This window comes from Pseudomonas sp. XK-1, assembly GCF_038069885.1.
GTDB lineage: Bacteria > Pseudomonadota > Gammaproteobacteria > Pseudomonadales > Pseudomonadaceae > Aquipseudomonas.
The window spans coordinates 111,938-335,374 of record NZ_JBBPES010000004.1 but is presented as its reverse complement, the minus strand read 5'-3'; the positions used below and the strand labels follow the sequence as shown (position 1 = coordinate 335,374).

The window sequence follows — 223,437 nt, the reverse complement described above, 5'->3', positions numbered from 1 at the left end:
CGTGCTGGTGGGTTCGCATAAAGGGGTTTCATGTATGACGCTTGCGCTGATTATCGCCTTGCCGTTTCTCGGGGCATTGCTCCCCTTGCTGGCAGAGCGCCTGGGCCGATCGGCGTGTGCCGCGGCGGCCGGGATAGCGCCCTTGGCCGCCCTGGTGCTGCTGCTGTCGCAGCAGTCCTCGGTGTTTGCCGGTGAGCTGCTCAAGTTCAAGCTGGAGTGGTTGCCGGCCCTGGGCCTGAACCTCAGCCTGCGCCTCGATGGCCTGGGCTTCCTGTTCGCCCTGCTGATTCTAGGCATCGGCCTGCTGGTGATTCTCTACGCGCGCTACTACCTGGCGAAACAGGAGCCGATGGGGCGGTTCTTCGCCTTTCTGCTGCTGTTTATGGGGGCCATGCTCGGCGTGGTGCTCTCGGAAAACCTGCTGCTGATGCTGATGTTCTGGGAGCTGACCAGCCTGTCGTCGTTTCTTCTGATCGGCTTCTGGAACAGCCGCTCGGATGCCCGCAAGGGCGCGCGCATGGCCCTGGTGGTGACCGGCGGCGGTGGCCTGGCGTTGCTCGCCGGGATTCTACTGCTCGGCCATATTGCCGGCAGCTTCGAGCTGTCCCAGGTACTGGCCGCCGGCCATGCGATTCGTGCCCACGAACTCTACCCGCTGGCGCTGATCCTGGTGCTGCTTGGGGTATTTACCAAATCGGCGCAGTTCCCCTTTCACTTCTGGTTGCCCCACGCGATGGCGGCACCCACCCCGGTATCGGCCTATCTGCATTCGGCAACCATGGTCAAGGCCGGGGTGTTCCTGCTGGCGCGGCTGTACCCGGCGCTGGCCGGTTCGGAGTGGTGGTTCTATCTGGTCAGCGTCACCGGCCTGGTGACCCTGCTGTTCGGTGCCGGGATGGCCCTGTTCCAGCACGACCTCAAGGGCCTGCTGGCCTATTCGACCATCAGCCACCTGGGCCTGATCACCCTGCTGTTCGGCCTCGACACGCGCCTGGCGGCGGTGGCGGCGGTGTTCCATATCATCAACCACGCGACGTTCAAGGCTTCGCTGTTTATGGCCGCGGGGATCATCGACCACGAAACCGGCAGCCGCGATATGCGGCGAATAAACGGACTATGGAAGTACATGCCGCATACGGCGGTGCTGGCCATGGTGGCGGCCTCCGCCATGGCCGGGGTGCCGCTGCTCAATGGCTTCCTGAGCAAGGAAATGTTTTTTACCGAGACGCTCAATCAGCACCTGCTGGGTAGCTTCAGCTGGGTGATCCCCGCCGGCGCGACCCTGGCCGGGGTGTTTTCGGTGGCCTATTCGCTGCGCTTTATCCACGACGTGTTCTTCAATGGCGAGCCGATCAACCTGCCGCATTTCCCGCCCCATGAACCGCCGCGCTATATGAAGGTGCCGGTGGAGGTGCTGGTGTTCCTCTGCCTGCTGGTCGGCATCGTGCCGGCCTACACCGTGGCACCGCTGCTTGCGGTGGCGGCCGCCTCGACCCTGGGCGGGCCGCTGCCCGAGTACAGCCTGTCGATCTGGCACGGCTTCAACCTGCCGCTGCTGATGAGCTTTATCGCCCTGTTTGGCGGCATCCTGGTCTACGCCTTCCGCCAGCCGCTGTTCCGCTGGTACGCCGGGCTGCCGCAACTGGATGCCAAGTTGGTGTTCGAGACCGCGGTGCAGAAGTTCGTCGCTGTGGCCGTGGCGATTACCGGCTTCCTCGAAAATGGCTCCCTGCAGCGCTACCTGGCGCTGATGCTGCTGGCTTCGCTGGCGGTGGTGACGGTGGCGCTGGGGCCTTTGTCGAGCCTGCAGGGCCCGCTGGCCATGAGCCCGGTGGATGCGGTGACGGGCCTGAGCATGGGCATGCTGGCGCTGTCTGCGTTGATTACCGTGGTGTTCCACCGCCGTCGCCTGGTGGCCCTGCTGATGCTCAGCGTGGTGGGCCTGCTGGTGGTCCTGGCCTTTGTGCGCTTTTCCGCGCCGGACCTGGCGCTGACCCAGCTGTCGGTGGAAATGGTCACCATGGTGCTGTTGATGCTGGCGCTGTACTTCCTCCCGGCCACCACGCCGGGCGAGTCGAGCAGCCTGCGCGGGCTGCGCGATTTCGTCCTGGCCGGCGGCTTTGGCACCCTGGTGGCGCTGCTGGTTTATGCGGTGCTGAGTCGGCCCTACGAGTCGATCGCCCACTTCTTTATCGACAACAGCGTCTCCGGGGGCGGCGGCACCAACGTGGTCAACGTGATCCTGGTGGACTTCCGCGGCTTCGATACCCTGGGCGAGATCAGTGTCCTGGCCATCGCCGGAGTCGGCATCTATGCCTTGCTCGGCGGCCTGCAGTTGTTCCAGCCCAAGCAGGACGCCGAAGGCCATGCCTGGGCGCGCGACCGTCATCCGCTGATCCTCGCCACCCTGTCGCGCTTGCTGTTGCCGCTGGCGCTGCTGATTTCCGCCTTTATCTTCCTGCGCGGTCACAACCTGCCGGGCGGCGGCTTTATCGCCGGGCTGATCACCTCTGTCGCGCTGATCCTGCAGTACGTGGCCAATGGCGTGCAGTGGACGCGCTCGCGCCTGGCGCTCAATTATCACCAGCTGGCCGGCGGCGGCGTGCTCCTGGCCGGGGCCACCGGGTTGGCCAGCTGGCTGTTCGGCTTCCCGTTCCTGACCACCACCTTCGGTCATTTCGATATTCCGCTGGTGGGTGAGGTCGAACTGGCCAGCGCCATGCTCTTCGATTTTGGGGTCTACCTGACCGTGATAGGTGCAACCCTGCTGATTCTCGCCAACCTGGGCAAGCTGACCCAGGACGATGCAGCCAAGGAGGTGCATTGATGGAAGCTCTATTTGCCGTAACCCTGGGCATTCTCACTGCCAGCGGCGTTTACCTGCTGCTGCGCGCGCGCACCTTCCCGGTGGTGATGGGTCTGATCCTGCTGTCCTATGCGGTCAACCTGTTCCTGTTCGCCATGGGCCGCCTGCAGACCGGCATGCCAGCGGTGATCGGCCGCAGTGCCGAGTACGCCGATCCTTTGCCCCAGGCCCTGGTGCTGACGGCCATCGTGATCGGCTTCGCCATGACCGCGTTCGTCCTGGTGCTGTCGCTGCGCGGGCTGGGTGAGCTGAACACCGATCATGTCGATGGCAAGGAGCCTAAAGCATGAATCATGCGTTGATCATGCCCGTGTTGTTGCCGATGATTGCCGGCAGCCTGTTGCTGTTCGCCGCACGCCTGTCTCTGGCCCAACAGCGCCTGCTGTCGGTGCTGTCCACTCTGGGGCTGCTGTTGGTCAGTGTCTGGCTGGTGCGCCTGGCCGATGGCGGACAGCTGCACAGCTATGCCCTGGGCAACTGGCAGGCACCGTTCGGTATCGTTCTGCTGCTCGATCGCCTCAGCGCCCTGATGCTGCTGGTCACCGCTGTGCTGGCGCTGTTCGCGGTGCTCTATGCGGTGCGCGGCGACGATACCCGTGGCAGCAGCTTCCATGCTCTGTTCCAGTTCCAGTTGATGGGTATCAACGGTGCCTTTCTCACCGGCGACCTGTTCAACCTGTTCGTGTTCTTCGAGATTCTGCTGATCGCCTCCTATGCCTTGCTCCTGCATGGCGGCGGAGGCGAGCGGGTGCGTGCCGGGATTCACTACGTGGTGCTCAACCTGCTGGGCTCGTCGCTGTTCCTCATCGCCGTAGGCATGATGTACGGCATCGCCGGCACCCTGAACATGGCCGATCTGGCGGTCAAGGTGGCGGCCGCCAGTCCTGACGATGCGGCGCTGATGGGCGCGGCCGGGCTGCTGCTGCTGGTGGTGTTCGGCCTCAAGGCGGCGTTCCTGCCGATGTACTTCTGGTTGCCGCGAGCCTATGCCGCGGCCAGCGCGCCGGTGGCGGCGCTGTTCGCGATCATGACCAAGATCGGCCTGTACTCGATCATGCGCGTGTATATCCTGATCTACGGCGAACAGGCCGGCAGCATCGCCAATCTGGCCGCCGACTGGCTGTGGCCGCTGGCCCTGCTGACGATAGTCTGCGGCGTACTCGGCGCGCTGGCGGCGGTTACCCTGCAGGGGCTGCTGGCCTACCTGGTGGTGGTCTCGGTGGGTACCCTGCTGGCGGGCATCGCCCTGGGCACCCCCGAGGCCCTGAGCGCGGCGTTGTTCTATCTGGTGCACAGCACCTGGATCACCGGCGCGCTGTTTCTCATCGTCGACCTGATCAGTCGCCAGCGCGGCGAGAAGGCCGGCAGGCTGATCCAGGGTCCGGCCTTGTTGCAACCGCTTAGACTCAGCGTGCTGTTCTTTATCGGGGCCATCGCCATTGCCGGTCTGCCGCCGTTTTCCGGCTTTCTCGGCAAGCTGCTGTTGCTCCGCGCGGTGGAGCCAGGCGTGCAGGCGCTGCTGTTATGGCCGGTGCTGCTGCTCGGCGGCCTGCTGACCCTGGTGGCCCTGAGCCGCGCCGGCAGCACGGTGCTCTGGCGCACCGGGCGCGACGTGCTGGGCAGTGCCGAAGGCGATAGCGGGCGCACTGCGGCCGCCGCCGGCCTGCTGCTGATGGTCGTGCTGTTGCTGCCCTTTGCCGCACCGCTGCTGAGCTATATGGATGCCACGGCTGCGCAGCTGTTCGACCTTGGCCCCTATATGCAACTGGTCTCCGCGGGAGAGCCATCATGATCACGGCGTTTACCAATCGCTGGCTGCCGCAGCCGCTGCTCAGCCTGTTTCTGCTGGCCATCTGGCTGCTGCTGATGAACGACCTAGGTCTCGGTCACTGGCTGCTTGGAGCCTTGCTCGGCTGGGCGATTCCGCAGCTGACTCAGGTGTTCTGGGTGCACCCGCCGCGGCTGTACAAGCCGGTCAAGCTGTGTCTGTTCTTCCTGCGCATTCTCGGCGATATCGTCTTCGCCAACCTGCAGGTGGCCAAGCTGATCCTCGGCTCCAGCGCCAAGCTGCGTCCGGCCTTTGTCGAGGTGCCGGTGGAACTGGAAGACGACCTGGCGCTGACCATGCTCGCCAGCATTGTCTCCCTGACCCCCGGCACCGTTTCCGCCGACCTCAGCGACGACCGCAAGACCCTGTTGGTGCATGGCCTGGATGTGGCCGACGAAGCCGAGCTGATCGCGCAGATCAAGCAACGTTACGAGGCCCCCCTGAAGGAGGTGTTCACATGCTCTACTACGTGATTCCCCTGTGCCTGGCGATCATGACGGCAGCCCTGGTGCTGACCCTGCTGCGCCTGATCAAGGGCCCCGATCTGCCGGACCGGATCCTCGCCCTGGACACCCTGTATATCAACGCCATCGCCCTGATCGTGCTATTCGGCATCTGGCTGGGCTCGGACCTGTATTTCGAGGCGGCGCTGCTGATCGCCGTCATGGGCTTTGTCGGTACCGTGGCGGTGGCCAAGTACTTGCTGCGCGGCGACATCATTGAGTGAGAACGAGTTTACGATCTGCTGCGCGTCGGCCCTGCTGCGTTAAAAACAGGCTCAGAATGCTCATTTACAGCTCGTAAACTCCGCTTCCTCGCCTGTTTTTGCCTTGCATGGCTCTAGCTCGCGAGATCGTAAAAAACGTTCCACGGAGACTGCTACATGAATATTTGGCTTGAAGGCCTGGTGTCGATCAGTCTGCTGATCGGCAGCCTGTTCGCCCTGATCGGAGCCCTGGGGCTATATAGGCTGCCGGACTTCTATATGCGCCTGCATGGCCCGACCAAAGCCACCACCCTCGGGGTGGGCGGCATGGTGGTGGCCTCGATGGTCTATTTCAGCAGCCAGGGCAATGGCATCAGCCTGCATGAACTGCTGATCACCCTGTTCCTGTTTATCACCGCCCCGGTCAGCGCCCATATGCTGGCCAAGGCCGCCCTGCAGCAGAAACTGCGCCTGAGCGACAAGACCAGCGGGCGGCCCTGGGACCAGTAGAGCGCCGTATCCGTACTTTCCGTCGCCCGGATTTAATCCGGGTGTGGCTGGCGCGGCGTATCCTCACCTGCCGCACAGTTCGCGCGCCTGACTGTATCTGTCTGCCCCGAGCAAGCCCCTCTACACTCCAGCTTTTCGACGGAGGTGGCGATGATCTGCCTGGGAGATGGCCATGGTGCTGTGGCGCAGTTTCTTTATTGCCCGGAACATCGCCTCGGTCTGACTGAGGAATTGAGATGAGCACAGCACGGCAATGGGCGCGCGAGGCGATCCGCATTATCGAGGCGGATTTCCAGCGCAGCGCCGACACCCACCTGATTCCTCTGCCGCTGCCGGGCTTGCCCGGCGTCGAGCTGTATTTCAAGGACGAGTCCAGCCACCCCACTGGCAGTCTCAAGCATCGCCTGGCCCGTTCGCTGTTTCTCTATGCCCTGTGCAATGGCTGGCTCAAGCCGGGCGCGCCGGTGATCGAAGCCTCCAGTGGCTCCACGGCGATCTCCGAAGCCTATTTCGCCCGTCTGCTCGGCCTGCCCTTTATCGCGGTGATGCCGGCCAGCACCTCGAAGGAGAAGATCGCGCAGATCGCCTTCTATGGCGGCCAGAGTCACCTGGTCGACGACCCGACGCAGATCTACGCCGAATCTGAGCGTCTGGCCCGCGAGAGTGGCGGCCACTTTATGGATCAGTTCACCTACGCCGAGCGCGCCACCGACTGGCGCGCCAACAACAATATCGCCGAGTCGATCTTCCAGCAGTTGCGTAGCGAGCGCTTCCCCGAACCGAGCTGGCTGGTGTCCAGCCCCGGCACCGGCGGCACCCTGGCCACCCTCGGGCGCTATGTGCGCTACCGTCGCCACGCCACGCGGGTGCTTTGCGCCGACGCGGAGCGTTCGGTGTTCTTCGATTACTACCGCAGCGGCGACGCCAGCCTGTGCCTGAACCACGGCTCGCGTATCGAAGGCATCGGCCGGCCGCGGGTCGAGGCCTCGTTCCTGCCGACTGTGATCGACGCCATGTGCAAGGTGCCCGACGCCCTGTCGCTGGCGGCCATGCATTACCTGGCGCAGCGCCTGGGCCGGCGGGTAGGCGGCTCCAGCGGTACCAATCTGATCGGCGCGCTGCTGGTGGCGCAACGTATGGTCGCGGCGGGTGAATCCGGCTCGGTGGTGGCGATTCTCTGCGACGGCGGTGAGCGCTATGCCGGCAGCTACTACGACGACAGCTGGCTCAGCGCCCAGGGCTTTGACCTGGCCCCGTCGATCGCAGCCATCGCCGCCTGCGCCGAGCGCGGCGAACCCCTGCCAGGCGATCTGCCAACGGCTGGCCTTTAACCTGCATCCGGGCTAGTAGAGCCGAGCGTTTCCTGAATCAGGGGGACAGATGAGCGACTTGGAAATACGCCAGGCACAGGCCGGGGACATCGATAACCTCTGTGCGCTGATCTTCGAACACGGCCCCAATCCCTGGAATCACCTGCCAGAGGCCGAGGTGCGCGAGCATCTGCAGGGGATTGCCGACGGCGCGGTGCAGGCCGTGCTGGTCGAGCGAGAGGGCGAGTTGCTGGGCTTTGTCAGCTACCGCCTAACCAGGCTCTTCGCGCGCCATCAGCCCAAGACACGGCGCGGCCACCTGCAGGGCTATATCTGCGAAGCCGTCACCCATCGCGCCATGGCGGGGCGGGGGTTGGGTTCACGTTTATTGCAGCAGGCGGTGATGCAGCTGGGCGAGCAGGGCGTGCGCGATAGCTATATCGACCGTCACGAGGAAAACGCCGCTTCGGCGGGGATGATGCGCAAAGCCGGCTTCGTTGAGGTCGAAACCTATGCCGACCCGCAGCGCAGGCCGAATGGTTCCGGCCGTACCACCCTGTGCTGCTTGCGTTCAGCCTGATGCGCGACAGCGTCGCGGCTGCGTTGCCAGGAGAAGAGGCGGATGATTCAGTGCAAGCGGGTGTACGAAGAGCGTTCGGCAACGGACGGTCGGCGCGTATTGGTCGACCGCCTATGGCCGCGCGGGCTGAGCAAGGCGGCGGTGCAACTGGATGCCTGGTTGCCGGAGGTGGCCCCTTCCACGCAGCTGCGCCGCCAGTTCGCCCATGAACCGGCAGGGTTCGAGGCGTTCCGCGCCCAGTACCGTGCCGAACTGGCGGCTCATCCCGAATATTGGCGGGGGCTGCTGGAGCCGGCCGAACAGGGCGTATTGACCCTGCTGTTCAGCGCCCGTGATGCGCAGCTGAACAATGCCAGGGTCCTGGCCGAGTTTCTCGAGGAAGAGCTGGAGCGCCGTGGCCCGCCAAGCTCGCCGGTTTGCTATGCCGACAGGATGTAAAGCCTCAGGACTTAGCTCGCGGCGATCCCCAGCATGTCCCGCGCCAGGGCTTCGGCCACGCGAATACCGTCTACCCCCGCGGAGAGAATGCCGCCGGCATAACCCGCACCTTCGCCGGCCGGGTACAGACCCTTGACGTTCAAACTCTGCATATCCGCGCCGCGGGTGATGCGCAGCGGCGAGGAGGTGCGCGTCTCGATGCCGGTGAGCACCGCGTCATGCAGGTCGAAGCCCTTGATCTGCTTGCCGAAGGCCGGCAGCGCTTCGCGGATGGCTTCGATGGCAAAGTCCGGCAGCGCCAGAGCCAAATCGCCCAACTTGATTCCCGGTTTATACGAGGGCTCGACGCTGCCCAGTTCAGTGGACGGCTTGCCGGCGATAAAGTCGCCGACCAGTTGCCCCGGCGCTTCGTAGGTGCTGCCGCCGAGCAGATAGGCCTGGGACTCCAGGCGCTCCTGCAATTCCACGCCGGCCAGCGGGCCGCCTGGGTAATCCTGCTCCGGGGTGATGCCGACGACGATGCCGGCGTTGGCATTGCGCTCGTTGCGCGAGTACTGGCTCATGCCGTTGGTCACCACCCGCTCCGGTTCGGAGGTGGCGGCGACCACGGTGCCGCCGGGGCACATGCAGAAGCTGTACACCGAGCGGCCGTTGCTGGCGTGGTGCACCAGCTTGTAATCGGCTGCACCGAGCTTGGGGTGGCCGGCGTATTTGCCCAGGCGCGCGCGGTCGATCAGGCCTTGCGGGTGCTCGATGCGGAAGCCCACCGAGAACGGCTTGGCTTCCATAAATACCTCGCGCTTGTGCAGCATGCGGAAGGTGTCGCGCGAGCTGTGGCCCAGGGCCAGGATCACATGGCGGCTGAGCAACTGCTCGCCACTGTCCAGTACCACGCCCTGCAACTGGCCGTCCTCGATCAGCACGTCGCTGACCCGCTGCTGGAAGCGCACTTCGCCGCCCAGGGCCTTGATCTCCTCGCGCATGGTGGCGACCACACCGGTGAGGCGGAAGGTGCCGATATGCGGCTTGCTGACGTAGAGAATCTCTTCCGGCGCGCCAGCCTTGACGAACTCCTGCAGCACCTTGCGCCCCAGGTGCTTGGGGTCCTTGATCTGGCTGTACAGCTTGCCGTCGGAGAAGGTGCCGGCACCGCCTTCGCCGAACTGCACATTGGACTCGGGGTTGAGCACGTTCTTGCGCCACAGGCCCCAGGTGTCCTTGGTGCGCTGGCGCACTTCGGTGCCGCGTTCCAGCACGATGGGCTTGAGCCCTGCCTGGGCGAGGATCAGCGCGGCGAAGATGCCGCAGGGGCCGAAGCCGACCACCAGGGGGCGTTCTGCGAGGTTCTTGGGTGCCATGCCGACTGGTTTGTAGGCGGTGTCCGGGGTGACGCTGATATGCCGGTCATCGCTGAACTTGGTCAGCAGCGCCGCTTCATCGCGCAGTTCGCAGTCGATGGTGTAGATGAAGTGCATCTCACTGGATTTCTTGCGCGCATCGTAGCTGCGCTTGAACAGGCTGAAGTCGAGCAACTCGCTGTCTTCAATCCCCAGGCGCTGGACGATGGCCGGGCGCAGGGCCTCGTCGGGGTGGTCGAGGGGCAGCTTGAGTTCGGTGATGCGGAGCATGGGGCAATTCCAGAATCAGGGCCGGAGGCAACCCGGCAGCTTGTAAAGGCGGCGATTATAAACCTGTTCGGCCTACGGGCGGGATCTCAGGGATGGGTCCAGGCCAGCAGCACATCCAGCATGCGATTGGCGAAGGCCCATTCGTTGTCGTACCAGGCCAGCACCTTGACCAGATCGCCCTGCACCCGGGTGTGGTTGAGGTCGACCACGCAGGACAGCGGATGGCCATTGAAGTCGCTGGATACCAGCGGCAGGTCGCTGCACTCCATCACGCCGGCCGGCAGCTGTTGCGCCGCCTGCTGCAGGGCGGCATTGATCGCTTCGCGGCTGCTCGGACGCTCGCAGGTGAAGGTCAGGTCGAGCAAGGACACGTTGGGTGTCGGCACCCGTACCGAGAGGCCGTCCAGGCGTCCGGCCAGTTCCGGCAGGACCAGGCCGATGGTCTTGGCCGCACCGGTGCTGGTGGGGATCATCGACAGCGCGGCGGCGCGGGCGCGGTAGAGATCGCTGTGGGCCTTGTCCAGCAGGTTCTGGTCGTTGGTGTAGGCGTGGATGGTATTGACCAGGCCCTGGCGAATGCCCACCGCCCGATGCAGCGCCTGGGCCAGGGGAGCCAGGCAGTTGGTGGTGCAGGAGGCGTTGGAGACGATCTGCTGACTGCCCAGCAGCTCATGGTTGACGCCATAGACCACGGTCAGGTCGGCACTGTCCAGCGGATGGGAAAGCAGGACACGGGGGCTGCCGGCAGTCAGATGCTGTTCGACCTGAACACGTTTTTTCAGCTTGCCGGTGCATTCCAGCACCAGGTCGATGCCGTGCTGTTGCCAGGGCAGGTTGATCACCTCGCGTTCGCGCAGCAGGTGGATCGGCTGGTCATCGATCTGCAGCAAGTCGCCTTGCAGGTCGACCTGCCTGGCAAAGCGGCCAAAGGTGGAGTCGAAGCGGGTCAGATGGGCGAGGGTGGCCGGGTCGCCGAGGTCGTTGATCGCGCAGAGGTGGATCTTGCGCTGCAGGTCGCGCTCGAAGAGCGCGCGCACCAGGCAGCGGCCGATGCGTCCATATCCGTTGATGGCAATGCGCAACATGGCGTTATTCCTTGGGCTGAGTTCCTTTTCAGCTTAGGTCAGCGCGCGCGCCGTGCAGGGCCAAAGCTCGGGGCAGATGGCGTCTGCCCCGACTGGGCCTGTCAGTCGTTGCGTGCGCCGCCAAAGGAGGCGCAGCCGCGCAGCACTTTACCGTTCAGGCGCAATTCGGCGCTCATGTGCTGCACGGTGCCGCTCATGCTGTCGACGCAGCGTTGCGGGGCGACCCACAGCTCCAGCCGCTCGCCATTGGCTTCGCTGCTCAGGTTGAAGCGGCCCTCGGGCAGTTGCTCTTCCAGATAGGGCAGGGCCAGGGGTTCCTGGCCAGGGCGGTCGAGGACCAGGCCGCGGTTGCTGACCAGCACGCTCCAACCCGGCTCCTGGCCGCTGGCGCGCAGGCTGCTGCGCTTGAAGTTGAGGTCTTCGCAGCCCGGGCCTTCGGCCTGCAGGCGGTAGACCTGGCTGGGTACGAACTTGCCATCGAGGCCGGCCGCGGGGGTAGCGCTCAGTTCGCCACGCAGGTCGACGAACAGGCTGCTTGCGCCGTCGCCCAGCAACCCGGCGGCTTCACGGCTGATGCCGGTGCTGCCGTCATCGCCAATCACGAAGCGGCGTTGCTCCTGGCAGGGACGCAACAGCAGCTGGCCGTCCTGCAGGCTGAGTTCGCCCTGCAGGCGAGTGGCCGCTGCGCTTTTGGGGGCGGGCTGCGGGGTAAACACCTGGCAGCTGGCGAGCAGGGGCACCAGGGCGGCGCAAAGGTAGGGGCTGAAACGCATGCGGACTCTCCTGAGTAAGGCCGCACACGTTACTCAGGCCGCCGCACTATCACAAGGGCGCAACAGGGCGCGCTTGCGGCGCACCGGTTAGCGGCCAGCGTAACGCGCGGCGGCGACCTAAAGTGAATACTAAGGCCCTGCAGCATGCCGACTAGGAGAACCAATGAGCCGCATCGTCACCTTGACCCTGAGCCCGGCGCTGGATGTCGCCACGACGGTACCGCGTCTCTATCCGGACGCCAAGCTGCGTTGTGCACCGCCGGTGTATGCCCCCGGTGGCGGTGGCATCAACGTCGCCCGGGCCATCCAGCGCCTCGGTGGCCGGGCCCTGGCCGTGTTTCCGGCCGGCGGTTCGACGGGCCGCCATCTGACCGATCTGCTCAGTGCCGAGGGGGTGCCCAGCCAGGCTCTGGCGGTCGAGCAGTGGACCCGCGAATGTATCAATCTGGTGGAGTGCAGCAGCGCCCAGCAATATCGTCTGGTGATGCCCGCTGCCCGGCTTGGGCGGGACGAGCAGGAACAATTGCTGGCGGCACTGCAGACCCTGCCGCGGCCCGACTACCTGGTGGTCAGCGGCAGCCTGCCCGACGACCTGGACGAGGCGTTTGTGCCGCGTCTGCTGAGCTGGGTCAGGCAGCAGCGCATGCGTTGCATCTTCGACAGTGGTGCGGCGGCGTTGCGCCAGGCCCTGGAGTGCGGTGGGGTGTTTCTGATCAAACCCAATATCGCCGAACTCAGCGCCCTGGCCGAGGTGGAAATTGCCGAGCCCGGACAACTCGCCGGCATCGCCCGGGGGCTGATCGCCGCGGGACAATGCCAGGTGGTGCTGGTCTCGCTTGGCCCCCAGGGCGCGCTGCTGGTCAGCGCCGACACGACCCTGGGCATTGCCGCGCCAACGGTACGCAAGCGCAGCACCGTTGGCGCGGGCGACAGCATGGTCGCGGCACTGACCCTCAAGCTGGCCGCCGGCAGCGAGCTGGTCGAGGCTGCCCGCTATGGGGTGGCCGCCGGTACAGCCGCGATCATCACCGAGGGCAGCGAACTCTGCCGCCATGCCGACACCGAACAGCTGTTCGCCTGGGTGCAGCAGCAGTCCGCAGCGGGGGCGGGGTAGCTCGGCCGGCGGTGCGGGGGCGGCTCTATGCTCTCTGACGAAATGAACGCCCAGGTGTGGGCCGCTGAACTAGGGTAAATAAGTGGCTCGCTTGCTGTGCCCGATCGACCCAGCCTGCGCTGGCCGCCTTAGCGGAGGGCTTTACCATGAGCAATGCTACGCCTCGCCTGACGCTGGAGCTGCTGCTGGGCTTCAGCCCGTTCGATTTTCTCAGCCCGCAATACCAGCAGCAGGCGCTGGACAGCCTGCAGTATGTGCAGCGCAAGGCCGGCACCCAGCTGTTCAAGCGGGGCGATAAGTCCCTGGCGCTGTATTACCTGCTGCACGGCCAGGTCGGCCTGGGCGAAGAGGGCGCGCGTCAGCCGCTGCTGGCCGGCAGCCTGGAGGCCTGCCATGCCCTCAACGAAGCCCAGCCGCAGTTGCAAACGGTGGTGGCGCAAAGTGACGTGACCCTGTTCGCCCTGGAGCGCGGTCTGCTCGAACGCCTGCTGAACTGGAGCCAGAGCGCCGACTACGGGGTGATCAGCCTGGATGGGGCGAGCGAGGAGGAGTCCGGCCAGGATGACTGGCTGGCCAAGCTGCTGCGCTCGCCGCTGTTCGGCCGGTTGCCGCCGGCCCACCTGCATACCTTGCTGGGGCGCTTTGAATTTACCGAGGTAAAGGCCGGGCAGGCCGTGGTGCGTTATGGCGAGCCCGGCGAGCACTTCTATGTGCTCAAGCGCGGTCGCGCCGCGGTAACCCTGCCATCGGCCTATGAGGAGGGGCCGCAGCAGATTCTTCAGGCGGGAGATTTCTTCGGTGAGGAGGCGCTGGTCAGTGGCGCGGTGCGCTCGGCCACCGTGACTATGCTCGAGGACGGCGTGCTGGCGAGCCTGGAGCGCGAACTGTTTGTCGAACTGGTTCATCCCGCGTTGATTCCGCAGATCAGCCCAGTGCAGTTGCAGCAGATGACCCGACTCGGCCAGCGCGCCTGCCTGCTGCTGGATGTGCGTCTGCCCTTCGAGTACCGCCAGGGTCACCAGCCGGGCAGCATCAGCCTGCCGGTGGCCAATCTGCGTACCCATGCCAGCAGCCTGGAGCCGAACACCCTATATGTGGTGACGCCGGAAGGTGGGATCCGCAGTGAACTGGCGGTGCACCTGCTCAATCAGCTGGGTTTCGAGGCCTACCTACTCACCGAACCGCCCGGGCAGCCCACGGTTGCGGCCTGAAAAGGCGGCGGGCCAGCCGCGTGCAGCAAGCAGCCTGCCCTGGTGCGCGCGGTGGCTGACGGGTAGATAGGCATTAAAAAACGGGCCGAAGCCCGTTCTTGTCCTGCGATGTAACAACCCTTACTTGAGCCAGCCGGCTACGCGTTCCGGGTTGGCGGCGATCCAGTCCTTGGCGGCCTGTTCCGGCTTGACGCCTTCGGTAATGGCCAGCATCACCGCGCCCACTTCTTCTGCATTCCAGGAGAACTTCTTGAGGAAGGCAGCGGCCTCTGGAGCTTTGGCTTCCATACCCATGCTGGCCACGGTATCGATGTGCTCAGCTTCGCCGAAGACATTCTGCGGATCTTCGAGGAAGCGCAGTTTCCACTTGGCGAACATCCAGTGCGGAATCCAGCCAGGGACCACGATGGCTTCGTTCTTCTTCTCGGCGCGAGCCAGGGAGATTGCCATGGCCGGACCGGAGCTCGGCATCAGCTTGAAGTCCAGGTTGTATTTCTCGATGGCTTCTTCGGTGCGGCGCATCACGCCAGCACCGGCGTCGATGCCGGTGATCTTGCCGTCGTAGGCTGCTTTGCTGTTGTTCAGATCTGCGATGCTCTTGGCTTCGACGTAGTCGGGAACCACCAGGCCAATTTTCGCGCCCGTATAGTTGGTGCCGAGCACCGTGACCTTGTCCTTGAGTTTTTCAAAGTACTCGCCGTGGGTGACCGGCAGCCAGGCGGAGAGAGTCGCGTCGAGGTCGCCTCTAGCCACGCCTTGCCACATGATCGCAGGCTCGACGGCTTTCAGCTCGACCTCGTAGCCGAGATTACTCTTTAGGATTTCGCTGGCCACATGGGTGGCGGCGACGCTGTCGTCCCAGCCATTGACGTAGCCAATGGTCAGGCTGGGTTTGTCCGCCGCCATGGCGGTGCTCATACCCAGGGCCAGGGCGGCGACGCCGAGGCCTTGCAAACACAGGTTCTTCAAATTACGCATAGGTGTACTCCGTCAGTGAGAGTGGCAGTTCTGTTGCGTGACTGGCGCGTTCTTCTTGCGGGCCTAGCTGGTAAACATCCTGGTGTCGCGGTTGTGTAGCCCGGACGGAATCCGGGGGTGTTGCATGGCCGACGAGCCCGTTCCCGAATTGCATCCGGGCTACGCAATGGCCGGGCTCAGACAGCGCCGCGAGGTAAATCGCGGGTACAGCAAATCAGGCGATGGCCGCGCGGCCTCGCTGGTTGAGCTGCTAATAAACTGGCTTGGTTAACCGCGCCGCCCGCAGATCAGCGGGGCGGCGCGGGATCTGGCTTACAGGCCGACGTGCTTCTTCACCGCGGCGATGCCGTCCTGGCCGTCATAGGTGGTGACGCCGTCCAGCCACTGCTCGAGGATCGCCGGGTTGGCCTTGATCCACTCGGCGGCCACCGTGGTCGGGTTCTGTTTTTCCAGAACCTTTTCCATCAGCTGGCTTTCGATTTCCACGGTGAACTGCAGGTTGTTCAGTAGCTTGCCGACGTTGGCGCAGCGCGCTTCGTAATCCGGCGGTACCACGGTGTAGACCTTGGCCGCGCCATAATCCGGGCCGAACACGTCATCACCGCCTTCCAGGTAGGTGATGTCGAACTGGGTGTTCATCGGGTGCGGGGCCCAGCCGAGGAAGACCGCCGGCTCGTTCTTGCGCACCGCGCGCTGCAGTTGCACCAGCATGCCGGCTTCGCTGGACTCGACCATCTTGAACTCGCCGAGGCCGAACTGGTTGCTCTTGATCATGGCGTCAATCAGCAGGTTGCCGTCATTGCCCGGCTCGATGCCGAAGATCTTGCCGTCCAGCTGATCCTTGAACTTGGCGATATCGGCAAAGCTCTTCAGCCCGGCTTCGGCGGCGTAGGTAGGCACGGCCAGGGTGTACTTGGCCCCTTCCAGGTTGGCCTTGGGCAGCACCTTGACCCCGCCATCCTTGGTGAACGGCTCGATCACGGCGTCCATCGAGGGGGCCCAGTAGCCGAGGAATACGTCGATCTGATTGTTCTTTACCCCGGTAAAGGCGATGGGCACCGAGGCCATGATCTTGCGCGTTTTGTAGCCCAGGCCTTCGCTGAGGGTCATGGCCACGCCGGTGGTGGCGGCGATATCGGCCCAGCCGATTTCGGCGAAGCGCACCATCTGGCAGCTTTCCGGTTCCTGGGCCCAGGCGTTCTGCAGCAGCGCCGCCGATAACAGACCGACACCTGCGAGGGTTTTTATGCTTTTCATCTGCGACTCCCTGTGTTGAACAAAGTTGAGGCTTATTGACGCTGCAGTTTGCCGCTGAACCAGGCAACCAGGCTGTTGGACTTTTTCTGCTGCGGTGTGCCGAAGCTTTCGGTGATGCGGTCGAGAATGATCGCCAGCAACACTACGGCCATGCCGCTTTCGAAGCCTAGACCGATATCCAGGCGCTGGATGCTCGCCAGTACGTCGTTGCCCAGGCCGCCGGCACCGACCATCGAGGCGATGATCACCATCGACAGGGCCATCATGATGGTCTGGTTGACCCCGGCCATGATCGACGGCATGGCGTTCGGCAGCTGCACCTTGAACAGCAGCTGGCGGGCGTTGCAGCCAAACGACTGGCCGGCTTCGACGATTTCCTTGTTGACCTGGCGAATACCCAGGTTGGTCAGGCGCACCGCCGGCGGCATGGCGAAGATCACCGTGGCGATGATCCCCGGCACACGGCCGAGGCCGAACAGCATGGCCGCCGGAATCAGGTAGACGAATGCCGGCATGGTCTGCATGAAATCGAGAATCGGCCGGATGGTGGTCGACACCCGCTCGCTACGCGCCGCCCAGATCCCCAGAGGGATGCCGAGAAGCAGGCTGATCAGGGTGGCGGAGAAGGTCAGCCCGAGAGTCACCACCGTCTGTTCCCAGAAGCCGGTGAGCACGATCAGGACGAAGGAGATGGCGGTGAAGATGGCGAACTTGTAACTGATGCGCCACAGGCTGAGGCCGACGAAGATGGCGATCAGCAACCAGGCTGGCGGCAGCATCAGCAGCCACTCGATGCCTTCGGAGAAACCATTGACCACACCGCCGAGGTTGTCGAACCCTTCGCTGTAATTGTCCAGCAGGTGCTGCACCACATCGTTGACCCAGCTGCCCAGGTCGAGTTGTTTCTCACTCATGGGATTCTCCCTGCAGGCGGGTCAACAGACGGCCCTTGCTGATGGCACCAGAGTAGTGGCCGTTGCAGTCGATCACCGGAATCGGCCCTTCGTTATCCACCAGGCGTTCGATCACCTGATCCAGCGGCATGTCTTCGGGAATCGGTTTGATTGTCTTCAGCACCTGGCCGTCGAGGCCACAGGTGGTGCCGCCTTCGACCAGCAGGGCGATCTTCTCCAGGCTGATGGAACCCTGGAAGTTGTTCTGCTCGTCGACGACAAAGGCGTAGTGCTTGTCCAGCGCCTGCAGTTCCTGGCAGACCTGCTGCGCATCCGGCGCTCTGCCGTTGTGCACATAGATCGGCACGCTGTCGGCCATCAGTTGGCCGGCGGTGAGGTAGCGGTTGGTGTCGACGGTGTTGAAGAAGTTGCGCACGTAATCGTTGGCCGGGTTGTCGATCAGCTCCTGGGGGGTGCCGACCTGGACCAGCTTGCCGCCTTCCATGATGCCGATACGGGTGCCGATGCGCATGGCCTCTTCGATGTCGTGGGAGACGAAGATGATGGTGCGCCGATCGGTCTTCTGCAGCTCCAGCAACACGTCCTGCATCTCGCGGCGCTTGAGCGGGTCGAGGGCGGAAAAGGCCTCGTCCATGATGATCATCGAGGGGTCGACGGCCAGGGCGCGGGCCAGGCCGACGCGCTGCTGCATACCACCGGACAGCTCATGGGGATGTTTGTGAGCGAAGGTGTCCAGGCCGACCTGCTTGAGCACTTCCATGGCGCGCTTCTCGCGCTCCTTGCGGCCCTTGCCAGCGACTTCCAGGCCGAAGGCGGCGTTGTCCAGCACGGTGCGCGAGGGCATCAGGGCGAAGGACTGGAAGACCATGCTCATATCGCGGCGGCGCAGGTCGATGAGTTCCGACTTGGGCATCTTGGCGACGTTCTGCCCGTCAATAAACACGTCACCGCCGCTCGGCTCTACCAGGCGGTTGATCAGGCGAATCAGGGTCGATTTGCCCGAGCCGGACAGGCCCATCAGGACAAATATCTCGCCTTCCTCGACGCTGAACGACACGTCGCTGACGCCGATTACCGCGCCTTTCTCGGCAAGGATCCTGTCCTTGCTCCAGCCCTGTTTGAGCAGGTCGATGGCTTCTTGTGGTTCTGGGCCGAAAACCTTGTAGAGGTTCTTGACCACGATTTTTCCAGACTGCATGGGATGATTCCCCTTCAGTAGACATCCAGATCAGTGTTGCGCAACCGAGCGCACGCCAACGGGCGTTCGTCCGGTGATGCCGACTGTTCTTGCCTGTGTGGGTTTACTGGGTTCGGGGGTATGAGCCGTGCCTTGCCACGCAACACTTTCAGGGCGCTCAGGCACAACCGCTGCAACGCTCCAGTTGCCTTGTGGGCAATGGACGCTATGGGGGCGTACTGTCGAGTCAACCTTGCTGTGCCGTGCTGCAAACCGCGTTCCAAACCCTCTGGCAGTGTTACGAAGTCCCATCCTTGGGTTTTACACACCTCGACCCGAGGTGCGCGTACATCCGAAATTTCTTGTTGGGCTGGCACCCATCATGGGGTGAGCCAGCGCTTATATATTCTTCGGTCCGGGGCTGTGGGTCCCGGTCTGCCTCCCCGGTTATGAGGTGGCAGCGACGAAATCGGCTGACTCAACGATATAGTCTTCGGCCTGTCGCAATTGTCGGTTTGCGACCCTGACGTGTTGCGCGGCGACATACCCTTTGACTAAAAAAACCATAACAGACTTTTCCACCCCTTGGCCAAGGCTGCAAGCCGCGCCGGCCGTGGTTTGCAGCTTTTGATATGGCCACAGGCACGATGAGCAGGGGGCTGCGCGCTGTTCGAAAAAAATGACAAATTAATTTTCGTTGGCCAGGTTTTCGGCGGTTTTTATTGATTGACCGTTCAGTCTGCTAACGCCTTGCAGCCAGGTTGCGACGGTCTCGGGGTTGGCCTTCAACCAGGCTTTGGCCTCGCGCCGCGGGTTGGTGTTTTTATTGAGAATTGCGCCCATCAGGTAGCTTTCCATCTCCAGGCTGAAGCGCAGGTTCTTCAGCAGCTGGGTGACGTTCGGGCATTGCTCGGCATAGCCGGCGCGCACATTGGTGTACACCGTGGCACCGCCATAATCGGGGCCGAAGTAGTCGTCGCCGCCGGCCAGGTAGTGCATCTGCAGCTGGTTATTCATCGGGTGCGGTGCCCAGCCGAGAAACACGGCCCACTGCTTGAGGTGGTCGGCGCGTTTGACCTGAGCCAGCATGCCGCTCTCGCTGGATTCCACCAGGGTAAAGCCGCCCAGCCCGAAGGCATTCTTGTCGATCATCTGCTGGATCAGTTTGTTGCCGTCGTTGCCAGGCTCGATGCCGTACAATTTGCTCCCCAGTTCCTTGCTGAAACGTGCAAGATCGGCGAAGTTTTCCATGCCGCCATCATAGGCAGCCTGGTTGACCGCGAGGGTGTACTTGGCCCCGATGAGGTTGGCCCCCAGGGTTTCTACCGAACCGTTTTCCGTATAGGGCTTGATGTCGTTTTCCATGCTCGGCATCCAGTTGCCGAGGAACACATCGATTCTGTTGTCCTGCAGGGCCTTGTAGGTGTCTGGCACCGACAGGCGCTTGACCTGGGAGCGGTAGCCCAGCTCGCTGAGCAGGTGGCGGGTCACGGCAGTGGTCACGGTGATGTCGGTCCAGCCCACATCGGCAAAGCGCACCAGTTCGCACTGTGCCGGTTCTGCAGCCTGGGCAAGCAGGGGGGCGCTGAGCGCAGCGGCCAGCAGCCAACATTTATCCAGTTTCATCAAGCCTCTCCAGTTGCGATGACAGGGCGTGCCTTGCAGGCGCGCAGTCTGTCCACGGGGCGGGCAGGGCGAACAACGGCTGGCTGATCCATGGGCGCTGCGATCATGCAGACAGATTTCCTCGGCTGCCTATGCGCGGCGTCGCAACTGGAATGCTGCTGTCGTGATTGGCTGCGGCAGTCCTGGCCCGAATGCAATACCTGCGCGGAGGTACAAGGGGGCGGATTGCACCCGGACTGCGGAAAACGCCGCAGCGACCATTCGCCACTTGGCTGGAGTCGCTGACGGCTTTGGGCATGGGTGTGTCGGTGTGAAGCTCTAAGGCTTTGCTGAAATACCGATGATGGCCGGGTAATTACCCCCGCAGGAGAAAGTTGTGGCCATCAGCGTGTTTGATCTATTCAAGATCGGTATCGGTCCGTCCAGTTCGCACACCGTGGGGCCCATGCGTGCCGCCGCTCTGTTCTGCGGTGCCCTGGCCGAGCGTCATCTGCTGGCGCGGGTAGGGCGGGTGCAGGTGCGCCTGTACGGCTCGCTGTCCGCCACCGGCGTGGGCCATGGCAGTGACCGTGCGGTGATCATGGGCTTGCTCGGCGAGTGGCCGGATCAGGTCGACCCGGCCAGCATCGCACCGCGTATCGACGAACTGCTCGCCAGCGGCTCGCTGTTGCTGGCGGGTCAGCATGCGGTGGCCTTCGACTGGCAGCGCGACATGCTGCTGCTGGACGAGAACCTGCCTTATCACCCCAACGCCATGATGCTCAGCACCTATGCCGGCGACGGCAGCCTGCTGCATGAGAACACCTATTACTCGGTGGGCGGCGGCTTCGTGGTCGATCAGGAGCAGGCCGCCAGCGGTCAGCTGGACCAGGATCACACCCGGCTGCCCTACGACTTCAATAGCGCCGAAGAGCTGTTGCGCCTGTGCAAGGAACACGGCCTGCGGGTGTCCGAGCTGATGATGGCCAACGAGAAGGCCTGGCGCAGCGAGGCGGAGATCCGCAGCGGGCTGATGCGCCTGTGGCAGGCCATGCGCGACTGCGTCGAGCAGGGTCTCAAGCACGAGGGCATCCTGCCCGGCGGGCTGAATGTGAAGCGCCGTGCGGCCAAGCTGCACCGCAGCCTGCAGGAAATGAGCAAGCCCAATGTGATCGGCTCGACCCTCAGCGGCATGGAGTGGGTCAACCTGTTCGCCCTGGCGGTGAATGAGGAAAACGCCGCCGGCGGGCGCATGGTCACAGCGCCGACCAATGGCGCGGCCGGCATTATCCCGGCGGTGCTGCATTACTTTGTGCGCTTCAGCCCCGCGGTGAGCGAAGCCAATGTGGTGGACTATCTGCTGGCAGCAGCGGCGATTGGCATTCTGTGCAAGAAGAACGCCTCCATCTCCGGCGCTGAAGTCGGTTGTCAGGGCGAGGTCGGCTCGGCCTGCGCCATGGCGGCGGCGGGGCTGGCGGAAATTCTTGGGGCGACACCTGAACAGGTGGAAAACGCCGCCGAGATCGGCCTGGAACATAACCTTGGCCTGACCTGCGACCCGGTTGGTGGCCTGGTGCAGGTGCCCTGTATCGAGCGCAACGCAATTGCCGCGGTGAAGGCGATCAACGCCGCGCAGATGGCCTTGCGTGGTGACGGCCAGCACTTTATCTCCCTGGATCGGGTGATCCGCACCATGCGCGACACCGGTGCCGACATGCACGACAAGTACAAGGAAACCTCGCGCGGCGGGTTGGCAGTTAGCGCTGTTGAGTGCTGATGCGCACGCTCAGGCCATCGTGCACATTTGTGGTGCGTGGCTGTTCGGCGCTCCGAAAAAGGGCAGTGCAGGGCGGCTGAATACGGCCCGACCGTTGGTCCGTTACTGCGCCGTTTTTACCCTGCGTAGCGGGGTGACAAAGCACCTGCCCAGCAGTGCTACCGAAATGCTCAAGCGCCCGCCAAGCGGGCGTTTGCGGTCGTAATCAGGATGCTTCTGTCGCTCCTGCCAACGCCTAGTGGCACTAGCGTTGGGCCGGTCCATCTATTTTTAATTGAACGCCCAATCAATTTAGGCACGGCCTTTGCGTTGTGCTGGTAGTCGATCTGGCGTTGTGCAGTCCCAGAACCATAAAAAGAGCCACCGTATAGAGGGGCTCACTACCGTGCTTTGCTTCGCGTGAGGGTTTACCTGATGTCACAGTTCACTCAAGGGGCACAACCCCAGAGCCGTGCTCCGCAGTCCATCGGCTTTCTCCTGCTCGACAACTTCACCCTGATTTCCCTGGCGTCTGCTGTCGAGCCCCTGCGCATGGCCAATCAGCTCTCCGGCAAGGAGCTGTATCGCTGGCACACCCTGACCCAGAGCGGCCTGCCGGTAAACGCCAGCGACGGTCTGCAGATCACCCCGGACGCCAGCCTGGCCACTGCGCCGCGCCTGGATGTGGTGATCGTCTGCGGCGGTGTGGATATTCAGCACAGCGTGACCCGCGAGCATGTGCAATGGCTGCAGAGCCAGGCGCGCCACGGTGCCCAGTTGGGCGCGGTGTGTACCGGCAGCTGGGCGCTGGCCAAGGCAGGTCTGCTTGATGGTTACGACTGCAGCGTGCACTGGGAATGTTTGGCCTCGATGCAGGAAGCCTTCCCCCGCGCAGGCGTCAGCACTCGCCTGTTCTCGATTGACCGCAACCGCCACACCAGCTCCGGCGGCACCGCGCCAATGGACATGATGCTGCACGTGATCGGCCGCGAGCATGGTCGCGAACTGGCGGCGGCGATCTCCGAGATGTTTATCTACGAGCGCATCCGCAACGAGCAGGATCATCAGCGCGTGCCGCTCAAGCACATGCTCGGCACCAACCAGCCGAAGCTGCAGGAAATCGTCGCGCTGATGGAAGCCAACCTGGAAGAGCCCATCGACCTCGATCAGCTTGCTCTGTATGTCGACGTATCGCGGCGTCAGCTCGAGCGCCTGTTCCAGAAATACCTGCACTGCTCGCCGTCGCGCTACTACCTCAAGCTACGGCTGATCCGCGCGCGCCAGTTGCTCAAGCAAACCAGCATGTCGATCATCGAAGTGGCCTCGGTGTGCGGTTTCGTCTCCACCCCGCACTTCTCCAAGTGTTACCGCGAATACTTCGGCATCCCGCCGCGCGATGAGCGCGCCGGTCAGCAAGGTGCCAATGTAGTGGCCCTGGTGCCCATGCCGGAGGACCTGATGCGCCCCTCCAGCTCAACGGCTATGGCTGCACTGACCCGCGCCCAGGGTGAGTCGACCTTTGCCAGCGTGCGGCTGTAGATCCAGCGCTGGTTGCAGGCAATAAGAAAGGGGCGCTTTAAGCGCCCCTTTTTTTATTGCCTGCGAGCTGTAGCGCGCCGCGTGCACCGCAAGGTTTGCTGTGTTAGCCGCCGTCCGGGGGCGTTACCCATGTATCCCGGCTGAACACACGGCGCACCCTACAGATGGTATGCGTGCGGAGCATCTAACGGGTAGGGCGGACATGGCGCAGCCTTGTCCGCCAGGGCTTAGCGCGGCACCAGTGCCGGCAACAGGGTACGCGAGATCGCTTCGCGCACATTCGGCAACAGGGTGGCGCTGCCGCCCAGCAGTTCTTCCACCAGTCGGCGCAGGGCCTGTGCCCGGTCCGGGCTGAGGCCGCTGACCGCCAGCTCACAGGCCTGTTCGGCGCTGACTCCGGGGGGGATCGACAGCCCCAGTGCCACCAGGCGTTCGCGTAGATCTTCCTGATCGATCAGGTCGGCATGCATCATGGTCAAATCCTCCAGTGGAGCTATTTGGGTTGCGTCGTTGCGTAGGATGGGTGGAGCGCAGCGATAGCCATGCTGAACTCAGGCACCGCGATGGGTATCGCCAGCTCTACCGGCGCGGCCCGATCCATCCTACCTATCTGTTTAATCGGCGACCGCGTTTAGCGCAGCACGCCTTCTTCCAGCAGTAATTTGAAGATAGCTTCGGCCCCGGCCTGTGGCGATACATCTTTGAGCACTTGGCCACCGCCGCCGGAAGCCTTGGCCGTGGCGGCCTTCATCCGTTCGGCACCGGTCTTGGCTTTGATCACCTTGAGGCGTTTGGGCCTGGGCCTGGCGGGCTGCAGCTGTGCGTTGGCAAATAATGGATCGGCGACCAACGCCACCTCTTCGGCGCTCAACAGGCCACGCCGGGCCGGGCCGAACGCACTCTGCCGAGCAGTCGGTGCCGCGTTATCGACACAGGCGACAAACGGCAGGCGCACTTGCAGGCGACGGCGCTGGCCGCGCGGCAGGGCCTGCAGCACCTGGGCCATACCGTTGTTGACCTGCTCCACTGCCGCCAGGCCCACCACCAGTGGCCAGCCGAGCTGTTCGGCCAGCAGAAAAGGCAACATGCCGGAACCTTCGCCGGTTTCCGCCTGACTGCCAGTCAATACCAGCTGTGCGTTGGAATCGGCCAGGTAGTCCACCAGCACCGGCAGCGCATCGCTGTTGGCCGGCTGCTCCAGCACCGTGATCTGGTCAAGGCCCATGCCCAGGTAGGCACGCAGCGCGTCCTGCTGTGGATCGCCGGCGTGCAGCACCTGCAGGCGCTCGCCAGCCAGGCACAGGCCCAGCTCGACCGCGCGGGCATCCTGTTCGGCGCGGCGTGGCCGCCCGGAGGTTGGGTGGGCACCCACGGAGACCAGAGCAACGATATTCAAGTCAGTCATACATCCCCCGTAGCCCGGATGCAATCCGGGAATCGGTGTTGAGGGCCCCGGATTGCATCCGGGCTACCTTATGCCGCATCGCGTTCTGCTCCCTGCCGATGGGCGGCGACCCGTTCGATCAGCGCCTGCAGAATGGCCGCGGACTCGCCGATCACCGAGAGGTCGGCGCGCTTGATCATGTCGCAGGTCGGATCGAGGTTGATCGCCACCACCTTGTCGCAGGCACCTATGCCTTGCAGATGCTGGATCGCCCCGCTAATGCCGACTGCCACATAAACCCGCGCTGTGACCCAGATGCCGGACGCGCCGACCTGACGCTCGCGGCCCATAAAGCCATCGTCCACCGCCACTCGCGAGGCTCCTTCGGTCGCCCCCAGTGCGGCGGCGGCCTGATGAAACAGCGCCCAGTCCTTTACCCCGTTGCCGCCAGAGAGGATGAACTCGGCCTCGGCCATGGGGATCTGCGCCGGATCGACCGCCACCGCACCGAGGTCCTGAATCCGTGGCAAGTGGCTGACCAGGGCTTCGTTGAGCGCCAGGGGGCGCACCTCATGGCGGGTTTCGCTGACCGGCTCGGCACATTCCACTGCGGCCAGGATCAGCCGTGGCGCTTGCTGCACCAGGTCTTCGCGGCCGGCCCCGGCACGCCCGCTGGCGATACCGTCGGCCACCTGCCAGACCCGCGTGGCCGGGCGCTCGCCGAGCTTGGCAGCCAGTCGCCGGCCCAGCTCGCCACCACCGGTACGGCTGTCGGGCAGCAGCCAATGACGCGGTGTCAGTTGCCGTTCCACCGCGCTCAGAGCCAACACTCGGGCTTCCGGGGTGTAACCGTCGAAGCCGTCGGCATCGAATTGCAGCAGGCGATCGACGCCATTGCAGTCGAAGGCGCTTTCCTTGTGTTCACCGAACACCACGGCCAGCACCGCGCCGTCGGCCCCGGCGAGTTTGTGCGCCAGGCCGAGTAGGTCCTTGTCGTGGGCGCTCAGGCGGCCGCCGACCATATCCGGCACCACGGCGATATAGAACGCCGGTTGTTCGATGATATGCAGCGGCAACTGCACCACGGCGTTGGCCGCGCTGCGCTTCTGGCTGCCGCCCTGCTGACTGCCGGAGCGGTCGATACGTTTGAGCCCGTTGGGGCCGATAAAGCCCTGCGCATGGGGGTTCTTGCGGATTACCCCATTGGGCCCCATCCAGCTGGCTTCGACCTTCTGCAACGCGGCATGCAGCGGGTGCAGGCGGTTGCGGGCGATCCATTCGGCCCGTGGGTCACGGCGGATAATGTCGCTCATGGGCTTACCTCGGCTATTTCACGGGGGGCCGGTGCCGGCTTCTTGGCCTCGACCGCGCCCTCGATCAATACATCGGCCACCAGTTCGGCAATATCCTTGACCTCGGGGCGCACGCCGACCACGCCTTCGAGCATCGCCGTGCACTGCGGGCAGCCGACGGCGACCAACTCGGCCCCGGTCTCCTTGATGTCGACCATGCGCATATCGGGGATGCGCTGCTTGCCGGGAATATCGGTGATCGGCGCGCCGCCGCCACCGCCACAGCAACGGGAGCGGAAGCCCGAGCGCTGCATTTCCTTGACTTCGATACCGATGGCATTGAGCACCGCGCGCGGCGCTTCGTACTCGCCGTTATAGCGGCCCAGGTAGCAGGGGTCGTGATAGGTCACGCTGCCGCCTTTGTGTTGGCCCAGGTTGAGCTTCTGGCCGCTGATCAGCTGTTCCATATAGGTGCTGTGGTGCAGCACCTGGTAGCGTCCACCCAGCTCGCCGTACTCGTTCTTCAGCACATGGAAGCTGTGCGGGTCGCAGGAGACGATGGTGTTGAACTGGTACTTCGCCAGGGTGGCGATATTGCGCTTGGCCAGCAGCTGGAAGGTCGCTTCATCGCCCAGGCGACGGGCCACGTCGCCACTGTCGCGCTCTTCCAGACCGAGTACGGCGAAGTCGACCTTGGCGGCCTTCAATACTTTGACAAAGGCACGCAGGGTGCGCTGGTTGCGCATATCGAAGGCACCGTCGCCAACCCAGAACAGCACATCGGCGCTGCCCTTGTCGGCCATAAGCGGCAGGTTCAGGTCCGCCGCCCAGTTCAGGCGTCCGCCGGGGGCGAAGCCGCCGGGGTTGTCGGTGGCGATCAGGTTATCCAGCACTTCGGCACCCTTGTTCGGCGTCGCGCCTTTTTCCAGGGTCAGGTGGCGGCGCATATCGACGATGGCATCGACGTGCTCGATCATCATCGGGCACTCCTCGACGCAGGCGCGGCAGGTGGTGCATGACCATAGCGTTTCGGCATCGACCAGGGCCTTGCCTTGCAGGTTGACGATCGGCAGGTGCGGGCCACCGCTGTGTTCGCCAATGGCTTTTCCTGGATACGGAGAGCCGGCGAACTTGGCATCGCTGCCGCCGGCCAGGCCGACCACCATGTCCTGGATCAGCTTCTTCGGATTGAGTGGCTGGCCGGCGGCGAAGGCCGGGCAGGCGGCCTCGCACTTGCCGCACTGCACGCAGGCGTCGAAGCCGAGCAGCTGGTTCCAAGTAAAGTCCGTGGGCTTTTCCACCCCCAGCGGAGCCAGGGGATCATCCAGGTTCAGCGCCTTCAGTCCGGTCGAACGACCGCCACCGAAGCGTTCGCTGCGGCGGTGCCAGGCCAGGTGCAGGGCACCGGCAAAGGCGTGCTTCATCGGCCCGCCCCAGGTCATGCCGAAGAACAGTTCCGACACGCCCCAGGCCACGCCGACAGTCAGCAGCAGGGCGAGAATCCAGCCGCCTGCTCCTGTTAACGAAAAGCCTTCCGGCAGAATCCCGGCCACCGGCAGGGTGGCGATAAAGAAGCTTACCGAGAACATCAGCAGGCTTTTCGGCAGGCGCATCCACGGGCCTTTCGACAGCCGCGATGGCGGGTCGAGGCGGCGCTTGGCAACGAACAGTGCGCCGCCAAACATCAGTGCACAGGCCGCCAGCAGGGCGACACCGAGAATACGGCTGTGCAGGCCGAAACCGTGCACGACAATCGCCAGCACCGCGGCCAGGACGAAGCCGCCGGCGGTGGCGACGTGGGTGTTGGCGATGTATTTGTCGCGGGCCACCACATGGTGCAGATCGACCATATAGCGCCGCGGCATGGCCAGCAGACCGCCCAGCCAATCGACTCGGCTAGGACGGCCACGACGCCACATCAGAAAACGCTTGCCCGCACCGATGACCGCAAGGGCCAAGGCGGCGAACAGCAGAATGGGGAGTAGGGTGTTCAACATCATCGGGTCTCCTTAGAGGGACCGAGTAACCACGTAGGGTGGGTTAGCCTGCGGCGTAACCCACCGTCGATGCATCAGGCACTGGCCTGTCTGGTGATCCGATTGGTGGGTTACGCCGCTGCGCGACTAACCCACCCTGCGGAGCGACTTGCGCGTTAGAAATCCTTGCACAACCGCAACGCGTCGTAGATCGCCGCGTGGGTGTTGCGCTGGGCCACGCAGTCGCCGATTCGGAACAGCAGATAGCCGTCGCCCGCCTCGGACAGACAAGGCTGCGGCTTGATCGCGAACAGTGCCTCGACATCGATCTGGCCCTTGTTGCGCGAGCCTTCCTTGAGCGCGTAGTAGAGTCTTTCGTCCGGACGTACGCCGTTCTCCACCACCACCTGGTCGACCACGCGTTCTTCCTTGGCCCCGGTGTATTCGTTCTCCAGCACCGCCACCAGCTTGTCGCCTTCGCGGTAGACCTTTTCCAGCATCAGGTCGCCGGTCATGATCACTTCCTTGGGGTACAGGCTGCGGTAGTAGGTGGGGAAGCTGGTGCCGCCGATGGCCACGCCCGGCTTGATATCGTCGGTGACGATCTCCACCTTGGCACCTTTCTCGGCGATGAAGTCGGCCACCGACATACCGGTGAACTCGCAGATGGTGTCGTATACCAGCACGTTGTTGCCCGGCGCGACGGTGCCGCCGAGGATGTCCCAGCTGCTGACCACCAGGCCTTCGGCCGCGCCCCAGTGCTCGTTCTGCTCGATAAAGGGGTGGCCGCCGTTGGCCAGGACGACGATGTCCGGGCGCAGGTCCATGATGCTTTCCGCGTCGGCACCGGTGCCCAGGCGCAGGTCGATATTCAGGCGCGCCAGTTCCAGCTGGAACCAGCGGGTGATGCCGGCCATCTGGTCGCGTTGCGGAGCCTTGGCCGCCAGGCTGATCTGCCCGCCGAGGCTGTCCTTCTTCTCGAACAGGGTGACGTCATGGCCGCGCTCGGCGGCGACGCGGGCCGCTTCCATCCCAGCCGGGCCACCGCCGACGATCACTACCTTGCGCTTCGGCCCGCTGGTTTTTTCGATGATATGCGGCAGGCCCATATATTCGCGCGAAGTCGCCGCGTTCTGAATGCACAGTACGTCCAGCCCCTGGTACTGGCGGTCGATGCAGTAGTTGGCACCGACGCACTGCTTGATCTGGTCGACCTGACCCATCTTGATCTTGGCGATCAGGTGCGGGTCGGCGATATGCGCACGGGTCATGCCGACCATGTCGACGTAGCCGCCTTCGAGGATGCGGGTGGCCTGGTTCGGGTCCTTGATGTTCTGCGCGTGCAGCACCGGTACCTTGACCACTTCCTTGATCCCGGCTGCCAGATGGAGGAAGGGCTCCGGCGGGTAGCTCATGTTGGGAATGACGTTGGCCAGGGTGTTGTGGGTGTCGCAGCCAGAACCCACCACGCCTATGAAGTCGAGCATGCCGGTGGCGTCGTAATAGGCAGCGATCTGCTTCATGTCCTCGTGGGACAGGCCGTCCGGGTGGAACTCGTCGCCGCAGATGCGCATGCCCACGCAGAAGTCGTCGCCGACCTCGGCACGCACGGCCTTGAGCACTTCCAGGCCGAACTTCATGCGGCCCTCGAAGGTGCCGCCCCATTCGTCGGTGCGCTTGTTCACGCGCGGCGACCAGAACTGGTCGATCATGTGCTGGTGCACGGCGGACAGTTCGACGCCGTCCAGGCCACCTTCCTTGGCCCGGCGTGCGGCGCTGGCGTAGTTGCCGATCACCCGCCAGATCTCTTCCGGTTCGATGGTCTTGCAGGTGGCGCGGTGCACCGGCTCGCGGATGCCCGACGGCGACATCAGGGTCGGCCAGTGGAAGCCGTCCCAGCGCGAGCGGCGGCCCATGTGGGTAATCTGGATCATGATCTTGGCACCATGCTTATGCATGGCGTCGGCCAGGTTCTGGAAGTGCGGAATGATCCGGTCGGTGGACAGATTGACCGAACTCCACCACTGCTGCGGGCTGTCGATGGCCACCACCGAGGAGCCGCCACAGATGGCCAGGCCGATGCCGCCCTTGGCCTTCTCTTCGTAATACTTGACGTAACGCTCGGTGGTCATGCCGCCGTCGGTGGCGTAGACCTCGGCGTGGGCGGTGCTGAGCACGCGGTTGCGGATGGTCAGTTTGCCGATCTGAATCGGCTGGAACATTGCTTCGAAAGCCATGGCGGTATCTCCCGATCAGAGCGGCTTAACAACAAACAGGCCGTCGTCGTGGCCTTCTTCTGAACCGCCATAGACCTGCTCGGCCCGGGTGCGGATGCTGCTGCCCTGGGCCTGGAGAATCTGGTCCATGGCACCGGCGAACCAGCCGGTAAACATATAGTCGACCTTGCGCCCGCACTTGCCGTAGACATAGACAAAGGCCGAATGCTTGAGCTTCACCGACGCGGTGCCGTGCTCCAAATCGATGGCTTCGATCTCGAACAGGCCCCAGCCGCGTTGCGACAGGCGCTTCATATAGTGCTCGAACACCGCTACGCCGGAGAGGCCGTGGCATTCGGCTTCCTTCTCGCACCAGTGCCAGGCGGACTTGTAGCCGGCCTTGTAGAGGATCTCGGCATAGGCCTCGGCACCCAGGACTTCCTCGATACCGATATGGTTGTTGACGAAGAAATGCCGCGGCACATAGAGCATCGGCAGGGCATCGGTGGTCCAGACGCCGGTTTCGTCGTCGACCTGAATCGGCATTTCGGGTGCGTGGGTAGCCATGTGTTCAGTACTCCAGAGTTCGGTGGTGTTGCTTGATGGGTATCGCTGCGCTCAACCTGCGCGGCCCGACCCATCCTACGGATAGTGTTTGGTGTGCTTTGCGTAGGGTGGGTTAGCCGCAGGCGTAACCCACCAACCGGCCCGCAGGGCCCGCGAGGTATTGATCATTCGCCCCAGACGTCCGCCAGAACCCTTACCCAGTTCTCGCCCATCACCTTGCGCACCACGCGCTCGGGCATGCCGCGCTTGAGCAGGGTTTCGGTGAGGTTGGGGAATTCGCCCACGGTGCGGATGCCCAGCGGGTTGACGATCTTGCCGAAGTTGGTCAGGCGGCGGGCGTAGCCCTTGTCGTGGGTCAGGTACTCGAAGAAGTCCTGGCCGTGGCCCTGGGTGAAGTCGGTGCCGATGCCGATGGCATCTTCGCCGACCAGGTTCATCACGTACTCGATGGCCTCGGCGTAGTCGTCGATGGTCGAGTCGATGCCTTTGGCCAGGAAGGGCGCGAACATGGTCACGCCGACGAAGCCGCCGTGGTCGGCGATGAACTTCAGCTCGTCATCGGACTTGTTGCGCGGGTGCTCCTTCAGGCCGGACGGCAGGCAGTGGGAGTAGCACACCGGCTTTTTCGATTCGAGGATGACTTCCTCGCTGGTCTTGGAGCCGACGTGGGACAGGTCGCACATGATGCCGACGCGGTTCATCTCGGCGACGATCTCGCGGCCGAAGCCGGACAGACCGCCATCGCGTTCGTAGCAGCCGGTGCCGACCAGGTTCTGGGTGTTGTAGCACATCTGCACGATGCCCACGCCGAGCTGCTTGAACACCTCGACATAGCCGATCTGGTCCTCGAAGGCATGGGCGTTCTGGAAGCCGAAGAGGATGCCGGTCTTGCCCTGCTCTTTAGCCTTGCGGATGTCGGCGGTGGTGCGCACCGGCATCACCAGGTCGCTGTTCTCGCGGAACAGCTTCTGGCTGGCGGCGATATTGTTCACCGTGGCCTGGAAGCCTTCCCACACCGAGACTGTGCAGTTGGCCGCGGTCAGGCCGCCTTTGCGCATGTCTTCGAACAGTTCGCGGTTCCACTTGGCAATGATCAGGCCATCGATAACGATGCTGTCGGCGTGCAATTCGGCTGGGCTCATCAGGCAGTCCCCTTTTAGCTGTATCGCCAAACCCATTGTTGGCGCTTTGGACTGAGCATATCCCCGAGGGCCTGGGCAGCCCGGTGCAAAAACGACTGGGGTATTGCCGAAAGCGTCAAAGCCGGGTCGCGGGTGGATATGCCGCCTGGCAGGACAGCTCAGGCGGTGGCCGTTGGGTGCTCGTGGCGGTCCTGGCTGGGGCGGGTGGCGGAACAAGCGCTTGGGCCGCCTTCTGCAGGGTGCGCCTTGCGCACCAGGGCTTTAGGTAGCAGTGCTCCATGCAACAGGCAGTTGCTACAGCGCAAAAAAAAGCCCCTGCCCGGGGTTTCCGGCAGGGGCCAAAGCAGACCCTTGAGGTGGGTCTCAGTGTGTTGCGGTGTCCTCGGGCGGGCGCGCTCGCCGGCCAGCGGCGAGGCCGTAGAGGGTCAGTCCGATCAGCAGCATCAGGCCCCAGGACATAAGTTTTACTCCTTGCCGACCTGGCGCAGATAAGAAGCAGGCTCTGCACCCAGGTTGCTCAGCATGCGCTCGCTGTACCAGTCGATAAAGTTGACCACGCCGAACTCGTAGGTCTTCGAGTAGGGGCCGGGTTGGTAGGCGGTGGAGTTGATGCCGCGCTGGTTCTCTTCGGCCAGACGGCGGTCCTGATCGTTGGTGGCATCCCATACCTGACGCAGGCGGGCCACGTCGTAATCGACGCCTTCCACCGCATCCTTGTGCACCAGCCACTTGGTGGTGACCATGGTTTCCTGGGCGCTGATTGGCCACACGGTGAAGACGATCATGTGATCGCCCATGCAGTGGTTCCACGAATGCGGCAGATGCAGGATGCGCATCGAGCCCAGGTCCGGGTCGGTGATGCGGCCCATCAGCTTCTTGCAGCCCTGCTTGCCGTCCAGGGTCATGGAGACGGTGCCCTTGAGCAGCGGCATGCGCACGATGCGGTTACGCAGGCCGAAGCTGGCGTGGGCGTAAGGAATCTTGTCCTTGTCCCAGCGGGTGGTGCATTCGCTGACCTGATCCTTGAACGCCTGGGTGGCGCGCGGGTCGGTGACGTCATCCCACTCCAGCAGGGTATTGAGCAGCTCCGGGTGCGAGCCGTTGCAGTGGTAGCACTCGCGGTTGTTCTCCATCACCAGCTTCCAGTTGGCTTTTTCCATCAAGGTGGTTTGCACCGCCACCTTGGTGTTTTCCATGTCGTAGGGCTCCATGTAGTGAGCCAGGGTGCTGAGAAAGTCATCGATGGCCGGCGGGTTTTGCGCCAGGGAGATAAAGATGTAGCCGCCCGCGACCTTGCAGTTGACCGGCTTGAGGCTGTAGTCCTTGAGGTCGAAATCCGCACCCATTTCGCTGCCGGCGAACAGCAGGCGACCGTCCAGCTCGTAGGTCCACTGGTGGTAGGGACACACCAGCTTGGCCACCTTGCCCTTGTCGCTGGTGCACAGGCGCGAGCCGCGATGGCGGCAGACGTTGTGAAACGCATGCACCACGCCATCGGCCCCGCGGATCACCATGATCGGGTTGTCGCCAATCTGCAGGGTGAGGAAGTTGCCCTTGGCCGGGATCTCGCACGTCATGCCGGCGATCAGCCACTCCTTGTGGAAGATCTCCTGCATATCGATCTTGAACAGCCGCTCATCGCTGTAGAACGGCTGCGGCAGGGAGAAGGCGCGCTCGCGGTTCTGCAGCATCTCGGCGGTGGCCTTGCGTGCGGGCTCCAGCGGGTCGCCCAGGCTCAGGGTGGAAGTAACGTCCATCGGTGGCTCCTCAATGGCGACTCGCAATGCGAGTCGCCGCAAAAAGTGGCTAATCGGTTATCTGGTCTGTCGACGCATTGCGAGTCTTATCGCTACGCCAGCAGCCCCTCACGCAAGGTGGCGTTATTGCCTCGTTCGGCACCTGCCGCTGGTGCGTCGGGTGAACGGGGAATACGCTCGTGACCTTCTTGTTCGGCTGGTGATGAGTGTGGCGCTGGGCGTGGGGCAAACCTTGCCTATGGGCGACATGCTTACATCCGTTTCCGACGCGGCAAACCACCGGTTGTGCGGCCGGTCGCGATAAGTATGTAAATGTCGCTGGTAGATAAATGAGCGCCTGCGCCAGTACGCACAATCGCTCCATACAAGGCCGATGTCCGGCCACGCGGAGAGACGTCCATGACGACGACCAACGACTTCCTCAACCCGGTTACCACGCAGACCTGGAGCAACGGTCGGCATATGGTGCGTTGCGTCAAAGTCATCCAGGAAACCTGGGATGTACGCACCTTCTGCTTTATGGCCGATCAGCCGGTGTTGCACTTCTTCAAGCCTGGGCAGTTCGTGACCCTGGAACTGGAGATCGAAGGCCAACAGGTGATGCGCTCCTACACCATTTCCAGTTCACCGTCGGTGCCTTATAGCTTTTCCGTCACCATCAAGCGGGTGCCGGGTGGCAAGGTTTCCAACTGGTTGCACGACAACCTGCAGGAAGGTCAGGAGCTGCCGGTGCATGGCCCGGTCGGGCTGTTCAATGCCATGGACTTTCCCGCCGACAAGGTGCTCTACCTCAGCGGCGGGGTCGGCATCACCCCGGTGATGTCGATGGCGCGCTGGTTCTACGACACCAATGCCAATGTCGACATGGTCTTCGTGCACAGCGCGCGCTCGCCCAAGGACATCATCTACCACCGCGAGCTGGAGCATATGGCCGCGCGGATCAACAACTTCAGCCTGCACGTGATCTGCGAGAAGCATGGTCTGGGCGAGGCCTGGGCCGGTTATCGCGGTTACCTCAACCAGAAGATGCTGGAGCTGATTGCCCCGGATTATCTGGAGCGGGAGATCTTCTGCTGCGGCCCGACGCCTTATATGAACGCGGTCAAACGCCTGCTCCAGAGCAATGGCTTTGATATGCAGCGCTATCACGAGGAATCCTTTGGCGCGACGCCGGCGGATGTGCGCGAGGAAGTCAAGGAACTGGCTGCCGAAGCTGCCGAGGTGCCGCCAGTACCACTGGCCGACCAGCACCGGGTGGACTTCACCAGCACCGGTAAGAGCATCCGTGTCGACCCGGGTGAAACCGTGCACGCCGCTGCCGCCAAGCTTGGTCTGCATATTCCCAAGGCCTGCGGCATGGGCATCTGCGGCACCTGCAAGGTGATGAAAACTGCTGGCGAAGTGACCATGGAACACAACGGCGGCATCACCGATGAAGACGTGGCCGAGGGTTATATCCTCTCCTGCTGCAGCGTGCCGCAGGGTGATGTGGCGATCGAGTATTGAGCGCCTGGTCCAGGCGGTGGCGTATCGAGCGGCTCTGACCAGGTATCTCACTGCTGCGAGCAGAGCGGCCAGGCCAACAATATCGCCTTCAATCTGCGCGGGACCATCTAGCGGCGATCACTGGCGCGCGGCGAGGGCATAGGTTGCGCGCCCAGGGTGTAGCTGGCCCAGAAGCCCCAGCCGTCAGAATGGACTCATCGGCTAGCCGTTTAGATATCCGTTCCCGGAGCCCAGGGCTTGGGCCCGGCACGCCTGTCTTCACCGGCGCGGCGGTCGGCTTCGAAGCGGATCGACGCGCGCCGGTCGCCATGGGTGCGTCGCTCGGTCTTGCCGCGGGTGTCGATCTTGAAATTGGCCGGTGCCTTGGCCTTGACGGGCTCTGCGCTGGGTGGCTCAAGTGGTTCGAGGCTCAGTTCTTCCAGACTGAGGTCCTGCAAGCTCAATTCAAGGGGTTCTTTGCTGTCCATCGGCGGACTCCATTGCTCGATTGCGCCAAGGGTTTCGGATACCCACAGCGTAGCCGCAGTCGTCCGGCTGGGGAGCGCGGCCGGACGAACTGCAAGGCGAGGCGGCTTAAGCTGCTTGCATCGCCGTACGAATATCCGCGGCCAGCTGGCGCACCCGTGCCTCGTCGGTGTCCCAGGAGCACATAAAGCGCGCGCCGCCGGCCCCGATAAAGGTGTAGAAGCGCCAGCCCTGGCCGCGCAGGGTTTCCAGGGCCGCCTCGGACATCTGCAGGAATACCCCGTTGGCCTCTACCGGGAACATCAGGCTGACCCCGGGGATATCCGCGACCAGCTCGGCCAGCAGGCGTGCGCAATGATTGGCGTGATTGGCGTAACGCAGCCAGGCGTCGTCCTGCAGGATGCCGACCCAGGGTGCCGACAGGTAGCGCATCTTCGAGGCCAGCTGGCCGGCCTGCTTGCAGCGGTAGTCGAAGTCCTCGGCCAGGGCCTTGTTGAAGAACAGGATGGCTTCGCCCACCGCCATGCCGTTCTTGGTACCGCCGAAGCACAGCACGTCGACCCCGGCCTTCCAGGTCAGCTCGGCCGGGCTGCAGCCGAGAAAGGCGCAGGCGTTGGAGAAGCGCGCGCCGTCCATATGCAGGTTGAGCCCCAGCTCGCGGCAGGTCGCGCTGATGGCGCGCACCTCCTCGGGGCGATACACGGTGCCGACCTCGGTGGCCTGGGTCAGGGTCACCACCCGCGGCTTGGGGTAGTGGATATCCTGGCGCTTGAGGGCGATCTCGCGGATCGCCTCCGGGGTCAGCTTGCCGTTCTCGGTACGGGCCAGCAGCAGCTTGGAGCCGTTGGAGAAGAACTCCGGCGCGCCGCATTCGTCGGTTTCGACGTGGGCGGTCTCCGAGCAGATCACGCTGTGATAGCTCTGACACAGGGCGGCCAGGGCCAGAGAGTTGGCCGCAGTGCCGTTGAAGGCGAAGAACACTTCGCAGTCGGTCTCGAACAGGCGGCGGAAGTGGTCGGCGGCGCGTGCGGTCCACTTGTCGTCGCCATAGGCGCGGTCGTGGCCCTGGTTGGCCTCGGCCATGGCGGCCCAGGCTTCCGGGCAGATGCCGGAATAGTTGTCGCTGGCGAACTGTTGGGTGGTGTCGGGCATTGCTAGTTCCTTCTATAAGCGGCGCGGGAGAGGGCGCGTATGGCCTTACTCTAGCCGCGAGTGCCGGGGGCGTGCCGCCGACGCTGCGACATCTTGTTAAGCCCAGGCGCTATTGAGCGGGGCGGGCAGACTAGACGGCTGACTTCGCCGCGCGGGCACAGTCCGCCGAGGGTAGGGGCAATTAAAAGGAACTCATCGCCCTGGGCACCCTCACAGCTAGGGCTCGGCCCATACGGATCGATGCCATATACCCCGAACAGGAGTTCCCCATGAATTATCGTTACCTCGTTGCAGTGTTCGCCCCGCTGGCCTTTGCCTTGCCGGCCACCGCCGCAGAAGAGTGGCCCGCCGGTGCCAAGGCCGAGTTCGCCAGGGAATGTGTCGCCAGCGCCCAGTCGGAGCACAGCAAGGCGCAGCTGCAGGCCTATTGCGAATGCGCGGCCGACAAGGTCAGCAGCCAGTTCAGCGAGGCCGAACTGCAGGCCATGGGTCGTCAGTCGTCGCCTGATCCGGCCATCCAGCAGCGTCTACTGCAGGCCTCCAGCAGCTGCAACGGCAAACTGCAGGAGTGATGCATAACGACATGACGGCTCCTTGAGTTAAGGTCGAGCTCCCTCGGAGCCAGAACTGCCGTCATGCCCACTACCTTGCCCACTCCGGGCCGCCCGCCCCGCGATGCTGCGCTGGACCTGCTCAAGTGGCTGGCGCTGCTGAGCATGCTGATTGACCACCTGCGCCATGTCTGGCCGCAGCTGTACGCTGTCTATATCCCCGGGCGGCTGGCTTTTCCACTGTTCTGTCTGGCCATTGCCGCCAACCTGGCACGCCCCGTGGCCGGCGAGCGTGGGCCCATACCGCTGCGCTATCTTGGCCTGCTGCTGGGTTTTGCCCTGCTGTCCGAGTGGCCCTACCGCCTGCTGGTGCAAACGCCGCAATCGCTCAATGTGTTGCCGACCCTGGCCTTGGGCCTGCTGATCGCCAGTGCTGCGCAGCATCCCCATGGCCAGCGCCGCTGGTTGGGGCTGGGCGCGCTGGTGCTGGCGCTGTTCGCGCATCCCTGGCTGATGTTCGGTTTGCCCGGCGCGCTGCTGCCGGCAGCGTTTCTCTACGCCCTGCAACGTCCCAACCCCGGCTGGGTATGGCCGCTGGTGCTGTGCCTGCTGGGCAATTACTGGCCACCGTTCTATATCGATGCAGCCCGTGGCGATCCCTTCGCCTGGGCGGTGATCCTCAGCTGCGCCCTGGCTCCGCTGTTCGGTCTCTGGCTATTGCGTCAGCCGCTGGCGCTGCCCGTGCCACCGGTAGGGCGCTGGGCCTACCTGTTCTATCCGGGGCACTTCCTGGTGCTGGTGGCCATCCGTGAGTGGCTGGGCTAACTGCCGATGCATCGCCTCGTCGCCTGAATAAGCCTGGGCGCACTCCGGGAGCGGGGGCGGCTGGGCCAATTTTCCCCGGATTTCATTCGGCTACCGATCCTTGCTGGCCTAGGGCGGGTTGTCGCCTGTCTGCATGGCGCAAACAGGCATGTCGCAAACGCAATCTCCTGTGGCGTGCATAGGCATCTGACCTGTCGAGGCGAGTCATACCATCGAGTGCAACTGGGGCCAGTCCCCATGGCCGATTTACAGACACCGCATCCGGGTGCCGCAGGAGATAAGTGATGTTTAACAAAAACGACCAGATCAAGGGCTACGACGACGAACTGCTCAGCGCTATCGACGCCGAGGAGAGCCGTCAGGAGCATCATATCGAGCTGATCGCCTCGGAAAACTACTGCAGCAAGCGGGTGATGGAAGCACAGGGCAGCGGCCTGACCAACAAGTACGCCGAAGGCTATCCGGGCAAGCGTTATTACGGCGGTTGCGAGCATGTCGATGTGGTCGAGCAGCTGGCCATCGACCGCGCCAAGGCGCTGTTCGGGGCCGACTACGCCAACGTCCAGCCGCACTCCGGCTCTTCCGCCAACAGCGCGGTGTACCTGGCGCTGATCAATGCCGGCGACACCATCCTGGGCATGAGCCTGGCCCATGGCGGCCACCTGACCCACGGTGCCAAAGTGTCGTCCTCGGGCAAGCTGTACAACGCCGTGCAGTACGGCATCGATACCACCACCGGCTTGATCGACTACGACGAAGTCGAGCGTCTGGCCGTGGAACACAAACCGAAGATCATCGTCGCCGGTTTCAGCGCCTATTCGAAGACCCTGGACTTCCCGCGTTTTCGCGCCATCGCCGACAAGGTTGGCGCGCTACTGTTCGTCGATATGGCCCACGTCGCCGGCCTGGTCGCTGCCGGTCTGTACCCCAACCCGATTCCCTTCGCCGACGTGGTCACCACCACCACCCACAAGACTCTGCGCGGTCCGCGTGGCGGCCTGATCCTGGCCAAGAGCAATCCCGAGATCGAGAAGAAGCTCAATGCCGCGGTATTCCCCGGTGCCCAGGGCGGCCCGCTGATGCATGTGATCGCCGCCAAGGCAGTGTGTTTCAAGGAAGCCATGGAGCCCGCCTTCAAGGCCTACCAGCAGCAGGTGATCAACAACGCCAAGGCCATGGCCAAGGTGTTTATCGAGCGCGGCTACGACGTGGTGTCCGGTGGTACCGACAACCACCTGTTCCTGGTCAGCCTGATCAAGCAGGGCATTACCGGTAAGGACGCCGATGCTGCGCTGGGGCGCACCGGTATCACGGTCAACAAGAACGCCGTGCCCAATGACCCGCAGTCGCCCTTCGTCACCTCGGGCCTGCGTATCGGTACCCCGGCCATCACCACCCGCGGTCTGAAAGAAGCCCAGAGCATCGAGCTGGCCGGCTGGATCTGCAATGTGCTCGACCACCTCGGCGATGCCGATGTCGAGGCGCAGGTGGCCACCCTGGCGGCCGGTCTGTGTGCTGATTATCCCGTTTATCGCTGAATCGCTGCGCTTTTGTAGGAGCCAGCAAGCTGGCTCCTACAGGGTTATGTCCACCGGTGGGCCAAGTAGTACCCGATTTCAGGAGCACCTTTATGCAACGTTATTCCGGCTTCGGCCTAATCAAGCACGCGTTCAGCCACCACGAAAACTGGCAGCGCATGTGGCGCAACCCGACGCCCAAGCCGGTGTACGACGTGGTTATCGTCGGCGGCGGCGGCCACGGCCTGGCCACCGCTTACTACCTGGCCAAGGTATTCGGCGTGAAGAACGTCGCCGTGGTCGAGAAGGGCTGGCTGGGCGGCGGTAACACCGCACGCAACACCACCATCGTGCGCTCCAACTACCTGTGGGATGAGTCCGCGCAGCTCTACGAGCATGCCATGAAGCTGTGGGAGGGCCTGTCCCAGGACCTCAACTACAACGTCATGTTCTCCCAGCGCGGCGTGTTCAACCTCGGCCACACCCTGCAGGACATGCGCGATATCGAGCGCCGGGTCAGCGCCAATCGCCTCAACGGCATCGATGGCGAAGTGGTGGACGCCAAGCAGGTGGAGGAGATGATTCCTTACCTGGACTGCTCGAAGAACACCCGTTACCCGATTCTCGGCGCTTCGCTGCAACGCCGCGGCGGCGTTGCCCGTCACGACGCCGTGGCCTGGGGCTTTGCCCGCGCCGCCGATGCCCTGGGCGTGGACCTGATCCAGCAGACCGAGGTGATAGGTTTCCGCAAGGAAAACGGCGTGTGCATCGGCGTCGAGACCAACAAGGGCTTTATCGGCGGCAAGCGCGTCGGCGTGGTCACCGCGGGTAACTCCGGGCATATGGCCAAGCTCGCCGGTTTCCGCCTGCCGCTCGAATCCCACCCGCTGCAGGCGCTGGTGTCCGAGCCGATCAAGCCGATCATCGACACCGTGATCATGTCCAACGCCGTACACGGCTATATCAGCCAGTCGGACAAGGGCGACCTGGTCATCGGTGCCGGTATCGACGGCTACAACGGCTACGGCCAGCGCGGCTCCTACCCGACCATCGAACACACCCTGCAGGCCATCGTCGAGATGTTCCCGGTGCTCTCGCGGGTGCGCATGAACCGTCAGTGGGGTGGCATCGTCGACACCACGCCGGACGCCTGCCCGATCATCGCCAAGACCCCGGTGAAGAACCTGTTCTTCAACTGCGGTTGGGGCACCGGCGGCTTCAAGGCCACTCCGGGTTCGGGCCACGTATTCGCCGCCAGCCTGGCCAAGGGCGAGATGCATCCGCTGGCCAAGGCGTTCTCGATCGAGCGTTTCCACACCGGCGCGCTGATCGACGAACACGGCGCGGCCGGGGTTGCGCACTGATTTAGGCTGCCTCTCCCGGCGGGAGAGGACGGAAGGTTTTCTGGAGGTACCGATCATGCTGCATATTTTCTGCCCTCACTGTGGCGAGTTGCGTTCCGAAGAGGAGTTCCACGCCAAGGGCCAGGCGCATATTCCGCGCCCTCTGGATCCGAACGCCTGCACCGACGAGGAGTGGGGCGACTACCTGTTCTTCCGCGACAACCCGCGTGGCCTGCACCACGAGCTGTGGATCCATGCCAGCGGCTGCCGCAAATACTTCAACGTCACCCGTCATACGGTGAGCTACGAAATTCTCGAAACCTACAAGATCGGTGAGAGGCCCAGCGTGACTGAGGCTTCGCTCGCCGCGAAAAAGGCCGTCGACCAAGGAGTAACGGCATGAGTCAGGTCAATCGTCTTGCCAAAGGTGGCCGCATCGACCGCAGCCAGCCGCTCAGTTTCAGCTTCAACGGCCAGAGCTACCAGGGCTTTGTCGGCGACACCCTGGCCGCCGCACTGCTGGCCAACGGCGTCGACATAGTCGGGCGCAGCTTCAAATACTCGCGGCCCCGCGGCATCGTCGCCGCCGGTGCCGAGGAACCCAATGCCGTGCTGCAGATCGGCAGCACCGAAGCCGCGCAGATCCCCAACGTGCGCGCTACCCAACAGGCGCTGTACGCGGGCCTGGTGGCCAACAGCACCAACGGCTGGCCGAGCGTGAACAACGATGTCATGGGCATTCTCGGCAAGGTCGGCGGCAAGGCGATGCCGCCGGGCTTCTACTACAAGACCTTTATGTACCCGCAGAACCTCTGGCTGACCTACGAGAAGTACATTCGTAAGGCCGCAGGTCTCGGGCGTGCGCCCAAGGCCAATGACCCGGACAGCTACGACTACATGAACCAGCACTGCGACGTGCTGGTGGTCGGTGGCGGCGGCGCCGGTCTGGCCGCAGCGTTGGCCGCCGCACGCAGCGGCGCGCGGGTGATCCTCGCCGACGAACAGGAAGAGTTCGGTGGCAGCCTGCTCAGCACCCGCGAAACCCTCGACGGCAAACCCGCCGCCGACTGGGCTGCCCAGGCGCTGGCCGAGCTGAGCAAAATGCCGGAAGTCACCCTGCTGCCGCGCGCCACGGTGAACGGCTATCACGACCACAACTTCCTCACCATTCACCAGCGCCTGACCGATCACCTCGGCGAGATCGCACCGCTCGGTATGCTGCGCCAGCGTATGCACCGGGTGCGCGCCAAGCGCGTGGTGCTGGCCACCGGTGCCCACGAGCGGCCGCTGGTGTATGCCAATAACGACGTGCCGGGCAATATGCTGGCCGACGCGGTGTCCACCTATGTGCGCCGCTACGGCGTGGCCCCAGGCAAGCAGCTGGTGCTGTCGACCAACAACGATTACGCCTACCGTGTGGTGCTCGACTGGCTCGACGCCGGCCTGCAGGTGGTCGCCGTCGCGGATGCACGGAGCAATCCGCGCGGCACCTGGGTGGAAGAGGCGCGCAAGCGTGGCGTGCGCATCCTCACCGGCAGCGCCGTGGTCGAAGCGCGCGGCAGCAAGCGCGTGACCGGTGCGCGGATCTGCGCCATCGACCTGAAGAGCCACAAGGTCAGCAGTCCCGGTGAGTTGCTCGACTGCGACCTGATCGTCAGCTCCGGCGGCTACAGCCCGGTGGTGCACCTGGCTTCGCACCTGGGCGGTCGGCCGACCTGGCGCGAAGACATCCTCGCCTTCGTGCCGGGTGAAGGTTTCCAGAAGCGCCTGTGCGCCGGTGCGGTGAATGGTGTGTTCGCCCTGGGCGACGTGCTCGCCGATGGCTTCGAGGCCGGTGCCAATGCCGCTGCCGAAGCCGGCTTCAAGGCCAGCAGTGGCAGCCTGCCGCTGGTCGAGACACGCTTCGAGGAGCCGGCCGTGGCGCTGTTCCAGGTGCCCCACGACAAGCCCACGGCGCGTGCACCCAAGCAGTTCGTCGACCTGCAGAACGATGTGACCGCCGCCGGTATCGAGCAGGCCACCCGTGAAGGCTTCGAGTCGGTCGAGCACGTCAAGCGCTACACCGCGCTGGGCTTCGGTACCGATCAGGGCAAGCTGGGCAATATCAACGGCCTGGCCATCGCCGCGCGTTCCCTGGGGGTCAGCATCCCGGAAATGGGCACCACCATGTTCCGCCCGAACTACACCCCGGTGACCTTCGGCGCGCTCGCCGGTCGGCATTGCGGCGCGCTGTTCGAGCCCAAGCGCTACACCGCCATGCAGCGCTGGCATCTGCAGAACGGTGCCGAGTTCGAGGACGTCGGTCAGTGGAAGCGCCCCTGGTACTTCCCCAAGGCCGGTGAAGACCTGCACGCCGCCGTGGCCCGTGAGTGTCTGGCGGTGCGTAACGCCGTCGGCATCCTCGATGCCTCGACCCTGGGCAAGATCGATATCCAGGGCCCGGATGCGCGGGAATTTCTCAACCGCGTGTATACCAACGCCTGGACCAAGCTGGACGTGGGCAAGGCCCGTTACGGCCTGATGTGCAAGGAAGACGGCATGGTCTTCGACGACGGTGTAACCGCCTGTCTGGCCGACAACCACTTCCTGATGACCACCACCACCGGCGGTGCCGCGCGGGTGCTGGAATGGCTGGAAATCTACCACCAGACCGAATGGCCGGAGCTCAAGGTGTACTTCACCTCGGTCACCGACCACTGGGCGACCATGACCCTGTCCGGTCCCAACAGCCGCAAGCTGCTGGCGGAAGTCACCGACATCGACCTGGACAAGGACGCCTTCCCCTTCATGACCTGGAAGGAAGGCCAGGTCGGCGGCGTGCCGGCGCGGGTGTTCCGCATCTCCTTCACCGGTGAACTCTCCTACGAAGTCAACGTCCAGGCCGACTACGCCCTGGGCGTGTGGGAAAAGATCATCGAGGCCGGCAAGAAGCATGGCCTGACCCCCTACGGCACCGAGACCATGCACGTGCTGCGCGCCGAGAAGGGTTTCATCATCGTCGGTCAGGACACCGACGGCTCGGTGACCCCGGACGACCTGGGCATGGGCTGGTGCGTCGGCCGCACCAAGCCGTTCTCCTGGATCGGCTGGCGCGGCATGAACCGCGAGGACTGTGTACGCGAGAACCGCAAGCAGCTTGTGGGTCTTAAACCGGTCGATCCGGACAAGGTGCTGCCCGAAGGCGCACAACTGGTATTCGATCCCAAGCAGGCCATCCCCATGGACATGGTCGGCCACGTCACTTCCAGCTACGCCAGCGCGGCGCTGAACCATTCCATCGCCATGGCCCTGGTCAAGGGCGGCCTCAAGCGCATCGGCGAGCGTGTATTCGCGCCGCTGGTGGACGGCAGCCTGGTGGAAGCGGAAATCGTCAGCCCGGTGTTCTACGACCCTAAAGGGGACCGCCAGAATGTCTAACGTCAACGTCTACAAACAACGCCCGGACGCCGCCCATGGCGAGTCGCCGCTGTTCCATGCCGGCCTCGACGAGCTGGTACGCAAGGGCAAGAGTTCGGCAGGCATCACCCTGCGCGAGAAGAAGCTGCTCGGCCATCTGGTGCTGCGCGGCGACGCGAAAGACTCGGCCTTTGCTGGCGGCGTGCACCAGGCCACCGGTCTGGAACTGCCGGTGGCCCTGACCCTGGTGGCCAACGAACACAGTTCGCTGCAATGGCTGGCCCCCGATGAATGGCTGCTGATCGTGCCGGGCGGCACCGAGTACGAGGTCGAGCAGAAGCTGCGTGCGGCCCTGGACGGCCAGCATATTTCGATCGTCAACGTCAGCGGCGGGCAGACCCTGGTGGAACTGTCCGGGCCCAAGGTGCGCGAGCTGCTGATGAAATCCAGCAGCTACGACGTGCACCCGAGCAACTTCCCGGTGGGCAAGGCGGTCGGCACGGTGTTCGCCAAGTCGCAACTGGTGATCCGCCATACCGGCGAGGAAACCTGGGAACTGCTGGTGCGCCGCAGCTTCGCCGACTACATCTGGCTGTGGCTGCAGGACGCCAGCGCCGAGTATGGGTTGGCGGTTAAGGCATAGGTTAAGTCGGCTCAACCTAAATGCTACCTGTATGACGCCGAACCTGAGGTGCATGCAAACGGCCCCCTCTCCCTCCGGGAGAGGGCTGGGGTGAGGGCAGGGGTAGACCGCGTTCTACCTGTCCTACTCAGTCGCTGTTTGTGATAGAGGCGAAAGCAGATCGCGCGGTCTTCCAGAACCCTCACCCCCGACCCCTCTCCCGGGGGGAGAGGGGTGCAAAGCAATTGAGTTTGTTTCGGAGTTTATTATGAGCCGCACCCCGGATACCTGGATTCTCACCGCCCATTGCCCGAGCGTGCTCGGCACCGTGGATGCGGTGACCCGTTTTCTCTTCGAGCAGCGTTGCTACGTCACCGAGCATCACTCGTTCGATGACCGCCTGTCCTCGCGCTTCTTTATCCGCGTGGAGTTCCGCCAGCCCGACGACTTCGACGAGCAGGCCTTTCGCGCCGGCCTCGACGAGCGCCTGAGCGCCTTTGGCATGCAGGTCGAGCTGACCCCGCCGGGTTACCGGGCCAAGGTGGTGCTGATGGTGAGCAAGGCCGACCATTGCCTCAACGACCTGCTCTATCGCCAGCGCATCGGCCACCTGGCCATGGACGTGGTGGCCGTGGTCTCCAACCACCCGGACCTGGAGCCCCTGGCGCGCTGGCACGACATCCCTTATTACCACTTTCCCCTCGATCCCCACGACAAGCCGGCGCAGGAGCGCCAGGTGCTGCAGGTGATCGAGCAGACCGGGGCGGAACTGGTGGTACTTGCCCGCTATATGCAGGTGCTGTCGCCGGAGCTGTGCCGCAAGCTCGATGGCTGGGCGATCAATATCCACCACTCGCTGCTGCCCGGCTTCAAGGGGGCCAAGCCCTACCACCAGGCCTATCAGAAGGGCGTCAAGCTGGTCGGCGCTACCGCCCACTACATCAACAACGACCTCGATGAGGGGCCGATCATCGCCCAGGGCGTGGAATCGGTGGATCACGCCCATTACCCCGAAGATCTGATCGCCAGGGGCCGCGATATCGAGTGCCAGACCCTGGCCAAGGCCGTCGCCTACCACCTCGAACGGCGGGTGTTCCTCAACGCCAACCGTACCGTGGTGCTACACGCATAAACCTTAGGGTGCGCGGGGCTGCCTAGGCTGTGCGCACCGCTGCTGAAACGCTATCGGATCGCCGGGATGCCGTATCACAGCAAGCTGGCCCCTGCAGGGTGGACCCCGCCGACTGCCAATCTCTCGGCCCACCCGCAACCGACACATAACGCTCCACTGCAAGGCCGCGTGGCCGCCGGTCGCGCCTTTGTATCCACAACAACAAAGGAGAACACCCAATGTCTGGTAATCGTGGCGTCGTCTATCTCGGCGCTGGCAAGGTCGAAGTGCAGAAGATCGACTATCCGAAAATGCAGGACCCGCGCGGCAGGAAGATCGAGCACGGCGTTATCCTGCGCGTGGTTTCCACCAATATCTGTGGCTCCGACCAGCACATGGTGCGCGGCCGCACCACGGCGCAAACCGGTCTGGTACTGGGCCATGAAATCACCGGCGAAGTGATCGAGAAGGGTAGCGACGTCGAGAACCTGAAGATTGGCGATCTGGTTTCGGTGCCGTTCAACGTCGCCTGTGGCCGCTGCCGCTCGTGCAAGGAACAACACACCGGCGTCTGCCTGTCGGTCAACCCGGCGCGTCCCGGCGGTGCCTACGGCTACGTCGATATGGGCGACTGGACCGGCGGTCAGGCCGAATACGCCATGGTGCCTTACGCCGACTTCAACCTGCTGAAACTGCCGGACCGCGACAAGGCCATGGAGAAGATCCGTGACCTGACCTGCCTCTCCGACATTCTGCCTACCGGCTACCACGGCGCAGTCACCGCCGGCGTCGGCCCAGGCAGCACCGTGTATATCGCCGGTGCCGGTCCGGTCGGTCTGGCCGCCGCTGCTTCGGCACGCCTGCTTGGCGCGGCGGTGGTGATTGTCGGCGACGTCAACCCGGTGCGTCTGGTGCATGCCAAGGCCCAGGGCTTCGAAATCGCCGACTTGTCCCTGGACACTCCGCTGCACGAGCAGATCGCTGCATTGCTGGGCGAGCCGGAAGTCGACTGTGCCATCGACGCGGTGGGCTTCGAGGCCCGCGGTCATGGTCATGAAGGCGTGCAACACGAAGCCCCGGCCACCGTGCTCAACTCGCTGATGGGCGTGGTGCGGGTCGCTGGCAAGATCGGTATTCCCGGCCTGTACGTCACCGATGATCCAGGTGCGGTCGATGCCGCCGCGAAGAAGGGCGCACTGAGCATCCGCTTCGGTCTTGGCTGGGCCAAGTCGCACAGCTTCCACACCGGCCAGACCCCGGTGATGAAGTACAACCGCCAACTGATGCAGGCGATCATGTGGGATCGGATCAACATCGCCGAAGTAGTCGGCGTGCAGGTGATCAGCCTGGACGACGCACCGCGTGGTTACGGCGAGTTCGATGCCGGGGTACCGAAGAAATTCGTGATCGACCCGCACAAGCTGTTTAGCGCGGCCTGATCAAGGGTCGTTAAACCATCGCGGCTAAAGCCCCGCCCGCAGGACACAAGTGTCCATGTGGGAGGCGCTTTAGCCGCGACCCATTTCAGCCTTCTGCACGAATCTGCGCGATCCGCGCATCCTTTTCTTCCCACAGCTTCGTCACCCAGCCCTGCACAAATTCACGAAAGAGCGAGTCATTCTCGTAGTCGCCCTGCCACAGCGCCGGGTCGAGTTCGTGGGTCTGGATGTCCACTATGACCTTGTCCACCTGGCCGCTGATCAGCTGCCAGAAACCCGGGATGCGCCCGTGCGGATAAACCACAGTGACATCCAGCACCTTGTCCAGCTCCTCGCCCAGGGTGGCGAGAACAAAGGCCACACCACCGGCCTTGGGCTTGAGCAGATGGCGGTAGGGCGAGCCCTGGGCGGCGTGTTTGGCCGGGGTGAAGCGGGTGCCTTCCAGGTAGTTGACCACGGTCACCGGCAGGTCCTTGAACTTGGCGCAGGCACGCTTGGTGATCTGCAGATCCTGACCCTTGAGTTCGGGGTGCCTGGCCAGAAACGCCTTGGAATAGCGGCGCATAAAGGGGTAATCCAGGGCCCAGAACGCCAGGCCGAGCAGGGGTACCCAGAGCAGCTGTTGCTTGAGGAAGAACTTGAAATAGGGCGTCTTGCGGTTGAATGCCTGGATCAGGGCGGGAATGTCCACCCAGCTCTGGTGGTTGCTGATCACCAGGTAGGAGGTGCTCTGGCGCAGCTCGGCGTTGCCGCGAATATCCCAACGGGTCGGCAGCAGCGTGGCGAAGATCAGCTTGTTCAGCTCGGCCCAGCTCTCCGCCACCCACATCACCCCGCGCGAGCTTGCGGTCTTCAGCGCCTTGCCGGGCAGCACGAACTTGCCCAGGGCGATCAGCAGCAAGGGGCCAATCAACAGCAGGGTATTGAGCAGCAACAGCAGGGTCACGCTGATGGCGGTCAGCAGGCGGCGCATGGCAAGTCCTTTTATGGCGCGAAAGCCTCGATCATAAGCAGTGCCGGCGGCGCTTCCAAGCCGGTCCTCTGCAACTGATGTCGTATAGCCACTATCCGCTCCGCTTCGTGATAATGCCGGGGCCTTGATCGTCTACGCTGTCATGGCGCGCTGGTTTTTCCTGACTCGAGGGCGATCTATGTTGAAGTGCATCGCTGTGACCGACCTCTGTGTTGGCATGTTTATCCATGAGTTCTGTGGTGCATGGATGGATCATCCCTTCTGGAAAGCCAAGTTTCTCCTCAAGTCGGAAAAAGACCTGCAGCGGATCCGCGCCAGCAGCATTGGCCAGCTGTGGATCGATGTCAGCAAGGGCCTTGACGTCGCCGAGGACACCCTCAGCGTCAGTCCCGAAGATGTCGCGGCTGCAGCCGAAGCCAGCCTGCTGGCGGCGGTGCAGAGCCGGCCCGCTCGCCTGGGCGTGACGATGGAGGATGAGCTGCAGCGTGCGGTCAAGCTGTGCGCCAATTCCAAGGCGGCGGTGGTCAGCATGTTTGCAGATGCACGGATGGGCCAGGCGCTGCAGTTCGAGCGGGCGGGCGAGCTGGTCGAGGAGATCTCCGATTCGGTGTTGCGCCATCCCCATGCCTTGATCAGCCTGGCGCGGCTGAAAAATGCCGACGAGTACACCTACATGCATTCGGTGGCCGTCTGCGCACTGATGATTGCCCTGGCGCGCCAACTGGGCCTGAGCGAAGCCCTGGTGCGTGAGGCCGGGCTGGCCGGTTTGCTGCACGACATTGGCAAGATGGCCATACCCGATGCCGTGCTGAACAAGCCGGGCAAGCTGACCGACAGCGAGTTCGCCACGGTGCGTGATCACCCGGTGGCGGGCTCGCACATGCTGCTTGAGAGCAAGCAGCTCAGTGCGCTGGTGCTGGACGTCTGTCTGCATCACCACGAGAAGATGGATGGCAGCGGTTATCCGCATCGCCTGGCCGGCGAGCAGATCAGCCTGTATGCGCGTATGGCGGCGGTGTGCGACGTGTATGACGCAGTCACTTCCAACCGGGCCTACAAGCCTGGCTGGGACCCGGCCGAATCGATCCGCAAGATGGCCGAGTGGAAAGGTCATTTCGATCCCGAGGTGTTCCAGGCCTTTGTCAAAACCGTGGGCATTTACCCGGTGGGTTCGCTGGTGCGCCTGCAAAGCGGGCGCATTGGCGTGGTCATGGAGCAGCAGGCCGGGTCCCTGCTCGCGCCCAAGGTCAAGGTGTTTTTCTCGGCCAAGTCGAAGACTCCGATTCCCCAGGAAACTCTCGATCTGGCCAGGCTGGTCGGACGCGACAGGATCGTTGCGCGTGAATCCGCCGCCGATTGGGGCTTTCAGCATGTCAACCAGCTCTGGACCGGGTTCTAGGCGGGGGCGCGCTCAGGCCAACGCCAATCGCCTGGGCGCAGCTCCGCCGACCCGTGCCTTGTTGGGCTTCGCGCCGCTCAGTCAGGTTACGTCGCCGAACGCAAGGTTAACTATGCTCAAGGCAACTGCCTGTTAGTTGACGTTTGACGCGGGCGCGTTTCTTGCTTGATCTGTTGCTTTAGCGCACCCACCTAGAAGGTGCGTTACACAGGGTGAGGTAGTTATGACTGGAGTACTCAAACCGGGGGTGCGGCTGCTGGAGCGTTTCAGCTTCGCGCGCAAGTTTCAGCTGGTGTTTGTTCTATTTGCTCTGCCGTTGGGGTTCTCGCTGTGGGTGATCAGCAGCAGTTATCTGGAGCGCCTGCGCGCCATCGATCACGAGCGGCAGGGCATGCAGGCGCTGCAGGCCATGGCGGACGTGCAGCAGGCACTGATCGAACAGCGCACCTTGCTGGCACGCTGGAAGGGCACCGATAGCCAGGCCGAGGCGCTGATGCAGCAGCGCGCCGGCAATCTCGATCAGGCATTGCAGGCGCTGGCCGCGCCGCTGCAGGACGAGCTGGTCAGCGAGCAGGCCAGGCAGCATTTTCAGGGGCTGGAAGCCGAACGGGGCGCATTGAGTGTCGAGGCCCTGGGCAAACTGGCCCTGCCCGATGCCCTGGAACGTTACCAAAAGACCCTGTTGGGCCTGCTGGCGTTGCGCGAGCAGGTGGCCACCGACAGCGGCCTGATACTCGATCCGCAACTCGACACCTACCTGATGATGGAGCAGCTGACCTATACCTTGCCGCGTTTGCTCGAACAGTTGGGCAGCTTTGCCAGTCAGGGCCATGGCGCGGTGGTGTCGCAGCACTTCACCCTGCAGAGCCGGGTGCTGATTCGCGACCTGCGGCGCAATCTCGACGAGTCGCGCAGCCAGCTGCTCAAGGCCCAGGCCACCCTGAGCCTGGAAGCCCCCGAGGCGATGCGCCAATTGCAGGAGCCTTATAGCGAGGCCCTGCAAGGCTATGAAAGCTTTCTTGCCGGGATTGACCGCGACATGTTCGAGGCCAGCCCCATGGCCCTGACGCCCGAGCAGTTCGTGCAACGCATCGAGTTGCTGCAGGGCCAGCTCAATGCCCTGCAGCAGGCGCTGTATCGGCAGTTCGACGCGAGCATGGGGCAATACCGCAGCGCGGCGCTGACCCTGATGGCCGAGGCGATCGGCGTGTTCAGCCTGCTGACCCTGCTGGCGCTCTATGTGCTGTTCTGCCTCAATGCCTCGATCCGCCGTAGCACCGCCGGCATCATCCTGGCCGCCGAAGGCCTGCGTGACGGCGACTTGCGAGTGCGCATGCAGGTGCACGGCGCGGATGATCTGGCCAGTATCGCCCAGGCCCTGAATGCCGCCGTCAGCCAGTTGCGCGACTCCATGCAGGGGGTCAACCAGCAGAGTCTGCAGCTCGGCAATACGGTTGGCATGCTCAATGGTGAGGCGCAGAACGCCCTGCAGTCGGTCGAGCAGCAGCAGGCGCAGATGAGTCAGATTGCTGCCGCCGCCACGCAAATGGCGGCCACCGCACAGAGCGTCGCGCAAAGCTGCGAACAAGCCGCGGTGGAGGCCGGGCAGACTCGCGAGATCGCCAACCAGAGCAACCAGCGCAGCGCCCGTACCAGTGAAAGCATGCGTCAGCTCAGCCGTCGCCTGGGCGACAGCGCGGCCACCCTGCAGCAACTGCGCGAGCAGACCGAACAGATCACCCGGGTGGTGGATGTGATCAAGGGGATTGCCGAGCAGACCAACCTGCTGGCACTCAATGCCGCCATCGAGGCGGCCCGTGCCGGCGAGCAGGGCCGTGGCTTTGCCGTGGTCGCCGACGAGGTGCGTTCGCTGTCCCAGCGTACGCAGAACTCCACGGCGGAAATCGCCGAAACGGTGGCCAACCTGCACCGGGTGGTCGGCCAGTCCGTGACCCTGATGGAGGAGGCGGTACAGCAGGCCGAGGGTGATGTCGGTAGCGTGCTGGCCATGGGCGAAGACCTGGGGGCTATAGTCGAATCGGTGCAGCTGGTCAGCGACCGCCTGGCGCAGATCGCCACCGCCGCCGAACAGCAGGCGGCCACCGCCGATGAAGTCAGCGGCAATATTCAGCAGGTCGACCAGGCCGCCAGCGCCCTGCTTGACGGAGCCCAGGCGGTCAGCGCCGCCGCCGAGCAGTTGCGCCAGGGCAGCCAGGCACTGGAGCAGAATACCGCGCGCTTCAAGCTCGATTAGCCGTCCCGTTGCTATCTGTAGGGTGGGTTAGGCGCATGTCTGGGTTCTGCAAGATTGCGCGGATATGGATGCGCCGTAACCCACCGGGCGGTCGGCAGGGCTAGCGGGGTGGTGGGTTACGCGGCGCTCGGCCTGCGTGGATGTTCTCGCGTTCAATGCTTAGCGCCGCTAACCCACCCTACGATCTGCGCCCAGCCTTGACGCTGACCGCGGCCTGCCGCAGGCTCCTCGCCGAGTTGCCCACGAGCAGGACGCCCATGCCGCATATTCTGATTGTCGAAGACGAAGCCGCCATCGCCGACACCCTGATCTTCGCCCTGCACGGCGAGGGCTTTACCAGCACCTGGCTGACCCTCGGTGAAGAGGCCCTGGCCCAGCAGGCGCGCAGCCCGGCCGATCTGCTGATTCTCGACGTCGGCCTGCCGGATATCAGTGGCTTCGAGGTGTGCAAGCGGCTGCGGCGCGTCTCCGAGGTGCCGGTGATCTTTCTTACCGCCCGCAGCGAGGAAATCGACCGGGTGGTGGGCCTGGAAATCGGTGCTGACGATTATGTGGTCAAACCCTTCAGCCCGCGCGAGGTGGCGGCGCGGGTCAAGGCCATTCTCAAACGCATGGCCCCGCGTGAGCCGCTGGTCGCAAGCCCGGTCAGCGGGCCGTTTCGGCTCGATAGCGAACGCGTGCAGATCCACTACCACGGCCAGTTGCTGGGCCTGACCCGGCATGAATTCCGTCTGCTGCAACAGCTGCTGGCCCAGCCCGAGCGGGTGTTTTCCCGCGAGCAGCTGCTCGATGGCCTGGGCGTGGCCGCCGATGTCGGTTACGAGCGCACCATCGACAGCCATATCAAGAGCCTGCGCGCCAAGCTGCGCCAGGTGGCGGCTGCCGCCGAGCCGATCCAGACGCACCGCGGCCTGGGCTACAGCTATTCGCCGAGGCACGCCTGATGCCCTTGGGGATTCGCATCTTTCTGGTGTATTTCCTGTTTGTCGGTCTGGCCGGCTGGTTTGTGCTGAGCACGGTGATGGACGAAATCCGTCCCGGGGTGCGCCAGAGCACCGAGGAAACCCTGGTCGACACCGCCAACCTGCTGGCGGAAATTCTGCGCGATGAGGTCAAGGCCGGTCGTCTGCAACAGAGCCGCCTGCCCGAACTGCTCAAGGCCTACGGCCAGCGCCAGCCGCGGGCACAGATCTGGGGCCTGGAAAAAAACCGGGTCAATCACCGTATCTATGTCACCGACGCCCAGGGCATCGTCCTCCTCGACTCCACGGGGGCGGCGGTGGGCCAGGACTACTCGCGCTGGAACGACGTGTACCTGACCCTGCGCGGCGAATACGGCGCGCGCTCGACCAAGGAAGACCCGAACGATGAGGGCTCGTCGGTGATGTACGTGGCCGCGCCGATCATGGACGGCGCGCGGATTATCGGCGTGGTCTCGGTGGCCAAGCCCAACAGCAGCCTGCAGCCCTATATCGAACGTTCCGAGCTGCGCCTGGCCTGGCTCGGCGGCGGCCTGATCGTGCTCGGCCTGCTGATCGGCGCGCTGCTGTCCTGGTGGCTCAGCGCCGCACTGCGCAAGCTGACCCGCTATGCCCAGGCGGTCAGCGCCGGGCAGCGCGCCGAATTGCCGAGCCTGCACGGCGGCGAGCTGGGGCAACTGGCCGAGGCGGTCGAACGCATGCGCACCGAGCTGGAAGGCAAGGCCTATGTCGAACGCTATGTGCACACCCTGACCCATGAACTGAAGAGCCCCCTGGCGGCGATTCGCGGCGCGGCGGAACTGCTCGACAGCGAGATGCCCAGCGAACAGCGCCAGCGTTTCGTGGCCAATATCGAACAGGAAAGCGCGCGCATGCAGCAGCTGATCGAGCGTCTGCTGCACCTGGCCCAGGTCGAGCAGCGCCAGGGCCTGGAGGAGCAGGTGGCGGTGCCGCTGCAGGCGTTGGTCGACTCCCTGCTGCAGGCGCAGATGGCGCGTATCGAAGCGGCGGGGCTGCAGATTGAAAACCATATAGACGCTGACTTGAGCGCACGCGGTGAGGCCTTTTTGCTGCGTCAGGCCCTGGCCAATCTGCTCGACAATGCCCTCGACTTTACCCCGCACGGCGGCTTGCTGCGCTTTAGTGCCAACGCCCGGGACGGGCAGATCGAGCTGCTGCTGTTCAACCAGGCCGAGCCGATTCCCGACTACGCCCTGGCGCGCCTGTGCGAGCGTTTCTACTCCCTGCCGCGTCCCGGCAGCGGGCGCAAAAGCACCGGTCTTGGCTTGAACTTCGTCGCGGAAGTGATGCAGCTGCACGGCGGCGCATTGCAGATCGCCAATACTGCCGACGGCGTGCAGGTGCGCCTGCTGCTGCCCCAGGCCTAAAGCCGGGCAGTGCCCCTGGGCGAGCGTAATCCCTTCAGCGTCATCATCATGGTGGCGCTAAAGGACAGGCGGCCTGGCAATAAACGCCTGCTTTTCGAATCGATCAAAACCGGCGGCCTGGTAGAACTGCCAGGTGGCCGGGTCTTTACTGCTGGTGCTCAACATCACCTTGTAGCAACCCTGGGACCAGGCGAATGCCAGGGCATGGGCCAGCAGTGCCTGGCCATAGCCGCGTTTGCGGTATTCGGCCTGGGTGACCACATTTTCAATCAGACCATAGGGTCTGCAGCCATGGGTAAGGTTGGCCACCAGGCTGATGCAGCAGCTGGCGCGCAGAGCCGCGTCCTGATACAGGCCAAAGTAGCGATAGCCCGGGTTGCCTGTGATCGATTGCCATACGGCTTCAATCTGGCTGCGTGGCGGCAGTGCTTCATCCGTCGGGTGCAGGTGCTGATAAAGGGCCAACAGTGCATCCAGTTCGCTGGGCGCGATGCAGCGTATTTCCATGGTTGACGTCCTTGTATGAAGCGATTTGGCGCTGCGACCTGATCGGCTGGTGGGCGCAAATGATTAAGTCAGCAGGCGTTGCGGCGATATATACAACAGCCTACCGACCCGGTCGAGGGGCAGGTAGGAGGCTGGGGCGCGGCTAACTATGGGGCGGGGCGGAATAGGCGGTATATGCGCTCGTCACTCCGGGCTGCGGCGACCCGATGACAGCAGTGGGCGGCGACAGGCACCTGCCCGGATTGGCGCTGCCATGCCTGACTATGCTTAATGGGGCAGCGATGCTTAATAGGTCAGGCGGCCTGAAGGTATGGTTATCTCCTGACTCAGGTGCGGCCTGGGATCGCCAGTGCACCTGCTCTGTTTATCGGTCTGGCGGTTTGTCCGTGCGCCTGGCCCAGCCGGATGAATTCCGAATGAGAGTGCGTCGTCCGCTCAAGCTGCTTTTCTATTGCAACGTGCTGATTGTTGGCCTGCTGCTGGGTTACAAGGCTTATCTGAACCTGGTGCTGTCGGACTTCGAGGCGGAACACACTTCCCAGGTCGAGGCGATTCAGGCGCGACTGGCGGGGCGGGAGAATTTCAGTTTTGCGGTGGTGGGCAATATCAATAATTCCATCGGCATTTTCGAGCGGCGCATCATTCCCCTGCTGAATGACTCCGGGGTCGATTTCATGGTTTCCGCGGGCAATGCGGTCAGTGGCGGCGGCGAGGACAAGTATCGGGCGCTGCACGGCAGTCTGGGCCACTTGCGGATACCCTACCTGCTGACCTTTGCCGCCCATGAATACGAAGAGTTCGGCAGCTACCGTTTCTATGAGCATTTCGGCCCGCATTTCTTCAGTTTCCGTGCCGGTGCTCGTCGTTTTATCTTTCTCGACAGCACCGGCAAGACGCCCTGGCGCTGGCAGGTTCTCTGGCTCAAGGAGTTGTTGGGGCAGGAGGACGCGCAACAGATCTTTCTCTTCACCGGCAAGCCACTGCTGTCTGATGAACCGTTGACCGGCGCTGTCGAGGCGCAGGATTATCTGCAGCCGGCGGCGTTTCGCGATGCGCTGCTGGAGCTGATCGATCGGCACGCGGTCACGGCGGTGTTTGCCGCCGAGGTGCCGCTGTTTGCCGAACAGCGCCGCGGTCGCACCCGCTTTATCGCCACCGGCGGTGCGGGCGGCCTGCTGTTGAATGACCCCGCCAGCTTTCCCCATTATGTGCAGGTGTCGGTTACTGCCCAGGGCATCGAAACCCACCTGCGGCGTCTGGAGGGGGAGCAGCATCCACTGTTCAAACGGGTCGAGAGTCTGTGGCTGTTCATATACTCGCTGTTCTACGTCAGTTACCTGAATTTCATCCTGCTGGTCAGCGGCCTGACCATCGCCGCGATCAAGCTCTATGTACTGGCCTTCGCCGAACGCGACTATTACCCGAACTTTGACCTGGACCCTTCGCCCTGGGTCGACAGACCACTGCGCGTGGCCATGTTCAGCAACAACTACCTGCCGTTTATCGGCGGCGTACCGGTTTCGATCGAGCGCTTGCGGCGCGGGCTTGAGGCCCTGGGCAATGCCGTGCTGCTGGTCGTGCCGCGTTATCGCGAGCAGCCGCGCGAGGAGGTGGGGGTACTCAGGGTGCCGTCGCTGCTGGCCCTGGGCGAGAAGCGCGAATTTCGCCTGGCCAATATTTTTCTGGGTCGCATCGGCCAGGCGGTCAGGGCCTTTCGCCCCGACCTGATACACCTGCACCATCCGTTCTGGCTGGGTTCGCTGGGCCTGTTGCTGGCCCGCAGGCTGCGTGTGCCCACGGTGTTCACCTACCATACCCGGCTGGAACACTACGCCCATTTCGTGCCACTGCCCGGCACGTTGTTCCGTAATCTGATTTCCCATGCGCTGATCAAGCGCTTCGCCAACAAGTGCGAAGCGGTGATAGTGCCGACTTACTCCGCCGAAGAGTATCTGCGCATGATCGGTGTGAAACAGCCGATCTTCGTCCAGCCCACTGGCATCGATTTCCAGCGCTTCCAGGCGGTGACAGCGGCGCAGGTCGAGCAGCTGCGGCAGACACTGGGCATTGGCGAGGAGAGGGTACTGCTCAGCGTTGCCCGCCTTTCTGACGAGAAGAACATCGATTTTATGATTGATGCACTCGGCAGTCTGCGCGGGCAGTGCATGCAGACCTGGGTCTTGCTGATGATCGGCGACGGGCCGCAGCGTGAGCGGCTGCAGGCACGTATCGACGCGTTGCAGCTCGGCCGCCACGTCCGCCTGCTCGGCGCGGTGCCGCCCGAACAGATGGCCCTGTATTACCGCCTGGGCGAGGTGTTTATCTTCGCCTCCAAATCGGAGACCCAGGGCATGGTGATCCTTGAGGCGATGGCCGCGGGGCTGCCGGTGGTGGCGGTGCGCTCGAGTGGTATCGATGATGTGATCAGGCAGGGCTATAACGGCTTCAAGACTGCAGAGAAACTGTCCCCCTGGTGCGAGCGGGTGATCCAGTTGCTAGACGATGAACGCTTGCGCAGTGAGATGTCCGGGCACGCCCTGCTGGTGGCGGCGGAGCATTCCATCGACAAGTTCGCCGAAGGGGTCAAGGAAGTTTATGGCACGGTGATGGCCGCTTCGCGGCTGCAGCAAGGCCGACGCTGACGGGGGGGCGGCATACTTCTACAGTCGTCCTTCGCGGCGCAGGCGACGCAGCACCCAGTAGCGATAGCTCCAGGACAGCATGGGTTTGAGGACGGGCAGGCCGACTAGCCAGGCCAGTGGACGCAGCAGCGGGATACGCGACATCAGCAGGATATAGGCGTCCAACTCGCGGTGGATATGACCCTGGGCGTCTTCGACGTGGAGTTCGGTCAGGGCCAGGTACGGGTCGATGCCGGTCGCCCGCAACTGTTCTTCCTTGCCGCTGATGTCAACCCATTCCACGCTGTCGTCGCTACGTGTGCGCAGCTTTTCATAACGGTGCCGGTCAGCCACACAGCGCGGGCAGGCACCGTCGTAATAGACCTTGAGCTTGGCCATGGGGTTGGCCCGGTTGTTGGACTTAGCAGCAGTTTAGAACAGCAGCGTATACCCCCTCGTCAGGACGACGAGGGGGTATGCGGTTTAGATCAGATCGGCCCACAGGTCGTACTCGTCGGCATCGACGATGCGTACCCGGACCTTGTCGCCGGGCTTGACTGCGGTGCTGGCGATAAACACGCTGCCATCGATTTCCGGGGCGTCGGCGTAGCAGCGGGCGACTGCGCCCTGGTCGTCGACTTCGTCGATCAGCACGTCCATTTCCTTGCCGACTTTCAGCTGTAGACGGGCAGTACTGATGGCCTGCTGGTGGGCCATAAAGCGGTCCCAACGGTCCTGCTTGACGTCGTCCGGCACCACGTCCAGATCCAGGTCATTGGCCGGCGCGCCTTCCACCGGGCTGTACTGGAAGCAGCCAACGCGGTCGAGCTGGGCTTCGGTCAGCCAGTTGAGCAGGTACTGGAAGTCTTCTTCGGTTTCGCCGGGGAAGCCGACGATAAAGGTCGAGCGGATGGTCAGTTCCGGGCAGATCTCGCGCCAGTTTTTGATCCGCGCCAGGGTCTTGTCTTCGAAGGCCGGGCGCTTCATGGCCTTGAGCACTTTCGGGCTGGCGTGCTGGAAGGGGATGTCCAGGTACGGCAGGATCTTGCCAGCGGCCATCAGCGGGATCAGCTCGTCGACGTGCGGGTAGGGGTAGACGTAGTGCAAACGCACCCAGACGCCCAAGGTCGAGAGCGCCTGGCAGAGTTCGGTCATGCGGGTTTTCACCGGCTGGCCGTTCCAGAAGTCGGTCTTGTACTTCATGTCGACGCCGTAGGCGCTGGTGTCCTGGCTGATCACCAGCAGCTCCTTGACCCCGGCCTTGACCAGGCGCTCGGCTTCGCTGAGCACTTCGCCGACCGGGCGGCTGACCAGCTTGCCGCGCATCGAGGGGATGATGCAGAAACTGCAGCTGTGGTTGCAGCCTTCGGAAATTTTCAAATAGGCGTAGTGGCGAGGGGTCAGCTTGATGCCCTGTGGCGGCACCAGGTCGATCAGCGGGTTGTGTTCCTTGTTCGGCGGCACCACTTCATGCACGGCGTTGAGCACCTGCTCGTACTGCTGCGGGCCGGTTACCGACAGTACGCTGGGGTGCACCTTGCGGATCGCGCCTTCTTCCACGCCCATGCAGCCGGTGACGATAACCTTGCCGTTCTCGGCCAGGGCTTCGCCGATCACTTCCAGGGACTCGGCCTTGGCGCTGTCGATAAAACCACAGGTATTGACCACCACCACATCGGCGTCCTGATAGGTCGGCACCACTTCATAACCTTCCATGCGCAACTGGGTCAGGATACGTTCGGAATCGACCAAAGCCTTGGGGCAACCTAACGATATAAACCCTACACTCGGGACTTTTTTAGTTTCTAATGTGGTCATGGGCTATTCACGGGAGAGCAAAAATTAGGGCGCGAGTATACAGCTATCTGCGGTTTTCTGATCCGCGGCAGGCGACGGGAAGCAGCGCCGACCGTCAGCTGCAATATGCGCAGCGGTGGGCGGCTGAGCGGGGGTTGGTGCTGGATGAGTCCCTGTCGTTGCGTGATGAGGGGTTGTCGGCCTATCACCAGCAGCACGTCAAGCAGGGGGCGCTGGGCGCGTTCCTGCTGGCTGTGAGTGAGGGGCTTATCCCTGATGGCTCTGTCCTTATAGTTGAGGGGCTTGACCGTTTGAGCCGGGCTGAGCCGATCCAGGCCCAGGCGCAGTTGGCGCAGATCATCAACGCGGGTATCACGGTGGTGACTGCCAGCGACGGGCGGGAGTACAACCGCGCCGGTTTGAAAGCGCAGCCGATGGACCTGGTTTACAGCCTGCTGGTGATGATCCGTGCGCACGAAGAGTCCGACACAAAGAGCAAGCGGGTAACGGCCAGCATTCGCCGGCTGTGCGAGGGCTGGCAGGCTGGCACTTATCGCGGCCTGGTGCGCAATGGCAAAGACCCGGCCTGGTTGGAATGGACAGGAAGCGAGTGGCACCTGGTGCCTGAGCGTGTAGCCGCAGTTCGGCGGGCGCTTGAACTTTACAAGCAAGGGCTTGGCGCTGGTCGTGCATCGAAACTGATGCACGCGGAGGGTTATGCGCTGACGGATTGGGGTATCGCCGGCCAGCAGATCTACCGGCTGATAAAGCTGCCGGCGCTACGGGGTGCCAAACGCATCAGTGTCGGAGGCGAGGATTATCTACTCGAGGGTTATTACCCTGCACTGTTGACTGATGCCGAATTCGACGATCTGCAGTTGCTGGCTGGGCAGCGGTACCGGCGGCGCGGTGCGGGTGAGATACCAGGAATCATCACGGGTATCGGCCGCACATTCTGCGGCTATTGCGGTACCGCATTGGTGGCCCAGAACATCATGGGGCGCAATAAGAAGCCGGATGGCAGCTTGTTGGATGGTCATCGCCGATTGCATTGCACGTCCTACAGCAAGCAGGGTGGATGCGGAGCTGGCGGCAGTTGCAGCGTGGTGCCCATCGAGCGCGCGATTCTCAATTACTGCGGTGACCAACTCAACCTGCAGCGTTTGCATGAGACGCCGGACGATGGCCGCGGTATACGTGAGCAGCTGGCCACCGCCCGCCGCAAAGCAAATGAGCTGGAGCGCCAGCTGGGTAAAATTACGGATGCTGTGCTGGCTGATGACAGTGGTGCAGCGCCGCTGGCATTTGTGCGGCGGGCGCGTGAGGTTGAGCAGCAGTTGGGAGAAGCGCAGGCCGAGGTGCAACAGCTTGAGCGGTTGCTGGCTGCCCGATCGACAAATGTGCAACCCGCGCAGGCGGCGCGCTGGATGGCGCTGACGGCTGAGGTTGAAGCCAATGACTATGCTGCGCGGGATCTGGTGCGGCAGCTGGTGATGGATACGTTTGAGCGCATCGTCGTTTATATGCGTGGCATCGGTGAGGAAGGGCGGCAGAGTAAAAACATCGATGTGATGTTGGTGCCGAAAGCTGGCCGGCCTCTACTGCTGCGGGTTGATCGGCGGAGTGGTGTCTGGATGGCAAGTGAAGGTGTACAAAGTTAATCGAGAGTGTTGGGTGCATATCTGTTTGTGAGTTCAGGTCGCGATATATTATTCATATTTTTGTCAATATCAATTTGTCTCTGCGACAAAACTTCATGCTTAAGACTGAAAAGTTGTTTTTCTGTTTCCATTTTCGGAGTATCTAAATAGTCCTCAACAACAAATGAGGGCACCCTCATGCGATATCGTCTTGCTGAATTCCTTCTAGATATCCTCGCCAGCGTGCTTGCTGAGCTAATGCTGCGGTTAATTGACTGGATCAGTATTCCGCCCTGGCTTTAGCAAGGGCGGATCGATTACTTATGCCGCATTGGAAACCTTGCTCTGGCCCGGTGGTGAGCTGTGCACCACCAGGTGGCCCTGGCCGATCCAGAAGTTCTTTTGTACGGCGATGCAGACGTTCCAGGCTTCAAGGGCAACTGCTGGCCCCGCCTCGATGACGTTACCGTCTGCATCGATAATGACTAGACGGGCTGGGCGGCCATCGGCAGTGGTGACTTGGTAGCCCGTGTTGATGTTGGCGCTGATGCGCGCCTTCTCAAGGGTGTCTGTTTCGGGGATGCCGATCACGCCGCTCCCTCCAATGCGAGCCCACGCTGGTGCAGGGCATCCATGCAGGCGGGGTTGATCCATAGGCATTCCTGGCGGGTGCTGCCGCCTCGGCCGGCGCTGATGCGCGACGTGGTGGTGTTCATCGTCCAGCGTGCCAGCTCGGCTTGATACAGCTCGCTTGGGTAACCGCTGACGACAACGAAACCGCGCAGGGCTTTGAGGGTGGCCAGCAGCTCGCCGTGTTCCCGGTCGCTCATTTCATGGCGATAGTACCGGCCCTTTTGCGCGCCGCGAACGCGGGTGTCGTGCATGTATGGCGGGTCAACGTAGTGAAGGGTTTCGGGTGCGTCATGGGCCTGCAGCACTTCAACAGCTGGGCGGTTCTCGATCAACACACCGGCAAGACGTTGGCAGACCAGCACCAGGTGCTCCGGGTAGCGCGCCCACAGCTGCTGGGCAGTGCCGTAGGCGCGGGCTGTATCGATGCGAAAGCCTGTGATGCCCTTGCTCGCGACGGCCGAGCCGAAACCCATCTGGGCACGGATGATCAGGCGACGGGCGCGCTCGACCGGATCTTCAGTGGCTTGCCATGCCAGCTCGAACTCGGCGCGGGCATAGGGTGTGATGGCCAGTAGCTCGATCAACCGCCGGCTGCTCTGCTCGTCCTGCAGCACGCGGAACAGGTTGACGATATCGCCGTCCAGGTCGTTGTAAACCTCGGCATAGGCGCGTGGCTTCTGGACCAGCACGCCGGCTGCGCCGCCGAAGGGTTCGACGTAGCATTTGTGCGGCGGAAAGTGATCGAGCACCCAGGTGCCCAGACGAAACTTGCCGCCGTGGTAGCGGATGACGGGCGTGGTGATGCTCATGCTTCACCTCGCTGGACACGGTGGTGAGGTGCCGGCAATCTCGCTTGACCTTCTATGCCAAGGATTTGCGCATGCTGCCCGAAGAAATCACGATCCAGTTCAACCCCAAGTCGCTGTTGGTGTCCCCGGTGGCTCCACTCTTGCTGTTTGGGCTGTTCTTTGTGCCATGGGGTAGTCCCAGTGCGCCGGCTTGGGTGCAGGCTATCGGCACGGTGCTTGCGTTGATTGGCGCTGCTGCTCTCCCGATCTATCACAGTCGTCATGCTGAGCTCCGGCGGGAGCGCACGGCGGCGGGACAGCTCCGTCTGCTTTCGGAGGAGTGCTACGAGAAGTTGTGGATGCTCAGTAACTGCTTTCTTAATAGAGAAAGGGAAGGCCATGCGATAGAGCTCTTCATCAGCGCTGGCAGACCTGAAGAATGGCAAGTGTTGGAGCTGGCGGTCTCCCAGTATCCAATGGAACTGGTCCCTGCAAAGCATCTTTCTGCGCTGAATACTTTGCGAAATAGCGTGAGCCATGCTCGGTTGATCTGTAGTCAATTGCGCGATTGGAAGGAGGGCGGGTCTAACCCAGGGTCGGTTAGCCTTTTGCGCTCCCGCCGGGATCTCCTGGGGATAACTAAGGACGCACTGCCCTGGCCAGATGGGGCTGCCGTGCTGTTGGATAAGTTTCACCAGGAGCGAGGCTGCGCAGCTGAGTTGTCTTCGCCACCGCCTGGGCCAGTAAACCGAAGTGGGGCAAAAGTCTACATAACATGGCTTGGTCCGAAGACTCAGCCGCATTCCGCTATGGTTCAGATTGTCTGGCCATACGGGGAGCCAGAAGTAACTAACTTTACATATGAGGGCCAGGAGCAAATGGGTTGGGAGAATCGGGCTGCAGCTGAAAAGACGCTCTGGAGCAAGATCGATGAGGTTATATGTGAGGAGTACGTCGACCGGTCCTTCTAGATTCATGTTCATTCCGAATCCCTCGCTTTGTGTGGGGTAGCCATCAGCTGTAGCAATCGGTGGTAGTGGATGGCGATGTAGCTCGGCTGCCAGGACGATGGCCACCAGCAGGGTGGCGCGCGGGAGACGCTGACGATATTTCGGATGGTCATGCTGCACCTCGCTGGACGCGGGCGCGATGAAGCTGCAAGCTCGCCTGATTATGAATGCCAAGGAAATGTGCATGCTGCCCGACGAGGTGACGATCAAGTTCAACCCCAAGTTGTTGCTGGTTTCTCCACCGGCCGCATTCTTGGCTATCAGTTTGTATTTCCTGCCTTGGAGTGCCGTGACCGCTCCTGCGTGGGTGCAGGCGTTCGGCTCTATTGCCGCCATCGTCGCGGCGTTTCTGGTTGCTGAAAGGTCGCATGCCAGAGACCGAGAAAGTGCAAGGATGGCAAGCCTTGAGAATGACCTGCGGGCCGCAAAACTGGTTGAGTCTGCTGCTCATGAGGCTGCTTCGTCTGTTCAAGGAATTTATGTTCAGCTTCAGTCTGGGAGTGCTTTTCTCCATCGGGATGGAATCAGCACCCTGAGACTGATTGAGGCGGATAAGACCCTCAGGTCCCTGCTGACTCAGCCATTGTCCCCAGGTGTTATTGGCTGCATTTTCATCATCATCAACCACTTGGCTGAGGTCTTTCTTGAAATCAAACAATGGCCCGCCCTCGGGCCCTCTAACCTCGAGGTAGCAAGGGGCAATCTGTTGAAACGGCAGTGGGCTATTTCTGACTGCCGTTCGACGATTGAGCAGGATTACTTGCGGATCGCTGGCCTTATTGGTACCCCTGTTTCCATCCGCCCTGTGGGGTGATGAGGTCTCATACCCCACTGCAAGCTGCGCGGGCGGGCGGGTAGTAGAGCGGAGCGAGGTGCTCATTTTTTGCGCCCAGCGCACGCATGTCTTGGGGTATTCGAGAGTCGCGGAGTCGCTGGGAGCAAAGGCAATGTTGCCTGCTGCTCCGCAGCAGAGACTTTTTATAGCGCCCCCGCTCGGGCACTGATGGCGGCTGCGCAAAGCGGCACGCGGCTGGGTGGCCTGTACCAGGCCGCCGCCGTGCTGACGCACGGCCTTGGCTATAGCGGTGGCGGTGGCTAGGTTCAGAATGCGGGCGGGGCATAGAGCACCGCTGCTGCTAGTACCAGTAGGGCCAGTCCGGCGCGTATTGCTAGTCGTGTCATGAGCTACTCCTGTGAGGGTTTGCCTCAACAGCTCGCAGGTGCCGGCGCTGCTGCCGGCCCTGAGTGTTGGGTAGCTCAGTACTGTATGGATGAGTTTTCCCCTTGGGGTCCGAATCTGGCCCAGTTTTGGGCATAGTTCCATTTGGCCATCACTCGCTGGGCTCATGCCGCAATCTCCCGTTTCAGTTGCTGGGCCAGCGCTGCATTGCGCGCGTTGGTGCGCAGTAGGTGCAGAATTTGGGGGCCGAACTCGGTGCGTACCTGAAGCTCCAGCGCGGTTAGCTCGTTCCTGAGCCGTTCGAGGTTGGCTAGGGCGCGGGTGTGGTCGTGCTGGAGTTTGCCAGCGGCCTCGGGGCTGAGGCGCAGAAGGGGGTAGTGGCGTTTCATCTGGGCGGCCCTCACATGCACATCGCTATGGCGGGCTGGGCGGCATCGGTGCGCTCCCAGGTCGAATCCTTGCTTGCCTGCTCGGCCGGCAGCACCGCGTGCAACTGCGGTGTGGGCTCGCAAAGTGCCAACGGCTCGTCCAGGGCCTCTTTCACTCGGTTGGCCATGTCATTGATGCGTGCCTGCGCCAAGCCCGCCTGGTTGATCCTGCTGCTGCCGGACTTGGCGAACTGGTGGGCAGTAACGCCGAGCTGCTTGGCGGCCAGCTTGAGGGTGAGCCAGTCGTCGTGGGTGAGCCGGTTGGCAATTTCGTGCTGGAGCGTGGCCCGTAACTGATTGGCTACCGTGTCGTGGTCGGCCTGTTCCTCTCGTAAGCACTGGCGCAGCTTGGTCAGGGCCGCTTCGCGGCTGTCCAGCAGACGATTGGTTTCAACCAGGTCGGCGGTGCGTTTAGCCAGACTATTGCTGGTAGCTGCGTTGATCTTCTCCAGCTTGCCGATCAAGTCGTCGGCCGACTTGCGGCCGGTTTTCAGGCCGGCGCAGTAAGTGATCCCGATCAGCACCGCGATTGCGGCGGCAATGGCAAACAGGGCGTAGATCTGTGGTGTCGTGAGTTCCATGGTGTGCTCCTGGGTGGTGGCGCTGGTGGTGGCAGCGGTTGTCGGTCAGTCGTTTGGTTCGGTGGCGTCGCCCTGTGGCCGGGGCATTTCCTCGTCCGCCTTGTAGGCGCGGATGTCGATCAGCGCGGCAACGTGGCGGATGTGCGCGTACTTGGGGGCCTTGCGGCTGCTGTCCAGGGTGGTGATGGGCAGTTGAATGCGGCCGCTGTTGATCTCGGCCACAAACGACTGCTCGTTGAGGTTGCGGAAGTACTGCACGCGCAGCCTTTCCAGGGGCACAAGCACATCGCCGAAAGTGCGATAGAGCAGTTCGATGGTGGCAGCCTCTGGAGCCTGCAGCAGGCGCAGCGGTGTTTGGTTTGCGCTAGTCATTGGCTGGCCTGGCCTCCTGCTTGGGTGCGTATGCCGGGTGGCCCCATGTATTGAGGCAGTGGCGTTTGGTTAGCGCGCGCAGGTGCTCGGGCACCTCCCGCAGGGCGGCGTTGCGCTCTGCGAGGGTGCCTTTCGCGATGATCTGCCTGGCGTACTGGCGCGGCCGGGTTTCCAGCTGTTGGCTGCTCATGCCACCTCCCGAGGGTCCGGCTTGAGTGGCGGAGCAGGGCGCTCGATGCCGAGTTGCCGTGCCAGCCATGCCAAGCCGCCAGGCTTCAGCCGGGTGGTGTAGCTGTACTGCTGGCCCAGTTCGGCGTGCTGCCAGGGCGTTTCCTTCACGCGCAGGTATCGCGCATCGCGTGTTGGCTGAGCAGGCAGGTTGTCGGCACCCAGTAGCCCCTTTTCCCGCATGAGTTGCATCAGCTTCGGGCGTGTTGTGCCGAGCCGCTCGGCGGCGCGCTTGAGGTCGAGTTCCATAGCGACATCCTCAAGCTGCAGCCGCGAGGCTGTCGCGGTAGCCGGTGAGGAAGCGCCGTAGGTTCTCGGCCAGCATGGCGTAGGCGCGGCGTGTGTCTGCGGGCAGGGTGAGCATGCAGGCTGCGCCGTGCAGCTCGATTTGCGCTGTGTAGCCGCCGAACCGGTTACGGCGGATCAGCAGGCATGGCTCCAGCTCATCGGCGGGCAGGTAATACGTGCCGTGGCCTCTGCGCAGGGCCTGGCGCAGGGTGCGCTCCAGGTCGGTGACAAGCAGGCACTCGTCCACGTCCGGCACGTTGGTTGGGGCGTGGCCGTTGGCGATTTGCTCGATAAAGCGCGCGACGCGCCTGCCGTTGTCGGTGCGGTACTTGTCCAGCGCTACGCTGTTGGCGGTGTTGCCGATACGCACCTTCACATCGATAGCTTGTGCGCATTGCTCGATGCTGACCGTTGCCGCCACCGACACACGCTCGGCATTGCTCAGCGTGTGGGTGAAGGTGCCGTTGAGGGCGACCTGGGCCTGCAGGCGGATAAAGCCCGGAGTGGTGAGGGTTAGCTGGCTCATGCGGCGTCACCTCCCCATGGGTTGCCAGGGGTGGGCTGCGGCGCAGTCGGACGGTTTTGCAGCTTGGCTTTACCGCCGGTGATCACGACCAGGCAGCCAGTGGTGGCTTGCAGCTGCTCGATCAGGCGGCGGTTACTGGCGCAGGTTGGGTGGACGTGCAGGGTGGCTGTGGTGGCCATGGTGTTGCCTCGCTCTGTGGTGGAGAGTGAGGCAAAGCTACAAGCAAAACTGTTATCAGGTCAACAGCTTTGTTTGTAGTCTGTTTGTTGGGCGCTTGTTAGTTTGCGAAATTGTGCTGACGTGACCACCCATTTTGCGCAACCACTGACGAGCCAAAACCATTCCTGCTGACCAAGCGTTCACATTCGACTTGACCAGCGCACGCCCTAGTGGCGACCGGCAGATAGCGGCCAAAAGTGACGGGCTGTTTTGTTAGTTGACGCGAAACCTTTCACGGGCAATGCTGGCCAATAACCAGCACTTGGCAGTTGAAGGGACTCAAGATGAACGACATCACCGTCACACCTGCAGAAGATGAAGAACAGGAAGAGTTACTAGTCGCGCTTCCGAAAAAGGGGAGAGACAAAGAAGCTGAAAAAATGAGAGTGCTCTCTGCAATTGCAAGCAACAGTCCGGCCCGGGTAACAGATAGGGTTGCCTGGATTCTTAACCATTACCCCCAGGCCCGCGACTCAGACATAAAGTGTCAGGTTATTTATTGGAAAACCTTTCAAAGTGATTTGTACAGTGGCGGTGATATTTCATTCGAAAACTATCCAAAACTACAACGGCTTCACTCTGTCGCGCGTGCTCGCGCTGTAGTACAGAATGTACTTGGCCTTTTCATCGCGTCACCAGAGGTCAGAAAGTTTAGAGGAAAGCTTGAGGAAGAAGAAAAACAGCGCGCACTTGAAGTAAGACCTTCCTATCCGGTGTACTGCATCTATGCTGATGAAAGTGGCAAAACCGGAAAGTACTTGCTTGTCGGAAGTCTTTGGGTTTTGCGTGGTTATGAAACAATTAAAATAACAGCCGCAATCAATCAGAAGAAAAAGGAGATCGGATTCAAGGGCGAAATGCACTTTAAGGAAATTGGTAAAGGTAATCTAGAAGCCTACGAAGCACTTCTTGGCGCTATCATTAAAAATTCGTCCTCCATTTCCTTTAAGGGGCTGGGTGTCGTTAGAAGTGGCCTCTACAATGTGGACGACACTCTGAATAAATTATTCTACCATATGGTCATCCAAGGGATTTCCGAAGAGAACAAGTCGGGGCGAGCCGTGCTTCCTCGAAACCTTCAGTTTAGAAAGGATGCAGAAGAGGCATCCAAAGATAAGCTGTCCATGATGGAGATTGAGCTTCAATTGCAGAATGCTTCGAAAAGCTTGTTTCAAGGGAGCGTATACATCGACTTAGTTGAAGTCGAGGACTCTAGCATTTCACCTCTTATGCAGATCGCCGACCTTTTCGTCAGCTCGATCTCTAGGGTTCTCAATAAAGAGGAAGGAAAAGAAGGCCCGAAAGATATCTTTGCGAAGAAATTTTTGGAAGCTTTTGGTGTGGACACCAAAGATGAGCACCTAGATGGATTAAGCGAATGCGTGCGCTTCTCCTGATGAGAGTGGGGGGAAGGGTACAGATTTATTTTTCTGCTGATGGTGTGGGGTAATAAATAAATCTCTCCCCTTTTAGCCAAAGAAAACCCTTCGTTTATCCTGGTGCTTAAGAGAAGTACAAGATTTGCATCAAAATTAAAGATAACTAGCAAGCGACACTTTGAAGGAAAATTATTGCATGCTCGCTAGCTGTGTCTGCTGGTGTCATGGGGTTGTGCGTATTACTACATGGATCTGTAGTCTGGAATGGTTCTGCAATTATAATATGACCTTGGATGGAAGGGTGTGAAATGACGAGATGGATCCGTGAGTTTGAGCAACACCCATTTAATACTATTTGGTCAGCTTTGCTCGACATCATTGCATCGCTAGATGTTGATGATCAGACGGTATCAACAACTGTTGAAGAGTTGGCGAGGTTGAAAAAGGTACTCACCTTTGTCGAAGGCATAATTGCTAACGCAGATATTGAGCTTACCCCAAAGTCCGTCTGGGCAAACTGTCAAAATCAAGCCGATGCATGCTTGCAGCAAGTTCGAGCATATGCATCAAATCGTAACGACAGGCATCTTATTCAGGCCAACGAGCACGCCGACAATCTCCTAACTTATGTGCGGCCATACATGGTTCCTCCCGAACAGGCCTTAGAAGCATATGGCGCAGCTGTTAAGGCATTTTCCAGCCAGGTATCGGCTTACATAGGGGCCTTCCAAGAGCAAGCCTCACAGGTCCAAGCGAATCTGAAAACCGCCATGGCTGAAGTCGTCAGCCAGCAGGGGGAGATTACAGCTATCGGGCAACGCGTGAAGCAGTTAGACGAGTACCTATTTGTAGATGTTGAGGATAACGCCTCAGCAGAAAACTATATAAAACAGATGGTTTCTAATATCGAAACTAACCACAACGCAGTAGCGTCTTTGCATAAGGAACTCCTCGAAGGCCCTGAGTCAACATCTCAGAAAATTACGGTCCTAGTGGATGCAGTCCATCTACTGAACGATTCATTTAATGATTTGCTGGATTCGTCCACCTCAAGAGACAAGGAGCTAGAGCTCTTCTACGAACGAATCTTCGGGCGTAAGATGGTTGAGGGCGAAGAAGTGCAAAAGGACGGGTTAAAACAAGAATTAGACGCTCGTCTTGAGCAGCTTGATATGCACGAGGAAGAGCAAAAGACACGTCAAGCATCTTTGTTTGAAAGCATTGAGGCCTTATTGCCTGGTGCCACAAGCGCAGGTCTAGCCTCTGCCTACAAAGCGTTAAAGGAAAATTTTAAAACCCCTATTGCTAGGTACACGCAGGCCTTTTATGTGTCTATGCTGGCCTTGTTTCTGGGTGGGTTAGTATTGGTTCTGGATAACATTACTTTTTCACCACTGCACCTCGAGCTCGTAAAAACGAGCAGTTGGGAGGACGTGCTGCGGACACTACTTACGCGGTCCCCGATTATCCTGCCCGTGGTTTGGATCGCCATATTCTCAGCGACACGTCGTAGCCAGTATGAAAGGCTTCAACAAGAGTACGCGCACAAAGAGGCTTTTGCTTCTTCGTACGAAAGCTATAAAAAACAGCTTCAGGAACTACAGGCAGATGCAGGTGATTTGCAAAAAGAGTTGATTGCAAAAGCTATTGAAGCTATTTCTTTCAACGCGTCCACAACACTGGATGGCAAACATATTGAGAAACCGCCTACACACCAGCTGTTTGAAAAAATTAACATTGAAGAGCTTAAAAGGCTGTTGGAGCTTGTAGCAAAAAAGTAACAGTTCCAAAGCGGCTGTCAAAAAAACATTGTTAGAGTAAGAGTCTTTTAGTTCTGGATGTGCCTTTTCCGCAAACGTAGGGTGGGCAAGGTTTACTTGTCCACCAGCTTTTTCGATTAGACGATAGCTGCCTGTTTCCACCGTCCGCAATGGGTCAGTTGCAGTCTATATGCACTTGTCTCAGCTCTGCCGTTCAGTGACACCTGCTGGCACCGATCAACTGTTAGTAGCTGTTCAGCGAGATAGCTAACGACTGGTAAAGCCAGTGTGATTTCGCACTGGCTTACCTGTTAGAGCTTCTGAACCTTCCAGAGCGCCTTGCCGCAGATGTGCCACTCTTCGGTCATGCGCATGTATTTAGGTGACCAGTCTGGGTTTATGGCTTCCAAAATCCACTCGCCGTCCTCCTGCTGGAGGCGCTTGAATGTAACCCGGTCAGAGCTTGTCAGTTTAGCGGCTACGAAGTCACCCTTGGATGCCTCAATAGATGGGTCAATGACAACCTTGTCACCGTCAGCAAAGCTGACCGAACCGGTTGGGTTGTACATGCTGATGCCTTCGATTTTTAGGACAAATGCCTTTGGGCCCACTGGGCCGGGAGATTCGATCCATTCATCTGCATCGCCTGGCTGAAACTCATCTATGGCTTCGCACCAAGCCCCAGCTTTAATTGAGCCTATCACTGGCAATTTTCTCACTACGTCCTGCATGACTGTCGCCCGCTCTCCGTAGGTGATTCTAGTTGTACTAGTGATCTGCGGGCCTTTGGCGCTGGGGTCAACTGCTTGGGGTGGAATGCCCAAAACCCTCGCTATTTGGGCGAGGTACTTTGAGTGCTTAGTTTTACCCGATTCGATGGCGGCATAGGACTGCTGTTTGAATACCTCACCGCCCAGCAGCTCTTGAACCCCTGCCGCTACATCGGCCTGAGACATTTTGAGTTCCGCCCTGCGGCGTTTGAAAAGGTCAGCGATGGCCTTTTGTTTTGCGGTTTGAGTAGTCATGGGGCAAGGCTACAAAGAAATTTGTTATCTCTCCAACAGTATTGTCTGTTGCGTGGCGACAGTTTTGTTTGTAGATTGCTCGGGAGTTTTGAGTGAGGAAACCTCATGAGTACCCCTTGTGACATGAAAGTCGCTTTTGAAAAGGCGATTGAGCTGGCCAAAGGGCAGACCGCTCTGGCCAGGATCCTTTCCACCCCAGGTAAGCCTGTCACCCAGCAACGATTGTGGCATTGGCTGAAAGTTAAGGGCGCTTGCCCTGCTGAGTTCGTGCTGCGAGTTGAGGCTGCTACTGGCGTTTCGCGCCATGAGCTTCGCCCTGATGTGTTTGGTGATGTGCCTACGGGTGCTGTCGCCGCTTAGAAAAAAGGCGACCCAAGGGCCGCCCAGTTCCTCCGGCACACACCACAGTGCTGCCGGGGGATGCAGTAGTCAGCGGAGCACACCACGTACCACACGCTGATTTACCGCACCCGCCAAGGCACGGATGCCTTGGGTTGCCTGCCTCTCCACCACAGAGCTGCAGGCTTTAACAGCGGGGCGCATGCGGAGCATGTACCTCGCCATTGGGTTGCAAGCGGCCTTTCCACCACAGAGCCGCCGCTTGCATGTCGCCACCTTGCGAGTGACCACGGCGCTACTCTAGCAAAGGGAGCTGCACGTGGCACTGGCAACCTGTAAGGGTTAATGCCATGAGCCGAGCTTCATCCAGTTGCGTCGACCGAGCCAAGCGGGAAGTGTTGCCGCTCGATTTGGCGCTGTACCACGCCGCGCGGGACTACCCCGGCGGTGCTGCTGCCATTGCGGCCACCACAGGCCGCAACCCCACCACGTTGCAGCACAAACTTTCGCCAACGCACCCCACCCACAGCGTGAACATCCAGGAATTTGGCGAAATTCTGGAGCTGACCAAGGACCGGCGCATTTTGGATGCGGTGCATGCCTTGGTGGGCGACACCATGTGGCAAGAGCTGGCCGAGATGTACACCGAGGATATGCCGGCCACCCTGACTGAGGGCGTGCCGACATACCTGCGCCAGGTGGCGGGCTTTACCGAAACCTGGGCCAAGAGCATCAGCGATGGCCTGGTGGACGACGCCGAGCTGGCGGCCATTCGCTTGCAGGTGTTCCGCGGGGTGCAGGTGCTGTTGGCCATGCTGAACCGTGCGGCCTATGTGAACCGAACCACGCGGGGTGGCGAGCATGGCTGACATTGCCGATGTGGCGAACGACCTGATGCTGGAGCGCATCGATAACGCCTTGGCCGCACGCAAGCCTGCGCCGGTGAGTGCCTCGTTTGAATATTGCGTCGATTGCGCCGATGCCATCCCCCAGGCCCGCCGTTTGGCTGCCCGCGGGTGCATGCGTTGCGCCGCTTGCCAGCAAGCGCTTGAGAAAAAAGGGGCGCGTTATGCTGGGTGAAGTGTTGTTGCAGATGGCCGATTACGGCCTGGAGCCCGTGCAGCCGCTGGCGTTCGGCAAACTCACGCGCTGCAAAACCGCGCAGGACAAAGGCAAGGAGAAGAACGGTTGGTACGTGGTGCACGAGCACCGCACCGAGAAGGGCGAAACGCTGATTTTCGGCAGCTTCGGCGATTGGCGCACCGGGGAGACGCAGAAGGTAAAAGTGAAGCCCGGGCGCATGAGCGCCGAGGAGCGCGAGGTGATGCGCGCCCGGCAGGAGGAAGCCAAGCGTCGGGCTGCTGAGATTGCCGCCAATGCGGCGAGGCGAGCGGCCAGCCGGGCAGCGGCGATGTTTAAGCGCATGCCGGAGAAGGGCCGCAGCGATTACCTGGATAGAAAGCAGATCGTCGGCTTTGGCGTGCGTTATGCGCCGCGCTCCGGTGCGGTGCTGGTGCCGATGTGCAACGTGCGCGATCAGATCGTCGGCCTGCAGGTGATCTATCCGGCCAAGCAGCCGGAAACGGGGCGGGACAAAACCTATTGGCCGTATGGCATGGCCAAGGAGGGTGCCTTTCACCTGATTGGCCCCCACCCGGAACCGGGCGAGCCGGTGCTGGTGTGCGAGGGCTATGCCACGGGCGCGAGCCTGCATATGGCGACTTCGGCCACGGTGGCAGTGGCGTTCGATGCCGGCAATTTGCGTGAGGTGGCCAAGGCGATGCGCGAGCGCTTCCCGGGGCGGGCGTTGATCATCTGTCGCGACGATGACTGGAAGACCAAACGCCCGAACGGCGAGCCATGGAACCCAGGGGAGGAGAAGGGCAGCAACGCGGCGCTGATCGTCGGTGGCCAGGTGGTTGGGCCTATCTTCGCCGGGGTGCGGGAGACCAAGTGGACGGACTTCAACGACCTGCATTGCGCCGAAGGGTTGGAGGCGGTGCGCCGCCAGGTGCTGGCGGTGATCAAGCCGCCTGCGGCCGGTGGCTGGAAGGACCAGCTGGCGCGCACCGAGAATGGCGCGTTGATCGCGCACATGCAGAACGTGGAGCTGATTCTTGGTAACGATGAGCGCTGGGCGGGGGTGATCAGCTTCAGCGCCTTCAGCTCGAAGATCGTCAAGTTGCGGGCCGCGCCTTATGGCGGCGGTACGGGCGACTGGGCGGACATCGACGATACGCGGGTGATGAAGTGGCTGGCGCAGCAGTACAACCTGCGGGTGAAGCCTTCGAGCGTGATCGAGGCCGTTAGCGTGGTTGCGCATGACCATGCCTTCCATCCGGTGCGCGAGTACCTGGACGGATTGGTGTGGGACCGAGTGCCGCGGCTGGAAAGCTGGCTGACCGAGGTGATGGGTGTGCAGGCCAGCGGTTACACCGCGAAGGTGGGCAAGCGCTGGATGATTTCGGCGGTGGCGCGGGTGATGCAGCCAGGCTGCAAGGCCGACTCGGTGATGATTCTGGAGGGCGGGCAGGGCGAGGGTAAGTCCACGGCGATGAGCATCCTGGGCGGCGAGTGGTTTATGGATACGCCGTTTGCCCTGGGCGATAAGGACGGTTTTCAGGCCATCCGGGGCAAGTGGATTATCGAGCTGGGCGAGCTGGATAGTTTCAACAAGGCCGAGAGCACCAAGGCCAAGCAGTTTTTCTCCGCCTCGACCGATACCTACCGCGAGAGCTACGGCCGCAGAAGTAATGACGTGCCACGCCAGTGTGTGTTCGTGGGTACCACCAACCAAGACGAGTACCTGAAGGACGCGACCGGCAACCGCCGTTACTGGCCGGTGGCGTGTACCCAGGTGGACTTGCAGCGCCTGCGCGAGATCCGCGACCAGCTGTGGGCCGAGGCGATGGTTTGCTATGAGGCCGGCGACATTTGGTGGGTGAACCGCGACGAGGCGGCGATGTTTGCCGAGGCGCAGGACGAGCGCTTTGTGGTGGACGAATGGGAAGGGCCGATTCTGACCTGGCTGGAGGAGTCGCAGATCGGCGAAACCACCACGGGCAGTGAGGTGCTGGGCGGCGCGCTGAAGCTCGACTTCGGCCATTGGGGCAAGCCCGAGCAGATGCGCGTTGGCGCGATCATGCATCGGCTGGGTTGGCGGCGCGTTCGCCTGCCGCCGCTGGTTAAGAGCGGTAAGCGGCCTTGGGCTTACAAGAAGCCTGACGACTGGGGCAGGGCTTCGGCGTTGCTGGTGATGAAGACCGAGGAGCCTTGTTTCGATGATTAAACGCATCGACGAGATGCTGAAGCTGTGGGCCGAAGAGTTGCACAGCGAACGGGCAGCCACCGAGTTTGGCGGCGGCAACATGATTGCGATGCTGATGGCCTGCAAGGGGGAGTTGATACGCGGCACGCGAGGGAGCCGGGTGCTGCTGGACGAGTCGGCGGATATCGAGCTGATCGTCAATAAGCACCTGCCTGCGCAGCTGACGGTGGTGGTGCGCGAGCACTACTGCAACCACGACAGTTTGCTCTCGCAGAAGATCACCTATTGCGGCTGCAGCCGTAAGGCGTACTACGAGCGCTTGCACGAGGCGCATGAGTGCATCGCCAGTTTGCTGATGGCGAAGGCAGCGTGATGCCGCGCGCTGCTGCTTTGTGTGCGCCGCTGGCCGGCCTTGTCCCGCTACGCTTTGGCGTGGTGGGTCGCGCCGGGGCCGCGCTGTTGCTGGGCTGTCCCACTGTCCCGGCAACTTATGCCCACCGCGTATGTGAGCGTAGCGGGCAGCAGCACGCGCCTGTGGCGCGCATGCGTGTTGTTCGATTTATCTCTTTATGCGAGGAAGGAGGAAAAAAGGTAGGACAGTGGGGCAAAGCCCCGAATCTAGGCGCTTGCAGCAATCCCACTTCGCTTTCAAACAGTGGGGCTGCTGGGACAGCGCCGCAGGCGCTTAATGCCGCGCTGGTGTATTCGCCGACATTGCCTAGGCGTTCATGCGGCGTTACCCACATATTCGCGGGTGGCGTTAATTTCGGGTTGCTGCCAGGAAATTCCACCTGTAAAAAGTAGTCATCTTCGATAGGTGCGACCGCAGAGAGCGGCAGGCGCTACACACAAAACCCGGCCATTGAGCCGGGTTTTTTGTTTGGTGGGTTTGGTGTTCCTAGGGGGGTTATTTACAGGCTTCGATGAGCGCTTTGGCTTTTGCTTGATCGGCAGCCTCAGCGGACGCTGCAAGCTTGGCTACTGCGCTGGATATCGCGGTGACGCAGCCGCGCGAGGCGTTGAAGTCACGCGACACATTCTGCGCGGCCATGCCCGTGGCGAAGACTTTGCCCACGCCGATTGACTCCCGAAATATTGAGTTCGTATCGACAACGGAGAATACGGATAGCGCGTCTTTTCGGTCTATGGACTTGAGTAGCGCTTCGGAAAGCGTTGCCACAACATTTTGCTGAGCTTGCACGGCTTCTTTCTTCAATTTCTTCTCTTCGTCTGTCGCTGTGCTAGCGGCGATCATTCTTTCGTACGAATCAAATGATTTTTTGTACAGCGATGTAGCTGTAACTAGCTCGCTGGCAATGGCTGGCGCAACAGTGGATTCTGTTTCAATAGCATTGCCTGTGTTCGTATCCTTATTTGCAAGTGCTTCAGTTATCTTTGTTTTCAGATCCGTAACCTTTTGTTCTTTTTCGGGCTTTTTATCTGCTGTCGCGCTGGCGAGCTCTTGCTGCGCTGTTTTTAATTGTTCTTGTAATTTATTTATTTCTTTGCGAAGTGCGTTCGCATCTTCTGGTTTTTCGTAATCCTTAGCGTTGTCGCCTGACAAGACCAGGTGGAGGTCTTTCTCTGTATCGATTATCTCGACCACTGGGACATACGCAGCGTCGAGGGATTTCCATCCAAAGTTGACGCTGATTTCGGTACTGCCTGTGGTGGGTGTCGATACATCCAGACCCACCGAGGTTTTGGAAACAAACAGCAAGGGCGATTCGTTTGCGCAAGCTGACATCAGTGCTGCCGATGCGATTAATGCGGAGAGTCTTAGGGGCTTCATAGGGCTTCCTTGTCGTTGGTGCAGGCATGCTTGAGGGCATCCCCCAGGATCTGTTTCGCTCGTTCGAGCTCCTGGTGGTCTCTAACTATGAGGATGAGTTCACACCCGGCAGCGTTAGGGATAACAACCACCTCTTGGTCGACATAGCCGACGTTGGTGGTGCCTTGGAAGTTTGTTGCGCCCACGCCGAGCGTAGAGGTGACTATCGCGCGTGCGGGTTGATCGGTTTTGAGTATTACGGGGCCGACGTTAATAAAGCGCTCGGTTGTTGTGGCACCAGAGACCGAGACAAACGAACAGCCAGACAAGCCCACGCTCAAGCCCAGCAGGGTGATGAATATGCGCATTTAAAGTCCTTTTTGAGCGGGGCTTTTGATCTATAGCTGCAGGTTTGCATGCTGTCAAAGTAGTGGCCCGGAAAAATGCTGAGCGCTATCTGCGCCGCAGCAGCCGGCTCTCTCCAAGCGCCAGGCTATCTGTATTCGGCTCAGGTGCTTTGGGCCGTTCTCCATTCGCATCAATAGGTGATCACGATGACTCATGAGCAACAGCAGGCGCTGGCTGACCTGCCAATCTGGGTGGTGATCGCGGTTGCGGTTGCTGCCGGCTTCAGTGGCGAGATGTGGCGCGCTGACCGCGATGGGTTGCGTGGCCGAGAGCTGGTGTACCGGGTGATCCTGCGGGCCGGGGCGTCGGTGGTTTTCGGGCTGTCGACCATGCTGTTGATCTGGGCTAGTGGCGCGCATGTGCTGGTGGCCGCGGCCATCGGCTTTGTGGTCGCAACCATGGGTGCAGACGTGGCCAGCGGGTTATACGAACGCTGGCTGGCCAAGCGGGCAGGGGTGTGCGAAGTGCCGGCCAAGCCTGACGCGGATGGGCCTTCGTGAGGGGGTCCATCACTGCCAATGACCTGGATGATGCGCTGGCATCGTTGCGGCAATTGGACGCTGGGCTGGCTAGTCGTGCGCTGGCCGATGCTTTGAACCACTCAGCCAACCAGGCCAGGCAGGCGCTGCAGGCTGAAATGACCAGCGTGTTCGACAGGCCAACGCCCTGGGCGCTGAACTCGATTCGCGTACTGCATGCCAAGCCATCGGCAGATCCCGAGTCGGCTGTGTGGGTGCAGGACTGGGCGGCGGGCAAGAATCCATTTACTGCCGAAGACTACCTGCTGCCGCAGGTGGAGGGCGGCGAGCGCATCCAGCGCCGTAGCGAGGGATACCTGCGCGAGTCGGGGATTCTGCCCGCTGGCCGATTCGTTGTGCCTGCCGCCGGGGCGCGGCTGGATAGCTACGGGAACATCCAGAAGGGCCACATGCTGCAAATCCTGTCGGGCCTGAAAGCTATGAAGCTATCGGGTTCGGACAGCGCGGCGACCGAAAGCAAGCGCTCGCTGCGTAAGGGCCACGCGCTGGCGTTCTTCGTGATGAAGCGCGGCAAGACGCCCATAGGCATTGCGGAGCGGCGGGGCGAGAACGTGATCATGGTTCTCGCGTTCGTCCGCCAGCCGCAGTACCGCGAGCGCTTCAAGTTCCATGACGTGGTGCGGCGGGTTGCCGAGAACGATGGACAGCTCGAAGCGAACATAGACAAGGCCATCGCCGATGCGCTGAACGGGCGGCTGCCGAAGCTGCGCGGCCGGCGGCGGTAGGCAGGGGCGGGGCCTCAACCTGCCGGGGCCCCTGGGGCGCTGGAGGCGGCAAGGGTAATTCAAGCCCCGCTCTCGCGTTAGTGGGAGGCCCAGGAGGTTAGTTAACAGGGTTAATTTGGTTAACCCTTAGCGTGTTTCTGGTTAACAGGTGAATTCATGACGGTCATGAAGAAGTCAGAGTTCGCAGACAGCCAGGGTTGGTCCAGGCCCTATGTTTCCAAGCTGGCCGGACAGAATCGTTTGGTCCTGAACGAAAAGGGCCACGTTGAGGTCGAGGCAACTCTGGCGCTGCTCGGCGAGACCGCCGACCCCAGCAAGGCCGCTGTTGCCGATCGCCACCAACGTGAACGCGCCGACAAGGGCGTGCATTCCCTGGTTACGCCGTTGGCCCCGCCGTCGTCGCCCACACTGACCAGTGGGGGCGATACCTACCAAAAGGCCCGGGCACACCGCGAGACGTACCTGGCACTGCTTGCCGAGGACGAGTTCCTGAAAGGCCGCGGCGAGCTGGTTGAGCGCATTGCGGTTGACCGCGCCGCCTTCGCCGCGGCACGCACCCTGCGCGATCTGATCCTCGGCCTGCCACCCAAGGTGGCTGGCGAACTGATCGCTATCACCGATACCTGGGAAATGGAGCGCCGCTTGACCGAGCTGCTGCGCGGCGTCCTTGAGGATGCTGCCAGCCTGGTGCAACTGGACGCCGACTTGGAACAGGGGGCCAAGGAGCCGAACTAGCCATGCAACACCCGTATGCCGACGGTGCCGCCACGTACCGTGCGGCATACCACCGCGGCCTCGAGCTCGATCCTGAACTGTGGATCGACGAGTGGGCCGACGAATATCAGCGCATCCCGAAGGACACCGGCGCAGCAGAGCCCGGCAAGTACCACACCGCCCGCACGCCGTTCGCGCGCGAGCCGATGCGCTGCCTGTCGCCGCTGCATCCCTGCAAGCGCGTGGTGACCATGGTCGCCTCACAGATGATGAAAACGCAGATCGCGCTCAACTGGATCGGCGGCAACATCCACATGGCACCGGCGAACATCCTGGCGCTGCTGCCTAGCGAGAAGCTGGCGCGCCGCGTATCCAGCCGGATAGACAAAACGATCAAGGCAGTCCCGGACCTAGCCAAGCGCGTCGCCAAGCCGCGGTCGCGCGATGCTCGCAACACCCTCGACACCAAAGAGTTCGAGGGAGGCACGCTCTACTGCACCACAGCCGGCTCGGCCGCCAACCTGGCAGAGCTGTCCGCCCGTTACGTGTACGGCGACGAGATCGACCGCTGGGATGTGGACGTCGACAGCGAAGGCGACCCCATCGAGCTGGCCGAAGCCCGCGGTACCACGTTCGGCCGCAAGGCAAAGTTCTACTTCTCCAGCTCGCCGACAATCAAAGGCGCGTCGCGCATCGACGACCTCTACGAGGCCAGCGACAAGCGCCGGTATTTTGTGCCGTGCCCCCACTGTGGCCAGCACCAGGTGCTGGAGTTCGGCAACCTGAAGTGGAAAGTAGACTACTCGCGAGTCGACTACCTCTGTAGCAACCCTGACTGTGGCGCGCTGATCGAGGAGCACCACAAGACAGCAATGCTGGCCGCTGGTGAGTGGCGCGCTACCGCACAGGGCGACGGCGAAACGGTGGGTTTCCACCTCAACGCCCTGTATTCGCCGCTGGGTTGGATGGCCTGGCAGAGCCTGGCCAAGCAGTACGACAAGGCCAAGCTGGCCGCCGACCGTGGCGACAACGAACCCATGCAGGTGTTCTACAACACCCGCCTGGCGTTGGTGTGGGATTCCGCGCAAGCGATGACCAAGGCCACCGAGCTGAAGGCCCGCGCCGAGGATTACCGGCTGGGCTCGGTACCGCCCGGCGCGTTGATTCTCACCGCCGCGGTGGACGTGCAGCACAACCGCCTGGAAATGCTGGTGATCGGCTGGGGCGAAGGCCTCGAACGTTGGGTTGTCGACTTCCAGGTCGTGGCGGGTGACCCCGCCGATGAGCGCACCTGGAATGCACTCGACGAACAGTTGAAGCGCCGATATCGGCATGCCTCTGGCGTTGAGTTGGCCATTTGCGCCACGGCCATCGACTCCGGTGGCCACCATACCGATGAGGTTTACAAGTTCACCCGCCTGCGCCGCTGGCGCAACGTGATTGCCGTGAAGGGTGCGAGCAAGCCGGGCCGGCCGGTGCTGGCCCAGCGGCCGTCGAAGGTCGACGTGAAGCACAACGGCCAAACCGAGAAACAAGGCGCAGAGCTGTGGATCATCGGTACCGACACGGCCAAGGACTGGATCTACAACCGCTACCCGTTCGCCGATGGCCCTGGTGCGCTGCACTTCTCCACTGACCTGCCTGATGAGTTCTACGACCAGGCTGTGGCCGAGAGGAAGATCACCGTGTACGTCAAGGGCTACAAGCGCACCGTTTGGGTCAAGGGTAAGGCCGAGCGCAACGAAGTGCTCGACCTGCTGGTTTACAACCAGGCCGCCGCTCAGTTCCTAGGGCTGCACCGCTACCACGAATCCGAGTGGGGCCGGCTACGTGCTTCGGTCAGCCAGGGCAGTTTGTTCGCCCAGCCAGCCCAGCCCGCGCCGGGCCGTGTCGCGCGAGCAGATGATGAGCAGCCCCCCCGGCCTGCGCCCGTGCCTTCCAGCAAGCCCGCCCCGCAACCACCCGGCCGGCGGGTATCCCGCAGCACCTACCTGAAACGATGACGAGAGGGCACCCCATGGCAAGCGCACAACAGCGCCTGGATGAAGTCCGGGCGTCGATTACCGAAATCCTTGAAACAGGGCAGAGCATCAGCAAGGGTGATCGCCGTCTGGATCGCGCCGCGCTTGCCAGCCTGCGCATGTTGGAGTCGCAATATGCAGCCGATGCTGCCCGTGAGGCGAGCGCCGGTAAACCCCGGCAAGTGCGGCTCTACAGCCGTGGCAAGGGGGCGTAATGGGCTACCGAATCCGCGCCAACCCGCGCCGCCTGCAGATGCTCAACAGCTACGAAGGTGCTGGCCATGGTCGGCGCTCGCAGAGCTGGGACGCCCCCGATGCTGCGCTAAACGCAGTGGCCATACCGGCGCTGCCCACCCTGCGCAAACGCTCCAAGGCGGCAGTGCGCAACAACCCCTGGGCCGCAAGTGGTATCTCCAAACGGGTTAGCAGCCTGATCGGTACCGGCATCACCCCGCGGGCGCAGATCAAAGACCCCGCCCTGCGCAGCGCCATCAACCAGCTCTGGAGTGACTGGACCGACGAGTCGGACGCCGACAACCTCACCGACTTCTATGGGCAGCAGAGCCTCATTGCCAGAATGGTCGAGGAGGCCGGCGAGTGCTTCGTGCGGCTGCGTTACCGCAGGCGGGAGGATGGCCTGGCGGTGCCGCTGCAACTGCAGGTACTCGCCGCAGAGTTTGTGCCGCTGGATCGCAACTTCGTCACCCGCCGCGGCAACGTGGTGCGCGCTGGTATTGAGTTCGACCAGGTCGGCCGGCGCGTGGCTTATTGGATGTGGAAGAACCACCCGGGCGACCCGCGCGCTCTGGGGGCCACCTACAACACGCTGAACCGCATCCCGGCCAGCGAGGTGCTGCACATATTTGAACCGGTGGAAGGTGGCCAACTTCGCGGCATCCCGCGCTTAGCGCCTGTGTTGTTGCGGCTCAAGTCGTTGGACAACTACGACGACGCGGTGCTGTTCCGGCAGGAGGTTGCCAACCTGTTTGCCGGCTTCATCACCAAGCCGCGCGGCGAAGGCCCCCCGGCCCTGGACCCAGTAACCGGCCAGCCGTTCACAACGGACACTGACGGCGTGCCAATGGTGGCGATGGAGCCGGGCACCCTGCAAGAGCTGATGGAAGGGGAGGAAGTGAAGTTCTCCGACCCACCAGCAGCTGGCGATACCTACGTTGACTTCATGCGCCAACAGCTGATGGCCGCCGCGGCGGGTATCGAGCTGCCCTACGAGTTGCTTACTGGCGATATGGCCGACATCAGCGACCGCGTGTTGCGCGTGCTGCTCAACGAGTTCCGTCGCCGCATCGAGCAGCTGCAGTTCGGCGTGTACGTGTTCCAGCTCTGCCGCCCAGTGCGCGCCGCCTGGCTCGACGCTGCCTGGCTCGCCGGGGCCATCCAGCTGCCGGACTACCAAGCCAAGCGCCGCGAGTACCTGCGCACGCGCTGGGTGCCACAAGGCTGGGCCTACATGCACCCCGTCCAGGACGTGCAAGGCAAGTTGCTGGAGATCAAGGGTGGTTTGGCCAGCCGCAGCGAGCACGCGCTACGCAGCGGCTACGACGCCGAAGTGATCGACCAGGAAAACGCCGACGACAACCTCCGAGCTCAAACGCTCGGGCTCGACTACACCACCGATACGGCCGCGCTGGCGGACGATAAAGAGGAAAAGCCATGAACATGACCAACCGACTGGCGCTGGCGGTAATGCTCGGCGGCTTGGGTATCAGCACCCTTGAACAGCCGCGCATTCTCAACCGCGCCGAAGGGGTGCCAACCCTCAGCGCCGAGCACTGGTACAGCATCCAGGCTGCGGGCGAAGAGGGTGGCAAGCCGATCGAGGTCTACATCTACGGCGAGATCGGCTTCTGGGGCGTGACCTCCGGTGATTTCATCCGCGATCTCAAGGAAGTCGATGACGGCGTTTCGGATGTATTGGTGCACTTCGACACGGTGGGCGGCGACCTCTTCGACGGCATTGCCATCCACAACACCCTTCGCGCCCTGGGCGAGCGCTGCACCGGGCAGATTGACGGGGCGTGCTTCAGCGCCGGCAGCGTTGCAGTGTGCGGCGCGCACCGCGTGACCATGGCCGACAACGCCATGTTCATGATCCACAACCCCTGGACCTGGATGGCCGGCGACAGCGAAGAGCTGCGCAAAATGGCCGACATGATGGACAAAGCCTTCGAAGGCATCGTCGTCAGCTACCAGCACCGCGCCCTGAACATCGATGACGCCGAGCTGCGGCGCATGATCAACGACACCACCTGGCTCACAGCCAGCGAGGCCAAGACGCACGGCTTTGTTGATGAGGTGTTCGGCGAGGTGGAACCGCTGGTAAACAACGCGGCCCTGGGCAAGATCCTCAACCGTTACCGCAATGTGCCAGCGGCAGCGCTGCTGCTGGTGGGTGAGCCCGATACGCCAGCAGAGCCCGAGCCCGAGCCCGACCCGGCCCCGGAACCTGACCCCGAACCAGCCCCGGCACCCGCCACCCCGGAAGCCTCCGAGCTGGCCGCCAAACTGGCAGCGGACTGCGAGCAAGCCGGGCTGAGCAACTGCCTGCCCTATCTGATCCGTACCAGTGCCCTGGCCAGTACCGATGCCGTGCAGGCGCACTTCAACCGCGCCAAGGAAGTACGCGCCGCCTGCTTGGTGGCCAAGCTGCCGGATGAAGCCCAGGGTCTGATCGAGGCCGGCCTAACCGGTGACCAGGCCCGGGCCAAGCTGTTCGACAAACTGGCCAAAAACAGCAGCACGGTCGAGATCAGCAACCTGCCGCCGCTTGATGATGGCCCCCAGGCCAGTGCACACCAACCCCCGACGCCGACTCAGGTCTACGCCCAGCGTCGTAATAACCAAGCCTCGAAAGGAGGAAAACAAGCATGACCATCAAAACCGAAGGCGTGTACACCGGTGAGTTCCTCCTTTCGGAGGCCAACGGCTCCCGCAGCCGCGAGGAGGTGGTCATCGCCGCCGGCTCCGGCATTCTCAAAGCCGGCACCCTGATCGCACTGATCACCGCCGCCAACGCACTGACCCCGACCGCCAATGGCAGCAACATCGGTAACGGCACCATTGGCTCGGTGGCTGTCACCAGCGCAGCCATCACCGGCGACTACGTGCTGACCATCATCGAGGCGGTCGAAAACGCCGGCACGTTCGAAGTAGTCGACCCGACGGGCTTCCTGCTCGGCGAAGGCACTGTAGGCCAGCCCTTCACCGGCGGCGGCTTGACCTTCACCCTGGCCGATGGCGCTACCGACTTCGCCGTTGGCGACAGCTTCACCCTGGCGGTGCTGGCCAACCTGGGCGAATACACCGCCTATGACGACGACGGCACCGACGATGGTCGCCGCGCCGCCAGCGGCATCCTGTTCGCCTCGGTGGACGCCACCGTGAACGACGTGCGCGCTGTAGGTGTGATGCGTGACGCCGAGGTGATTGAGCACCTGCTCACTGGCCTGGACGCAAACGGCAGGGCGGACCTGACTGCCCTGGGCATCGTCATCCGGTCTTAACACCAACCGCCGCCCGGCAACCCCCCATTACCCCAAGCCCCGCATCTGCGGGGTTTTGCATTTCTAGGAGCCCACCATGGCTGAGATTACGATTTTCCAGGACGAAGCGTTCGGCGTTGACGCGCTGCTCACCGTCATCAACGAAGACCACGTGCTGCCGGGTCAGATCGCCGCGGCGGGCCTGTTTGAAGAGCAGGGTGTCAACAGCACCGTCGTGCAGATCGAAAAGGACGGCATGACCCTCGCGCTGGTAAAGGCCGCGCCGCGCGGTAGCATTGGCCAGGTCGTGACCGGCAACAAACGTAACCTGATCCCGTTCAACACCGTGCACCTGCCGGAAACTTTCCAGATCCTGGCTGATGAAATCCAGGGCATTCGCGCAGTCGGCAGCCTGACCGAGCTGATGCAGGTGCAGGCCTACGTTGCGCGGCGTGTGGAAAAGGCGCGCCGCCAGCTGGACCTGACCCACGAGTTTCAGCGTATTGGCGCTATCAAGGGCAAGGTGGTCGATGCGGATGGCCAGAGCGTGCTGTTCGACATTTTTCAGCGCTTCGGTATGACGCGCCCGAAGGCGTTCAGCCTGGAGCTGGATAACCCCGACACTGATGTTGCTGCCAAGTGCGTCGAAGTGCTGGATGCACAGGAAGATGCTCTAGGCACCGTCACCAGTACAGGTGCTCATGCCTATTGCGGCAAGACCCTCTGGGCAAAGCTGATTGCACACAAGAATGTGCGCGAGGCCTACCTGGGCTGGGAACGCGCTGCACAACTGCTGGGTGACCGTCGCCTGCCGTTCGAGGTCGGCGGCATCACCTGGGAGCGTTACAAAGGCAAGATCGGGAACATGCCATTCGTGGCAGACGACCGCGCCCACGTAGTGCCCACCGGCGTGCCGGAGTTGTTCATCAGCGCCTTCGCCCCGGCCGACTACATGGAAACGGTCAACACCGAGGGTATGCCGTACTACTCCAAGCTGGAGGTGATGAAGTACGACAAGGGCGTGGAAGGCGAGGCGCAGTCCAACCCGCTGCACCTGTGCACCCGCCCAGCGTCTGTCCGCGAGCTGACCATCTAAATGGCCGGCTTCGGTGCCTGCATCGCTGCGCTCGACGCTGCAGTGATGGCCAGCCTCAACGACGGCAGCGGCGATTACCTCAACGCCAGCGGTGCTGTATTGGCCGCTGGCCTTGAGGTGATTTTCGACAAGGACGTCGAGCGCATGGACGTTGTCAGCGGCATGGTGGACCGAGCGGTGACCATCACCGTGCGCCGCCACTTGCTGCAGCCGCTGGATCGCGCGGGTGCGTTCCGCCTCGACCCCGAGGATTGGGGCGCAGATGGCAAAACCTGGCACATCGACGGCATTGCCGATGATGACGGCCACCTGATCACCTTCTACGTGGTGCCCTGACCATGCCCATTGACATGCAATCCGCCATTGTCGCGGAGCTGCTCACGCGCCTGGCTGCCGTGGATTCCTTCGGCGGCCTGGTGTTCGAGGACAGCGTGCTGCGCGTGCTCGACTCCGCCGATGAGACCCTGCCGGATGACTTCATCGTCATCCAGCCCGGCCCGACCGAGGAGATCGAGCGCGCCGGAACGGGTGGTGCGCGCGAGCGCATGACCCTGACCCTCGCCGTCATCACCAAGCGCCGGGACTTTGCCCCGGCGCTGCGTGCTGCGCGGCTTGGTATCAAGGTCGCGCTGCCCGGCACCAAGGCTGGCCTGGTTGCCCAGGGTGTTCAGCTGGTCAGCTTCCAGGCGGAAACCCCCATGCCACCTGGCGAGGGCCGCCGCTGGGCCGTCCATGTCATGCCGCTGCAGGTCACCTACGTTCAGTCCTTCAAGTGAGGAACATGCAATGCCCAAGATCACCGTTACCGAGCCGTTCAACTTCGCTATCGGGCCAGTCGTTAAGCACTACGCCAAGGGCGAGCAGGACGTGCCCGCGGCTGTAGCCGCCCACGCTGAGGCCAACGGCTTCATGGCCAAACCCAAAGCGCAAGCTGAGGCAGCTGCGCCGGTTGAGGCCAAGTAGTAATCCGCTTTCCTTCTAGGAGATATTTCCATGCCCCAGATTGACCGTTCCTTTGCTGGCGAGGGCATCATCTACGCCCGCGCCTACCAATCCGCCGACCCGCTGCTGGATATCGGCAACTGTGACACCTTCAACCTGTCGTTTACCACCAACCAGACCAAGCTACCGAACTACCGTGGCGGCGGTGGTAACCGCAACACCCGCGAGGTGGTGACCGACGTCGTAGCTGCTATCGGTATGTACGATCTCACTGCCACCAACGTGGCCCGCGTAACCCGTGCAACTGTCACTGCGGTGGCGGCTGGCGTTGTCACCGCCGAGGTGCTGGCCTGCGCTGGTGTGGAAGGGGAGTTGATCCCGTTCAAGAACCTACCAGACCTCAGCGTTGCTCCGGTAATTGTCACCGCGGCCGATGCTGCCCTGGTGGCCGGTACCGACTACCTGCTGAGCCCGCACGGCATCATTGTTACTGCCGGCAGCGCCATCACCGTGGTAGGTATCAAAGCCACCTACACCAAGCTGGCGGCCGACGCCATGCAACTGCTCAACGGCAGCCAAGTGGAGCTGGAGTTCTACATCGCCGGCCTCAACGACGCCCAGTCCGGCGAGCCGTTCAGCTTGCGCCCACGCCGTGCCAAGCTGGGGCTGATCAACCAGCTCAACGTGTTCGGCCAGGAATACATCAAGCTGGAAGCCAACGCCGAACTGCTGGCCGACCCGCTGGTGATCAGCAACGACATCTCCAAGTTCTGCGAGATGCAGATGGTCAATAAGGCGGCATAGATCCCGGCTAAGCTTTGTTGGCCGGTCAATACCCGTGATGGCACTCAGCTGCTAGAGTTGCCATCATATTTAATGTGGGAGGGAGACCATGAAGCGTAAAGCGATTCTTGTAGCAGTCACTGCGATATTACTAACCGGGTGTGGAGATCCTAGGCTCGATGGAACGAGCGAGGAGGCCATGAAATCCTCTGTGGCGAAGATATCAGCGAAGCTGGATGAGACAAAGAAGGCATCATTTGAGGAGGCGCTTCAGGTTGTCGCCTTCAGCAAAATGGATATCGGCTCTGTTTTGTCTGGTAAAAAAACAGCAGAAGGCATGGCCGGCGACATGATGGTTTCGCTGAACGGTAAGACTGCTGATGAGGTGATTGCGCAGGCGAACGTAATCAAAGCGGAACGCGCGGCCCGTGAGAAAGCGCAGGCGCTGGAGGAGATTGCGGAGCTTGAATCTAAAATGGCCAATGCTGAGGTCGCTAAGGCAGAGCTTGCGAAATTTGTGGTGAGCCGCTCGCGCTTCTCCCTGCGCGACAAAGAGTACTCCTATCGCAAGGAGCCAATTATTGAGCTTACTGTACACAATGGAACTGCCCACCCTATTTCTCGCGCTTACTTCATCGGAACAATTGCTAGCCCCGGTCGTTCAATTCCCTGGCTAGTGGAAACATTTAACTACTCGATATCAGGTGGTTTAGAGCCGAATGAAGGTGCCGAGTGGGCTCTGGCCCCGAGCATGTTCGGCGAGTGGGGCAAGGTTGATGCTCCTGCCGACGCCATATTTACTGTTGAGGTTGTTCGGTTGGATGGGGCCGGCGAGGAAGCGCTATTCGATGCCACGGGATTGTCCGAGCACAAGCAGCAGCGGCTCGCAAAACTTAAAGCGCAGTATCAGGTGAACTGATTCTGCAGAGTACTTAAACGAACCCCGCCCTTGCGGGGTTTTTTTACGCCCGGAGAAAAGTGAATGGCCGGCATCAAAGAGCGCCTGATCCAGTTCGTGCTGCGCGGCAAAGACGAACTGTCGCCAGAGGCCAAGAAAAGTACGGCCGCGCTGGAGGATCTGCGCCAGGAGGCTGAGGGCCTGGGCAAGGCGCTGGACACGGCCAAGGATGCCCGCGGCCTGGCCAGGGCGCTGGAAACCACCCAGCGTGCCGTCGACCAATCGCAGCGCTCGCTTGAGCAAACCGAGCTGCGCGTCACCGAGTTGCGCGAGGCGCTGAGCGCCAACCCGGAAGCCGCTGGCCTGCAGCAGTCGCTCAAGGGTGCCGAGCGCGAGGCGAGCCGCACGCGCAAGCAGCTGCTGGGCCTGAACACTGCGCTGGCCGATCAGGAAGCCGCCGCCAAGGCAGCCGGCATTGACACCAGCAAGCTGGCCGACGAAGAAAAGCGCCTAGCCACCGAGGTGGACAAAGCCAAGGGCGAGTTGGCCGAGAACAGCCAGCAGCTCAAGGCCCTGCAGCGCGAGCAGGCCGCCGCCAGCCGCTCGGCTGCCGAGCATACCTCCCGCATTGCCGCCGGGCGCGAGGCCATGTCGCGCGGGGCTCGGCAGGTGCTGGCCTTTGCTGCCGCCTATATATCGCTGAATGCGGCCTTCAACCTGGTGCAGCGCGGGCTCAACCTGGTGCGTGATGGCATCTACTCGATGCTGCAAACCGGCGACCAGTTCGAGTTGCTCGACAAGCGCATGGCATCGCTGATGGGCAGCATTGCCGGCGGTGAGGCGGCCACGGCGTGGATTCGTGACTTCGCCAAGAACACTCCGCTGGAGGTGGCGGACGTTACCGAAGCCTTCGCTCTGCTCAAGACCTATGGGCTAGACCCGATGGACGGCGTGCTGCAGGCCGTGGTCGACAAGAATGAGCAGCTCGGTGGCGGTATGGAACGCCTCACCGGCATCGCCTCGGCGCTCGGCCAGGCCTATGGCAAGCAGAAGCTGCAGACCGAGGAGATCCTGCAGCTGGTCGCGCGCGGTGTGCCGGTGTGGGGCCTGCTGGAAAAGATCACCGGCAAGAACGCAGCACAGCTGAGCAAGCTGGCAACCGAGGGTCGCCTGGGCCGGGATGTGATCAAGGCCCTGATCAGCGAGATGGGCAAAAGTGCCACGGGTGCCGCCGCCGAAAACATGAGCACCCTGACCGGGCTGGTTAGCAACATGCGCGACGTGTGGTCGGATTTCCTCGACCGCATCTCCAATTCCGGGGCCATGGACTACGTCAAGCAGAAGCTCGGCGAGGTAGCTGTCAAGATCGATGAGATGGACAAGGATGGCCGGCTGGACCGGCTGGCCACGTCTCTGTCGGATACCTTCGTTAACGGTGCCAAGTCCGTCGAAAAATATATCCAGACGCTCGGCGATATCGACTTCAACGACCTGGCCGAAAAAGCCAGCGGGCTGGCAAAGAAGGTTGGCCCTGCAATTGATCAGGTACTGACTGCCGGGCAATACACCACGGCCACGCTGTCTACGGTGTGGAATAGCTTTTCCATTCTGGTCACCGGCAGCGCTGCGGTACTTAGCAAGGCGGTGCAGCTGACCCTCGGCTCGGTGCTGCTGGCGGGCGGGCAGATTGCCGGCTTCTTCGGCGGTAGTGAGATCAAGGCTAAGGCGGAAGGGCTTTACACCTTCCTGGGCGACTTGAGCTCTGCCTATGCCAGCCAGGCCAAGATTGACCTGGGCCAGATCAATCGCGCTTGGGATTTCCTCGACGAGAAGAAGGCCGACAGCACCAAGAAGCAAACAGCTGCCGAGGCCGAAAAAACGGCTGCCGTGAAGACTGAGCTTGAGCAGCAGCGCATGCTCAACCAGGCTCACGCGGGTGAGTTGATCGCAAATCAGCAGCGTGTTGTCGATGCTGCTGCAACAGGCAGGGCAGCCATCACCGATATGGCCAATGCGGTCAACCTGATCGGCACGGCCAAAACAGTTCAACAGGTCGAGGGCCTGCGCACTGCGCTGCTCAGTGCATACCAGGACGGCAAGCTCAGCCTGGAGGAATACCAGCAAGCCACGGCCCTGCTGGGCGACAAGCTCAAGGCTATAGGCACGGCCGCTGGCGGTGCCGCCGACCTGGTATCCGACCTTGACGAAAAGCTCGGCGACCTCGCCCAGGTGCAGGCCGCCATCAGCAATGCAAAAACCGATGTCGACATCAACAACATCCGCGCGGCGCTGAAAAAGCTTTACGGCGACGGCGCGATCACTGCGCAGCAGTACAACGAGGAGCTGAAGAAAACCAGCGATCGCCAGAAGGAACTCAAGGGCGAGATCGAGAAAACCGGCAAGGCCGGCAAGGATGCAGGTAAGCAGCTCACTGATTCGCAGAGCGCCTACAACGAAGCGCTCGAAGACGGCATCGTCACCAACGAAGAGCTGCGCCGTATTTCCGGCAAGCGTATGGATGAAGAGCGCCGCGCCAGTGGCGAGGCCATGGAGCGCAACCGTAAGGATGGCGAAGATACCAAGCGCGATATGTCCGCCTTCGCTGATTTCTTCGGTGGTGTGATCAGCCGCGCCCGTGAGCCGCTCGCGGCCCTAAGTGCCGCGGCCCTGGCTGCCTACGACAAGCTGCAGGGTGTGACTAGCGTCGATCTGTCGATGGATACCAGCGACCTGGATGCAACCACCCAATCGTTGATGCGCGCCCGTGAGGAGCTGGGCAAGCTGCAGGCCCAGGCCAACACGGTGGGCATGAGTGGCTTTGGCCGCTGGATGACCCAGAGCCAGGTGCAAAGCCAGCAGATCCAGGTGCAGTACCTGGCGCAAAAGGCCAGCCTGCAGCAGCTGATGTCAGGCTATGAGGATGGCAGCATCACCCTCGAAAGCTTCGTGCGGCGCGCGGGTGGTGCTACCAGCAGCCTGAACCTGCTCGACAAGGCAGACTTGAGCGGGTTGGAAAGTGCGCTGGAGTCCGCCAAGCAGCGTATGGAGCAGCTCGGCGACTCCACGCGCGGCACCCTGGAGAGTTTGCAGATGGAGCTGCTGCAGCTGCAGGGTACGCAACAGGAGATCGAGCGCGCGCGCTTCGACAGCCGGCGCAATGAACTGCGCGCCCAGCAGGCCCAGGCGCAAACAGCCGGCGACTCGGCTGCGGCCACCAACCTGCGTAAGGCCCTGCAAACCCTGGACGAGATCGAAGCCGCAACCGCCAACAAGCGCCTGCAGGATGCCCAGCAAAAACGCACCGAGGAGGCCGCTAAAGCAGCGCCCACACAGGCGCAGCCGCAGCAGCCGCTCAAGGTCATCCAGCTGGTTGGCCCTCGCGGCCAGGCGGTAAACGTAGCAGTGCAGAGTGACCGCGACGAAACCAACCTGCTGAGCATTCTTGAGGATGCCGCGCTGAGGAGTCTGTAAATGGCCGTGATGCTGGACAGCATTCAACTGGACGAACACGCCGACCTGGCCGGCGACCAGCTCGAATGGACGGACGAATTCGAGTGGGACGCCGTGGCCCAGGAACAAGAGCGCTCCCTGGCCGGCAACATGATTGTGCAGGAGGGCATCAAGATACACGGCCGCTCTATCACCCTGGCCAGCAACGGGGCCGCCTGGTTTATGTTGAGCTTGGTGCGGCAGCTGGAGGTACTGCGCGACCAGCCCGGCCGGGTGATGCCGTTGACGCTGGCGGATGGCCGTGAGTTTCACGTCATCTTCAACCGCATCGGCGGGGCGGCGCTGGATGCCAAGCCGCTGGAGCGGCAGGTAAACCCCGGCCCTGATGCCCTGTACGAGCTCACCATCCGCCTGCTTACCGTTGCGCCGCCCGTAACCCCGTAACCCGCACCCATCCCCGAACCCGCCCCGTGCGGGTTTTTTTATGCCCGGAGATTGGCATGACGATCAACAGCACAGATGTAAAGCTGCTCAAGCCCGAGCGGCTCACCGATGAAGATGACGGCGGTGGTCGCGCCACTGGCGTGGCGGTGGTCGATGGCGAGGTGAACAACCTATTTCCTGACATCTCCCGTCTCGACCGAACCCTGGGCCGCGTCAATTTGCGTAAGGGGTTTGCAGGCGTACTCACCGATAACGCGGATGCCTACCTGGGCGCACATGCAATCGTGATCGAGCGCCCGGCTGATCCGCGTGTCGACGTGCTGCTCTTCAGCTCCGGCAGCCAAACCGATGAGCGCCTCGATGCGCGCAATGCCATCGAGAACTATGTGGTCCAGGCCACTGCCGCGCAGTGGGAGTTGCTGGGTAACCAGCTCACCGGCCAGCGGGCGATCACTGGTGTGCAGCGCGAGGAGCACCGCGTGCCGGAGATCGGCGAGGTATACCGCCTGGTCACCGCCAGCAACAGCCAGTACGTACGGCTGACCAGCGTCGACACCGTGGTCGAAAACTTCATCTACGAATACGCCAGCGGTCAGTACCTGACCCTGCCGCGCCGCCGCCTGACCATGGGCATAAGCGCGCCACTGCTGAAGGACTATCCGGGTGGGTCGGTCACTCCCTCCGGTACGTCGGCCACCTCTGTGACCGGCCTGGTCAAGGCGCAGGTGCTCAGTACCCAGGTGGCTGACGCCGCGCGTTACTACGGCATGAGCCCCTTGGCCGATGCCGTTGCCCAGGGCGACCTGAATCTTAAAGTGGAAAGCGTTTACGCCCACCTGGTGCCGAGCAACACCAAGGAAACCCCGCTGATCGACCAACTCGGTGGCTACAGCCGCCGGCAGATGCTCGCCAGTGGCCCGGCGCGCTCGCCCGCCTTGACCTTCGCCCTGGTGGTCAGCGGCCAGTCGCGCAGTTTCCTCTCTACCGGCGCGTTGCCCGGCAGCATCACCCTGACCATCAGCGCCGGGGTGTATGCCGATAACGGCAAGGGCGAGTTCTACTTCGTCAGCGGCAGCAACAGCTTCAGCAAAATCACCATCGACTACCAAACCGGCGAGCTAAACGCCTACCGCGCCACCACCTACACCGGCTCGGCCAGCGTCACCTACACCCCGGCGGCGGGCGTCACCGGGGTGACGGTAACCGGTGAGATCGTGATCACCCTGGGCAATCGCGGCTTCGCCTACACCCTGGCACTGGCCGATGCCAAGCCGCGCCCAGGCACATTGACGATCAGCTTCCTGGCGCTGGGCAAGTGGCAGGATCTGCGCGACCCGGGCAATGGCGAGTTGACCGGGGAGGGCAGCGGCACCATCGCCTTCGGTACCGGCAGCGTGGCGTTTACCTTGTCGGCCTTGCCCGATGTCGGCTCGGCCATCATCTACAGCTACATCGCGCAGAACGATGCCGAGTTCACCCAGCGTACCGGCGCAGGCGTAGCGGCCAAGGCGCGGGTGCGTTACCGCCTGCCGCACGATGGCATCAACCCGGGCAGCCTCAGCGCGACTTACCTGGTGGCGGGTGTCAGCAAAACCATCACTGACAACGGCATGGGCGCGCTGACCGGCCAGGCAACGGGCAGCATCATCTACGCCACCGGTGAGCTGGACATGGAACTGACCAGCACACCCGATGCCGGCAGCAGCATCCAGTACAGCTATCAGCAGGGTGCCGTTGCCGACACCGCGCTGAACCCCGCGCCCGACGCTTCGGGGCTGGTCACGGGCACCATCCCGGGTGCACCGCTTCAGCCTGGCAGCGTGCAGGCAAGCTGGTCGGTACTGCGCAAGCAGGCTGTGCCCTCGGTCGCGACCAGTACCAGCTTTGATCAGACCGTGGTGGTCGACAAGTCCGCGCGTGATGACGGTGCCGGCGGCTGGGTTGGCTACACCGGCACCCTCGACTACGCCACTGGGGCATTCACCCTGCGCGTGCGCGAGGACTACCCGTACACCGAATACACCTATCAGGACGAAAGCCGTCTCTGGTCCATCGCCGGCTAAGGGGTCACCATGTCCGACATCAAACTGATCAGCACAACCGTCAACCTGCAAGAGCAGTTCGGCGGCACGCTGGTAATCCGTGCCCAGGCTGCCGGTGCCAGTTATGGCCCACAGACGGCCACCCAGGCCACGCCGCCGGTCACGCTCGATCTGCTGCCTGCGACATCCGAGCCGATTCTGCCGGGCTCGCTGATCGTCGCCTGGGGCGGCGAAACCTACGTCGACCGCGACGGCATTCTGTATAAGAACATCAGCAGCCAGACCAACGCCGGCGTAGCCGCGGGAACTGTCGACTATGCCGCCGGGGAGGCCACGCTCGCCAGCTACCCAGCAGCAGCGGCCCCAGGCGTTACCCTTAACGCCTGCCTGACCACCAACGCTGGCTTCGCCATCACCGGCGCGACCTTCCGCACGCTAGGCGCGCCACTGCGCTCAGGCAGCCTGCAGGTGACAGTGGTGCGTGTAGACAATGCCCAGGTGGTCACCGCCATCGCCGATGCCAATGGCAACTTCGCTGGGCCGGTGGTTTACGGCCGAGTGGATATCGCCACCGGCATTGTGCGACTGCGCTTCACCAGCAACCCGGCAGATATCAGTGGGGTCAGCGAGATCCCGGTGATCCCGCTGCTGCTGCGCTACAACGCCGTGCTGTTCACCAGCTTGCCGCTCGATGCCAGCCTGCTCGGCCTGGACCCGGTGCGCTTGCCAGCGGATGGCCGAGTGCCGATCTACCGTGACGGCGACGTGCTGGTGATCCACCACACGGCGGAAACGGTAGTGGCTAGCCCCACGCCGGGCGCGACCGAAACCCTGGCGCGTGAGCTGCAAGCCGCCATCGAGGTTGTCGACAGCAACGGCGTGGCGCTAGCCGCAACGCAATACACCGTCGACCGAGCGCTGGGCACTGTCACCTGGGCCAACCCGTTGCTGCTGCAAGATGCCGAAGGCACACCGCTCAGCCTGCCGCTGGTGATCCGTGATCGAGTGGAGCACATGACCTCATGCACCGAGGTGCAGATCAGCGGTGCCCTGAGCTTCAGTTCGCCCATGCCTTGGGATTTGCCAGCGGGCGCGGCCAAGGTTTCAAGCGCGGTGGTCTGGGGCGATCTTCAGGCGCGGTTGTTCAAGTGGTTTACCCAGAAAACCTGGAATACCGGTGCGCCCAACTGGACCGACCTGCCGATTGGCGACAGCACCACCAGCAACTACAACAGCCTCAACTACCCGCAAGTGGTGACCAATAAGGGCAGCATCGCGGGCAAGTGGGCCATCGTCTTTACCAGCGCCACGGCCTTTCAGGTTGTCGAGGAAAAGCTCGGGGTGCTCACCACCGGCACCACCTCCAGCGATCTGGCACCAATCAACCCAGCCACCGGGGTGCCGTACTTCACCATCCTGGCCGCCGGCTGGGGCTCGGGCTGGGCCGCCGGCAACGCCGTGCGCTTCAACACCGATGCCTGCCTGGGGCCGCTGTGGATCTGCCGCACGGTGCTGAGCGGGCAGGGCACGGTCGAGGATGACCAGTTCAAGCTGCAGATCAGAGGGGATGCAGACTGATGACAGTGCGATTCTATTCGAGCCTCGACACCGGGGCACCCGCACTGAGCGGTGACCTGTACGACCGCCTGCGTGCGATCTTCGTGGCCTGCCTCGTCAATGGCTATGGTGCCAAACCTGCTGCCGGCTGGACTATTGGCCATGACGTTAGCGGGGGGGTCAGTCTGTCCAACGGAGATGGGGTGATCAACCTCGTCAGGACGGCCACGCACGGTGTGGCGGTGTACATCATGGAAGCCATCACAGGTGGAGGCTCGGCGCTAGCGGAGGGGGTGAATCGTCGGTCTGCCGGCTGGTATGACGGCAGCTCGGTTACGGAGCGCTTCTATCTATTCAACAACGGAGGGCTGAACGGCGGGAGCAACCCTCACTGGGTGCTGGTGGCTGATGGGAAGACCGTAATGTTCTGCGGCGGGGGCGGTATCACTAGCGCTGACCAGACAAGCTCGGGGTTTTCGACAGCAATTTATTTCGGCAGCTACCTTAATTCACTTGGGCTGACGGGGGCGGCCACGTTCTGCTGTCTCGGGGGTGCTAACTCCGCTGGCAGCGGATCTACGCAATGTCTGGGCAATCCTAGTTACCGATTTGGCATGCTCTTGCGCAATCCCTATACCGGCGTGGTCGACCAAGGCGTGAGTGCGCGCTACGGTGCGTCGGCGGCTATGCACTCGCGTGCTGTGAGCAGCATGACGGCGATCCCAACCCTACAGATTGAACGGCTGCTGCCGGTACGGGCCGGCCTGATGTGCTACGGGGCGGGGGTCAACGGATCGGCAACTGGCACCACTGCGGCGCTATGTGGGTATCTGCGCGGATTGATCAGCGAGCCGATGCTTTGCACGGGGAAGCTGTCCAATGTGCTCGCACTGCTCGGGCTGTCCAACGTCTGGCAATCGCGGTGCGCGGCCATCGGGCTTCCTGGTGGCCGCAGTTGGGTGCCAATCTACCCTCATGAGCAGGACATTGGTTTTTTCGCCTCGCTCGATGCGGCCGACTGGGAGTGATCAATGATCGTCATCGACCCTGTGACCATTCCATTTGCCCTCGGCCTGGCGCTGCGCCAGATAACCGTGCAGCTCACACGTGACGGTGAGCAGACGCCGACCCCCAAGCTGGCCCGGATGCTAACGCCAGGGAACCTGACGTTAGCGGCGTCATTTGTAGCGCCCGATGGTTACAGCGCTTCGCAGTGGTTTCTGGCGTCAGCGGTTGATGGTGCCTACCTGATCCTGGCTATTGATAACGTTGCCCCTCCGCGCGCTGCTGGTCGCTATGTACAGATCGCCGAGGATCTCACCCTGGCTATCGACCTCAATGACGGCACGGGTGGCGGCACAGTCGGCACGCCGGCTAGCCTGGGGGCTACCGTCCGGGTGGCGGGGCTGGATGCCGAGCGCACCGTGGTGGCGGTTGAACAGCAGTCCGATGGTGCTTGGCGCGTGGCTGGCAGCGGGCGCACCGATGCGCAGGGTGAGGCTGCCCTCGACCTGCGTGTCACGCCCTCCGGCTTGATGTACGCCATGGCGCTGGATGACTGGGGTACGCCGTTCCAGATTGACCAGATGGTGACTGTCGGCATGACGATACGGCCGAGCCTGTTCGTTGGCTGGCTGTATCTCATCACCGAGGCGGGTCAGCTGCCGAGCGCTGAGCCTGCCTGGTGGCCCATCGATGGTGACAACGCCCCGCGTGAGCTGGGCACCGCCCGCGCAGTGGCCGTGCGCTATTACCGCCCGCTGGCCCATGGCCCCGTGCCTGTTGAGGTGAGTTGATGATCGTTGCCGATATTGCTGCCGGCTGGCGGCGAGCGCGTGCGCGCCTGGATGCCAAGCGGGGCGTGCCGTGGTCAGCCCTGCACGCACTGCAGGTGCAGCAGGGGCTCGTATGGCAGCCCGCGCAAGTGGCAGACCGTGCCAGTCGCCAGCCTTGGGCTGACGTGCCTGCGGCCGATGCCCGGCGGCAGCTGCGCTGGGAGAACGGCCAGCCGCGCAGCAATGCAGCGGCCAGTGGCTGGGATCAAGTGCCCGCCCAGGATGCCTGGGTAGTGCCAAATTGGGATCACAGTATTGGCCCGCGCGATGCTCGCCTGCGGCTCATCTATAACCCCAGGCCAGCCCGCAAGGATGTGGGCAACCGCCAGGCCTATCAGCGCTGCGATGAGTACGCCCCGCGCTATGACGCCGCGCTGCAGCTGCAGTCGAGCCTGTATGTACCGGCCCTGCTGGCGTTTGCATTTGCAGGCGCTCGCTATACCCCAGGCAGCGCGCCTGAGGTGTTCTTCGACTTCCGCTACGTGGCCCCCGCTCGGGCCATCCAGCCAGTTGACAGTGGCGCGCCGGTGGGGTGGGGCGCGGCTCGCCAGCTCAACCGCTACCTGCGCCTGCCGTGGGGGCGCGCTCGCGTACTGGACGGTGCGCTTACCGGCATTGCCTACCCGGACTACAACGGCCCGGTGCAGGAGATAGACCTGCCCGATGAGCCAGACATACTGGAGACTTACATGATCGCCAACAGCGTCAGCGTTGTGGTGTTGCCGGATCGAACGCCGCTGGATATCAGCGACATCAAGCTGGGTCTAGACACGGACAGCTTCAGCTGGCGGTTCAGCGGCGCGCTGTTTGGTGCCACCTCGCTCAACCTGGTGCGGCCAGATGCCAGCGGCGCGAGAACACTGGAGATCACCATCAACGGCTGGGTCTGGCTGGTGATGGTTGAGCGCTATACCCGAGCTGCGGCGTTCCCGGCGGAGCGGTACAGCATCACTGGCACTAGCCGCACCCAGTTGCTTGCGGAGCCCTACGCCCCCAAGCGCAGCGCGATGAATGGTGTGGCCATCAATGCCCAGCAGGCGGCCGATGACCAGCTGTACCTCACCGGGTTTACTCTGACGTGGGACGTCGCGCTCGGCCTGCCTGACTGGACAATCCCAGCGGGTGCGCTGAGCTACCAGGACCAGACGCCAATGCAAGTCATCGCCCGTATAGCGGCGGCTGCCGGGGGCTTCATTCGCCCGGCGCGCGATGCCGATGCACTCGCTGCGCTGCCGCGCTATCGGGAGGCGTTCTGGCTGTGGGGCGCAACGATCATGGATCGCATCATTCCGGCCGAGATCATCACCAGTATCGATGGTGCCTGGACGCCGCAGCCGGCCTGGAATAGCGTCTACGTCAGCGGCACTAACTATGGCGTGGCAGTTGATGTGCGCCGCGCCGGCACTGCTGGCGACAAACCGGCCCCGGACGTGCTCGACGATCTGATCACCGCAACTGATGCCGCTCGGGCGCGCGGCATCAGTGAGCTGAGCAAGGGCGGCAATCAGGAGTTGGTGCCGTTGACCATCCCGCTGTTCCCTGTGGGCGGCAGTGCGCCAGGTCTGGTTGAGCCCGGCCACCTGTGCGAGGTGCGCGAGGTAGGCGAGACGTGGCGCGGGCTATGCCTTGGTGTGGAAATCAGCGCCGCCGGCACCGGCGCAAGCCGAGTCAGTCAGGTGCTCACGCTCGAACGCCACCACGCAGGAGGTGCCTGATGGCCACGGTAAACCCCTGGACGAAATTCATCGGCCTGCTGCCCGGGGGTATTCGCAGCGTGGGCGAGGTGATCAGCATCAGCACCGCCACAGGTACCAGCATTATCGAACTGCGCAACGGCATCCAAATCGCCGCGCGCGGTACCGGCGTGGCGGTGGGGCTGAAGGCCTTCATCATCGACGGCCAGATCACCGGCCAGGCACCGAGCCTGCCGCAGTATGACGTGGAGGTTTAACTACAACATCTAGTGCCCTGCCAGCCAGTCACTGCCACTACATCTAGTATCCAGCCCGCCGCGCGCGGGCTTCTTTTTGCTCGGAGATTATCCAATGCCTCGAATCTCAGCTGCCCAAGCGGGCGGCACGAACGTGCTCGCCTTTCTGGATATGCTCGCCTGGAGCGAGGGCACCGACCGTCCCGGCCAGTCGACCCACGATCAGGGTTATGACGTGATTGTGGGTGGCGGCCTGTTCACCGGCTACGTCGACCATCCACGCAAGCTGATCCCGTTGCCACGGCTAGGCATCAAGTCCACGGCCGCCGGCCGCTATCAGCTGCTGTCTCGCTACTTTGATGCCTACAAGCGGCAGCTCGGGCTACAGGATTTCAGCCCCGCCAGCCAGGATCTGATCGCCCTGCAGCAGATCCGCGAGCGGCGGGCGCTTCCCGATATCCATGCCGGCCGCATTCATGAGGCCATCGCCAAGTGCCGAAACATCTGGGCCAGTCTGCCTGGGGCGGGGTATGGGCAGCACGAGCACAAGCTCGATGAGCTGTTGGCGCACTACCTGGCAGCTGGTGGGGTGCTGGCATGAGCCTGCTCGATCTGATTCCCGCACCCCTGCGCATGTGGCTGGTGTTCGGCCTGCTGGCTGCGTTGGTGGCCGGCTCGGCCGGTGCCACCTGGTGGGTGGCCAGCCCGCGCATCGAGCTGCAAACCCAGCGTGCCGACCGGGTCGAGCAGGATCTCGACCGCGAGCGGGATCTGACAGCCCTGCAGGCGCGCGTGCTGGAGGCGCAGCAAGGCCAGTTCGAACGGATGGCGGCGGTCGAGCTGAGCATGCAGCAACTCGGCCAAACGATTCAGCGCAACGCATCCGCCCACAATCGCGCCCTTGAGGAGCTGAAACGCAATGACAAAGCGATCACTGACTATCTGGCTCAGCCTGTGCCTGCTGGCCTCGGCTTGCTCTACGCCCGCCCCGAAACCACCGACCCCGCCGCCTACGTCGCGCCACCAACCGTGCAACCTGGTGCCGTGCATCCTCCCGGCCCGCGCGCAGCTGCTGGTGAATGACCACTGGCGGCAGGCGCTGGACGAAACCGAAGGCGCTCTGCTGAGTTGCGCGCTGCAGGTTCGCAAGTGCATCGGCCAGCAGGAGGTGCAGGTGGAGCTTCTCGCGCCTTAGGCAATTTGTTCTATGCTTGCCCGGCAACCATAGGCCACGAAAGGGACTTGTTATGGCTTACCTCGTACTCACCCGCCAGCGTGGTGAAAGGCTCCAGCTAAGCATCCGTGACGGTGCCGACGACGCCGCACTGCTTGAGCAGCTACGTTCAGGCGGTATCTACATCGACGTGCTTGAAATCGGTGAACGAAATGTGCGCATCGGCCTGGACGCTCCGAAGGACATACTGATCCTGAGGGAAGAAGTAATTTCAGGTTAGGCGCTGCCTTTACCCCGCACTCACATCCGAGTTTTCACCTGCAACCGTGCTGCGTTTGTGCATGTACGGCTGCCCGCAAAAAAAGAGAAGCGACCGGCCCGTGTGTTCCAGCACCCAGGCCGGCCGCTTGACCCGCAGCTACTCCTGCAAGCCAAGCCAAGGCTCCTCACTCCGTGCACGAAGCGGGGTGGAGCCTAGCACCTGTTTATTTATACAGTAAAGGTTTGCATTCTATGACCAGTCCCATCATCCCCTGGATGGGCGGCAAGCGCCGCCTGGCCGACCGTCTTATCCCGCTGTTCCCTCCGCACGAATGCTACGTCGAAGTGTTTGCCGGCGGCGCTGCTCTGTTCTTCTTGCGTCCCCAGCCAGCGCCCGTGGAAGTGCTTAACGATATCAACGGCGACCTGGTGTCGCTGTACCGGGTGGTGCAGAACCACGTCGAGGAGTTCGTGCGGCAGTTCAAGTGGGCGCTATCCAGCCGGCAGCTTTTCGAGTGGCAGAAGATCACCCGAGCGGAAACCCTGACCGACATCCAGCGCGCTGCGCGGTTCTTCTACCTGCAGCACCACGCCTTCGGTGGCAAGGTGTCAGGGCAGACGTTCGGTACCGCCACCACCGGGCCGGCCCCCAACATCATGCGCATCGAGGAGAACCTGTCCGCTGCCTGGCAGCGCCTGGCCGGTGTGTATGTTGAGAATCTGCCGTGGCTGGAGTGCGCCGAGCGCTATGACCGCGCCCACACCTTTCACTACATGGACCCGCCGTACTGGCAGACAGCGGGCTACGGCGTCGACTTTCCCTATGAGAACTATGAGCGCATGGCCGACTTTATGCGGCGCTGCAAAGGCAAGGTGATGGTCAGCATCAACGACCACCCCGACATCCGCCGGGCGTTCGCCGGCTTCCATATGGAGCAGCTCGATATCCGCTACAGCTGCACAAACCAGCGCCAGGGCGTGGCTGAAACTACGGGCGAGCTGGTGATCATGAACTGGGAGCCGGCATCACTGGGAGGCCTGTTTGATGGCGTCTGATTCGCTTGCTATGCCTCGGCACCAGAGCGTTACTGGTGCCAACGGAAACCACAAAGGAAACGGCCATGAACCTGCTCGAGCACCTCCAACCCCTGCCCACCGAACTGCTGAACGCCATGGCGAAAGGCGAGGTGGACACCCAAGCGATTGCAGCGCAGCTGATGGCTGGCCGCGGCTTGGATCGGGATGGCAAGTGGGTGGGGTTTGAAAAGGCTGCGGAGGTTTGGCAGCTCTAGAGCCAAACCAAAAGGCCCGGCGCTGTAGGCATTGCCTGCGGTGCCGGGCCTTTTTTTGTGCCTGCAATCTGGCTTCTGGTGTGGTGGCCGTGCCCGGGGCGTGATGCTGTTCAGTCTGCAGCAGCAATAAGGGAATGGCCCTGGTTCTTTACGTTCCCTACCGCCTTGCCTACTCGGTACCAGCTGAATGCCTCCGCTGTTAGGCCTGCTCTCGCTACGATCTCTTCAATGCGTTCTGCAGGGGTGGCGTTGTCTAGCCACTCGGCGACACCAGCTGGCTGCAGAACCAGTGGGCGGCGGTCGTGGATGTCCAGCAAGCCGGCGTCTGCGGCCCCGGTCACGATGGCGAAGCCGTCGTCATCCTGCTGGGCTCGGGTCTGAGTGGGGAACAGCCCGATAGCTGCAAGGTACAGCGGCGTTTTGTCGGCGGCATGGATGTAGTACGGCTGCTTTCCTTCAGCTGCGACCCATTCATACCAGCCATCGGCAGGCACTATCAGCCGATGGTGTCTGGCCGCCGCCCAGAACTTGCTGGTCCATAGTGTTTCCGCCCTGGCGTTGATCGCCGGAGGCTTCCCGCCTTTTGCCCAGTGCGGCTCCCATCCCCAGCGCAGTGCCTGCGATCTGACACCGCCATCCTCACTCGTCAGCACCCATACACCAGTGCTGGGCGCGACGTTGTAGCGCTCGATCGGGGTATCGGTTACCTCTCCGAACAGCTCGCCTTGCAGGCTGAGTGGTTTCACGTAAGCCCCAGGTGCCGCTGCCTGCACAAAGCGTCCGCACATACATCCTCCAGTCGCTCTCGATTGACCATCGTCCAATTCACGAATACTGTGTTTATATACAGTTATCATAATCTGGACAGCATCACATGGCCTCCGCAACCATTATTGGCCCCCTGGGCGGCTCGACACTCGAGCTGCCCTTTTTTTCCTTCCGCATTCCTGCGGGGTTCCCAAGCCCTGCACAGGACCATCTTGAGCAAAAGCTATCCCTTGATGAGCTGTTGGATATCGATGCGCCTCATACCTACCTGGTGCGCGTAATCGGCGACAGCATGATCGGCGCGGGAATCTTCGAAGACGACATCCTGGTGGTGAGCAAGGCCATACCGCCGCAGCCAGGCGATATCGTCATTGCCGAGCTGAACGGAGAAACCTTCGTAAAACGCCTTACCCGCCAGGGTAACCAGTATGTGCTGTGCTCGGAGAATGCCAAGTACCGGGCGCGTTTTGTCATGGAGGGTGATGAGCTAGTTATTTGGGGTGTGGTGACTGCCAGCATTCGTCGGCACCGCTGCCATGCCTGAGCACATCGTCGCGCTTATCGACTGCAACAGCTTCTATGCCAGTTGCGAGCGGGTGTTTCGGCCGGACCTGCGGCGCACCCCGATTGTTGTGCTGAGCAACAATGACGGCTGCGTGATTGCGCGCTCGGCCGATGCCAAGCCCTACGTGAAGATGGGCGCGCCCTGGTTTGAGATTAAGAATGACGTTGGCCGCCGGGGCATCGTGGCGTTCTCGAGCAACTACGCGTTGTATGGCGACATCAGCGAGCGCGTGATGACTGTGATTGAAAGCATGGTGCCGGCCCTGGAGGTGTACAGCATTGATGAGGCGTTTGCCGACCTGACTGGCATACCTGGCTCCATCGAAGCGCTCGGCCGGGATATCCGTGCCCAGGTGCTGCAGCGCACTGGCATACCCACCGGGGTTGGTATCGCCACAACCAAGACATTGGCCAAGCTAGCGAACCACGCCGCTAAGAAGTGGCAGCGTCAGACGGGCGGAGTGGTTGATATCCGCGACCCTGAGCGACGCGACAAGCTGCTGAAGGTGGTGCCGGTCGAGGATGTGTGGGGCGTTGGCCGGCGCATGACCGCTCATCTGCTGGGCATGAATATCAAAACGGCCTGGGAGTTATCCCAGGCCGACCCCTGGACCCTGCGCGCGAAGTTCAGCGTGGTGATCGAGAAAACTGCCCGCGAGTTGCGTGGTACTCCCTGCCTGGCGTTAGAAGAAGTGGCCCCGCCGAAGCAGGAAATCTGCTGCAGCCGCGCGTTCGGCAAGCGGTTACGTGAGATCGAGCCAATCCGTGAGGCGGTGGCCACGTATGCCGCCAGGGCCTGCGAGAAGCTACGCGCGCAGCAGTCTCTAACCAAGCGGGTGCGCATCAGCATCCGTACCGGCATGTTCAACCCGGACGAGGTGAAGTATTCGAAGGGCATCATTTGCGAGCTGCCATACCCGACCGACGATACCCGGCTGATTACCCGCGCTGCCGTGGCCGGGCTTGATCATCTGTTCAGGGACGGCTTCGCCTACGCCAAGGCCGAGATCCTGCTGCTCGATCTGCGCCAGCGCGGCGAGTTCACCGACGATATGTTTGCCGAGACCCAGCCGGTGGTAGCAGAGCAGGTGATGGGCGTGCTCGATCAGATCAACGCCAAGTGGGGGCGCGGCACATTACGCCCGGGCAGGGTGCCGGTGGCACCGGACTGGGGGATGAAACGCGAGATGATGAGCCCGAGCTATACCACCAGGTGGGATCAGCTGTGGGTTGTGTCTTGTAAGTAATGGCCTAGAAGATTTTGGAGGGATAATTGCATTTCGGTGATTTGCATGATAATGGATATATAAAATTGATCAGCTAGTAAAATACTACAGCTTCGCCAATTGCATCAAATTGCGAAGGAGAAAATTGAAAAGTTGGAGTGATGATTTGTTAAGAAAAAGCCCCGCAAAGGAAGGCGGGGCTGTTTGTGTTTGATAAGTATATGAAGCAATCGATTTCGGAGTGGCTAGGTAATAGGCATGCACTACAATTCATTCTTTTCTAGTTTAGGCGGCAATAAGCCAACCTCAAATTTGTAGGTGATTTTTTTCTCCCCGTCAAACACGAACTCAACAGTATGGGTTCCGATCTCTTTAAAGGTAATTCCCGAAAATTTAAGGCCGGTAGTGATGGGGATGTTGTTGTAAACTTTTATATCCTGATCTGGCCCTTTGACTAAAATTTCACCTGAAGGGGATTTTATGTTTATGGACAGTCTGAAGTCTGTATCTGGTGATTCAAATAAACCATAAATGGCAAATTGGGGTGTGTATAGTTTGTTATCAGGTGTGTCGTTGTTGAAGTAAACTCCGTTAGAGTATACGCCTGAGATTGTAATCTTGCCTCCGGCTTCGGCCCGGATGTCGTCGCAGATTAAAATGGCGATTTTCTTAGGTGCTTTAGCTAACATTTAAGTACGCGCCGCATATTGGAGGAAGCCAGGGTAAATGTTTACAGGTAAATCGAGTATGTCCAGCGGGAGTGGAGTGGCAGCAAGTGCTGTGGGCCCTTCATTCAGAGCTACAATCGTGACGTTGGTAAGCGAGTCTATGGATAGACCTTCGCAGGCAACTGCTCTTGGATCCAACCCTATGTTGTGAATTGGGCCGTTAATTTCTAAGAAGTTAGATATGTAATTGTGAGCCTCACCCACTATCGCAACTTCAAGTGACGATGGTGTTCTATGCCAGCTTGGCGTGGTTAGCAGCGGTGAGTAAGAAAAGCAGTAAGCTGAATCATTGTTAGGTGTTAAAAGTGCGTCATTGATTTCAATTAATGTTTGAAATATAGAGGGTTGGTGTGCAATAAGAATTATTAGTTTCTTTGCAATCGAAGATGGGGATATTTCCCCTTGCTCATATTTTGAAATCGTGTTTCCTGTTGCTCCAATCGCTTCAGAAAAGCGTTTTTGGGAAACACCTAAGCTGTTTCTTAATAGCTTAAGAAGCGTTGGGAAAACGTTTGGATCATCTGCATGTTTCGCTAGCCATAAAATTTTGGTTCTGCGAATGGTTTCATCATTCGCTTGCAGAAGTTTAGGTGTTTCAATTTCTTCATTACAATATGAGCAATGTAGAAATGAAAGTTGTACATCTATATGGATATCTGGGATAGGTCTGACCTTAACGATGGAGACTTTCTCACGAAGCGTTCCTTTGCTTTCACAGATTGGGCATTTCATAATTCACGCTCTGGTAGGTGAAACGATTCCACTGTTACGATTATCTGGTTTTGTGATGTAAGTTTTAACTTTAAATAAATCTTACATCTATCTCCATTGGGTGCGGTGATTGTTGGAGTGTAAACGTCGTACTGAATTACGTGGCCATTGGCATCCAGCTTTACCCGTTTCCTTTCATCTCGAAGCACCCACACATGGTGAAACTCGTCCGGTGTCAAAGCTATGACCACTGCTCGCACAGCTTCGCTTCCATGGTCGAGGTCCTCGGCTTGATTTCTAGCTCGACGGGTCATCATGAAGCTTTCATTTCGCTTGGCTGCTTTTCGAATGGCATCAAGGTCGAAAACAGGCTGTTTGGAATGAGTATTAACCATTATGGTCAGTAAAACCAGAGTCCTTGGAGTGGAAGGCTCGGATGAGTATTCGGCCAGATAATCCTTGGCGCTACCCGTAGCGAGCGGAGGGTAGCAAAACGCCAGCCAGCGTGCCATTGCTCGGCCGGTATTTGGTTGAAGGCCGCGGCAGCCTATTTCGTAGGGTTAGGGTGTCATAATCGGAGAGGGGGTCCCTGCACAGGTTGGAGTGGGTTCGTCCGGTATATTTTTTAAGTCGTAGGGTCAACCGAGGCTGACGAAGCCGACTTTTGGCGTGGCGGGGGTGGACATGGGGGTAACCTCGGGCGTGTACGGATGGATGCCGGGCGCTGGCTGCGCCTCTGATCAAAAAGTGCGCAATTCTAGCGGCGGATTGCCGGATTGGCCAGCACTTGCGGGGGCTGTGAAAAGACGCTCGCCTGCTGCGAGCGCCTCCATGTGTGCTATTACCTTGCGCCATCCGTATCCGTAGCCTGTCACACGCCGCAGGCCGTGCAGCGTGTGACGTCGGTGGTCAGCCCCGGCGCGGCAGCATGCGCTGCAAGGTGTTGTCGCGGCTTACAAAGTGATGGAGCAGGCCGGCGGCTGCATGCAGGCCGATCAGCCAGTAGCCCGCGACCCCGGCCCATTCGTGCCATTCTTTTATGGTGCTGGCGAGATTGGGGTCTTTTTCGACCAGTGCCGGCAGTTCGAGGCCAAAGAAGGGGATAGGCTTGCCGGCCGCGCTGAGGATCAGCCATCCGGCCAGTGGCGCGCCGATCATCAGGGCGTAGAGCGCCAGGTGCATGATCTGCGCGGGCAGGTTTTGCCAGGCGGGCAGGGCGGGCTTGATCTTCGGTGTCGGGGCGACGAAGCGCGCCAGCAGGCGCAGCCAGACCAGCGCGAATACCGCCAGGCCGAGCATAAAGTGCCACTGTTTAAGCAGCTCGCGGATGTCGCTGCCTTTGGGGAAGTTGCCTTTGAGTTCGATACAGGCATACACGCCTGCGATCAGCACCAGCATCAGCCAGTGCAGGATGATCGATAGACTGCCATAACGCGTGTCGGTGTTTTTCCAGGACATGGTGGTGCGGCTCCGTTGGTTTAAACAGCGCAAGCATAGGCACCTGAAACTTAAGCTTTGCTGAGCGGAAACGATGTTCGCGCCTGGAAACCAGAAGGGCGGAAAACAAAAAGGCCACTCGATTGAGTGGCCTTTCTGAGTATCTGGTTGCGGGAGCCGGATTTGAACCGACGACCTTCGGGTTATGAGCCCGACGAGCTACCAGACTGCTCCATCCCGCGCCGGCCATTCTATATAGAATTCGATGGCTGTCAACAAAATAGTTGTTTTTAATCAATCGCTTAAGTTTTGCAGGAGGGCTAAAGCAAAAAAGGCCACTCGATTGAGTGGCCTTTTCTGAGTATCTGGTTGCGGGAGCCGGATTTGAACCGACGACCTTCGGGTTATGAGCCCGACGAGCTACCAGACTGCTCCATCCCGCGCCGACCATTCTATACAGAAATGCTCTTCTGTCAATCGATTGTTGCTTTTTAATCAATAACTTAAATGATCAAGGCGCAGAAACAGAAAAGGCCACTCGATTGAGTGGCCTTTCTGGGTATCTGGTTGCGGGAGCCGGATTTGAACCGACGACCTTCGGGTTATGAGCCCGACGAGCTACCAGACTGCTCCATCCCGCGGTCGCCATTGTAGCGGCAAAAATCAGGCTGTCAACCTGACGGGCAAGCAAAGTGTTTTTTATTCAGATGCTTAGCAGCGGGACAGGTAAAAATGCAGGCGAGGTGAGCGGTGCTTATCGCCTGGGACCGCTCGCCTGCCTGGGCGGGCGTCTTTAAACTGTATTGCAGTCCATATTCGGCATAGCCCCTGTGAGCGTTGTTGGGCTAGAGTCCCGAGCCATTTTATGGAGCAAGCCCATGAGTAGTGAATGCAAAGCCTGTGGTGCACAGGTAACCGATGAGGCAACAACCTGTCCGAGCTGCGGCGCTGCCCTGGCGGCGAAGATGAAACTGCTGCCGTTGGCGGCCTTTATGTTGATCGTCATTCTGATCATCCAGTCCTATATCACTAAGGACGAGGCCGGCTCCGCCACCGTAGAACCTGCCGCACCGGCCAGTTCGGCCGAGCAGTAGGGCACGCCTGCGTACCATGACGAGCCGGAAGATCATTCATGTCGATTGCGACTGCTTCTATGCCGCCATCGAGATGCGTGACGATCCCGCCCTGGCTGGCAAGCCGCTGGCGGTGGGCGGCTCGGCGGACAGGCGTGGGGTGATTGCCACCTGCAACTATGAGGCGCGCGCCTATGGCGTGCGTTCGGCCATGGCGTCCGGGCAGGCCCTGAAGCTTTGCCCGGATCTATTGATCGTCAAGCCGCGGATGGATGCCTACAAGGCGGTATCGCGGGAGATCCAGGCGATCTTTCGCGAATACACCGAGCTGATCGAGCCGCTGTCGCTGGATGAGGCCTACCTGGATGTAACGGGCAGCCCGCATTTTGCCGGCAGCGCCACGCGTATCGCCCAGGATATCCGCCGGCGGGTGTCCCAGGACCTGCATATCACCGTCTCGGCCGGGGTGGCCCCGAACAAGTTCCTGGCGAAGATCGCCAGTGACTGGAAAAAGCCCAACGGCCTGTTTGTGATCACCCCGGATCAGATCGAGGATTTTGTCGCCGCCTTGCCCGTCAGCAAGCTGCATGGCGTCGGCAAGGTCACTGCGGACAAGCTCGCGCGCCTGGGGATTCGCACCTGCAGCGACCTGCGCGAGTGGAACAAGCTGGCCCTGGTCAGGGAATTCGGCAGTTTTGGCGAGCGCTTGTGGGGGTTGGCGCGGGGCATCGACGAGCGTGCGGTGCAGACCGACAGTCGCCGGCAGAGCGTGAGCGTGGAAAACACCTACGACAAGGATCTGCCGGATCTACCCACGTGCCTTGAGCAGCTACCGCAGCTGCTCGCCGAGCTGGACCGACGCATGGCGCGGCTGGACCAGAGTTATCGGCCGGACAAGCCCTTCGTCAAGATCAAGTTTCACGACTTCAGCCAGACCACCCTGGAGCAGGCCGGGGCCCGGCGCGATCTGCACAGTTACCAGCTGCTGATAAGTGCGGCCTTTGCCCGGGGCAACAAACCGGTGCGGCTGCTCGGGGTAGGGGTGCGCCTGCAGGATCTGCGCGGCCGCCATGAGCAGCTGGAGCTGTTCGCGCCTTAGGGGCAGGCTTGTCCACCTTGAGGCCTGGTGTGGCGAGCCCTCTGTGGAGCACGCGGCGCACCCTAGGTATGGACGGGGCTTAGTTGTCTTCAGGCCACAGCCGGATCGGCTTGCCGTTGGCCGGCCACAGTTGCAGCTGACCGATACTGTTGAGGTCCCAGCGCTGGACCTTGCTCAGGCTGTCGAGAAAACGCGCTTCCTGCTCCATCAGCGCCTCTGCGCACATCTTGCGGGTGCTGCCGGCGGCGCTGAAACTGAGCGTGTCGCCATCGAGCTGGTAACCGGCGAACCAGTGGTTGCAGCCGGCGTTGCCATAGGCGCGGCCGTCGTCGCCGAGGGTGATGGTCAGGTGGCTGCGGTCGATCAGCGGACGTTCGCCGATCCATTCCACCTTGTAGCTGTGTTCAGTTTCCAGCTGCGGCGCTGTAGCGGCGCAGCCGATCAGACCGGCGGCCAGCAGGCCGGCAGCGAGTAGGTGTTTCATGCAACCTCCTTGTCGATGCATTGCGGGCACAGGTGCCGGTTGTTCTGTTTGCGCCAGCCGAGTTCATTGATGCGCGCTTCGGCGGCCGGTGCCTGGGCTTTCTTGCCGAGGGCCGCATCCACGGCGAATTCGAAATCCAGTTGCGCCTGGCAGGCGTCGCACTTGACCTGCCAGTTGAAGATCGCCAGTTCACCGAAGACCGGGCCGCTGGCCACTGCCACCCACTGGCCGCGGGGGTTGATCAGGTGGCGGACCTTGTCGGCCTGCAGGCGCATGGACAGCTCGCGGCTGCCCTTGAGGGTGACCAGTAGAACGTCGCCGCTCTGGATCGAGCCGCCGTTGCCGGTGACCTGATAGCGACCGGGTGCCAGTGCGCGGCATTCAATCAGGGTGTGTTCGGGGTTGAGCAGGTTGTAGCGAAAGTCGTGTTCGGCCATGGGTCCTCCGGAAGGGGCTGTTGACGTTTCGTTCGTGGCCGCGACGAAGCGTCAACAGACCTGGGCGCAAATGCTATCACGCAGAGGCGTGCACCAGATTGATCGGCGTGCCGGCCAGCCAGGCGGCGATATTGTCGCGGGTGGTGGTGGCAATCGCGGCCAGGGCTTCGTGGGTCAGAAAGGCCTGGTGTGCGGTGATCAGGACATTGGGGAAACTCAGCAGCCGTGCCAGCACATCATCCTGCAGCGGCAGGTCGGAATGGTCTTCGTAGAACAGCTCGGCTTCCTCTTCATAGACATCCAGGCCGAGATAGCCCAGCTGACCGCTTTTCAGCGCGCCAATCAGCGCCGGTGTGTCGATCAGTGCGCCGCGCCCGGTGTTGATCAGCATCACCCCGGCTTTCATCTGCTGCAGGCGCGGCGCATTGATCAGGTGGTGAGTGGCGGCGTTGAGCGGGCAGTGCAGGCTGATGATATCGCTGCGCTCGATCAACTCGTCGAGTTCGACCTGGCGCGCGCCGAGGCCTGCCAGGTTGGCGACGGGGCGCGGGTCGTTGATCAGTAACTGGCAACCGAAGCCGGCCATGATCCGCGCGAAGGTCAGGCCGATCTGCCCGGCACCGATGATGCCAACGCTCTTGCCGTGCAGGTCGAAACCGGTCAGGCCGTGCAGTGAGAAGTCGCCCTCGCGGGTGCGGTTGAAGGCGCGGTGGGTGCGGCGGTTGAGGGTCAGGATCAGGGCCAGGGCATGTTCGGCCACGGCATGGGGCGAGTAGGCCGGGACCCTTACGACGCAGAGGCCGAGCTGCTCGGCGACGGGCAGGTCGATATGGTTGTAGCCGGCCGAGCGCAGGGCGATCAGGCGCGTGCCACCGGCGGCCAGACGCCTGAGCACAGGTGCGCTGAGGTCGTCATTGATAAAGGCGCAGACCACCTCACAGCCGGCGGCCAGGTCGGCGCTGGCCAGGTTGAGGCGCGCCTCCTGAAAGCTCACTTGCCAGTCGTCGGGCAGCTTGGCGGCCAGAAAGCTCTGCTGGTCGTAGCTTTTGCTGCTGAACAGAATCATGCGCATGGCGGTTTCCGGTGGTTATGGGTCAGGCGCTGACGCTGGCTTCACTGGCCAGGCGCTCGATGGCGGCGTCGAGTTCGTCGAGGGCCTGATTGGCTGCCGGGTCATTCTGTTTCAGCAGGGTTTCGCTGCGCTGGCAGGCGGCGCGCAATTGCGGTACGCCACAGTAGCGGGTGGCCCCGTGCAGGCGATGCACGCGCTCGATCAGGGCAATGCGCTCGCCAGCCTGGCGCGCCTGGCGAATGGCCTGACGGTCCGTCGGCAAGCCGGCCAGCAGCATGTTCAGCATATCGGCGGCCAGGTCGGGTTTGCCGGCGGCCAGGCGCAGGCCCTCGGCGGCATCCAGGACGCTGAGGTCGTAGCGCGGACCGCTTTCGTTCGGCTGTTCGACGGCCTGATTGCGCAATGCCAGGCCGGTCCACTTGAGCACCACCTGGGCCAGCTGGCGTTCGCTGATGGGTTTGGTCAGGTAGTCGTCCAGGCCGCTTTGCAGCAGGGCGCGTTTCTCGTTGGCCAGGGCATGGGCGGTAAGGGCGACGATGGGCACCGGGTTCTGGCCGCGCTCGCTTTCCACCTGGCGGATCGCTTCGGTGGCCTGGCGGCCGTCCATGCCGGGCATCTGCACATCCATAAAGATCAGGTCGAAGACCTGCTGCTTGGCTTTTTCCAGGGCCTCGTAACCGCTGCTGGCGGTACTGACGGTGGCACCCATGTCTTCCAGCAGGGTGTGCACCAGCAGCAGGTTGGCCGGGTTGTCGTCGACGCAGAGGATCAGTGGCGGGCGGCTGGGGGCAGTGTTCTGCGGTTCGCTGCGGGTATGCCGGGGGCTGATCAGCTCTGCCAGGGCGCGCTGCAGCTTGCGCGTGCAGGCCGGTTTGGCCTGCAGCTGGCTGTAGGCGTTGGGCAACAGGCTGTGGTACAGCGCCTGTTCGGTGGTGGGGCAGAGCACCAGGGCCTTGCAGTCGACGCGATCCAGGTCCCAGATGTACTGGCCGAGCCGCTCCGGCGGCAAGGCCTGGGTGCTGACACCGAGCACCGCAAGTTCGATCGGTTGTCCGTTGTGGCGCGCGGCGATAACGGCGGCGAAAAGGCTGTCGAGGCTGTCGAAGGCGCTGACCTGAAGGCCGCAATCTTCCAGCTGGTGCTGCAGGGCCTGGCGGGCCAGTTCGTGGCTCTCCAGCAGTGCGGCGCGGCGACCCAGCAGCGGCGCGCGCGGCAGGTCTTCGGCATCGTCGCGGGCCTTGGGCAGGCTCAGGCTGATCCAGAATTCCGAGCCTTCGTCGGGGGTGCTGTCGACGCCGATCTCGCCGCCCATCTGTTCGATCAGACGCTTGGAGATCACCAGGCCCAACCCGGTGCCGCCGGCCTGGCGCGACAGCGAGTTGTCGGCCTGACTAAAGGCCTGGAACAGTTCGCCCAGGTCCTCGTCGGACAGGCCGATGCCAGTGTCCTGCACGCTGATGCGCAGCTGCGCGCGGTCGGGGGTTTCGTCCTCGAGCATGGCGCGCAGGATGATGCTGCCTTCGCGGGTGAACTTGATGGCGTTGCTGACCAGGTTGGTCAGCACCTGCTTGAGGCGCAGCGGATCGCCAATCAGCGACAGCGGGGTGTCACGGTAGACCAGGCTGAGCAGCTCCAGCTGCTTTTCGTGGGCGGCGGGGGCGAGGATGGTCAGGGTGTCCTGGAGCAGGTCGCGCAGGTTGAAGGGGATATTTTCCAGCACCAGCTTGCCGGCTTCGATCTTGGAGAAGTCGAGGATCTCGTTGATGATCGCCAGCAGGTTGTCGGCGGATTTCTCGATGGTGCCCAGGTAGTCCTGCTGGCGTGGGGTCAGCTCGCTTTTCTGCAGCAGGTTGGTAAAGCCGAGGATGCCGTTGAGCGGGGTGCGAATTTCGTGGCTCATATTGGCCAGGAACTCGGACTTGATTCGGCTGGCCTCCAGGGCCTCCTTGCGCGCCAGATCCAGCTCGATGTTCTGGATTTCGATGGTTTCCAGGTTCTGCCGCACGTCCTCGGTGGCCTGGTCGACGCTCTGCTGCAATTCGTCCTGGGCGTTCTGCAGGGATTCGGCCATGCGGTTGATGCCCGAGGCCAGCTCGTCCAGCTCGTGACTGCCCAGCGGCGGCAGGCGGGTTTGCAGGTGGCCGTCCTTGAGCTGGGCGACGCTTTGTTTTATCTGCCGCAGCGGGTCGTTGATGGTGCGGCTCATGCGCACCGCCAGCAGGGCGGTCACCGCCAGGCCGGTGGCAATCAGCAGCAGGCTGGCCAGCAGGCTGCGGTAGCCGCTGAGCAGGGTGCTGTGGTGTGACAGCTCAAGCTCGACCCAGCCCAGCAGGTTGTTGCCGTTTTCGCCGACGGCTTCGCCGGTCAGGCTCAGGTGCTGTTCGAATACCGGCAGGAGAAAGCGCGTGGCGTCCTGGCTGCTGTGCTGCGCGGCAAGCAGGCTTTCGCCACTGGGCACGCTGTTGAGCATGCGCGGGCCAGCGTGAGCCAGGGTCGTGCGTTCGCTGGCGAGAAAGCTCACTGCCCGTACGTCCGGCTGCTCCAGCGCCTGGGTGGCGATGCGCTGCAGCAGGATGCTGTCGCCGGCCTGCAAAGCGGGGGCGGCGAGGGGCGCGAGCTGTTCGGTGATCATCTGTCCGCGCTGCAGCAACTGGGCCTGCAGGGCGGACAGTTGCACCCAGGTGAAATAGCCACCCAGCACCAGTGCCAGCAGGCTGGTGGGCAACAGGGTGAGCATAAGCACACGGCCTTTGATGCCTAGATCCTTTAACACGCGCTGCCTCCTTGGGTGATGTGTGGGCAGTGTAGCGATTCGGCCGGCGAGAATCTGTAGGTGAGTGCGGTGCAGTTAGTAGGTAGAATTATTCTCATTTGTCTCGGTGGTTTTCTCGTGCTCACTGGTAACCGTCCCGCCGCGCGGATTCTTGCGGTCGAAGATGATCCTCTGCTGGCCAGTCATTTGCAGCAGCACCTGCAGGGCAGTGGTTACTGCGTCACCCTCAGAGGCGATGGCCGTGAAGGGCTGCACCTGGCGACCGACGGCGATTTCGACCTAGTGCTACTGGATATTCTGCTGCCCGGCATCGGCGGCCTGGAAGCCTTGCAGCGCCTGCGGGAACGTCGCGGCGTGCCGGTTATCCTGATGTCGGCACTGGGCGGCGAGCAGGATCGGATCAGCGGTTTCAGTCAGGGTGCCGATGACTACCTGCCCAAGCCGTTCAGCATGGATGAGCTGAACGTGCGTGTCGCGGCGGTGCTGCGCCGGGTGGCTTATGAGCGCCGCGAACTGACGGTGCTACCGCAGAGAGGCGGGCTGTTCTTCGATGAGCCGCGTATGGACATAAACCTGACGGGCCGTTGGGCCGGGCTGACGCCCGCGGAGTATCGCGTGCTGGAGCTGCTGGCGCGCAACCTGGACGAGGTGCTGAGCAAGGCGTTCCTTTATCAGCAGGCATTGCATCGTGCCTATGCGGTGCATGACCGCAGTCTGGATATGCACGTCAGCCATATCCGCCGCAAATTGCAGGCCCTGGGCGACACTGGTCTGCGTCTGGAAACCGTGTGGGGCAAGGGTTACCTGCTCAGCGGGCAGGATTGCTGAGGTGGCGCTGCCTGGCCGGCATTCAATGTTCTGGAAACTGGCGGCGTTGCTGGTCACCTTCACCCTGCTGCTGATTTCCCTCAGCTGGTTCTGGAGCCAGCGGGTCGAGCTGCACACCTCCTACCTGTCCAAACCGGCCAAGCAGCAACTGCAGGCTTATGCCGATGCGGCCGAGCAGGCCTGGCTGGAGGGTGGCGCAGCTGCCGCCGATGACTTTCTGCAGCGTCTGCGTGAACGTGAAGCGAGCGCTGCGCTGCTGCTGGACGCTGAGCTGCAGCCGCTTGGGAGTCAGGCGCTGACCCAGACGCAGCGTGAACGTCTGACCTTTATGCGCCAGCTGGACTGGCCGATGAGCCGCCGCTCGGCCGAACTGCCTTATATAGATATTCCCTTTGCCAACGCTGGCGGGCATCTGGTTATTCAGCTGCCGGAACGTTTTCGCCCCTGGGAGTACCGTCAGCCCCTGTTATGGCTAACCCGCGCGTTGTTGCCGGGGATGCTGGCCTTGCTGTTCTGTATCGGGCTTTACCGGGTATTGATTGCCCCGCTGGTGCGTTTGCGCGAGCAGGCCAACGCGCTGCATTGCGATGACTTGTCGGCACGGGCCGGTGCGGTGGCGCGGCGACAGGACGAGCTCGGCGAGCTGGGCCGCGCCTTCGACCATATGGCCGAGCGTCTGCAGGGCACGGTGGAGTTGCAGCGCCAGTTGCTGCGCGACCTGTCCCACGAGCTGCGCACCCCGCTCAGCCGTTTGCGGGTCGCCGCCGAGGGCGGGCTGCAAGGCCAAAGCCTGACGCAGCGGGTGATGCATGAGGTGCAGCTGATGCAGCGGCTGGTCGGCGATACGCTGGAACTGGCCTGGCTGGATACCGAACGCCCTCGCTTGGCCGCCGAACCGGTGGATCTGGAGGCGCTCTGGGACATGCTCTGCGAGCGCGCCTGCTTCGAAAGTGGCTGGGAACCCGAGCGCCTGGTGTATGCCGTCGCGCCGGACTGTCATCTATCCTGCAACCTCAATGCCCTGGCGCGGGCGCTGGAGAACATCCTGCGCAATGCCATCCGCTATTCGCCCGAGGCCGGGCTGATCCGCCTCTGCGGGAAGGCGCAGGGGAGCGAGTGGCACCTGTGGCTGGATGACCAGGGGCCGGGCGTGCCGCCGCAGCAGCTGGCGCAGATATTTCTACCCTTTACCCGCCTCAACGGAGCCCGGCCAGGTGATGGGGGCTTTGGTCTGGGGCTGAGTATCGCGCGCAGCGCCATCGACGGGCAGAGTGGGCGTATATACGCCGAAAACGCTCATCCGGGTTTACGCATCCATCTGCATTTGCCTTCGGTCTGAGGCCGTGGGTGCGACTGCCGTTATGGCTGTCGTCGGTTTGCCGTTATCATGGGTGCCTTCTTTGCCTATGGATCGCCACGTTCGCCATGAGCCCGCAATACCCCACTATCGCCGATTGCATCGGCAACACCCCGCTGGTGCGCCTGCAGCGCCTGCCGGGTAACACCAGCAATACCCTGCTGCTGAAGCTGGAAGGCAATAATCCGGCGGGTTCGGTAAAGGACCGCCCGGCGCTGTCGATGATCAATCGCGCCGAGTTGCGCGGCGATATCCACCCCGGCGACGTGTTGATCGAGGCCACATCCGGCAATACCGGTATCGCCCTGGCCATGGCGGCAGCGATCAAGGGCTACCGGATGATCCTGATCATGCCGGACAACTCCACCGCCGAACGCAAGGCGGCGATGAGCGCCTATGGTGCCGAGCTGATCCTGGTTGGCGGTATGGAGGAGGCCCGCGACCTGGCCCTGCAGATGCAGGCCGATGGTAAAGGCAAGGTGCTCGACCAGTTCGCCAACTACGACAACCCGGAGGCCCATTACCGCGGCACCGGCCCGGAAATCTGGCAGCAGACCGGCGGTGAAATCACCCACTTCATCAGCTCCATGGGCACCACCGGCACCATCATGGGCGTGTCGCGTTTCTTGAAGGAACAGAATCCCGAGGTGCAGATCGTCGGTCTGCAGCCGATGGAAGGCGCGGCGATTCCCGGCATCCGCCGTTGGCCCCAGGAGTACCTGCCGAAAATCTATCAGGCCGAGCGGGTTGATCGCATCATCGACATGGGCCAGCAGGAAGCCGAAGAGGTGATGCGCCGCCTGGCCCGTGAAGAAGGCATCTTCTGCGGGGTGTCCTCCGGTGGTTCGGTGGCGGCCATGCTGCGCCTGTCCCAGGAAGTCGAGAACGCGGTGATGGTGGCGATCATCTGCGACCGTGGCGACCGTTATCTGTCCAGTGGCGTTTACGACGCACCGAGCAACTGATGGCCAAGAAAGACGGCGGTCTGCGCTTTCAACCCAGCGGCGGTTCCCGTGCGCCCCAGGTGCCGGTGGGCAAGAAGCAGAAACTCACCATCGAGCGCCTGGCCAATGATGGTCGTGGCATCGCGTTCAGCGAGGGGCGTACCTGGTTTGTCAGCGGTGCGCTGGCCGGCGAGCAGATCGAGGCGCGGGTGCTGGGTGCCCATGGCAAGGTGGTCGAGGCGCGGGTCGAGCGGATTCTCACGGCCAGTACCGAGCGCCGCAGCGAGGCCTGCGCCCATGCCAAGGTCTGTGGCGGCTGCAGCCTGCAACACATGCCTCATGCCGATCAGCTTGCCCTGAAACAGCGCATGCTTGCCGAGCAGCTCAGCCGCCTGGCCAATCTTGAACCGCATGAGTGGGCCGCGCCGCTGGTTGGCCCGGAGCTGGGCTATCGCCGTCGCGCGCGCATCGCCGTGCGCTGGGACAACAAGGCCAAGCGCCTGGATGTTGGTTTTCGCGCAGCGGCGAGCCAGGACATCATCGCCATCAGCGATTGCCCGGTGCTGGTACAGCCCTTGCAACCGATCCTGCGCGCGTTACCGCTGGTGTTGCGTGAGTTGGATAAACCCCAGGCCATTGGTCATGTCGAGTTGTTCAGCGGCAGCTCTAGTGCTGTGCTGATACGGCATACCGCTGCATTGAGTGAGGCGGATCTGGTCCGTTTGCAGGCGTTCTGCACTGAGCAGAAGGCGCAGTTATGGTTGCACGGCAGCGCCGAGCCGCAGCCGTTTGAGCCAGCGCAGCAGCTGAGTTATCGCCTGGAAGCTTTTGATCTCGACCTGGCTTACCGGCCCGGCGACTTTGTTCAGGTCAACCAGCCGGTGAATGACGCCATGGTTGCCCAGGCCCTGGACTGGCTCGCGCCGCAGGCCGATGAGCGGGTGCTGGATCTGTTCTGCGGCCTGGGCAACTTCGCCTTGCCCCTGGCCCAGCGGGTGAGTGAACTGGTGGCGGTGGAGGGCGTGCAGACCATGGTTGCGCGCGCCGCCGAGAATGCCGCCAGCAATGGCCTGGGCAATGCGCACTTTTTCCAGGCCGACCTGTCCAACCCGCTGGCCGGCGCAGCCTGGGCTCAGGGCGGTTTTGCCGCCGTGCTGCTGGACCCGCCGCGCGATGGCGCGTTGCAGGCGGTCAGGCAAATGACAGCGTTGGGCGTCAAGCGGGTGCTGTATGTGTCGTGCAACCCGACGACCCTGGCCCGCGACAGCGCCGAGTTGCTGGCGCAAGGCTATCGGCTGGAACGCGCCGGTATCCTCGATATGTTTCCGCAAACCGCGCACGTCGAAGCGATGGCGCTGTTTGTCCGGCAGTAGCAGGTCGTTGAAAACGTAGGCGAGGCAGGCAAGACAAGGCAAAAACGGCCGAGGAAGCGGAGTTTACGAGCTGTAAATGAGCATTCCGAGGCCGTTTTTAACGCAGTATTGCCAACGCAGGTAGTTTTCAGCGGTCTGCTAGATGAACGCGCCTGGATCAGGCGGCAGGGTGCTTGGATTTATCCGCGCCCGCCCTTATCTAGGTGCTGCAGGGGCGCGAAGGAATTGCGCCTTAGGTGGTTAAACCGACTCGCCCGTAAGGGCCGTCGACAGTCTGGCTGCCCCGCGGAGCAGCCTATGGAAGGTAAGCAAGATGGTTCAGGTTAGAGCGCATCAGCCGATCAACGACGACGGCAGCATCAACCTCGAGGCCTGGCTCGGGCATGTACTGAGTGTCGATCCGGCACTGGATCGCGAGGCCTTGCGTGAGGCCTGCGAGTTTGCCCGCGAGGCCGAGCAGCAGGCCAATGCTGCACAGAATCTGTGGACCGAGGGTGCGTCGAGCTTCCGCTCCGGTCTGGAAATCGCCGAAATCCTGGCGGACCTCAAGCTCGATCAGGACTCCCTGGTCGCAGCCGTAATCTACCGCTGCGTGCGCGAAGGCAAGGTGCCCTTGGCGTTGGTCCATCAGCGTTTCGGCCCGGTGGTGGCCAAGCTGGTGGAAGGCGTGCTGCGCATGGCGGCGATCAGCGCTTCGATGAACCCGCGCGACTCCCTGGTGCTCGGCTCCCAGGCGCAGGTGGAAAACCTGCGCAAGATGCTCGTGGCCATGGTCGATGATGTGCGCGTGGCGCTGATCAAACTGGCCGAGCGCACCTGCGCGATCCGAGCGGTGAAAGAAGCCGATGACGAGAAGCGTCAGCGCGTGGCCCGCGAAGTATTCGACATCTATGCGCCGCTGGCTCACCGCCTGGGTATCGGCCATATCAAGTGGGAGCTGGAGGACCTGTCCTTCCGTTACCTGGAGCCGGAGCAGTACAAGCAGATCGCCAAGTTGCTGCACGAGCGGCGGATGGACCGCGAGCAGTACATCAACGAGGTGATGGGCCAGCTGCGCGAGGAGCTGGAGGCCACCGGGATCAAGGCCGATATCAGCGGCCGGGCCAAACATATCTACTCGATCTGGCGCAAGATGCAGCGCAAGGGCCTGCAGTTCAGCCAGATCTACGACGTACGCGCGGTGCGCGTGCTGGTTCCGGAAGTGCGCGATTGCTACACCGCCCTCGGTATCGTGCACACCCTCTGGCGGCATATTCCCAAGGAGTTCGACGACTACATCGCCAACCCCAAGGAAAACGGCTACCGCTCGCTGCATACCGCCGTGCTCGGCCCGGAAGGCAAGGTGCTGGAAGTGCAGATACGCACCCAGGCCATGCACGAGGAAGCCGAGCTGGGCGTATGCGCGCATTGGCGCTACAAGGGCACTGACGTCAAAGCCAGTTCCAACCATTACGAAGAGAAGATTTCCTGGCTGCGTCAGGTGCTCGAATGGCACGAGGAACTGGGCGATATCGGCGGCCTGGCCGAGCAGTTGCGGGTGGATATCGAGCCGGACCGGGTCTATGTGTTCACCCCGGACGGTCATGCCATCGACCTGCCCAAGGGCGCGACGCCGCTGGATTTTGCCTACCGCGTGCACACTGAAATCGGCCACAACTGCCGTGGCGCGAAGATCAACGGCCGGATCGTACCGCTCAACTACAGCCTGCAGACCGGCGAGCAGGTGGAGATCATCACCAGCAAGCACGGTACGCCGAGCCGCGACTGGCTGAACTCCAACCTGGGTTACGTCACCACCAGCCGGGCGCGGGCGAAGATCGTCCACTGGTTCAAACTGCAGGACCGCGACCAGAACGTCGCCGCCGGCAAGGTCCAGCTGGAGCGCGAACTGGCGCGTCTGGCGCTGCCTCATGTGGACTTCGACAAGCTGGCCGAAAAAGCCAATATGAAGACCAGCGAGGACCTGTTCGCCTCCCTCGGCGCGGGCGACCTGCGCCTAGCGCAACTGGTCAACCTGGCCCAGCAACTGGTCGAGCCGGACCGGGTCAACGAGCAGCTTGAGCTGATCCCGCGCAAGGCGCTGGGCTTCAAACCAGGCAAGCGCGGCGATATCCAGATTCAGGGCGTCGGCAACCTGCTGACGCAGATGGCGGGCTGCTGCCAGCCGCTGCCGGGCGACCCGATCGTCGGCTATATCACCCTCGGGCGTGGAGTCAGTATCCACCGCCAGGACTGCGCCTCGGTGCTGCAGCTTGGCAGTCGCGAGCCGGAGCGGATTATCCAGGTCAACTGGGGCCCCGTGCCGGTGCAGACCTACCCGGTGGAAATCATCATCAAGGCCTACGACCGTTCCGGCCTGCTGCGTGACGTGACCCAGGTGCTGCTTAACGAGAAACTCAATGTGCTGGCGGTGAACACCCGCTCGAACAAGGACGACAACACCGCGTCCATGTCGATCACCGTGGAGATTCCCGGGCTGGATGCATTGGGCCGGCTGCTGGGGCGTATCTCGCAGCTGCCGAATATTATCGAGGCGCGCCGCCACCGAGTTTCCTGAGCTGCTGCGGTGCCGTCGTAGGATGGGTTAGGCGCATGCCACAGTTACGATAACGGGTGGTGGATCGGGTGCGCCGTAACCCATCATCGGTATTAGCGCTGCATTGGTTCGATGGGGTACGCGGCGCGCTGGTTTTATCATGGCTGCGAGATTAGTTTCCGCGCCGCTAACCCATCCTACGGATGCGTATTAACCGGAATCTGTCATGTACCAACTCGACGACCTGCTGCACCTGATGGCCCGGCTGCGCGACCCGCAGCACGGCTGCCCGTGGGACCTCAAGCAGAGCTACGCGACTATCGTGCCGCACACCCTCGAAGAGGCCTACGAGGTGGCCGATGCCATCGAGCGCGGCGACTTCGATCATCTGCCCGGTGAGCTGGGCGATCTGCTGTTTCAGGTGGTGTATTACAGCCAGCTGGCCCGGGAAGAAGGGCGCTTCGAGTTTGCCCAGGTGGTCGATGGCATCACCACCAAGCTGATTCGCCGCCATCCCCATGTGTTCCCCGATGGCGATCTGTATGGCGCAGTGGATGTGGCCAAGCTGGAAGAAGCCGCGGTCAAACAGCGCTGGGAAGAGATCAAGGCCGAGGAGCGTGCCGAAAAGGCTGCAGCTCCCGAGCAACTCTCACTGCTCGACGATGTGCCCGCGGCGCTGCCATCCCTGAGCCGGGCAATCAAGCTGCAGAAGCGCGCCGCCCAGGTTGGTTTCGACTGGCCCGAGGCTTTGCCGGTGGTCGACAAGGTGCGCGAAGAGCTGGATGAAGTGCTCGAAGCCATGAGCGAGAACGACCCCGAGGCGATCAGCGAGGAAATAGGCGACCTGCTGTTTGTGGTCAGCAACCTGGCGCGGCATCTCAAGGTCGATCCGGAAACCGCCCTGCGCGCCGCCAATGGCAAGTTCGAGCGGCGTTTTCGTTTTATCGAGCAGGCATTGCGCGAAGCGGGGCGCAACATGGAAGATTGCGCCCTGGATGAACTGGACGCGCTCTGGGGCGAAGCCAAGAAGCTGGAAAAGCAGCAGGCCCCGGGTTGCTGAGCACCCGGACGGGATGCTGCGTAACGATTCTGGTGGGTACGCCCACCCAATATTGATTGTTGGAAAGGTAGGTTATGGCTCTCTCACTACGCGATCAGTTGCTTAAAGCCGGGCTGGTCAACGAAAAGCAGGCCAAGCAGGTCAGCAAGGAAAAACAGAAGAAGCAGCGTCTGGAGCAGAAAGGCCATATCGAGAAGGATGAGTCGCAGAAGCTCGCCGCTCAACAGGCTATGGCCGAGAAGGCCGCCCGTGACCAGGAGCTCAACCGTCAGCAGCAGGAGAAGATCGAGCAGAAGGCCCGTGCCGCGCAGATCAAGCAGCTGATCGAGGTGTCGCGCCTGCCCAAGTTGACCACCGAGGACTACTACAACTTCGTCGACGACAAGAAGGTCAAGCGCCTCTCGGTAAACAAGCTGATGCGCGACAAGCTCAGCAGCGGCTCGCTGGCCATCGTGCGCCACGGCGGCGGCTACGAAGTGATTCCACGCGAGGCTGCGCTAAAGATTCAGGAGCGCGACGCTCAGCGCGTGGTGCTGCTCAATACCCCCACCGAAGCGCCGGATGCCGACGATCCTTACGCGGCCTATCAGGTGCCGGATGATCTGATGTGGTGATGGCGAACGCCGTTTAAACAGCCATTGGGTTCCCGGATTGTGCTGACGCTTATCCGGGCTACACACTGCCAGCACGCATCACCAGGCAAAAAAACCGAGCCAGTGGCTCGGTTTTTTTGTAGCCGGCGTGTGCTCAGTCGCGGCGGCCTTCGACCGGCTTGCCATCGACCGTGCCTTCCTTAAGCATGATCTGGTATTCCTTGCCGTCGGTTTCCACCTGGTGCAGGCGCACCAGCAGGTAGTTCCAGTCCTTGGCGAACCAGAGCACGGTCTTGCGGGTGGTCTGGGTCGGGTCGCGTACGCGCTCGACCTTGATTGCATCGACCATGCCGGCCTTGGTGCGCACCACTTCTTCGCCCAGGACGCGGAAGTCGTAGGTTTCCACCTCGTCGCCGTCGACCACCTGGTAGCTCATGCTCTGCTTGCCGGCAGCCACGTCGTACTGCAGGGCCAGTTGGTAGGACGACTTGTCCAGCAGGCCGCGATTGAGCGGCAGGCGCACGGGGTTGCCGCGATCCGAGCCGACGACCTGCTTGCTCTTCCAGTCGAAGCTGTGTTCGATTTTCTTGCCCTTGCCCAGGCCGCTGCGTTCATACAGGTAGGACTGAGGCAGCAGGGCAGAGTTTTCGAAGCGCAGGGTGCTTTGCTCGGTAAGGCTGGCGACCAGCATCGAGGCTTCGAAGCTGAGCTTCCACTGGTCGTTGCCTATAGCCTCCAGGCTGCGTGAGGCCGTGCCGCTGACGGGCAGTTGCTTCCAGTCGGCAGTGTAGCTGGCGGAGAAGGGCTTCAGCGCACCGGCGGCCAGGGCCGGCAGGCTGAACAGTGCAAGTGCGAACAGTAAGGCGCGACGCATGTTCTCTCCTAGATTCGAATTATCTGGCCGGTACTTGGCAGTGCCTGTCCGTCGAGCGTTGCCCCCTGGGCTTCAAGGTGCAGGCGACCTTCGGCAAACCAGGTCACGGCCAGCGGATAGATCAGGTGTTCCTGGGTGTGAACCCGCTGCGCCAGGCTTTCTGGCGAGTCGTCCGACTGTACCGGTATTACTGCCTGTACGACCAGTGGCCCACCATCGAGTTCCTCGGTGACGAAGTGCACGCTGCAGCCATGCTCGCGATCACCGGCCTCCAGGGCCCGTTGATGGGTGTGCAGGCCTTTGTATTTGGGCAGCAGGGAGGGGTGGATGTTCAGCAGGCGGCCGGCGTAATGACGGACGAAGCCGGGGGTGAGGATGCGCATAAAGCCGGCCAGTACTACGAGCTGCGGGTCGAACGCATCAATGGCCTCGACCAGCGCGGCGTCGAAGGCCTCGCGGCCGTCGAACTGCTTGTGATCGAGGATCTGGGTGGCGATGCCGGCATCTTGCGCACGCTGCAGGCCGTAGGCATCGGCGCGGTTGGAAATCACCGCGACGATGCGAGCCGGATTGCCGTCATGGGCGATGCTATCAATCAGCGCCTGCAGGTTGCTGCCGGAGCCGGAGATCAGCACCACCACATTGCACTGTGCCGACATTAGTGCTGTTTCAGATTGTTCAGTACGACCTGGGCGGCACCTTCGGCGGCTTCACCGATCTGGCCGATTACCCATGGCTGCTCGCCGGCGGCGGTCAGGGTTTGCAGGGTGATCTCGACCTGATCCTGCGCCACGCAGATAACCATGCCGACGCCGCAGTTGAGTACGCGGTGCATCTCGTGCTCATCGACGTTGCCTTTTTCCTGCAGCCAGTCGAATACCGCCGGGCGAGTCCAGCTGGCCACGTCGACCACGGCCTGTGCGCCTTTTGGCAGTACACGCGGGATATTGTCCAGCAGGCCGCCGCCGGTGATATGGGCCATGGCTTTGACTGCGCCAGTGTCCTTGATCAGCTTGAGCAGCGGCTTGACATAGATGCGGGTCGGGGCCATCAGCAGGTCGGTCAGCGGCTTGCCGTCGACCTGGGTGGTTTCGATTTCGGTGCCCGACACTTCGATGATCTTGCGGATCAGCGAGTAGCCGTTGGAGTGCGGGCCGGAGGACGGCAGGGCGATCAGGGCATCACCGGTGGCGACTTTCGAGCCGTCGATGATTTCGGCCTTTTCCACCACGCCGACGCAGAAGCCGGCCAGGTCGTAGTCTTCGCCTTCGTACATACCCGGCATTTCAGCGGTTTCACCGCCAACCAGGGAGCAGCCAGCCAGTTCGCAACCGGCACCGATGCCGGTGACAACGGTGGCAGCCACGTCGACATTGAGCTTGCCGGTGGCGTAGTAATCGAGGAAGAACAGCGGCTCGGCACCACAGACCACCAGGTCATTGACGCACATGGCGACCAGGTCCTGGCCGATGCTGTCGTGCTTGTTCAGGTTCAGCGCCAGGCGCAGCTTGGTGCCCACGCCGTCGGTGCCGGACACCAGTACCGGCTGCTTGTAACCGGCCGGGATCTCGCACAGCGCGCCGAAGCCGCCCAGCCCACCCATGACTTCCGGACGGGCGGTGCGCTTGGCCACGCTTTTGATGCGCTCGACCAGGGCTTCGCCGGCGTCGATATCCACGCCTGCGTCCTTGTAGCTGATGGAGGGTTGCTTGCTCATAGATCCAGGCCTTTAAGGAGGGAATTCGGGTATGCAACGGCGCTGCTGTGCAGCCCGTCTACGAAGGCGCGCGATTTTATCAGGCTTGCCGGGCAGCGGCCACCCGGGCGGTGCGATGGTTGCGGGCGTTGGGGCGGCTGTTTAAGGTATAGGCCTTCGCGCGCGGCCTGCCAGACCGTCGTGCGCCATTTTCCGTCCGTCGAGAATCTCCCATGCGCTTGTCTGCTCGCCTGCTCCTTGTGTGTTTGCCGCTGTTCAGCCTGCCGGGTCTGGCTGCGCCGATGGCCGATCTGTATCAGGTCCGCGAACCGGTCGCCAGCCAGCAGCCGGAAGAGCGCGACGCGGCGCTGGGGCGCGCCCTGGATATCTTGATCCAGCGTCTGACCGGCAAGGCCGATGCGCCGCAAAGCCCGGCACTGGCGCAGCTGCGCAAGGAGCCGCAGCAGGTCGTGAGCAAATACGGCTATGAAGGCGACGCCTTGCTGGTCGAGTTCGATTCGACAAGCACCGAGCGCGAGCTGCGCCAGGCCGGTTTTGCCCTGTGGGGGGCCAATCGCCCGGCGATTCTGGCCTGGTGGTTGAATGATGCCACTGATGGCAGCAGCCTGGTCGGCGACGGTCAGAGCAGTGCCCAGGTATTGCGCCAGGCGGCGCAGTACCGCGGTTTGCCGCTGCGTTTGCCCTTGGCCGATCTTGAGGAGCAACTGCTGGCGACCCCGGAGAACCTTCTGGCGGGCGAGCCGGATACCCTGCGTTCGGCCTCGGAGCGCTATGCCGCAGATGCGCAGCTGGCCGTGCTGGCCCGCGAGGCCGACGGCCAATGGCAGGCCGAATGGCGCTTGTGGCTCGGCGATGAGCGCGAGCAGGGCAAGGCCCAGGGTGCTGATCAGGCGGCGCTGGCCGATGCGCTGCTGCTGGCCGTCAGTCAACGTCTGGCCCCGCGCTTTCTTGTCACACCGGGTGCCGCGACCAGTCTGACTCTGGAAATACAGGGTGTTGACCTCAAGCGTTACGCCGAACTGCAACGGCTTCTCGAACCCTTTGCCGCTCAGCTGAGCAGGGTCCAGGGCGAAACCCTGACCTTCCAGGTGAATGCCAGTGCCGAACAGCTGCGCGCCCAGCTGGCCTTGGCGCAGCTGCATGAGGTCACCGAGCCGGCTCCGAGCGCTGAATCCGATGCGGCTACCGCCGCCGGCGAACCCGCACCACGCCTTCTGCCGCGCACTGATGTACTGCGCTTTCGCTGGTAGACTGCGGGCCTAAGCCCGGCCGGCGGCAGGGTTGCTCTGTCGTTGCGCCCTGGTCGCCCGTGTTCGGGCATCCCCCCGGTTGGACTGTTTGGCTAAAGGAGAGCGCGGCATGATCGAATCTCAGCGGTGGTTATGGATAGCAGGGGTGTTGCTGCTGGGCTGGTTGCTGTATCTGCTGCATCCGATTCTCTCGCCCTTTCTGATCGGCGTGCTGCTGGCCTATATGGGCGACCCGCTGGTGGATCGCTTCGAGCGCTGGAAGCTTTCGCGCACCTGGGGTGTGGTGGTGGTGTTCGCGCTGATCGGCCTGGTGATGGCCATTCTGCTGCTGGTGCTGGTACCCATGCTGGGCAAGCAGTTGATGCGTCTCTACGAAATGGCTCCCGAGATGCTCGACTGGCTGCAGAACCAGGCGCTGCCCTGGGTGCAGCTCAAGCTCGGCCTGGACGAAGGCTTCTGGCGTTTCGACAAACTCAAGGAAGCCTTTTCCGGGCAGGTGGATAAAACCACCGATATCCTTGGCATGCTGCTGTCCAAGGCCACCGCTTCGGGGCTGGCGCTGCTGGCCTGGCTGGCCAACCTGATGCTGATCCCGGTGGTGAGCTTCTACCTGATGCGCGACTGGGACCTGATGGTGGCCAAGCTGCGCAATCTGCTGCCGCGCGGTCGGGAAGGGCTGGTGGTGAAGTTGTTCAGCGAGTGCCATGAGGTGCTGGGCGCATTCCTGCGCGGCCAGTTGCTGGTGATGCTGGCGCTGGGCGTGATGTACGCCAGCGGTCTGATGCTGATCGGCCTGGAGCTGGGCCTGCTGATCGGTGTGCTGGCTGGCCTGGCCAGTATCGTGCCGTACCTGGGGGTGGTGGTCGGCATCGGCGCGGCCCTGACCGCCGGGCTGTTCCAGTTCGGCGTGGATTTCTACCCGCTGCTGGGCATTACCGCAGTGTTTGTGGTCGGGCAGATGCTCGAAGGCATGCTGCTGACTCCCCTGCTGGTGGGGGATCGCATCGGCCTGCACCCGGTGGCGGTGATCTTCGCCATCATGGCGGGCGGCCAGCTGTTCGGCTTTACCGGCATCCTCCTGGCCCTGCCAGTGGCTGCGGTGATCATGGTGCTGGTGCGTCATCTGCATGTTTTCTACAAGCAGTCCGAGACCTATGGCGCGCCAACAACGGAAGACTGATTTGCGCAGCAGAGGCTGACAGCGCGGTTAGGCGCGCCGAGGGACTGAATAACGCCATCCAGGCTTATGTGTTCGGCAACGATCAACTTGCGCATAGCGTTCACCAGGTGCGTCCTCGTAAAGGGTATGCCTCTGCAATCACGACAACCAAGCAGCTGCATTCCCTAACGGATAGTCGAGCAAGACTCTGCGAAATCGACAAGGTGATATTTTGTGGGGCAGTCCGTCCTTGCGGCGACTGGTTAGACGGCAAGATAGACGGGCTCGCAACGCACTTCTGTTTTTACTGAGTTGGCAATAAAACACTCTTGATGTGCTTCATGGTGCATTTTTTCGATCTGTTCTCGGTTCGGCACTCTTTCACCTGAGAAGCTCACGGCGGGTTTGAGTGTGACGACTGTCATGGCCAGTTTTCCGTCTGGATTTTTCTCCATTACGCCAATGGCTTTGTCGGCGTAGCGATCTACGCAAAATCGCCGTTTGGCTGCGATGGAGAGAAACCAGAGCATGTGACAGCTTGAAAGTGAGGAAACGAAGGCTTCCTCGGGATCAACCGCTGCTGCGACCGACATGGGGATGGGTACTACATGCGGCGATGAAGACCCCGGCACGTCTATACCGCCATCAAAGCGGAGGATGTGTTCTCGGCTGTAACGATTGCCGAGAAAGTCTTGCCCATTGCGTGTCCAAATAACTTCAGCAACATACTCGGCCATAAGGTTTCCTTCCCGTGTTTGAGTCCTTCGGTCTGCGCGGCGCTATAGCTCGGTCCGGTAAGCGCCACGAGCAGCTTAAACCGTATTGACCTCGATAAACCACTTGGGCTGCATAGTCTCGAAATCCTGGCGGATATTGGATGGCAGATAGCTGGCAGAATCCAGTACAAAAGCTTGGCCATCCATACGCTTGAATACCACCCAATGCCAGAAGTCTTTACCTTCCTCCTGATGATGCTTGATGGCCAATAACGCCAGGTCGGGCAATGCCTGCCAGGACTCAAATGGAACTTCGTCTTGAGAGATTTGAACGCCTGCACTGGACAACAGGCGTCTAACATACTGGGTATCGGACCACAGCGATTTATCTGACGCATAAATACCCATGGAATTGGCTATGGCCTTCATCTCTGAGTACGGTTTACCCAGAATGTTGGCAATTGATGCAATTCCGCATCCCGTGGTTTCTTCCTGCACTATCGCTTTGCGCATTGATAATCCCTTGCTGTCTGAAGAGCTGATTGTGCGGCACCTGGAGTATTCAAGAGTGCTATAACTGCAATATAGGTCAACGCAAATAATGGGATATTGGACAAGGCGAAAAGCAAGAAACGTATTTCGATTTTGTTGACCAGCGACTGTACAAGGCTATGCCCAATGCGTAGGAAGGCATACGCCCACGCAAACAGCAGGCTTGTTTGAGATTGAACATCCAGTAGCATCTTGATTTATGGTGAGTTCCAGTGTTTTTCTTAGTTTCTTGAGGTCGTTTAAATTTGTGCGTCCGGACAAGCCAAGCAGTAACGTTAATATAATTTTTTCATGGCGGCATTCCGCGTGTTTTAATTTTCAAGTTATAGCTATTAATTAGGCGGCATCGCTGTCACATAACACACCAGCCGGTGTCTGATCACCTTCCCTGTCACACGCTAAGCTTTTGAATTGCCTATAAGCCCGAACGCTAAACGCGACACGGGGGGGGCGCAAAGCGACATAGAACAAGCCCGAGTGCCGGGCACTGCACCATTCCGCTAGAAACTACTGATCACCCCTGCAACTGTCTAGCAACGGTGTTGAAAAAGTGCCGCACATATCCCCCGCGTTGGCAGGCTGGGGCCGAAGTCGGGCGGGTAGGGGCGCTGCGGCCAGTAAAGACTCGCTTTATCCATCAATGACTTAGCGCTAAGAAGGCTATAAACTTTGCGGACTTTATGGAGACCCCCTGCGGTTCCGACGGACCGCTCAGCCTGTATGACACCCATCCAACTGCCATTAGGTGTGCGTTTACGCGATGACGCCACCTTCGCCAACTACTACCCCGGAGCCAACGCTGCGGCGCTTGGTTATGTCGAGCGTCTGTGCGAAGCGGATGCGGGGTGGACGGAAAGTCTGATCTATCTCTGGGGCGGTGCCGGTGTGGGCTGCAGCCATCTGTTGCAGGCGGCCTGTCTGCGTTTCGAGCAGCGTGGCGAGCCGGCGGTGTATCTGCCACTGGCCGAGGTGGTCGAGTACGGGCCGGCGCTGCTGGATAACCTGGAGCAGTGCGAGCTGGTCTGTCTGGACAATCTGGATGCGGTGGCCGGGCGTGCCGACTGGGAGGAGGCGCTGTTTCATCTGTTCAACCGCCTGCGCGACAGTGGCCGGCGGTTGCTGCTGGCGGCCAATGCCTCGCCGCGGGAGCTGCCGGTGCAGCTGGCCGATCTGCAGTCGCGCCTGACCCTGGCGCTGGTGTTTCAGCTGCAGTCACTGTCCGATGAGGACAAGCTGCGTGCCCTGCAGTTGCGCGCCTCGCGCCGCGGCCTGCACCTGAGCGATGAAGTCGGGCGCTTTATCCTGACCCGCGGCGAGCGCAGCATGAGTGCGCTGTTCGACTTGCTCGAGCGCCTCGACCAGGCCTCGCTGCAGGCCCAGCGCAAGCTGACCATTCCCTTTCTGAAAGAAACCCTGGGCTGGTAAGGGCCTGCCATAGGCAGCAAGCCAAAGCCATAAGCCGTCAGTAACAGCCTGATGCAGTCAGCGCGCGGGCCGCTCGCTGACTCATGCAGCTTGCAGTTATTCGCCGGCCAACTTGCGGTCGTACTGGAAGCGCCAGCGAGTGAACATCAGGGCGGCGCAGAACAGGCTGAAGCTGAGCAGCGTCAGCAGCCAGCCATAGAGCGCCTTGGAGGGGTCGAAGGCGGCCAGCACGCCCTGGATAAAGTACAGGTTGACCACAAAGCAGGCCCAGGCGTGAGCGCGGGCGTTGCCCAGGAATATCCCGGGTGCCAGCAACAGCAGGGGAGCCAGCTGAAAAGCCAGGATCACCCAGAGCAGCGTGCCTGGTATCTCGGCGAACTGCAGATTCCACACCACCAGCAGCAGGGTCAGGGCCAGGAAGCTGAGCAGGCTGGCGGTACGGCTGATGGCCAGGCGCGGTTTGAGCCATTCCAGCGACGGCAGGGGCTTGGGGGTTTTAGCCACGGCGGCTCTCCAGTTTTTCTGCGGTTTGCGCCAGGCGCTGGCCCAGGGCGCGGCACAGGGTTATTTCATGCTCGTCCAGCGGGCGTTTGCCATCGGCACCGGCATGGTGGCTGGCACCGTAGGGCGTGCCGCCGCCACGGGTCTCCAGCAGCGCGGCTTCGCTATAGGGCAGGCCGGTAATCAGCATGCCATGGTGCAGCAGTGGCAGCATCATCGACAGCAGGGTGGTTTCCTGGCCGCCATGCAGGCTGGCGGTGGAGGTGAACACGCCGGCCGGTTTGCCGACCAGGCCGCCAGTCAGCCAGAGGCTGCTGCTGCCGTCGAGAAAATACTTGAGCGGCGCGGCCATGTTGCCGAAACGGGTCGGGCTGCCCAGAGCCAGGCCGGCGCAGTTCTTCAGTTCGTCGAGGCTGGCGTAGGGCGCGCCTTCTGCCGGGATCTGCGGCGCGACTGCTTCGCACTCGCTGGAGATGGCCGGGACGGTACGCAGGCGCGCTTCCAGGCCGGCCATCTCCACGCCGCGGGCAATCTGCCGGGCCATTTCGGCGGTGGCACCGTGGCGGCTGTAATACAGGACCAAGATATAGGGAGCGCTCACGGCAGTACCTCCAGGACTTTCTCCGGCGGCCGGCCGATCACGGCCTTGTCGCCGGCGACCAGAATCGGCCGCTCAATCAGTTTCGGGTGTTGGCTCATTGCCTCGATCAGCTGCGCGTCGGTCAGCGCCGGGTTGGCCAGGCCGAGCTGCTGGTAGGCGTCTTCGCCGCTACGCAGCAGTTGGCGCGGGGCGATCCCGAGCTGGCGCAGCAGGGTCTGCAACTGGCCGATATCGGGTGGCGTTTCCAGGTAGCGCACAATGCTGGGCGTCAGGCCGCGTTCTTCGAGCAGCTGCAGGGCGGCCCGGGATTTTGAGCAGCGCGGATTATGGTAGAGCGTAAGGTCGGTCATATTCGGGTCGCTTGTTGCCGTGGATGGCGGCTATTCTAACCGCTTACGGCAGCTGCGCCTTCGTCTGAAGCGGGTTGTCGCGGTGCAAGTGGCTAAGGAGAGGGCATGCGTCAGCGCATTAACAACTGGTGGGAGTTCTGGCGTTTTCTGCTGCAGCGCTTTCTTGCCGACCGGGGTGCCAACAATGCCGCGGCCTTGACCTACACCACGCTGTTCGCCGTGGTGCCGATGATGACCGTGACCTTCTCCATGCTGTCGGCCATTCCGGCTTTTCAGGACACCGGCGAGCAGATCCAGAGTTTTATCTTTCGCAACTTCGTGCCTTCGGCAGGGGAGACCCTGCAGCAGTACCTGCGCGACTTCACTACCCAGGCCCGCCAGCTGACCTGGATCGGGGTGGTGATTCTGGCTGCGACGGCCTTCTGGATGCTGGTAACCATCGAAAAGGCCTTTAACACTATCTGGCGCGTACGCCAGCCGCGTCGTGGCGTGTCGAGCTTTTTGCTGTATTGGGCGATCCTCAGCATGGGGCCGATCCTGCTTGGCGGCGGCTTCGCCATCAGCACCTATATCGCCTCGCTCTCGCTGATTTCCGGCCCCGATGCGTTACTTGGGGTGCAAACCCTGCTGAAGTTCATGCCCCTGCTGTTCAGCGTAGCGGCCTTCACCTTGCTCTATGCCACGGTGCCCAATGCTCAGGTGCCGATGCGCCATGCCTTGCTGGGCGGCCTGTTCGCCGCGGTCCTGTTCGAAGTGGCGAAGATGCTGTTCGGCCTCTATGTGCGGTTGTTTCCGGGTTATCAACTGATCTACGGCGCGTTCGCCACCGTGCCGCTGTTCCTGCTGTGGATTTATGTGTCCTGGCTGATCGTGCTGTTCGGTGCCGAGGTGGTGTGCAACCTGGGATCTTCGCACCAGTGGCGCAAACGCGCGGTACCTCGCCTGCTGGTCGTACTGGGAGTCTTGCGGGTATTCCACGAGCGTCAACAGTCGGGCTTCAAGGTGCGCCTGCGCGATGTGCAGCGCCAGGGCTGGATGCTGGCCGAACATGAGTGGGAGGAGGTTCTGGAGTTTCTCGAACAGCAGCAGCTGATTGCCTCGACCGGTTCGGGCACCTGGGTGTTGAGCCGTGATCTCGGTCAGTACACCCTGGCCCAGTTGCTCAGCCGCAGCCCCTGGCCGCTGCCGCGTCTGGCGCAGTTGCCCGAGCAGCTCGACGAGCCCTGGTATCCGGCATTGCGCAGTGGGCTGGAAAAACTGCATGAGGAACAACTGGTGCTATTTGGCGAGAGTCTCGCGCATTGGCTGCACCCGGAAGCGGAGCCGGTCGAGTAGGTGACAAAAAACGTCAGTTTGCGGCGCGCTGTCGGGGTTGTGGTAGCGCGCAGTTAAGAGGGGATGCACTACCAGGCTGTTGAAAAACTACCTGCGTTGCCGATACGGCGTTAAAAACAGGCTCGGAATGCTCATTTACAACTCGTAAACTCCGCTTCCTCGCCTGTTTTTGCCTTGTCTCGGCTGCCTCGCTTACGTTTTTCATCGGCCTGCTAAACGCGGTAAAGGAGGCTGGCACGCTTCTGGCAATCACTCGATTGATTGCAATCAGATTGCCAGCATGGCAGGGATTGATGGAGTGCGAAGAGCGCTATGACAGCCAGCAAAGGCAATGTGATTCATCTGTACCTGCGTGACCCGCAAGAGGCGCTGGAGCGGCTTAACCGGATTACCGGTTTGCGTTTCTCGAGTTGGCCGCAATCGCTGGTACCCCCGAGCGATCCCCCTGGGCAGGCGCAGGCCGAGGCTTGCACCCAGGTGCAGGACGCTACTCAGGTAAGCGGTGTGTCGGGCTGAATGCAAAACCCCGCGTCGATGCGCGGGGTTGGTGGCAGAGCCAGTATCACTTCAGGCAGTGGCCCGGCGAGGGCTGGCTAGCGCCAGTTCGACGGCCTGGACGAAGAGCTCTTCGACCGCCAGGCTTTGCGTGGTGACGGCCGAACGCAGGCGTACCTGCATGTCTTCGATCTTCTGTTTCACCGGCAGGCGAGCGACGCCGGAGAGGAGGATCTTGTTGTGCTGGCTGACCTTGCCGTGATCGATCATCACCTCACGGCGGGTGGTGCCATCGAGGTAGCTGATAAGCAGGGAAACCGGCAGGTTGGCCAGGCCGGGCAACTGCAGCCAGGCGGCGACGTTGAACTCGGCAACGCGGCCTTCATAAGGCGTGACCTGCAAGCGGGCCAGGTTGACGATCTGGGAAGGTACCGGGCCAATCAGCTTGTCGTGGGCTTGGGTCATGATTGCGTTTCCAGGCTAATAACAGATCGTATCGAGCACGAGTTCGAAGAATTATAAGCGTGGCCTCGCCGGCGAAACTGTGCGCTTGGCCGAGTTTGAGCGTGACCGCTCTCGCAGTTTCCGTTGTTTATGCCAGCTGCAGCGGGTAACGGGTCACTGCATTGGTGCTCAGGTTGATCGTGGGCAGCGGCAGTGTCCGCTGGTTATTGGCGTTGGCCAATTGCAGCCAGACATTTTCCCCTTCGACAAATTGCCCGTTGGGCAACCAAAGGCCGTGATGCCAGCCATTGCCGGGGGCCGGGGTGCTCTGCAGGATGCCGGGGTGGGTCTGGGCGCTTGGTGCGCGCCTTAGCCAGGCTGGGCGGGGCAGCCCTTTCAGGTAGCGCAGGCCCAGGTGCAGGCCCTGGCTATTGAGGTGACGCCAGCGCACCAGCGCCAGGGTCGGGGTATCGCTGGCGGTCAGCAGCAATACCAGTTGGCCGACGGCGAGCTGCCCGGCCTGTTCCTTGTCGCAGAGCAGGCGTGCGCCGCCAGGACTGGTATCGAGCATCTGCGCGGCCGCATGCAGCGGACGTTGTTCCAGCAGTTGCGCGTGAATATTGACCAGGCCCACCACCAGCCGGCACTCGCTGGCTTGCTCGGCGCGCGGATGACGGCGTTGCTGGCGGCCCAGCCAGTGCTGCTGGACGCGTTCGAGTACGGCTCGTTCCTGGTGGCTTTGCAGTGGGGCCGGCTCATACAGGGCTACCAGCAGTGCGCCCAGTTCGAAGCGGCGCAGAGTGTCGTGGTCGCCGTCGATGACCTGTTCAGGGCCCAGGCAGGGGTAAGACTCGGTCAGGTCGATAGCGGGACCTTCGGCCCCTTCCTCGTCGTCCCATGGCAGTAGGCGCGCCAGCCCTGCCAGGGGCGAAAGAGCGGCAAACAGCACCAGGCATTCGCCTTCGGCCAGGTGAAACGGGTTGCTCAGGGCCAGCAACAACATCTGCTGGTAGAGGCCGCGAAGGGTGCTGGCCGGGGCGGGCTGAAAGGGTGCAGCTATGGGCTCATCCAGGCAGTTCTGCTGTTCGCCAACCCAGTACAGCAGGTGGCTGTCGCGCCATAGCCCCGGGGGCGGTTCCTGGTACAGCTGGTAATGGCGCAGCTGGCACTGGCCGAGAAAGTGCTGCGCCATATACAGGCACCAGGCCAGGTGCGCCTGCGAGGGTTGCCGGCCCTGGAGGATCTGCAGCAGCAGACGCTTGAATCCCATGGCCAGCTCGCTGCACAGGTGCACAAACAGCGCCGGCGGCGTGGTGTCGGCCTGGCAGGCCTTGGCGTAGTGGCGGTATTCATCGCTGAAGCTTTGCAGTGCGCGCTGCCTTTCAAGTAAGGTCATGGCGCTGCGGTTGCAGCGCAGCAGCAGGCTGAGCACCTGCTGCAATGCGACGGCCTGCTTCTCCGCGCGGGCCTGGGCCAGCAGCTGGTTGAGTTCGGCGAGCGAGACCGGGCTTTCTTCGACGATGTCTGGCACTTCCAGACGCAAGGCATCTATTGTCATATCAACCTTGGGTAAGCGGGAGTGAATGCATGGATATGCGGTTCCAGACGGTCATTCGTGCTGTTGCAGGCATAGGCATGGCACTGATTCTGGCGGCTTGCACCGAGGATGTGGGCGTCGATCAGCATGGACGAAAGGTAGCGGCTGAGCGCCTCGATGGCCAGTGGTTAGTGATTAATTACTGGGCCGAGTGGTGCGGGCCCTGCCGCACCGAGATCCCTGAACTGAATGCCCTGGCGCGCCAGCACGAGGCGCAGGCAGTGACGGTGCTGGGGGTCAACTTCGATGGCTTGCAGGGCGAGGCGCTGAATCGTGCCGTGCAGGCCCTGGGGATCGAATTCACCGTGCTCGAGCAGGACCCGGCGGCGCGCTACGAGCTGCCCCGCAACGAGGTGCTGCCGGTGACCTATATCGTCGATAACCAGGGCCGTATGCGTGAACGCCTGCTCGGTGAGCAGAGCGCGGCGGGGCTGAACGCCCGCCTGCTGGCCCTCAAGGCCGAGGAGTAAGCCATGGCGCACTTGTGTATGCATGCCTATGTCAGTGGTCGGGTACAGGGCGTGTACTTTCGCCAGGCGACTGCCGAACAGGCCGAGCGCCTGGAGCTTGCCGGCTGGGTGCGCAACCTGGATGACGGCCGCGTCGAGGCACTGTTCGAGGGCGAGGAGGAGGCTGTGCGCGAGTTGGCGACCTGGCTGCAGCAGGGACCGGAGCAGGCCGAAGTTGCCACCCTTGAGCTATATGAACAGCCGCTGCAGGGCATTGCCGGTTTTCTGGTGCGTCGCTGAGGTCAGGGTTTGACGTACCAGAAGTCGTGCCAGAAACCGACCACCTTGGCGGAGTAGCTGTGTTTGCCCAGGCTGCCATTATAGCGCGCCAGGGCACGGTTCAGGTCGCCGTTTTCCTTGCGCAGATAGAAGCTGAGGATGGTGCAGCCATAGCGCAGGTTGGTGGCGTTGTCGGTCAGGTTATCCTGGGGGCGACCCAGCTCGGCTTTCCAGAAGGGCATCACCTGCATCATGCCCTGGGCTCCGACCGAGGAGATGGCGAAGCGATCGAAATGGCTTTCGGCGTGGATCAGGGCAATCACCAGATCGGGGCGTAGGTCGGCTTTGCTCGCCTCGCGATGTACGAGCCGCAGCAGACTCAGGCGTTCCTCGGCATCCGGAATATAGCGGCGCATGCGCGTGGACATGTCCAGCAGCCAGACCTCGGCGTCGAAACGGTCCTGAAAACTGTCGGCCTGGGCCACGGTGTGCTGCAGCAGCTCGCGCAGCTCGGGCTCGGCGGCCTGGCGCACCTGGGCGTGCGCGGCGACGCACAGCAGCAGGCTCAGCAGTGCGACCAGCAGGCGGGCGGCCATGGGGTGTCAGTCGTTACCCGGGTCGGCCACCAGGCGTCCGGCATCCTGGGTCAGGGCCTTGAGGAAGAGCTGCTGCAGCTCGGGGTCGTTGCGCGTCAGCTCGATCAGGCTCTGCTCCAGCTCGCTGGCCTCCTCCTCGAGGCCCAGTTCGGACAGGCGCTTGACCCGGTGTACCCACTGCGCGATGTCGTCGTCTTCCAGATCGTCGTAAATCAGATCGTGGGCTTCCTGCAACTTGCCGCGCAGGGTACGGCTGACCATCAGCGAGGCGTCGGCGCGGGCGCTGCCCTGGTCGTCCTCCACGCTCAGCAGCAGGGTGCTGATGCGGGTGACATCCTGTTCGGCAAAGGGGCTGTCGAGCAGGTTGAGGCGCAGAATGCCGTTACGGTCGGTGAGCAGTTCATGTACTTGTTCGCCGGCCTTGACCCGTACCGGACGTTCGGCCCAGGGCAGGCTGGAGTATTCGGTGCGGGCATCCTGGCGGCGCTCTTCGAGGCTGGCGAGGTTCTGCTGGGAGCGGCCATTGGACTCGACGTTCATGGCCGGATTGAGCCCGGCAAAGCCGTAGCTGATCCAGTCTTTGGTGGCGGAGTCCGGCAGGCTGCCGAGCAGGGCCACATTGAGCACATTGGCTCCGATACCGCCGACTACCGCCAATGCACCGAGGGGCACCTCATACAGCTCGCGCCAGGGCTGGTAGGGGGTGTAGCGGTCATAGCGGCGGGTGACTTCGAAAGCGGTGACCTCAAAGGATTTCTGTTCATGCACGCGCACCCGGCGTTGTGGCAGCTCCAGTACGCGAGGTTCGCCGACTTCGATCTGCAGGCTGTGATCGAGCAGTTTTCGCTCGATGCGTTCCTCGTGTTCGCTGCGCTGTGGCAACTGGTTGGCGCAGCCGGTGAGCAGCAAGGCGGCGCATGATGCGCCGCCTATAAGGTTGAAGGTGCTTCGCTTGAACATGATGGCTCTTGTTGAAAGGGCTGAGATCAGTGACTGATGCGGGTCTGGATATAGCTGAGGATGTCGGCGACAGGCACGGCCTGGGCCACGGTGTCCTGGCGGCTCTTGTATTCCAGATTGCCTTCGGCCAGGCCGCGGTCGCTGACGACGATGCGGTGCGGGATGCCGATAAGCTCCATGTCGGCGAATTTGATCCCCGGGCTGGTTTTCTTGTCACGGTCATCGAGCAGCACTTCATAGCCGGCGGCGGTCAGCTCGGCATACAGCTTGTCGGTGGCTTCGCGGACGATCTCGGTTTCATAGCGCAGTGGCACCAGGGCGATCTGGAAGGGGGCCAGGGCGTCGTTCCAGAGAATGCCGCGCTCGTCGTTGTTCTGCTCGATGGCGGCCGCCACCACGCGGGAAACGCCGATGCCGTAGCAGCCCATGGTCAGGATCACCGGCTTGCCGTTTTCGCCGAGTACCTGGCAGTTCAGCGCTTCGCTGTACTTGGTGCCCAGCTGGAAGATATGCCCGACTTCGATGCCGCGCTTGATCTCCAGGGTGCCTTTGCCGTCCGGGCTCGGGTCGCCGGCCACAACATTGCGCAGGTCGGCCACCTCGGGCAGGGGCAGGTCGCGCTCCCAGTTGACGCCGAAGTAGTGCTTGTCCTCGATATTGGCACCGGAAGCGAAGTCGCTCATCAGGGCCACCGAGCGGTCGATGATGCAGGGGATCGGCAAGTTGACCGGGCCCAGGGAGCCGGGGCCGGCACCCACTGCGGCACGGATTTCGGCTTCGCTGGCCATCTGCAGCGGGCTGGCGACCTGCTCCAGGTTGGCGGCCTTGATCTCGTTGAGCTCATGGTCGCCGCGCACGATCAGGGCAACCAGGGTGCCTTCTTTGGCACCGTGCACCAGCAGGGTCTTGATGGTCTTCTCTATGGCCAGGCCAAAACCTGTCACCAGGGCGTCGATGGTCTTGGTATTCGGGGTATCGACCAGGCGCATGCTTTCGGTTGCCGCGCCACGGCTGCTTTCGCGCGGAACGGCTTCGGCCTTCTCGATATTGGCGGCGTAATCGGAGCTGTCGCTGAAGGCGATATCGTCTTCGCCGGACTCGGCCAGCACGTGGAACTCATGGGAGCCGGTGCCGCCGATGGAGCCGGTATCGGCCTGCACCGGGCGGAAATTCAGGCCCAGGCGGGTGAACACGTTGCAGTAGGCCTGGTGCATGCGGTCGTAGGTTTGCTGCAAGGACGCCTGGTCGACGTGGAAGGAGTAGGCGTCCTTCATGATGAATTCGCGGCCACGCATCAGGCCGAAACGCGGACGGATCTCGTCGCGGAATTTGGTCTGGATCTGATACAGGTTGATCGGCAGCTGCTTGTAGCTGTTCAGCTCATTGCGCGCCAGATCGGTGATCACTTCCTCGTGGGTCGGGCCGGCGCAGAAGTCGCGGCCGTGGCGATCCTTCATGCGCAGCAGCTCGGGGCCATACTGCTCCCAGCGGCCGGACTCCTGCCACAGTTCGGCCGGCTGGATTCCCGGCATCAGGACTTCGAGGGCACCGGCGGCGTTCATTTCCTCGCGCACCACCTTTTCCACCTTGCGCAGCACGCGCAGGCCCATGGGCAGCCAGGTATAGAGGCCGGAAGCCAGTTTGCGGATCATCCCGGCGCGCAGCATGAGCTGGTGGCTGATTACCACGGCATCGGAAGGGGTTTCTTTCAGGGTCGAGAGCAGGAACTGACTGGTGCGCATAGTTGGCCGTTCTGTCGGTTGCAAGAGGATTTCAATGGCCGGCATTGTACGGTGCCTGTACAGATGCGTACAGGACGGGACAGTGGTAGTGCAGGCAAGTGGATATGCAGCGCTGGGCGAGACATCTGTAGGAGCCTGCTTGCTGGCGATCAAGGCTGAGAAAGAGCATCGCCAGCAAGCTGGCTCCTACAGGGGGGCAAAATCGCTTGTCCATGAACATGAGATATATGGGGAGCGAATTGAGGAGGAAAATGTGTCGACATTGACGGCGGAGCAGGTTCAGGCGCTGATTCGGGCAGGTTTGCCCATGGCGGAAGATATCAGTCTGTGTATCGATCGGCTGGACGAGGCGGGTGTGCTGGCGCGAGTGCCCTTTCACAGCAAGCTGATCCGTCCTGGCGGCACGCTGTCGGGGCCGACCATCATGGCCCTGGCCGATGCAGCCATGTATGCAGTGGTGCTGGGGCGGCTGGGCAGGGTGGAGATGGCGGTGACCTCGAACCTGAATATCAATTTTCTGGTCAAGCCAAAACCGGTAGACCTGTTGGCCGAAGCGCGGATTCTGCGGTTAAGCCGGCGTCAGGCAGTGTGCGAGGTGTCGTTATATTCAGCGGGTAATGAGGAAGAACTGGTGGCTCATGTGACGGGGACCTACGCATTGCCGCTGTGATCGATAAAATCATCGCCCATAAAAAAAGCCCGACCAAAGTCGGGCTTTTTTATGTAGCTATACCGCTAACTGAATGACCTGAATTACAGGACGCTCAGTGGGTACTCGACGATCAGACGGAAATCGTTCATGTCGTCAGCATAGCCAGCGTTGTGCGAGCTGTTGGCGCGATAAATCGCGTTACGAACGCGGAAGGACAGGTCCTTGGCGGCACCTTCCTGAATCACGTACTTGGCTTCGAGGTTCCACTCGTGCTCTTTACCATCTTCAACGCCAGCGCCGTACTCAACTTTGTCACCGGTGACATAGCGAGTCATGAAGCTCAGGCCAGGTACGCCGTAGGTGGCCATGTTCAGGTCGTAGCGAGCTTGCCAGGAGGTCTCGTCCTGCTGGTCAAAGTCGGAGATCTGAACGGAGTTGGCCAGCCAGATGGTGCCGTTGCCGTCGATACCGTAAACATAACCGGTGTCGCCGGAGGAGCGCTGGTGGGCCAGAGTGAAGGTATGAGCGCCCAGGTTGTAAGCGGCGGCCAAGCTCCAGATCTTGTTGTCGATTTCGTTTGGATTGTTACCGGTGTCGGTAGTCCGGTAGGCGTTGAAATCGAAGTTCAGCGACTGATCTTCTGCCAGTGGCAGGTTGTAGTTCAGGTTCGCGTAAACCTTTTTGAAGTTGTCTTCAACATCGGAGGCGTGGATAGCGCCGCTGAAGTTGTCGGTGAAGCTGTAGCTGGCACCGAGGATGTCTGCTTCGGTAAGACCGAAGGTGTCACGGTCAGTGCTGCGTTGGCTGCTCAGCGCAGTGAACCGACCGGCGGTCAGTTCCAGACCTTCGATTTCATTGCTGGTGATCAGGGTGCCGGTGGCGACTTCAGGCAGGATGCGGCTGTCGTCGGTGGAGAACACCGGGCTGCCTACAAACTGATTGCCGTACTTGAGTACGGTGTCGGATACGCGGAATTTGATTGCGCCGCCAACTTCAGTCTGAGTGTCTTCTGCACGACCTTGGCTGTTAGTGTCGAACTGGCCGAGGCCTACGCGACCGCGGCCGGTATCCAGCTTGATGCTGGACAGGGAGTGAGCGTCAACACCCACGCCTACGGTGCCTTGAGTGAAGCCCGACTCAAGCAGGAGGCGGATACCCAAGCCAAACTCTTCGCGAGTGCGGCTGTCTGGGACGTTTTTGAAATCACGGTTGTGGTAAAGAGCGCGATTGAAGATGTTGAAGCTGGTGTCTTCAATAATGCCTTTGGATTCGGACTGGCTGGATGCCACTGCCATTTGGGTGGTGCCCGCGGCTACTGCCAGGGCGATTACGCTCCACTTCATCACTTGCATCGTGATTGCTCCTTTGGTTTAGAAAAGTTGCGCCAGCCATATCATTGTTGTATGGACAGCTCTTTCTTTTTGTGTCGGCGGTAACTTATAGCATGCCACCCGAGTTGGCGATAGTTGCAATCTATTCGTTACGAAATCTTCATGACCATGTCGCAAATTATGAAGGGAAACGTCGCAAATCTGTAGATTCCAGCGCGGGCATCTGCTGTTGGTCGCCAACTTGAACTCATTAGCCGTTTTGCATCGGGCAGCTCTTGGTGGCCGTGGCCTCGTGGTGCAAGGGCTGCGGAAGCGAAAGCAAGAAGCGCGCCTAAAACCAATCCAGGCGCTTCGCGCGCTGAGGCTATGACTGTTTTCGTAGCTTGATTTGGCATCTGATCTGGTTTTGTTGATTTTTTTTAGGTGTTTTTTCTGTTTTATAGGGTTTTGTCTGTTTTTTTGCCTTATTTGCAGGGTTATCGGCGAGTGTTTTCTTTATCCCGGTTCGCCTGCCCTGGCGGTCGCGGTAACGCCATGGTTGGCGTGTGCGATTACTGAAAGGAACAAAATGGTGCAGGCTGCTGGGGTTGGCAGGTCGGTTTGCCGATTCGCGGTGCATTGCGCTCTGCTGGTTCGGGTGGGTGAATATGCCGAGGCTTATGGGTATCCTGCCGGGCGCTTGCGGGGGGGGGGCGCGCCGCGGCCTTGCTTGCTAGGCTTGGATAACGATTACGGCAGGAGGTTTTGACATGTTCGTTCTGGATTCGAGGTTGCAGCAGGACACGCTGCTGGTGGGCGACTTCCCGCTGTGTCGGCTATTGCTGATGAATGACCGGCAGTACCCGTGGTTTATCCTGGTGCCGCGGCGGGAAGATGTCAGTGAGTTGTTCCAGCTCGATGCTGGCGACCAGCTGGCGCTGTGGCAGGAAACTACCGGCCTGGCCGAGCTGCTCAAGGATACCTTTGCTGCCGACAAGATGAATGTGGCAACCCTGGGCAATATGGTCAGCCAGCTGCATATGCATGTGATTGTGCGCCGTCGCGATGATGCCGCATGGCCTGCACCTGTATGGGGCAAGCACGCGGCGCAGCCCTACAGCGAAGAGCAGGTGGCGGCTGTAAAAGCGCGTTTGCGTCTGGTGTTGACGGACGATTTTTGTTTTGCAGAGGACTGAGCACGTGGATCTGGAGGAGCGAATCAATGAGTTGGAGAGTCGCCTGGCCTTTCAGGATGACACTATCCAGGCCTTGAATGATGTGCTGGTTGCTCAGCAGCGGGTGCTGGAGCGCATGCAGCTGCAGATTGCAGCCTTGGCCAAAAGGCAGGAGGAGACCCATTCGCAGTTTGGCTTGAATGAGGATGAGGCACCGCCACCGCATTATTAAACGCCGGGGGTTGCCTACAACAATAAGAAGGTTGTGTTGAATTAAACAAAACGCCGCTTATCCCTGCTGGGGTAAGCGGCGTTTTGTTTTGCAAGTCAGGCCAGTCCGGTCTGACAGTTAACTAACTGTATTGTGCAATGAGTTGCGCAATGTGCGGCTAGTGTTGTCGCAAGTTAGCGGCGTGCGGGCAAGGCTGCAATTACATCTTCGGCTTGCAGGCCCTTGTCGCGTTGCATGACGGCGAATTCGACACGCTGGCCTTCGACCAGTACGCGGTGGCCTTCGCCGCGAATGGCGCGAAAATGCACAAAGATATCGTCTCCCGAGTCGCGGGAAATAAAGCCAAAGCCTTTGGAGGTGTTGAACCACTTGACGGTGCCGGTTTCGCGGTCGCCCATATCCTGGCTGGGGTTATTGCTGTGGCTATGGCTGCGGGGCTGCATGCGCAGGTTGGTGGCCAGGTGTACAGCGACCGCCAGGGTGATGATCAGCAGGCTGAAGAGGCTGGCGGGCTGGTTGGCAATCAGCTCCAGGGGGGCCAGGAGGATCAGTGCTTGCAGCAGCGAGCCGAGGATCAGCAGGGCGGACACCAGGTTCTGCAGTTGGTGGCGTGCGCCGGCGTGCCAGATCGGCAGCTGGGGGGCCAGGATCAGGTTGAGCAGGCCAAAAAGGGCGAGGCACAGGGCGCTGGGTTGCTGCATGAGGGTCAGGGCGTTGGCAGCGAGACTGGGGCTAAACGACAGGAGGAGGGCGGCGAAGCCCGTAACCAGGTGGACAATTTTCAGCATGTTGAGTGAGCTCACTTATTGAACAAGGATCACGAAGGAAGAGCTGGCTGCGTATGCGCTGTGATTAATAAAGGAAGGATATTGCTGCGCACGCGAGGCCGGCCTATGCGCTGGCTCGTCATTTCGAGCCGGCGACACGGGGCGTATTTAACAGCAAAGAGAGGGGCTTCTCAATCAGGCGCTGAGTGCGGTTTTAGCGGGGTCTGGGTTTATCTGGTTGCGGCCATTGCGTTTGGCCTGGTAGAGCGCGTCATCGGCGCGGGTGAGCAGGCTTTCGACGGTGTCTCCGGGGGCGGCGAGGGCGAAACCAAAGGAGGCGGTAATGCTGTCGAGCACTTCATCGGTGCGGCGGACCTTGATGCGTAGAGCCTGGATCTTCAGGCGTAGCTTCTCGGCAAAGGCGTGGGCGCTTTCGGGGTCGAAGCAGTCGCGCAGGATCACGCAGAACTCTTCGCCGCCATAGCGGGCGGCCGTGGCGCGGGGGGGGAGCAGGTCGCGCAGCAATTGGCCGACATGCTGGAGCACGCGGTCGCCCAGGGGGTGGCCGTACTGGTCGTTGAATTGCTTGAAGTGGTCGATATCCAGCATCACCAGGGCCGCGCCGTGGTGGTCGTCGCGCAGGGCTTGCTCCAGCAGCTTGTTAAAGGCGCTGCGGTTGAAGACCTGGGTAAGGCTGTCGAGGGTCGCCGCGATATGGGCGCGTTCCAGCTGGTTGCGCAGGTTTTTGATTTCGTCCTGGGCGGCACGCAGGCTGTAGAGGAATTTATCCTGCTGGTCCTGCATCAGTTGCGTGCTTTGCTGCAGTTCGTTGAGAACGCTGGGCAGGTCGTCGATGATCGGTTCTTGTAGCGCTGCCAGGCCATGCTCCAGGCTGGACTGGTAGTTGCGGCTGCCGAGCAGGCTGCGTGATACGTTGCCCTCGATGTCATCGACCAGATCGATCACCTGTTGCTGCCCGGCGCGGGCCATCTCCAGTTCGTCGTGGATGATGTAGTCGCGAAAGAGCTTGGTGGCTGTTTCGGGGGGGAAGCAGTCAAAGTCGCTGACGGTTTTATCCAGGCGGCGATTGAGCTCCGGCTCCAAGCCTTTGCAGTAGGTGTACCAGAGGGCGTAATGCACCGGATTTGGCGGAATGTCGTGGCGCATCATCAGCGGCACTGCCTTCTTCAGAAGAGCCGCAGCTTCGCGGGTCTCCTCGGGGTACAGGTCAAGAATGCCGGGCGCTTGGTTGGGATTGTTCATGCACGTCACTGTGGCAAATTACAATTGCCCAAAGGATAGAACAGGTGCAGCGTGTGCGCCTAGCAAAAGGCTTGATGTGTCGGGCCTTTTGCATGATTTGCCTGGTGCGGGGTTGAGAAGCTATCTCTGTTGTCCTCTGTTATGGAGAGGGCAGAGGTGTTTAAAGCGGGCTCTAGGCCTAGAAAAATGCCGCTTGCCTGTTAAGGGAAGCGGCATTTTTGTTAAGTGAGCAGCGTTGTGACGTACCAGGCTTTTTGCATGATTGGCCTAGGCGTCGAGCAGGCTGCGCAGCATCCAGGCAGTTTTTTCGTGCACCTGCATGCGCTGGGTGAGCAGGTCGGCGGTGGGTTCGTCGCTGACTTTGTCCAGCAGGGGGAAGATGCCGCGGGCGGTGCGGGTGACGGCTTCCTGGCCCTGGACCAGCTGCTTGATCATGTCGGCGGCGCTCGGCACGCCTTCTTCTTCCTTGATCGAAGACAGGCGCGCGTAGGCGGCGTAGGTGCCCGGTGCCGGGAAACCCAGGGCGCGGATGCGCTCGGCGATCTGGTCGACGGCCAGCGCCAGCTCGGTGTACTGCCCCTCGAACATCAGGTGCAGGGTGTTGAACATCGGGCCGGTGACGTTCCAGTGAAAATTATGCGTCTTGAGGTACAGGGTGTAGGTGTCGGCCAGCAGGCGCGACAGACCTTCGGCGATGGCGGCGCGGTCCTGTTCAGCGATTCCGATATTGATTTCCATACCATTTCTCCTCTCTGGTGACTCGGGGCTGTGCTGCCCGCAATAATGCCCAGAGCCTAACATGGCTGTTCTGAGCGTTAGCCTGATTTACCTCTATGGGGTCGATGGTTGGAGGCTATCACTGCTGCGGGGTTCAGTTTTTCTGTAGCAGTTTGGCCAGCAGCTTGGGGTAAGCGGCCGGGAACAGGCGCTGGATCCAGTCGAGCAGGCGCGCGTCATTGCCAATCAGGATGCGCGTGCGCTTGGCCTTGATGCCATCGACTATGACTCTGGCGGCCTGTTCCGGAGTGGTGCGGGCCAGTTTGTCGAAGTCGGCGGCGGCGCGGTCGGCATCGCGCTGGCCGTTGATGCCCTGATAGAAGCGCGCCGCCCGGGCGATATTGGTCTTGATGCCGCCGGGGTGTACGCAGCAGGCCACGACCTTGCTGCTGCAGAGTTCCTGGCGCAGCGCTTCGGTAAAGCCGCGCACGGCAAACTTGCTGGCGTTATAGGCCCCCTGGCTGGGCATGCTGATAATGCCGAAGATGCTCGAGACATTGACGATATGTCCGGCGTTGTTCTGCAGTAGGTGTGGCAGAAAGGCCTTGGTGCCGTGCACCACGCCCCAGAAGTTGATCCCCATGATCCACTCGAAATCGCTGTAACTCAGCTCGGCAATCCGTTGCGAGACGGCGACGCCGGCGTTGTTGATGATCAGGTAGGCGCTGCCATGCTGGTTCAACACGTCGTCGGCAAAGGCGTACACGGCAGCGCGGTCGGCCACGTCGAGGGTGTGGCAGCTGATGCGGCGGCCGTGCCGGCTCAGTTCGTCGGCGGTGCTCTGCAGGTTTGCCTCGTTGATGTCGGCCAGGGCCAGGTCGCAACCTTCCTCGGCGAGCAGTTGGGCCAGTGCCCGGCCCATGCCTGAGCCCGCGCCGGTGATCACGGCGACCTTGCCTGCCAGTGTGTGCATGGTAATTCCCTTTATTGATGCGGATTGGCAATGGGGCCGCAGCCAGGTGGGGCCCCGCAGTCAAGCAGGGTAGTGCGGTGCCGGTGTGGGGGCAATGGGCTGGAGCCTGAATGTCGTGGGGCGTGATTGTCCGCAGGTCTGCGCTCTCAGCGATGGGCCAGCTCCGGGTGTTGCTGCAGGGTCTGGTTGAACAGCGCCACCCAGCGACTGCTGAACTGGCGGCCGGCAAGGTTGTTGATCTCCAGGATGGCGCGTAGCAGAGGGCGTTTGTTCAGGGCTTGATGGGCGCGCTCGTGGGTGCGGGCGTCGAAGGTGTCGACGATGCTGAGGATCAGTGCGCCCGGGCAGGTTTCGAGTTCGCTCAGGCCTTTGGGGTAGCCGTTGCCGTCGGCGTGCTCCTGGTGTTGCAGGCAGATTTCTGCTGCCGCGCGCCATTTCGGCATGTGCTTGAGCAGCTCGTGGGACAGGCGCGGGTGCGACTGCATCTGGCGGCGCTCTTCGCGGATGAGGTGCGCCTCCTTATGCAGCAATTCCAGAGGCAGAAAGGCCATGCCGATATCGTGCAGGCATATCGCGGCGGCCAGCTGGGCCGGTTGTTCCGGGTTGCCGCCGAGCCGGTTGATCGCCAGGGCCAGGTCCAGCTGGCGTATGCCGCGGCCTTGCCAGTAGTGCGAGCGGCGTTCGCTGGCCTGCATCAGCTCGATAAAGAACAGCAGGTCGGGGTCGGCCTCGATGGCGTGGCGCTGGAGCAGTTCACTGGCGCTGGGTTGCGCCGTCTGTTGTACCTCGGGTGGGCGCGAGCTGGGGTCAAGCTGCTGCAGCAGGGCGCTGCGAAAACTGGTCTGCTGGGTGGCCGGGGCGGTGGCCAATGCGCTCAACGCCTGGCTGAGGGCCTGGCTCTGTTGTGGGCTCAGCTGAGCCGCGGGGCCGCCAAGGGTCTGCTGGATCAGGGCCTTGAGGTGATCCAGGCTGAGCAGCAGGATATCGCCCAGCAGGCTGTCGAATTGCAGTTGCGATTCGCGCAGGCGGGCCAGTATGTCTTCCAGTGCCTGGGGTACCGGCATCAGTTGGGCCAGGCCGATATAGCCCAGGTTGCCCTTGAGGGTGTGTACCAGGCGAAACAGCTCACGCAGGCGTTCGGCGTCGTCGGGGGCGTGCTCGAGCTCGATCAGCAGCTGTTCACAGCGCTGGAATTGTTCGGCGCTCTCCAGGCGGAAGTCCGCCAGCAGGTCGTCGGTTATTTCGCCGGGGTTGGGGGTGGACATGACCCTCTCCAGTGCGGCCTTGGTCTGCCTGAGTATAGGAAGGCTTGGCAAAAGCGCGTGGCCTGGCGGCTGCAAGTGGCGGCTTAACCATATATAATCTTGCGCTTTGCCGCGTTCTGCGGGGGTAGGGCGTCCGCTTCGGACCTTTTGCCTCGGCATAGACAGCGCAATTGCAGCATATGGCGCATGCGCCAGCTGTTGCGGTTAACGGCCTGTCAGTCCGGCCATGAGCGTCGCCAGCAGTGCGGCCCAACGAATTCAAGACTCAAGAGAAGCGACCACCATCATGATGCGCAGCCATTATTGCGGCCAACTGAACGAGAGCCTGGACGGCCAGGAAGTCACCCTTTGCGGTTGGGTACATCGCCGCCGTGACCATGGCGGGGTGATTTTCCTCGACATTCGTGACCGTGAAGGTCTGGCCCAGGTGGTATTCGACCCGGATCGTGCCGAGACTTTCGCCACTGCCGACAAAGTGCGCAGTGAATATGTGGTGAAGATCACCGGTAAGGTGCGTCTGCGTCCGGCCGGTGCCGGCAACGCCAACATGGCTTCCGGCGCTATCGAAGTGCTGGGCTATGCGCTGGAAGTGCTGAACGAAGCGGAAACCCCGCCGTTCCCGCTCAATGAATACACCGACGTGGGCGAAGAAACCCGCCTGCGCTACCGCTTTATCGACCTGCGTCGTCCGGAAATGGCGGCCAAGCTGAAGCTGCGTTCGAGCATCACCAGCAGCATCCGTCGCTACTTGGATGACAACGGCTTCCTCGATGTGGAAACGCCGATCCTCACCCGTGCCACCCCCGAGGGCGCGCGTGACTACCTGGTGCCGAGCCGCACCCACGCTGGCAGCTTCTTTGCCCTGCCGCAGTCGCCACAGCTGTTCAAGCAACTGCTGATGGTCGCTGGCTTCGACCGTTACTACCAGATCGCCAAATGCTTCCGCGACGAAGACCTGCGTGCCGACCGCCAGCCGGAATTCACCCAGATCGACATTGAAACCAGCTTCATGGATGAGGCCGACATCATGGCCATCACCGAGAAAATGGTCCGTCAGCTGTTCAAGGAAGTGCTGGACGTCGAGTTCGGCGAGCTGCCGCATATGACCCTGGCCGAGGCCATGCGTCGTTTCGGCTCGGACAAGCCGGACCTGCGTAACCCGCTGGAACTGGTGGATGTTGCCGACCAGCTCAAGGACGTCGACTTCAAGGTGTTCGCCGGCCCTGCCAACGATCCCAAGTGCCGCGTCACAGCGTTGCGCGTTCCGGGCGGGGCGAGCATGCCGCGCAAGCAGATCGACGACTACACCAAGTTCGTCGGCATCTACGGTGCCAAGGGTCTGGCCTATATCAAGGTCAACGAGCGTGCCGCTGGCGTTGAAGGCCTGCAGTCGCCGATCGTCAAGAACATCCCGCTGGATAACATCAATGTGATCCTCGATCGCGTCGGTGCTGTGGATGGCGATATCGTGTTCTTCGGTGCCGACAAGGCCAAGATCGTCAGCGAGGCCCTGGGCGCGTTGCGCATCAAGCTGGGCCATGATCTCAACCTGCTGACCTGTGAATGGGCACCGCTGTGGGTTGTCGACTTCCCGATGTTCGAAGAGAACGACGACGGCAGCCTGACCGCCATGCACCACCCCTTCACCGCGCCGAGCTGCAGCCCGGCCGAGCTGGAGGCCAATCCGGCAGCCGCACTGTCGCGCGCCTACGACATGGTGCTTAACGGCACTGAGCTGGGTGGCGGTTCGATCCGTATCCACGACAAGTCGATGCAGCAGACTGTGTTCCGCGTGCTGGGTATCAGCGAAGATGAGCAGCAGGAGAAGTTCGGCTTCCTCCTCGACGCCCTCAAGTTCGGCGCACCGCCCCACGGTGGCCTGGCCTTCGGCCTGGATCGCCTGGTGATGCTGATGACTGGTGCGCAGTCGATCCGCGAAGTGATCGCCTTCCCGAAAACCCAGAGCGCGGCCTGCGTCATGACTCAGGCACCGGGTGAGGTGGATAACAAGTCGCTGCGCGAATTGCACATTCGCCTGCGCGAGCAGCCGAAAGCGGAATAAAGCGTCAAAAGAAGCCTGGTTTTCCAGGCTTCTTCTTTATGGCAGGACGGAGAGGCTTGAACTCTCACGCCCCGATACTGAATGTGAAACAACCGGAGTGAGTTATGGCTGGTCATTCCAAGTGGGCCAACATCAAGCACCGCAAAGGGCGTCAGGACGCCAAGCGCGGCAAGATCTTCACCAAGCTGATTCGTGAGCTGACCGTTGCTGCCAAGCATGGCGGGCCGCTCCCGGCAGACAACCCGCGCCTGCGCCTGGCGGTGGACAAGGCGCTGACCGCCAATATGTCGCGTGACGTCATCGACCGCGCCATCGCACGGGGTGCCGGTAACGACGAAGCCGACAACATGATCGAGCTGACCTATGAAGGTTACGCGCCAAGCGGCGTAGCGATCTTCGTCGAGGCCATGACCGACAATCGCAACCGCACCGCAGCCGAAGTGCGCCATGCCTTTACCAAGTGCGGCGGCAACCTGGGCACCGATGGCTCGGTGGCCTATATGTTCGAGCGCAAGGGGCAGCTCAGCTTTGCCGCAGGTGTCGATGAAGACGCCCTGATGGTGGCGGCGCTGGAAGCCGGTGCTGACGATGTGGAGATGGGCGAGGATGGTTCGGCACTGGTGGCCACCAGCTTTACTGATTTCCATGGGGTCAACGAGGCGCTCAGCGCCGCCGGTTTCAAGGCCGATGAAGCCGATATCGCCATGATCCCCTCAATCAGTGCGCCGGTTGCCGATCTGGAAACCGCGCAGAAAGTGATCAAGTTGATCGATATGCTCGAAGACCTAGACGATGTGCAGAACGTCTACCACAACGCAGAAATCCCCGACGAGATCATGGAACAGCTTGGCTGAGTCCTGGCGCAATAGACGAGCCGGAAGCGCAGGGGTGAGATTCCCAGGCGCTGCCGGCTTTTTTGTGTCCTGCCATTCCTTCGGGGGCGTCGCGGTGCGACGTCAAAAATCGTTCCTGGCGATTTTTTATAGCCGCTACCCGGGTGACGGGGTCGTGGGCTGGCCCTATACTCGCCAACTGGATAAATAGACAGTGTAACGGCCGCCGTTGGTCGGCACTTGGGGTGGAGCAGAGGCATGACGCTGATACTCGGTATCGACCCGGGCTCGCGCATTACCGGCTACGGTGTGGTGCGCGACACCGGGCGCAGTTGCGAATATATCGCCTCCGGTTGCATCCGTACCGGCAGCGGCTCCATGCCTGAACGCTTGCAGATCGTGTTTCGCGGGGTGCGCGAGGTGATCGAAACCTATGGTCCGGTGACCATGGGTATCGAGCAGGTGTTTATGGCGCGTAACCCGGACTCGGCGCTCAAGCTCGGTCAGGCGCGAGGCGTGGCCATAGTCGCGGGGATTGAAGCGGGGCTGGATATCGCCGAATACACCGCGACCCAGGTCAAGCAGGCGATTGCCGGCAGCGGCGGGGCGGACAAGGAACAGGTGCAGCTGATGGTCATGCACCTGCTCAAGCTGGTGCAGAAACCGCAGATCGACGCCTCGGACGCCCTGGCGATTGCCCTGTGCCATGCCCATCACCGGCAGAGTCTGATTCCCCATGGTCTGGTCGGTGCCAAACGGCGCGCCGGGCGCCTTCGTTTGTAATGTAATTTTTAAGGAAAGCAGCGGTGATCGGACGTTTGCGCGGCACCCTGGCGGAAAAGCATCCGCCCCACGTGATTCTTGACATAAATGGTTTGGGTTATGAGCTGGAAGTGCCCATGACCACCCTGTACCGTTTGCCCTCGCTGGGCGAACCCTTGACCTTGCACACCCATCTGGTGGTGCGTGAGGATGCGCACCTGCTCTATGGCTTTTTCGAGAAGCGCGAGCGCGAGCTGTTTCGCGAGCTGATCCGCCTCAATGGTGTGGGGCCGAAACTGGCGCTGGCGCTGATGTCCGGGCTGGAGGTCGATGAGCTGGTACGCTGCGTGCAGGCGCAGGACACCTCGGTACTGGTGAAGATACCCGGGGTCGGCAAGAAAACCGCGGAGCGTCTGCTGGTGGAGCTGAAGGATCGCTTCAAGGCCTGGGAAACCGTGCCTGGAATGACCGCCCTGGTGGTGGAACCTCGGGGCGCGGGTGCAGTCTCAAGCGCGGAGAATGATGCGGTCAGTGCACTTATTTCGCTCGGCTACAAACCCCAGGAAGCCAGTCGCGCCGTCTCAGCTATTAAAGAAGACGGTTTGAGCAGTGAAGATATGATTCGTCGTGCCCTCAAGGGAATGCTGTAGTGCTAGAAGCCGATCGCCTGATTACCTCCACCCCGCGCGACCGCGACGAGCAGGTTGACCGCGCCATTCGTCCGTTGAAGCTGGCCGACTATATTGGCCAGCCCAGCGTGCGTGAGCAGATGGAGCTGTTTATCCAGGCCGCCCGTGGGCGTAGCGAGGCACTGGATCACACCCTGATCTTCGGTCCGCCCGGGTTGGGCAAGACCACCCTGGCCAATATCATCGCCCAGGAAATGAACGTCTCGATCAAGAGCACCTCGGGCCCCGTGCTGGAGCGGCCGGGTGATCTGGCGGCGCTGCTGACCAATCTCGAGCCGGGCGATGTGCTGTTTATCGACGAGATCCACCGCCTTTCGCCGATTGTCGAAGAGGTGCTGTATCCGGCCATGGAAGACTTCCAGCTGGATATCATGATCGGCGAAGGGCCGGCGGCGCGTTCGATCAAGCTCGATCTGCCGCCCTTTACCCTGGTCGGTGCCACCACCCGTGCCGGCATGCTGACCAATCCGTTGCGCGACCGTTTCGGCATCGTTCAGCGCCTGGAGTTCTACAACGTCGACGACCTGACCACCATCGTCATGCGCTCGGCCGGAATTCTTGGCTTGCCCATCGAAGTGCAGGGTGCCTACGAAATTGCCCGCCGTGCCCGTGGCACGCCGCGTATCGCCAACCGTCTGCTGCGCCGGGTGCGCGACTTCGCCGAAGTGCGCGGGCAGGGCGATATCACCCGGCAGATTGCCGATCTGGCGCTCAACCTGCTGGATGTCGATGAGCGTGGCTTCGATCATCAGGATCGGCGTCTGCTGCTGACCATGATCGAGAAGTTCGATGGCGGCCCGGTCGGGGTCGACAGCCTGGCGGCGGCCATCAGCGAAGAGCGGCATACCATCGAGGATGTGCTGGAGCCTTACCTGATTCAGCAGGGCTATATCATGCGCACCCCTCGCGGGCGCGTGGTGACGCGGCACGCCTACCTGCATTTCGGCCTGAATGTGCCCAAGCGTATGGGCGAACTTCCCACCGCCGACCTGTTTGACGGCGACGATGAATAGGAAAAAATACTTGATCAAGACGATTGGCAAGAGCAGGAGCTGGCACTAGAGTATGCGCGCAGAAAACGGAGTTCAGTCTTTCGCCCATCGTTGTCGGGTTTACTACGAAGACACCGATGCCGGCGGCATCGTCTACTACGTCAATTACCTCAAGTTTATGGAACGGGCTCGCACCGAGCGCCTGCGCGATCTGGGTTTTCTCCAGTCGGCTCTGGCAGGTGAGGGCCTGTTATTTGTCGTGCATTCGGCTGAGGCGCGTTATCACGCCCCGGCACGTCTGGACGATGAGCTGCTGGTAAGTGCCGAAGTGGTGGAGTTGAACCGCGCCAGCCTGCGTTTTCGTCAACAGGTCAGGCGAGTGCAAGACGATGTGCTGCTCTGTGAAGGGCAGTTTTTGGTGGCCTGTGTGAGCGCCGACAATTTGAAACCCCGGGCCATTCCCCCAGCTCTGCGTGCGGCCTTTGCCGAGCAGGGCGGCGCGGGTACATCTAGAGCAGGAGAGTAAGCGTGGAAGCCAACGCCGTTGACCACATGTCGATGTGGAGTCTGATCAGCAATGCCAGCCTGGTAGTACAACTGGTGATGCTGACGCTGGTGGCCGCATCGGTCACGTCCTGGGTCATGATTTTCCAGCGCACCGCGCTGCTGCGCGCGGCCAAGCGTGCCCTGGATAACTTCGAAGAGCGCTTCTGGTCGGGTATCGATCTGTCCAAGCTTTATCGCCAGGCCGGCAGCAATCCGGATCCGGACTCCGGTCTGGAGCAGATCTTCCGCGCCGGCTTCAAGGAGTTCTCGCGTCTGCGTCAGCAGGCTGGGGTTGATCCGGATGCCGTGATGGATGCCGTGGCGCGCGCCATGCGCGTGGCCATCTCGCGTGAAGAAGAGAAGCTCGAGCAGAGCCTGCCGTTCCTCGCCACCGTCGGTTCCACCAGCCCTTATATCGGCCTGTTCGGTACCGTGTGGGGCATCATGAACTCCTTCCGCGGCCTGGCCCAGGTGCAGCAAGCGACCCTGGCCACCGTGGCTCCGGGTATCGCCGAGGCGCTGATCGCCACCGCCATCGGTCTGTTTGCCGCCATTCCTGCGGTTATCGCCTACAACCGTTTTGCCTCCCGCGGCGAGATGCTGATTGGCCGTTACTACACCTTCGCCGACGAGTTCCAGGCGATCCTGCACCGCAAAGTGCACACCAGCGACGACTAAGCCTTAGGCATTCTCAATACAGGTTTCTCAAGCCATGGCCAGAATTCGCAACAGACGCAAGCCCGTCGCCGAGATGAACGTGGTGCCTTACATCGACGTGATGTTGGTACTGCTGGTGATCTTTATGGTGACCGCGCCCATGCTCAACCAGGGGGTCAAGGTCGATCTGCCGCAAGTCAGCAGTGAGGTCTTGCCACAGGACAATAACGCCCAGGTGCTGACCATCTCGATCAAGGCCGACAAGACCTATTTCTGGAATATGGGCACCGAGGTTGATGTCGATACGGTGCAGGACCAGGCCATGACCCTGGATGAAATGACCCGTGCCGTCACCGCGATCATCAACCAGAGCCGTGCCACGGGTAAGCAGGTGCAGGTGTTCGTGCGCGGTGACAAGTCAGTGGATTACGGCACGGTGATGGCGGCCATGGGCGGCCTGCAGCAGGCCGACGTGGGTAACGTCGGGCTGATTACCGAGGCCCCCTGATGCAATACCAGCGCGAGCCGTCGCCTTCGGAAAATCTGTTCTGGCCTGTGGTCTGGGCTGTGGGCCTGCACGTCATCATGTTTGCCATGCTGTTCGTCAGCTTCGCCTTTGCCCCGGATTTGCCGCCGGCCAGGCCGGTGGTGCAGGCAACCCTGTACAAGCTGCAGTCACAGAGCCAGGCGACTACCCAGACCAACCAGAAAATTGCCGGTGAAACCAAGAAAACCACTGCGCCGATCTATGAGACCGAGCAGCTCGAGCAGAAGAAGGCCGATCAGGAAAAGCAGCAGGTAGCGGCCAAGGCCGCGGAACAAAAGAAGGCCGAGGAGGCTCGAAAGGCCGAAGCGGCGAAGAAAGCGGATGCGGCGGCCAAGGCTGCTGAGCAGAAGAAGCTGGCCGACGTCGCCAAGAAAAAGGCGGCGGATGAGGCGGCAAAGAAAAAAGCCGCTGAGGATGCCAAGAAAAAGGCCGCCGAAGAGGCCAAGAAGAAGGCGGCAGCAGAGGCCGCGAAGAAAAAAGCTGCGGATGACGCCAAGAAAAAGGCAGCCGAGGCGGCCCAGCGTAAAGCCACAGAGGACAAGAAGGCTGCGGCCCTGGCCGAATTGCTGTCCGAAGATGTGGGTCGTCAGCAGGCGCTGGCCGAAACCCATGGCGACCAGGTGGCAGGCAGCCTGGATGATCTGATCGTAAAACTGGTCAGCGAGCAGTGGCGACGTCCGCCATCTGCGCGTAATGGCATGAGCGTAGAAGTGCTGATCGAGATGCTGCCCGATGGCACCATTATCAATGCCAGCGTGACCCGCTCCAGCGGCGATGGCCCATTCGATAGCTCAGCGGTACAGGCGGTGCGCAATGTTGGGCGCATCGCGGAAATGCAACAGCTGGATCGTGCCACTTTTGATCGGCTCTACCGGCAGCGTCGCGCTGTCTTCAAACCGGAGGATTTAGGTCTGTGAATACCCTGATGCGTATCGTCCTGCTCGGCCTGACCCTGATGGTCGGCTCTGTGCAGGCGGCTGATCCCTTGGTGATCAGCAGTGGTACCGATCGTGCGACACCCATCGCTGTGGTGCCGTTTGGCTGGCAAGGTGGCAATATTCTGCCCGAGGACATGGCCGATATCATCGGCAAGGACCTGCGCAATTCCGGCGTGTTCGAGCCCATCCCGCGGCAGAACATGATCAGCCTGCCGACCCAGGCCAGCGAAGTTATCTACCGCGACTGGCAGGCCCTGGGGGCCCAGTATGTAATGGTGGGCAATATCGTACCGAACGCCGGTCGCCTGCAGATTCAGTTCGCCCTGTTCAACGTGGCCACCCAGCAGCAGGTGCTGGCCGGTAGCGTGGGTGGTGCCGTCGATCAGCTGCGCGACATGGCTCACCATATCGCCGACCAGTCGTTCGAGAAGCTGACCGGGGTCAAGGGCGCGTTCTCCACCCGTCTGCTGTATGTGACGGCCGAGCGCTTTTCGGTCAATAACACCCGCTACACCCTGCAGCGTTCCGACTATGACGGTGCCCGCGCGGTGACCCTGCTGCAGTCGCGCGAGCCGATTCTGTCGCCGTCCTTTGCGCCCGATGGTCGGCGTATCGCCTATGTATCGTTCGAGCAGAAGCGCCCGCGCGTCTTCGTTCAGCATATCGATACCGGTCGCCGCGAGCAGGTCACCAATTTCGAAGGCCTGAACGGCGCACCGGCCTGGTCGCCGGATGGCAATCGCCTGGCCTTCGTGCTGTCCAAGGACGGCAATCCGGAAATTTATGTGATGGATATGGGCAGCCGCCAGCTGCGCCGGGTCACCAATCAGGGCTCGATCGATACCGAGCCGTTCTGGGGCAAGGATGGGCAAACCATCTACTTCACCTCGGATCGTTCCGGCAAGCCCCAGATCTACAAAACCAATATCAACAGCGGTGCCGCTGAGCGGGTGACCTTTGTAGGCAACTACAACGCCAACCCCAAGCTGTCCGCCGATGAAAAGACCCTGGTCATGATTCACCGCCAGGATGGTTACACCGTGTTCAAGGTCGCGGCGATGGATCTGCAGCGCGGCAATTTGCGCATTCTTTCAGACACCAGTCTGGATGAGTCGCCTACTGTTGCGCCCAATGGCGGCATGCTAATCTACGCGACCCGCCAGCAGGGTCGGGGAGTCTTGATGTTGGCGTCCACTAATGGTCGCGTAAGGCTCCCTCTGCCTACCGCTCAAGGCGAAGTTCGAGAGCCTTCTTGGTCCCCTTACCTGAACTGATGCGGCGCTTCACCGTTTTATCGCTACAAATGCTTAACACACTGGGGTTCATTAGGAGTTACATGATGGAAATGCTGAAATTTGGTAAGTTCGCTGCACTGGGTTTGGCTCTCGCCGTGGCTGTAGGTTGTTCCTCCAAAGGCGGCGACGCTGCTGGCGAAGGCGCTACCGATCCTAACGCTGGTTACGGTGCCAACACTGGCGCTGTCGATGGCAGCCTGAGCGAAGAAGCTGCTCTGCGCGCTATCACCACTTTCTACTTCGAATACGACAGCTCTGACCTGAAGCCAGAAGCCATGCGCGCTCTGGACGTTCACGCCAAAGACCTGCAAGGCAATGGCGCTCGCGTCGTTCTGGAAGGCCACGCTGACGAGCGCGGTACCCGTGAGTACAACATGGCTCTGGGCGAGCGTCGCGCCAAGGCCGTACAGCGCTACCTGGTGCTGCAGGGTGTTTCCCCGGCTCAGCTGGAACTGGTTTCCTACGGTGAAGAGCGTGCAATCGCCACCGGCAACGACGAGTCCTCCTGGGCTCAGAACCGCCGCGTCGAACTGCGTAAGTAATTCGATATGCGTATTTGCCGCCGTGTCATGACCGTTATAGCGCTCAGCCTGCCGTTCGCGGCCCAGGCTGAGATTCCCGTGGTGGATAACAGTGCCGGTTACGGCAGCAGTAGTTATCCCCCAGCTGGTTATGGTACGTCCGGCACCTACGCCGATGCAGGGGCTGCGGCCCCTGTTTCGGCGCAGGGCATGCTGTTCAACCAGTTGCAGCAGATGCAGCAGGAGATCGCGCAACTGCGCGGCCAGCTTGAAGAACAGCAGAATGAAATCCAGCGCCTGAAACAGGAAAGTCTGGAGCGTTACCAGGATCTTGATGGACGTTTGCGTGGCGGTGCAACAGGTACCGCGAGCAATCAGAATTCTTCAGCCGCTGGCGCTATCGATGCCAGCGGTACGCCGACCCCTCCAGCGGGTCAGCAGGCCTCTGCCGGCAGTGAACCGGCCGACCCGGCCAAGGAAAAACTGTTCTATGAGGCCGCCTTCGACCTGATCAAGGCCAAGGACTTCGACAAGGCCAATCAGGCGTTCAGCGCCTTTTTGCGTAAGTACCCAGATAGCCAGTACGCGGGCAATGCCCAGTACTGGTTGGGCGAGGTGAATCTGGCCCAGGGCAATCTGCAGGGTGCCGGCCAGGCCTTTGCCCGCGTAAGCCAGGCCTACCCGAGTCACGCCAAGGTGCCGGACTCGCTGTTCAAGCTTGCCGATGTCGAGCAGCGCCTGGGCAACACCGACAAGGCCAAGGGGATTCTGCAGCAGGTGATTGCGCAGTATCCGGGTAGCTCGGCGGCGCAGTTGGCCCAGCGCGACTTGCAGCGTCTGCCGTAAAGTCGAATAGCCCATCGAAGAACCCGCGCCTGGCGCGGGTTTTTTATGTCCACCATCCCTGGCGGGCCACCCTTCGGGCCGCCGCTGTGCGACGTTAAAGGCTGCTCCCGGCAGTTTTTTATGGCCCACCATCCCTGGCGGCCACCCATCGGGCCGTTGCTGTGCGACGTTAAAGGCTGCTCCCAGCAGTTTTTTATGGCCCACCATCCCTGGCGGCCACCCTTCGGGCCGTTGCTGCGCAACGTTAAAAACTGCTCCCGGCAGTTTTTTCGTATACAATTCGCGGCCCTTTTCCCGCAACGGAGGCGGATGGCCTGTTTAGCCGTCACGCCCGTGGCTGATATGCAAGAAACCCTGCGCATTACCGAAATTTTCTATTCGCTGCAGGGCGAAACGCGCACCGCCGGCTTGCCGACCGTGTTCGTTCGCCTGACCGGCTGTCCCCTGCGTTGCCAGTATTGCGACACCGCCTATGCCTTCAGCGGCGGCGAGATCCAGTCGCTGGACGCCATCGTCGAGCAGATTGCCGGTTATAAGCCGCGCTATATCTGCGTGACTGGTGGCGAGCCCCTGGCTCAACCCAACTGCATTCCCCTGCTCAAGCGTCTGTGCGATGCCGGCTACGAGGTGTCCCTGGAGACCAGCGGTGCCCTGGATGTGTCGGCGGTCGACCCGCGGGTCAGCAAGGTGCTGGATCTGAAGACCCCCGGCTCGGCCGAAGTAGCGCGTAACCGTTATGAGAATATCGAGCTGCTGACGCCCAATGACCAGGTCAAGTTCGTCATCTGTTCCCGGGAGGACTACGACTGGGCGGTGACCAAGCTGATCCAGTATCAGCTGGACAAGCGTGCCGGCGAGGTGCTGATGTCGCCCAGCCACCACGAGCTGGATGCACGCTCCCTGGCGGACTGGATAGTGGCGGACAACCTGCCCGTACGCCTGCAGATGCAGCTGCACAAGATTCTCTGGAATGACGAGCCGGGACACTGATATGAGCGACAAGAAAGCACTGATTCTTCTCTCCGGCGGCCTCGACTCGGCCACCGTGGTGGCATTGGCCAAGGCCGATGGCTACAGCTGTTACAGCATGAGTTTCGATTACGGCCAGCGCCATCGCGCCGAGCTGCAGGCCGCCGAGCAGGTGGCCCGGCATCTGGGTGTGGTCGAGCACAAGGTGATCGGCCTCAACCTCAACGGCATCGGCGGTTCGGCGCTGACCGACGCCAGTATTGAGGTGCCGGAAAGTCCGACCGAAGGCATACCGGTGACCTATGTGCCGGCGCGCAATACCGTGTTTCTCTCCCTGGCCCTGGGCTGGGCCGAGGTGCTGGGCGCGCGGGATATCTTTATCGGGGTCAATGCCGTGGATTACTCCGGCTACCCGGATTGCCGCCCCGAGTTTATCGAGGCCTTCGAGCGCATGGCCAATCTGGCCACCAAGGCCGGTGTAGAGGGGCAGGGCTTTCGCATTCAGGCCCCGCTGCAGAATATGAGCAAGGCCGAAATCGTTCAGGCCGGTATGCGCCATGGCGTCGATTACGCGCTGACGGTGTCCTGCTACCAGGCCGATGATCAGGGCCGCGCGTGCGGCAAGTGCGATAGCTGCCGCCTGCGTGCGGCGGGTTTTGCAGCGGCCGGGTTGGATGATCCGACCCGTTATTTCTAAAAAAACTTTCGCTAAGTGTTGAATTACTGAATTAAATCAGTATCATGCGCCTCGCGTCGGGTCGTTAGCTCAGTTGGTAGAGCAGTTGGCTTTTAACCAATTGGTCGTAGGTTCGAATCCCACACGACCCACCATATTCCCTTCTACGGAAGGTCGAGAAAGCCTGAAAGTTCTGATTAAAAGAATTTTCAGGCTTTTTTTTATCTGTCACTTTTACCACCGGCGCGTGGTTGCAACCTGTCTGCTCCAGCGCTATCCAGGCGGGTATACTCGTTGCACTGAAAGCACATTCAGAGCCTGATGATATGACCCAGATTTCCGAACGCCTGCTCGTGCAAGCCCACCTCGACGCCAAGCAGCCCAAGCCGCTGACGCCGGAGCAGGAAGCTTTTTACCGGGCCGAGATTGCCGCCGAGCTGAAAAAGCAGAACGCCGTGCTGGTGGCGCACTACTACTGCGACCCGGTGCTGCAGGCCCTGGCCGAAGAAACCGGCGGCTGCGTTTCCGACTCCCTGGAGATGGCCCGTTTCGGCAATGCCCATCCGGCGCAGACGGTGCTGGTGGCGGGCGTCAAATTCATGGGCGAGACGGCGAAGATCCTCAATCCGGAAAAGCGCGTGCTGATGCCGACGCTGGAAGCAACGTGCTCGCTGGATCTGGGCTGCCCGGTGGAGGAGTTCGCCGCGTTCTGCGACCAGCACCCGCAGCGCACCGTGGTGGTCTACGCCAACACCTCGGCAGCGGTAAAGGCACGGGCTGACTGGGTGGTAACTTCCAGCTGCGCGGTGGAAATCGTCGAGCACCTGATGGACAACGGCGAAAGCATTATCTGGGCACCGGACCAGCACCTGGGCCGTTATATCCAGAACAAGACCGGGGCCGACATGCTGCTGTGGGACGGTGCCTGCATCGTCCACGAGGAGTTCAAGGCCCGGCAACTCGAGGACATGAAGGCGCTCTATCCGGATGCTGCAGTGCTGGTGCACCCAGAGTCGCCGACCGCGGTGATCGATCTGGCCGATGCCGTGGGCTCCACCAGTCAGCTGATTGCCGCAGCGCAGCAGCTGCCGAACAAGACCTTTATCGTCGCCACCGACGCCGGCATCTTCTACAAGATGCAGCAGCTGTGCCCGGACAAGGAGTTTGTCGCCGCTCCCACGGCCGGTAACGGCGCGGCCTGCCGCAGCTGTGCCCATTGCCCGTGGATGGCCATGAACACCCTGCAGCGCACCCTGCAGTGCCTGCGCGAGGGCAGCAACGAGGTCTTCGTCGACCCGGCGCTGATCCCCAAGGCGATCAAGCCGCTCAAGCGCATGCTCGACTTTACCCAGGCGGCGCGGCTCAAGCTCAGCGGCAACGCATAAGCACGCGACACAAAAAAGCCAGGCATTTGCCTGGCTTTTGCGTTTCTAGTGCGTAGCCCGGACCTGTGCAGCCCGGGAGCAGTGTGGCGGCCGGAGCGGCTAGAGGTGGCAGGCCGCCGCGTCACTCCGGGTGCTGAGTGTTTCCCGGATTGCGCCAAGGCTTATCCGGGCTACTTCCCGTGAGCGGTGTTCCAGGGTTTTCCGGCCTAGCGCAGCATCTGCTCGATAATCCGCTTGTCTTCCATCAGCTCGCGCTGGCGGGCGTCGATCCGTGAGGCCAGCTGGAAGTTGTTGACGGCGCGGCGTTTGGCGAAGTCCAGCTGTTCGATGGCCTGGTTGTAGTCGCCAACCAGGGCGAAGAACTCGGCGCGGGCCTGATGCAGGCCGATGGTGTTGCCACTGAGGCCACGTACTTCGGCGACCTGGTACCACACGTCGGGGTCCTTGCTGCGGTCCTTCAGTAGCAGGTCGAGGTCGCGTTCGGCGTCCTGGGTGCGGCCCTGCTTCATCAGCAGGTCGATACGCGCCTGTTTCAGCGGGTAGTTGCTCGGGTACAGGGTCTGCAGGCGCTCGATGCGGCTCTGCGCCTCGCCAAGGCGGTTGGAGGCCATGTCCAGTTCGATCTGGGCCAGGTTGTAGACCACATCGTTCGGGGCCTTGGTCAGCAGCGGTTGCAGGGTTTCGCGGGCCTGCTTGTACTGGCCGCCCTTGATCTGGGCGATGGCCAGGCCGTAGCGAGCGGCCTCCAGTTCGGGGTTTTCATCGAGCATATCGCGAAAGCGCTTGGCGGCCAGGCCGGTGGTGTCTTCATAGGTCAGTTGTACGCGGGCGCGCATCAGCTGGTAGCGCACGCTATCGGTGGTGCCCTGGCCGCTGTACTGCTCGGCACGGTTGCGCGTGTCGGCGATACGTGATTCGGAGACCGGGTGGGTGAGGAGGAATTCCGGCGGCATGCGGTCGTAGCGATACTGGCGCATCAGGCGTTCGAACATGCTTGGCATGGCGCGCGGGTCGAAACCGGCTTTCTCCAGGTTGACCAGGCCGATGCGGTCGGCTTCCTGTTCGTTCTGTCGGGAGAAGCGCCGTTGCTCCTGCATGGCCGCCGCCTGGGTCGAGGCGATGGCGGCAATGCCCAGATCGCCTGCGCCTGCTGCGGCGGCGACTATGCCGGCGAGCATGCCGGCCATGACCGGGATCTGCATGCGCTGCTGGGCTTCCAGGCCGCGGGCAAAGTGGCGTTGCGACAGGTGAGCCAGTTCGTGGGCCATGACCGAGGCATATTCGGCTTCGGTCTGGGCATACAGGAACAGCCCGCCATTGACCCCGATAATGCCGCCGGGGGCGGCGAAGGCATTGATCTGCGGGCTGTTGAGCAGCACGAATTCCAGGCGGCGGTCCTGCAGCTGGCTGGTTTCGCTGAGGCGATACACGCTGGTCTCGACGAAGTCCTTGAGTTGCGGGTCGGACAGCTGGCTGACCTGGCCGCGTACCAGGCTCAACCAGGCACGACCGAGTTGGTGCTCCTGCTGGGGAGAAACCATGGACGAACTGGCGTCGCCCAGCGATGGCAGGTCGCTGGCCATGCCGGGTGTGGTCAGCAGGCAGGTGAGCATCAGCAGGGTAGGGCGCAGAAGATTCATGCACAAAGCTCGTGTCGAACAAAGCCGCTACTGTAGCTGCCCGGCTGCTCCGCTGGCCAGGCCTGTGCGGCCTTGGGTATCCTTATCCACTTCCAGGAGTAGAACATGACCGATATTGAATGGCCGGCCGAGAGCTGCGATGCGCAGTTGGACGCCCGTGGCCTGAGCTGCCCACTGCCGCTGCTCAAGGCCAAGCTGGAGCTGAACCGCCTGGCCAGTGGTGCGGTGCTCAAAGTAGAAGCCACGGATGCGGGTTCGCAGCGTGATTTCCGTGCCTTCGCCACCCTGGCAGGGCATAGTCTGCTGCGCGAAGAAGTCGACAATGGCGTTTATCGCTACTGGCTGCGTAAGGCCTGACTGCCTGCGGATGCTCCGCTTGCAGCGTATTTAAGGAATGCTGATGGTTAAGGTGTTACGCGATTGGCTGCATCGCTACTTCTCGGACGAGCAGGCAGTTGTGCTGGCGGTGTTGCTGATTCTTGGTTTTGCCGCGGTATTGACCCTCGGCGGCATGCTCGCCCCAGTACTCACCGGGCTGATTCTGGCATTTCTCATGCAAGGGCTGGTCAATGCCTTCGAGCGCTTGCGCCTACCCCAGGTGGCCGCAGTGTGGCTGGTGTTCACCTTGTTTATGAGCATGCTCGGGCTGTTTCTGCTGGTGCTGATGCCGCTGCTCTGGCAGCAGCTGAGCACCCTGTTCAACGAGTTGCCGCGCATGCTCGGCGAATGGCAGTCGCTGTTTCTGCTGCTGCCGGAGCGTTATCCGACCCTGATTACCGATGCCCAGGTGCTGCAGCTGATCGAGTCGGTGCGTGGCGAGGTGGGCAAGTTCGGCCAGTGGGCGGTGTCCTTCTCGCTGTCCAGTCTGCCGATGCTGGTCAGCATCATGATCTACCTGGTGCTGGTGCCGATCCTGGTGTTCTTCTTCCTCAAGGACCGCCAGCTGATCGGCGAGTGGTTCCGTGGCTATCTGCCCCGCGAGCGCACCCTGATCAGCCAGGTGGCGCAGGAAATGAACAAGCAGATCGCCAACTATATCCGTGGCAAGGTGATCGAAATCATCATCTGCGGTGTGGTCACCTATATCGCCTTCGCCTATCTGGAGCTCAACTATGCCGCGCTACTGGCGCTGCTGGTCGGCCTGTCGGTGGTGGTGCCTTATATCGGCGCGGTGGTGGTGACCGTGCCGGTGGCGCTGATCGGCTTGTTCCAGTGGGGTTTCAGCGACCAGTTCGTCTACCTGATGGTGGTCTACGGCATCATCCAGGCGCTGGATGGCAACGTGTTGGTGCCGCTGCTGTTCTCCGAGGCGGTCAACCTGCATCCGGTGGCCATTATCTGTGCGGTGTTGCTGTTTGGCGGTCTGTGGGGCTTCTGGGGGGTGTTCTTCGCCATCCCTCTGGCCACCCTGTTCAAGGCGGTGATCGACGCCTGGCCGCGCCGCGAGCAGGTGGTGGCGGAGTAGGTCGCAGCAGGTACAAAAAAGCCGGTCACTCGACCGGCTTTTTATTGCGCGAAGGCTCAGGCTTTGCTCGCTCAGGCCTTGTTCAGCGCCTGGGCGGCGGCCAGTACGGCATCGACGTGGCCCGGTACTTTGACGCCACGCCATTCCTGGCGCAGTACGCCGGCTTTATCGATCAGGAAGGTGCTGCGGTCCACCCCCAGGTATTCCTTGCCGTAGAGCTTCTTCAGCTTGATCACGTCGAACAGCTGGCACAGGGCCTCGTCCTTGTCCGAGATCAGCTCAAACGGAAACGCCTGTTTGCACTTGAAGTTCTCGTGGGACTTGAGGCTGTCGCGCGACACGCCAAATACCAGGGTGTTGGCTGCCTGGAAGGCCGGGTACTGGTCGCGAAAGCCCTGGCCCTCGGTGGTGCAGCCCGGTGTGCTGTCCTTGGGGTAGAAGTAGATCACCACTTGCTGGCCCTGCAGCGCAGACAATTGCACCTGCTGGCCGCTGGTGGCCTGGGCCTGGAAATCGGCTACCGGGGTATCGAGTGCTACGGCCATAAGGCAATCCTCAAGGGGTCTGTGGGCGCCAGGGTTCGATCAGGGCGTCCAGGTTCAAGGCATCGGCAAAGTCCAGGAACTGGTCGCGCAGCCAGCTGATCTGGGTGCCGGCCGGCAGGGTCACGGTCAAGGTAGCGTTGAGCATGGTGCCGCCGGTCTGCGGAGCCTGATAGGTGTCGCAGGTCAGGTTTTCCAGTTCGACATGGTGGTCGATAAAGAACTGGCACAGTTCGTTGAGAATGTCCGGGCGGTAGGCCGAGCTGACGTAGGCCACATAGGGCAGGGCCTGCGGGCGGGTTTCGGAGGCCGCGCTGCGGATCACGTTGACCGAGAAGCTGTGCTTCTTGGCCAGGGCGGGCAGGCTTGCCTCCAGGCGCGCCAGGGCATCCCAGCTGCCGGAGATCTGCAGCACCAGGGCACTGAACTCGCCATGGCGGCTCAAGCGGGTGCTGACCACGGCGCAGCGATTTTCATGACTGGTACGGCAGAGTACGTTGGTCAGCTCCATGGCGTTGGGGCCGAGGGCGCTGATCAGGAGGAATTGTTCGCGAACTGGGGGGGTGGACATGCAGCCTTCCTAAAACGATGGGCGGTCGGCTTTTACAAGCAGCGCCGAATAAAGGCTGAAGGGTAGCGAAAAGCGCTGCTCAGGGGAATGCTCGCGGGCACCGCAGGCGATGCTTTGCCAATAAAGATTGCTTGTGCCGGGCCGCAGTACTTCGCTTGTACAAGGCAGGTGGCCCCAGTACCATTACGGCTCTCTTTTTCCGGCAGGAGCGGTTGCATGATTGCGGGCAGTATGGTGGCACTGGTTACGCCCATGGATGCGCAAGGTGGTCTTGATTGGGACAGCCTGAGCAAACTGGTGGATTTCCACCTGCAAGAGGGCACCAATGCCATCGTCGCAGTCGGCACTACCGGCGAGTCGGCGACCCTTGAGGTGCCTGAACACATCGAAGTGATCAAGCGCATTGTCGATCAGGTCGCCGGGCGCATCCCGGTTATCGCCGGCACCGGTGGCAACTCCACCCGTGAATCGGTCGAGCTGACCCGCGCCGCCAAAGACGTCGGTGCCGATGCCTGCTTGCTGGTCACCCCCTATTACAACAAGCCGACCCAGGAAGGCCTGTACCTGCACTTCCGCCATATCGCCGAGTCGGTGGCCATCCCGCAGATTCTCTACAACGTGCCGGGCCGTACCGTATGCGACATGCTGCCTGAGACCGTCGAGCGTCTGTCGAAGATCGACAACATCATCGGTATCAAGGAAGCCACCGGCGACCTGCAGCGCGGCCAGGAAGTGCTGGACCGCGTGAGCAAGGACTTCCTCGTCTATTCCGGCGATGACGCCACCGCCGTCGAGCTGATGCTGATGGGCGGCAAGGGCAATATCTCGGTAACCGCCAACGTCGCCCCGCGCGCCATGAGCGACCTGTGCGCCGCGGCCATGCGTGGCGAAGCGGCGATTGCCCGCGCCATCAACGACCGCCTGATGCCCCTGCACAAGGCACTGTTTATTGAATCCAACCCGATTCCGGTGAAATGGGCTCTGCACGAAATGGGTTTGATGCCGGACGGTATCCGTCTGCCACTGACCTGGCTCAGCCCACGTTGTCATGAACCGCTGCGTCAGGCCCTGCGCCAGTCCGGCGTATTGGTTTAATTGAGGAATTACTACGCATGAAGCGACTCACCGGACTTTCAGCACTGGCCCTGATCATTGGCAGTGCCAGTGGTTGTGGCTGGATCTATGGCGAAGACGGCTACTTCCGCGACCGCGGTAGCGACTACCTCGAAGCGCGCCAGACGGCACCGATGCAACTCCCAGCCAATGTCGAAGCCAAGCGCCTCGACCCCCTGCTGCCCGTACCGCAACAGGTTGCCAGCAGCACCGTGGTTGGCGAGTTTGAAGTACCGCGGCCCCAGCCCCTGGCTGTGCTGGCTGATGCCAGCGAATTCAGCCTGCAGAAAAGCGGCGAGTCGCGTTGGGTTGTTGCCCAGCGAGTGCCGGCCGAAGTCTGGCCGGTGGCGCGTCAGTTCTTTGCCGACAACGGCTTCCAGATCAGCGAAGATCGCCCGCAAACCGGCGAGTTCAGCACCGCCTGGCAGCGTTTCGATGCTCTGTCCGCGTCCATGGCGCGTCGCCTGAGCAGCCGTGTTTCCGGCGTCGCGCCGGATGCCGAAACCCGCGTGCGGGTGCGCATCGAGCCAGGCGTGCAGCGCAATACCAGCGAAATCTTCGTCGTCAGCGCCGAGCGTCCAGCCGGTAGCACGGCCGATGTCGCCTTTACCAACCGCAGCAGCAACCCCAGCCTGGATGCCGCGCTGCTCGACGAAATGCTGGTGGCCCTGGCGCGTAGCGCCGAGCAGGGCGGTTCGGTGTCTCTGCTGGCCGCCCGCGATTTCGATGCGCCGAGCCGTGTCAGTCTGAGCGAAGATGGCAACGGCAACCCGCTGCTGAGCCTGGGTGCCGACTTCGACCGCGCCTGGTCGGGCGTGGGCCGCGCCCTGGAAATGGCCGATATCCGCATCGACGATATCAACCGCAGCCTGGGTGTGTACTACGTCAACCTGGCCGAGGGTGCACAGAAGAAGGACCAGGAGCCGGGCTTCTTCGGCAAGGTGTTCGGCAGCGAGCCGAGCAAGGAAGAGATCGACGCCCGCGCCGAGCGCTATCAGGTACGCCTGACCGCCGTTGGTGACAACGTGCAGGTGACCGTGGACAAGGACATCGACACCGTGGCCCCGGCTGATGTCGCGCGCCGCGTGCTGATTCTGATCCAGGACAACCTCGGCTAACCCCGGGTTGGTGCCGTACCCGCAATACCGATAGGCGAAACCCAGTGGGTTTCGCCTGTTTCGTTTACCAACCGGCCCGCCAGCAATGGCAGCCAGACCCATGAAAGCCGTCGCGGCGCGTCCGCTGCCCTTACCCGGCGCAACGTGCCACCTTCTCCCCGGGAGAAGGGCACAGGGATGGCGTCGCTACGCGACTTTCACGCTATAGGCGGAAACCTCGATATGACCACAGCCTCGACCCTCAGCCTGAAGAAGATCTACTCGGGCAAAGTTCGCGACCTTTACGAAATCGATGACAAGCGCATGCTGATGGTCGCCACCGACCGCCTTTCGGCCTTCGACGTGATCCTCAACGAGCCGATTCCGGAAAAGGGCAAGATCCTCACCGCCATCTCCAATTTCTGGTTCGACAAGCTGGCCGGCCTGGTGCCCAACCACTTCACCGGGGACAAGGTCGAAGACGTGGTGCCAGCCGCCGAACTGCCCCTGGTCGAGGGCCGCGCAGTCGTTGCCAAGCGCCTCAAGCCGGTGGCCGTGGAAGCCATCGTGCGCGGCTATATCGTCGGTTCCGGCTGGAAGGAATACCAGAAGAGCGGCACCGTCTGCGGCATCGCCCTGCCGGCCGGCCTGAAAGAAGCCTCCAAGCTGGCCCAGCCGATCTTCACCCCCTCGACCAAGGCCGCCGTCGGCGACCACGACGAGAACATCTCCTTCGCCCAGTGCGAAGCCATCATCGGTGCCGAGCTGGCGGCCAAGGTGCGTGATACCGCCATCGCCCTGTACAGCGCTGCGGTCGAATACGCCGCCACCCGCGGCATCATTATTGCCGACACCAAGTTCGAATTCGGCCTGGACGAAAACGGCACCCTGACCCTGATGGACGAAGTGCTGACCCCCGACTCCAGCCGCTTCTGGCCCGCCGACAGCTACGTTGAAGGGCAGAACCCGCCGAGCTTCGACAAACAGTTCGTACGCGACTGGCTGGAATCCACCGGCTGGGACAAACAGTCCCCAGCCCCGACAGTGCCCGCCGACGTCGCGCAGAAAACCGCCGACAAATACCGCGAAGCCCTGACCCGCCTGACCGTCTAACCCGGCTTCAAAACGCTGTCACAGCGACACAGAGGGGCACTGCGGTGCCCCTTTTTGTGGGCGCGGGCTCAGGCTGTCGTCACCCAGGCTTCACCCCTGATTACGGCTTTTGAGCGCAAGCATCTGAAAGCATGTGAAAAATTTCAAAACGGGGGTTCGCCAAAAGCCATTCAGCTGCTATCATGCGCGCCGCCATGGGAAGATGCCGGAGTGGCCGAACGGGACGGATTCGAAATCCGTTGTGTTAGCGATAGCACCTAGGGTTCAAATCCCTATCTTCCCGCCATACATAGAAAAGCCCTGTAATTCAATGAGTTACGGGGCTTTTTCTTTTCTGTTCTATCCACTAACTATCCAAAACAGTACCCACCATTTTTGCTGAATTGTGGCGAATATCTGCGCCCGGTCTACGCTGGCCGAGTATCACCACGCATGACAAAGGAGTGTCGAACGTGTCTTACCTAGCCAAATCTCTATTTGAAGGGCAATCAATCATTGTTCGGCTTTGTCCTGAAGCCGACCGGGAGGACATGACCCGCCGTCTGTCATTAGATGGGATCAGGTTTAAGGTGCTTACAGGTGCAAAGCCTGGGGCTATCCGTATCGGCTGCACAGCGCCGCACGGGCTGATACCAAGCAAGATCGAAGGCACACCAGAAAGAAGGGATGACGTTGGTTGTTTGGCCCTTGCTCGGTCTGTTGGTGACAGCGTAGTGGTGACGCTACAGGAAGGGGCTGATGCTGTACTCGATTGGCTGGCCTCTGATGGGCTGGTCTTCAAGCTGAATCAGATCAAGACGGGGCAGGCTGTCTATCACGTCATTGCCCATGATGGGTTGCTGGTGCTGCGTGAAGAGCTGGCTACGGGCTGACAATTATTGTCACTCCCCATTTTAAGATGCACACCACACTTCCCCCGGACAGGCTGTGGCAGTGTCAAAAATATCTGCTGTGTGCAGGTTGGAAAATATCCTGAGCTTGGCGAGCATTCTGCTGTTGTCACTGGCGCGGGTGGTCTATTGCTTGGCAGGAGCGTGGTCAGCCGTACCACCCCGTCTAGGTTATGGGAAATATCGACACCCTCACCCTGTCTCTATGCCCATGCTTAGCATAGCAAAGGGCTATTGAGCGGGTCTGTACGCTTGTATTTAAGCCGTTTGCACTATTCCCATACCATCTATGGCCTAGGCATAGAACGCCTGTTTAGGGGCTATTTTTACTAAGGAATTGACTGTTTTACGGGCAAAGAAAAGCCCCAATGAAGGGGCTGTGTGTGGTGTGTGTGCCTATGACCATAAGCGCTTAACAGTAGACAGGCTTACATCTAATTCCTTAGCCACTTGGCTTTGGCTTTTACCCTCAAGCTTCAACGCCTGCACTTGCTCACGATTAGCAGCAGTGGGGCGACCTAGTGTCTTACCTTCTTTCTTTGCACGCTCTAAGCCTGCCTGTGTACGTTCGATCAGCAGATCACGCTCAAACTCTGCTACAGCAGCCAGAACGCCCATTGTCATCTTGCCCGCTGCACTGGTCAGGTCTACGCCACCCAAGGCCAAGCAGTGAACACGGATACCCTTAGCTTCAAGCATCTGCACTGTCTGCTGTACGTCTATGGCGTTACGGCCTAGGCGGTCTAGCTTGGTCACTACCAATACGTCCCCAGCCTCCATACGCTCTAACAGCTTGTTAAACCCTTTACGCTCACTGGTGCTGGTGCTACCTGAGATAGTCTCTTCAACAATGCGCTGGGGCTGAATGTCAAAGCCTGCTGCTTGCACTTCCTGCACTTGGTTTTGTGTGGTCTGGTCACTGGTGCTAACACGGCAGTACAAGAAGGTACGGGTCATGGTGGCTTTCTCCTTGGTATCAATAACGTGGTGTCATTATACGTAGTAGGTTCAAAAGTGCAAACCCTATTTTATGACACCAAGGAGGGAGGGATTCTAAGAGAGGTTCAAAATCGGTCGTTTGTGACACCTTGGCATAATCAGGATTGATTGATTGTGTTACAGGGTGGCACTCTGCCTTATCACGTAAATCTGAGGGACTAGGGATGGCTCTAATTGACTGCTATGAGTGCGGTAAAAAGATCAGCGACATTGCTCCAGCATGCCCAAGCTGCGGGGCACCATCCAAGGCGGACAACCCCAAAGGCCGTGGTGAGCGTATTCCTGCAAACCTCAACCCTGTTAAGAAGCTATTCGTCATTGTGGTTGGGTGTGTCGTTGGTCTTGTTGTACTTGGCCTTATTACCAGTCAAGGGAAACACACGCCCAAAGAGAAGACCCTCGAAGAACAAGGCATTTATCTTGATAGCTCAGCCAGCTATGCCGCTGTAGATGCTCAGGTGGGTTGCAGCAGCAACTACAGCGACGATAAGAAAGAGGATTTATTCAATTCCAACTACCGTAACAGGTGGATGGAATGGCAAGGCGAAATCACATTACTTGAAGCCGATGAAATGTCCCTGAATGTAGACGGGAAAGGCACTCAAGACCTGTCTGTGAAATTTGATGACCCATCTGCTGGTTACGATCTAAAGAAAGGCAGTCTAGTTACGGTCAAGTTTCTGATGACAAGGGCCGGGGGATGCTTCCTCCCGTTCTCTGGCGTGAGAGCAAGGGTTGTTAATTGGCCTCAGAGTTAAGGGCAATGCATCATGCGAGCTAGTTTCAGGCGACATAGATCGCTTTCAGCCCGTACCAGCCTAACGGTTTTTGCTGCCTTGGCGTTTCTCACTGTTTGTTCACGAGTCGTCGGGATTTTTCCTCGGTAATTTACGAGGTCGTTTATGTCTATCAAAGGGCTTAAGCCTTTGCCATTAAATGACGAACTGAGAGAGTTGATCTATCTGCTGCTTGTTAAAGCATCAACTCTGAGGGTTCTGCCCGGAATGAATGGAGAGCCATGTCCTGAAGGTGAGTTGCAGATAAGCACCATGCTCGGTCGGCGCCTGGATGGGGAAGCTCTATATAGATGCGCTGATAACTCTTCTTATATAGATAACCTTAAGGGAGTTAAGCCTCGTGACTACGAAGAAGATATGAGGGAATACTTTTATAAGGTCTGCAAGGCTAGAGGGTGCTTCCCTCAGGATTATTACTATATTGATGCTTTTGTTCAGGTTGACATTTATTGCAGGAATGAGGATAACTTTGGAATTGATGAGGCTGGTTACGTGAGGAAGATGTTTAAGAAGATATACAAGGACGGCGGTATCATCCTTGATAAATTCAAGTTATTTCTTTTCGGCTTTAGTGATATTCGGGATTACACTGGTTATAGCATGGTTGCCCCAGACGGGTTTAGTCGAGTGGCTTTTGATATATATTTTATAATCGGGGTTCTGAATGAAGATTAAGGCTGTTCGTTTTAGAGAGGGGGGCAGTATTGCTTAACCTAGCAGCCTGCAACCCAGTAAATATGTTAGATTTGAGTGCTTCGATTAAAATTTAGAAGTCCACCTTTTGAATATTTTGATGTTCTAGTCATGTTTAAGGCTGAGTTTGCTCTTGTTTAATAGTGTGAATCGATTGATTTTTTGTTTTCCGAAAAATCGCTCAAGGTTGTGTGGTTTTTGTGATTTGATAGCCGAAGCCATCCGGGCTTTCCTTTCTTGAGTGAGTTCCTTTTTCAATATGTTGCATGGCGCATGCATAGCTACCTTCGCAGCACCTGCGAGAGCGTCGCGAGCGTTTATGGTCGTCAGAATCACAAGATATGCCTGCAATCCGCCATCCGGATTGTAAGCGGTTCTTTTATTGAGTAATTGTATGCGGATCAAGAATGGTTGGCCTGGACACTTGCGTCTCAGCACTTGCTTGAATTTAATCATTTCATCCAGTAGGGCTTTGCTGTCAGCACCATCCTCATAAAACAGGGAGTGTTGGTAGTTCCATTCATGATTTTTAAGCAATCGTAGATAATTACGTTTGCTCTTTTCATCACTTGTTTCACTCATTCTTACTCTTTCTCTCTCTTAGATCAATGAATCAAAGTCTTTCCTATACCTACTTCAAAGATTAGTAACGCGAAATGGCTGCGTGCAGCACCAGCGCTGACAGTGAGTCTTAAGTTAGTGCCGCATACTACGCATTACTTGTGCGGTATGTTTTTGATTTTTCTGGACTAGTGCTATGTTAGAAATTGTACTCAAGCAAGGCGATTGCCTGTGCCTTTTGTTCAAAGCTTGGGCCTTTGGAATACTGAGCAAGGCTGAACGCCCCTGTCTCGTGCCCAAGGATGTAAGGCAGCACCTCGATACTCACACCTTCTTGATGCAGCAATGTCGTGACTGAATGTCGGATGCTATGGAATGTGTGGTCTTTGCCAAAGTCTTTGCTTTTCAGTCTGCCAAACTGCTTGCTGAGGCCGTCCAGGCGATTTCCGTACTTATTCTGCCCGCCGGGGAATAGGTAGCCGTCATTCTCTGATGCCTTCGCTGACAGCTCTCTAAACAAATGTACAAGGGCTGGGTGTAGCGGTATGTCACGGACGCCTGCCTCTGTTTTGCTTTCAGTGATCTTGAAGCCTACAGGCTCGCCGCTACTGTCGAATATCGTGTGTTCTGGCTTGATCCTGCCAATCTCTTCAAGACGTGCACCCGTATAGGCAGCAAACTGAATCAGTTGGGCAAGTGCTGTGCTGCCTTTCTCTACCGACTTGCGGTGAAGGGCTTCAATTTCTTGTTTGCTGAATGCCTTGCGCTTGCGGCCTGCTGCCTCGCCTGTCCTTGGTAATTCGTGACCATCAAAGGGGCAAGGCTGCTTGCTAAATTGATCCCTGAAAGCAGGCTGATACTTGTTGGCCCATTTCCAGAAAGTGCGTCCTGACCATAGGTAGTTAGAGCGTGTCTGGCGGGCTTCTGGCAGGGTGCTAAGGAATGCGTGGACTGTATCGAAGTTGAGGGGTAGCCCCTCGCGGCTGAGATAATTACTAAAGCGCAGGATTGATGCCTTGTGTCTATCTCTAGTCTTTGCAGTCGGGATTTGGCTCTCTAAGTGGGTCACCCAGCTATCAAGCATTGTTCGGGTGATAGGGCTTTTAGGTTTGTAGGCCTTAGGGTTGGCAAGAATGGTTGAGGCTTCCGCTTGCTGGCTGCTGGTGAGTCTATAGCGATTAGATGCAGCCTGTAGGCGTGCTTCGTTTAGCAGTGTGCTGGTGCTTTGAATCGTGGGGATCGACTCAAGGCCGCTGGTTGTTAACTCTGTCCTGATGTTTTTAAAGATTCTATCTAGAAGCTCATCGGGTACACCGTCTTCTCTGAGGCCTTCTGCCATCTGGTCATGCACAGATTTAATGGCTTCTAGTACGCCATCCACATACTCAGCACCCTTGCTCTCAAGTAAGGAGGGCTTGCCTTGAACGGCTTTCATCACCTTGCGGGTTAAGCTGCGCTGACTGAGTGTTCCCACCTTTGCAAGTTCCTCTCGCCATTGTTCAGCCTGTGACGCGTGGGCCTGTTTGGCTTTTGCAATCTGGTCTTTCCAGTCCAGTAGGATGGGTCTTGCCCTGTCCTTGGCTTCTTGCTGTAGGCCAGTCTTTAGCGATTGAGACAGTAGCTTCCGATTACCAAAGAAGGGGCGAACATCGGCAGGGAGTGCCAATCTGACGTGGTAGGTGTTGCCCCTCAAAATCAGATTGTCACGCATGGCGCTGGTGCCTTCTTGGGTTGCTGTATTTTGGCTAACTCTATCCAAAATCTATCCAAAAGAGTACCCAAAACTTGCTGTAACTCCCGTAATATGCGGGGTTGCTGGGCTTGAGGGGTGTTATCTGAGAGTCCCTATCTTCCCGCCATATCGCAGTACCGAAGCCCTCGAAACTCTATAAGTTTCGGGGGCTTTTTCGTTTCAGGTATTGAGGGCAGCTGAAGTGCCCTGAGCAGGCTCAAGCCAGTCCACTTGAGCGGCTTAACATTGAGCGAGATCGCCAGGTACTGACGCGCTTAAATACAAATTCAAGATCCCGCCTTCCCTCCATTCGCTTCACCTCGTCCACTGTCGAAAATCGGCCCGAGCCTTAGCGCATCCAGCCGGCGCTCAGGCATCAAGCGGGCAGGGCATAGCGGGCCGCCAATCCGTTCGCAGCCACATCTGAGCCAAAGCCAGGCGCTAACAGCGTTTGCGATTATCGCGCACCAGTTCGATAATCGCCTGGCGCTGTCCCCTTGCCCTGGAGGCCCCATGAGCGAAAATCGTCCGCCGCTGTCCACCCTGGCACCGCCGCCCTATGTGTCGCCGGCCAAGCGTATCGAGGAGTTCACGGGCGATCCCAACTTTATGTCCTCCCTGGCCCGCGGCCTGGCGGTGATCAATGCCTTTCAGGAGCGCAAGCGCCACCTGACCATCGCGCAGATCAGCCACCGCACCGAGATCCCCCGCGCTGCTGTGCGCCGTTGCCTGTATACCCTGATGCAGTTGGGTTACGCGACCACCGACGGGCGCACCTATTCGCTGTTGCCCAAGGTGCTGACCCTGGGCCATGCCTATCTGTCTTCGACGCCTTTGGCGGTTTCGGCGCAGCCCTATCTGGACAGGATCAGCGAGCAGCTGCACGAGGCCTGCAACCTGGCCACCCTGGAAGGTGAGCAGGTGCTGTATATCGCCCGCTCGGCGATTCCGCAGCGGCTGATCTCGGTGGATTTGAGCGTCGGCAGTCGCCTGCCGGCCTACTGCACCTCCATGGGGCGGGTACTGCTCGCCGCGCTGGACGACGACAGCCTGCACGATTACCTCAATCACGCCGACCTGCAGGCCAAGACCAGCCGTACCCTGCATACCCCGGATGCGCTCTGGGAGTGCCTGCAGCAAGTGCGTGAGCAGGGCTGGTGTCTGGTCGATCAGGAGCTGGAGCAGGGCCTGCGCTCGCTGGCCGTGCCGGTATACGACTCAGCGGGCCATGTGCTGGCCGCGATGAACGTCAGCACCCACGCCGGCCGCGTGCCCGCCAGCGAGCTGGTGCAGCGCTTTCTGCCGATCATGCTCAATGCCAGCCGCGAGCTGAGCAGCCAGCTGTTCAAGCCGCTCTAAACCGCTGCCTGCGGCTGGTTGCAGCGGCTGCCGGGCGTGGAGGGGAATGCCATTAATGGTTCGATAATCGAACAGTAAGACGATTATCGGATTGTTTGCCGATGTCCCTCGGCCTACTGTTGACTCACTCGCCACCTGCAAGCGGTGGCACTGTCCAACCAGTGAGAGCAGCACCGATGGCCGAAATCATTTCCCTCGCCGAAGCCATACAGCGCTTCGTCAACGACGGCGACAGCATCGCCCTCGAAGGCTTTACCCACCTGATCCCGACGGCGGCGTCCCACGAACTTATCCGCCAGAGCAAGCGCGAGCTGACCCTGATCCGCATGACCCCCGACCTGGTCTATGACCTGCTGATCGGTGCCGGCTGCGCGAAGAAGCTGGTGTTCTCCTGGGGCGGCAACCCGGGTGTCGGTTCCCTCCATCGCCTGCGCGATGCGGTGGAGAAGGGCTGGCCGCAGCCGCTGGAAATCGAGGAACACAGCCACGCCGCCATGGCCAACGCCTATGTCGCGGGTGCCTCGGGCCTGCCATTCGCCGTGCTGCGCGGCTATCAGGGGTCGGACCTGGTCAAGGTCAACCCGCGAATCAAGTTCATCGATTGTCCCTTCACCGGCGAGAAGCTGGCGGCGGTGCCGAGCGTGCGCCCGGATGTCACCGTGATCCACGCGCAGAAGGCCGATCGCCAGGGCAACGTGCTGCTCTGGGGCATCCTCGGTGTGCAGAAGGAAGCGGCCCTGGCGGCCAAGCGCTGCATCGTTACCGTGGAAGAAATCGTCGACGACCTCAATGCGCCGATGAACGCCTGCGTATTGCCGAGCTGGGCGCTGACTGCGGTCTGCCAGGTGCCCGGCGGTGCCCATCCGTCCTACGCCCTCGGCTACTCCGAGCGTGACAACCGCTTCTATCAGGCCTGGGACCCGATTGCCCGCGACCGCGAAACCTTCAGCGCCTGGATCGACGAATACATCCGCGGCACCGCCGATTTCGCCGCGTTTCAAGAAAAACTGCGCCAGGCCAAACTGGCTGCCCAGCAGGAGACCAACTGATGAGCGCCTACAGCACCAATGAAATGATGACCGTGGCCGCCGCCCGCCGCCTGCAGAACGGCGCGGTGTGCTTCGTCGGCATCGGCCTGCCATCCAAGGCCGCCAACCTGGCGCGTCTGACTTCCTCGCCAGACGTGGTCCTGATCTACGAATCCGGCCCGATCGGGGCCAAGCCGACGGTGCTGCCGCTGTCCATCGGCGACGGCGAGCTGGCCGAAACCGCCGACACCGTGGTGCCCACCGGTGAGATTTTCCGCTATTGGCTGCAGGGCGGGCGTATCGACGTCGGCTTCCTCGGCGCGGCTCAAGTCGACAAGTACGGCAATATCAACACCACGGTGATCGGTGATTACCACCAGCCGAAAGTGCGCCTGCCCGGTGCCGGCGGCGCGCCGGAGATTGCCGGCAGCGCCAAGCAGGTGCTGATTATCCTCAAGCAATCGCACCGCACCTTTGTCGACAAGCTGGCCTTTATCACCTCGGTCGGCCATGGCGAGGGCGGCGATCACCGCAAGCAGCTGGGCCTGCCTGGCGCGGGGCCGGTGGGCATCATCACCGACCTGTGCATCATGGAGCCGGAAGCCGGCACCAACGAATTTATCGTCACCAGCCTGCATCCAGGCGTGACCCGCGAACAGGTGATCGAGGCCACCGGCTGGCAGATCCGCTTTGCCGACAGCCTGAGCGTCACCGCCGAGCCGACCGAGGTCGAACTCGCTGCCTTGCGCGCCCTGGAAGCCCGTACCGCAGCCGCCCACGGCCAGGCCGGGGGTGAGGAATGAGCCGCGAAGTCTTTATCTGCTACGCCGTGCGCACCGCCATCGGCCGCTTCGGTGGCGGCTTGGCTCCGGTGCGTGCCGATGACCTGGCGGCTGTGCCGCTGAAGGCGCTGATCGCGCGTAATCCGGGTCTGGATCTGACGGCGGTCGACGAAGTATTCATGGGCTGCGCCAACCAGGCCGGCGAAGACAACCGCAACGTCGCGCGCATGGCCCTGCTGCTGGCCGGCCTGCCGGACAGCGTGCCGGGGGTGACCTTGAATCGCCTTTGCGCTTCGGGCATGGACGCGATCGGCACGGCCTTTCGCGCCATCGCCAGCGGCGAGATGGAGCTGGCGATTGCCGGCGGCGTCGAGTCGATGTCGCGCGCGCCCTATGTCATGGGCAAGGCCGACAGCGCCTATGGGCGCAGCCAGAAGATCGAGGACACCACCATCGGCTGGCGCTTTATCAACCCGCTGATGAAGGCCGAATACGGCGTGGATGCCATGCCGCAGACCGCCGATAACGTCGCCGACCAGTTCAATATCAGCCGTGCCGACCAGGACGCCTTCGCCCTGCGCAGTCAGCAGCGCGCGGCAGCCGCCCAGGCCGCCGGTTTCTTCGCCGAAGAAATCGTCCCGGTGCTGATCAAGGGCAAGAAGGGCGACAGCGTGATCGATCAGGACGAACACCTGCGCCCGGACACCACCCTGGAAGCCCTGAGCAAACTCAAGCCGGTCAATGGCGCGGACAAAACCGTCACCGCCGGCAACGCCTCGGGGGTCAACGATGGTGCTGCGGCGCTGATCCTGGCCAGTGCCTGCGCGGTGAAAAAACACGGCCTGACGCCGCGGGCGCGGGTGCTGGGTATGGCCAGCGCCGGGGTAGCGCCGCGGATCATGGGCTATGGTCCGGTGCCGGCAGTGCGCAAGCTGTGTGAGCGGCTGGATCTGCAGGTCAACGATTTCGACGTGATCGAACTCAACGAAGCCTTCGCCGCCCAGGGGCTGGCGGTAACCCGCGACCTCGGCCTGGCCGACGACGCGGCCCAGGTCAACCCTAATGGCGGTGCCATCGCCCTCGGTCATCCGCTGGGTATGAGCGGCGCGCGCCTGGTGCTGACCGCCCTGCATCAGCTGGAAAAGTCCGGCGGCAAGCGCGGCCTGGCGACCATGTGTGTGGGCGTCGGTCAGGGCCTGGCGCTGGCCATCGAGCGGGTCTGAGCCCCTGCGGCGCACCTTGCTCCGTAGGGTGGCGCGGGGCCGCCTAGGCCGTGCGCACCGCAGGCTAACCTCGTTGTATCGACCATAGCTGGCCTTCACTATTGCATGTAGGGGCCCATGGCAGCGGGCTTTGCCGCTCGGACGCACGCGTCCTGGCCGAACATCGAGTTCCATTTATTTGTAGGAGTTTTCCCGTGCCTGTTGTCCACCTCGCCGATGGCGACCTGAATTACCAACTCGAAGGCCCGGCTGGCGCGCCGGTGCTGCTGCTGAGCAATTCCCTGGGCACCGACCTGGGCATGTGGAACACGCAGATGCCGGACTTTACCGAGCATTTCCGGGTGCTGCGTTACGACACCCGCGGCCACGGCCAGTCGCAGGTCAGTGATGGCTTTTACAGCATCGAGCAACTGGGCCGTGATGTGCTGGCCCTGCTTGATCATCTGGATATTGCCAAGGTGCACTTCTGTGGCCTGTCCATGGGTGGCCTGATTGGCCAGTGGCTGGGCATCCATGCCGGCGCGCGTCTGGACAAGCTGGTGCTGTGCAACACCGCGGCCAAGATTGCCAACGACGAGGTGTGGAACAGCCGTATCGACATGGTGCTGCAAGGCGGCCAGCAGGCCATGAGCGACCTGCGCGATGCATCCATTGCCCGCTGGTTCACCCCTGAATTCGCCGCGGCCGAGCCGGCCCAGGCCAACCGCATTACCGCGATGCTGGCAGCCACCTCGGCCCAGGGGTACGCCGGCAACTGCGCGGCGGTGCGCGATGCCGATTTTCGTCAGCAACTGAGTGCCATCAAGCAGCCGACCCTGATCGTCTGCGGCACGGCCGATGCGGTGACCACCCCCGAACACGGGCGCTTTATGCAGCAGCAGATCGCCGGCGCGCAGCTGGTCGAGTTGCATGCCGCGCACCTGTCCAATGTCGAGGCCGGCGAGGCTTTTACCGCCGCGTTGCTGGCCTTTCTGCAGCCCTGATTGCCACTGCCTTAACGCCAATCGACGACTTATCACCTCACCACACGCAATGGCTACCTGACCTCTCTACCAGCCTGAGCCGCCACTAAAGCGTTCGATTATCGCGCGCTGGGCGGCCGGGTCTGCCCGCAATCCGTGGGGGCTGTCGCATAATGATTTGGCTTCCAGCTTCGTGGCGCTACCCGGCCGAGGCCCGACGTATGGCCGTGGGCTACCATTGATCGTGTGCAGCTGCCACTTGCATGGCTCTGGTGTATTACTAGCGTTTTCGGTGCGACTACAACTATAAGAGTGCCTGCGTGATGGTGTTTCGTCTGTTGAACGACAAGAGTCGGATCTTCGCCGATGCGAGTCCGTACGAGGTGTCCGATTATGTGAACCAGCATGTGGGTTCGCATTGCATCCGTTTGCCGCAAAACGGCAGTGCCCAGGCCAGCCTGAGCCACCGCACCTTCGGCAATCTGGACCTGTGTCGGCTCAGCTATGGCGGCAGCGTGCGGGTCACCTCGCCGGCCCTGGAGACCATCTACCATCTGCAGGTGCTGCTCAGCGGTCATTGCCTGTGGAAGGGTAGGGGTAATCAGGAGCACTACTTCACCCCGGGCGAACTGCTGCTGATCAACCCCGACGATCAGGTCGACCTGACCTATTCGGACGACTGCGAGAAGTTCATCGTCAAACTGCCCGCCACCACCATCGCCAAGGTCTGCAGCGACAATCACTGGAGCGTGCCGAGCGAGGGCGTGCGCTTTGCCCCGCGGCACTATCTGGAACATATCGAGGGCTTCGGCAACCTCCTGGCGCTGGTCTGCGAGGAGGCGGAAAGCGCGCAGCCGCTGCCCCAGGTCACCGAGCAGTTCACCCGCATCATCGCCACCAAGCTGCTGGCCCAGGTGGCCAATAACGTCAGTCGCCTGCCCCAGGATGAGCATTCGCCATCGTTCGAGCGCATCCTGCAGTTTATCGAGGACAACCTGAAGCAGGACATCAGCCTGGAACAGCTGGCCGAGCTGGCGCGGATCAGCCCGCGCTCGCTCTACGGCATGTTCGACAAGCATGTGGGTACCACGCCCAAGCACTTTATCCGCCAGCGCAAGCTGGAGAAGATCCATGCCCAGCTCAGCGACCCGGGCGCACGGATTCGCAATGTCACCGAGGTGGCCCTGGACTATGGCTTCCTGCACTTGGGGCGCTTCTCGGAAAACTACAAGAACGCCTTCGGCGAGTTGCCCTCCGACACCCTGCGCCGGCGCTGCTAAGCCCGTCGCAGCCCCCATGGCGTAAGGCTTCGCGACGACTGCAGGGATGCAGGAGGTAGCGCGACGCAGGAGGCCGAAGCCAAGTACGCCCCACGTCCTGAACTTCCCTCCCGCGCCCGGTTTCCCGCTCATACCGTCTATCGGCTTTCGCTGCCCTGCAGAAAACGGATAGAGGTCGCGTACAAAGCGGATATTGTCGGACAGTTTTCAGCCGTAGCCTTAATTCCGTTGAAACAATAATAACGGAGCCATGGCGATGACCCTGCGACTCGATTACCTGAACGGCCTGCTGCAAGAAGATAAAGACAAGGGCATTTTCCGCTGCAAGCGCGAGATGTTCACCGACCCGCGGTTGTTCGACCTGGAGATGGAGCACATCTTCGAGGGCAACTGGTTGTACCTAGCCCATGAAAGCCAGATCCCCGAGAACAACGACTACTACACCACCCATATGGGGCGTCAGCCGATCTTTATCGCGCGCAACAAGGACGGTGTGCTCAATGCCTTTATCAACGCCTGCAGCCATCGCGGTGCCATGCTCTGCCGCTTCAAGAGCGGCAACAAGGCCACCTACACCTGCCCGTTCCACGGCTGGACCTTCAACAACTCGGGCAAGCTGCTCAAGGTCAAGGACCCCAAGGAAGCCGGCTATCCGCAGAGTTTCGATTGCGACGGCTCCCACGACCTGAAGAAGGTCGCGCGCTTCGAGTCCTACCGCGGCTTCCTGTTCGGCAGCCTGCGTGAAGATGTCGCGCCGCTGGCAGACTTCCTCGGCGAGTCGAAGAAGATCATCGACATGATCGTCGACCAGTCCGCCGATGGCCTGGAAGTGCTGCGCGGCTCCAGCACCTATGTGTTTGAGGGCAACTGGAAGCTGCAGGCCGAGAACGGTGCCGACGGCTACCACGTCACCGCCGTGCACTGGAACTACGCCGCCACCCAGCAGCAACGCAAGCTGAAAGAGGCGGGCGACGATATTCGCGCCATGAGCGCCGGCGGCTGGGGCAAGAAGGGCGGTGGTTTCTACTCCTTCGACAACGGCCACCTGCTGCTCTGGACCCGCTGGGACAACCCCGAGGATCGGCCGCTGTTCGCCGAGCGCGAGCGCCTGGCCGCCGAGTTTGGCGAAGCCCGCGCCGACTGGATGATCGGCAACTCGCGCAACCTGTGCCTGTACCCGAACCTGTATTTGATGGATCAGTTCGGCTCGCAACTGCGCATCGCCCGGCCGCTGTCGGTGGACAAGACCGAAGTGACCATCTACTGCATCGCGCCGAAAGGCGAGTGTGCCGAGGCCCGCGCGCGGCGTATCCGCCAGTACGAAGACTTCTTCAATGTCAGCGGCATGGCCACCCCGGACGATCTGGAAGAGTTCCGCGCCTGCCAGCAGGGCTTCGCCGGCCGCGCCATGGAGTGGAACGACATGTCCCGCGGCAGCGAGCACTGGGTTGACGGTGCCGACGAGTCGGCCAGGGAGATCGACCTGCATCCGCTGATGAGCGGCGTGCGCACCGAGGACGAAGGCCTGTTCGTGCTGCAGCACCACTACTGGCAGCAGCAGATGATCAAGGCGCTGCAAGAGCAGCAGGACCAGTTGATTCACGTGGAGGGCGCGTAAATGAGCCTGACTTATGAAGCCGTGCGCGACTTCCTCTACCGTGAGGCGCGCTACCTGGACGACAAGCAGTGGGACGAGTGGCTGGAGCTGTATGCCAGCGACGCAACCTTCTGGATGCCGGCCTGGGACGACCGCGATCAGCTGGTGGAAAACCCCCAGACCGAGATTTCGCTGATCTGGTACGGCAACCGCAGCGGCCTGGAAGACCGGGTGTTCCGCATCCGCACCGAGCGCTCCAGTGCGACCATTCCGGACACGCGCACCTCGCACAACATCAGCAATATCGAGATCGTCGAGCAGGCTGAGGGCCTGACCAAGGTGCGCTTCAACTGGCACACCATGAGCTTTCGCTACAAGGTCGTCGACCACTTCTACGGCACCAGCTTCTACACCCTTGATAGCTGCGGCGAGAACCCGCTGATCAAGGCCAAGAAGGTGGTGCTGAAGAACGACTACGTGCGCCAGGTCATCGACGTTTACCACATCTGAATCCGCTGCAGGGCTGCCGGCGGGAGGCGTTGCCTCCTGTCACGGGCCCGTGCATGCCGCAATCCGCCCGAACAGCTACAGCGAGGTGTGCCATGAGCCACAAGATCGCACTGAATTTTGAAGACGGGGTCACCCGTTTTATCGACGCCAAACTCGGCGAAACCGTGGCCGATGCCGCCTACCGCCAGGGTATCAATATCCCCCTGGATTGCCGCGACGGTGCCTGCGGGGCCTGCAAGTGTTTCGCCGAAGCCGGCCAATACGACCTCGGTGAGGACTATATCGACGACGCCCTCAGCGCAGCCGAGGCCGAACAGGGCTATGTGCTGACCTGCCAGATGCGTGCCGAGAGTGATTGCGTGGTCCGCGTGCCGGCCTCAAGCGACCTGTGCAAGACCCAGCAGGCCAGCTTCGAGGCGGCGATCAGCGCGGTGCGTCAGCTTTCCGATAGCACCATTGCTTTGTCGATCAAGGGTGAGGCGCTGAGCAAGCTGGCGTTTCTGCCGGGGCAGTACGTCAACCTCAAGGTACCCGGTAGCGAGCAGAGCCGCGCCTATTCGTTCAGCAGCCTGCAGAAGGACGGCGAGGTCAGCTTTCTGATTCGCAACGTACCGGGCGGCCTGATGAGCAGCTTCCTCACCAACCTGGCGAAAGCCGGCGACAGCATAAGCCTGGCCGGGCCGCTGGGCAGTTTCTACCTGCGCGAAATCAAGCGGCCGCTGTTGCTGCTGGCCGGCGGCACCGGCCTGGCCCCCTTCACCGCGATGCTGGAGAAGATTGCCGAGCAGGGCAGCGAACACCCGCTGCACCTGATCTACGGGGTGACCCACGATTTCGACCTGGTCGAGATGGACAAGCTGGAGGCCCTGGCCGCGCGTATCCCCAACTTCACCTACAGCGCGTGCGTGGCCAGCCCGGATAGCAGTTATCCGCACAAGGGCTACGTCACCCAGCACATCGCGCCCCAGCACCTCAACGACGGCGACGTGGATGTCTACCTGTGCGGCCCGCCGCCGATGGTCGAGGCGGTCAGCCAGTACATCCGCGAACAGGGCATCCAGCCGGCCAATTTCTATTACGAGAAGTTCGCCGCCAGCGCCTGAAACCTCGCCCTTGTAGGCGCGGACTTGTCCGCGAAGGTGTTGCAAGCATCGCGGGCAAGCCCGCTCCTACAGGTTGCAGGCGCGCCGCAAGCATTGATTGAGGTCGGAACTATGAAGATGCGTTTTCAAGAGAAAGTTGCCGTGATCACCGGTGCCGCCCAGGGCATCGGCCGGCGCGTGGCCGAGCGGCTGCTGGAGGAGGGCGCGCTCGTGGTGGCGGTGGATCGCTCCGAGCTGGTTTTCGAGCTGGCCGAGCATAAAGGTGTCCTCTGTCTGACTGCCGATCTTGAGCAGTTTGCCGAATGCCAGCGGGTAATGGCCGCCGCTATCGAGCGCTTTGGCCGCCTGGATATCCTGGTCAACAACGTCGGCGGCACCATCTGGGCCAAGCCGTTCGAGCATTACCAGGCCGATGAGATCGAGGCCGAGGTGCGCCGTTCGCTGTTCCCCACTCTGTGGTGCTGTCATGCCGCGCTGCCGCAGATGCTGACGCAGGGCAGTGGGGCCATCGTCAACGTTTCCTCCATTGCCACCCGTGGGGTCAACCGCGTGCCCTATGGCGCGGCCAAGGGCGGAGTCAACGCCCTGACCGCCTGCCTGGCCTTCGAGACCGCCGAGCGCGGCATCCGCGTCAACGCCACCGCCCCGGGCGGCACCGAAGCGCCGCGACGGCGCATCCCGCGCAACACGGCCGCGCAGAGCGAGCAGGAACAGCTCTGGTACCAGCAGATCGTCGATCAGACCCTCAGCAGTAGCCTGATGAAACGCTACGGCAGCATCGACGAGCAGGTTGGGGCGATTCTGTTTCTGGCCTCCGATGACGCCGCCTATATCACCGGCGTAACCCTGCCGGTGGGTGGCGGTGATCTGGGCTAGCAGCTTCGTAGGATGGGTGGGGCCGCCTAGGTCGGGCCGCGCAGGTTGAGCCGTAGGCGATACCCATCAAGCCGGGCGATGGGTATCGCTGTGCTCAACCCATCCTACCCAGCGCAAACAACGCAGTTCACAACAAAAAAAAAAGAGAGAACCCATGCCATGCGACAGATAGATGTTCACCAAATCATCGACAACGCGCGCTTCTCGCGCTTCCACTGGATGGTCATGGCGCTCTGCGCCTTGCTGTTGATCTTCGACGGTTACGACCTGTTTATTTACGGCGTGGTACTGCCGTCGATCATGCAGGAGTGGGGGCTGACCCCATTGCAGGCCGGCGCTCTGGGTAGCTATGCGCTGTTCGGCATGATGTTCGGCGCGCTGGCCTTCGGCACCCTGGCCGACAGGATCGGGCGCAAGAAGGGCATCGCCATCTGCTTTGCCCTGTTTTCCAGCGCCACCATCGTCAACGGTTTCGCCAGCAACCCCACCGAGTTCGGTATCTGCCGCTTTATCGCCGGTCTCGGCTGCGGCGGCCTGATGCCCAATGCCGTGGCACTGATGAACGAGTACGCGCCCAAGCGCCTGCGCAGCACCCTGGTGGCCATCATGTTCAGCGGCTACTCGGTGGGTGGCATGCTCGCCGCTGGTGTCGGCATCTATATGCTGCCGCGCTTCGGCTGGGAGGCGATGTTCTTCGCCGCCGCCGTACCCCTGCTGCTGTTGCCGCTGATTCTGTGGAAACTGCCGGAATCGGTGGGTTTTCTGGTGCGTCAGGGCCGTCATGAGCAGGCCCGCGAGATGCTGCAGAAGATCCAGCCGGGCCTGCACATCGACGCGGCCGACCAGCTGCATATGAGCGATAGCAAAGGCAAGGGCGTGGCGGTGTTCGAGCTGTTCCGTGACGGCCGCGCCTTGCGCACCTTGTGCCTGTGGCTGGCGTTCTTCTGCTGCCTGCTGATGGTCTACGCACTGAGCTCCTGGCTGCCCAAGCTGATGGCCAACGCCGGCTACAGCCTGGGGTCGAGCCTGTCGTTCCTCCTGGCGCTGAACTTCGGCGGCATGGCCGGTGCCATTCTCGGCGGCTGGCTGGGCGACCGCTTCAACCTGAGCAAAGTGATGGTGGCCTTCTTCGTTGCCGCCGCCGTGTCGATCAGCCTGCTGGGCTTCAAGAGCCCGACGCCGCTGCTGTACCTGCTGATCTTCGTCGCAGGTGCCACCACCATCGGCACACAGATTCTGTTGTACGCCGGGGCTGCGCAGCTCTATGGCCTGTCGATCCGCTCCACGGGCCTGGGCTGGGCCTCGGGCATCGGCCGCAACGGGGCCATCGTCGGCCCGCTGCTGGGCGGCGCGCTGATGGGCATCAACCTGCCGCTGCAACTGAACTTCCTGGCCTTCGCCGTACCCGGTGCCATCGCCGCCATCGCCATGACTGTGTTCGCCATCAGCGCCAAGCGCCGGCAGCACCCAGCCATGCTGCTGAGCGGTGCCAAGGCCTGAGCCTTTAGCCCTCACCCCGACCCCTCTCCCACAGGCGGGCGAGGGGGACTGACTGGAAGATTGAAATGAGCCAAACCCTGATCGAAAGCCTGTCGGCGATCATCGTCGACCTGCCGACCATCCGCCCGCACAAGCTGGCGATGCACACCATGCAGCAGCAGACCCTGGTGGTGATTCGCCTGCGTTGTGCCGACGGCATCGAAGGCCTTGGCGAAGCCACCACTATCGGTGGCCTGGCCTACGGCAACGAGAGTCCGGAGAGCATCAAGCAGAATATCGACAGCCACCTCGCGCCGCTGCTGATCGGTCAGGACGCGGCCAATATCAACGCCTGCATGCTGCGCCTGGACAAGGCCGCCAAGGGCAATACCTTCGCCAAGTCCGGGCTGGAAAGCGCGCTGCTGGATGCCCTGGGCAAGCGTCTCGGTCTGCCGGTCAGCGAACTGCTCGGCGGGCGGGTACGCGACAGCCTGGAAGTAGCCTGGACCCTGGCCAGCGGCGACACCGCCAAGGACATCGCCGAAGCCGAAGACATGCTGGGTCTGCGCCGTCACCGCATCTTCAAGCTGAAGATCGGCGCGGGTGAGGTCAGCCAGGACCTCAGGCACGTGATCGCGATCAAGCGCGCCCTGGGCGACAGTGCCAGCGTGCGGGTCGATGTCAATCAGGCCTGGGATGAGTCCGTGGCCCTGCGCGCCTGCCAGATGCTCGGCGACAACGGTATCGACCTGATCGAACAGCCGATTGCGCGGATCAACCGGGCAGGGCAGGTGCGTCTCAATCAGCGCAGCCCTGCGCCGATCATGGCCGACGAATCGATCGAAAGCGTCGAGGACGCCTTCAGCCTGGCCGCCGACGGCGCGGCGTCGGTGTTCGCCCTGAAGATCGCCAAGAACGGCGGCCCGCGCGCCGTGTTGCGCACCGCGGCGATCGCAGAAAGCGCCGGTATCGCCCTCTACGGCGGGACCATGCTGGAAGGCTCGATCGGCACCCTGGCCTCGGCCCACGCCTTCCTGACCCTGAACAAACTGACCTGGCACACCGAGCTGTTCGGCCCGCTGCTGCTGACCGAGGAAATCGTTCAGGAGGCACCGCAGTACCGCGACTTCCAGCTGCACGTGCCGCGTACTCCGGGCCTTGGCCTGACCCTGGACGAAGAGCGCCTGGCGTTCTTCCGCCGCCCCTGACCCAAGAGGAGAGCCCCATGCTGTTCCACGTAAAGATGACCGTAAAACTGCCGCCGGACATGGACCCGGCCAAGGCCGCCCAGCTCAAGGCGGACGAGAAGGAATTGGCCCAGCGCCTGATGCGCGAGGGCAAGTGGCGTCACCTGTGGCGCATTGCCGGGCACTACGCCAACTACAGCCTGTTCGACCTGGACAGCGTCGAGGCGCTGCACGACACCCTGCTGCAGCTGCCGCTGTTTCCCTACATGGATATCGAGATCGACGGCGTCTGCCGCCACCCCTCGTCGATCCGTGATGACGACCGTTGATTCGCCTTAAAACAAAAAACCGAGGAAACCATCATGACCGTTAAAGTTAGCCACACCGCCGAAATCCAGAACCTGTTCAACGAGGCCGCCGGCCTTAACAACGATCAGGGCAGCCCGCGGGTCAAGCAGATCATGCGGCGCATCATCAATGATGCGGCGAAGATCATCGAAGACCTGGAAATCACCGACGACGAATTCTGGTATGCGGTGGACTACCTCAACCGTCTGGGTGGGCGCAACGAAGCCGGCCTGCTGGTGCCGGGTCTGGGCCTGGAGCACTTCCTCGACGTGCTGCAGGACGCCAAGGATGCCCAGGCCGGCCTCACCGGCGGCACTCCGCGCACCATCGAAGGCCCGCTGTATGTCGCCGGCGCGCCGCTGGCCGAAGGCGAAGTACGGATGGACGATGGCAGCGAGCTGGATAAGGCCACCGTAATGTTCCTCGAAGGCGTGGTGCGCGACACCCAGGGCGCACCTGTGGCCGGTGCGGTGGTCGACCTGTGGCATGCCAACACCCAGGGCAACTACTCCTACTTCGATAAGAGCCAGAGCGACTACAACCTGCGCCGACGCATCGTCACCGATGCCGAGGGCCGCTATCGCGCCCGCAGCATTGTGCCTTGCGGTTATGGCTGCTCCCCGGATGGCCCGACCCAGGAATGCCTGAACCTGCTCGGCCGCCACGGCCAGCGCCCGGCGCATATCCACTTCTTTGTCTCCGCCCCGGGCCACCGCCACCTGACCACCCAGATCAACCTGGCCGGCGAGCAGTACCTGTGGGACGACTTCGCCTACGCCACCCGCGATGGCCTGGTCGGCGACATCAAGTTCGTCGAGGACGCCGCAGCCGCCCGTGACCGTGGCGTGCAAGGCAGCCGCTTCGCCGAACTGCAGTTCGACTTCCAGCTGCAGAAGGCCCCGGCCGCCCAGGCCGAACAGCGCAGCAAGCGTCCGCGCGCCCTGCAAGGGGCCTGACCACGCCGCGGTTCGCTTTGGCTCCCTCTCCCTCCGGGAGAGGGTTGGGGTGAGGGGCCGTAGGGGGCGCGGGGCCGCCTAGGCCGTGCGCACCGGGATCCTTCTGCAGGCGGCTTTTTGTAGGAGCGGTCCATGACCGCGATCGCGGGCATGAACTAGGCGTCCCCGCCGCTCCTACGGGGCCGCCTGCGCACCCTACGTTACAACGAGAGCGCTCCCCGAGGAGCGCCATCCATACCTTGCGAGGCCCTATGAAAGCCTTGATCAACGATTTCTCCCTGTCCGCCGTGGTGGCCGGTTTTATCGCCACGGTGATTTCCTATGCCGGCCCCCTGGTGATCATCTTTCAGGCGGCCGAGAGCGCGGGCATGTCGCATGCCGTGCTGTCGTCCTGGGTCTGGGCAATCTCCATCGGCAGCGCGGTGCTGGGTATCGTCCTCAGCCTGCGTTACCGCGTGCCGATCATCATCGCCTGGTCGGCTCCGGGCTCGGCGCTGCTGGTTTCGCTGCTGCCGCAGATCAGCCTGAACGAGGCGGTCGGTGCCTATATGGTTGCCAGCCTGATCATCTTCCTGGTCGGTATCAGCGGCACCTTCGACCGGCTTATCGGCAAGCTGCCCGCGGCGATTGCCGCCGGCATGCTGGCCGGCATCCTGTTCAGCTTCGGCACCGGGCTGTTCGTTTCACTGCAGACCAAGCCTTGGCTGGTGCTGGCGATGTTTGCCAGCTACCTGCTGGTCAAGCGTCTGTCGCCGCGCTATGCGGTGCTGGCGGTGCTGCTGGTCGGTTGCGGCATCGCCTTCGCCACCGGCGAGCTGCGCCAGGAGGCCCTAGTGATCGGCCTGGCCACGCCGGTGTGGATCAGCCCCGAATTCAGCCTGTCGGCCAGCCTGAATATCGCCTTGCCGCTGGTGATGGTGGCCCTCACCGGGCAGTTCGTGCCGGGTATGGCGGTGCTGCGCAATGCCGGTTACCAGACCCCGGCCAGCCCGATCATCGCCAGCAGCGCCCTGGGTTCGCTGTTGCTGGCCCCCTTCGCCTGTCACGGCCTCAACCTGGCGGCGATTACCGCGGCCATCTGCACCGGCCGCGAAGCCCACGAAGACCCGGCCCGGCGCTATGTCGCCGGGGTGGTCGGCGGTTTCGCCTACCTGCTGCTGGGGCTGTTCGGCGCGACCCTGGTGTCGCTGTTCAGCGCCTTTCCCAGAGAGCTGATCGCCGCCCTGGCCGGGCTGGCGCTGTTCGGCGCGATTGCCGCGGCGATGGCCAGCGCCATGGCCCAGCCGGATGACCGCGAAGCGGCGCTGATCACCTTTCTGGTGTCCGCCTCGGGCATGTCCTTTCTCGGCCTGTCGGCCGCCTTCTGGGGGCTGATGTTTGGCATCGCCGCCCATCTGCTGCTTGGCGTTCGGCGCAACAAAGCGCCCGTCACAGCGCCGCTGCATAGCGCCAATCTGGCCGAGAAGGAGGCGGTCGGTTAGCCCGCTCTGGCCCTCGAGCATTGCCGCCGCGCCAGGCCTGAGCTCGGCGCGGCGACAGTCACACCACCCACTTGCGTTGCCGGGTTTGTCCCCGGCAAGGGTGGCGCAACAGCCCACTTTCAATAACAACAATGAGCTAAACCATGACTCACTATCCGAATGTGAAGCCCGTCCTGCTGTCCGCTGTCCTGGCCCTGAGCCTGCCAGCCCTGGTCCAGGCGGGTGGTTTTATCGAAGACAGCAGCGCGACCTTGCAGGCGCGCAACTACTACTTCAGCCGCGATTTCTCCGATATCGTCGGGCCCAATAAACAGTCCAAGGCCGAGGAATGGGCCCAGGGTTTTATCCTCAACTTCAAGTCCGGCTACACCCCGGGTACCGTCGGTTTCGGCGTCGATGCCATCGGCCAGCTGGGGCTCAAGCTCGACAGCAGCGCGGATCGGGTCAACACCGGCCTGCTGCCGACCCGGGAAAGCGGCAAGGCCGCCGATGATTACAGCCGCCTGGGCGCGGCGCTGAAGGTCAGGCTGTCGAAGACCGAGCTGAAGATCGGCGAACTGCAGCCCAACCTGCCGGTGCTGACCTTCTCCGATATCCGCCTGCTGCCGCCGACCTTTCAGGGGGCCAGCATCATTTCCCAGGAAATCGACGGGCTGACCCTGCAGGCCGGCCAGCTGCGTTCCACCAGCCTGCGCAACGAGGCCGGCGACGACAGGATGCTGGCCATGCTCGGCCATCTGCCGCAACGCGCCGGCAGCAGCGAGCGCTTCAACTATGGCGGTGCCGACTATGCCTTCAACGCCAGCCGCACCTCGGTCGGGGCCTGGTACGCCCAGCTGCAGGATATCTACAACCAGCGGTTTGTCAGCCTCAAGCACAGCGAGCCGGTGGGCGACTGGGTGCTGGGGGCCAACCTGGGCTTCTACGACTCCAGCGAGGACGGTCAGCAGCTGATCGGCGCAATCGACAACCAGGCCCTGTTCTCTCTGCTGTCGGCCCGGCATGGCGGCCATACCTTCTACCTCGGCTACCAGGCGATATTCGGCGACAACGCCTTCCCGCGGGTATTCGCCAACGTCACGCCGCTGGGCAACGAGGTGCCGACCTTCGAGTTCGCCTCGGCCGACGAGCGCTCCTGGCAGCTGCGTTACGACTACGACTTCAGCGCCATGGGCGTGCCAGGGCTGGTCGCCGGGGTGCGTTATATCCAGGGCGACAACGTCGATGCCCAGGCCACCAGCCGGGGTGGCCCACGCTACGAGGGCAAGGACTTCGAGCGCGATCTGGATCTCGGCTACACGGTGCAGAGCGGTGCGCTCAAGGGCCTCGGCGTACGCCTGCGCAACGTCACGGCGCGCTCCAACTACCGCAGCGACATCGACGAGAATCGTCTGATAATCAACTACAGCTGGAATCTGCTCTAAGCCCTGGCCCTGCGCGCACCTAATGGGGCGCGCAGGAGCTGTTCGGCCGGCTATTTCGGCCAATTGTCCGGCCATTTCCCGGGGTCGCCGGCTTGTTTGATCTGAATCAACGGATGCGGCCATTTGCCATTATAAAAAGCACTCCTTTTCCAAGGGAGTTGGCTCGCATGAATGATTCCGGGCAGCAGGCGCGAATTCTCTGTAACGATCGGCAACTGGCCAGCACCCTGCGCGAGCTACTGGGCGCTGAGGCGGCGCAGCAGGTGCTATGCGAGGCCGGCGACTGCGGCGATGCGCCGTTCTGCCGTTGGCTGGGTGAAGCGCAGCTGGGTCAGTTGGGACGGGTGCAGGCGGCGCTGGCCGAGGTGGTGGATATCCTGCAAGGCACCCGACATGCCTTCAAATCCCGGGAAGTGGGGCGCGCGCGCCGACGTCTGAGTGAGCTGATGGCAGAATTGTCAGGCCCGTAATGATGCTGTAAACATGCCCTACAGTAGGTTCCGCCTCGGGCGGGAACCGGCTTTGCCGGGCAGGACACAGGGCCTGCAAGACGAAGCGCCGCAATGATCGTTCCTTTATCGAACGGGTCATCGCGGCGTTTTTTTTTGCTTGCGCATTGACCCAGGATGGCGGTGATGACGATGAAGATAAAAGAGACTTTGGCCGAGCTGCTCGGGCGCTTGCGCCTGGATCAGCAAGAGATCGGCGAGCGCCTGCGTTTTCTCGACTGGAGCCGCGAGGATGCCCGGCGGCTGCAGGCCCATGGGGCGCAGATGGCCGAGGCGCAGTATGCCTTTGTCGAGGAGCTCTATGGCCATCTGGAACAATTCGCCACGCCCTCGGCCCTGCTGCGTTCGCCGGCGACCGTGGCCCGCCTCAAGCACAGCCAGGGGGCTTACTACCGGGATCTGTGGGAAGGGCGCTTCGACGCCGATTATGTCGACGGGCGCTTGCGTATCGGCATGGTCCATCAGCAGGTCGGCCTGGAACTGAAGTGGTACCTGGGGGCCTATCGCCTTTATCTGGACCGCATGCTTACCAGCCTGTTCGCCGAGCACCCACATTGCGAGCTGTATGCCAGCCTGCTGAAAGCGGTGTTTTTCGATATCTCCCTGGCCATCGACACTTACAGCGTGGCCCAGCACAGTGCCCTGGAAGACAGCGAGGCGCGCTTTACCCGAGCCCTGCGCGGGGCCAACGATGGCCTCTGGGACTGGCATGTGGGGCAGGACCGGCTGTATGTCTCGGAGCGCTGGGCGAATATGCTCGGGGTCAGCCGCGACGCTATCGGCGATGCCAGCCAGGGCTGGTTTGCCCGGGTCCATCCGGACGATCTGCCGGGCCTACGCCAGGCCATCAATGCTCACCTGAGCGGCGACACGGCGCTGTTGCACCACGAGTACCGCATGCGCAAGCGCGATGGCGACTATGCCTGGGTGCTGGTGCGTGGGGTGGCCGAGGAGAGCGAGCCGGGCCAGCAGCGCATGGCCGGCTCGCAAACCGATATCAGCGCGCGCAAGCAGGCCGAGCAGCACCTCAGGCATGCGGCCCGGCATGACCCGCTGACCGGGCTGGCCAATCGCACCGGGCTGGATGAGCAATTGCAGCAGGCCGTGCAGCGTCAGCACCAGCTAGGGGCGCGAGAGGCCGCCTTGCTGTTCGTCGACCTGGACCGTTTCAAGCTGATCAACGACAGCCTCGGCCACGCGGTCGGCGACCGCGTGCTGGTGGAGGTGGCGCGGCGTCTGAGTGGTTGCCTGCGCCCGGGCGATCAGCTGTTCCGCTTTGGCGGCGACGAGTTTGTCGTGCTGCTCGACAACCTCAACTGCAGCAGCGATGCCGAGCGGGTGGCCCAGCGTATTCTCGATGGTCTGCACCAGCCGCTGCAGCTGGATGAGCGCACCCTGGTGGTCAACGCCAGCATCGGCATCGCCCCGCTGCAGGACAAAGGCAAACTGCTCGACGCCCTGCAGGCCGCAGACCTGGCCCTGTACCGCGCCAAGGCCGCGGGCAAGGCGCAGTTCGCCCGTTACAGTGAGGAATTGCAGGTGGCGGCGCAGCACAACCTGGCGCTGGAGTCGGCCATGGGCCAGGCCCTGGATAACGGCGAACTGGAGCTGCACTACCAGCCGATCTGTCGCCTCGATGCGGGCCAGCCTTATCTGGCCGGAGTCGAGGCTTTGCTGCGCTGGCGCAGTGGCGAGCGGCTGATCCCACCGATGGAATTTATCCCGGCGCTGGAGGAATCCGGGGAAATCATTCGCGTCGGTGACTGGGTGCTGCAGCAGGCTTGCGCACAGACCCGGGCCTGGCAGCTGGCCGGTCAGCAGCAGCTGCGCTGCTCGGTGAATATCTCCAGCCGCCAGCTGCAGCAGGCAGCTTTTATCCCGCGCCTGATCGACATTCTGCAGGCCAGCGGCCTGCCGCCCGCCAGCCTGATTCTGGAAATCACCGAGAGCCTGCTGATGGAGGACAGCGAACACACCCTGGCCAGCCTGCGCGAACTGGCCAGCCTGGGGGTGGTGCTGGCCCTGGACGACTTCGGCACCGGCTACAGCTCGCTGAGCTACCTCAAGCGTTTCCCGCTGCAGATTCTCAAGGTGGACAAGAGCTTTATCGACGGCACCTGCGGCGAGGGCGAGCTGAGGGTGATCAGCCGGGCGATTATCGGGCTCGGCCACAGCCTGGGCATGGAGGTGGTGGCCGAAGGGGTGGAAAGCCCCGAGCAGCTCGATTTCGTGCTCGGCGAGGGCTGCCGCTATGCCCAGGGCTACTGGTTCGGTCGGCCCAAGCCTGCCGCCGAGCTGCAACGTCTGTTCAGCCAGCCGGACGGCCGCGCGGGCGTCGTCTGCCTGCTGCCGGAAGCCGCCGCACAACCTGCAAGGAGCCAGGCCCAAGCATGAAAATCAACCTCCCGCTCAGTGGCCGTCAGGTCGGCTTCCAGGCCAGTGCCAATATCCTTTCCACCACCGATCCCAAGGGCCGCATCACCTACGTCAATCGCGACTTTATCGATATCAGCGGTTTCAGCGAGGCCGAGCTGCTGGGTAGCAACCACAATATCGTCCGTCACCCGGATATGCCGCCTCAGGCGTTCGCCCATATGTGGCAGACCCTCAAAGCCGGGCGTTCGTGGATGGGCCTGGTGAAGAACCGCTGCAAGAATGGCGATCACTACTGGGTCAGCGCCTACGCCACACCGGTGCAGCGCGATGGCCAGGTGGTGGAGTATCAATCGGTGCGCACCCTGCCGAGCCCGGCCCAGGAGGCGGCTGCCGAGCAGCTCTATGGCCAGCTGCGGGCCGGCCGTACGCCACGCCTGTTGCGTCGCCCGCGGCTGGCCGTGGCGCTGCGCTGCAGCCTGGGCAATGTCGCCTTGAGCCTGGTTGCGGCGGCTGTGCTGGCGGCCGCTGGCCTGCTCGGCTGGGCCCAGGCGGGAATGCTGGTGGCGCTGCTCGGCCTGCTGCAGGGCGGCTGGCTGCTGTATAGCCTGAACCCCCTGGACAGGCTGGCGCGCAAGGCCTGTGCAATTGCCGATAATCCTTTGAGCCAGGCGCTCTATAGCGGGCGTGGCGATGCCTTTGGCCAGATCGATTTCGCCCTGTGCATGCTCGAAGCGGAAACCCGCGCGGTGGTCGGGCGCATGGCCGATTCGGCGCGCGAACTGAACCTCGAAGCCGCCGAGCTGGTGGCCGCGGTGGGCAGCAGTAACCAGGCCTGTGTGCAGCAACAGGGGGAAACCGCCCAGGTGGCCAGTGCCATCGGCCAACTGGCCAGCAGCGTGCAGGAGGTGGCGCGGCATGCCCAGCTCACCGCCAGCGCGGCCAGCCTGGTCAATCAGGAAACCGACCGCGGCCTGCAGATGGTCGAGCAGACCCGTCAGCAGATCGACAGCCTGGCCGGCGAGGTGCAGCAGAGCAGTGCGGTGATCCATCAGCTGGAACGCCATGGCCTGGAAATCAACCGGGTGCTGGAGGTGATCCAGGGCATTGCCGAACAGACCAATCTGCTCGCCCTGAATGCCGCCATCGAGGCGGCGCGGGCCGGGGAGGCCGGGCGCGGCTTTGCCGTGGTCGCCGACGAGGTGCGCGGCCTGGCCTCGCGCACCCAGCACTCCACCGCGCAAATCCAGCAGACCATCGACACCCTGCGGCAATCCACCGCGAATGCGGTGGTGGCCATGCAGCGCAGCCATGCCAAGGCCGCAGCCAGTGTCGAGCAGGCCGCACTGGCTGCGGTGGCGCTGGACGGGATCAATCAGCGGGTCAACGAGATCAGCGACATGAGCGTGCAGATCGCCGCGGCGGTGGAGCAGCAGAGTGCGGTGGGCGACACCATCCAGGGCAACCTCGACGGAATTCGCCAGGCCACCGACGGCAATGTCATGGCCGGCGACCAGAGCCGCCAGGCCGCCGACCACGTTGCCGGCCTGGCCGCACGCCTGCAGCTGCTGGCCGAGCAGTTCTGGGGCGACCGGGGCAGCTCGGGACGCAGCTAGGTGTCGGCCATACCCGTTGCAAACGGGCGGCGCTTTTGTAGGAGCGGGCTTGCCCGCGAGCTGTTACGCACCCGCTGTAGGAGCGTGTCAGGCAAAGGGGAGCAAATCGCGCCACCTGTAGGGCCCATGGCCGCGAAAGTGTCTGGCGCGCGCGGATCGCGGGCACGGGACTGCGCGTCCTGCCCGTTCCTACAAGGAATTGCTGCATGAAACAGGTAACTGAGGCATAGCCAAGAAAAAGGCCCCGTCGGCAGATGCCGACGGGGCCTGGTGGTTACTGCTGCGGCTACTTGCGCAGCCACTGGCCCTTGACCTGGATATATTGCCCAGGCGGGGTCTTGTCCAGGGCCTTCTGCCCGGCTATGGCTTCCACATCGCTGAGCTGGATGCCGTTCTGCGCGGCCAGCTTCTGGTATTCGCTGCGCCGCGCCTGGTTGATCAGGCGGGCGATCTCTGCGGCCTGGCCGTCGCTCTTGACCACACCCAGGTAGCCGTTGGGCATTTCTCCGAGCTGGCCGCTGGCCTTGGCGTCGCCCAGGGCGGACATGGCTTCGTTGAGGTTCAGGGCTGCTGCTGGCAGGCTCAGGCTGAGCAGCAGCAACAGGCCGGCAAAACGTTTGAACAGGGTCATGGTCTGGCTCCTCAGAAAAGTCCGCTGGATTCGCTGAACATGCTGTCCAGGGCTTTATCCACCTTGATATAGATTTCGTGCTCGATCTTCACATTGAGGTTGATATTGATCGGCTCGTTGGGCATGGCCAGCTGTACCGTGGGGGTGCAGGCCGTGCTGAGCAACCCCAGTAGCAGGGCGGCGAAATAACTGCGTAAGCGCATGGCGCTTCTCCTTGGTGAGGGCCTGCGGCCTTTGCGTGGCGCAGGGTGCAAGCCCTAGGGCTCTTGTGGGGCCTTCTGGCGCTCCAGCATACGCTGCTGGACGCGCTGTTTGATGATCTCGTTCACCTTGTCGGTCAGTTGCAGGCTGGCCAGCAGGGTGGGGATGTCTTCTTCCAGGCTGATGTTGAAGTGGATCGGCCGACCTTTTTCGATGGCCGGGTTCTGCCCTTCCAGGCGGATATCCAGTTGCAACTTGCCGTGCTGATCGTAGTTGACCTGGCTGCTCAGGGTCGCATAACGGAAATCCTCCAGCGATTGGGTCACCAGTTGCATGGCCGGGTTGCTGCGGCCCAGGGCGCGAATCCGCTCCGAGTGGAACTGCAGCTGGCCACCGGGCTGGCGGGCGGCCAGCTGCCCCTGTTCGATGGTCGCCCCGGCGCTGCCGAGGCGCAGGGGTAACAGGCCATCAAGGGTGCCACTACCGGCCAATCCCTCTGTCGGGTAGAGAATAAAAAGCTGCTCAAGTTCCAGGCCCCGGACCCTCAGGGGCAACAATAAATCGCCCTCGGCCAGGTTCCACTGTCCGGGGTCGAGCTGCACGCTGCCGCCCACCAGTTCACCGCGGGCCTGGCGCACCTGCAACCGGCCCTTGTCGAGCGTGGCCAGGGGAGCCTGGTAGCTGGCGCTGAACTGCAGCGGGCCGAGGGGAATGCCGGGGTTGGCCTGCTGCAGCTGCAGTTCCTGGAACTCGACCTTTACTTGGCGCGGGTCCAGTTGCAGCTGCAGGCGAGTGTCCAGGCCGCTCAGTTCGGTGCGGTCATAGATGCCGCCCAGGCCTTTGCCGGTGAGTTCCAGGGTGCCGCTGGGGGCGCTGGCATTGTTGGCCAGGCTCAGGCTGGCCTTGGCGTTGAGGCGGCCATCGCTGAGGGTGAGCAGCGCCGGCCAGGCGCTGAAGCTCTGCTGCAGCGGGTTGCCGCTACGCAGAAACAGCTCGGCCAGTTTTGCCTGCAGGGTCAGGCCGGCGGCGCTGCTGTGCTGCAGCTGCAGGCTGAGCTGCAGGTCGGCGTCGTTGCCGAGTTTGCCGTCCAGTTTGATCTGCGCCTCGCTCGCCGCCAGCTGGCCCTGCCATTGCCAGCCCTGGGGCTTGAGCTGGGCCTGATGCAGCTGCTGCAGGCTGAGGCTGGTCGGGCCCTGCAGTTGCCAGCTCTGCAGCACGCCGGCCTGATGCCGGGCGCTCAGGTGCAGGGCATTGCTGCTGGCCTTGAGCTGCTGCATGCGCAATTCGGCACCCTGCAGCTGCCCCAGGCTGAGCTGCGAGCCCTGGCCCAGGGCGAGGGTGAGCTGCTGTTCGTCCAGATAGCCGCTTAGCGCCAGTTTGCTGCGCAGGTTGCTGATTACCCAGTCGCCAAGGGTCAGGCCGGGGCTGTTCAAGCTCAGGCTGGCATCCGCCAGTTGCAGCGCCCAGGGCGCGGCGTTGGCCAGGGCCAGGCGGCCCTGCAGCTCGAAGCGGCTGCTGCCCTGGCTGCTCAGGCTGAAGTTCAGGGGCAGGGCGCGTTCGAGCAGGTTGGCGGCGAGGGCGTCGAAAGTCTCAGCGGCTTCTATCTGCAGGTGCAGGGACTCGGGGCGCAGGTCGGCCGGCAGGGCCTGCAGTACCGTGCTGCTGATCTGGTCGAGCTGCAGATCGGCTCCCAGGCTGTCGGCCAACCACTGCCCGTCGAGGGCGCGGGCGGCCAGGTTGAACTGGCCCTGCAGCAGGCCGATGCCGGGCACCGGCCAGGGCTCGGGCAGGTCGGCGCTGGCGCTGATCTGCCCACTGGCCTGCAGCAGCTGACTCAGGCGCAGCGGCCCGGGGCCGAGCTGCAGCTGCCAGTCGGCCAGCAGTTTGGCCGCCGTCGGGGCTTGCATGCCGTCCCCCTGGGCGAGAGGCAACCATTGCTGCAGCCAGCTTTGCAGCACGGCGGCCTGGCTCAGTGACGCACTGCTCAGCTGGCCCTGCCATGTCTGGCCTTCGGCGGTGGTCCACAGGCGGCTTGCAAGGCTCAGTTGGGGCACCTGGTCGACCGCCAGGGCCAGTTGTAGCGCCACGGCGTCGTTATTGCCCTGCCACTGGGCTGTCCAGTTCAGCTGGTGTTGTTGATGTTGCAGGTTGAGCTGCACGGCCAGGCTCTGTTCGCCGGCCGCGGCGTGGTTCGGCCTGCTCAGATGTAGGTCGCCCTGCAGACTGCAACGCTGCTCGGCGCAGGGCAGGTCGATGACAAAGCGCTGGATATCCAGGTTGCCCGGCAGCAGGGCAAGTGCCGCACCCAGCTGTTCCAGCTGCACGCTGGGCTCGGGGCCGTCAGGAGTGGTAGTGGCGGCCGGTTGCGGCAGGCTCATCTTGAGGCTGGCGATCTGCACCTGTTGCCAGAAGGGCGGGCTCAGGCGCAGTTGCGTCCAGCGCAGCCGCAGCTGCTCGACCTGCAGCTGCAGGCTGCCCCCGGCCTGACGCTGGCGCACATCGAGGCGGGTCAGGGCCAGGCCGTCCAGGTCGAGGGACAGGCCTTGCCAGTCCAGCTCCTCGATCTGCAGGCGTTCGAGCAGGCGGGTCCAGCTGAGGTAGGTGTAACTGCCGAGCGCAAGGGCCAGCAGGCTGAGCAAAATGATAAGTCGCAGCCAGGTACGCCGGCTGATCATGGGCACGGATCCAGGGTGAGGAGGGCTATCTCTGCAGCAGACCTTAACCCATGGACCTGGGGCTGCCAATCGGGGTGTTTTTTATTCTGTGTATTTGCAGCATTAAGTGCTATTTTTGACGTAAATGAACATTGGAGGCGGTGATGAGCGCATTGATTCGACCGGTGGCCGACGCCGACGCTGTACTGGCCAAGGCGTTGCTCAATACCCGCGAGCAGTTGGGCCTGACCCAGCAGGAGCTCGCCGATATCGTTGGCGTGCACCGCACGGCGATCTCGCGCTGGGCCGACAGTGGCCTGCGCGTGCAGAGCAAGACCGGTGAGCTGGCGCTGCTGCTGATTCGCGCCTATCGCGCCCTGTTCGCTCTGTTTGGCGGCAACCTGGCGGATATGCAGCACTTTCTGCGCACCGATAACCATCATCTGCAAGGCGTGCCGCTGCTGCTGATGATGCAGGTCCAGGGCCTGGTGCGGGTGGTCGAATACCTCGATGCCATTCGCGGCAAGGGCTGAGCCCGCAGTGCAAGCCGACCGCGCCCCGTGGCGGAATAACAATAAGCATAAGGAACCTGGTCGCCATGGATATCTGGCAAGCCTGTAACGGCCCCGAGCAGATCAAAGCGTTGCGTGGGCGTCTGGTACGCCTGGTGGAAAGCCAGGCCCAGGTCGCCACCATGCAACTGGTGGACAGCCTGGCCGAGCAGGCATTGCTGGAGGAGTTGCTGGAAGGCAGCAAGCCGCCATTGCCGCTGCAGGCCGAGCCCCTGCATTACCTGCTGAAAACCCCGTTTCGCTATCCACCCCTGCGCTGGGGCTCGCGCTTCGGCACATTGCACGAACCCAGCCTGTTTTATGGTGCGCTGCGTATCGACACGGCGATGGCCGAGGCGGCCTATTACCGTTTTCTGCTGTGGCAGGGCATGGCCACGCCACCACCCAGCGGGCGCATCCTTTCCGAGCACTGCACCTTTGAGGCGCGTTATCAGGTTGCGCGCGGTATCCAGCTGCAGCACCCGCCCTTCGCCGCGTATCAGGCCGAGCTGTGCCATGCCGCGGCCTACCAGAGCACCCAGGCGCTGGGGGCGGCCATGCGCGAGGCCAGGGTCGAGGCTTTCGAGTACCGTTCCGCGCGCTGCCCGCTGGGTGGCAACAATGTGGCCTTGTTCGTGCCCCAGGCGCTGGCGGAGAAGCGGCCGCGCAACCTGCTGAGCTGGTTGTGCGAAACCACGGCCGACTATGTCGCCTTCAAGAGTGCCCAGGTGCCGGACAAGCCGCGGGTGTTTCGCCAGACCATTTTTCTGCGTGACGGACAATTGCCCTTGCCCGCCTAGGGCGGGGCTTTTGCGGCTGTTGTTGCCCCGAAAAAGGGCGCGTCCAGACCGGGTGGCGCAGACTTGTGCACATTTGCGATGCGTCTTGTCAATGTACATTTCGTGATTGACGTAAACCCTTGATTCTTCATGCGGCTTTTTTAAGTCAATGAAAAATATGAACTTTTTTAACTGGTGAAAAAATCGCCAGTTTGACTTCGGCCCCCGTGGCATAGGCGATCAGGGCGCTTGCGCCCATGTTATCCACGAAGTTATCCACAGCTTCTGTGGATTAACCGAGTGTATGCTCTGGGCTCGCCTGCCAGCCCACCAGACCGCGGACAGCTGGCCCGGCGGCTCCTTTGCAGCGCTGCGCCAGCGGCTGAAAAGTGGCGTCAAGACAGCTCGGCCAGACCCTTCGGGGCCTGGCCGCCAGGGCGGCTAAAACAGCCTGTGGCAAGGCTTTACCTTGGCGAAAAAAGGAGTAGAGTGGCGCGCCTTTCCCGCTACCGCTGCTTCCTATGCCTCGCGTATTGCCTCGTATACCCGCAGAACATCCTTCTACTGCTGCTCGCCTGCCGATGCGTGTTGCCCTGTGGCTGCTCGACAGCCCGCGCTTGGGCCACGCGTCGAGCGTCAAGCGTTTTGCCGGCGGCTTGCTCAAGCAGCCCGCCATGCAGGGTGTGGTGCAGGCCCAGAGCCGTCTGGGGCAATTGCTCTGCCGCGACTGTGGCAACCCGCGTGATCGCCGTATCGGTCTGGAGTTGCTGCGCCAGGCGGCGCGTGCCGGCGATATGCGTGCCCAGCTTGAACTGGGCGAACTGCTCAGCCTGCCGCGCAGCAGCGAGCCGCAACAGGCCCGCCACTGGCTGGAACTGGCCGCCGGCCAGGGTTCGGCCGAGGCCAGGAAGCTGCTTAAACAGCTCTGACACAAGGCAGCGAGGCCCAGACATACTGGTTATACTGCCAGTACTTTTCTGCGGAGCTGCTTATGCCAATCGATCTGTCCACCGCGCTGGCACCGGCGCTGCTCGGTTTTGCCGCGGCGGCTGTTCCTCTTCTTTATATGGCCTGGTCGCTGCAGCGCCGCCTGGCCAGCCAGCAGCTGGAGTTCGGCCTGCTGCAGGAACGTCTGAGCAACGCGCAACTGGCCCAGGCCGGGCTGGCCGCGCAACTGGATGATTGCCGCGAAGAAGTCGCCGAGATCAGCGAGATCAAGGCCGATCAGCAGGCCGAACTGGCCGCGCTGCGCCGCGAAACCGAGTTGCTGCAGCACGAGCGGCAGATCGCCCGCGAAGCCGCCCAGGACTGGCATCAGCAGCGCGAGCAGCAGGAAGGCGAGATCCGCCGCCTGGATGCCCAGCGCGCCGCCCTGGCCGCCGAACTCAAGGAACAGCAGGACAGCCACCAGCAGCGCCTGAGCGATCTGCAGGGTTCGCGCGATGAGTTGCGGGCCCAGTTCGCCGAGCTGGCCGGCAAGATCTTCGATGAGCGCGAACAGCGTTTTACCGAGACCAGCCAGCAGCAGCTCGGCCAGTTGCTCGACCCGCTCAAGGAACGCATCCAGTCCTTCGAGAAACGCGTCGAGGAAAGCTACCAGCAGGAAGCCCGTGAACGTTTTTCCCTGGGCAAGGAACTGGAGCGCCTGCAGCAGCTCAACCAGCGCCTGGGCGACGAGGCGACCAACCTGACCCGTGCCCTCAAGGGCCAGAAGACCCAGGGCAACTGGGGCGAACTGGTACTGGAACGAGTGCTGGAACACGCCGGCCTGGAGAAGGGCCGCGAATACCAGACCCAGGTCAGCCTGAAGAGCGCCGATGGCGAGCGTTTTCAGCCGGATGTGCTGATCCAGCTGCCGGGTGACAAGCAGGTGGTTATCGATGCCAAGGTCAGCCTGACCGCCTATCAGCAGTTTATTGCCGCCGATGACGACGCCAGCCGGCAACTGGCGCTGAAGCAGCATGTGCTGTCGCTGCGCAGCCATCTGAAGGGCTTGTCGCTCAAGGATTATCAGCGCCTGGAGGGCCTGCACAGCCTGGATTTCGTCTTGCTCTTCGTACCGATCGAGGCGGCCTTCGCCGCGGCGCTGCAGGCCGATCCGGGTCTGTTTCAGGAGGCCTTCGATCAACATATCGTGATCGTCAGCCCGACCACTTTGCTGGCCACCCTGCGGGTGATCGACAGCCTGTGGCGGCAGGAGCGGCAGAGCCAGAACGCCCGCGAAATTGCCGAACGCGCCGGGGCGCTGTATGACAAGTTCGTCGCCTTTATCCAGGACCTGGATGAAATGGGCGCGCGCCTGCAGCAACTGGACAAGGCCTACGCCGGGGCGCGCAACAAGCTCTGCGACGGCCGCGGCAATATTGTCAGCCGCGTGGAAAACCTCAAGCTGCTCGGTGCCCGCGCCAGCAAGAGCCTGCCTACCGAGCTGCTCGAACGGGCGGCCGGGGTGGCGCTATTGGATGAAGCCAGCGAGTAGGGCGTGGAACGCCGTCAGGAATGTGTAGCGGCGGGGGCGCTGCTCTCGATATGGACGGTGAACTCGCGCATCCAGGCGGCCAGCTGCTGCGGTTCGGCCAGCAGCTGCCAATGCCCTGCATTTACTTCGCGCCGCTGTAGCCTGGGTGCCCAATGCTGCAGCTGGTCGAACAGCTGCGGGCGCACGAAGCGGTCGCGGGTCGGCACGATCAGCTGCACCGGCACCTGGGTGTAGCGCTGGCGTGGCCTGAACAGGCTGCGGATAAAGTTGGCGCGGTACAGCTTGACCCCGTGGATGCCATCGGCGCGCTGGCTGGTGCTGATCGCCACGTTGCGCAGGCCTTCGACCTTGTACAGCAGCTGCGGCCAGGCCTTGGCCAGCCCCAGCCGCCAGGTCAGCTCCGGCAGCAGCGGGGTATGGAACAGGGCGATATACCAGGAACTCAGCAGCTGCCCGGCGACCTGGGCCCAGGCACGCGGGTGTTTCTGCCTGATGCGGTCGCGCATCCAGTGGCCGACATGGTCCAGGCAGGGGCCGGAAAGGCTGGTGTAGGAGGCCAGCAGCGGCTGGATGCGCGGCTCGGTGACCGCCTCCCAGGCCTGGATCGAGCCCCAGTCGTGGGCCAGCAGGTGGACCGGCTGCTCGGGGCTGGTGGCCTTGAGCACCGCTTCCAGGTCGTTGGCCAGTTTCTCCAGGTGATAGTCCAGGCGCTTGTGCGGGATATCCGAGGCACCGAAGCCGCGTACGTCGTAGGCGATGATCTGGTAGTCGGCGGCCAGTTCGCGTACCAGCGGCAGCCAGATTTCGTGGCTGTCCGGGTAGCCGTGGACCAGCAGCAGGATCGGCCCCGTCGCCTGGCCCCAGCGGTACACCGCCAGCTCGACGCCGTCGCCCTGCACCCACAGCTGCCTGGCTTGCAGCCCATCGTTCGGCAGCACTGCTGGTGTGTTCATGCGAATACCCGAGGCAGTGCGAGCAATTGCCCATGGCGCTGGATGATAAAGGCGAGGTTGATGGGCATGTAGCGTCTCCGGATGGTCATGGCTGACTGTTACATCATTTGATGTCACGGTTATTGTTGGACGCGCGGAGCGCATCTGCCTAGCCATCCGGCCACCTCAGCACAGGCTCTGTTACGGTGTTACTGGCAGACCGAAAAGCGCTCTGCAGCAGGGCTTTGCCCTGGTTTTGCGGGGCTCGTGGCGATGCCGGGCAGGCAAAGTCCAGCCCTTGGTTGGGGCTGTTGTTGCCATTGCCGGGAGGCGACTATGATCGCGACCATGAACACAGCCTCCGCTTTTCTCCAGCGTCTGTTGGGCCGCGCCGCGCCCCTGGCGAGTGCCGTTGCCGCCGAATACCGGGTCGATGAACTGGCCCGCGCGGCGCAGACCACGGTGCGCAATGTGCGCGCCTATCAGGATCAGGGCCTGCTGCCGCCCCCTGAGCGCCGTGGGCGTTTGGGCATCTACAGCGGCGAGCACCTGGCACGGCTGCAGCTGGTCGGCCAGTTGCTTGAGCGTGGCTACAGCATTGCCAGCATCCGCGAGCTGTTCGACGCCTGGGCTCAGGGCCGCGACCTGGCCCATGTGCTGGGCCTGGAGCAGGCCATTCGCGGTGCCGACGAGCCGGAGCAGGCCGGCACCCTGCAGTTCGGCGAATTGCAGGCGCTGTTCGGCGATCAGCTGGATGATCGGGTGATCGAGCAGGCCCAGGCCCTGGGCCTGCTGGAATTAGCCGGCGACCACCTGCGGGTGCCCAGCCCCAGGCTGTTTGCCGCCGGGGTCGAGTTGTACCGTGCGGGCATTCCCCTGCCGGCCCTGCTCGACGAGCTGACGGCGATCCGTGGCCATGTGCAGCAGGTGGCGACCGGCATCGTGCAGATGATCGTCAAACAACTGGTCAACCCGCTGCTGCAGCGCGAGCTACCCCATGCCGAGGAGCTGGAGCGCCTGAACCTGCAGTTGCTGCAACTGCGCCCGCTGGTGGAGCAGGTGGTCAATGCCGAGCTGGCTCGGGGCCTGCCCGAGGCGGCCAATCGCGAGTTGAGCGAGCGGGTGCACCAGTTGCTGCAGGGGTTTCTGCAGCCTTCCTCAGAGGGTGTTTACAAATTACTGCGCTCGGCCATGCTGCGTTGAAATCAACCGAAAAGTGCTCATGTACTACTCGTACACTCCGCTTTTTCGGCTGATTTCGCCTTGCCTGGCCATCGCTCGCTACTTTTGTAAACACCCTCTTAGGTCAGCAGTAGTACCAGGGCCCCTGCCAGCAGCCCTGCGGCCATCACCGGCAGGGTCAGCAGCGCCAGTTGGCGGCCGCCGATCAGGGCCACCAGAAAGGCTTTGACCAGGCTATTGCTCAGGGCCGCGAGCAGGATCCCCTGTACAGCCACCTGGTTGTCCAGTTCGGTGTGCGAACTGCGCGCCAGGGACAGGGTGATGGCATCCACATCGGCCAGCCCGGAGACCAGCGCCACCAGGTACACGCCGGCATCTCCCAGCCAGCGCTGCGCTGCTTCGATGAGCAGCAGGATCAACGCCAGCAATGCGGCGAAGCGCAGCGCCGGGCCCAGTTCGAAGGGGTTTTTCAGGGGCGCTTCGGGGCTTTTTTCGCTCTCGCTGCCGGCCTGGCGGTAATACAGCAGGGCACCGCCGGTGTAGATCAGGGCGGCCACGCTCAGTGGCCAGAACAGCGCCGGCAGCAGGGCACGATTGACCAGGCCGGCCTCCAGCAAGACCCGGGGAAACATCAAGGCCGAGGTGGCCAGCAGGCCGCAGGCGAGGATGGCCTGCAGGTTGCGGCCGCGGCCCAGGCGGGCGAGGGTTACTGTCATGGCAGTGGAGGAGACGATGCCGCCGAGCAGGGCGGTGATCAGCAGGCCATGGCGGGTGCCGACCAGACGAATCGCCACATAGGCGGCAAAACCGATGGCGGCGATCAGCACCACCATCCACCAGATGACGTAGGGGTTGAAGGCCTGCCAGGGGCCGTAACCCTGATTGGGCAGCGCCGGCAGCAGCACCAGGGAGATAAACAGCAGCTTGAGGGTGCCGGACAGCTCGTCTTCACTAAGGCGCTGCAGGGCACTGTGCAGCACGCGCTTGAGGCTCAGCAGCAGGGCCACCGCCACGGCCCCGGCGGCGGCCAGCGGGGCATGCCCGGCCATGGCCAGGCTGCCGAGCAGGAAGGTGAGCAATAGCGCCACCTCGCTGGTCAGGCCCATATCCCCGGTGCGCTGCAACTCGCCAAAGTAGGAGGCCACCACCAGGGCGGCAAAACCGATAAAGATCACCGCCCAGGCCGTTCCCCCGAACTTTTCGCTGAGCAGCATGGCAAAGGCCCCGAGCAAGCTGCTCAGGGCAAAGGTGCGAATGCCGGCGACCAGGCGGTTGTCCTCGATATTGCGCCCCTGCCAGCCGCGCTCGATGCCGATCAGCAGGCCGGCGGCCAGGGCGCTGGCAAAGTTCAGCAGGGTGTCGAGGGCTTCGGGCATGGCACATCCTTGGCGGGGCGGGTTGTGAGTAGTCTAGATCAGTGGGCGAACGCGGCGCATTGCCCCAGGTCAGGGGCGCGCGTCGTGACCACTGGCAGTCGCGGCTAAAGCCCCTCCCACACTTGCCGGGTGTCGCCCGCAGGGTGCGCCGCGCGCACCAGGCATCCAGTTGCCAGACCGCCCTACGGGAGCATGCGACCTAGCGCAACGTCAGATGGCGGCTAAGCAGGGCGCGCAGGGCGGCTGGTTTGACCGGCTTGGCCAGGAAGTCGAGGCCGGCGGCGTGCACCTGGGCGATCAGCTCGGGGCGGCCATCGGCGCTGATCACCACGCCGGGCACCGGTTCGCCCAGGCGGGTGCGCAGCCAGGCCATCAGCTCGGTGCCGGTTTCGCCTTCGTCCAGGTGGTAATCCACCAGGGCAAGCTGCGGGCGCACATCCTCGTTGAGCAGGTGCTCGCACTCCAGGCGGTTGCGCGCCGTCCATACCTGGCAACCCCAGCGCGACAGCAGGCTGTGCATGCCGGTAAGGATGCTGTCCTCGTTGTCGATGCACAGCACCTGGGCTCCGCTCAGGGCCTGGCCGTTGATTTCCTGTACCGGCAGCGCTGCCTTGGGCGCAGGGCTCAGGGCCAGGGGTACGGTAACGCTGAACACGCTGCCCTTGCCGGGCCATGAGTGCACTTCCAGCTTGTGGTCGAGGACCCGGCAGAGACCATCGGCAATTGCCAGGCCCAGGCCCAGGCCCTTTTCGGCGCGGGTCTGGTGGCTGTCCAGGCGTTTGAACTCCTCGAATATCACCTTGCGCTTGTCTTCCGGGATGCCCGGTCCGCGGTCCCAGACTTCCAGGCGCAGGTGCTGGCCCTGGCGGCGTACGCCGAGCAGCACGTGGCCCTTGGCGTAACGGAAGGCGTTGGTAAGGAAGTTCTGCAGCACCCGACGCAACAGTTTGATGTCGCTGTCGACCCGCAGGCGGCTGCCGCGCAGACGGAAGTCCACGCCCTGTTCGGCCGCCAGCGCCTTGAATTCGGCACCCAGGATATCGAACAGGTTGTTCAGCACGAAGGCGTTGCGATCCGGGGTGATGCGGCCGTTCTCCAGGCGCGAGATGTCCAGCAGATCGCTGATCAGGTCTTCCGCCGAACGCAGCGAACTGTCCAGATGGCGTACCAGCTCCCGGGCCTCGCGCGGCAGCGCCTCCTCCTGGTGGGAGAGGGCGGCGGAGAACAGCCGGGCGGCGTTCAGGGGTTGCATCAGGTCGTGGCTGACGGCGGCGAGAAAGCGGGTTTTCGACTGGTTGGCGGCCTCGGCCACGCCCTTGGCCTCGGTCAGCGCCTGATTCAGTTGCGACAGCTCATGGGTGCGTGCGGCGACCCGCTGTTCCAGGCCTTCGTTGGCTTCCTTGAGGGCGCGTTCGGCCTCGCGGAACTCGGTAATGTCGGTAAAGCTCATGACGAAACCGCCGCCGGGCATCGGGTTGCCGATCAGCTCGATCACCCGTCCGTTGGGGAACAGCCGCTCGGAGGTGTGCGCGGTGCCCTGGCGCATCCAGTACAGGCGCTTGTTGACGTGTTCCTCGATGTTACCGGGGCCGAGCAGGCCGCGTTCGGCGTTGAAGCGGATCAGCTCGGCCACCGGCCGGCCGACGTAGACCTGGCCTTCGGGGTAGTTGAACAACTCTATATAACGGTGGTTCCAGGCCACCAGGCGCAGCGACTGGTCGACCACGCTGATGCCCTGGGTGATGTTCTCGATTGCCCCTTGCAGCAGGGCGCGGTTGAACTGCAGCACTTCCGAGGCTTCGTCGACGATGCGCACCACGTCCTCGACCTGCATCTCGCGGCCTTCGATGGCGGCCTTGACCACCGCGCGGGTGCTGGAGGCACCCAGTACCCCGGCCAGCAGGCGCTCGGTGTGGGCGATCCAGTCGCTGTTGGCGGTCTGGTTGGGGTCGAAGGCCTTGCCCTGGCGGAAGGCGAAACGCATAAAGCTCTGGCGCGCGCGGTCTTCACCGACAAAGCGGTTGGCCAGCAGCAACAGGTCGCCGACCTGCACCGCCAGCATGCTGCGGTTGCTCGGTTTGGTGCCCAGGTCGTGGCCGATAAAGCGTCCGGCCTGCCAGTGCTCGGCGACCCGTGCGCGGGAAAAGTACGAGACCCAGGCAAACAGCAGGAAGTTGCCCGCCAGCGACAGCGCCACGCCGCGGGTCAGGGCCTCGACCTGAAAGCCCAGAGGGGCGTACAGCAGGGCCTGCAAGCCGGGGAAGTTCTCCAGTGGCCAGCCCAGGCCGCGGGCTACCAGCGGCAGCACCAGGGTGTAGAACCAGATCAGTGCGCCGAAGATCAGCCCGGCAAATACGCCCTGGCGGTTGGCCTGCTTCCATACCAGCGCGCCGAACATCGCCGGGGCCAGTTGGCCGATGGCGGCGAAGGAGACCTGGCCAATGGTGGCCAGGCTGGCGTTGGAGCCGAGCAGGCGATAGCACACATAGGCCAGCAGCAGTATCGCCACGATGCTGATCCGCCGGGCGCTGAGCATCCAGTGGCGGAAGGCTTCGTACGGCCGCTCGGTGTTTTTCCGGCGCAGCAGCCAGGGCATCAGCATGTCGTTGGAGATCATGGTCGACAGGGCCACCGAGGCGACAATCACCATGCCAGTGGCCGCCGACGCGCCGCCGATAAAGGCCAGCAGGGCCAGGGCCGGATGGGCTTCGGCCAGCGGCAGGCTGATCACGAAGGAATCCGGGGTGACGCCCGTCGGCAACAGCATCTGCCCGGCCAGGGCGATGGGCACCACAAACAGCGCGGCCAGCACCAGATAGGCGGGGAATACCCAGCGCGCCAGGCGCAGGTCCTTGGGTTCGATATTTTCCACCACGGTGACGTGGAACTGCCGCGGCAGGCAGATGATGGCGATCATCGCCAGGCCGGTCTGGGTCATCATTGCCGGCCAGTTCACCGTTTCCGCCCAGAAGTCGTCCAGTGCCGGACTACGCTGGGCCTGGCTGAACAAATCGGCGAAGCCGTTGTACAGGCCGAAGGTAACGAACGTGCCGACGGCGAGGAAGGCCAGCAGCTTGACCAGAGACTCGAAGGCAATCGCCAGGACCATCCCGCGGTGGTGCTCGGTGACATCCAGATTGCGCGTGCCGAACAATATTGTGAACAGTGCCAGCGCCAGGGACACGATCAAGGCGGTGTCCTGGGCGCTGGTGCCGCTGGCCCCAGCGCCTGCCCCTATCAGCAGGTTGACCCCAAGTACGATGCCCTTGAGCTGCAGGGCGATATAGGGCAGCACGCCGACCAGGCAGATCAGCGCCACCACTATCGCCAGGGACTGGGACTTGCCATAGCGGGCGGCGATAAAGTCGGCAATCGAGGTGATGTTTTCCTGCTTGCTGATCATCACCATCTTCTGCAGCACCCAGGGTGCGAACACCAGGATGATGATCGGCCCGAGGTAGATCGGCAGAAACGACCAGAGCTGCTCGGCGGCCTGGCCGACCGCACCGAAGAAGGTCCAGCTGGTGCAGTACACCGCCAGGGACAGCGAGTAGACCCAGGCGCGTACCTTGGGCGGCATGGGCGTGGCGCGGCGGTCGCCATAGAAGGCGATGGCGAAGAGGATGGCCATGTAAATCAGCGCAACCGCGGCGATGAGCCCGCTGGACAGGGTCATGCTTACTCCACTGGCAAACTAAATGAGGCGTTCCGTGTCATAGCAGGGCGAGCCACTGCTGAGCAGGCAATATTGCCTATGAATGTTCACAGTGTCGCAGCAAACCGCCATGCCGTCAGGCGCGACCAAGGTCGCAAATGCTTGGGGTATGAACTTTGGGTAAAACTGTTGTGGATTGTGCACGCGGGCCAGCCCTGTTAGCGTGGCGAGCCTGCGACTCTGTTCGAGGAGGGACCCTATGTTCAAGCCGCAATTGATCACCCTGCAACGTGGCGCGTTGCGCATCGAACCGATGGTCGATGCCGATATTCCCGCCCTGATCAGCCTGGCCGAAGCCAATCGCCAGGAGCTGGTGCATATGAGCGGCACCCAGCGCCTTGACTGGTATCGTCAGGGCCTGCTCGAGCAGCGCGAAGGCAAGGCCTTGCCCTTTGTCATTCGCCTGGGCGATCAGCTGGTAGGTACCACCCGTTTCGGCGACTTTATGAGCACGCTGCCCGCCGCCGAGATCGGCTGGACCTGGCTCGACCGCGGCCAGCATGGCACCGGGCTGAATACCACGGTGAAATACCTGATGCTCAAACATGCCTTCGAGCACTGGGGTCTGGTGCGCGTGCAACTGAAAACCGCGGCCAGCAACCTGCGCTCGCAACGCGCCATCGAAAAACTCGGAGCCGTGCGCGAGGGGCAGCTGCGCAATCACCGGCGCCTGGCCGACGGGCGTCTGGATGACAGCGTGCTGTACAGCATCACCGACCATGACTGGCCGGCGATCAAGCTGCAGCTGGAGGCGCGCTTCAGCGGTTGACCTATGCAGCCGCTGACGGGAGAGGAGCGCGCACGCTTCAGCACCAGTGAGGATTTGCACGGCCTGGAGCTGTTGTCCGCGCGCTTTATCGAGCACCGTTTCGCCCCGCATGTGCATGACGGTCATGTGATCGCCGTGCTTGAAGCCGGTGCCGAACGTTATCGCTATCGCGGCGTTGAGCACCTGGCGGGTGCTGGCAGCATCGCCCTGCTCAATCCGGATGAAGTACACACCGGTTCCAAGGGCGTCGAGCAGGGCTGGCAGTACCGGGTGTTCTACCCGCCGCCCGGCACGCTCGAGACGCTGTTGGCCGAACTCGATTTGCCCCATGCCGTGCCGCCCATGTTCCACGATACCGTGCATCAGGACCCGGCTCTGGCGGCGCGTTTGAGTGCGCTGCACCGGCTGCTGGAGGACCCGCAGGCCTGCGCCCTGCAGCGCCAGACCCTCTGGCGTGAAGTGATGCTCGAGTTGCTGCAGCGCTATGCACGCCTGCCGTCACCGGGTGGCGTCGCTCAGGAACCGCGTGCCGTGGCGCTGGGCAAGGAACTATTGGCCAGTCAGCTGTGCGAACCGCCATCGCTGGAGCAGCTGGCGGCCGCGGTCAATCTGTCGCCTTTCCATTTCGCCCGGGTATTTCGCCGCGCCACTGGCCTGCCGCCCCATGCCTGGCTCAAACAGCGGCGGCTGGAGCAGGCGCGGGGCCTGCTGAAAAGCGGCTGCACACCCCTGAACGTAGCCCTGCAGCTGGGCTACGCCGACCAGAGTCATCTGAGCCGGCAGTTCAAGCAGGCCTATGGGGTCGCCCCGGGTGAATACCGTAAGGCCTGCAGCGTGACGACCTAGGGTTTGCTGCGAACGCTGCGCGGCATTGCGCAAGATTGTTCAAGACGGCGCACAGGGTATCGGGCAGGCTTGGCGGTCTGGAGGATTCGCCATGAGCCGTTCGCGTAATTTCATCTATGGCTGCCGGGACTCCGTCCCGATGATAGTCGGCATCCTGCCTTTCGGTCTGATCTACGGCGCGCTGGCCAGCCTGGCCGGTCTGAGTCTGTGGCAGGCGCTGGGCATGTCGCTGCTGGTGTATGCCGGTTCGGCGCAGTTTATTGCCATCAGCCTGCTCAGCCTGGGCAGTGGCATGGTGGTGATACTGCTCACCACTCTGGTCGTCAATCTGCGCCACGTGCTCTACAGCGCGGCCCTACAGCCCTATGTCGGGCAGCTGGGGCAAGCCTGGCGGGTGCCGTTGGCGTTCGGTCTAACCGACGAAACCTTTGCCGTGGTGCAGCGCCGCTACCTGTCCCGCGGCATGACTGAGCATGGCCAGTGGTACCACGCCGGGGTGGCTCTGGCGCTGTACCTGTCCTGGATATCCAGCTCGTTGGTGGGTGCGCTGTTCGGTCACAGCGTGCCCAATCTGGCGGGCTGGGGCCTGGATTTCGCCATGCTGGCGACCTTTATCGGTATCGTCGTGCCGGCGCTGCGCAGTCAGCCGCAGATTGCCGCCGCCCTGGTGGCCGCAGCGGTGGCGTTGCTCTGCCATGCCTGGCCGTACAAGCTGGGGCTAATGGCCGCGGCCTTGAGCGGGATCGCCATCGGTGTGGCGCTGGAGCGGCGCGAGTCGCCGGCGACGGTCGAGGAGGGCGTGCGATGAGCATCTGGCTGCTGATTCTCGGCATGGCGCTGATTACCTTTGTGATCCGCTACAGCCTGTTCGCCTTTCCCGATCTGCGTTTTCCGCCCCTGGTGCGCCAGGGCCTGCACTATGTGCCCACCGCGGTGCTGACGGCCATTGTGGTGCCGGGCATGCTGCTGCCCGATGGCCAGCAGTGGGCCCTGGCCCTGGACAATGCCTACCTGCTGGCAGGGCTGGCGTGTATCGCCATCGCCGCGCTCACCCGACACCTGCTGGCCACCATCGGCGGCGGCTTGCTGGTGTTCTTTCTATTGCGTTGGTGGCTCGGTCAGTTGCCGCTTTAACTGCGATATATCGCCGGCTTTGCAGTAAAAAGCCGGCTTTGTTGTGGCTTTGCGGGGTGCTCTTGCAGTCAAATGCTGGACGACCCGCTTGGCCACTGCATACAGGTACACGGACGATGACCGAACAATCCCAATTCGCGTTGCTGGGTAAGAAGCGCTTCCTGCCATTTTTCCTCACCCAGCTGCTGGGTGCCTTCAATGACAATATCTTCAAGCAGTCGCTGATTCTGGCGATTCTCTTCAAGATCAGCGCCGATGCCGACAAGAGCCTCTTGGTCAATCTTTGTGCGCTGCTGTTTATCCTGCCGTTTTTCCTGTTTTCTGCCCTGGGCGGCCAGTTCGGCGAGAAGTTTCCCAAGGACGCGCTGATCCGCAAGATCAAGCTGGCCGAGATCGTCATCATGCTGCTGGGCGCGACCGGGGTGCTATTGGGCAGCCTGCCGCTGATGCTGGCGGTGCTGTTCGCCATGGGCACCCAGTCGGCGCTGTTCGGCCCGGTGAAGTACTCGATCCTGCCCCAGCATCTGCGCGAGGAAGAACTGGTCGGCGGCAATGCCCTGGTGGAAATGGGCACCTTCCTGGCCATTCTCGCCGGCACCATTGGCGCTGGCATCATCATGGCCAGTACGGGCTACGCCAGCATCGTCGCGGCGTCGGTGGTGACGGTGGCGGTGCTCGGTTATCTGGCCAGTCGCGCCATTCCCAGCGCCCATGCGGCGATGCCCGAACTCCGGCTGGACTGGAATATCCTGCGTCAGTCCTGGCTGATCATGAAGCTCGGCCTGGGCCAGCGCCCGGCGGTGTCGCGCTCACTGATCGGCAATTCCTGGTTCTGGTTTCTCGGTGCGGTGTACCTGACGCAGATTCCAGCCTATGCCAAGGAGTGGCTGTACGGCGACGAGAGCGTGGTGACCCTGATTCTCACCGTGTTCTCACTGGGCATAGGCCTGGGCTCGATGCTCTGCGAGCGCATGAGCGGGCACAAGGTGGAAATCGGCCTGGTACCGTTCGGCTCCATCGGCCTGACCCTGTTCGGCATGCTGCTGTGGTGGCATTCCGGCGGCTTCCCCCAGGCCGAACTGGCCCATGACTGGCAGGCGGTGCTGAGTTACGGTCAGGCCTGGTGGATTCTCGGTTCGATTCTGGGCATCGGCCTGTTCGGCGGCTTCTATATCGTGCCGCTGTACGCGCTGATCCAGTCGCGCACCGTGGAGCACGAGCGGGCACGGGTAATCGCCGCCAACAACATCCTCAATGCCCTGTTTATGGTGATTTCGGCTATTGCCTCGATCCTGTTTCTGACGGTGGCCGAGCTGTCGATTCCGCAGCTGTTTCTGACCATTTCGCTGATGAACATCGCGGTCAACAGCTACATCTTCAAGATCGTCCCCGAATTCAGCATGCGTTTTCTGATCTGGCTGCTCAGCCACTCGATGTACCGGGTCGAGCACAAGGGGCTGGAGGCGATTCCCGATGAGGGCGCGGCGGTGCTGGTGTGCAACCACGTGTCCTTTGTCGATGCGCTGCTGATCGGCGGTGCGGTGCGCCGGCCGGTGCGCTTTGTCATGTACTACAAGATCTACAACCTGCCGGTGCTCAACTTTATCTTCCGCACCGCCGGCACGGTGCCAATTGCCGGGCGCAACGAAGACCTGCTGATCTACGATGCGGCGTTCAAGAAAATCGCCGAATACCTGCGTAACGGCGAGGTGGTGTGCATCTTCCCGGAAGGCAAGCTGACCGGCGATGGTGAGCTCAACGAGTTCAAGAACGGCATCGAGCGGATCATCGAGGAAAACCCGGTGCCGGTGATTCCCATGGCCCTGCAGGGCTTGTGGGGCAGCTTCTTCAGCCGTGCGCCGGGCAAGGGCTTGTTCAAACGCATTTGGTCGCGCATCACTTTGGTAGCCGGTACGCCGGTAGCGCCCGAGCTGGCCAAGCGCGAGCTATTGCAGGCCCAGGTGGAGGCGCTGCGCGGGGATTGGCGTTGATGCGGGGTTGTCGCGGCTAAAGCCCCTCCCACAGAACCTGGTTATTGCACTCGTTCGATGACTCCGGTTCGTAGGGAGCGTGGGGCCGCCTAGGCCGCGCGCACCAGCGTTCCCGCTTGCCAGTGGTGCGCACGGCGCACCCTACATTGGTCAGTCGCCTTTGCTTGAACATGGGTTATTGCGAGACGGCACACTAGTGACTCAGCTTGAGTCCGACCAGCCCGCAGACGATCAGCGCCACGCTGGCGATGCGCAGCAGGGTCATGGCCTCGCCAAACAGCATGATCCCCGCAATCACCGTGCCGACGGCACCGACACCGGTCCAGATTGCATAGGCGGTGCCCAGGGGCAATTCCTTCATGGCCAGGCCGAGCAATGCCAGGCTGACGATGATCGCCGCAACGGTCAGTAGAGTGGGGAGAGGGCGGGTAAAACCGTCGGTGTATTTCAGGCCGACAGCCCAACCGACTTCGAACAGGCCGGCCAGCAGCAGAATGAACCAGGACATACAAACCTCCAAAACAGTTAGAGGGGTCGTCCCGTATTGATCACTCGCGCAGTGGTGAGGTCGTCCTCACGCTGTGCAGTATTTTGTACATTGGCAGGGGCAGGGCAAGCCGCAGAGGATCAATGGTTCCTCTGCGGCCTTGCAATGGCTTAGCAGGCCGTTGAAAAACTACCTACGTTGCCGATACTGCGTTAAAAACAGGCTCAAAATGCTCATTTACAATACGTAAACTCCGCTTTTTCGCCTGTTTTTGCCTTGTCTCGGCTGCCTCGCCTACATTTTTCAACGGCCTGTTAGATCCCCTGGGGAATTTCTTCACCGCCCAGGGCTTCGAACAGCGCCGGGAGGAAGTCCACCAGGGTCAGCATCATCAGGGTGAAGCTGGCGTCCTGCTGGCCGAGGTCGTCGTCGCCGCCGTCCTGTTCGGCCTGATCCTGCAGCAGGTCTTCGAAGCGCAGGCGCTTGACCACCAGCTTGTCGTCGAGCACGAAGGACAGCTTGTCCTGCCAGGCCAGGGACAGCTGGGTGACCTGCTTGCCGGAGGTCATGTGCAGCTGGATTTCATCGCTGGTCAGGTCCTGACGTTTGCAGCGCACTACGCCGCCATCTTCGTGGGTGTCGCGCAGTTCGCATTCGTCCAGTACATGGAAGTCGGCGGCTGCCTGCTGGGTCTTGACCCAGTCGGTGAGGGTCGCGCTGGGGGCGATCTTCACGGTCAGCGGGCGCACCGGTAGCGAGCCGATGGCCTCGCGCAGAGTCGACAGCAGGTCTTCGGCACGCTTGGCGCTGGCCGAGTCGACCAGGATCAGGCCCTGTTTCGGCGCGATGGCGGCGAAGGTAGCGGATTTACGAATAAAGGCGCGCGGCAGGAAGGTCTGCACGATCTCGTCCTTGAGCTGGTCGCGCTCCTTCTTGTAGACCTTGCGCATCTGCTCGGCTTCAATTTCGTCGACCTTGTCCTTCAGCGCATCGCGCACCACGCTGCCCGGCAGGATGCGTTCTTCCTTGCGCGCGGCAATCAGCAGGAAGTCACCACTGACATGCACCAGAGGGGCGTCGCCGCCCTTGCCAAAGGGGGCGATAAAACCGTAGGTGCTGAGCTCCTGGCTGGCACACGAGCGGGCCGGTTTGGCTGAGAGGGCCGTTTCGAGCGCTTCGGCGTCAAACGGGATGTCCTGGGTAAGGCGATAAACCAGCAGGTTGCGAAACCACATAAGGGGGTGACTCTCCATTAACAGGCCTGCCGGCAGTGGCAGGCAGCATAAGCCGTCAGGGCCTGGTTCCAGTCCAGATCCAGGTGCGCAGATCGTTGCGACTCGCTGCGCGGCTTGCAAGTTGCATTCGGGGGCGCATTATTCTCCCCTTGGCGGTTTAGGCCAACCCTGCGCTAAGCCTTTGCTATGTCGATAAAAAATATTTAAATCAGGGCTTGCCAAGGTGCGGGTGGCTGTCTAGAATGCGCCCCACTTCGAGAGTGAAGGGTGATTAGCTCAGCTGGGAGAGCATCTGCCTTACAAGCAGAGGGTCGGCGGTTCGATCCCGTCATCACCCACCAAACTCGCTTTTTGAAGTTACGCGCAGCGGTAGTTCAGTCGGTTAGAATACCGGCCTGTCACGCCGGGGGTCGCGGGTTCGAGTCCCGTCCGCTGCGCCATTTTTCTCCTCGCTTCATCTCCCCAGTGACACTTCGCAAGACCCTTTAAAGCATTCGCTTAATTCCGCTAAACATCTGAACTTATACGCATTTTCTGTCTCCTAACACGGTAGCCAGTGATCGCGGCAGCCTGCTAAGCTCGCGCTTTCACTCGATAGCCCTCGGGCGCACCGAACAAGGATCAAGCATGAAACAGCATCGTTTAGCGGCGGCGGTCGCCCTGGTAGGGTTGGTTCTCGCGGGTTGCGATTCGCAAACCAGCGAAATCACTCTGGAAACTCCAGCACAGAAAGCCTCCTACGGCATTGGTCTGAACATGGGCAAGAGCCTGGCTCAGGAAGGCATGGATGACCTGGATTCCGACGCCGTTGCCCAAGGCATCGAAGACGCCATCGGCAAGAAAGAACAGCGCCTGAAGGACGAAGAGCTGATCGAAGCCTTCGCTTTCCTGCAGAAGCGTGCTGAAGAGCGCATGGTCGCCCTGAACGAAGAGTCGGCCAAGGCCGGCAAGAAATTCCTCGACGACAACGGCAAGCGTGAAGGCGTGGTTACCACTGCTTCCGGCCTGCAGTACGAAGTGGTCAAGAAGGCCGAAGGTGCCCAGCCGAAAGCCACCGACGTGGTAACTGTTCACTACGAAGGCAAGCTGACCGACGGCAGCGTATTCGACAGCTCCATCGAGCGTGGCAGCCCCATCGACCTGCCGGTCGGTGGCGTGATCCCAGGTTGGGTTGAAGGCCTGCAGCTGATGCACGTTGGCGAGAAGTACAAGTTGTATATCCCGAGCGAGCTGGCCTATGGCGAGCAGAGCCCGACGCCGGCCATTCCGGCCAACTCGGTGCTGGTGTTCGATCTGGAACTGATCGCCATCAAGGACGCTAACGCCGAAGCCGAAGCTGCCAGCGAAGAGTAATAAGCCTCTGCTGTGTACAGCGCCCCGTCTCGACGGGGCGTTGTTGTTTCTGCCCTCGGTAAAGTGCTTTCAAGCGTGACTGAAGGGTCTTGAAAAAGCATTATCGAGGTATGGCTGTTACGGTTATGCACATTTTCCATAGTCTTTGTCGGGGCCTGCGACAAGATGCCCATAGAAACCATTTGTTATTTTTAACTTATTGATTTATATGGATTTTAAGGTGGTGGATAAAAAATACCCGATCCGTGGCGAGGCCGCATGGGCTGGGCGTTTGCAGGGGTTATAGATAATCTGTTCACAAGGTTATCCACAGCTTTAGTGGATAACCCGGGCCAGCCCAGTAAGCATGCGGGATTGAAGGGATAAGGCGATGAAAGCTCCGAAAAGATTCGCGCGTTACCTGCTTTTGGCACAACGTTTTCTCGGCGCAGGACGTTTACCCGGGTTGCTCCTGTCGGTGGCGCACAAACGGGAAAAGGCCGGGGCCTCTCTGGCGGCCTTGCGCGGCGATCTGGAGCTTTTGCAGGGGTTGTGTCTGGCCTGGTGGCGGGGCGAGTACCGAGCCGTCAGCCGGCAAGCGTTACTGGCGGTTGTGGCGGCCTTGCTGTACTTCGTTACCCCCATGGATGCGCTACCGGACTGGTTGCCGGCGATCGGCTTTGTCGACGACCTGGCAGTGCTGGCCTGGGTGCTGCGTACCTGGCGCGAGGAACTTGCGGCATTTCAGGCCTGGCGCATGGCCCAGTCTCCCGAGACATTGCGCGAGATAGAGCGTTTGCCGGTGGCGGATGAGCCGCAGCAGGGGCTGGAGAACTAGGTTTCAGGCTGTTCAGGTATCGCCCAGCAGCCGGTTGATTGCCGCTTGATCGCGCAAGGTCTGCAGTGGTGCGTCCAGCAGCTTGGTCAGCTTGAAGCTGGCGGGGCGGCGCATCTCGATAATGGCGTCCAGGCGCTGTTTGCGCGGCAGGTTCAGGCCGCTGCCGGGGTCTCGCAGGTCCTGGCGGATGATCTGCTGGTTGGCGAATGCGGCCATCAGCGGAACGCCGTAGACATAACCGGGCTGTTCGCTGGCCTGCTGGCCAAGGCGATAGATAAAACCGCCGTGCAGTTGCTGTGCGACCACCTCGACATAGGGCATGCCATCGGCGGTGGCGAAGCCCCAGCGTATCTCCTCGGCGCTGCTCCACGCGCTGCAACTGGTCAGTACTGGGAATGGCAATCTACGCAAGGCACGGCCCTCGGTGTGCACTGGGTGTCGCAGGGGCAGCATAGAACACGCGTTTTGCCGCAGCGGGCTGTTAAGATGCGGACCTGAACTGGAGTGGCTAAGAGAGTGCCTGGGGCGTTGTGTCGCTGTTGTTGCGAGTCATTGGCGTCCCAGCCTTGGCATGGAGATGGATAGATGAATGTGCAGGTGATCGAGCGCGACGGTGAGCCGGAATATGCGGTATTGCCCTGGGCGCAGTATCAGGCGTTATTGCAGGCGGCCGGGCGCACAGCCCCAGCAGCCGAACAGGCTGCCCCCGTGGGGCGGCCGAACTTGAGCCAACTGGCGGCTCTGCGTGAGGCCAAAGGCCTGAGCGCCGAGCAGCTGGCGCGCAACGTGGGCATCAGCCCGCATTATCTGGGCATGATCGAAAGCGGCGAGCGTCAGCCGGATGCCGCTATTCAGCGCGCCCTGGCCTGGCATCTGGGTGTGGATGGTTGGGAGTTACAGCCTTGAGCGTGAGCATCAGTCGACAACACTGGCAAGCTCTGCTCGCCGAGCTTGAGGATGCCCAGCGGCAACGGCATTTGCTGACCTACAGGGCGCTGATCGAGCGGCTGGCACTGCCCAGCCCGGCGATGCAGACCCTGGCAGCGGCCCTGGAGCATCTGGCGGCCATGGACGCACGGGCCGAGCGCCCGCTGCGCAGTGCCCTGGTGATCAGTCAGGGTGCCAGTCGTCTGCCGCGCACCGGCTTCTTTGAATGCGTGAGTCGCCTGGGCCGCTTTAGCGGTGCGTCCGATGGCATCGCCGCAGCCTCCTGGCATGCTGCTGAAGTGGCTCGGGTGTTCGAGTTCAGCTACCCGGAAGACGCCTGATGTTCGGCGCGCTGCGTGCGCGTGTCGGCTATCTGCTGGCGCGCCGCCTGTTCCATTGGGCCTGGCTGGTCAGGCAACCGCGAGCCTGGCGCTGGCTGGAAGGGCAGTTTGCCCGCATGGCCAATCTGGGTGATTGTCAGGCGCAAAGCTTCTACGGACATATTCTGCTGTTTCGCGGTCAGGGTCTGGGCGCACGCATTGAAGGTCGGCGTTTGCTCGGTCTGGCGGCCAGGGCTGGCGATGCCAAGGCCGCCTACCAGCTCGGCGTGCTGAGCCTGGCGGGTGATACCCAGCATGCCGCGGATGCGCAGCAGGCCATCTACTGGTGGACCCTGGCCGCGCAAGCCGGGCATCCGGCGGCGGCCTATCGTCTGGCTGAGTTGTACCGCACTGGCGCTGCGGGTGTTGCCGCCGATGCGGCGCAGGCCGAGCATTTCTCTGCGCTGTCCAATCGCCTGAGTGGCCTCTGATCTAGCCGGCCAGCCTTTGTGATCAGGCCGCCGTGTCGGCCTGGGTATCGATGATATGCAGGCTGTAACCCGGTACCGCCTTGGCGTGGCGTTTGGCCTCCGAGGCCAAGGCTGCCAGCTGGCTGGCATCCAATAGCGCGCACTGCTCGGGGTGCACATGCACCACCCCCAGGGACAGCGAGAGCAGGGCGTATTCCTGCCGTTTACCGCTGCGGTCATGGGCGACAAAGCAGCCCGCGTGCAGGTCTTCTTCGCGGTAGAAGCGCCGGCACTGGCTCTGGAAATCTTCCAGCAGGCGATTGAGCCGCGCGCGCCAGTCCTGTGAGCCGAGCACCAGCAGAAAGTCGTCGCCGCCGATATGGCCGACAAAATCTCGCGCCGGGTCGACCCGGTCGTTCAGGCACTGCGCCAGGCTCAGCAGCACTTCGTCACCCTTGGCGTAGCCGTAGATATCGTTGAACGGCTTGAAGTTGTCGATATCCACATAACACACCACGGCTTCGCGGCTCTGCTGCAACAAGCGGGTCAGGCACTGCTGGATCGGCACGTTGCCCGGCAGCAGGGTCAGCGGGTTGGCGTAGCG

At 62.0% G+C, this 223,437-nt stretch carries 223 protein-coding genes, 7 tRNA genes and 2 pseudogenes (1 of these 232 running past the window's edge); 148 read left to right on the top strand and 84 right to left on the bottom strand.

From position 1 onward, the window contains the following. Positions 1-34 precede the first annotated feature (34 nt). The 9 genes from WMW70_RS12630 to WMW70_RS12590 all read left to right on the top strand — a co-directional run bounded on the left by WMW70_RS12630 (position 35) and on the right by WMW70_RS12590 (position 8,238). Entirely contained in the window at positions 35-2,827 is a 2,793-nt protein-coding gene (locus WMW70_RS12630; RefSeq protein WP_341437857.1) for a monovalent cation/H+ antiporter subunit A, read from the top strand. Next, positions 2,827-3,156, top strand: coding sequence for a Na+/H+ antiporter subunit C (locus tag WMW70_RS12625; RefSeq protein WP_341437856.1), 330 nt, complete (start codon positions 2,827-2,829; stop codon positions 3,154-3,156). The genes WMW70_RS12630 and WMW70_RS12625 overlap by 1 nt, the downstream gene beginning before the upstream one ends. Beyond that, positions 3,153-4,658: a monovalent cation/H+ antiporter subunit D gene (locus WMW70_RS12620; protein WP_341437855.1), complete on the top strand. Its 1,506-nt coding sequence runs from the start codon at positions 3,153-3,155 to the stop codon at positions 4,656-4,658. Before WMW70_RS12625 ends, WMW70_RS12620 begins: the two co-directional genes overlap by 4 nt. After that, positions 4,655-5,167: a Na+/H+ antiporter subunit E gene (locus WMW70_RS12615; RefSeq protein ID WP_341437854.1), complete on the top strand. Its 513-nt coding sequence runs from the start codon at positions 4,655-4,657 to the stop codon at positions 5,165-5,167. Before WMW70_RS12620 ends, WMW70_RS12615 begins: the two co-directional genes overlap by 4 nt. Further along, positions 5,152-5,421: a K+/H+ antiporter subunit F gene (locus tag WMW70_RS12610; protein WP_305256353.1), complete on the top strand. Its 270-nt coding sequence runs from the start codon at positions 5,152-5,154 to the stop codon at positions 5,419-5,421. The genes WMW70_RS12615 and WMW70_RS12610 overlap by 16 nt, the downstream gene beginning before the upstream one ends. A gap of 156 nt (positions 5,422-5,577) precedes the next feature. Beyond that, entirely contained in the window at positions 5,578-5,910 is a 333-nt protein-coding gene (locus WMW70_RS12605; RefSeq protein ID WP_341437853.1) for a Na+/H+ antiporter subunit G, read from the top strand. Positions 5,911-6,146: 236 nt separating this feature from the next. Beyond that, on the top strand, positions 6,147-7,241 hold the full coding sequence (locus tag WMW70_RS12600; RefSeq protein WP_341437852.1) for a PLP-dependent cysteine synthase family protein: 1,095 nt from the start codon (positions 6,147-6,149) through the stop codon (positions 7,239-7,241). A 49-nt stretch (positions 7,242-7,290) separates the two neighbouring features. Next, positions 7,291-7,800, top strand: a complete 510-nt coding sequence (locus WMW70_RS12595; protein ID WP_341437851.1) for a GNAT family N-acetyltransferase — start codon at positions 7,291-7,293, stop codon at positions 7,798-7,800. A 42-nt stretch (positions 7,801-7,842) separates the two neighbouring features. Then, complete coding sequence (locus WMW70_RS12590) at positions 7,843-8,238, top strand: DUF488 domain-containing protein (protein ID WP_341437850.1); 396 nt, start codon at positions 7,843-7,845, stop codon at positions 8,236-8,238. Between the two features lie 11 nt (positions 8,239-8,249). Here WMW70_RS12590 and WMW70_RS12585 read toward each other — a convergent pair whose 3' ends face one another. From WMW70_RS12585 to WMW70_RS12575, 3 genes are all read right to left on the bottom strand, one after another. Continuing rightward, entirely contained in the window at positions 8,250-9,866 is a 1,617-nt protein-coding gene (locus tag WMW70_RS12585; protein WP_341437849.1) for an NAD(P)/FAD-dependent oxidoreductase, read from the bottom strand. Between the two features lie 86 nt (positions 9,867-9,952). Further along, positions 9,953-10,951 (bottom strand): type I glyceraldehyde-3-phosphate dehydrogenase, encoded by a 999-nt coding sequence (gene gap, locus WMW70_RS12580; protein ID WP_341437848.1) that lies wholly within the window; start codon positions 10,949-10,951, stop codon positions 9,953-9,955. A 101-nt stretch (positions 10,952-11,052) separates the two neighbouring features. Then, complete coding sequence (locus tag WMW70_RS12575) at positions 11,053-11,724, bottom strand: COG3650 family protein (protein ID WP_341437847.1); 672 nt, start codon at positions 11,722-11,724, stop codon at positions 11,053-11,055. 163 nt (positions 11,725-11,887) lie between these two features. On the opposite strand from WMW70_RS12575, the gene pfkB reads away from it, so the two are divergent. Both pfkB and WMW70_RS12565 read left to right on the top strand, forming a co-directional pair. Beyond that, positions 11,888-12,838, top strand: a complete 951-nt coding sequence (pfkB, locus tag WMW70_RS12570; RefSeq protein ID WP_341437846.1) for a 6-phosphofructokinase II — start codon at positions 11,888-11,890, stop codon at positions 12,836-12,838. 146 nt (positions 12,839-12,984) lie between these two features. Further along, complete coding sequence (locus WMW70_RS12565; RefSeq protein ID WP_341437845.1) at positions 12,985-14,049, top strand: cyclic nucleotide-binding domain-containing protein; 1,065 nt, start codon at positions 12,985-12,987, stop codon at positions 14,047-14,049. Between the two features lie 120 nt (positions 14,050-14,169). On the opposite strand, the gene WMW70_RS12560 is transcribed toward WMW70_RS12565, so the two are convergent. The 5 genes from WMW70_RS12560 to choX form a co-directional block, all read right to left on the bottom strand. Continuing rightward, complete coding sequence (locus WMW70_RS12560; RefSeq protein WP_341437844.1) at positions 14,170-15,027, bottom strand: glycine betaine ABC transporter substrate-binding protein; 858 nt, start codon at positions 15,025-15,027, stop codon at positions 14,170-14,172. Positions 15,028-15,339: 312 nt separating this feature from the next. After that, positions 15,340-16,284, bottom strand: coding sequence for a choline ABC transporter substrate-binding protein (locus tag WMW70_RS12555; RefSeq protein ID WP_341437843.1), 945 nt, complete (start codon positions 16,282-16,284; stop codon positions 15,340-15,342). A gap of 32 nt (positions 16,285-16,316) precedes the next feature. Continuing rightward, entirely contained in the window at positions 16,317-17,198 is an 882-nt protein-coding gene (locus WMW70_RS12550) for an ABC transporter permease (RefSeq protein ID WP_341437842.1), read from the bottom strand. Next, the gene (locus WMW70_RS12545; RefSeq protein WP_341437841.1) at positions 17,191-18,396 is read right to left on the bottom strand and encodes a quaternary amine ABC transporter ATP-binding protein; all 1,206 of its coding nucleotides are present in this window, start codon (positions 18,394-18,396) and stop codon (positions 17,191-17,193) included. The genes WMW70_RS12550 and WMW70_RS12545 overlap by 8 nt, the downstream gene beginning before the upstream one ends. Before the next feature lie 666 nt (positions 18,397-19,062). After that, a complete protein-coding gene (gene choX, locus WMW70_RS12540; protein ID WP_341437840.1) occupies positions 19,063-20,001 on the bottom strand; it encodes a choline ABC transporter substrate-binding protein in 939 nt (312 codons plus the stop codon). 376 nt (positions 20,002-20,377) lie between these two features. On the opposite strand from choX, the gene WMW70_RS12535 reads away from it, so the two are divergent. Both WMW70_RS12535 and WMW70_RS12530 read left to right on the top strand, forming a co-directional pair. After that, on the top strand, positions 20,378-21,757 hold the full coding sequence (locus WMW70_RS12535) for an L-serine ammonia-lyase (protein WP_341437839.1): 1,380 nt from the start codon (positions 20,378-20,380) through the stop codon (positions 21,755-21,757). 414 nt (positions 21,758-22,171) lie between these two features. Beyond that, complete coding sequence (locus tag WMW70_RS12530) at positions 22,172-23,275, top strand: choline metabolism transcriptional regulator GbdR (protein ID WP_341437838.1); 1,104 nt, start codon at positions 22,172-22,174, stop codon at positions 23,273-23,275. A gap of 227 nt (positions 23,276-23,502) precedes the next feature. Here the strand turns inward: WMW70_RS12530 and WMW70_RS12525 are convergent, their stop codons facing one another. The 8 genes from WMW70_RS12525 to gbcA all read right to left on the bottom strand — a co-directional run bounded on the left by WMW70_RS12525 (position 23,503) and on the right by gbcA (position 33,609). Then, entirely contained in the window at positions 23,503-23,748 is a 246-nt protein-coding gene (locus WMW70_RS12525) for a hypothetical protein (RefSeq protein WP_341437837.1), read from the bottom strand. Between the two features lie 158 nt (positions 23,749-23,906). Continuing rightward, entirely contained in the window at positions 23,907-24,680 is a 774-nt protein-coding gene (gene etfB, locus WMW70_RS12520) for an electron transfer flavoprotein subunit beta (protein ID WP_341437836.1), read from the bottom strand. A gap of 68 nt (positions 24,681-24,748) precedes the next feature. Then, positions 24,749-25,972 carry an electron transfer flavoprotein subunit alpha gene (etfA, locus tag WMW70_RS12515; RefSeq protein ID WP_341437835.1) on the bottom strand — a complete coding sequence of 408 codons (1,224 nt, stop codon included), beginning with the start codon at positions 25,970-25,972 and terminating at the stop codon, positions 24,749-24,751. Then, complete coding sequence (gene dgcB / locus WMW70_RS12510; protein WP_341438048.1) at positions 25,969-27,948, bottom strand: dimethylglycine demethylation protein DgcB; 1,980 nt, start codon at positions 27,946-27,948, stop codon at positions 25,969-25,971. The genes etfA and dgcB overlap by 4 nt, the downstream gene beginning before the upstream one ends. A 155-nt stretch (positions 27,949-28,103) precedes the next feature. Continuing rightward, positions 28,104-30,164 (bottom strand): dimethylglycine demethylation protein DgcA, encoded by a 2,061-nt coding sequence (gene dgcA, locus WMW70_RS12505; RefSeq protein ID WP_341437834.1) that lies wholly within the window; start codon positions 30,162-30,164, stop codon positions 28,104-28,106. Positions 30,165-30,179: 15 nt separating this feature from the next. Further along, positions 30,180-30,710 carry a DUF5943 domain-containing protein gene (locus WMW70_RS12500; RefSeq protein ID WP_341437833.1) on the bottom strand — a complete coding sequence of 177 codons (531 nt, stop codon included), beginning with the start codon at positions 30,708-30,710 and terminating at the stop codon, positions 30,180-30,182. Between the two features lie 164 nt (positions 30,711-30,874). Continuing rightward, entirely contained in the window at positions 30,875-31,852 is a 978-nt protein-coding gene (locus tag WMW70_RS12495; protein WP_341437832.1) for a dipeptidase, read from the bottom strand. Positions 31,853-32,316: 464 nt separating this feature from the next. Continuing rightward, positions 32,317-33,609 (bottom strand): glycine-betaine demethylase subunit GbcA, encoded by a 1,293-nt coding sequence (gene gbcA / locus WMW70_RS12490; RefSeq protein WP_341437831.1) that lies wholly within the window; start codon positions 33,607-33,609, stop codon positions 32,317-32,319. Positions 33,610-34,008: 399 nt separating this feature from the next. Between gbcA and gbcB the strand changes: the two genes are divergently transcribed. After that, entirely contained in the window at positions 34,009-35,115 is a 1,107-nt protein-coding gene (gene gbcB, locus WMW70_RS12485) for a glycine-betaine demethylase subunit GbcB (RefSeq protein WP_341437830.1), read from the top strand. Positions 35,116-35,324: 209 nt separating this feature from the next. On the opposite strand, the gene WMW70_RS12480 is transcribed toward gbcB, so the two are convergent. Both WMW70_RS12480 and WMW70_RS12475 read right to left on the bottom strand, forming a co-directional pair. Then, complete coding sequence (locus WMW70_RS12480) at positions 35,325-35,582, bottom strand: hypothetical protein (RefSeq protein WP_341437829.1); 258 nt, start codon at positions 35,580-35,582, stop codon at positions 35,325-35,327. A 106-nt stretch (positions 35,583-35,688) separates the two neighbouring features. Further along, positions 35,689-36,732: a threonine aldolase family protein gene (locus tag WMW70_RS12475; protein ID WP_341437828.1), complete on the bottom strand. Its 1,044-nt coding sequence runs from the start codon at positions 36,730-36,732 to the stop codon at positions 35,689-35,691. A gap of 269 nt (positions 36,733-37,001) precedes the next feature. On the opposite strand from WMW70_RS12475, the gene WMW70_RS12470 reads away from it, so the two are divergent. The 9 genes from WMW70_RS12470 (at position 37,002) to fdhA (ending at position 47,536) form a co-directional block, all read left to right on the top strand. Beyond that, the gene (locus WMW70_RS12470) at positions 37,002-37,304 is read left to right on the top strand and encodes a hypothetical protein (protein ID WP_341437827.1); all 303 of its coding nucleotides are present in this window, start codon (positions 37,002-37,004) and stop codon (positions 37,302-37,304) included. 63 nt (positions 37,305-37,367) lie between these two features. Then, positions 37,368-38,108 carry a TraX family protein gene (locus WMW70_RS12465; RefSeq protein WP_341437826.1) on the top strand — a complete coding sequence of 247 codons (741 nt, stop codon included), beginning with the start codon at positions 37,368-37,370 and terminating at the stop codon, positions 38,106-38,108. 284 nt (positions 38,109-38,392) lie between these two features. Continuing rightward, entirely contained in the window at positions 38,393-39,646 is a 1,254-nt protein-coding gene (gene glyA, locus WMW70_RS12460; RefSeq protein ID WP_341437825.1) for a serine hydroxymethyltransferase, read from the top strand. 92 nt (positions 39,647-39,738) lie between these two features. Beyond that, entirely contained in the window at positions 39,739-40,989 is a 1,251-nt protein-coding gene (locus WMW70_RS12455; RefSeq protein WP_341437824.1) for a sarcosine oxidase subunit beta family protein, read from the top strand. 55 nt (positions 40,990-41,044) lie between these two features. Then, complete coding sequence (locus WMW70_RS12450; protein ID WP_341437823.1) at positions 41,045-41,371, top strand: sarcosine oxidase subunit delta; 327 nt, start codon at positions 41,045-41,047, stop codon at positions 41,369-41,371. Then, a complete protein-coding gene (locus WMW70_RS12445; RefSeq protein ID WP_341437822.1) occupies positions 41,368-44,385 on the top strand; it encodes a sarcosine oxidase subunit alpha in 3,018 nt (1,005 codons plus the stop codon). The genes WMW70_RS12450 and WMW70_RS12445 overlap by 4 nt, the downstream gene beginning before the upstream one ends. After that, entirely contained in the window at positions 44,378-45,007 is a 630-nt protein-coding gene (locus tag WMW70_RS12440) for a sarcosine oxidase subunit gamma (RefSeq protein WP_341437821.1), read from the top strand. The genes WMW70_RS12445 and WMW70_RS12440 overlap by 8 nt, the downstream gene beginning before the upstream one ends. Positions 45,008-45,254: 247 nt before the next feature. Further along, a complete protein-coding gene (purU, locus tag WMW70_RS12435) occupies positions 45,255-46,118 on the top strand; it encodes a formyltetrahydrofolate deformylase (protein WP_341437819.1) in 864 nt (287 codons plus the stop codon). 218 nt (positions 46,119-46,336) lie between these two features. Further along, on the top strand, positions 46,337-47,536 hold the full coding sequence (gene fdhA, locus WMW70_RS12430; protein ID WP_341437818.1) for a formaldehyde dehydrogenase, glutathione-independent: 1,200 nt from the start codon (positions 46,337-46,339) through the stop codon (positions 47,534-47,536). A gap of 85 nt (positions 47,537-47,621) precedes the next feature. Here fdhA and WMW70_RS12425 read toward each other — a convergent pair whose 3' ends face one another. Continuing rightward, complete coding sequence (locus tag WMW70_RS12425; protein WP_341437817.1) at positions 47,622-48,509, bottom strand: acyltransferase; 888 nt, start codon at positions 48,507-48,509, stop codon at positions 47,622-47,624. 178 nt (positions 48,510-48,687) lie between these two features. On the opposite strand from WMW70_RS12425, the gene WMW70_RS12420 reads away from it, so the two are divergent. The 4 genes from WMW70_RS12420 (at position 48,688) to creC (ending at position 54,530) form a co-directional block, all read left to right on the top strand. Further along, positions 48,688-49,908, top strand: a complete 1,221-nt coding sequence (locus WMW70_RS12420) for an HD-GYP domain-containing protein (RefSeq protein ID WP_341437816.1) — start codon at positions 48,688-48,690, stop codon at positions 49,906-49,908. A gap of 223 nt (positions 49,909-50,131) precedes the next feature. Next, positions 50,132-52,162: a methyl-accepting chemotaxis protein gene (locus WMW70_RS12415; protein ID WP_341437815.1), complete on the top strand. Its 2,031-nt coding sequence runs from the start codon at positions 50,132-50,134 to the stop codon at positions 52,160-52,162. 257 nt (positions 52,163-52,419) lie between these two features. Beyond that, positions 52,420-53,106, top strand: coding sequence for a two-component system response regulator CreB (creB, locus tag WMW70_RS12410; protein WP_341437814.1), 687 nt, complete (start codon positions 52,420-52,422; stop codon positions 53,104-53,106). Beyond that, the gene (creC, locus tag WMW70_RS12405; RefSeq protein ID WP_341437813.1) at positions 53,106-54,530 is read left to right on the top strand and encodes a two-component system sensor histidine kinase CreC; all 1,425 of its coding nucleotides are present in this window, start codon (positions 53,106-53,108) and stop codon (positions 54,528-54,530) included. Before creB ends, creC begins: the two co-directional genes overlap by 1 nt. Positions 54,531-54,587: 57 nt before the next feature. Here the strand turns inward: creC and WMW70_RS12400 are convergent, their stop codons facing one another. Further along, entirely contained in the window at positions 54,588-55,037 is a 450-nt protein-coding gene (locus WMW70_RS12400) for a GNAT family N-acetyltransferase (RefSeq protein WP_341437812.1), read from the bottom strand. A 416-nt stretch (positions 55,038-55,453) separates the two neighbouring features. On the opposite strand from WMW70_RS12400, the gene WMW70_RS12395 reads away from it, so the two are divergent. Beyond that, positions 55,454-57,679: a glycosyltransferase gene (locus tag WMW70_RS12395; protein ID WP_341437811.1), complete on the top strand. Its 2,226-nt coding sequence runs from the start codon at positions 55,454-55,456 to the stop codon at positions 57,677-57,679. Between the two features lie 18 nt (positions 57,680-57,697). On the opposite strand, the gene WMW70_RS12390 is transcribed toward WMW70_RS12395, so the two are convergent. Together WMW70_RS12390 and rimO are read right to left on the bottom strand one after the other, a co-directional pair. Then, positions 57,698-58,057: a thiol-disulfide oxidoreductase DCC family protein gene (locus tag WMW70_RS12390; protein WP_341437810.1), complete on the bottom strand. Its 360-nt coding sequence runs from the start codon at positions 58,055-58,057 to the stop codon at positions 57,698-57,700. Between the two features lie 84 nt (positions 58,058-58,141). Further along, on the bottom strand, positions 58,142-59,476 hold the full coding sequence (gene rimO, locus WMW70_RS12385) for a 30S ribosomal protein S12 methylthiotransferase RimO (RefSeq protein WP_341437809.1): 1,335 nt from the start codon (positions 59,474-59,476) through the stop codon (positions 58,142-58,144). On the opposite strand from rimO, the gene WMW70_RS12380 reads away from it, so the two are divergent. Next, a complete protein-coding gene (locus WMW70_RS12380) occupies positions 59,467-61,116 on the top strand; it encodes a recombinase family protein (protein WP_341437808.1) in 1,650 nt (549 codons plus the stop codon). The two genes, rimO and WMW70_RS12380, sit on opposite strands and share 10 nt — an antisense overlap. A 300-nt stretch (positions 61,117-61,416) precedes the next feature. On the opposite strand, the gene WMW70_RS12375 is transcribed toward WMW70_RS12380, so the two are convergent. Together WMW70_RS12375 and WMW70_RS12370 are read right to left on the bottom strand one after the other, a co-directional pair. After that, positions 61,417-61,686: a hypothetical protein gene (locus WMW70_RS12375; protein ID WP_341437807.1), complete on the bottom strand. Its 270-nt coding sequence runs from the start codon at positions 61,684-61,686 to the stop codon at positions 61,417-61,419. After that, positions 61,683-62,537: a DNA adenine methylase gene (locus tag WMW70_RS12370; protein ID WP_341437806.1), complete on the bottom strand. Its 855-nt coding sequence runs from the start codon at positions 62,535-62,537 to the stop codon at positions 61,683-61,685. The genes WMW70_RS12375 and WMW70_RS12370 overlap by 4 nt, the downstream gene beginning before the upstream one ends. A gap of 71 nt (positions 62,538-62,608) precedes the next feature. Between WMW70_RS12370 and WMW70_RS12365 the strand changes: the two genes are divergently transcribed. Both WMW70_RS12365 and WMW70_RS12360 read left to right on the top strand, forming a co-directional pair. Beyond that, the gene (locus WMW70_RS12365; protein WP_341437805.1) at positions 62,609-63,487 is read left to right on the top strand and encodes a hypothetical protein; all 879 of its coding nucleotides are present in this window, start codon (positions 62,609-62,611) and stop codon (positions 63,485-63,487) included. A gap of 178 nt (positions 63,488-63,665) precedes the next feature. Then, positions 63,666-64,340 (top strand): hypothetical protein, encoded by a 675-nt coding sequence (locus WMW70_RS12360; RefSeq protein ID WP_341437804.1) that lies wholly within the window; start codon positions 63,666-63,668, stop codon positions 64,338-64,340. A gap of 530 nt (positions 64,341-64,870) precedes the next feature. On the opposite strand, the gene WMW70_RS12355 is transcribed toward WMW70_RS12360, so the two are convergent. Genes WMW70_RS12355 through WMW70_RS12325 form a run of 7 tightly spaced genes read right to left on the bottom strand, consistent with a single transcriptional unit; the run spans position 64,871 to position 67,308 of the window. After that, positions 64,871-65,095, bottom strand: coding sequence for a hypothetical protein (locus tag WMW70_RS12355; protein WP_341437803.1), 225 nt, complete (start codon positions 65,093-65,095; stop codon positions 64,871-64,873). Between the two features lie 11 nt (positions 65,096-65,106). Beyond that, positions 65,107-65,715: a hypothetical protein gene (locus WMW70_RS12350; protein WP_341437802.1), complete on the bottom strand. Its 609-nt coding sequence runs from the start codon at positions 65,713-65,715 to the stop codon at positions 65,107-65,109. A 45-nt stretch (positions 65,716-65,760) separates the two neighbouring features. Continuing rightward, complete coding sequence (locus WMW70_RS12345; RefSeq protein ID WP_341437801.1) at positions 65,761-66,087, bottom strand: pyocin activator PrtN family protein; 327 nt, start codon at positions 66,085-66,087, stop codon at positions 65,761-65,763. Then, positions 66,080-66,277, bottom strand: coding sequence for a hypothetical protein (locus WMW70_RS12340; RefSeq protein ID WP_341437800.1), 198 nt, complete (start codon positions 66,275-66,277; stop codon positions 66,080-66,082). Before WMW70_RS12340 ends, WMW70_RS12345 begins: the two co-directional genes overlap by 8 nt. Further along, positions 66,274-66,564: a phage antirepressor KilAC domain-containing protein gene (locus tag WMW70_RS12335; protein ID WP_341437799.1), complete on the bottom strand. Its 291-nt coding sequence runs from the start codon at positions 66,562-66,564 to the stop codon at positions 66,274-66,276. The genes WMW70_RS12340 and WMW70_RS12335 overlap by 4 nt, the downstream gene beginning before the upstream one ends. Before the next feature lie 10 nt (positions 66,565-66,574). Then, positions 66,575-67,129, bottom strand: a complete 555-nt coding sequence (locus tag WMW70_RS12330) for a hypothetical protein (RefSeq protein ID WP_341437798.1) — start codon at positions 67,127-67,129, stop codon at positions 66,575-66,577. Continuing rightward, positions 67,126-67,308, bottom strand: a complete 183-nt coding sequence (locus WMW70_RS12325; RefSeq protein WP_341437797.1) for a hypothetical protein — start codon at positions 67,306-67,308, stop codon at positions 67,126-67,128. Before WMW70_RS12325 ends, WMW70_RS12330 begins: the two co-directional genes overlap by 4 nt. Positions 67,309-67,632: 324 nt before the next feature. Between WMW70_RS12325 and WMW70_RS12320 the strand changes: the two genes are divergently transcribed. Continuing rightward, positions 67,633-68,745, top strand: a complete 1,113-nt coding sequence (locus WMW70_RS12320) for a DUF3800 domain-containing protein (protein WP_341437796.1) — start codon at positions 67,633-67,635, stop codon at positions 68,743-68,745. A gap of 290 nt (positions 68,746-69,035) precedes the next feature. Then, on the top strand, positions 69,036-70,508 hold the full coding sequence (locus WMW70_RS12315; RefSeq protein WP_341437795.1) for a hypothetical protein: 1,473 nt from the start codon (positions 69,036-69,038) through the stop codon (positions 70,506-70,508). 290 nt (positions 70,509-70,798) lie between these two features. On the opposite strand, the gene WMW70_RS12310 is transcribed toward WMW70_RS12315, so the two are convergent. Next, positions 70,799-71,512, bottom strand: coding sequence for a LexA family protein (locus WMW70_RS12310; RefSeq protein ID WP_341437794.1), 714 nt, complete (start codon positions 71,510-71,512; stop codon positions 70,799-70,801). 105 nt (positions 71,513-71,617) lie between these two features. Here WMW70_RS12310 and WMW70_RS12305 point away from each other — a divergent pair, with 105 nt between their 5' ends. The 5 genes from WMW70_RS12305 to WMW70_RS12285 all read left to right on the top strand — a co-directional run bounded on the left by WMW70_RS12305 (position 71,618) and on the right by WMW70_RS12285 (position 75,492). Further along, complete coding sequence (locus WMW70_RS12305; RefSeq protein ID WP_341437793.1) at positions 71,618-71,872, top strand: transcriptional regulator; 255 nt, start codon at positions 71,618-71,620, stop codon at positions 71,870-71,872. A 329-nt stretch (positions 71,873-72,201) separates the two neighbouring features. After that, complete coding sequence (locus tag WMW70_RS12300; RefSeq protein ID WP_341437792.1) at positions 72,202-72,720, top strand: phage regulatory CII family protein; 519 nt, start codon at positions 72,202-72,204, stop codon at positions 72,718-72,720. Next, the gene (locus tag WMW70_RS12295; protein WP_341437791.1) at positions 72,713-72,931 is read left to right on the top strand and encodes a TraR/DksA C4-type zinc finger protein; all 219 of its coding nucleotides are present in this window, start codon (positions 72,713-72,715) and stop codon (positions 72,929-72,931) included. The genes WMW70_RS12300 and WMW70_RS12295 overlap by 8 nt, the downstream gene beginning before the upstream one ends. Further along, positions 72,921-75,140: a VapE domain-containing protein gene (locus WMW70_RS12290; protein ID WP_341437790.1), complete on the top strand. Its 2,220-nt coding sequence runs from the start codon at positions 72,921-72,923 to the stop codon at positions 75,138-75,140. Before WMW70_RS12295 ends, WMW70_RS12290 begins: the two co-directional genes overlap by 11 nt. Further along, positions 75,133-75,492 (top strand): PA0613 family protein, encoded by a 360-nt coding sequence (locus WMW70_RS12285; RefSeq protein WP_341437789.1) that lies wholly within the window; start codon positions 75,133-75,135, stop codon positions 75,490-75,492. The genes WMW70_RS12290 and WMW70_RS12285 overlap by 8 nt, the downstream gene beginning before the upstream one ends. Before the next feature lie 534 nt (positions 75,493-76,026). Here the strand turns inward: WMW70_RS12285 and WMW70_RS12280 are convergent. Further along, entirely contained in the window at positions 76,027-76,911 is an 885-nt protein-coding gene (locus tag WMW70_RS12280; RefSeq protein ID WP_341437788.1) for a hypothetical protein, read from the bottom strand. Beyond that, positions 76,908-77,258 (bottom strand): hypothetical protein, encoded by a 351-nt coding sequence (locus WMW70_RS12275; RefSeq protein WP_341437787.1) that lies wholly within the window; start codon positions 77,256-77,258, stop codon positions 76,908-76,910. Before WMW70_RS12275 ends, WMW70_RS12280 begins: the two co-directional genes overlap by 4 nt. 186 nt (positions 77,259-77,444) lie before the next feature. Here WMW70_RS12275 and WMW70_RS12270 point away from each other — a divergent pair, with 186 nt between their 5' ends. The 28 genes and pseudogenes from WMW70_RS12270 to WMW70_RS12135 all read left to right on the top strand — a co-directional run bounded on the left by WMW70_RS12270 (position 77,445) and on the right by WMW70_RS12135 (position 102,501). After that, complete coding sequence (locus tag WMW70_RS12270) at positions 77,445-77,798, top strand: phage holin family protein (RefSeq protein ID WP_341437786.1); 354 nt, start codon at positions 77,445-77,447, stop codon at positions 77,796-77,798. Next, on the top strand, positions 77,795-78,562 hold the full coding sequence (locus tag WMW70_RS12265) for a hypothetical protein (RefSeq protein ID WP_341437785.1): 768 nt from the start codon (positions 77,795-77,797) through the stop codon (positions 78,560-78,562). The genes WMW70_RS12270 and WMW70_RS12265 overlap by 4 nt, the downstream gene beginning before the upstream one ends. A 156-nt stretch (positions 78,563-78,718) precedes the next feature. Continuing rightward, a complete protein-coding gene (locus WMW70_RS12260) occupies positions 78,719-79,297 on the top strand; it encodes a terminase small subunit (RefSeq protein WP_341437784.1) in 579 nt (192 codons plus the stop codon). A 2-nt stretch (positions 79,298-79,299) separates the two neighbouring features. Next, entirely contained in the window at positions 79,300-81,279 is a 1,980-nt protein-coding gene (locus WMW70_RS12255) for a phage terminase large subunit family protein (RefSeq protein WP_341437783.1), read from the top strand. A gap of 14 nt (positions 81,280-81,293) precedes the next feature. After that, positions 81,294-81,512, top strand: a complete 219-nt coding sequence (locus tag WMW70_RS12250; RefSeq protein ID WP_305590610.1) for a hypothetical protein — start codon at positions 81,294-81,296, stop codon at positions 81,510-81,512. Beyond that, complete coding sequence (locus WMW70_RS12245) at positions 81,512-82,972, top strand: phage portal protein (RefSeq protein WP_341437782.1); 1,461 nt, start codon at positions 81,512-81,514, stop codon at positions 82,970-82,972. The genes WMW70_RS12250 and WMW70_RS12245 overlap by 1 nt, the downstream gene beginning before the upstream one ends. Further along, a complete protein-coding gene (locus tag WMW70_RS12240; RefSeq protein ID WP_341437781.1) occupies positions 82,969-84,186 on the top strand; it encodes a head maturation protease, ClpP-related in 1,218 nt (405 codons plus the stop codon). Before WMW70_RS12245 ends, WMW70_RS12240 begins: the two co-directional genes overlap by 4 nt. Further along, a complete protein-coding gene (locus WMW70_RS12235) occupies positions 84,183-84,818 on the top strand; it encodes a head decoration protein (RefSeq protein ID WP_341437780.1) in 636 nt (211 codons plus the stop codon). The genes WMW70_RS12240 and WMW70_RS12235 overlap by 4 nt, the downstream gene beginning before the upstream one ends. A 76-nt stretch (positions 84,819-84,894) precedes the next feature. Continuing rightward, on the top strand, positions 84,895-85,893 hold the full coding sequence (locus tag WMW70_RS12230) for a major capsid protein (RefSeq protein ID WP_341437779.1): 999 nt from the start codon (positions 84,895-84,897) through the stop codon (positions 85,891-85,893). Next, a complete protein-coding gene (locus tag WMW70_RS12225; protein WP_341437778.1) occupies positions 85,894-86,229 on the top strand; it encodes a hypothetical protein in 336 nt (111 codons plus the stop codon). Between the two features lie 2 nt (positions 86,230-86,231). Beyond that, positions 86,232-86,669: a hypothetical protein gene (locus tag WMW70_RS12220; protein ID WP_341437777.1), complete on the top strand. Its 438-nt coding sequence runs from the start codon at positions 86,232-86,234 to the stop codon at positions 86,667-86,669. Positions 86,670-86,679: 10 nt separating this feature from the next. Further along, complete coding sequence (locus tag WMW70_RS12215; protein ID WP_341437776.1) at positions 86,680-86,856, top strand: hypothetical protein; 177 nt, start codon at positions 86,680-86,682, stop codon at positions 86,854-86,856. Between the two features lie 30 nt (positions 86,857-86,886). Beyond that, positions 86,887-87,639, top strand: coding sequence for a phage tail tube protein (locus WMW70_RS12210; RefSeq protein WP_341437775.1), 753 nt, complete (start codon positions 86,887-86,889; stop codon positions 87,637-87,639). An 88-nt stretch (positions 87,640-87,727) separates the two neighbouring features. Continuing rightward, positions 87,728-88,537 (top strand): DUF6694 family lipoprotein, encoded by an 810-nt coding sequence (locus tag WMW70_RS12205; RefSeq protein ID WP_341437774.1) that lies wholly within the window; start codon positions 87,728-87,730, stop codon positions 88,535-88,537. Between the two features lie 63 nt (positions 88,538-88,600). After that, a complete protein-coding gene (locus tag WMW70_RS12200) occupies positions 88,601-91,987 on the top strand; it encodes a tape measure protein (protein ID WP_341437773.1) in 3,387 nt (1,128 codons plus the stop codon). Then, positions 91,988-92,410, top strand: a complete 423-nt coding sequence (locus tag WMW70_RS12195; RefSeq protein WP_341437772.1) for a hypothetical protein — start codon at positions 91,988-91,990, stop codon at positions 92,408-92,410. It begins immediately after the preceding gene. A 56-nt stretch (positions 92,411-92,466) separates the two neighbouring features. Next, entirely contained in the window at positions 92,467-94,473 is a 2,007-nt protein-coding gene (locus tag WMW70_RS12190) for a hypothetical protein (protein ID WP_341437771.1), read from the top strand. Between the two features lie 9 nt (positions 94,474-94,482). Further along, positions 94,483-96,030, top strand: a complete 1,548-nt coding sequence (locus WMW70_RS12185) for a hypothetical protein (RefSeq protein WP_341437770.1) — start codon at positions 94,483-94,485, stop codon at positions 96,028-96,030. Continuing rightward, positions 96,030-97,037, top strand: a complete 1,008-nt coding sequence (locus tag WMW70_RS12180) for a hypothetical protein (RefSeq protein WP_341437769.1) — start codon at positions 96,030-96,032, stop codon at positions 97,035-97,037. The genes WMW70_RS12185 and WMW70_RS12180 overlap by 1 nt, the downstream gene beginning before the upstream one ends. A 3-nt stretch (positions 97,038-97,040) precedes the next feature. Next, complete coding sequence (locus tag WMW70_RS12175; protein ID WP_341437768.1) at positions 97,041-97,805, top strand: hypothetical protein; 765 nt, start codon at positions 97,041-97,043, stop codon at positions 97,803-97,805. Then, positions 97,805-99,559 carry a hypothetical protein gene (locus tag WMW70_RS12170; RefSeq protein WP_341437767.1) on the top strand — a complete coding sequence of 585 codons (1,755 nt, stop codon included), beginning with the start codon at positions 97,805-97,807 and terminating at the stop codon, positions 99,557-99,559. Before WMW70_RS12175 ends, WMW70_RS12170 begins: the two co-directional genes overlap by 1 nt. After that, positions 99,559-99,795: a hypothetical protein gene (locus WMW70_RS12165; protein ID WP_341437766.1), complete on the top strand. Its 237-nt coding sequence runs from the start codon at positions 99,559-99,561 to the stop codon at positions 99,793-99,795. Before WMW70_RS12170 ends, WMW70_RS12165 begins: the two co-directional genes overlap by 1 nt. A 94-nt stretch (positions 99,796-99,889) precedes the next feature. Further along, positions 99,890-100,375 carry a glycoside hydrolase family 24 protein gene (locus tag WMW70_RS12160; RefSeq protein ID WP_341437765.1) on the top strand — a complete coding sequence of 162 codons (486 nt, stop codon included), beginning with the start codon at positions 99,890-99,892 and terminating at the stop codon, positions 100,373-100,375. Beyond that, positions 100,372-100,857, top strand: a complete 486-nt coding sequence (locus tag WMW70_RS12155; protein ID WP_341437764.1) for a hypothetical protein — start codon at positions 100,372-100,374, stop codon at positions 100,855-100,857. Before WMW70_RS12160 ends, WMW70_RS12155 begins: the two co-directional genes overlap by 4 nt. After that, positions 100,781-100,969: pseudogene (locus WMW70_RS12150) on the top strand (hypothetical protein); the annotation flags it as partial. The gene WMW70_RS12155 and the pseudogene WMW70_RS12150, both read left to right, overlap by 77 nt. Positions 100,970-101,021: 52 nt before the next feature. Next, positions 101,022-101,228, top strand: a complete 207-nt coding sequence (locus WMW70_RS12145) for a carbon storage regulator (RefSeq protein ID WP_341437763.1) — start codon at positions 101,022-101,024, stop codon at positions 101,226-101,228. A gap of 233 nt (positions 101,229-101,461) precedes the next feature. Then, positions 101,462-102,265: a DNA adenine methylase gene (locus WMW70_RS12140; RefSeq protein WP_341437762.1), complete on the top strand. Its 804-nt coding sequence runs from the start codon at positions 101,462-101,464 to the stop codon at positions 102,263-102,265. Between the two features lie 65 nt (positions 102,266-102,330). Next, positions 102,331-102,501, top strand: a complete 171-nt coding sequence (locus tag WMW70_RS12135; RefSeq protein WP_341437761.1) for a hypothetical protein — start codon at positions 102,331-102,333, stop codon at positions 102,499-102,501. Positions 102,502-102,611: 110 nt separating this feature from the next. Here WMW70_RS12135 and WMW70_RS12130 read toward each other — a convergent pair whose 3' ends face one another. Further along, complete coding sequence (locus WMW70_RS12130) at positions 102,612-103,289, bottom strand: SOS response-associated peptidase (protein ID WP_341437760.1); 678 nt, start codon at positions 103,287-103,289, stop codon at positions 102,612-102,614. An 86-nt stretch (positions 103,290-103,375) separates the two neighbouring features. Between WMW70_RS12130 and WMW70_RS12125 the strand changes: the two genes are divergently transcribed. Both WMW70_RS12125 and umuC read left to right on the top strand, forming a co-directional pair. Further along, positions 103,376-103,813 carry a LexA family protein gene (locus WMW70_RS12125; protein WP_341437759.1) on the top strand — a complete coding sequence of 146 codons (438 nt, stop codon included), beginning with the start codon at positions 103,376-103,378 and terminating at the stop codon, positions 103,811-103,813. Beyond that, positions 103,806-105,080: a translesion error-prone DNA polymerase V subunit UmuC gene (gene umuC / locus WMW70_RS12120; RefSeq protein ID WP_341437758.1), complete on the top strand. Its 1,275-nt coding sequence runs from the start codon at positions 103,806-103,808 to the stop codon at positions 105,078-105,080. Before WMW70_RS12125 ends, umuC begins: the two co-directional genes overlap by 8 nt. A gap of 242 nt (positions 105,081-105,322) precedes the next feature. Here the strand turns inward: umuC and WMW70_RS12115 are convergent, their stop codons facing one another. The 7 genes from WMW70_RS12115 to WMW70_RS12085 all read right to left on the bottom strand — a co-directional run bounded on the left by WMW70_RS12115 (position 105,323) and on the right by WMW70_RS12085 (position 108,576). Beyond that, positions 105,323-105,748 carry a DUF6941 family protein gene (locus WMW70_RS12115; RefSeq protein ID WP_341437757.1) on the bottom strand — a complete coding sequence of 142 codons (426 nt, stop codon included), beginning with the start codon at positions 105,746-105,748 and terminating at the stop codon, positions 105,323-105,325. Continuing rightward, positions 105,749-106,519 (bottom strand): type II TA system antitoxin MqsA family protein, encoded by a 771-nt coding sequence (locus tag WMW70_RS12110; protein ID WP_341437756.1) that lies wholly within the window; start codon positions 106,517-106,519, stop codon positions 105,749-105,751. It lies immediately after the preceding gene. Further along, positions 106,516-107,010, bottom strand: coding sequence for a type II toxin-antitoxin system MqsR family toxin (locus WMW70_RS12105; RefSeq protein ID WP_341437755.1), 495 nt, complete (start codon positions 107,008-107,010; stop codon positions 106,516-106,518). The genes WMW70_RS12110 and WMW70_RS12105 overlap by 4 nt, the downstream gene beginning before the upstream one ends. 397 nt (positions 107,011-107,407) lie before the next feature. Beyond that, positions 107,408-107,956 carry a cytochrome b gene (locus WMW70_RS12100; protein WP_341437754.1) on the bottom strand — a complete coding sequence of 183 codons (549 nt, stop codon included), beginning with the start codon at positions 107,954-107,956 and terminating at the stop codon, positions 107,408-107,410. A 144-nt stretch (positions 107,957-108,100) separates the two neighbouring features. Continuing rightward, positions 108,101-108,177, bottom strand: a tRNA-Met gene (locus WMW70_RS12095). A 124-nt stretch (positions 108,178-108,301) separates the two neighbouring features. Continuing rightward, a tRNA-Met gene (locus tag WMW70_RS12090) sits at positions 108,302-108,378 on the bottom strand. Positions 108,379-108,499: 121 nt separating this feature from the next. Then, positions 108,500-108,576 (bottom strand) — tRNA-Met (locus tag WMW70_RS12085). A gap of 237 nt (positions 108,577-108,813) precedes the next feature. Between WMW70_RS12085 and WMW70_RS12080 the strand changes: the two genes are divergently transcribed. Together WMW70_RS12080 and dinB are read left to right on the top strand one after the other, a co-directional pair. After that, positions 108,814-109,029 carry a zinc ribbon domain-containing protein gene (locus WMW70_RS12080; protein ID WP_341437753.1) on the top strand — a complete coding sequence of 72 codons (216 nt, stop codon included), beginning with the start codon at positions 108,814-108,816 and terminating at the stop codon, positions 109,027-109,029. A gap of 16 nt (positions 109,030-109,045) precedes the next feature. Then, on the top strand, positions 109,046-110,107 hold the full coding sequence (gene dinB, locus WMW70_RS12075) for a DNA polymerase IV (RefSeq protein ID WP_341437752.1): 1,062 nt from the start codon (positions 109,046-109,048) through the stop codon (positions 110,105-110,107). A 79-nt stretch (positions 110,108-110,186) separates the two neighbouring features. On the opposite strand, the gene WMW70_RS12070 is transcribed toward dinB, so the two are convergent. The 4 genes from WMW70_RS12070 to WMW70_RS12055 form a co-directional block, all read right to left on the bottom strand. Next, the gene (locus WMW70_RS12070) at positions 110,187-110,591 is read right to left on the bottom strand and encodes an META domain-containing protein (RefSeq protein WP_341437751.1); all 405 of its coding nucleotides are present in this window, start codon (positions 110,589-110,591) and stop codon (positions 110,187-110,189) included. Next, positions 110,588-111,028 carry a hypothetical protein gene (locus WMW70_RS12065; RefSeq protein ID WP_341437750.1) on the bottom strand — a complete coding sequence of 147 codons (441 nt, stop codon included), beginning with the start codon at positions 111,026-111,028 and terminating at the stop codon, positions 110,588-110,590. Before WMW70_RS12065 ends, WMW70_RS12070 begins: the two co-directional genes overlap by 4 nt. A gap of 76 nt (positions 111,029-111,104) precedes the next feature. After that, positions 111,105-112,100 (bottom strand): 2-hydroxyacid dehydrogenase, encoded by a 996-nt coding sequence (locus WMW70_RS12060; RefSeq protein WP_341437749.1) that lies wholly within the window; start codon positions 112,098-112,100, stop codon positions 111,105-111,107. A 22-nt stretch (positions 112,101-112,122) separates the two neighbouring features. Then, the gene (locus WMW70_RS12055) at positions 112,123-114,873 is read right to left on the bottom strand and encodes a response regulator (RefSeq protein ID WP_341437748.1); all 2,751 of its coding nucleotides are present in this window, start codon (positions 114,871-114,873) and stop codon (positions 112,123-112,125) included. A gap of 117 nt (positions 114,874-114,990) precedes the next feature. Here WMW70_RS12055 and WMW70_RS12050 point away from each other — a divergent pair, with 117 nt between their 5' ends. From WMW70_RS12050 to WMW70_RS12020, 7 genes are all read left to right on the top strand, one after another. Then, positions 114,991-115,701 (top strand): response regulator transcription factor, encoded by a 711-nt coding sequence (locus tag WMW70_RS12050; RefSeq protein WP_341437747.1) that lies wholly within the window; start codon positions 114,991-114,993, stop codon positions 115,699-115,701. Positions 115,702-115,726: 25 nt separating this feature from the next. After that, positions 115,727-117,040: a sensor histidine kinase gene (locus tag WMW70_RS12045; RefSeq protein WP_341437746.1), complete on the top strand. Its 1,314-nt coding sequence runs from the start codon at positions 115,727-115,729 to the stop codon at positions 117,038-117,040. An 86-nt stretch (positions 117,041-117,126) separates the two neighbouring features. Beyond that, positions 117,127-118,023 carry a cysteine synthase CysM gene (gene cysM, locus WMW70_RS12040; RefSeq protein ID WP_341437744.1) on the top strand — a complete coding sequence of 299 codons (897 nt, stop codon included), beginning with the start codon at positions 117,127-117,129 and terminating at the stop codon, positions 118,021-118,023. Continuing rightward, on the top strand, positions 118,023-119,375 hold the full coding sequence (gene rlmD, locus WMW70_RS12035) for a 23S rRNA (uracil(1939)-C(5))-methyltransferase RlmD (protein WP_341437742.1): 1,353 nt from the start codon (positions 118,023-118,025) through the stop codon (positions 119,373-119,375). Before cysM ends, rlmD begins: the two co-directional genes overlap by 1 nt. A gap of 313 nt (positions 119,376-119,688) precedes the next feature. Next, complete coding sequence (gene relA / locus WMW70_RS12030) at positions 119,689-121,932, top strand: GTP diphosphokinase (protein WP_341437741.1); 2,244 nt, start codon at positions 119,689-119,691, stop codon at positions 121,930-121,932. A 205-nt stretch (positions 121,933-122,137) separates the two neighbouring features. Beyond that, a complete protein-coding gene (gene mazG / locus WMW70_RS12025) occupies positions 122,138-122,971 on the top strand; it encodes a nucleoside triphosphate pyrophosphohydrolase (protein ID WP_341437740.1) in 834 nt (277 codons plus the stop codon). Between the two features lie 74 nt (positions 122,972-123,045). After that, positions 123,046-123,585 (top strand): DUF2058 domain-containing protein, encoded by a 540-nt coding sequence (locus WMW70_RS12020; protein ID WP_341437739.1) that lies wholly within the window; start codon positions 123,046-123,048, stop codon positions 123,583-123,585. Between the two features lie 133 nt (positions 123,586-123,718). On the opposite strand, the gene WMW70_RS12015 is transcribed toward WMW70_RS12020, so the two are convergent. From WMW70_RS12015 to purM, 3 genes are read right to left on the bottom strand one after another with little or no spacing between them, the layout of a single operon-like run. Next, the gene (locus WMW70_RS12015; RefSeq protein ID WP_341437738.1) at positions 123,719-124,438 is read right to left on the bottom strand and encodes a DUF3108 domain-containing protein; all 720 of its coding nucleotides are present in this window, start codon (positions 124,436-124,438) and stop codon (positions 123,719-123,721) included. Positions 124,439-124,446: 8 nt separating this feature from the next. Then, entirely contained in the window at positions 124,447-125,097 is a 651-nt protein-coding gene (gene purN, locus WMW70_RS12010; protein ID WP_341437737.1) for a phosphoribosylglycinamide formyltransferase, read from the bottom strand. Then, positions 125,097-126,155, bottom strand: a complete 1,059-nt coding sequence (gene purM / locus WMW70_RS12005) for a phosphoribosylformylglycinamidine cyclo-ligase (protein WP_341437736.1) — start codon at positions 126,153-126,155, stop codon at positions 125,097-125,099. Before purM ends, purN begins: the two co-directional genes overlap by 1 nt. Before the next feature lie 212 nt (positions 126,156-126,367). Here purM and WMW70_RS12000 point away from each other — a divergent pair, with 212 nt between their 5' ends. After that, the gene (locus WMW70_RS12000; RefSeq protein WP_341437735.1) at positions 126,368-127,405 is read left to right on the top strand and encodes a DUF2066 domain-containing protein; all 1,038 of its coding nucleotides are present in this window, start codon (positions 126,368-126,370) and stop codon (positions 127,403-127,405) included. Positions 127,406-127,514: 109 nt separating this feature from the next. Next, positions 127,515-128,585 carry an AI-2E family transporter gene (locus WMW70_RS11995; protein ID WP_341437734.1) on the top strand — a complete coding sequence of 357 codons (1,071 nt, stop codon included), beginning with the start codon at positions 127,515-127,517 and terminating at the stop codon, positions 128,583-128,585. A 242-nt stretch (positions 128,586-128,827) separates the two neighbouring features. Here WMW70_RS11995 and WMW70_RS11990 read toward each other — a convergent pair whose 3' ends face one another. The 3 genes from WMW70_RS11990 to WMW70_RS22125 form a co-directional block, all read right to left on the bottom strand. After that, complete coding sequence (locus tag WMW70_RS11990) at positions 128,828-129,301, bottom strand: OsmC family protein (RefSeq protein WP_341437733.1); 474 nt, start codon at positions 129,299-129,301, stop codon at positions 128,828-128,830. A gap of 75 nt (positions 129,302-129,376) precedes the next feature. Further along, positions 129,377-129,793 carry a hypothetical protein gene (locus tag WMW70_RS11985; protein ID WP_341437732.1) on the bottom strand — a complete coding sequence of 139 codons (417 nt, stop codon included), beginning with the start codon at positions 129,791-129,793 and terminating at the stop codon, positions 129,377-129,379. Further along, complete coding sequence (locus WMW70_RS22125; protein ID WP_445942139.1) at positions 129,778-130,023, bottom strand: MAPEG family protein; 246 nt, start codon at positions 130,021-130,023, stop codon at positions 129,778-129,780. Before WMW70_RS22125 ends, WMW70_RS11985 begins: the two co-directional genes overlap by 16 nt. 529 nt (positions 130,024-130,552) lie before the next feature. Between WMW70_RS22125 and hda the strand changes: the two genes are divergently transcribed. After that, complete coding sequence (gene hda, locus WMW70_RS11980; RefSeq protein ID WP_341437731.1) at positions 130,553-131,257, top strand: DnaA regulatory inactivator Hda; 705 nt, start codon at positions 130,553-130,555, stop codon at positions 131,255-131,257. 96 nt (positions 131,258-131,353) lie between these two features. Here hda and WMW70_RS11975 read toward each other — a convergent pair whose 3' ends face one another. Genes WMW70_RS11975 through arsC form a run of 3 tightly spaced genes read right to left on the bottom strand, consistent with a single transcriptional unit; the run spans position 131,354 to position 132,709 of the window. Continuing rightward, positions 131,354-131,761, bottom strand: coding sequence for a DUF2069 domain-containing protein (locus tag WMW70_RS11975; protein ID WP_325509194.1), 408 nt, complete (start codon positions 131,759-131,761; stop codon positions 131,354-131,356). Beyond that, positions 131,754-132,359 (bottom strand): NAD(P)H:quinone oxidoreductase, encoded by a 606-nt coding sequence (wrbA, locus tag WMW70_RS11970; protein ID WP_341437730.1) that lies wholly within the window; start codon positions 132,357-132,359, stop codon positions 131,754-131,756. Before wrbA ends, WMW70_RS11975 begins: the two co-directional genes overlap by 8 nt. After that, entirely contained in the window at positions 132,356-132,709 is a 354-nt protein-coding gene (gene arsC / locus WMW70_RS11965; protein WP_341437729.1) for an arsenate reductase (glutaredoxin), read from the bottom strand. The genes wrbA and arsC overlap by 4 nt, the downstream gene beginning before the upstream one ends. A 105-nt stretch (positions 132,710-132,814) precedes the next feature. Here arsC and WMW70_RS11960 point away from each other — a divergent pair, with 105 nt between their 5' ends. After that, positions 132,815-134,044: a virulence factor BrkB family protein gene (locus WMW70_RS11960; RefSeq protein WP_341437728.1), complete on the top strand. Its 1,230-nt coding sequence runs from the start codon at positions 132,815-132,817 to the stop codon at positions 134,042-134,044. 312 nt (positions 134,045-134,356) lie between these two features. Further along, positions 134,357-134,560, top strand: a complete 204-nt coding sequence (locus tag WMW70_RS11955) for a hypothetical protein (RefSeq protein ID WP_341437727.1) — start codon at positions 134,357-134,359, stop codon at positions 134,558-134,560. Between the two features lie 51 nt (positions 134,561-134,611). On the opposite strand, the gene WMW70_RS11950 is transcribed toward WMW70_RS11955, so the two are convergent. Together WMW70_RS11950 and WMW70_RS11945 are read right to left on the bottom strand one after the other, a co-directional pair. Continuing rightward, positions 134,612-135,004, bottom strand: coding sequence for a hypothetical protein (locus WMW70_RS11950; protein ID WP_341437726.1), 393 nt, complete (start codon positions 135,002-135,004; stop codon positions 134,612-134,614). A gap of 127 nt (positions 135,005-135,131) precedes the next feature. After that, positions 135,132-136,541 (bottom strand): PilZ domain-containing protein, encoded by a 1,410-nt coding sequence (locus tag WMW70_RS11945; protein ID WP_341437725.1) that lies wholly within the window; start codon positions 136,539-136,541, stop codon positions 135,132-135,134. A gap of 35 nt (positions 136,542-136,576) precedes the next feature. Between WMW70_RS11945 and WMW70_RS11940 the strand changes: the two genes are divergently transcribed. After that, positions 136,577-137,050 carry a TlpA disulfide reductase family protein gene (locus WMW70_RS11940; protein WP_445942145.1) on the top strand — a complete coding sequence of 158 codons (474 nt, stop codon included), beginning with the start codon at positions 136,577-136,579 and terminating at the stop codon, positions 137,048-137,050. Positions 137,051-137,053: 3 nt separating this feature from the next. After that, entirely contained in the window at positions 137,054-137,329 is a 276-nt protein-coding gene (locus WMW70_RS11935; RefSeq protein ID WP_341437723.1) for an acylphosphatase, read from the top strand. Between the two features lie 2 nt (positions 137,330-137,331). Here WMW70_RS11935 and WMW70_RS11930 read toward each other — a convergent pair whose 3' ends face one another. From WMW70_RS11930 to WMW70_RS11920, 3 genes are read right to left on the bottom strand one after another with little or no spacing between them, the layout of a single operon-like run. Next, positions 137,332-137,904 (bottom strand): transglycosylase SLT domain-containing protein, encoded by a 573-nt coding sequence (locus WMW70_RS11930; RefSeq protein ID WP_341437722.1) that lies wholly within the window; start codon positions 137,902-137,904, stop codon positions 137,332-137,334. Positions 137,905-137,910: 6 nt separating this feature from the next. Next, positions 137,911-138,864, bottom strand: a complete 954-nt coding sequence (locus tag WMW70_RS11925) for a hypothetical protein (protein WP_341437721.1) — start codon at positions 138,862-138,864, stop codon at positions 137,911-137,913. A gap of 26 nt (positions 138,865-138,890) precedes the next feature. Further along, positions 138,891-140,606, bottom strand: a complete 1,716-nt coding sequence (locus WMW70_RS11920) for a proline--tRNA ligase (RefSeq protein WP_341437720.1) — start codon at positions 140,604-140,606, stop codon at positions 138,891-138,893. Between the two features lie 262 nt (positions 140,607-140,868). On the opposite strand from WMW70_RS11920, the gene WMW70_RS11915 reads away from it, so the two are divergent. Beyond that, positions 140,869-141,276, top strand: a complete 408-nt coding sequence (locus tag WMW70_RS11915; RefSeq protein ID WP_325509473.1) for a PaaI family thioesterase — start codon at positions 140,869-140,871, stop codon at positions 141,274-141,276. 83 nt (positions 141,277-141,359) lie between these two features. Here WMW70_RS11915 and WMW70_RS11910 read toward each other — a convergent pair whose 3' ends face one another. Beyond that, positions 141,360-142,610 (bottom strand): OprD family porin, encoded by a 1,251-nt coding sequence (locus WMW70_RS11910; RefSeq protein ID WP_341437719.1) that lies wholly within the window; start codon positions 142,608-142,610, stop codon positions 141,360-141,362. A 343-nt stretch (positions 142,611-142,953) separates the two neighbouring features. Next, the gene (locus WMW70_RS11905; protein WP_341437718.1) at positions 142,954-143,208 is read right to left on the bottom strand and encodes a hypothetical protein; all 255 of its coding nucleotides are present in this window, start codon (positions 143,206-143,208) and stop codon (positions 142,954-142,956) included. A 130-nt stretch (positions 143,209-143,338) separates the two neighbouring features. Here WMW70_RS11905 and WMW70_RS11900 point away from each other — a divergent pair, with 130 nt between their 5' ends. Together WMW70_RS11900 and WMW70_RS11895 are read left to right on the top strand one after the other, a co-directional pair. Beyond that, a complete protein-coding gene (locus WMW70_RS11900) occupies positions 143,339-143,764 on the top strand; it encodes an HIT family protein (protein WP_341437716.1) in 426 nt (141 codons plus the stop codon). A gap of 4 nt (positions 143,765-143,768) precedes the next feature. After that, positions 143,769-143,975: a SlyX family protein gene (locus WMW70_RS11895; RefSeq protein ID WP_341437715.1), complete on the top strand. Its 207-nt coding sequence runs from the start codon at positions 143,769-143,771 to the stop codon at positions 143,973-143,975. A gap of 173 nt (positions 143,976-144,148) precedes the next feature. Here WMW70_RS11895 and WMW70_RS11890 read toward each other — a convergent pair whose 3' ends face one another. From WMW70_RS11890 to WMW70_RS11865, 6 genes and pseudogenes are all read right to left on the bottom strand, one after another. Further along, on the bottom strand, positions 144,149-144,373 hold the full coding sequence (locus WMW70_RS11890) for a cold-shock protein (RefSeq protein ID WP_169852850.1): 225 nt from the start codon (positions 144,371-144,373) through the stop codon (positions 144,149-144,151). A gap of 69 nt (positions 144,374-144,442) precedes the next feature. Next, positions 144,443-144,763 (bottom strand): annotated as a pseudogene (locus tag WMW70_RS11885) (cold shock domain-containing protein membrane protein); the annotation flags it as partial. Positions 144,764-144,937: 174 nt separating this feature from the next. Continuing rightward, a complete protein-coding gene (locus WMW70_RS11880) occupies positions 144,938-146,005 on the bottom strand; it encodes a GGDEF domain-containing protein (protein ID WP_341437714.1) in 1,068 nt (355 codons plus the stop codon). A gap of 267 nt (positions 146,006-146,272) precedes the next feature. Further along, complete coding sequence (locus WMW70_RS11875; RefSeq protein ID WP_341437713.1) at positions 146,273-146,743, bottom strand: Dps family protein; 471 nt, start codon at positions 146,741-146,743, stop codon at positions 146,273-146,275. Positions 146,744-146,876: 133 nt separating this feature from the next. Next, the gene (locus WMW70_RS11870; RefSeq protein ID WP_341437711.1) at positions 146,877-147,695 is read right to left on the bottom strand and encodes an SDR family NAD(P)-dependent oxidoreductase; all 819 of its coding nucleotides are present in this window, start codon (positions 147,693-147,695) and stop codon (positions 146,877-146,879) included. Positions 147,696-147,841: 146 nt separating this feature from the next. Beyond that, on the bottom strand, positions 147,842-148,960 hold the full coding sequence (locus WMW70_RS11865; RefSeq protein ID WP_341437710.1) for an HD domain-containing phosphohydrolase: 1,119 nt from the start codon (positions 148,958-148,960) through the stop codon (positions 147,842-147,844). A 286-nt stretch (positions 148,961-149,246) separates the two neighbouring features. On the opposite strand from WMW70_RS11865, the gene aspS reads away from it, so the two are divergent. The 16 genes from aspS (at position 149,247) to nadA (ending at position 162,678) form a co-directional block, all read left to right on the top strand. Next, positions 149,247-151,022: an aspartate--tRNA ligase gene (gene aspS / locus WMW70_RS11860; RefSeq protein ID WP_341437709.1), complete on the top strand. Its 1,776-nt coding sequence runs from the start codon at positions 149,247-149,249 to the stop codon at positions 151,020-151,022. Positions 151,023-151,126: 104 nt separating this feature from the next. Further along, positions 151,127-151,876: a YebC/PmpR family DNA-binding transcriptional regulator gene (locus WMW70_RS11855; protein ID WP_341437708.1), complete on the top strand. Its 750-nt coding sequence runs from the start codon at positions 151,127-151,129 to the stop codon at positions 151,874-151,876. 237 nt (positions 151,877-152,113) lie between these two features. Further along, entirely contained in the window at positions 152,114-152,638 is a 525-nt protein-coding gene (gene ruvC, locus WMW70_RS11850; RefSeq protein ID WP_341437707.1) for a crossover junction endodeoxyribonuclease RuvC, read from the top strand. A gap of 23 nt (positions 152,639-152,661) precedes the next feature. After that, entirely contained in the window at positions 152,662-153,267 is a 606-nt protein-coding gene (gene ruvA, locus WMW70_RS11845; protein WP_325509173.1) for a Holliday junction branch migration protein RuvA, read from the top strand. Continuing rightward, positions 153,267-154,319 (top strand): Holliday junction branch migration DNA helicase RuvB, encoded by a 1,053-nt coding sequence (gene ruvB / locus WMW70_RS11840; protein ID WP_341437706.1) that lies wholly within the window; start codon positions 153,267-153,269, stop codon positions 154,317-154,319. Before ruvA ends, ruvB begins: the two co-directional genes overlap by 1 nt. 52 nt (positions 154,320-154,371) lie before the next feature. Continuing rightward, entirely contained in the window at positions 154,372-154,824 is a 453-nt protein-coding gene (ybgC, locus tag WMW70_RS11835) for a tol-pal system-associated acyl-CoA thioesterase (RefSeq protein ID WP_341437705.1), read from the top strand. A 2-nt stretch (positions 154,825-154,826) separates the two neighbouring features. Next, positions 154,827-155,522 carry a protein TolQ gene (tolQ, locus tag WMW70_RS11830; protein ID WP_136664996.1) on the top strand — a complete coding sequence of 232 codons (696 nt, stop codon included), beginning with the start codon at positions 154,827-154,829 and terminating at the stop codon, positions 155,520-155,522. A gap of 34 nt (positions 155,523-155,556) precedes the next feature. Next, positions 155,557-156,009, top strand: coding sequence for a protein TolR (tolR, locus tag WMW70_RS11825; RefSeq protein ID WP_341437704.1), 453 nt, complete (start codon positions 155,557-155,559; stop codon positions 156,007-156,009). After that, entirely contained in the window at positions 156,009-156,965 is a 957-nt protein-coding gene (gene tolA / locus WMW70_RS11820; protein WP_341437703.1) for a cell envelope integrity protein TolA, read from the top strand. Before tolR ends, tolA begins: the two co-directional genes overlap by 1 nt. Further along, entirely contained in the window at positions 156,962-158,260 is a 1,299-nt protein-coding gene (gene tolB / locus WMW70_RS11815; protein WP_341437702.1) for a Tol-Pal system beta propeller repeat protein TolB, read from the top strand. The genes tolA and tolB overlap by 4 nt, the downstream gene beginning before the upstream one ends. 65 nt (positions 158,261-158,325) lie before the next feature. Beyond that, positions 158,326-158,823: a peptidoglycan-associated lipoprotein Pal gene (gene pal / locus WMW70_RS11810; RefSeq protein WP_339463434.1), complete on the top strand. Its 498-nt coding sequence runs from the start codon at positions 158,326-158,328 to the stop codon at positions 158,821-158,823. A 6-nt stretch (positions 158,824-158,829) separates the two neighbouring features. Beyond that, positions 158,830-159,648, top strand: a complete 819-nt coding sequence (gene ybgF / locus WMW70_RS11805; RefSeq protein ID WP_341437701.1) for a tol-pal system protein YbgF — start codon at positions 158,830-158,832, stop codon at positions 159,646-159,648. 342 nt (positions 159,649-159,990) lie between these two features. Then, positions 159,991-160,638 carry a 7-carboxy-7-deazaguanine synthase QueE gene (queE, locus tag WMW70_RS11800; protein ID WP_339463436.1) on the top strand — a complete coding sequence of 216 codons (648 nt, stop codon included), beginning with the start codon at positions 159,991-159,993 and terminating at the stop codon, positions 160,636-160,638. Position 160,639: 1 nt separating this feature from the next. Next, entirely contained in the window at positions 160,640-161,314 is a 675-nt protein-coding gene (gene queC / locus WMW70_RS11795; protein WP_341437700.1) for a 7-cyano-7-deazaguanine synthase QueC, read from the top strand. A 58-nt stretch (positions 161,315-161,372) separates the two neighbouring features. Beyond that, positions 161,373-161,448 (top strand) — tRNA-Lys (locus tag WMW70_RS11790). A 171-nt stretch (positions 161,449-161,619) separates the two neighbouring features. After that, the gene (gene nadA / locus WMW70_RS11785) at positions 161,620-162,678 is read left to right on the top strand and encodes a quinolinate synthase NadA (RefSeq protein ID WP_341437699.1); all 1,059 of its coding nucleotides are present in this window, start codon (positions 161,620-161,622) and stop codon (positions 162,676-162,678) included. Positions 162,679-162,884: 206 nt separating this feature from the next. Here nadA and WMW70_RS11780 read toward each other — a convergent pair whose 3' ends face one another. Beyond that, positions 162,885-164,318: a M48 family metalloprotease gene (locus tag WMW70_RS11780; RefSeq protein WP_341437698.1), complete on the bottom strand. Its 1,434-nt coding sequence runs from the start codon at positions 164,316-164,318 to the stop codon at positions 162,885-162,887. A 105-nt stretch (positions 164,319-164,423) separates the two neighbouring features. On the opposite strand from WMW70_RS11780, the gene WMW70_RS11775 reads away from it, so the two are divergent. Then, the gene (locus WMW70_RS11775; protein ID WP_341437697.1) at positions 164,424-164,675 is read left to right on the top strand and encodes a sulfurtransferase TusA family protein; all 252 of its coding nucleotides are present in this window, start codon (positions 164,424-164,426) and stop codon (positions 164,673-164,675) included. A gap of 43 nt (positions 164,676-164,718) precedes the next feature. Next, complete coding sequence (locus tag WMW70_RS11770; RefSeq protein WP_341437696.1) at positions 164,719-165,783, top strand: AI-2E family transporter; 1,065 nt, start codon at positions 164,719-164,721, stop codon at positions 165,781-165,783. A 71-nt stretch (positions 165,784-165,854) separates the two neighbouring features. Here the strand turns inward: WMW70_RS11770 and WMW70_RS11765 are convergent, their stop codons facing one another. Together WMW70_RS11765 and WMW70_RS11760 are read right to left on the bottom strand one after the other, a co-directional pair. Continuing rightward, complete coding sequence (locus tag WMW70_RS11765; protein WP_341437695.1) at positions 165,855-166,328, bottom strand: peroxiredoxin; 474 nt, start codon at positions 166,326-166,328, stop codon at positions 165,855-165,857. Positions 166,329-166,338: 10 nt separating this feature from the next. Then, a complete protein-coding gene (locus tag WMW70_RS11760; protein ID WP_341437694.1) occupies positions 166,339-166,896 on the bottom strand; it encodes a glycine cleavage system protein R in 558 nt (185 codons plus the stop codon). A 216-nt stretch (positions 166,897-167,112) separates the two neighbouring features. Here WMW70_RS11760 and dapA point away from each other — a divergent pair, with 216 nt between their 5' ends. The 5 genes from dapA to WMW70_RS11735 all read left to right on the top strand — a co-directional run bounded on the left by dapA (position 167,113) and on the right by WMW70_RS11735 (position 171,091). Beyond that, a complete protein-coding gene (gene dapA / locus WMW70_RS11755; protein WP_341437693.1) occupies positions 167,113-167,991 on the top strand; it encodes a 4-hydroxy-tetrahydrodipicolinate synthase in 879 nt (292 codons plus the stop codon). A 17-nt stretch (positions 167,992-168,008) separates the two neighbouring features. Beyond that, positions 168,009-169,127 (top strand): outer membrane protein assembly factor BamC, encoded by a 1,119-nt coding sequence (gene bamC, locus WMW70_RS11750; RefSeq protein ID WP_341437692.1) that lies wholly within the window; start codon positions 168,009-168,011, stop codon positions 169,125-169,127. Positions 169,128-169,349: 222 nt separating this feature from the next. Next, positions 169,350-170,219, top strand: a complete 870-nt coding sequence (locus tag WMW70_RS11745) for a phosphoribosylaminoimidazolesuccinocarboxamide synthase (protein ID WP_325509154.1) — start codon at positions 169,350-169,352, stop codon at positions 170,217-170,219. Between the two features lie 196 nt (positions 170,220-170,415). After that, positions 170,416-170,505 (top strand) — tRNA-Ser (locus tag WMW70_RS11740). A 166-nt stretch (positions 170,506-170,671) separates the two neighbouring features. Beyond that, a complete protein-coding gene (locus WMW70_RS11735; RefSeq protein ID WP_341437691.1) occupies positions 170,672-171,091 on the top strand; it encodes a hypothetical protein in 420 nt (139 codons plus the stop codon). 414 nt (positions 171,092-171,505) lie between these two features. Here WMW70_RS11735 and WMW70_RS11730 read toward each other — a convergent pair whose 3' ends face one another. Beyond that, positions 171,506-172,066: a recombinase family protein gene (locus WMW70_RS11730; protein ID WP_341437690.1), complete on the bottom strand. Its 561-nt coding sequence runs from the start codon at positions 172,064-172,066 to the stop codon at positions 171,506-171,508. Positions 172,067-172,272: 206 nt separating this feature from the next. Between WMW70_RS11730 and WMW70_RS11725 the strand changes: the two genes are divergently transcribed. Both WMW70_RS11725 and WMW70_RS11720 read left to right on the top strand, forming a co-directional pair. Then, positions 172,273-172,866, top strand: a complete 594-nt coding sequence (locus WMW70_RS11725; protein ID WP_341437689.1) for a hypothetical protein — start codon at positions 172,273-172,275, stop codon at positions 172,864-172,866. Between the two features lie 144 nt (positions 172,867-173,010). Then, on the top strand, positions 173,011-173,580 hold the full coding sequence (locus tag WMW70_RS11720) for a hypothetical protein (protein WP_341437688.1): 570 nt from the start codon (positions 173,011-173,013) through the stop codon (positions 173,578-173,580). Positions 173,581-173,703: 123 nt separating this feature from the next. On the opposite strand, the gene WMW70_RS11715 is transcribed toward WMW70_RS11720, so the two are convergent. Both WMW70_RS11715 and WMW70_RS11710 read right to left on the bottom strand, forming a co-directional pair. Then, the gene (locus WMW70_RS11715) at positions 173,704-174,180 is read right to left on the bottom strand and encodes a hypothetical protein (RefSeq protein WP_341437687.1); all 477 of its coding nucleotides are present in this window, start codon (positions 174,178-174,180) and stop codon (positions 173,704-173,706) included. 178 nt (positions 174,181-174,358) lie between these two features. Further along, positions 174,359-175,870 carry a tyrosine-type recombinase/integrase gene (locus tag WMW70_RS11710; RefSeq protein ID WP_341437686.1) on the bottom strand — a complete coding sequence of 504 codons (1,512 nt, stop codon included), beginning with the start codon at positions 175,868-175,870 and terminating at the stop codon, positions 174,359-174,361. 534 nt (positions 175,871-176,404) lie between these two features. Here WMW70_RS11710 and WMW70_RS11705 point away from each other — a divergent pair. From WMW70_RS11705 to WMW70_RS11615, 19 genes are all read left to right on the top strand, one after another. Further along, the gene (locus WMW70_RS11705; RefSeq protein ID WP_339463450.1) at positions 176,405-177,250 is read left to right on the top strand and encodes an IclR family transcriptional regulator; all 846 of its coding nucleotides are present in this window, start codon (positions 176,405-176,407) and stop codon (positions 177,248-177,250) included. 176 nt (positions 177,251-177,426) lie between these two features. Beyond that, entirely contained in the window at positions 177,427-178,299 is an 873-nt protein-coding gene (locus tag WMW70_RS11700; RefSeq protein ID WP_341437684.1) for a CoA transferase subunit A, read from the top strand. After that, positions 178,299-179,081 carry a CoA-transferase subunit beta gene (locus WMW70_RS11695; protein ID WP_341437683.1) on the top strand — a complete coding sequence of 261 codons (783 nt, stop codon included), beginning with the start codon at positions 178,299-178,301 and terminating at the stop codon, positions 179,079-179,081. Before WMW70_RS11700 ends, WMW70_RS11695 begins: the two co-directional genes overlap by 1 nt. Next, complete coding sequence (gene pcaF, locus WMW70_RS11690) at positions 179,078-180,283, top strand: 3-oxoadipyl-CoA thiolase (RefSeq protein ID WP_341437682.1); 1,206 nt, start codon at positions 179,078-179,080, stop codon at positions 180,281-180,283. Before WMW70_RS11695 ends, pcaF begins: the two co-directional genes overlap by 4 nt. A 194-nt stretch (positions 180,284-180,477) precedes the next feature. Then, complete coding sequence (gene pcaD / locus WMW70_RS11685) at positions 180,478-181,266, top strand: 3-oxoadipate enol-lactonase (RefSeq protein ID WP_341437681.1); 789 nt, start codon at positions 180,478-180,480, stop codon at positions 181,264-181,266. Positions 181,267-181,568: 302 nt separating this feature from the next. Further along, positions 181,569-182,525 carry an AraC family transcriptional regulator gene (locus WMW70_RS11680; RefSeq protein WP_445942144.1) on the top strand — a complete coding sequence of 319 codons (957 nt, stop codon included), beginning with the start codon at positions 181,569-181,571 and terminating at the stop codon, positions 182,523-182,525. Positions 182,526-182,781: 256 nt separating this feature from the next. Further along, on the top strand, positions 182,782-184,143 hold the full coding sequence (benA, locus tag WMW70_RS11675) for a benzoate 1,2-dioxygenase large subunit (RefSeq protein WP_341437680.1): 1,362 nt from the start codon (positions 182,782-182,784) through the stop codon (positions 184,141-184,143). Beyond that, positions 184,144-184,632 (top strand): benzoate 1,2-dioxygenase small subunit, encoded by a 489-nt coding sequence (gene benB, locus WMW70_RS11670; protein WP_341437679.1) that lies wholly within the window; start codon positions 184,144-184,146, stop codon positions 184,630-184,632. 92 nt (positions 184,633-184,724) lie between these two features. Further along, positions 184,725-185,735, top strand: coding sequence for a benzoate 1,2-dioxygenase electron transfer component BenC (gene benC / locus WMW70_RS11665; RefSeq protein WP_341437678.1), 1,011 nt, complete (start codon positions 184,725-184,727; stop codon positions 185,733-185,735). Between the two features lie 111 nt (positions 185,736-185,846). Further along, the gene (locus WMW70_RS11660) at positions 185,847-186,611 is read left to right on the top strand and encodes a 1,6-dihydroxycyclohexa-2,4-diene-1-carboxylate dehydrogenase (RefSeq protein WP_341437677.1); all 765 of its coding nucleotides are present in this window, start codon (positions 185,847-185,849) and stop codon (positions 186,609-186,611) included. Between the two features lie 159 nt (positions 186,612-186,770). After that, positions 186,771-188,111 carry an MFS transporter gene (locus WMW70_RS11655; protein WP_341437676.1) on the top strand — a complete coding sequence of 447 codons (1,341 nt, stop codon included), beginning with the start codon at positions 186,771-186,773 and terminating at the stop codon, positions 188,109-188,111. A 65-nt stretch (positions 188,112-188,176) separates the two neighbouring features. Beyond that, positions 188,177-189,298, top strand: coding sequence for a muconate cycloisomerase family protein (locus WMW70_RS11650; RefSeq protein WP_341437675.1), 1,122 nt, complete (start codon positions 188,177-188,179; stop codon positions 189,296-189,298). Positions 189,299-189,315: 17 nt separating this feature from the next. Further along, positions 189,316-189,606: a muconolactone Delta-isomerase gene (gene catC / locus WMW70_RS11645; RefSeq protein WP_341437674.1), complete on the top strand. Its 291-nt coding sequence runs from the start codon at positions 189,316-189,318 to the stop codon at positions 189,604-189,606. A gap of 33 nt (positions 189,607-189,639) precedes the next feature. Further along, on the top strand, positions 189,640-190,581 hold the full coding sequence (catA, locus tag WMW70_RS11640; RefSeq protein WP_341437673.1) for a catechol 1,2-dioxygenase: 942 nt from the start codon (positions 189,640-189,642) through the stop codon (positions 190,579-190,581). 251 nt (positions 190,582-190,832) lie between these two features. Continuing rightward, the gene (locus WMW70_RS11635) at positions 190,833-192,062 is read left to right on the top strand and encodes a benzoate/H(+) symporter BenE family transporter (RefSeq protein ID WP_341437672.1); all 1,230 of its coding nucleotides are present in this window, start codon (positions 190,833-190,835) and stop codon (positions 192,060-192,062) included. Positions 192,063-192,205: 143 nt separating this feature from the next. After that, entirely contained in the window at positions 192,206-193,486 is a 1,281-nt protein-coding gene (locus tag WMW70_RS11630) for an OprD family porin (RefSeq protein WP_341437671.1), read from the top strand. Between the two features lie 167 nt (positions 193,487-193,653). Further along, entirely contained in the window at positions 193,654-193,956 is a 303-nt protein-coding gene (locus tag WMW70_RS11625; RefSeq protein ID WP_341437670.1) for a hypothetical protein, read from the top strand. A gap of 171 nt (positions 193,957-194,127) precedes the next feature. After that, positions 194,128-196,389, top strand: coding sequence for a putative bifunctional diguanylate cyclase/phosphodiesterase (locus WMW70_RS11620; RefSeq protein WP_341438046.1), 2,262 nt, complete (start codon positions 194,128-194,130; stop codon positions 196,387-196,389). Continuing rightward, positions 196,386-197,984 (top strand): methyl-accepting chemotaxis protein, encoded by a 1,599-nt coding sequence (locus WMW70_RS11615; RefSeq protein WP_341437669.1) that lies wholly within the window; start codon positions 196,386-196,388, stop codon positions 197,982-197,984. The genes WMW70_RS11620 and WMW70_RS11615 overlap by 4 nt, the downstream gene beginning before the upstream one ends. A gap of 286 nt (positions 197,985-198,270) precedes the next feature. On the opposite strand, the gene WMW70_RS11610 is transcribed toward WMW70_RS11615, so the two are convergent. The 3 genes from WMW70_RS11610 to WMW70_RS11600 are packed head-to-tail and all read right to left on the bottom strand — an operon-like array spanning position 198,271 to position 201,491. Further along, the gene (locus WMW70_RS11610) at positions 198,271-198,615 is read right to left on the bottom strand and encodes a YdbL family protein (protein WP_341437668.1); all 345 of its coding nucleotides are present in this window, start codon (positions 198,613-198,615) and stop codon (positions 198,271-198,273) included. An 11-nt stretch (positions 198,616-198,626) separates the two neighbouring features. Next, the gene (locus WMW70_RS11605; RefSeq protein WP_257779194.1) at positions 198,627-198,818 is read right to left on the bottom strand and encodes a YnbE family lipoprotein; all 192 of its coding nucleotides are present in this window, start codon (positions 198,816-198,818) and stop codon (positions 198,627-198,629) included. A gap of 54 nt (positions 198,819-198,872) precedes the next feature. Beyond that, positions 198,873-201,491, bottom strand: coding sequence for a YdbH domain-containing protein (locus tag WMW70_RS11600; protein WP_341437667.1), 2,619 nt, complete (start codon positions 201,489-201,491; stop codon positions 198,873-198,875). Positions 201,492-201,634: 143 nt separating this feature from the next. On the opposite strand from WMW70_RS11600, the gene WMW70_RS11595 reads away from it, so the two are divergent. The 4 genes from WMW70_RS11595 to rmuC all read left to right on the top strand — a co-directional run bounded on the left by WMW70_RS11595 (position 201,635) and on the right by rmuC (position 205,279). After that, entirely contained in the window at positions 201,635-202,003 is a 369-nt protein-coding gene (locus WMW70_RS11595) for an MbcA/ParS/Xre antitoxin family protein (protein ID WP_341437666.1), read from the top strand. A 65-nt stretch (positions 202,004-202,068) separates the two neighbouring features. Beyond that, positions 202,069-202,821, top strand: coding sequence for an RES family NAD+ phosphorylase (locus tag WMW70_RS11590; protein ID WP_341437665.1), 753 nt, complete (start codon positions 202,069-202,071; stop codon positions 202,819-202,821). A 560-nt stretch (positions 202,822-203,381) separates the two neighbouring features. Beyond that, complete coding sequence (locus WMW70_RS11585; protein WP_325509134.1) at positions 203,382-203,729, top strand: tetratricopeptide repeat protein; 348 nt, start codon at positions 203,382-203,384, stop codon at positions 203,727-203,729. A 188-nt stretch (positions 203,730-203,917) separates the two neighbouring features. Continuing rightward, positions 203,918-205,279 carry a DNA recombination protein RmuC gene (gene rmuC, locus WMW70_RS11580; RefSeq protein ID WP_341438045.1) on the top strand — a complete coding sequence of 454 codons (1,362 nt, stop codon included), beginning with the start codon at positions 203,918-203,920 and terminating at the stop codon, positions 205,277-205,279. A gap of 14 nt (positions 205,280-205,293) precedes the next feature. Here the strand turns inward: rmuC and WMW70_RS11575 are convergent, their stop codons facing one another. Continuing rightward, positions 205,294-206,232: an alpha/beta fold hydrolase gene (locus WMW70_RS11575; protein WP_341437664.1), complete on the bottom strand. Its 939-nt coding sequence runs from the start codon at positions 206,230-206,232 to the stop codon at positions 205,294-205,296. Between the two features lie 327 nt (positions 206,233-206,559). On the opposite strand from WMW70_RS11575, the gene WMW70_RS11570 reads away from it, so the two are divergent. After that, positions 206,560-207,414, top strand: coding sequence for a MerR family transcriptional regulator (locus WMW70_RS11570; RefSeq protein ID WP_341437663.1), 855 nt, complete (start codon positions 206,560-206,562; stop codon positions 207,412-207,414). 98 nt (positions 207,415-207,512) lie between these two features. Here the strand turns inward: WMW70_RS11570 and WMW70_RS11565 are convergent, their stop codons facing one another. Beyond that, on the bottom strand, positions 207,513-208,769 hold the full coding sequence (locus WMW70_RS11565; RefSeq protein WP_341437662.1) for an MgtC/SapB family protein: 1,257 nt from the start codon (positions 208,767-208,769) through the stop codon (positions 207,513-207,515). A gap of 199 nt (positions 208,770-208,968) precedes the next feature. Beyond that, positions 208,969-212,445, bottom strand: coding sequence for a hybrid sensor histidine kinase/response regulator (locus tag WMW70_RS11560; RefSeq protein ID WP_341437661.1), 3,477 nt, complete (start codon positions 212,443-212,445; stop codon positions 208,969-208,971). Positions 212,446-212,683: 238 nt separating this feature from the next. On the opposite strand from WMW70_RS11560, the gene WMW70_RS11555 reads away from it, so the two are divergent. The 5 genes from WMW70_RS11555 to WMW70_RS11535 all read left to right on the top strand — a co-directional run bounded on the left by WMW70_RS11555 (position 212,684) and on the right by WMW70_RS11535 (position 217,224). Beyond that, positions 212,684-213,253 (top strand): GNAT family N-acetyltransferase, encoded by a 570-nt coding sequence (locus WMW70_RS11555; RefSeq protein WP_341437660.1) that lies wholly within the window; start codon positions 212,684-212,686, stop codon positions 213,251-213,253. Between the two features lie 3 nt (positions 213,254-213,256). After that, positions 213,257-214,099, top strand: coding sequence for a helix-turn-helix transcriptional regulator (locus WMW70_RS11550; protein ID WP_341437659.1), 843 nt, complete (start codon positions 213,257-213,259; stop codon positions 214,097-214,099). A gap of 91 nt (positions 214,100-214,190) precedes the next feature. Beyond that, positions 214,191-214,907 carry an AzlC family ABC transporter permease gene (locus WMW70_RS11545; protein WP_341437658.1) on the top strand — a complete coding sequence of 239 codons (717 nt, stop codon included), beginning with the start codon at positions 214,191-214,193 and terminating at the stop codon, positions 214,905-214,907. Further along, positions 214,904-215,233 carry an AzlD domain-containing protein gene (locus tag WMW70_RS11540; RefSeq protein WP_341437657.1) on the top strand — a complete coding sequence of 110 codons (330 nt, stop codon included), beginning with the start codon at positions 214,904-214,906 and terminating at the stop codon, positions 215,231-215,233. The genes WMW70_RS11545 and WMW70_RS11540 overlap by 4 nt, the downstream gene beginning before the upstream one ends. A 116-nt stretch (positions 215,234-215,349) precedes the next feature. Next, positions 215,350-217,224: an MFS transporter gene (locus tag WMW70_RS11535; RefSeq protein ID WP_341437656.1), complete on the top strand. Its 1,875-nt coding sequence runs from the start codon at positions 215,350-215,352 to the stop codon at positions 217,222-217,224. A 193-nt stretch (positions 217,225-217,417) separates the two neighbouring features. On the opposite strand, the gene sugE is transcribed toward WMW70_RS11535, so the two are convergent. After that, positions 217,418-217,732, bottom strand: a complete 315-nt coding sequence (sugE, locus tag WMW70_RS11530; RefSeq protein ID WP_341437655.1) for a quaternary ammonium compound efflux SMR transporter SugE — start codon at positions 217,730-217,732, stop codon at positions 217,418-217,420. A 293-nt stretch (positions 217,733-218,025) separates the two neighbouring features. Further along, positions 218,026-218,946: a recombination-associated protein RdgC gene (gene rdgC, locus WMW70_RS11525; RefSeq protein WP_341437654.1), complete on the bottom strand. Its 921-nt coding sequence runs from the start codon at positions 218,944-218,946 to the stop codon at positions 218,026-218,028. Positions 218,947-219,211: 265 nt separating this feature from the next. Here rdgC and WMW70_RS11520 point away from each other — a divergent pair. The 4 genes from WMW70_RS11520 (at position 219,212) to WMW70_RS11505 (ending at position 221,116) form a co-directional block, all read left to right on the top strand. Further along, positions 219,212-219,287 (top strand) — tRNA-Val (locus tag WMW70_RS11520). Positions 219,288-219,309: 22 nt separating this feature from the next. After that, positions 219,310-219,386, top strand: a tRNA-Asp gene (locus WMW70_RS11515). A gap of 187 nt (positions 219,387-219,573) precedes the next feature. Next, positions 219,574-220,299, top strand: a complete 726-nt coding sequence (locus WMW70_RS11510; protein WP_341437652.1) for an FKBP-type peptidyl-prolyl cis-trans isomerase — start codon at positions 219,574-219,576, stop codon at positions 220,297-220,299. A 370-nt stretch (positions 220,300-220,669) separates the two neighbouring features. Next, positions 220,670-221,116, top strand: a complete 447-nt coding sequence (locus WMW70_RS11505; protein ID WP_341437651.1) for a YkvA family protein — start codon at positions 220,670-220,672, stop codon at positions 221,114-221,116. A 12-nt stretch (positions 221,117-221,128) separates the two neighbouring features. Here WMW70_RS11505 and WMW70_RS11500 read toward each other — a convergent pair whose 3' ends face one another. Beyond that, positions 221,129-221,527, bottom strand: coding sequence for a hypothetical protein (locus WMW70_RS11500; RefSeq protein WP_341437650.1), 399 nt, complete (start codon positions 221,525-221,527; stop codon positions 221,129-221,131). Positions 221,528-221,701: 174 nt separating this feature from the next. On the opposite strand from WMW70_RS11500, the gene WMW70_RS11495 reads away from it, so the two are divergent. The 3 genes from WMW70_RS11495 to WMW70_RS11485 are packed head-to-tail and all read left to right on the top strand — an operon-like array spanning position 221,702 to position 222,854. Beyond that, the gene (locus WMW70_RS11495; RefSeq protein ID WP_341437649.1) at positions 221,702-222,022 is read left to right on the top strand and encodes a helix-turn-helix domain-containing protein; all 321 of its coding nucleotides are present in this window, start codon (positions 221,702-221,704) and stop codon (positions 222,020-222,022) included. Then, a complete protein-coding gene (locus WMW70_RS11490; protein WP_325509116.1) occupies positions 222,019-222,384 on the top strand; it encodes a hypothetical protein in 366 nt (121 codons plus the stop codon). Before WMW70_RS11495 ends, WMW70_RS11490 begins: the two co-directional genes overlap by 4 nt. After that, positions 222,384-222,854, top strand: coding sequence for a sel1 repeat family protein (locus WMW70_RS11485; RefSeq protein ID WP_341437648.1), 471 nt, complete (start codon positions 222,384-222,386; stop codon positions 222,852-222,854). Before WMW70_RS11490 ends, WMW70_RS11485 begins: the two co-directional genes overlap by 1 nt. 22 nt (positions 222,855-222,876) lie before the next feature. On the opposite strand, the gene WMW70_RS11480 is transcribed toward WMW70_RS11485, so the two are convergent. Further along, positions 222,877-223,437 carry the final stretch of a bifunctional diguanylate cyclase/phosphodiesterase gene (locus WMW70_RS11480; protein ID WP_341437647.1) on the bottom strand. 1,200 nt of this gene lie beyond the right edge of the window, so 561 of the gene's 1,761 nt are visible here — the last part of the coding sequence; its start codon lies beyond the right edge, outside the window; it ends in the stop codon at positions 222,877-222,879.

Bases quoted from the DNA above. Each gene is read 5' to 3' on its own strand.
- WMW70_RS12630 (WP_341437857.1), top strand. From the start codon at position 35: ATGACGCTTGCGCTGATTATCGCCTTGCCGTTTCTCGGGGCATTGCTC.
- WMW70_RS12625 (WP_341437856.1), top strand. From the start codon at position 2,827: ATGGAAGCTCTATTTGCCGTAACCCTGGGCATTCTCACTGCCAGCGGC.
- WMW70_RS12620 (WP_341437855.1), top strand. From the start codon at position 3,153: ATGAATCATGCGTTGATCATGCCCGTGTTGTTGCCGATGATTGCCGGC.
- WMW70_RS12615 (WP_341437854.1), top strand. From the start codon at position 4,655: ATGATCACGGCGTTTACCAATCGCTGGCTGCCGCAGCCGCTGCTCAGC.
- WMW70_RS12610 (WP_305256353.1), top strand. From the start codon at position 5,152: ATGCTCTACTACGTGATTCCCCTGTGCCTGGCGATCATGACGGCAGCC.
- WMW70_RS12605 (WP_341437853.1), top strand. From the start codon at position 5,578: ATGAATATTTGGCTTGAAGGCCTGGTGTCGATCAGTCTGCTGATCGGC.
- WMW70_RS12600 (WP_341437852.1), top strand. From the start codon at position 6,147: ATGAGCACAGCACGGCAATGGGCGCGCGAGGCGATCCGCATTATCGAG.
- WMW70_RS12595 (WP_341437851.1), top strand. From the start codon at position 7,291: ATGAGCGACTTGGAAATACGCCAGGCACAGGCCGGGGACATCGATAAC.
- WMW70_RS12590 (WP_341437850.1), top strand. From the start codon at position 7,843: ATGATTCAGTGCAAGCGGGTGTACGAAGAGCGTTCGGCAACGGACGGT.
- WMW70_RS12585 (WP_341437849.1), bottom strand. From the start codon at position 9,866: ATGCTCCGCATCACCGAACTCAAGCTGCCCCTCGACCACCCCGACGAG.
- gap (WP_341437848.1), bottom strand. From the start codon at position 10,951: ATGTTGCGCATTGCCATCAACGGATATGGACGCATCGGCCGCTGCCTG.
- WMW70_RS12575 (WP_341437847.1), bottom strand. From the start codon at position 11,724: ATGCGTTTCAGCCCCTACCTTTGCGCCGCCCTGGTGCCCCTGCTCGCC.
- pfkB (WP_341437846.1), top strand. From the start codon at position 11,888: ATGAGCCGCATCGTCACCTTGACCCTGAGCCCGGCGCTGGATGTCGCC.
- WMW70_RS12565 (WP_341437845.1), top strand. From the start codon at position 12,985: ATGAGCAATGCTACGCCTCGCCTGACGCTGGAGCTGCTGCTGGGCTTC.
- WMW70_RS12560 (WP_341437844.1), bottom strand. From the start codon at position 15,027: ATGCGTAATTTGAAGAACCTGTGTTTGCAAGGCCTCGGCGTCGCCGCC.
- WMW70_RS12555 (WP_341437843.1), bottom strand. From the start codon at position 16,284: ATGAAAAGCATAAAAACCCTCGCAGGTGTCGGTCTGTTATCGGCGGCG.
- WMW70_RS12550 (WP_341437842.1), bottom strand. From the start codon at position 17,198: ATGAGTGAGAAACAACTCGACCTGGGCAGCTGGGTCAACGATGTGGTG.
- WMW70_RS12545 (WP_341437841.1), bottom strand. From the start codon at position 18,396: ATGCAGTCTGGAAAAATCGTGGTCAAGAACCTCTACAAGGTTTTCGGC.
- choX (WP_341437840.1), bottom strand. From the start codon at position 20,001: ATGAAACTGGATAAATGTTGGCTGCTGGCCGCTGCGCTCAGCGCCCCC.
- WMW70_RS12530 (WP_341437838.1), top strand. From the start codon at position 22,172: ATGTCACAGTTCACTCAAGGGGCACAACCCCAGAGCCGTGCTCCGCAG.
- WMW70_RS12525 (WP_341437837.1), bottom strand. From the start codon at position 23,748: ATGATGCATGCCGACCTGATCGATCAGGAAGATCTACGCGAACGCCTG.
- etfB (WP_341437836.1), bottom strand. From the start codon at position 24,680: ATGACTGACTTGAATATCGTTGCTCTGGTCTCCGTGGGTGCCCACCCA.
- etfA (WP_341437835.1), bottom strand. From the start codon at position 25,972: ATGAGCGACATTATCCGCCGTGACCCACGGGCCGAATGGATCGCCCGC.
- dgcB (WP_341438048.1), bottom strand. From the start codon at position 27,948: ATGTTGAACACCCTACTCCCCATTCTGCTGTTCGCCGCCTTGGCCCTT.
- dgcA (WP_341437834.1), bottom strand. From the start codon at position 30,164: ATGGCTTTCGAAGCAATGTTCCAGCCGATTCAGATCGGCAAACTGACC.
- WMW70_RS12500 (WP_341437833.1), bottom strand. From the start codon at position 30,710: ATGGCTACCCACGCACCCGAAATGCCGATTCAGGTCGACGACGAAACC.
- WMW70_RS12495 (WP_341437832.1), bottom strand. From the start codon at position 31,852: ATGAGCCCAGCCGAATTGCACGCCGACAGCATCGTTATCGATGGCCTG.
- gbcA (WP_341437831.1), bottom strand. From the start codon at position 33,609: ATGGACGTTACTTCCACCCTGAGCCTGGGCGACCCGCTGGAGCCCGCA.
- gbcB (WP_341437830.1), top strand. From the start codon at position 34,009: ATGACGACGACCAACGACTTCCTCAACCCGGTTACCACGCAGACCTGG.
- WMW70_RS12480 (WP_341437829.1), bottom strand. From the start codon at position 35,582: ATGGACAGCAAAGAACCCCTTGAATTGAGCTTGCAGGACCTCAGTCTG.
- WMW70_RS12475 (WP_341437828.1), bottom strand. From the start codon at position 36,732: ATGCCCGACACCACCCAACAGTTCGCCAGCGACAACTATTCCGGCATC.
- WMW70_RS12470 (WP_341437827.1), top strand. From the start codon at position 37,002: ATGAATTATCGTTACCTCGTTGCAGTGTTCGCCCCGCTGGCCTTTGCC.
- WMW70_RS12465 (WP_341437826.1), top strand. From the start codon at position 37,368: ATGCCCACTACCTTGCCCACTCCGGGCCGCCCGCCCCGCGATGCTGCG.
- glyA (WP_341437825.1), top strand. From the start codon at position 38,393: ATGTTTAACAAAAACGACCAGATCAAGGGCTACGACGACGAACTGCTC.
- WMW70_RS12455 (WP_341437824.1), top strand. From the start codon at position 39,739: ATGCAACGTTATTCCGGCTTCGGCCTAATCAAGCACGCGTTCAGCCAC.
- WMW70_RS12450 (WP_341437823.1), top strand. From the start codon at position 41,045: ATGCTGCATATTTTCTGCCCTCACTGTGGCGAGTTGCGTTCCGAAGAG.
- WMW70_RS12445 (WP_341437822.1), top strand. From the start codon at position 41,368: ATGAGTCAGGTCAATCGTCTTGCCAAAGGTGGCCGCATCGACCGCAGC.
- WMW70_RS12440 (WP_341437821.1), top strand. From the start codon at position 44,378: ATGTCTAACGTCAACGTCTACAAACAACGCCCGGACGCCGCCCATGGC.
- purU (WP_341437819.1), top strand. From the start codon at position 45,255: ATGAGCCGCACCCCGGATACCTGGATTCTCACCGCCCATTGCCCGAGC.
- fdhA (WP_341437818.1), top strand. From the start codon at position 46,337: ATGTCTGGTAATCGTGGCGTCGTCTATCTCGGCGCTGGCAAGGTCGAA.
- WMW70_RS12425 (WP_341437817.1), bottom strand. From the start codon at position 48,509: ATGCGCCGCCTGCTGACCGCCATCAGCGTGACCCTGCTGTTGCTGCTC.
- WMW70_RS12420 (WP_341437816.1), top strand. From the start codon at position 48,688: ATGTTGAAGTGCATCGCTGTGACCGACCTCTGTGTTGGCATGTTTATC.
- WMW70_RS12415 (WP_341437815.1), top strand. From the start codon at position 50,132: ATGACTGGAGTACTCAAACCGGGGGTGCGGCTGCTGGAGCGTTTCAGC.
- creB (WP_341437814.1), top strand. From the start codon at position 52,420: ATGCCGCATATTCTGATTGTCGAAGACGAAGCCGCCATCGCCGACACC.
- creC (WP_341437813.1), top strand. From the start codon at position 53,106: ATGCCCTTGGGGATTCGCATCTTTCTGGTGTATTTCCTGTTTGTCGGT.
- WMW70_RS12400 (WP_341437812.1), bottom strand. From the start codon at position 55,037: ATGGAAATACGCTGCATCGCGCCCAGCGAACTGGATGCACTGTTGGCC.
- WMW70_RS12395 (WP_341437811.1), top strand. From the start codon at position 55,454: ATGAGAGTGCGTCGTCCGCTCAAGCTGCTTTTCTATTGCAACGTGCTG.
- WMW70_RS12390 (WP_341437810.1), bottom strand. From the start codon at position 58,057: ATGGCCAAGCTCAAGGTCTATTACGACGGTGCCTGCCCGCGCTGTGTG.
- WMW70_RS12380 (WP_341437808.1), top strand. From the start codon at position 59,467: ATGTGGTCATGGGCTATTCACGGGAGAGCAAAAATTAGGGCGCGAGTA.
- rimO (WP_341437809.1), bottom strand. From the start codon at position 59,476: ATGACCACATTAGAAACTAAAAAAGTCCCGAGTGTAGGGTTTATATCG.
- WMW70_RS12370 (WP_341437806.1), bottom strand. From the start codon at position 62,537: ATGAGCATCACCACGCCCGTCATCCGCTACCACGGCGGCAAGTTTCGT.
- WMW70_RS12365 (WP_341437805.1), top strand. From the start codon at position 62,609: ATGCTGCCCGAAGAAATCACGATCCAGTTCAACCCCAAGTCGCTGTTG.
- WMW70_RS12360 (WP_341437804.1), top strand. From the start codon at position 63,666: ATGAAGCTGCAAGCTCGCCTGATTATGAATGCCAAGGAAATGTGCATG.
- WMW70_RS12355 (WP_341437803.1), bottom strand. From the start codon at position 65,095: ATGAAACGCCACTACCCCCTTCTGCGCCTCAGCCCCGAGGCCGCTGGC.
- WMW70_RS12350 (WP_341437802.1), bottom strand. From the start codon at position 65,715: ATGGAACTCACGACACCACAGATCTACGCCCTGTTTGCCATTGCCGCC.
- WMW70_RS12345 (WP_341437801.1), bottom strand. From the start codon at position 66,087: ATGACTAGCGCAAACCAAACACCGCTGCGCCTGCTGCAGGCTCCAGAG.
- WMW70_RS12340 (WP_341437800.1), bottom strand. From the start codon at position 66,277: ATGAGCAGCCAACAGCTGGAAACCCGGCCGCGCCAGTACGCCAGGCAG.
- WMW70_RS12335 (WP_341437799.1), bottom strand. From the start codon at position 66,564: ATGGAACTCGACCTCAAGCGCGCCGCCGAGCGGCTCGGCACAACACGC.
- WMW70_RS12330 (WP_341437798.1), bottom strand. From the start codon at position 67,129: ATGAGCCAGCTAACCCTCACCACTCCGGGCTTTATCCGCCTGCAGGCC.
- WMW70_RS12325 (WP_341437797.1), bottom strand. From the start codon at position 67,308: ATGGCCACCACAGCCACCCTGCACGTCCACCCAACCTGCGCCAGTAAC.
- WMW70_RS12320 (WP_341437796.1), top strand. From the start codon at position 67,633: ATGAACGACATCACCGTCACACCTGCAGAAGATGAAGAACAGGAAGAG.
- WMW70_RS12315 (WP_341437795.1), top strand. From the start codon at position 69,036: ATGACGAGATGGATCCGTGAGTTTGAGCAACACCCATTTAATACTATT.
- WMW70_RS12310 (WP_341437794.1), bottom strand. From the start codon at position 71,512: ATGACTACTCAAACCGCAAAACAAAAGGCCATCGCTGACCTTTTCAAA.
- WMW70_RS12305 (WP_341437793.1), top strand. From the start codon at position 71,618: ATGAGTACCCCTTGTGACATGAAAGTCGCTTTTGAAAAGGCGATTGAG.
- WMW70_RS12300 (WP_341437792.1), top strand. From the start codon at position 72,202: ATGAGCCGAGCTTCATCCAGTTGCGTCGACCGAGCCAAGCGGGAAGTG.
- WMW70_RS12295 (WP_341437791.1), top strand. From the start codon at position 72,713: ATGGCTGACATTGCCGATGTGGCGAACGACCTGATGCTGGAGCGCATC.
- WMW70_RS12290 (WP_341437790.1), top strand. From the start codon at position 72,921: ATGCTGGGTGAAGTGTTGTTGCAGATGGCCGATTACGGCCTGGAGCCC.
- WMW70_RS12285 (WP_341437789.1), top strand. From the start codon at position 75,133: ATGATTAAACGCATCGACGAGATGCTGAAGCTGTGGGCCGAAGAGTTG.
- WMW70_RS12280 (WP_341437788.1), bottom strand. From the start codon at position 76,911: ATGAAGCCCCTAAGACTCTCCGCATTAATCGCATCGGCAGCACTGATG.
- WMW70_RS12275 (WP_341437787.1), bottom strand. From the start codon at position 77,258: ATGCGCATATTCATCACCCTGCTGGGCTTGAGCGTGGGCTTGTCTGGC.
- WMW70_RS12270 (WP_341437786.1), top strand. From the start codon at position 77,445: ATGACTCATGAGCAACAGCAGGCGCTGGCTGACCTGCCAATCTGGGTG.
- WMW70_RS12260 (WP_341437784.1), top strand. From the start codon at position 78,719: ATGACGGTCATGAAGAAGTCAGAGTTCGCAGACAGCCAGGGTTGGTCC.
- WMW70_RS12255 (WP_341437783.1), top strand. From the start codon at position 79,300: ATGCAACACCCGTATGCCGACGGTGCCGCCACGTACCGTGCGGCATAC.
- WMW70_RS12250 (WP_305590610.1), top strand. From the start codon at position 81,294: ATGGCAAGCGCACAACAGCGCCTGGATGAAGTCCGGGCGTCGATTACC.
- WMW70_RS12245 (WP_341437782.1), top strand. From the start codon at position 81,512: ATGGGCTACCGAATCCGCGCCAACCCGCGCCGCCTGCAGATGCTCAAC.
- WMW70_RS12240 (WP_341437781.1), top strand. From the start codon at position 82,969: ATGAACATGACCAACCGACTGGCGCTGGCGGTAATGCTCGGCGGCTTG.
- WMW70_RS12235 (WP_341437780.1), top strand. From the start codon at position 84,183: ATGACCATCAAAACCGAAGGCGTGTACACCGGTGAGTTCCTCCTTTCG.
- WMW70_RS12230 (WP_341437779.1), top strand. From the start codon at position 84,895: ATGGCTGAGATTACGATTTTCCAGGACGAAGCGTTCGGCGTTGACGCG.
- WMW70_RS12225 (WP_341437778.1), top strand. From the start codon at position 85,894: ATGGCCGGCTTCGGTGCCTGCATCGCTGCGCTCGACGCTGCAGTGATG.
- WMW70_RS12220 (WP_341437777.1), top strand. From the start codon at position 86,232: ATGCCCATTGACATGCAATCCGCCATTGTCGCGGAGCTGCTCACGCGC.
- WMW70_RS12215 (WP_341437776.1), top strand. From the start codon at position 86,680: ATGCCCAAGATCACCGTTACCGAGCCGTTCAACTTCGCTATCGGGCCA.
- WMW70_RS12210 (WP_341437775.1), top strand. From the start codon at position 86,887: ATGCCCCAGATTGACCGTTCCTTTGCTGGCGAGGGCATCATCTACGCC.
- WMW70_RS12205 (WP_341437774.1), top strand. From the start codon at position 87,728: ATGAAGCGTAAAGCGATTCTTGTAGCAGTCACTGCGATATTACTAACC.
- WMW70_RS12200 (WP_341437773.1), top strand. From the start codon at position 88,601: ATGGCCGGCATCAAAGAGCGCCTGATCCAGTTCGTGCTGCGCGGCAAA.
- WMW70_RS12195 (WP_341437772.1), top strand. From the start codon at position 91,988: ATGGCCGTGATGCTGGACAGCATTCAACTGGACGAACACGCCGACCTG.
- WMW70_RS12190 (WP_341437771.1), top strand. From the start codon at position 92,467: ATGACGATCAACAGCACAGATGTAAAGCTGCTCAAGCCCGAGCGGCTC.
- WMW70_RS12185 (WP_341437770.1), top strand. From the start codon at position 94,483: ATGTCCGACATCAAACTGATCAGCACAACCGTCAACCTGCAAGAGCAG.
- WMW70_RS12180 (WP_341437769.1), top strand. From the start codon at position 96,030: ATGACAGTGCGATTCTATTCGAGCCTCGACACCGGGGCACCCGCACTG.
- WMW70_RS12175 (WP_341437768.1), top strand. From the start codon at position 97,041: ATGATCGTCATCGACCCTGTGACCATTCCATTTGCCCTCGGCCTGGCG.
- WMW70_RS12170 (WP_341437767.1), top strand. From the start codon at position 97,805: ATGATCGTTGCCGATATTGCTGCCGGCTGGCGGCGAGCGCGTGCGCGC.
- WMW70_RS12165 (WP_341437766.1), top strand. From the start codon at position 99,559: ATGGCCACGGTAAACCCCTGGACGAAATTCATCGGCCTGCTGCCCGGG.
- WMW70_RS12160 (WP_341437765.1), top strand. From the start codon at position 99,890: ATGCCTCGAATCTCAGCTGCCCAAGCGGGCGGCACGAACGTGCTCGCC.
- WMW70_RS12155 (WP_341437764.1), top strand. From the start codon at position 100,372: ATGAGCCTGCTCGATCTGATTCCCGCACCCCTGCGCATGTGGCTGGTG.
- WMW70_RS12145 (WP_341437763.1), top strand. From the start codon at position 101,022: ATGGCTTACCTCGTACTCACCCGCCAGCGTGGTGAAAGGCTCCAGCTA.
- WMW70_RS12140 (WP_341437762.1), top strand. From the start codon at position 101,462: ATGACCAGTCCCATCATCCCCTGGATGGGCGGCAAGCGCCGCCTGGCC.
- WMW70_RS12135 (WP_341437761.1), top strand. From the start codon at position 102,331: ATGAACCTGCTCGAGCACCTCCAACCCCTGCCCACCGAACTGCTGAAC.
- WMW70_RS12130 (WP_341437760.1), bottom strand. From the start codon at position 103,289: ATGTGCGGACGCTTTGTGCAGGCAGCGGCACCTGGGGCTTACGTGAAA.
- WMW70_RS12125 (WP_341437759.1), top strand. From the start codon at position 103,376: ATGGCCTCCGCAACCATTATTGGCCCCCTGGGCGGCTCGACACTCGAG.
- umuC (WP_341437758.1), top strand. From the start codon at position 103,806: ATGCCTGAGCACATCGTCGCGCTTATCGACTGCAACAGCTTCTATGCC.
- WMW70_RS12115 (WP_341437757.1), bottom strand. From the start codon at position 105,748: ATGTTAGCTAAAGCACCTAAGAAAATCGCCATTTTAATCTGCGACGAC.
- WMW70_RS12110 (WP_341437756.1), bottom strand. From the start codon at position 106,519: ATGAAATGCCCAATCTGTGAAAGCAAAGGAACGCTTCGTGAGAAAGTC.
- WMW70_RS12105 (WP_341437755.1), bottom strand. From the start codon at position 107,010: ATGGCACGCTGGCTGGCGTTTTGCTACCCTCCGCTCGCTACGGGTAGC.
- WMW70_RS12100 (WP_341437754.1), bottom strand. From the start codon at position 107,956: ATGTCCTGGAAAAACACCGACACGCGTTATGGCAGTCTATCGATCATC.
- WMW70_RS12080 (WP_341437753.1), top strand. From the start codon at position 108,814: ATGAGTAGTGAATGCAAAGCCTGTGGTGCACAGGTAACCGATGAGGCA.
- dinB (WP_341437752.1), top strand. From the start codon at position 109,046: ATGACGAGCCGGAAGATCATTCATGTCGATTGCGACTGCTTCTATGCC.
- WMW70_RS12070 (WP_341437751.1), bottom strand. From the start codon at position 110,591: ATGAAACACCTACTCGCTGCCGGCCTGCTGGCCGCCGGTCTGATCGGC.
- WMW70_RS12065 (WP_341437750.1), bottom strand. From the start codon at position 111,028: ATGGCCGAACACGACTTTCGCTACAACCTGCTCAACCCCGAACACACC.
- WMW70_RS12060 (WP_341437749.1), bottom strand. From the start codon at position 112,100: ATGCGCATGATTCTGTTCAGCAGCAAAAGCTACGACCAGCAGAGCTTT.
- WMW70_RS12045 (WP_341437746.1), top strand. From the start codon at position 115,727: ATGTTCTGGAAACTGGCGGCGTTGCTGGTCACCTTCACCCTGCTGCTG.
- cysM (WP_341437744.1), top strand. From the start codon at position 117,127: ATGAGCCCGCAATACCCCACTATCGCCGATTGCATCGGCAACACCCCG.
- rlmD (WP_341437742.1), top strand. From the start codon at position 118,023: ATGGCCAAGAAAGACGGCGGTCTGCGCTTTCAACCCAGCGGCGGTTCC.
- relA (WP_341437741.1), top strand. From the start codon at position 119,689: ATGGTTCAGGTTAGAGCGCATCAGCCGATCAACGACGACGGCAGCATC.
- mazG (WP_341437740.1), top strand. From the start codon at position 122,138: ATGTACCAACTCGACGACCTGCTGCACCTGATGGCCCGGCTGCGCGAC.
- WMW70_RS12020 (WP_341437739.1), top strand. From the start codon at position 123,046: ATGGCTCTCTCACTACGCGATCAGTTGCTTAAAGCCGGGCTGGTCAAC.
- WMW70_RS12015 (WP_341437738.1), bottom strand. From the start codon at position 124,438: ATGCGTCGCGCCTTACTGTTCGCACTTGCACTGTTCAGCCTGCCGGCC.
- purN (WP_341437737.1), bottom strand. From the start codon at position 125,097: ATGTCGGCACAGTGCAATGTGGTGGTGCTGATCTCCGGCTCCGGCAGC.
- purM (WP_341437736.1), bottom strand. From the start codon at position 126,155: ATGAGCAAGCAACCCTCCATCAGCTACAAGGACGCAGGCGTGGATATC.
- WMW70_RS12000 (WP_341437735.1), top strand. From the start codon at position 126,368: ATGCGCTTGTCTGCTCGCCTGCTCCTTGTGTGTTTGCCGCTGTTCAGC.
- WMW70_RS11995 (WP_341437734.1), top strand. From the start codon at position 127,515: ATGATCGAATCTCAGCGGTGGTTATGGATAGCAGGGGTGTTGCTGCTG.
- WMW70_RS11990 (WP_341437733.1), bottom strand. From the start codon at position 129,301: ATGGCCGAGTATGTTGCTGAAGTTATTTGGACACGCAATGGGCAAGAC.
- WMW70_RS11985 (WP_341437732.1), bottom strand. From the start codon at position 129,793: ATGCGCAAAGCGATAGTGCAGGAAGAAACCACGGGATGCGGAATTGCA.
- WMW70_RS22125 (WP_445942139.1), bottom strand. From the start codon at position 130,023: ATGCTACTGGATGTTCAATCTCAAACAAGCCTGCTGTTTGCGTGGGCG.
- hda (WP_341437731.1), top strand. From the start codon at position 130,553: ATGACACCCATCCAACTGCCATTAGGTGTGCGTTTACGCGATGACGCC.
- arsC (WP_341437729.1), bottom strand. From the start codon at position 132,709: ATGACCGACCTTACGCTCTACCATAATCCGCGCTGCTCAAAATCCCGG.
- WMW70_RS11960 (WP_341437728.1), top strand. From the start codon at position 132,815: ATGCGTCAGCGCATTAACAACTGGTGGGAGTTCTGGCGTTTTCTGCTG.
- WMW70_RS11955 (WP_341437727.1), top strand. From the start codon at position 134,357: ATGACAGCCAGCAAAGGCAATGTGATTCATCTGTACCTGCGTGACCCG.
- WMW70_RS11950 (WP_341437726.1), bottom strand. From the start codon at position 135,004: ATGACCCAAGCCCACGACAAGCTGATTGGCCCGGTACCTTCCCAGATC.
- WMW70_RS11945 (WP_341437725.1), bottom strand. From the start codon at position 136,541: ATGACAATAGATGCCTTGCGTCTGGAAGTGCCAGACATCGTCGAAGAA.
- WMW70_RS11940 (WP_445942145.1), top strand. From the start codon at position 136,577: ATGCGGTTCCAGACGGTCATTCGTGCTGTTGCAGGCATAGGCATGGCA.
- WMW70_RS11935 (WP_341437723.1), top strand. From the start codon at position 137,054: ATGGCGCACTTGTGTATGCATGCCTATGTCAGTGGTCGGGTACAGGGC.
- WMW70_RS11930 (WP_341437722.1), bottom strand. From the start codon at position 137,904: ATGGCCGCCCGCCTGCTGGTCGCACTGCTGAGCCTGCTGCTGTGCGTC.
- WMW70_RS11925 (WP_341437721.1), bottom strand. From the start codon at position 138,864: ATGTTCAAGCGAAGCACCTTCAACCTTATAGGCGGCGCATCATGCGCC.
- WMW70_RS11920 (WP_341437720.1), bottom strand. From the start codon at position 140,606: ATGCGCACCAGTCAGTTCCTGCTCTCGACCCTGAAAGAAACCCCTTCC.
- WMW70_RS11910 (WP_341437719.1), bottom strand. From the start codon at position 142,610: ATGCAAGTGATGAAGTGGAGCGTAATCGCCCTGGCAGTAGCCGCGGGC.
- WMW70_RS11905 (WP_341437718.1), bottom strand. From the start codon at position 143,208: ATGCACCGCGAATCGGCAAACCGACCTGCCAACCCCAGCAGCCTGCAC.
- WMW70_RS11900 (WP_341437716.1), top strand. From the start codon at position 143,339: ATGTTCGTTCTGGATTCGAGGTTGCAGCAGGACACGCTGCTGGTGGGC.
- WMW70_RS11890 (WP_169852850.1), bottom strand. From the start codon at position 144,373: ATGGGCGACCGCGAAACCGGCACCGTCAAGTGGTTCAACACCTCCAAA.
- WMW70_RS11880 (WP_341437714.1), bottom strand. From the start codon at position 146,005: ATGAACAATCCCAACCAAGCGCCCGGCATTCTTGACCTGTACCCCGAG.
- WMW70_RS11875 (WP_341437713.1), bottom strand. From the start codon at position 146,743: ATGGAAATCAATATCGGAATCGCTGAACAGGACCGCGCCGCCATCGCC.
- WMW70_RS11870 (WP_341437711.1), bottom strand. From the start codon at position 147,695: ATGCACACACTGGCAGGCAAGGTCGCCGTGATCACCGGCGCGGGCTCA.
- WMW70_RS11865 (WP_341437710.1), bottom strand. From the start codon at position 148,960: ATGTCCACCCCCAACCCCGGCGAAATAACCGACGACCTGCTGGCGGAC.
- aspS (WP_341437709.1), top strand. From the start codon at position 149,247: ATGATGCGCAGCCATTATTGCGGCCAACTGAACGAGAGCCTGGACGGC.
- WMW70_RS11855 (WP_341437708.1), top strand. From the start codon at position 151,127: ATGGCTGGTCATTCCAAGTGGGCCAACATCAAGCACCGCAAAGGGCGT.
- ruvC (WP_341437707.1), top strand. From the start codon at position 152,114: ATGACGCTGATACTCGGTATCGACCCGGGCTCGCGCATTACCGGCTAC.
- ybgC (WP_341437705.1), top strand. From the start codon at position 154,372: ATGCGCGCAGAAAACGGAGTTCAGTCTTTCGCCCATCGTTGTCGGGTT.
- tolR (WP_341437704.1), top strand. From the start codon at position 155,557: ATGGCCAGAATTCGCAACAGACGCAAGCCCGTCGCCGAGATGAACGTG.
- tolA (WP_341437703.1), top strand. From the start codon at position 156,009: ATGCAATACCAGCGCGAGCCGTCGCCTTCGGAAAATCTGTTCTGGCCT.
- pal (WP_339463434.1), top strand. From the start codon at position 158,326: ATGGAAATGCTGAAATTTGGTAAGTTCGCTGCACTGGGTTTGGCTCTC.
- ybgF (WP_341437701.1), top strand. From the start codon at position 158,830: ATGCGTATTTGCCGCCGTGTCATGACCGTTATAGCGCTCAGCCTGCCG.
- queE (WP_339463436.1), top strand. From the start codon at position 159,991: ATGCAAGAAACCCTGCGCATTACCGAAATTTTCTATTCGCTGCAGGGC.
- queC (WP_341437700.1), top strand. From the start codon at position 160,640: ATGAGCGACAAGAAAGCACTGATTCTTCTCTCCGGCGGCCTCGACTCG.
- nadA (WP_341437699.1), top strand. From the start codon at position 161,620: ATGACCCAGATTTCCGAACGCCTGCTCGTGCAAGCCCACCTCGACGCC.
- WMW70_RS11780 (WP_341437698.1), bottom strand. From the start codon at position 164,318: ATGAATCTTCTGCGCCCTACCCTGCTGATGCTCACCTGCCTGCTGACC.
- WMW70_RS11775 (WP_341437697.1), top strand. From the start codon at position 164,424: ATGACCGATATTGAATGGCCGGCCGAGAGCTGCGATGCGCAGTTGGAC.
- WMW70_RS11770 (WP_341437696.1), top strand. From the start codon at position 164,719: ATGGTTAAGGTGTTACGCGATTGGCTGCATCGCTACTTCTCGGACGAG.
- WMW70_RS11765 (WP_341437695.1), bottom strand. From the start codon at position 166,328: ATGGCCGTAGCACTCGATACCCCGGTAGCCGATTTCCAGGCCCAGGCC.
- WMW70_RS11760 (WP_341437694.1), bottom strand. From the start codon at position 166,896: ATGTCCACCCCCCCAGTTCGCGAACAATTCCTCCTGATCAGCGCCCTC.
- dapA (WP_341437693.1), top strand. From the start codon at position 167,113: ATGATTGCGGGCAGTATGGTGGCACTGGTTACGCCCATGGATGCGCAA.
- bamC (WP_341437692.1), top strand. From the start codon at position 168,009: ATGAAGCGACTCACCGGACTTTCAGCACTGGCCCTGATCATTGGCAGT.
- WMW70_RS11745 (WP_325509154.1), top strand. From the start codon at position 169,350: ATGACCACAGCCTCGACCCTCAGCCTGAAGAAGATCTACTCGGGCAAA.
- WMW70_RS11730 (WP_341437690.1), bottom strand. From the start codon at position 172,066: ATGACCCGTACCTTCTTGTACTGCCGTGTTAGCACCAGTGACCAGACC.
- WMW70_RS11725 (WP_341437689.1), top strand. From the start codon at position 172,273: ATGGCTCTAATTGACTGCTATGAGTGCGGTAAAAAGATCAGCGACATT.
- WMW70_RS11720 (WP_341437688.1), top strand. From the start codon at position 173,011: ATGTCTATCAAAGGGCTTAAGCCTTTGCCATTAAATGACGAACTGAGA.
- WMW70_RS11715 (WP_341437687.1), bottom strand. From the start codon at position 174,180: ATGAGTGAAACAAGTGATGAAAAGAGCAAACGTAATTATCTACGATTG.
- WMW70_RS11710 (WP_341437686.1), bottom strand. From the start codon at position 175,870: ATGCGTGACAATCTGATTTTGAGGGGCAACACCTACCACGTCAGATTG.
- WMW70_RS11705 (WP_339463450.1), top strand. From the start codon at position 176,405: ATGAGCGAAAATCGTCCGCCGCTGTCCACCCTGGCACCGCCGCCCTAT.
- WMW70_RS11700 (WP_341437684.1), top strand. From the start codon at position 177,427: ATGGCCGAAATCATTTCCCTCGCCGAAGCCATACAGCGCTTCGTCAAC.
- WMW70_RS11695 (WP_341437683.1), top strand. From the start codon at position 178,299: ATGAGCGCCTACAGCACCAATGAAATGATGACCGTGGCCGCCGCCCGC.
- pcaF (WP_341437682.1), top strand. From the start codon at position 179,078: ATGAGCCGCGAAGTCTTTATCTGCTACGCCGTGCGCACCGCCATCGGC.
- WMW70_RS11680 (WP_445942144.1), top strand. From the start codon at position 181,569: ATGGTGTTTCGTCTGTTGAACGACAAGAGTCGGATCTTCGCCGATGCG.
- benA (WP_341437680.1), top strand. From the start codon at position 182,782: ATGACCCTGCGACTCGATTACCTGAACGGCCTGCTGCAAGAAGATAAA.
- benB (WP_341437679.1), top strand. From the start codon at position 184,144: ATGAGCCTGACTTATGAAGCCGTGCGCGACTTCCTCTACCGTGAGGCG.
- benC (WP_341437678.1), top strand. From the start codon at position 184,725: ATGAGCCACAAGATCGCACTGAATTTTGAAGACGGGGTCACCCGTTTT.
- WMW70_RS11660 (WP_341437677.1), top strand. From the start codon at position 185,847: ATGAAGATGCGTTTTCAAGAGAAAGTTGCCGTGATCACCGGTGCCGCC.
- WMW70_RS11655 (WP_341437676.1), top strand. From the start codon at position 186,771: ATGCGACAGATAGATGTTCACCAAATCATCGACAACGCGCGCTTCTCG.
- WMW70_RS11650 (WP_341437675.1), top strand. From the start codon at position 188,177: ATGAGCCAAACCCTGATCGAAAGCCTGTCGGCGATCATCGTCGACCTG.
- catC (WP_341437674.1), top strand. From the start codon at position 189,316: ATGCTGTTCCACGTAAAGATGACCGTAAAACTGCCGCCGGACATGGAC.
- catA (WP_341437673.1), top strand. From the start codon at position 189,640: ATGACCGTTAAAGTTAGCCACACCGCCGAAATCCAGAACCTGTTCAAC.
- WMW70_RS11635 (WP_341437672.1), top strand. From the start codon at position 190,833: ATGAAAGCCTTGATCAACGATTTCTCCCTGTCCGCCGTGGTGGCCGGT.
- WMW70_RS11630 (WP_341437671.1), top strand. From the start codon at position 192,206: ATGACTCACTATCCGAATGTGAAGCCCGTCCTGCTGTCCGCTGTCCTG.
- WMW70_RS11625 (WP_341437670.1), top strand. From the start codon at position 193,654: ATGAATGATTCCGGGCAGCAGGCGCGAATTCTCTGTAACGATCGGCAA.
- WMW70_RS11620 (WP_341438046.1), top strand. From the start codon at position 194,128: ATGAAGATAAAAGAGACTTTGGCCGAGCTGCTCGGGCGCTTGCGCCTG.
- WMW70_RS11615 (WP_341437669.1), top strand. From the start codon at position 196,386: ATGAAAATCAACCTCCCGCTCAGTGGCCGTCAGGTCGGCTTCCAGGCC.
- WMW70_RS11610 (WP_341437668.1), bottom strand. From the start codon at position 198,615: ATGACCCTGTTCAAACGTTTTGCCGGCCTGTTGCTGCTGCTCAGCCTG.
- WMW70_RS11605 (WP_257779194.1), bottom strand. From the start codon at position 198,818: ATGCGCTTACGCAGTTATTTCGCCGCCCTGCTACTGGGGTTGCTCAGC.
- WMW70_RS11600 (WP_341437667.1), bottom strand. From the start codon at position 201,491: ATGATCAGCCGGCGTACCTGGCTGCGACTTATCATTTTGCTCAGCCTG.
- WMW70_RS11595 (WP_341437666.1), top strand. From the start codon at position 201,635: ATGAGCGCATTGATTCGACCGGTGGCCGACGCCGACGCTGTACTGGCC.
- WMW70_RS11590 (WP_341437665.1), top strand. From the start codon at position 202,069: ATGGATATCTGGCAAGCCTGTAACGGCCCCGAGCAGATCAAAGCGTTG.
- WMW70_RS11585 (WP_325509134.1), top strand. From the start codon at position 203,382: ATGCGTGTTGCCCTGTGGCTGCTCGACAGCCCGCGCTTGGGCCACGCG.
- WMW70_RS11575 (WP_341437664.1), bottom strand. From the start codon at position 206,232: ATGAACACACCAGCAGTGCTGCCGAACGATGGGCTGCAAGCCAGGCAG.
- WMW70_RS11570 (WP_341437663.1), top strand. From the start codon at position 206,560: ATGAACACAGCCTCCGCTTTTCTCCAGCGTCTGTTGGGCCGCGCCGCG.
- WMW70_RS11565 (WP_341437662.1), bottom strand. From the start codon at position 208,769: ATGCCCGAAGCCCTCGACACCCTGCTGAACTTTGCCAGCGCCCTGGCC.
- WMW70_RS11560 (WP_341437661.1), bottom strand. From the start codon at position 212,445: ATGACCCTGTCCAGCGGGCTCATCGCCGCGGTTGCGCTGATTTACATG.
- WMW70_RS11555 (WP_341437660.1), top strand. From the start codon at position 212,684: ATGTTCAAGCCGCAATTGATCACCCTGCAACGTGGCGCGTTGCGCATC.
- WMW70_RS11550 (WP_341437659.1), top strand. From the start codon at position 213,257: ATGCAGCCGCTGACGGGAGAGGAGCGCGCACGCTTCAGCACCAGTGAG.
- WMW70_RS11545 (WP_341437658.1), top strand. From the start codon at position 214,191: ATGAGCCGTTCGCGTAATTTCATCTATGGCTGCCGGGACTCCGTCCCG.
- WMW70_RS11540 (WP_341437657.1), top strand. From the start codon at position 214,904: ATGAGCATCTGGCTGCTGATTCTCGGCATGGCGCTGATTACCTTTGTG.
- WMW70_RS11535 (WP_341437656.1), top strand. From the start codon at position 215,350: ATGACCGAACAATCCCAATTCGCGTTGCTGGGTAAGAAGCGCTTCCTG.
- sugE (WP_341437655.1), bottom strand. From the start codon at position 217,732: ATGTCCTGGTTCATTCTGCTGCTGGCCGGCCTGTTCGAAGTCGGTTGG.
- rdgC (WP_341437654.1), bottom strand. From the start codon at position 218,946: ATGTGGTTTCGCAACCTGCTGGTTTATCGCCTTACCCAGGACATCCCG.
- WMW70_RS11510 (WP_341437652.1), top strand. From the start codon at position 219,574: ATGAAACAGCATCGTTTAGCGGCGGCGGTCGCCCTGGTAGGGTTGGTT.
- WMW70_RS11505 (WP_341437651.1), top strand. From the start codon at position 220,670: ATGAAAGCTCCGAAAAGATTCGCGCGTTACCTGCTTTTGGCACAACGT.
- WMW70_RS11495 (WP_341437649.1), top strand. From the start codon at position 221,702: ATGAATGTGCAGGTGATCGAGCGCGACGGTGAGCCGGAATATGCGGTA.
- WMW70_RS11485 (WP_341437648.1), top strand. From the start codon at position 222,384: ATGTTCGGCGCGCTGCGTGCGCGTGTCGGCTATCTGCTGGCGCGCCGC.